Origin of the sequence: Bacillus sp. AFS053548 (assembly GCF_002575105.1) — a bacterium.
Taxonomy (GTDB): Bacteria; Bacillota; Bacilli; order Bacillales; family Bacillaceae_G; genus Gottfriedia.
This window is the reverse complement of the sequence record NZ_NUHI01000005.1, coordinates 232,568-414,782: the sequence shown is the minus strand read 5'-3', so window position 1 is coordinate 414,782 and position 182,215 is coordinate 232,568. Positions and strand designations below refer to the sequence as shown.

The 182,215-nt window shown below is 34.0% G+C and carries 149 protein-coding genes, 4 tRNA genes, 1 pseudogene and 1 riboswitch (1 of these 155 only partly in view); of the genes and pseudogenes, 114 read left to right on the top strand and 40 right to left on the bottom strand.

Annotation, left to right across the window (positions count from 1 at the left end):
* Positions 1-546: 546 nt before the first annotated feature.
* From gyrA to dnaA, 6 genes are all read right to left on the bottom strand, one after another.
* Complete coding sequence (gyrA, locus tag CN946_RS03735; protein ID WP_098859935.1) at positions 547-3,054, bottom strand: DNA gyrase subunit A; 2,508 nt, start codon at positions 3,052-3,054, stop codon at positions 547-549.
* A 69-nt stretch (positions 3,055-3,123) separates the two neighbouring features.
* Positions 3,124-5,043 carry a DNA topoisomerase (ATP-hydrolyzing) subunit B gene (gyrB, locus tag CN946_RS03730; protein WP_098859957.1) on the bottom strand — a complete coding sequence of 640 codons (1,920 nt, stop codon included), beginning with the start codon at positions 5,041-5,043 and terminating at the stop codon, positions 3,124-3,126.
* 98 nt (positions 5,044-5,141) lie between these two features.
* Positions 5,142-6,263 carry a DNA replication/repair protein RecF gene (recF, locus tag CN946_RS03725; RefSeq protein ID WP_098859934.1) on the bottom strand — a complete coding sequence of 374 codons (1,122 nt, stop codon included), beginning with the start codon at positions 6,261-6,263 and terminating at the stop codon, positions 5,142-5,144.
* Positions 6,264-6,280: 17 nt separating this feature from the next.
* On the bottom strand, positions 6,281-6,499 hold the full coding sequence (gene yaaA / locus CN946_RS03720; protein WP_098429557.1) for a S4 domain-containing protein YaaA: 219 nt from the start codon (positions 6,497-6,499) through the stop codon (positions 6,281-6,283).
* A 218-nt stretch (positions 6,500-6,717) separates the two neighbouring features.
* A complete protein-coding gene (gene dnaN, locus CN946_RS03715; RefSeq protein ID WP_098859933.1) occupies positions 6,718-7,863 on the bottom strand; it encodes a DNA polymerase III subunit beta in 1,146 nt (381 codons plus the stop codon).
* Positions 7,864-8,019: 156 nt separating this feature from the next.
* Positions 8,020-9,366 (bottom strand): chromosomal replication initiator protein DnaA, encoded by a 1,347-nt coding sequence (dnaA, locus tag CN946_RS03710; RefSeq protein WP_098429559.1) that lies wholly within the window; start codon positions 9,364-9,366, stop codon positions 8,020-8,022.
* A gap of 744 nt (positions 9,367-10,110) precedes the next feature.
* On the opposite strand from dnaA, the gene rpmH reads away from it, so the two are divergent.
* The 10 genes from rpmH to CN946_RS03660 all read left to right on the top strand — a co-directional run bounded on the left by rpmH (position 10,111) and on the right by CN946_RS03660 (position 19,064).
* Positions 10,111-10,245 carry a 50S ribosomal protein L34 gene (gene rpmH, locus CN946_RS03705; RefSeq protein WP_056467137.1) on the top strand — a complete coding sequence of 45 codons (135 nt, stop codon included), beginning with the start codon at positions 10,111-10,113 and terminating at the stop codon, positions 10,243-10,245.
* A gap of 141 nt (positions 10,246-10,386) precedes the next feature.
* Complete coding sequence (gene rnpA / locus CN946_RS03700) at positions 10,387-10,767, top strand: ribonuclease P protein component (protein WP_069033638.1); 381 nt, start codon at positions 10,387-10,389, stop codon at positions 10,765-10,767.
* Positions 10,768-10,806: 39 nt separating this feature from the next.
* Positions 10,807-11,592 (top strand): YidC family membrane integrase SpoIIIJ, encoded by a 786-nt coding sequence (spoIIIJ, locus tag CN946_RS03695; protein WP_069033639.1) that lies wholly within the window; start codon positions 10,807-10,809, stop codon positions 11,590-11,592.
* Positions 11,589-12,227 carry an RNA-binding cell elongation regulator Jag/EloR gene (jag, locus tag CN946_RS03690; RefSeq protein ID WP_098859932.1) on the top strand — a complete coding sequence of 213 codons (639 nt, stop codon included), beginning with the start codon at positions 11,589-11,591 and terminating at the stop codon, positions 12,225-12,227. The genes spoIIIJ and jag overlap by 4 nt, the downstream gene beginning before the upstream one ends.
* Positions 12,228-12,393: 166 nt before the next feature.
* On the top strand, positions 12,394-13,770 hold the full coding sequence (gene mnmE, locus CN946_RS03685) for a tRNA uridine-5-carboxymethylaminomethyl(34) synthesis GTPase MnmE (RefSeq protein WP_098859931.1): 1,377 nt from the start codon (positions 12,394-12,396) through the stop codon (positions 13,768-13,770).
* Between the two features lie 20 nt (positions 13,771-13,790).
* The gene (gene mnmG, locus CN946_RS03680) at positions 13,791-15,677 is read left to right on the top strand and encodes a tRNA uridine-5-carboxymethylaminomethyl(34) synthesis enzyme MnmG (RefSeq protein WP_098859930.1); all 1,887 of its coding nucleotides are present in this window, start codon (positions 13,791-13,793) and stop codon (positions 15,675-15,677) included.
* A 21-nt stretch (positions 15,678-15,698) separates the two neighbouring features.
* Positions 15,699-16,418 (top strand): 16S rRNA (guanine(527)-N(7))-methyltransferase RsmG, encoded by a 720-nt coding sequence (gene rsmG, locus CN946_RS03675; protein ID WP_098859929.1) that lies wholly within the window; start codon positions 15,699-15,701, stop codon positions 16,416-16,418.
* A gap of 85 nt (positions 16,419-16,503) precedes the next feature.
* Complete coding sequence (gene noc, locus CN946_RS03670; RefSeq protein ID WP_098859928.1) at positions 16,504-17,346, top strand: nucleoid occlusion protein; 843 nt, start codon at positions 16,504-16,506, stop codon at positions 17,344-17,346.
* 127 nt (positions 17,347-17,473) lie between these two features.
* The gene (locus CN946_RS03665) at positions 17,474-18,235 is read left to right on the top strand and encodes a ParA family protein (RefSeq protein ID WP_025568951.1); all 762 of its coding nucleotides are present in this window, start codon (positions 17,474-17,476) and stop codon (positions 18,233-18,235) included.
* A complete protein-coding gene (locus CN946_RS03660; protein ID WP_098859927.1) occupies positions 18,228-19,064 on the top strand; it encodes a ParB/RepB/Spo0J family partition protein in 837 nt (278 codons plus the stop codon). Before CN946_RS03665 ends, CN946_RS03660 begins: the two co-directional genes overlap by 8 nt.
* A 104-nt stretch (positions 19,065-19,168) precedes the next feature.
* On the opposite strand, the gene yyaC is transcribed toward CN946_RS03660, so the two are convergent.
* The gene (gene yyaC, locus CN946_RS03655; RefSeq protein ID WP_049813552.1) at positions 19,169-19,756 is read right to left on the bottom strand and encodes a spore protease YyaC; all 588 of its coding nucleotides are present in this window, start codon (positions 19,754-19,756) and stop codon (positions 19,169-19,171) included.
* A gap of 192 nt (positions 19,757-19,948) precedes the next feature.
* On the opposite strand from yyaC, the gene CN946_RS03650 reads away from it, so the two are divergent.
* The 22 genes from CN946_RS03650 (at position 19,949) to rlmH (ending at position 37,344) form a co-directional block, all read left to right on the top strand.
* The gene (locus tag CN946_RS03650) at positions 19,949-20,845 is read left to right on the top strand and encodes a mechanosensitive ion channel family protein (protein ID WP_098859926.1); all 897 of its coding nucleotides are present in this window, start codon (positions 19,949-19,951) and stop codon (positions 20,843-20,845) included.
* A 37-nt stretch (positions 20,846-20,882) separates the two neighbouring features.
* A complete protein-coding gene (locus CN946_RS03645) occupies positions 20,883-21,080 on the top strand; it encodes a DUF951 domain-containing protein (protein WP_056467168.1) in 198 nt (65 codons plus the stop codon).
* A gap of 163 nt (positions 21,081-21,243) precedes the next feature.
* Positions 21,244-22,344, top strand: a complete 1,101-nt coding sequence (gene ychF, locus CN946_RS03640) for a redox-regulated ATPase YchF (protein ID WP_025568957.1) — start codon at positions 21,244-21,246, stop codon at positions 22,342-22,344.
* Between the two features lie 131 nt (positions 22,345-22,475).
* Positions 22,476-22,766, top strand: coding sequence for a 30S ribosomal protein S6 (gene rpsF / locus CN946_RS03635; RefSeq protein WP_025568958.1), 291 nt, complete (start codon positions 22,476-22,478; stop codon positions 22,764-22,766).
* 34 nt (positions 22,767-22,800) lie between these two features.
* Positions 22,801-23,286, top strand: a complete 486-nt coding sequence (ssb, locus tag CN946_RS03630; RefSeq protein ID WP_025568959.1) for a single-stranded DNA-binding protein — start codon at positions 22,801-22,803, stop codon at positions 23,284-23,286.
* 78 nt (positions 23,287-23,364) lie between these two features.
* A complete protein-coding gene (rpsR, locus tag CN946_RS03625) occupies positions 23,365-23,598 on the top strand; it encodes a 30S ribosomal protein S18 (RefSeq protein WP_056467298.1) in 234 nt (77 codons plus the stop codon).
* A 132-nt stretch (positions 23,599-23,730) separates the two neighbouring features.
* Positions 23,731-24,657, top strand: a complete 927-nt coding sequence (locus CN946_RS03620) for a YybS family protein (protein ID WP_176547188.1) — start codon at positions 23,731-23,733, stop codon at positions 24,655-24,657.
* A 92-nt stretch (positions 24,658-24,749) separates the two neighbouring features.
* Positions 24,750-26,726 (top strand): DHH family phosphoesterase, encoded by a 1,977-nt coding sequence (locus CN946_RS03615; RefSeq protein WP_098859924.1) that lies wholly within the window; start codon positions 24,750-24,752, stop codon positions 26,724-26,726.
* Positions 26,723-27,166 (top strand): 50S ribosomal protein L9, encoded by a 444-nt coding sequence (gene rplI, locus CN946_RS03610; RefSeq protein WP_098429571.1) that lies wholly within the window; start codon positions 26,723-26,725, stop codon positions 27,164-27,166. Before CN946_RS03615 ends, rplI begins: the two co-directional genes overlap by 4 nt.
* A 27-nt stretch (positions 27,167-27,193) precedes the next feature.
* Positions 27,194-28,552, top strand: a complete 1,359-nt coding sequence (dnaB, locus tag CN946_RS03605; RefSeq protein WP_056467182.1) for a replicative DNA helicase — start codon at positions 27,194-27,196, stop codon at positions 28,550-28,552.
* Positions 28,553-28,827: 275 nt separating this feature from the next.
* A complete protein-coding gene (locus tag CN946_RS03600; RefSeq protein ID WP_098859923.1) occupies positions 28,828-30,117 on the top strand; it encodes an adenylosuccinate synthase in 1,290 nt (429 codons plus the stop codon).
* A 138-nt stretch (positions 30,118-30,255) separates the two neighbouring features.
* A tRNA-Lys gene (locus CN946_RS03595) sits at positions 30,256-30,328 on the top strand.
* A gap of 19 nt (positions 30,329-30,347) precedes the next feature.
* A tRNA-Glu gene (locus CN946_RS03590) sits at positions 30,348-30,419 on the top strand.
* Between the two features lie 23 nt (positions 30,420-30,442).
* A tRNA-Asp gene (locus CN946_RS03585) sits at positions 30,443-30,518 on the top strand.
* A 6-nt stretch (positions 30,519-30,524) separates the two neighbouring features.
* Positions 30,525-30,597, top strand: a tRNA-Phe gene (locus tag CN946_RS03580).
* 338 nt (positions 30,598-30,935) lie between these two features.
* The gene (gene yycF / locus CN946_RS03575) at positions 30,936-31,640 is read left to right on the top strand and encodes a response regulator YycF (protein WP_088012660.1); all 705 of its coding nucleotides are present in this window, start codon (positions 30,936-30,938) and stop codon (positions 31,638-31,640) included.
* Positions 31,640-33,475, top strand: a complete 1,836-nt coding sequence (walK, locus tag CN946_RS03570) for a cell wall metabolism sensor histidine kinase WalK (protein WP_098859922.1) — start codon at positions 31,640-31,642, stop codon at positions 33,473-33,475. Before yycF ends, walK begins: the two co-directional genes overlap by 1 nt.
* Positions 33,472-34,827, top strand: coding sequence for a YycH family regulatory protein (locus CN946_RS03565; RefSeq protein WP_098859921.1), 1,356 nt, complete (start codon positions 33,472-33,474; stop codon positions 34,825-34,827). Before walK ends, CN946_RS03565 begins: the two co-directional genes overlap by 4 nt.
* Positions 34,814-35,611, top strand: coding sequence for a two-component system regulatory protein YycI (locus tag CN946_RS03560; RefSeq protein WP_098859920.1), 798 nt, complete (start codon positions 34,814-34,816; stop codon positions 35,609-35,611). The genes CN946_RS03565 and CN946_RS03560 overlap by 14 nt, the downstream gene beginning before the upstream one ends.
* Positions 35,612-35,613: 2 nt before the next feature.
* On the top strand, positions 35,614-36,408 hold the full coding sequence (locus tag CN946_RS03555) for an MBL fold metallo-hydrolase (RefSeq protein WP_098233308.1): 795 nt from the start codon (positions 35,614-35,616) through the stop codon (positions 36,406-36,408).
* Between the two features lie 205 nt (positions 36,409-36,613).
* Positions 36,614-36,805, top strand: a complete 192-nt coding sequence (locus CN946_RS03550; RefSeq protein ID WP_435817588.1) for a CxxH/CxxC protein — start codon at positions 36,614-36,616, stop codon at positions 36,803-36,805.
* A 59-nt stretch (positions 36,806-36,864) separates the two neighbouring features.
* Positions 36,865-37,344: a 23S rRNA (pseudouridine(1915)-N(3))-methyltransferase RlmH gene (rlmH, locus tag CN946_RS03545; protein ID WP_098859919.1), complete on the top strand. Its 480-nt coding sequence runs from the start codon at positions 36,865-36,867 to the stop codon at positions 37,342-37,344.
* Between the two features lie 119 nt (positions 37,345-37,463).
* Here the strand turns inward: rlmH and CN946_RS03540 are convergent, their stop codons facing one another.
* Positions 37,464-38,951 (bottom strand): DNA/RNA non-specific endonuclease, encoded by a 1,488-nt coding sequence (locus CN946_RS03540; RefSeq protein WP_176547187.1) that lies wholly within the window; start codon positions 38,949-38,951, stop codon positions 37,464-37,466.
* Between the two features lie 737 nt (positions 38,952-39,688).
* On the opposite strand from CN946_RS03540, the gene CN946_RS03535 reads away from it, so the two are divergent.
* From CN946_RS03535 to CN946_RS03435, 21 genes and pseudogenes are all read left to right on the top strand, one after another.
* Positions 39,689-40,375 carry a response regulator transcription factor gene (locus CN946_RS03535; protein WP_098859917.1) on the top strand — a complete coding sequence of 229 codons (687 nt, stop codon included), beginning with the start codon at positions 39,689-39,691 and terminating at the stop codon, positions 40,373-40,375.
* A complete protein-coding gene (locus CN946_RS03530) occupies positions 40,350-42,431 on the top strand; it encodes a HAMP domain-containing sensor histidine kinase (RefSeq protein WP_098859916.1) in 2,082 nt (693 codons plus the stop codon). The genes CN946_RS03535 and CN946_RS03530 overlap by 26 nt, the downstream gene beginning before the upstream one ends.
* A gap of 161 nt (positions 42,432-42,592) precedes the next feature.
* A pseudogene (locus CN946_RS03525) lies at positions 42,593-44,056 on the top strand (WD40/YVTN/BNR-like repeat-containing protein).
* Positions 44,057-44,500: 444 nt separating this feature from the next.
* Positions 44,501-49,153, top strand: coding sequence for a S8 family serine peptidase (locus CN946_RS03520; protein WP_176547186.1), 4,653 nt, complete (start codon positions 44,501-44,503; stop codon positions 49,151-49,153).
* Positions 49,154-49,158: 5 nt separating this feature from the next.
* On the top strand, positions 49,159-49,701 hold the full coding sequence (locus CN946_RS03515; RefSeq protein ID WP_098859914.1) for a hemoblobin-interacting domain-containing protein: 543 nt from the start codon (positions 49,159-49,161) through the stop codon (positions 49,699-49,701).
* Positions 49,702-49,762: 61 nt separating this feature from the next.
* A complete protein-coding gene (locus tag CN946_RS03510) occupies positions 49,763-52,321 on the top strand; it encodes a hemoblobin-interacting domain-containing protein (RefSeq protein WP_141546855.1) in 2,559 nt (852 codons plus the stop codon).
* Positions 52,322-52,968: 647 nt separating this feature from the next.
* Positions 52,969-54,468, top strand: a complete 1,500-nt coding sequence (locus CN946_RS03505) for a malate:quinone oxidoreductase (RefSeq protein WP_098859912.1) — start codon at positions 52,969-52,971, stop codon at positions 54,466-54,468.
* 415 nt (positions 54,469-54,883) lie between these two features.
* The gene (locus CN946_RS03500) at positions 54,884-56,134 is read left to right on the top strand and encodes an ABC transporter substrate-binding protein (RefSeq protein ID WP_098859911.1); all 1,251 of its coding nucleotides are present in this window, start codon (positions 54,884-54,886) and stop codon (positions 56,132-56,134) included.
* Positions 56,135-56,217: 83 nt separating this feature from the next.
* Complete coding sequence (locus CN946_RS03495; protein WP_176547192.1) at positions 56,218-57,156, top strand: carbohydrate ABC transporter permease; 939 nt, start codon at positions 56,218-56,220, stop codon at positions 57,154-57,156.
* Positions 57,157-57,245: 89 nt separating this feature from the next.
* Positions 57,246-58,004 carry a carbohydrate ABC transporter permease gene (locus tag CN946_RS03490; protein WP_098859956.1) on the top strand — a complete coding sequence of 253 codons (759 nt, stop codon included), beginning with the start codon at positions 57,246-57,248 and terminating at the stop codon, positions 58,002-58,004.
* Between the two features lie 27 nt (positions 58,005-58,031).
* On the top strand, positions 58,032-59,297 hold the full coding sequence (locus CN946_RS03485; protein WP_098859909.1) for a Gfo/Idh/MocA family protein: 1,266 nt from the start codon (positions 58,032-58,034) through the stop codon (positions 59,295-59,297).
* A 100-nt stretch (positions 59,298-59,397) separates the two neighbouring features.
* The gene (locus CN946_RS03480) at positions 59,398-60,117 is read left to right on the top strand and encodes a GntR family transcriptional regulator (protein ID WP_098859908.1); all 720 of its coding nucleotides are present in this window, start codon (positions 59,398-59,400) and stop codon (positions 60,115-60,117) included.
* Positions 60,118-60,267: 150 nt separating this feature from the next.
* Entirely contained in the window at positions 60,268-61,479 is a 1,212-nt protein-coding gene (locus tag CN946_RS03475; RefSeq protein ID WP_098859907.1) for an SIS domain-containing protein, read from the top strand.
* Positions 61,476-62,327, top strand: coding sequence for a tagatose-bisphosphate aldolase subunit GatY (gene gatY, locus CN946_RS03470; RefSeq protein WP_098859906.1), 852 nt, complete (start codon positions 61,476-61,478; stop codon positions 62,325-62,327). The genes CN946_RS03475 and gatY overlap by 4 nt, the downstream gene beginning before the upstream one ends.
* 4 nt (positions 62,328-62,331) lie before the next feature.
* On the top strand, positions 62,332-63,291 hold the full coding sequence (locus CN946_RS03465) for a 1-phosphofructokinase family hexose kinase (protein ID WP_098859905.1): 960 nt from the start codon (positions 62,332-62,334) through the stop codon (positions 63,289-63,291).
* Complete coding sequence (locus CN946_RS03460) at positions 63,269-64,201, top strand: ROK family protein (protein WP_176547185.1); 933 nt, start codon at positions 63,269-63,271, stop codon at positions 64,199-64,201. The genes CN946_RS03465 and CN946_RS03460 overlap by 23 nt, the downstream gene beginning before the upstream one ends.
* A 90-nt stretch (positions 64,202-64,291) precedes the next feature.
* On the top strand, positions 64,292-65,443 hold the full coding sequence (nagA, locus tag CN946_RS03455) for an N-acetylglucosamine-6-phosphate deacetylase (protein WP_098859903.1): 1,152 nt from the start codon (positions 64,292-64,294) through the stop codon (positions 65,441-65,443).
* A gap of 340 nt (positions 65,444-65,783) precedes the next feature.
* Positions 65,784-68,135 carry an RNA polymerase recycling motor HelD gene (helD, locus tag CN946_RS03450; protein ID WP_098859902.1) on the top strand — a complete coding sequence of 784 codons (2,352 nt, stop codon included), beginning with the start codon at positions 65,784-65,786 and terminating at the stop codon, positions 68,133-68,135.
* A 155-nt stretch (positions 68,136-68,290) separates the two neighbouring features.
* Positions 68,291-69,322 (top strand): ATP-binding cassette domain-containing protein, encoded by a 1,032-nt coding sequence (locus tag CN946_RS03445; protein ID WP_098859901.1) that lies wholly within the window; start codon positions 68,291-68,293, stop codon positions 69,320-69,322.
* Positions 69,319-70,131: an ABC transporter permease gene (locus CN946_RS03440; protein WP_091024940.1), complete on the top strand. Its 813-nt coding sequence runs from the start codon at positions 69,319-69,321 to the stop codon at positions 70,129-70,131. Before CN946_RS03445 ends, CN946_RS03440 begins: the two co-directional genes overlap by 4 nt.
* Before the next feature lie 91 nt (positions 70,132-70,222).
* Positions 70,223-70,326, top strand: a riboswitch (purine riboswitch).
* 209 nt (positions 70,327-70,535) lie between these two features.
* Positions 70,536-71,831: a nucleobase:cation symporter-2 family protein gene (locus tag CN946_RS03435; RefSeq protein WP_098859900.1), complete on the top strand. Its 1,296-nt coding sequence runs from the start codon at positions 70,536-70,538 to the stop codon at positions 71,829-71,831.
* 105 nt (positions 71,832-71,936) lie between these two features.
* On the opposite strand, the gene CN946_RS03430 is transcribed toward CN946_RS03435, so the two are convergent.
* A complete protein-coding gene (locus tag CN946_RS03430) occupies positions 71,937-73,148 on the bottom strand; it encodes an O-antigen ligase family protein (RefSeq protein WP_286133802.1) in 1,212 nt (403 codons plus the stop codon).
* A 503-nt stretch (positions 73,149-73,651) separates the two neighbouring features.
* Here CN946_RS03430 and murQ point away from each other — a divergent pair.
* Positions 73,652-74,542: an N-acetylmuramic acid 6-phosphate etherase gene (gene murQ, locus CN946_RS03425; protein WP_098859898.1), complete on the top strand. Its 891-nt coding sequence runs from the start codon at positions 73,652-73,654 to the stop codon at positions 74,540-74,542.
* A gap of 21 nt (positions 74,543-74,563) precedes the next feature.
* Positions 74,564-75,976 (top strand): PTS transporter subunit EIIC, encoded by a 1,413-nt coding sequence (locus tag CN946_RS03420; RefSeq protein ID WP_098859897.1) that lies wholly within the window; start codon positions 74,564-74,566, stop codon positions 75,974-75,976.
* A gap of 60 nt (positions 75,977-76,036) precedes the next feature.
* Here the strand turns inward: CN946_RS03420 and CN946_RS03415 are convergent, their stop codons facing one another.
* On the bottom strand, positions 76,037-76,945 hold the full coding sequence (locus CN946_RS03415; RefSeq protein WP_098859896.1) for a Gfo/Idh/MocA family protein: 909 nt from the start codon (positions 76,943-76,945) through the stop codon (positions 76,037-76,039).
* A gap of 467 nt (positions 76,946-77,412) precedes the next feature.
* Here CN946_RS03415 and CN946_RS03410 point away from each other — a divergent pair, with 467 nt between their 5' ends.
* The 12 genes from CN946_RS03410 to CN946_RS03355 all read left to right on the top strand — a co-directional run bounded on the left by CN946_RS03410 (position 77,413) and on the right by CN946_RS03355 (position 92,503).
* Entirely contained in the window at positions 77,413-79,095 is a 1,683-nt protein-coding gene (locus CN946_RS03410) for a long-chain fatty acid--CoA ligase (protein WP_098859895.1), read from the top strand.
* 392 nt (positions 79,096-79,487) lie between these two features.
* The gene (locus CN946_RS03405) at positions 79,488-81,107 is read left to right on the top strand and encodes a sensor histidine kinase (RefSeq protein ID WP_286133801.1); all 1,620 of its coding nucleotides are present in this window, start codon (positions 79,488-79,490) and stop codon (positions 81,105-81,107) included.
* A gap of 1 nt (position 81,108) precedes the next feature.
* Positions 81,109-81,903, top strand: coding sequence for a response regulator transcription factor (locus tag CN946_RS03400; protein WP_098859894.1), 795 nt, complete (start codon positions 81,109-81,111; stop codon positions 81,901-81,903).
* Between the two features lie 93 nt (positions 81,904-81,996).
* The gene (locus CN946_RS03395; protein ID WP_098859893.1) at positions 81,997-83,304 is read left to right on the top strand and encodes an extracellular solute-binding protein; all 1,308 of its coding nucleotides are present in this window, start codon (positions 81,997-81,999) and stop codon (positions 83,302-83,304) included.
* A gap of 85 nt (positions 83,305-83,389) precedes the next feature.
* On the top strand, positions 83,390-84,265 hold the full coding sequence (locus CN946_RS03390) for a carbohydrate ABC transporter permease (RefSeq protein WP_098859892.1): 876 nt from the start codon (positions 83,390-83,392) through the stop codon (positions 84,263-84,265).
* 89 nt (positions 84,266-84,354) lie between these two features.
* Positions 84,355-85,182, top strand: a complete 828-nt coding sequence (locus CN946_RS03385; protein ID WP_286133805.1) for a carbohydrate ABC transporter permease — start codon at positions 84,355-84,357, stop codon at positions 85,180-85,182.
* A 47-nt stretch (positions 85,183-85,229) separates the two neighbouring features.
* Complete coding sequence (locus CN946_RS03380; protein WP_098859891.1) at positions 85,230-85,865, top strand: YesL family protein; 636 nt, start codon at positions 85,230-85,232, stop codon at positions 85,863-85,865.
* A 32-nt stretch (positions 85,866-85,897) separates the two neighbouring features.
* Positions 85,898-86,869 (top strand): aldose 1-epimerase, encoded by a 972-nt coding sequence (locus tag CN946_RS03375; RefSeq protein ID WP_098859890.1) that lies wholly within the window; start codon positions 85,898-85,900, stop codon positions 86,867-86,869.
* Positions 86,870-86,902: 33 nt separating this feature from the next.
* Positions 86,903-88,237, top strand: a complete 1,335-nt coding sequence (gene xylA, locus CN946_RS03370) for a xylose isomerase (RefSeq protein ID WP_098859889.1) — start codon at positions 86,903-86,905, stop codon at positions 88,235-88,237.
* A 94-nt stretch (positions 88,238-88,331) separates the two neighbouring features.
* Positions 88,332-89,831, top strand: coding sequence for a xylulokinase (gene xylB / locus CN946_RS03365; RefSeq protein ID WP_098859888.1), 1,500 nt, complete (start codon positions 88,332-88,334; stop codon positions 89,829-89,831).
* A 38-nt stretch (positions 89,832-89,869) separates the two neighbouring features.
* Positions 89,870-90,853 (top strand): aldo/keto reductase, encoded by a 984-nt coding sequence (locus CN946_RS03360; RefSeq protein ID WP_098859887.1) that lies wholly within the window; start codon positions 89,870-89,872, stop codon positions 90,851-90,853.
* 45 nt (positions 90,854-90,898) lie between these two features.
* Positions 90,899-92,503 carry a glycoside hydrolase family 43 protein gene (locus tag CN946_RS03355; RefSeq protein WP_098859886.1) on the top strand — a complete coding sequence of 535 codons (1,605 nt, stop codon included), beginning with the start codon at positions 90,899-90,901 and terminating at the stop codon, positions 92,501-92,503.
* Positions 92,504-92,556: 53 nt separating this feature from the next.
* Here the strand turns inward: CN946_RS03355 and CN946_RS03350 are convergent, their stop codons facing one another.
* Complete coding sequence (locus tag CN946_RS03350; protein WP_098859885.1) at positions 92,557-94,092, bottom strand: DHA2 family efflux MFS transporter permease subunit; 1,536 nt, start codon at positions 94,090-94,092, stop codon at positions 92,557-92,559.
* A gap of 211 nt (positions 94,093-94,303) precedes the next feature.
* On the opposite strand from CN946_RS03350, the gene CN946_RS03345 reads away from it, so the two are divergent.
* The 3 genes from CN946_RS03345 to CN946_RS03335 all read left to right on the top strand — a co-directional run bounded on the left by CN946_RS03345 (position 94,304) and on the right by CN946_RS03335 (position 97,790).
* Positions 94,304-95,194, top strand: a complete 891-nt coding sequence (locus CN946_RS03345) for a TetR/AcrR family transcriptional regulator (RefSeq protein ID WP_098859884.1) — start codon at positions 94,304-94,306, stop codon at positions 95,192-95,194.
* A 324-nt stretch (positions 95,195-95,518) separates the two neighbouring features.
* Positions 95,519-97,597 (top strand): carbon starvation CstA family protein, encoded by a 2,079-nt coding sequence (locus CN946_RS03340; protein WP_098426305.1) that lies wholly within the window; start codon positions 95,519-95,521, stop codon positions 97,595-97,597.
* Positions 97,587-97,790, top strand: coding sequence for a YbdD/YjiX family protein (locus CN946_RS03335; RefSeq protein WP_056469068.1), 204 nt, complete (start codon positions 97,587-97,589; stop codon positions 97,788-97,790). Before CN946_RS03340 ends, CN946_RS03335 begins: the two co-directional genes overlap by 11 nt.
* A 67-nt stretch (positions 97,791-97,857) precedes the next feature.
* Here the strand turns inward: CN946_RS03335 and CN946_RS03330 are convergent, their stop codons facing one another.
* The 9 genes from CN946_RS03330 to queC form a co-directional block, all read right to left on the bottom strand.
* Complete coding sequence (locus tag CN946_RS03330) at positions 97,858-98,529, bottom strand: YdeI/OmpD-associated family protein (RefSeq protein WP_098859883.1); 672 nt, start codon at positions 98,527-98,529, stop codon at positions 97,858-97,860.
* Between the two features lie 112 nt (positions 98,530-98,641).
* Complete coding sequence (locus tag CN946_RS03325) at positions 98,642-100,585, bottom strand: FtsX-like permease family protein (protein WP_098859882.1); 1,944 nt, start codon at positions 100,583-100,585, stop codon at positions 98,642-98,644.
* The gene (locus CN946_RS03320) at positions 100,575-101,336 is read right to left on the bottom strand and encodes an ABC transporter ATP-binding protein (RefSeq protein WP_098426301.1); all 762 of its coding nucleotides are present in this window, start codon (positions 101,334-101,336) and stop codon (positions 100,575-100,577) included. The genes CN946_RS03325 and CN946_RS03320 overlap by 11 nt, the downstream gene beginning before the upstream one ends.
* 104 nt (positions 101,337-101,440) lie before the next feature.
* Entirely contained in the window at positions 101,441-102,445 is a 1,005-nt protein-coding gene (locus CN946_RS03315) for a sensor histidine kinase (RefSeq protein WP_098859881.1), read from the bottom strand.
* Positions 102,445-103,131: a response regulator transcription factor gene (locus CN946_RS03310; protein ID WP_098859880.1), complete on the bottom strand. Its 687-nt coding sequence runs from the start codon at positions 103,129-103,131 to the stop codon at positions 102,445-102,447. Before CN946_RS03310 ends, CN946_RS03315 begins: the two co-directional genes overlap by 1 nt.
* Before the next feature lie 137 nt (positions 103,132-103,268).
* Positions 103,269-103,766, bottom strand: a complete 498-nt coding sequence (gene queF, locus CN946_RS03305; protein WP_088012612.1) for a preQ(1) synthase — start codon at positions 103,764-103,766, stop codon at positions 103,269-103,271.
* A 5-nt stretch (positions 103,767-103,771) separates the two neighbouring features.
* On the bottom strand, positions 103,772-104,488 hold the full coding sequence (queE, locus tag CN946_RS03300; protein WP_098859879.1) for a 7-carboxy-7-deazaguanine synthase QueE: 717 nt from the start codon (positions 104,486-104,488) through the stop codon (positions 103,772-103,774).
* Positions 104,481-104,957: a 6-carboxytetrahydropterin synthase QueD gene (gene queD / locus CN946_RS03295; protein WP_098859878.1), complete on the bottom strand. Its 477-nt coding sequence runs from the start codon at positions 104,955-104,957 to the stop codon at positions 104,481-104,483. The genes queE and queD overlap by 8 nt, the downstream gene beginning before the upstream one ends.
* On the bottom strand, positions 104,950-105,615 hold the full coding sequence (queC, locus tag CN946_RS03290) for a 7-cyano-7-deazaguanine synthase QueC (RefSeq protein WP_098859877.1): 666 nt from the start codon (positions 105,613-105,615) through the stop codon (positions 104,950-104,952). Before queC ends, queD begins: the two co-directional genes overlap by 8 nt.
* A 361-nt stretch (positions 105,616-105,976) precedes the next feature.
* On the opposite strand from queC, the gene pgaC reads away from it, so the two are divergent.
* The 3 genes from pgaC to CN946_RS03270 all read left to right on the top strand — a co-directional run bounded on the left by pgaC (position 105,977) and on the right by CN946_RS03270 (position 110,665).
* Entirely contained in the window at positions 105,977-107,212 is a 1,236-nt protein-coding gene (gene pgaC, locus CN946_RS03285; RefSeq protein ID WP_098859876.1) for a poly-beta-1,6-N-acetyl-D-glucosamine synthase, read from the top strand.
* Between the two features lie 1,599 nt (positions 107,213-108,811).
* The gene (locus CN946_RS03275) at positions 108,812-110,053 is read left to right on the top strand and encodes a ParM/StbA family protein (RefSeq protein WP_098859874.1); all 1,242 of its coding nucleotides are present in this window, start codon (positions 108,812-108,814) and stop codon (positions 110,051-110,053) included.
* Between the two features lie 9 nt (positions 110,054-110,062).
* Positions 110,063-110,665 (top strand): hypothetical protein, encoded by a 603-nt coding sequence (locus CN946_RS03270; RefSeq protein WP_098859873.1) that lies wholly within the window; start codon positions 110,063-110,065, stop codon positions 110,663-110,665.
* A 53-nt stretch (positions 110,666-110,718) separates the two neighbouring features.
* Here the strand turns inward: CN946_RS03270 and CN946_RS03265 are convergent, their stop codons facing one another.
* The 3 genes from CN946_RS03265 to CN946_RS03255 all read right to left on the bottom strand — a co-directional run bounded on the left by CN946_RS03265 (position 110,719) and on the right by CN946_RS03255 (position 113,330).
* Positions 110,719-111,132 (bottom strand): CBS domain-containing protein, encoded by a 414-nt coding sequence (locus CN946_RS03265; RefSeq protein WP_286133800.1) that lies wholly within the window; start codon positions 111,130-111,132, stop codon positions 110,719-110,721.
* A 204-nt stretch (positions 111,133-111,336) separates the two neighbouring features.
* A complete protein-coding gene (locus tag CN946_RS03260; RefSeq protein ID WP_098859872.1) occupies positions 111,337-112,245 on the bottom strand; it encodes an EamA family transporter in 909 nt (302 codons plus the stop codon).
* A 266-nt stretch (positions 112,246-112,511) separates the two neighbouring features.
* Positions 112,512-113,330: a purine-nucleoside phosphorylase gene (locus CN946_RS03255; RefSeq protein ID WP_098859871.1), complete on the bottom strand. Its 819-nt coding sequence runs from the start codon at positions 113,328-113,330 to the stop codon at positions 112,512-112,514.
* A gap of 243 nt (positions 113,331-113,573) precedes the next feature.
* Here CN946_RS03255 and CN946_RS03250 point away from each other — a divergent pair, with 243 nt between their 5' ends.
* The 5 genes from CN946_RS03250 to CN946_RS03230 all read left to right on the top strand — a co-directional run bounded on the left by CN946_RS03250 (position 113,574) and on the right by CN946_RS03230 (position 120,700).
* On the top strand, positions 113,574-114,788 hold the full coding sequence (locus CN946_RS03250) for an ROK family transcriptional regulator (RefSeq protein ID WP_098859870.1): 1,215 nt from the start codon (positions 113,574-113,576) through the stop codon (positions 114,786-114,788).
* A gap of 262 nt (positions 114,789-115,050) precedes the next feature.
* On the top strand, positions 115,051-116,469 hold the full coding sequence (gene treP / locus CN946_RS03245) for a PTS system trehalose-specific EIIBC component (RefSeq protein ID WP_098859869.1): 1,419 nt from the start codon (positions 115,051-115,053) through the stop codon (positions 116,467-116,469).
* Between the two features lie 69 nt (positions 116,470-116,538).
* A complete protein-coding gene (treC, locus tag CN946_RS03240) occupies positions 116,539-118,215 on the top strand; it encodes an alpha,alpha-phosphotrehalase (RefSeq protein WP_098859868.1) in 1,677 nt (558 codons plus the stop codon).
* 17 nt (positions 118,216-118,232) lie between these two features.
* Positions 118,233-118,964: a trehalose operon repressor gene (gene treR / locus CN946_RS03235; protein WP_218012639.1), complete on the top strand. Its 732-nt coding sequence runs from the start codon at positions 118,233-118,235 to the stop codon at positions 118,962-118,964.
* Positions 118,965-119,503: 539 nt separating this feature from the next.
* A complete protein-coding gene (locus CN946_RS03230) occupies positions 119,504-120,700 on the top strand; it encodes a class I SAM-dependent rRNA methyltransferase (RefSeq protein ID WP_098859952.1) in 1,197 nt (398 codons plus the stop codon).
* A 35-nt stretch (positions 120,701-120,735) separates the two neighbouring features.
* Here CN946_RS03230 and pepT read toward each other — a convergent pair whose 3' ends face one another.
* The 3 genes from pepT to CN946_RS03215 all read right to left on the bottom strand — a co-directional run bounded on the left by pepT (position 120,736) and on the right by CN946_RS03215 (position 124,434).
* Positions 120,736-121,977 (bottom strand): peptidase T, encoded by a 1,242-nt coding sequence (gene pepT, locus CN946_RS03225; RefSeq protein WP_098859866.1) that lies wholly within the window; start codon positions 121,975-121,977, stop codon positions 120,736-120,738.
* Between the two features lie 117 nt (positions 121,978-122,094).
* Complete coding sequence (locus tag CN946_RS03220) at positions 122,095-122,730, bottom strand: lysoplasmalogenase (protein ID WP_353616181.1); 636 nt, start codon at positions 122,728-122,730, stop codon at positions 122,095-122,097.
* A 132-nt stretch (positions 122,731-122,862) separates the two neighbouring features.
* Positions 122,863-124,434: a L,D-transpeptidase gene (locus CN946_RS03215; protein WP_098859864.1), complete on the bottom strand. Its 1,572-nt coding sequence runs from the start codon at positions 124,432-124,434 to the stop codon at positions 122,863-122,865.
* A 347-nt stretch (positions 124,435-124,781) separates the two neighbouring features.
* Between CN946_RS03215 and CN946_RS03210 the strand changes: the two genes are divergently transcribed.
* A complete protein-coding gene (locus tag CN946_RS03210) occupies positions 124,782-126,962 on the top strand; it encodes a DNA topoisomerase III (RefSeq protein ID WP_098859863.1) in 2,181 nt (726 codons plus the stop codon).
* Positions 126,963-126,998: 36 nt separating this feature from the next.
* Here the strand turns inward: CN946_RS03210 and CN946_RS03205 are convergent, their stop codons facing one another.
* Positions 126,999-127,496: a precorrin-2 dehydrogenase/sirohydrochlorin ferrochelatase family protein gene (locus tag CN946_RS03205; RefSeq protein WP_098859862.1), complete on the bottom strand. Its 498-nt coding sequence runs from the start codon at positions 127,494-127,496 to the stop codon at positions 126,999-127,001.
* 273 nt (positions 127,497-127,769) lie between these two features.
* Here CN946_RS03205 and CN946_RS03200 point away from each other — a divergent pair, with 273 nt between their 5' ends.
* The gene (locus tag CN946_RS03200) at positions 127,770-128,312 is read left to right on the top strand and encodes a PTS sugar transporter subunit IIA (RefSeq protein ID WP_420486110.1); all 543 of its coding nucleotides are present in this window, start codon (positions 127,770-127,772) and stop codon (positions 128,310-128,312) included.
* A gap of 25 nt (positions 128,313-128,337) precedes the next feature.
* Here the strand turns inward: CN946_RS03200 and CN946_RS03195 are convergent, their stop codons facing one another.
* On the bottom strand, positions 128,338-129,387 hold the full coding sequence (locus tag CN946_RS03195) for an acyltransferase family protein (protein WP_098859861.1): 1,050 nt from the start codon (positions 129,385-129,387) through the stop codon (positions 128,338-128,340).
* Between the two features lie 359 nt (positions 129,388-129,746).
* Between CN946_RS03195 and CN946_RS03190 the strand changes: the two genes are divergently transcribed.
* The 6 genes from CN946_RS03190 to CN946_RS03165 all read left to right on the top strand — a co-directional run bounded on the left by CN946_RS03190 (position 129,747) and on the right by CN946_RS03165 (position 136,982).
* Entirely contained in the window at positions 129,747-130,667 is a 921-nt protein-coding gene (locus tag CN946_RS03190) for an ABC transporter ATP-binding protein (RefSeq protein WP_098859860.1), read from the top strand.
* Positions 130,664-131,761 (top strand): ABC transporter permease, encoded by a 1,098-nt coding sequence (locus CN946_RS03185; RefSeq protein WP_098859859.1) that lies wholly within the window; start codon positions 130,664-130,666, stop codon positions 131,759-131,761. Before CN946_RS03190 ends, CN946_RS03185 begins: the two co-directional genes overlap by 4 nt.
* 197 nt (positions 131,762-131,958) lie before the next feature.
* Positions 131,959-134,106, top strand: coding sequence for a YhgE/Pip domain-containing protein (locus tag CN946_RS03180; RefSeq protein WP_098859858.1), 2,148 nt, complete (start codon positions 131,959-131,961; stop codon positions 134,104-134,106).
* A 108-nt stretch (positions 134,107-134,214) separates the two neighbouring features.
* On the top strand, positions 134,215-135,141 hold the full coding sequence (locus CN946_RS03175) for a glycosyltransferase family 2 protein (protein ID WP_098859857.1): 927 nt from the start codon (positions 134,215-134,217) through the stop codon (positions 135,139-135,141).
* Positions 135,142-135,253: 112 nt separating this feature from the next.
* Positions 135,254-136,237, top strand: a complete 984-nt coding sequence (locus CN946_RS03170; RefSeq protein ID WP_098859856.1) for a YeiH family protein — start codon at positions 135,254-135,256, stop codon at positions 136,235-136,237.
* A gap of 76 nt (positions 136,238-136,313) precedes the next feature.
* Positions 136,314-136,982, top strand: coding sequence for a uracil-DNA glycosylase (locus tag CN946_RS03165; protein WP_098859855.1), 669 nt, complete (start codon positions 136,314-136,316; stop codon positions 136,980-136,982).
* A gap of 57 nt (positions 136,983-137,039) precedes the next feature.
* Here the strand turns inward: CN946_RS03165 and CN946_RS03160 are convergent, their stop codons facing one another.
* A complete protein-coding gene (locus tag CN946_RS03160; RefSeq protein WP_098859854.1) occupies positions 137,040-137,852 on the bottom strand; it encodes a Cof-type HAD-IIB family hydrolase in 813 nt (270 codons plus the stop codon).
* 139 nt (positions 137,853-137,991) lie between these two features.
* On the opposite strand from CN946_RS03160, the gene CN946_RS03155 reads away from it, so the two are divergent.
* Together CN946_RS03155 and CN946_RS03150 are read left to right on the top strand one after the other, a co-directional pair.
* Positions 137,992-138,279: a YwdI family protein gene (locus CN946_RS03155; RefSeq protein WP_141546854.1), complete on the top strand. Its 288-nt coding sequence runs from the start codon at positions 137,992-137,994 to the stop codon at positions 138,277-138,279.
* An 18-nt stretch (positions 138,280-138,297) separates the two neighbouring features.
* Positions 138,298-138,663, top strand: coding sequence for a DUF423 domain-containing protein (locus CN946_RS03150; protein ID WP_098859852.1), 366 nt, complete (start codon positions 138,298-138,300; stop codon positions 138,661-138,663).
* A gap of 51 nt (positions 138,664-138,714) precedes the next feature.
* Here CN946_RS03150 and gerQ read toward each other — a convergent pair whose 3' ends face one another.
* The 3 genes from gerQ to hemQ form a co-directional block, all read right to left on the bottom strand.
* Complete coding sequence (gerQ, locus tag CN946_RS24075; RefSeq protein ID WP_483295365.1) at positions 138,715-139,107, bottom strand: spore coat protein GerQ; 393 nt, start codon at positions 139,105-139,107, stop codon at positions 138,715-138,717.
* Between the two features lie 28 nt (positions 139,108-139,135).
* Complete coding sequence (locus CN946_RS03140; RefSeq protein ID WP_098859851.1) at positions 139,136-139,564, bottom strand: cell wall hydrolase; 429 nt, start codon at positions 139,562-139,564, stop codon at positions 139,136-139,138.
* Positions 139,565-139,784: 220 nt separating this feature from the next.
* A complete protein-coding gene (gene hemQ, locus CN946_RS03135) occupies positions 139,785-140,531 on the bottom strand; it encodes a hydrogen peroxide-dependent heme synthase (RefSeq protein ID WP_098859850.1) in 747 nt (248 codons plus the stop codon).
* A 235-nt stretch (positions 140,532-140,766) separates the two neighbouring features.
* Here hemQ and pta point away from each other — a divergent pair, with 235 nt between their 5' ends.
* Positions 140,767-141,738, top strand: a complete 972-nt coding sequence (gene pta / locus CN946_RS03130) for a phosphate acetyltransferase (RefSeq protein WP_098859849.1) — start codon at positions 140,767-140,769, stop codon at positions 141,736-141,738.
* Positions 141,739-142,296: 558 nt separating this feature from the next.
* On the opposite strand, the gene lipL is transcribed toward pta, so the two are convergent.
* Complete coding sequence (gene lipL / locus CN946_RS03125) at positions 142,297-143,145, bottom strand: octanoyl-[GcvH]:protein N-octanoyltransferase (RefSeq protein WP_098859848.1); 849 nt, start codon at positions 143,143-143,145, stop codon at positions 142,297-142,299.
* A 211-nt stretch (positions 143,146-143,356) separates the two neighbouring features.
* On the bottom strand, positions 143,357-144,211 hold the full coding sequence (locus tag CN946_RS03120) for an RsfA family transcriptional regulator (protein ID WP_098859949.1): 855 nt from the start codon (positions 144,209-144,211) through the stop codon (positions 143,357-143,359).
* 220 nt (positions 144,212-144,431) lie between these two features.
* Here CN946_RS03120 and CN946_RS03115 point away from each other — a divergent pair, with 220 nt between their 5' ends.
* Both CN946_RS03115 and CN946_RS03110 read left to right on the top strand, forming a co-directional pair.
* Positions 144,432-144,659 carry a YuzB family protein gene (locus tag CN946_RS03115; protein WP_025671004.1) on the top strand — a complete coding sequence of 76 codons (228 nt, stop codon included), beginning with the start codon at positions 144,432-144,434 and terminating at the stop codon, positions 144,657-144,659.
* 383 nt (positions 144,660-145,042) lie between these two features.
* Positions 145,043-146,356, top strand: a complete 1,314-nt coding sequence (locus CN946_RS03110) for an HD domain-containing protein (RefSeq protein ID WP_098859847.1) — start codon at positions 145,043-145,045, stop codon at positions 146,354-146,356.
* Positions 146,357-146,483: 127 nt separating this feature from the next.
* Here CN946_RS03110 and CN946_RS03105 read toward each other — a convergent pair whose 3' ends face one another.
* Positions 146,484-146,669 carry a 2-hydroxymuconate tautomerase gene (locus CN946_RS03105; RefSeq protein WP_098232055.1) on the bottom strand — a complete coding sequence of 62 codons (186 nt, stop codon included), beginning with the start codon at positions 146,667-146,669 and terminating at the stop codon, positions 146,484-146,486.
* Positions 146,670-146,833: 164 nt separating this feature from the next.
* On the opposite strand from CN946_RS03105, the gene CN946_RS03100 reads away from it, so the two are divergent.
* Positions 146,834-147,502: a site-2 protease family protein gene (locus tag CN946_RS03100; protein WP_098859846.1), complete on the top strand. Its 669-nt coding sequence runs from the start codon at positions 146,834-146,836 to the stop codon at positions 147,500-147,502.
* Positions 147,503-147,512: 10 nt separating this feature from the next.
* Positions 147,513-148,025: a YwhD family protein gene (locus tag CN946_RS03095; RefSeq protein WP_098859845.1), complete on the top strand. Its 513-nt coding sequence runs from the start codon at positions 147,513-147,515 to the stop codon at positions 148,023-148,025.
* Positions 148,026-148,310: 285 nt separating this feature from the next.
* Here CN946_RS03095 and CN946_RS03090 read toward each other — a convergent pair whose 3' ends face one another.
* Positions 148,311-150,329 carry a transglycosylase domain-containing protein gene (locus CN946_RS03090; protein WP_176547184.1) on the bottom strand — a complete coding sequence of 673 codons (2,019 nt, stop codon included), beginning with the start codon at positions 150,327-150,329 and terminating at the stop codon, positions 148,311-148,313.
* Between the two features lie 313 nt (positions 150,330-150,642).
* Here CN946_RS03090 and speE point away from each other — a divergent pair, with 313 nt between their 5' ends.
* The 5 genes from speE (at position 150,643) to CN946_RS03065 (ending at position 155,618) form a co-directional block, all read left to right on the top strand.
* Positions 150,643-151,470 carry a spermidine synthase gene (speE, locus tag CN946_RS03085; protein WP_025671010.1) on the top strand — a complete coding sequence of 276 codons (828 nt, stop codon included), beginning with the start codon at positions 150,643-150,645 and terminating at the stop codon, positions 151,468-151,470.
* A gap of 12 nt (positions 151,471-151,482) precedes the next feature.
* Positions 151,483-152,355, top strand: a complete 873-nt coding sequence (speB, locus tag CN946_RS03080; RefSeq protein ID WP_025671011.1) for an agmatinase — start codon at positions 151,483-151,485, stop codon at positions 152,353-152,355.
* A gap of 190 nt (positions 152,356-152,545) precedes the next feature.
* Complete coding sequence (locus CN946_RS03075) at positions 152,546-153,667, top strand: PepSY-associated TM helix domain-containing protein (RefSeq protein ID WP_098859843.1); 1,122 nt, start codon at positions 152,546-152,548, stop codon at positions 153,665-153,667.
* Positions 153,668-153,945: 278 nt separating this feature from the next.
* Positions 153,946-154,368: a MerR family transcriptional regulator gene (locus CN946_RS03070; RefSeq protein ID WP_098859842.1), complete on the top strand. Its 423-nt coding sequence runs from the start codon at positions 153,946-153,948 to the stop codon at positions 154,366-154,368.
* Positions 154,369-154,391: 23 nt separating this feature from the next.
* Complete coding sequence (locus CN946_RS03065; protein ID WP_098859841.1) at positions 154,392-155,618, top strand: MFS transporter; 1,227 nt, start codon at positions 154,392-154,394, stop codon at positions 155,616-155,618.
* A gap of 117 nt (positions 155,619-155,735) precedes the next feature.
* Here CN946_RS03065 and CN946_RS03060 read toward each other — a convergent pair whose 3' ends face one another.
* Entirely contained in the window at positions 155,736-155,990 is a 255-nt protein-coding gene (locus tag CN946_RS03060; RefSeq protein ID WP_097974836.1) for a hypothetical protein, read from the bottom strand.
* A 517-nt stretch (positions 155,991-156,507) separates the two neighbouring features.
* Here CN946_RS03060 and CN946_RS03055 point away from each other — a divergent pair.
* From CN946_RS03055 to CN946_RS03035, 5 genes are all read left to right on the top strand, one after another.
* The gene (locus CN946_RS03055; protein WP_176547183.1) at positions 156,508-156,945 is read left to right on the top strand and encodes a YwiB family protein; all 438 of its coding nucleotides are present in this window, start codon (positions 156,508-156,510) and stop codon (positions 156,943-156,945) included.
* Entirely contained in the window at positions 156,942-158,612 is a 1,671-nt protein-coding gene (gene argS / locus CN946_RS03050; RefSeq protein ID WP_098859839.1) for an arginine--tRNA ligase, read from the top strand. Before CN946_RS03055 ends, argS begins: the two co-directional genes overlap by 4 nt.
* Before the next feature lie 297 nt (positions 158,613-158,909).
* Entirely contained in the window at positions 158,910-160,130 is a 1,221-nt protein-coding gene (locus CN946_RS03045; RefSeq protein WP_098859838.1) for a DUF5667 domain-containing protein, read from the top strand.
* Positions 160,131-160,313: 183 nt separating this feature from the next.
* Positions 160,314-161,042: an RNA polymerase sigma-I factor gene (gene sigI, locus CN946_RS03040; protein ID WP_286133799.1), complete on the top strand. Its 729-nt coding sequence runs from the start codon at positions 160,314-160,316 to the stop codon at positions 161,040-161,042.
* Between the two features lie 2 nt (positions 161,043-161,044).
* Complete coding sequence (locus CN946_RS03035; protein WP_098859837.1) at positions 161,045-162,118, top strand: anti-sigma factor domain-containing protein; 1,074 nt, start codon at positions 161,045-161,047, stop codon at positions 162,116-162,118.
* Positions 162,119-162,390: 272 nt separating this feature from the next.
* Here the strand turns inward: CN946_RS03035 and uvsE are convergent, their stop codons facing one another.
* Positions 162,391-163,347: a UV DNA damage repair endonuclease UvsE gene (gene uvsE / locus CN946_RS03030; RefSeq protein WP_098859836.1), complete on the bottom strand. Its 957-nt coding sequence runs from the start codon at positions 163,345-163,347 to the stop codon at positions 162,391-162,393.
* A gap of 43 nt (positions 163,348-163,390) precedes the next feature.
* Positions 163,391-164,584, bottom strand: coding sequence for a cardiolipin synthase (gene cls, locus CN946_RS03025; protein ID WP_098859835.1), 1,194 nt, complete (start codon positions 164,582-164,584; stop codon positions 163,391-163,393).
* Between the two features lie 213 nt (positions 164,585-164,797).
* Between cls and CN946_RS03020 the strand changes: the two genes are divergently transcribed.
* From CN946_RS03020 to CN946_RS02995, 6 genes are all read left to right on the top strand, one after another.
* A complete protein-coding gene (locus CN946_RS03020; RefSeq protein ID WP_098859834.1) occupies positions 164,798-166,906 on the top strand; it encodes a heterodisulfide reductase-related iron-sulfur binding cluster in 2,109 nt (702 codons plus the stop codon).
* Between the two features lie 170 nt (positions 166,907-167,076).
* Positions 167,077-168,258 carry an acetyl-CoA C-acetyltransferase gene (locus CN946_RS03015; RefSeq protein ID WP_098859833.1) on the top strand — a complete coding sequence of 394 codons (1,182 nt, stop codon included), beginning with the start codon at positions 167,077-167,079 and terminating at the stop codon, positions 168,256-168,258.
* A gap of 403 nt (positions 168,259-168,661) precedes the next feature.
* A complete protein-coding gene (locus CN946_RS03010) occupies positions 168,662-169,792 on the top strand; it encodes an acyl-CoA dehydrogenase (protein WP_098859832.1) in 1,131 nt (376 codons plus the stop codon).
* A 127-nt stretch (positions 169,793-169,919) separates the two neighbouring features.
* A complete protein-coding gene (icmF, locus tag CN946_RS03005; RefSeq protein WP_098859831.1) occupies positions 169,920-173,159 on the top strand; it encodes a fused isobutyryl-CoA mutase/GTPase IcmF in 3,240 nt (1,079 codons plus the stop codon).
* A 267-nt stretch (positions 173,160-173,426) separates the two neighbouring features.
* Positions 173,427-173,975, top strand: coding sequence for a DNA-directed RNA polymerase subunit delta (gene rpoE, locus CN946_RS03000; RefSeq protein WP_098859830.1), 549 nt, complete (start codon positions 173,427-173,429; stop codon positions 173,973-173,975).
* Between the two features lie 312 nt (positions 173,976-174,287).
* Positions 174,288-175,889 (top strand): CTP synthase, encoded by a 1,602-nt coding sequence (locus tag CN946_RS02995; RefSeq protein WP_098426259.1) that lies wholly within the window; start codon positions 174,288-174,290, stop codon positions 175,887-175,889.
* Positions 175,890-175,959: 70 nt separating this feature from the next.
* Here CN946_RS02995 and CN946_RS02990 read toward each other — a convergent pair whose 3' ends face one another.
* On the bottom strand, positions 175,960-176,484 hold the full coding sequence (locus CN946_RS02990; protein ID WP_176547182.1) for a DUF2529 family protein: 525 nt from the start codon (positions 176,482-176,484) through the stop codon (positions 175,960-175,962).
* A 200-nt stretch (positions 176,485-176,684) separates the two neighbouring features.
* Between CN946_RS02990 and CN946_RS02985 the strand changes: the two genes are divergently transcribed.
* From CN946_RS02985 to rho, 5 genes are all read left to right on the top strand, one after another.
* On the top strand, positions 176,685-177,062 hold the full coding sequence (locus CN946_RS02985) for a response regulator (RefSeq protein ID WP_098808442.1): 378 nt from the start codon (positions 176,685-176,687) through the stop codon (positions 177,060-177,062).
* Between the two features lie 294 nt (positions 177,063-177,356).
* Positions 177,357-178,211, top strand: coding sequence for a class II fructose-bisphosphate aldolase (locus CN946_RS02980; RefSeq protein WP_098426257.1), 855 nt, complete (start codon positions 177,357-177,359; stop codon positions 178,209-178,211).
* A gap of 438 nt (positions 178,212-178,649) precedes the next feature.
* Positions 178,650-179,948, top strand: coding sequence for a UDP-N-acetylglucosamine 1-carboxyvinyltransferase (locus CN946_RS02975; RefSeq protein ID WP_098859828.1), 1,299 nt, complete (start codon positions 178,650-178,652; stop codon positions 179,946-179,948).
* A gap of 68 nt (positions 179,949-180,016) precedes the next feature.
* On the top strand, positions 180,017-180,982 hold the full coding sequence (glpX, locus tag CN946_RS02970; RefSeq protein ID WP_056469239.1) for a class II fructose-bisphosphatase: 966 nt from the start codon (positions 180,017-180,019) through the stop codon (positions 180,980-180,982).
* A 354-nt stretch (positions 180,983-181,336) separates the two neighbouring features.
* A protein-coding gene (rho, locus tag CN946_RS02965) for a transcription termination factor Rho (protein ID WP_098859827.1) crosses the window boundary here: on the top strand, positions 181,337-182,215 show its 5' portion. Its footprint extends 396 nt past the window's final position; 879 of the gene's 1,275 nt are visible here — the first part of the coding sequence; the start codon lies at positions 181,337-181,339; its stop codon lies off the right edge, out of view.

Sequence of the window (182,215 nt, the reverse complement as noted above, 5' to 3'; positions counted from 1 at the left end):
TGTTTAGTTTTCAAAGTTCATTTTGTCGTCCGTATCTCTTGGCGACTTCTATATAATAACAAATCTAACAACCTTGGTCAATAGTTTTTATAATATAATTTCAAAAAAAAAAAATAAAACATTACACTTCATTAAAATCCCCTTCAACTCAAGCATTTATCCTCCTATCTAAAGTAGTACATAATAGTGATATACTAATCAAAATCGTAATAATAAGACCATAATCTAATAGTAGAAAGTGTTTCCGGTGCTTACTCCATTAAACTGATTGCGTTGTAGTTAACTTAAAACATTAATACTGTACCATAAGTGAAAATATCAACCAATTTGAATAGAAATGATCTAATTAATGCTAATCTTCATTAAGGCGACGGATATTTTGAAATCTCTTTTTTGTTTTTTAAATTAGATGTACACTCAAGCACTCATTTTGTATATGAAAGTATCAATAATTGTTCCACCCGATTCTCTATGATTAACACAACGGTATACAATCAAAAAAAAAGAGAGAACATACTTGTTCCCTCCTTACTAGTCACTGCTATATTATTCTTCTGTTGTTTCAATCTCATCTTCGTTTTCAAGAGTCGTTAATTCAGCTTCGTTTTCAGCTTCTTCATCAATTTCCTCTTCTTCTTTCGCAGCAATTGCTACAGTCGCAACATGACCTTCTTGATCAAGTTTTATTAATTTAACACCTTGGGTAACTCGACCTAAACGTGAAATTTGCTCAATTGGCATACGGATCATTACACCAGACTCAGTAATTAACATTAAATCTTGTTCGTCACTTACACATTTTAATGAAATCATTTTACCGTTTTTATCTGTGACATTAAGCGTTTTTAAACCTTTACCACCACGGCTTTGAATTCGATATTCTTCCTGTGCAGTTCGCTTACCATAACCTAGTTCAGTAACAACAAGAATATCTAAGTGTTCTTCAACAACTTCCATTCCAACAACATAATCATCATCAGAAAGTGTAATTGCTTTAACACCCGTTGCCGTTCTTCCCATTGATCTAACATCATCTTCATTAAAACGAATCATCATACCTTTTGAAGTACCGACCACAATATCTTTTGTTCCGTCAGTTAGACGTACTGATATTACATCATCATCTTCTTTTAAATTAATTGCAATTAATCCGTTTGTACGAATGTTTGCAAAGGCAGATAAAGGTACACGTTTTGCTATCCCTTGTTTTGTTGTAAAGAATAGATACCAATTTTCTAAAAACTCACTTACTGGAATAATAGCATTAATATTTTCATCTCGATCGATTTCTAGTAAGTTTACGATAGGTAATCCTTTAGCTGTACGACTATACTCTGGAATCTCATAACCTTTTGAACGGTATACTTTTCCCTTATTCGTAAAGAATAAAATTGTATCATGTGTTGAAGGTGTTAGTAAGTGTTCTAAGAAGTCATCATTATTAGTACCCATCCCTTGAATACCACGTCCACCTCTACGTTGAGATCGATAAGTAGAAACTGGAAGACGTTTAATATATCCATTATGAGTTAAACTTACAATAATATTCTCCACTGGTATTAAGTCTTCATCTTCAATGATTTCAAGTCCACCAGGAACAATTGCTGTTCTTCGTTTATCATTATACTGCTCTTTAAGCTGAGTTAATTCTTCTCGAATAATTTCAAGAACTCTTTCCTCATCAGCAAGAATCGCTCTTAATTCTGCAATTAACTTGATTAGCTCTTGATATTCTTCTTCAATTTTTTCGCGCTCTAATCCAGTTAAACGTTGTAACCTCATATCTAAAATTGCTTGAGCTTGCTTTTCAGATAAGTTAAAGGTTTCCATTAAGCCATTTTTAGCGATTTCTCCTGTTTGAGAAGCTCTAATTAAGCTAATTACCTCATCTAAGTGATCTAAAGCAACCTTCAAACCTTCTAAAATATGTGCACGCGCTTCTGCTTTTTCTAACTCAAACTTTGTTCTACGTTTAATAACAACAATTTGATGGTCTAAATAGTGTTTTAAACAGCTCTTTAGAGATAAAACCTTTGGTTCACCATTTACAAGTGCTAATAAATTAATACCAAAACTTGTTTGAAGAGCAGTTTGTTTATATAGATTATTTAAAAGTACATTTGCGTTCGCGTCTCTTCTAACTTCAATGACAACACGCATACCATTTCGATCAGATTCATCGCGTAAATCAGTAATACCTTCTATTTTCTTATCTCGAACTAGTTCAGCAATTCGTTCAACAAGCTTTGCTTTATTTACTTGATAAGGTAACTCTGTGACAATAATTGTTTGTCTACCATTTGCTTTTTCTTCAATTTCAACTTTTGCCCTAATAATAATAGAGCCTTTACCAGTTTCATATGCCTTACGGATACCACTTTTACCTAAAATCATACCTGATGTAGGAAAATCTGGTCCTTGAATATATTCCATTAATTCTTGTGTAGTGATTTCTGGTTCTTTACTTAACGCAAGAACACCATCAATTATTTCACCTAATTGGTGCGGAGGAATATTCGTTGCCATACCAACCGCTATACCCGTTGCTCCGTTTACTAACAAGTTAGGGAATCGTGCAGGAAGAACGATTGGCTCTCTTTCTGAACCATCGTAGTTATCTTGAAAATCAATCGTGTTTTTATTAATATCACGAATCAATTCCATCGAAATTTTAGACATTCTAGCCTCTGTATAACGCATCGCCGCCGCCGCGTCTCCATCAACTGATCCAAAATTCCCATGGCCATCTACTAACATATATCTGAAGTTAAAGTCCTGAGCCATACGTACCATTGTTTCATATACAGCAGAGTCACCATGCGGGTGATACTTACCAATTACTTCACCAACGATACGCGCTGACTTTTTATAAGCTTTATCAGCTGTCATACCTAAATCATTCATTGCATATAAAATTCTTCTATGTACAGGCTTAAGGCCGTCTCGTACATCTGGTAACGCTCGAGAAACAATTACACTCATTGCATAATCTAGGAAGGAATTACGCATTTCATGACTAATATTTATTTCTTTAATTTGTTGATTTTCACTCAACATCGGCACCTCCCTTTAGTTTCCGTATCTACCTGAGAAAAGGAGCATAAAGCTCCTTACAAATACTTGTTAAATATCTAAATTCTTTACATACTTAGCGTTATCTTGAATAAAGTTACGTCTTGGCTCTACTTTTTCACCCATTAATGTTTCAAACGTTTCATCCGCTTCAATAGCATCTTGAAGGTTAACTTGTAGTAACGTTCTTGTTTCTGGATTCATTGTAGTTTCCCATAACTGTTCAGGGTTCATTTCACCTAGACCTTTATATCGTTGGATAACAGGTTTTGGCACTGCATTTAAAGTCGACATAATCTCATCCATTTGTCGATCATTATAAGCATATTGTATTTTTTTCCCTTGCTGGATCTTATATAAAGGTGGTTGAGCAATATAAATATAACCACTTTCAATGATTTGACGCATATAACGATATAAGAACGTCAACAATAAAGTACGGATGTGGGCACCATCTACATCAGCATCCGTCATCAATATGATTTTATGATATCGTGCTTTCTCGATATCGAAATCATCACCGATTCCGGTACCAAAAGCAGTAATCATTGAACGAACCTCGTTATTTGATAAAATTTTATCAAGTCGAGCCTTTTCAACATTAATAATTTTTCCACGTAAAGGGAGAATTGCTTGGAAGTGACGGTCTCGTCCTTGTTTAGCACTTCCACCCGCTGAATCACCCTCAACGATATAAATTTCGCTAATAGAAGAATCTTTTGAAGAACAATCAGCTAATTTCCCAGGTAAACTTGATACTTCTAAAGCACTTTTTCTTCTTGTTAATTCACGAGCCTTTTTAGCAGCAACACGAGCCCTAGCCGCCATTAAACCTTTTTCAACTATTTTTTTAGCCTCTGTTGGATTCTCTAATAAAAACTTTTCAAGCTTTTCTCCAAAAACTTGCTCTGTAATCGTACGAACTTCACTATTACCTAATTTAGTTTTTGTTTGTCCCTCAAACTGTGGATCTGGATGTTTAATAGAAACGATCGCCGTTAATCCTTCACGTACATCCTCACCAGATAAGTTGCTATCTTGATCCTTAATTAAACCATTCTTACGACCATAATCATTAATAACACGAGTTAAAGCTGTTTTAAACCCAACCTCGTGCGTACCGCCTTCGTGTGTATTAATATTATTCGTGAATGAGTAAATATTACTTGTATAGCTTTCGTTATATTGAAGTGCAATTTCTACACTAATTCCATCTTTTTCACCAATAACAAAAATTGGTTCGTCATGTATTACTTCTTTAGAACGATTTAAATGTTCAACGTATGATTTAATTCCACCTTCGTAATGGAATTCTTTCATTTGTTTGTTTTCTCTACGGTCTTCGATTGTTAAGCGAATACCTCTATTAAGGAACGCTAATTCTCTTAAACGGTTTGCTAATATATCAAATTCATAAACTGTCGTTTCAGTGAAAATTTCAGTATCAGGTTTAAAATGAGTAATCGTACCGGTAACGTCTGTTTCACCAACGATACTCATATCTGCAACAGGTATACCTTTAGCAAACTGTTGATAATAAATAGTACCTTCACGATGTACATGAACTTCTAGCAAAGTAGATAACGCATTTACTACTGAAGCACCTACACCATGTAATCCACCAGATACTTTATAACCTCCGCCGCCAAATTTACCACCAGCGTGAAGTACTGTCATAATTACTTCTAAAGCAGGTCTACCCATTTTTTCATGGATACCTACCGGAATTCCACGGCCATTATCCTTAACTGTAATACTATTATCTTCTTCGATTATTACATTAATCTCATCACAGTATCCAGCCAATGCCTCATCTATACTGTTATCAACGATTTCCCATACTAAGTGATGTAATCCTTTTCCGCTCGTAGAACCGATATACATACCCGGTCTTTTACGTACGGCTTCTAAACCTTCAAGAACTTGTATCTGATTTTCATCATAATTATGTTCTTGCATTTTTTGATCCATTGTCATGAACACTCACCTACTTTTTTTATTTTACATAAAAGAATTAGTAAATTTCAGCTATGCTTATTAGGCGGCGTAGTAGAAATTTCATAAATTATTTATCGAGAAGTACTTATAATTGTTCCATGTGAAACATTTATAATATTAGCTTGTTTTATCGTTTCGTGCTGAATTCCGTCGACACTTGTTGTTGTGACAAAAGTCTGTACCTTATTTTGAATTGCATTTAATAAGTGTGTTTGACGATAGTCGTCTAGCTCTGAAAGAACATCATCTAATAAAAGTATAGGATATTCTCCAACTTCCTCTTTAATCAGTTCAATTTCTGCTAGTTTTAATGAAAGAGCTGTTGTCCGCTGCTGTCCTTGCGATCCAAAAGTTTGAACGTTTTTATCATTTACCATAAAAACCAAATCATCTCTATGCGGACCAAGCAATGTAGTACCTCTTGATACTTCACGTTCTTTTTCAGCTTCAAATAGTTTTATGTACTCATCTTCCATTTTCGTCAAATCTGTTAAATCTGATACATTAATGCTTGGTTTATATATAATTTCTAGTTTTTCGGTCTCTCTAGAAATTTGACTATGAATAGGCGATGCCCAATCCTGTAGTAATTTGATGAACGAAATTCGTTTTTCGATTATTTTTACGGCATGTTTTACAAGCTGAGATGTTAGGACTTCAAGCATTAAATAGTTCCGTTCTCGGCTAGTTTGTAATGTTTTTAGTAGTGAATTTCGCTGTTGGAGGATTCTTTGGTATTGACTCAGTTCATGTAGGTAAACAGGCGAAACTTGTCCTAGTTCCATATCTAGGAATTTACGACGCACTTGCGGACTACCTTTTACTAAATGTAAATCTTCCGGTGCAAACATAACGACATTCATCACGCCTATATATTGACTTAACTTCATCTGTTCAAGATGGTTCAGCTTTGCTTTCTTACCTTTCTTTGAGAGGATTAGCTGTAGTGTTACTTGCTGATTTTTTTTCTGTAACGTACCCTTTATTGTACCATATTCTTCATCCCAACGTATCATTTCTTTGTCATTGCTTGTTCGATGGGACTTTGTTAAAGCTAGCACATAAATGGATTCCATTAAATTTGTTTTACCTTGAGCATTCTCACCAATAATGACATTAACATTATTTTGAAAATTTAATTCAAGTTTTTCATAATTACGAAATTGTTTTAGTTGTAAATCTTTAATATACAATGGGATTCCCCCAAAACTTATGAAGTTATAATATACGAACCTTTTCCAGTTATAGAAATTGTATCATTTAATACTAATTTTTTTCCTCTTCTGTTCTCAGGTTCATTGTTCACAAAGATTTCATGCTCCGATAGAAACCATTTAGCCATTCCGCCTGTATCAATTACACCCGCAAGCTTTAAAAATTGACCTAATGTAATATAATCTGTATTTATTTTAACTTTTTCTGTTTTCATTTTTTATCACCCTCATTTATCCATTCCTTAATTGTACTAAACTTCTGTAAGAAAAAAAACACTTAACCCTTATTTTGTCTATTAACTACAAAAAGACTGACCTTAATGTACTTTGCACTCCCCAAACAAATTTGTAGAATAAATTCTTTATTCATTCTGCTCGTTGGAGATTGCTAGTACATTCTATTAGGTCAGCCCCTTTCGATAGAATTTACTAACTAGTATGTGCGAACTGGTAAAATTAATTGCAATGTTCTTGAATCATTTACAGTACGAATTAAAAATGGTCTCATAGCCCCTGTAAATTGAATATAAATTTCTGGGCTTTCAATTGCTTTTAATGCATCCATAACATACTTCGCACTAAAAGAGATTTTTAATTCTTCACCTTTAATATCCTCGCATACAATTTCGTCTACTACTTTACCGATTTCAGGAGAATAAGAAGAAACATTGATCACTGAGTTACCAACTGTTTCTAAGTGAACAACATTGTTTCTTCCTTCCCTTGCTAATAAAGAAGCACGATCAATAGCTTGTAAGAATTCTTTCGTCATTACAGTTAGTTCCGTTTTACTTTCACTTGGAATTAACTTTGATGTATCAGGATAATTACCTTCCAATAATCGAGTAAAGAACAATAGATGTTTAGTTTTAAATAAAGCTTGATGTTCTGTTAAGACGATTTCTACTTTTTCATCATTGTCATCTAGAATTTTACTTAATTCATTTAGACTTTTCCCAGGAATTACTACGCTAGCTTTAAATTCACTTGTTGTAGAATTTCCATCAATTTTAGCTTGTCTTAAAGCTAATCGATGGCTATCTGTCGCTATACATGTTAAATCACCATTTTCGATCTTCCAGTTTACACCGGTTAAAATTGGTCTAGTTTCTGAAGTCGATACTGCAAACACAGTTTGACGAATCATAAATTTTAATAAATCTGCAGAAATAGAAATTGTTTCATGTTCTTCAATTTGAGGAAGTAATGGATATTCCTCAGGGTCAAAACCATTTAAGTTAAATTCGGTTTTTCCCGCTCTTATTGTTGTTACATAATTATTATCAGATTCTAATTCGACAAAATCTGAAGGTAATTTTTTTACAATATCACTAAAATATCGAGCATTTAATACAATGCTTCCAGAGCGCTTTACATCAACTAGTTGTTGATCATCTAATACGGTTGGTAAATACGATTCTATTGATATATCTGAATCACTACCTGTGAAAGTTAGACCTTCATTTGTAACGACTAATTTAATTCCCGTTAAGATTGGAATAGTTGTTCTTGATGAAACAGCTCTCATAACTTCTTGTACAGCTTTAACAAGATGATCTTTTTGTACAGTAAATTTCATTGTTTGTACTCCTTATATAATTTATAAAATAATATAGTAATAGTAGTAGGGCCTGTGAATTTGTGGATAACTATATTTTAGTAAAGAAAAATAAGTCTATCAACATGTGGATAGACTGTGTAAAAAAGATAGAAAGTTATGCACAGGTAAATAACTCTACTGATTTAATTTTTCATTGATTTCTTTAATTTGAGATTGCAATTGTGAGTCAGTTTCAACTAATTTTGAAATTTTTTCATGAGCATGAATAACTGTTGTATGATCTCGGCCTCCAAACTCTTCTCCTATTTTAGGTAAAGAATGGTCTGTAAGCTCTCTTGAAAGATACATTGCAATCTGTCTTGGGAAGGCTACAGATTTTGTGCGTTTCTTTGCTTTAAAATCCTCTAATTTAATACTAAAAAATTCTCCAACTGTTCGTTGAATGTCATGTATTGATACTATTTTAGGCTTCGTCGCTGTAATTAAATTCTTTAAGGCTTCAGCGGCCACACTAGCGTTTATATCCTTGTTAATTAATGATGAATAAGCGACTACACGAATAAGAGCTCCTTCTAATTCACGTATATTCGTATCAATTTGATTTGCAATATATAACATTACCTCATTTGGAATATCTAACCCCTCAGCCTTAGCCTTTTTACGTAAAATAGCGATCCTTGTTTCTAAATCTGGTGGTGTGATATCCGTAATAAGGCCCCATTCAAATCGTGAGCGAAGTCGATCTTCTAATGTAGGAATTTCTTTAGGTGGTCGGTCACTCGAGATAATGATTTGTTTACTTTCTTCATGAAGTGTATTAAACGTATGGAAAAATTCTTCCTGTGTTTGTTCTTTTCCAGCTAAGAATTGAATATCATCTATAAGTAGCACGTCTACATTACGATACTTATTTCTAAATTCAATTGCTTTATTGTCACGAATTGAATTAATGAACTCATTTGTAAATTTTTCTGATGATAAATAAACGACTTTGGCATTTGGATTATGCTCAAGTACATAGTGTCCAATTGCGTGCATTAAGTGGGTTTTTCCTAACCCAACGCCACCATATATAAATAATGGGTTATAGGCTTTTGCAGGTGCCTCAGCAACCGCTAATGATGCTGCATGGGCAAAACGGTTACCTGAACCAATTACAAAAGTATCAAAAGTATATTTAGGGTTTAACATACTTTGATTGAACTCTACTGGTTCCTCAAATTTTACTTTGGCTTTAACTGCCGGTATATTCATCTCTATTTCTTCTACATGATTTTGAGGAAGGATAAATTTAATTTCTAATTCCGCTCCAGTTATTTCTAAAACTGTATCCATTATCAATGATGAATACTTTGACTCAAGCCAATCACGGGCGAATTCATTTGGGGCAATAATTGTTAAAGTATCATTCTTTAAAGAAAATGCCTTTGTTGATTTTAGCCATGTTTCAAAGCTTGGTTTACTAATTTTTTTTTCTATTTCTGCTAGAACCCTGGACCACAGATCCCCTATATTCTCCAAACAGTAATCCCTCCTTACAAAGCTTGTTCAACTTTTGTACAAGCACATAAATTAAGTATTTATTTTTATTCATGTCTTTGAATATGCGTTATTTTATAAAACTGCAAAAATCCACTTTGTTTGACAATATTCACCCGTGTGGATAACTTAAAAATGGTACAAGTGTAAAACCTGTCCACAAGTTATTAACATCTGTGGACAAATAAAAATAATAAACGACTTGTCCAAAGTGGAAAACAAATTAATAATATCAAAAATCTTTAGGTATTTCAATGAGCAGTTAATGTTATCCACATGCTAATCCACTTGTTTAAAAAAATTGTCCACAGAAAAAGAACTTGTGTAAAAGTTGTCAGTAACTGCTGTGGGTAAAAAATATGTAGAAAAATATTATCCACAGAGCACTTAACAATTTTAAGAAAAGGGGAATTCATAGTTTTTTGTAGATTTTTTTATTCACTTAAAAGTGCGTTTAAAAAATCTTTCGACACCATATTTTTGCTTGGATTAATCGTTTATAAATTTATTGGAGGGAAATGATAGGAGTAAATCGCAATTCTTTTATTAAATTGAGTGACTTTCTTTTATTTATTTCCGACTAAAACTCGCTGGATCAACCATTCTTCACAAATTGGAAATAATTATTCATCATGATTTAACATCTTACATTGACATTAATAGTAGTTATTCTTTATAATTTATAGGACTGTCTATTACAGTAATTCCTCAGGGAGGTGTCATATAATGAAAAGAACATTTCAACCAAACAAACGTAAACGCAGCAAAGTACATGGTTTCCGTAGCCGTATGAGCACTGCAAATGGACGTAAAGTTCTAGCAGCTCGTCGTCGTAAAGGAAGAAAAGTATTATCTGCGTAGGCCACTGTCAACAGTGGTCTTTTTCACTAATAAGAAGGCCTTTTTTGCTTTTATGTCACAATTTGTAAGTAAAAAAGGCCTCATTTTTTATAAAAAAATTGTTATGATAATTGAAGGAATCATTTGAGGTGTCAGTAGAACATGAACAAGAAAAACAGAATAAAAAAGAATGCAGATTTTAGTCGCGTTTTTCAAAAGGGATCGTCAACTGCAAATCGACAATTTGTAATCTATACATTAAAAAAAGAAGATCAAAAGCAATTTCGTATAGGATTATCTGTTAGTAAGAAGTTAGGTAATGCTGTAGAGAGAAATCATATTAAGCGGTATATAAGACAAGCTCTTACTGAATTAAGTGATGATCTTCGTGTGAATATGGATTATGTTGTGATCGCAAGAAAGCCCTGTACTGAACTACCTTTTAATGAATTTAAAAAAAGTTTAATTCATGTGTTGAAAAGGGCGGAAGCGCTTAAAATACGTGATTCAAAACATAAATTAGATAAAAATCAAATTAAGTAATTACATATTTAAATGTAACTTCTTAAAGGAGGAACTAGTTTGAAGACTAAGAAGTACCAATTGCTAGTTACAGTTCTTTTATTAGTAGTCGTGTTAGCTGGGTGTTCGCAAACAAACCAACCGATTACATCTGAAAGTACGGGGATTTGGAATGAGTATTTCGTTTATCCACTATCATGGTTAATCACAGCTGTATCTAAAATTTTTGGTGGAAGTTATGGAATGTCGATTATCGTCGTAACACTTTTAATCCGTTTAGCATTACTACCGTTAATGATTAAACAAATTAAAAGTACGAAAGCGATGCAATCAATCCAGCCTGAAATGGCCAAACTTAAGGAAAAATATTCTTCTAAGGATCAAAAAACTGTCCAAAAATTAAATGAAGAAACAATGAAGTTATACCAACAACATGGTGTAAACCCACTATCTGGTTGTTTACCAATTTTTATTCAAATGCCAATCTTAATTGCTTTCTATCATGCAATTATGAGAACAATGGAAATTAAAGCACATGACTTCTTATGGTTCCAATTAGGACATCCGGACCCAATTTATGCTTTACCAATCATCGCTGGTATTACAACTTTCATACAACAAAAAGTATCGATGAGTACTGGTTCAATGACAGGACCTGCTGCTCAACAAATGAAAATCATGCTTTATGTTATGCCGATCATGATTTTAATATTTGCTGTTAGACTTCCATCTGCTTTAGCTTTATATTGGGTAGTTGGTAATACATTTATGATTCTTCAAACATTATTTGTTAATAGAGGTAATACTACCGTTAAAAATAACAATGTAGGAGGGGCTAGTAAGTGAGAGAAGTAACTGCTACTGGTCAAACAATCGAACAAGCAGTTCAAATAGCACTTCAGCAACTTAGTTCAACAGAAGAAGACGTAGAAATTACAGTAATCGAAGACGGCAAAAAAGGATTTTTAGGATTTGGTGCTAAACCTGCTAAAGTATTAGTTGTTAAAAAGAAGACTTTAATCGAAAAAGCATACGACTACCTTTTAAATATTGTTAAAAGTCTTGATGAAACTGCAGATGTAAATTTCGAATTGCAAGGAACTAAAGAACAAACCTTCTTATTTACAGTAAAGGGTGATAAGGTTGCCCTTATAATTGGAAAAAGAGGTAATACTTTAAACGCTCTTCAATTCTTAGTTCAAACATTTGTGAATCGTCATTCAAAACAATTGATTCATGTTGTCGTTGACGCAGAGAATTATCGATTAAAACGTAAGGAATCGCTAGAAATTCTTGCAAAAAAGACTGCTCAAACGGTTTTAAAAACAAGAAAAGCGATCTCTTTAGAGCCAATGCCTTCTTTTGAAAGAAAAATTATACATCATATACTGACAGATATGCCGAATATCTCTACAAAGTCTGTAGGCCAAGATCCGCATCGTCAATTAGTTATAGATTTAAAGAAACCAATTAAGGGCTAAGCCTTAATTGGTTTTTTAATGTTCTTCATTCAAGTCATTTAAGTTTACTTGTACTTTCGTACGGTTATAATATAAAAACATTCAATTATAAAATTCTTTATGCTATGCTATAGATTTAGAAGTAACATGTTAACTTTTGTTTAACATGCTCCGAGGTGATTTTTTGATGGAATTCGATACAATTACAGCCATATCGACACCAAAAGGTGAAGGTGCAATTGCCATCGTTCGATTAAGTGGCGATGAAGCTGTTCAAATAGCGAATAAATTATTTAAAGAAAAAGATTTAAATATAGTAGATTCACACACAATTCATTATGGGCATTTAGTCGACCCAAGTTCCGGTAATACTGTTGAGGAAGTTATGGTATCGATCTTAAGAGCACCAAAAACGTTTACACGTGAAGATGTTGTCGAAATAAATTGTCATGGTGGAATATTTTCGGTTAACAAAGTACTTGAATTAGTACTATCGCAAGGGGCTAGATTAGCGGAGCCTGGTGAATTTACAAAAAGAGCATTTCTTAATGGACGAATCGACCTATCTCAGGCAGAAGCAGTAATGGATTTAATTCGTTCAAAGACTGACAGGGCAATGGCGATAGCAATGAATCAAGTAGAAGGTCGATTGTCTAAGTTAGTTAATAGCTTAAGACAAACATTACTTGAGATTTTAGCCCATATTGAAGTAAATATTGATTACCCTGAATATGATGATGTTGAAGAAATGACCAATATTGTTTTAATTGAAAAAGCAAAAATAGTTCGAGTTGAAATACAAAAACTGCTAGAAACATCAAAACAAGGTAAAATTTTACGTGAAGGACTATCTACTGTCATTATAGGTAGACCTAATGTTGGGAAATCGTCTCTTTTAAACACACTTGTCCAGGAAAGCAAAGCAATCGTTACTGATATTCCAGGTACAACGCGTGATGTTATTGAAGAATACGTAAATGTAAGAGGTGTGCCATTACGCCTAATAGATACAGCCGGTATTCGTGAAACTAAAGATGTTGTAGAAGCAATCGGTGTAGAAAGATCTAAAAAAGTAATGAATTTGGCTGACTTAGTTTTATTTGTTTTAAATAATAATGAGCAATTAAGTGAAGAAGACCGTAAATTATTTGCCGAAATGAGCGGTAAAGATGTAATTGTGATCATTAACAAAACAGATTTGTCACAAAAGCTCGACATGAATGAAGTAAAGGTATTAGTTGGTAATGCTACAATTGTTACAACTTCCTTAAAAGAAGAAAAAGGAATTGATGATTTAGAAAAAGCAATAGCCAACTTATACTTTGAAGGGCAAATTGAGTCACAAGATTTAACTTATTTATCTAATGCTAGACATATTGCGCTATTAAAGCAATCAGAACAGACGATCAATGAAGCAATTGAGGCCATGCAAAATGGTATGCCGATTGACTTAGTACAGATTGACTTAACAAGAGCATGGGAATTGTTAGGTGAAATCGTTGGAGATACAGTTCAGGAAAGTTTAATCAACCAGCTATTTTCCCAATTCTGTTTAGGAAAATAAAATGGTTAGGAGGAGAAAAGATGAGTTTTGAAGCAGGCAATTATGATGTAATCGTTATTGGAGCTGGTCATGCTGGATGTGAAGCCGGCTTGTCATCTGCTCGAATGGGTGCAAAAACACTAATGCTGACAATAAATCTCGATATGGTCGCATTTATGCCTTGTAACCCATCAGTAGGTGGTCCTGCCAAGGGGATTGTTGTACGTGAAATTGACGCACTTGGCGGTGAAATGGGTCGAAATATCGATAAAACACATATTCAAATGAGAATGTTAAATACAGGTAAAGGTCCGGCAGTACGCGCATTGCGTGCTCAAGCGGATAAATTTGCTTATCAACACGAATTAAAGAAAACCATTGAAAATACAGAGAATCTAACACTAAAGCAAGGATTAGTAGAAAGATTAATTGTAGAAGATGGACAATGCACAGGTGTAATTACACAAACAGGTGCAATTTATCGTTCAAAAACAGTTGTCATTACAACTGGTACTTTCTTACGCGGAGAAATTATTGTAGGAGAATTAAAATACTCAAGTGGTCCTAATAACCAACAACCAGCAATTAAGCTTTCTGAGCACTTAGAGGAATTAGGAATAGAACTTGTTCGCTTTAAAACAGGTACGCCTCCTCGTGTAAATAGTCATAGTATTGATTATTCAAAAACAGAAATACAACCTGGCGATGATGTACCTCGTGCATTTTCATTCGAAACAGAACCAGTTGAAACAGAACAAATTCCTTGTTGGTTAACTTATACAAGTGAAACTACACATCAAATCATCGACGATAACTTACATCGTTCGCCGATGTACTCTGGTATGATTAAAGGTACTGGACCACGTTATTGTCCTTCTATTGAGGATAAAGTTGTCCGATTTAACGATAAACCGAGACATCAAATTTTCTTAGAGCCAGAAGGAAGAAATACTCAAGAAGTTTATGTACAAGGATTATCAACTAGTTTACCTGAAGATGTACAGGAAAAGATGCTGCGTTCGATTGCAGGTCTTGAAAATGTTCAAATGATGAGAACTGGATATGCAATTGAATATGATGCGATTGTACCTACTCAATTAAGGCCAACATTGGAACTTAAGCAAATTAAGAATCTGTATACTGCTGGTCAAATTAACGGAACTTCGGGTTATGAAGAAGCAGCTGGTCAAGGTTTAATCGCAGGAATTAACGCCGCATGTCGCTCACTAGATAAAGAAGAATTAATTTTAGATCGTTCTGAAGCTTACATTGGTGTTTTAATAGATGACCTAGTAACTAAAGGGACAAATGAACCATACCGTCTTCTTACTTCTAGAGCAGAATATCGATTATTATTACGTCACGATAATGCCGATTTACGTTTAACTAAAATCGGTCAAAGACTTGGTTTAATAAATGATGAAAGATATGCAGAGTTTGAACAAAAGAAAATGTTAATTGAAGAAGAAATAGAGCGTTTAAAAGCAACACAATTAAGACCGACAAAAGAAGTACAGGAATTGATTGCAAAAAATGGTGGTAGCGAACTGAAAGATGGCATTCGTGCAGCAGATCTTTTACGTCGCCCTGAAATGCTTTATGAGCATATCCATCTTCTTGCTCCATCTGAAAAAGACTTACATTCAGATGTTAAAGAACAAGTTGAAATACAAATTAAGTATGAAGGTTATATTGAAAAGTCATTAAATCAAGTAGAACGTATGAAAAGAATGGATTTAAAGAAAATCCCTGGAAATATCGATTATCAAGCTATTCACGGCCTTGCTACTGAGGCAAGACAAAAGCTTGAGCAAGTGCGTCCTCTATCAGTAGGTCAAGCTTCTCGTATATCTGGTGTTAATCCAGCAGATATTTCAATTCTACTTGTTTATTTAGAACAAGGAAAAATTGCAAGAATATCGAACTAATAATAGATAGGGGTATTACTAGTGAATAAAGAACAATTTATCGCTGCTCTTAAAGAAAAAGGAATCCATTTGTCTGATTTTCAATTAAAACAATTTGATATATATTTCCACACATTAGTTGAGTGGAATAATAAAATGAACTTAACTGCTATTACAGAAGAAGACGAAGTATATTTAAAGCATTTTTATGATTCAATTAGCGCTGCCTTTTATTTCGATTTCGCTAATGAAATTACTTTATGTGATATTGGTGCAGGAGCGGGCTTCCCCTCTATCCCAATTAAAATATGTTTCCCTTCTATCAATTTAACGATCGTAGACTCCCTTCAAAAGAGGATTACATTTCTAAACCATTTAGCGAAGGAATTACAATTAGAGAATGTATCATTTATTCATGATCGAGCAGAAACTTTTGCTAAAAGAACTGGTATGAGAGAATCTTTCGATGTTGTAACTGCTAGAGCAGTTGCTAGAATGTCTGTATTAACTGAATTATGCTTACCATTTGTTAAACAAAATGGCCACTTTGTTGCACTTAAAGGTGCTGCTGGTCAAGAAGAGTTGGATAAAGCAAATTATGCTATAAAAACACTTGGTGGAGAAGTTAAATCAATTAATCACTTCACTCTCCCAGGCGAAGACAGTGATCGAAATATTGTTATAGTAGAAAAGAAACGCAAAACGCCAACTAAGTACCCTCGCAAACCGGGTACCCCTGGTAAAGAACCATTAGAGGTTTAATATGATAAACTAACAAATGTTTCACGTGAAACATTTGTTATGTTTATTCTATTGTGAACGAAATTCTAAAAGGGTGGGAATCACATTGAAAAGCACATTATCTAGGTTATTTGGCTTATCTGAAAAAGAAATTAATGAAGATTCGGTTTCGAGTAATGAAGTTATTCGCCAAATTCCAGTAAAGGACATTGTACCGAATCAGTATCAGCCTAGAACATTCTTTGATGATGAAAAAATTAAAGAACTAGCGCTAACGATTCGAACTCATGGTATTATTCAACCAATTGTTGTTAGGGAAATTAGACCAAACTTTTATGAAATAATTGCCGGGGAAAGAAGATTCAGAGCTGTTTCATCTTTAGGTTGGGATACAATTCCTGCAATTGTGAAAACGTTTAACGATACAGAGACTGCCTCCGTCGCTCTGATTGAAAATTTACAACGTGAAGAATTATCTCCTTTTGAAGAAGCCGTAGCATACCAAAAACTAATTGATTTACATAACTTAACTCAAGAGGCTCTAGCTCAGCGATTAGGTAAAGGTCAATCGACTGTTGCAAATAAATTGAGATTGTTGAAACTTCCTGGGGAAATACAACAAGCATTATTGGACAAGTCGATTACAGAACGTCATGCACGAGCACTTATTCCATTAAAGCTACCTCAACTACAAATTACTCTTCTTCATGAAATAATTGAAAAGCAATTAAATGTTAAACAAACAGAAGAACGAGTAGTTACATTACTTACTGAGAAAAAACCGAAGGCTAAACGTAAATTTAAGGCCATTAGTAAAGACATTAGAATTGCGATGAATACGATCCGTGAATCTTTACAAATGGTTACTAAAACAGGCATGAATATTGATAGTCAAGAAGAAGAACATGATGACTATTACCAAATAACAATTAAAATACCAAAAAAATAAACATTAAATTCACCTCTTTTCAGTGGTGAATTTTTTTGTTCATTTTTAAATCTAGACACAACGATGAATCTATTCATGGTAAAATAGAAAATAAGAATTGTTTGTTGTGGAAGGAGTAGATTACATAGTGGTTAAAGTAATCTCTATAGCTAATCAAAAAGGTGGTGTTGGTAAGACTACAACATCAGTAAATTTAAGTGCTTGTTTAGCTCACTTAGGAAAAAAAGTATTACTAGTCGATATAGATCCTCAAGGTAATGCAACTAGTGGTATTGGAATTGAAAAAGCTGATGTAAATCAGTGTGTTTACAATGTATTAGTTGATGATGTTGAGGCGAAAAATGTCATTTTAAACACTGCTATTCCAAATTTTGATATTATTCCAGCAACAATTCAACTTGCTGGAGCAGAAATTGAATTAGTACCTACTATTTCTAGAGAAGTACGATTAAAACGTGCTTTAGATACAGTAAAAGGTAACTATGATTATATTTTAATAGATTGTCCTCCATCACTAGGGTTATTAACATTAAACTCACTAACTGCATCTGATTCGATTATTATTCCAGTTCAGTGTGAGTATTACGCACTTGAAGGTTTAAGTCAGCTATTAAGTACTGTACGTTTAGTACAAAAACATTTAAATAAAAATTTAGCAATTGAAGGCGTATTGTTAACAATGCTAGATGCTCGTACAAATTTAGGGCTCCAAGTTATAGAAGAAGTAAAAAAATATTTTCAAGATCGCGTCTATAAATCAATTATTCCAAGAAATGTACGCTTAAGTGAAGCACCAAGTCATGGTAAACCGATCATTACATATGATCCAAAGTCAAGAGGTGCAGAAGTATATCTCGATCTAGCAAAGGAAGTGATTGATAATGGCTAAAGGTTTAGGTAAAGGTATTGGAGCATTTTTTCAAGATATAAATCAGCAAGAAGAGTTAGTTCAGGAAATTGATCTTAAAGAACTTAGACCTAACCCATACCAACCTCGTAAAGTATTTGATGAGACTGCAATGTTAGAATTAACTCAGTCAGTGATTGAACATGGAATTCTTCAACCAATCATTGCTAGGAAAAGCATAAAAGGTTTCCAAATCGTTGCTGGAGAAAGACGCTATCGTGCTGCAAAAAATGCAGGTTTAAATACAGTTCCAGTTATTGTAAGAGACCTTACTGAAGAGCAAATGATGGAGTTGGCTGTATTAGAAAATTTACAGCGAGATGATTTAAATCCTCTTGAAGAAGCAGAAGCATATCAAACTTTAATTGAACAATTACACTTAACACAAGAACAACTGGCAAAGAAACTTGGAAAAAGTCGTCCACATATTGCTAACTATTTAAGAATCTTAACTTTACCTAATTCTGTTCAAAAAAAGGTCGAAGAAGGCACGCTCTCAATGGGACACGGAAGAGCACTTTTAGGACTAAAACGAAAAGGGTTAATTGAGGCTACCGCACTAAAAGTAATTGAAAAAAACCTAAGTGTTCGTGAGGTTGAAACGTTAGTCAATGATCTAAATGAAAATGTTTCACGTGAAACATCAAAGAAAACTCCAACTAAAAACATATTTTTTAGTGAGTATGAGGATCTTTTACAAGAAAAGTTCGGAACATCAGTTAAAATTAAATCGGCTAAAGATAAAGGGAAAATAGAAATCCAATTCTTTAACAAAGAGGACTTGGAGAGAATTCTTTCAATTATAAAATGAGTTACTCATAGGGAATATTAAATGTGTTGGCTTCCAATGCAGTTAATATTCCCTTTTTTGTTTTTAACTGACTTTTTTTAATTGTAAGTTAGGAAACTATTACGTTAAAAATCTAATTGGCACGTAAATTTTCTTTCAGTTTCTTTAATTGAATTTGCAATAAACTTAGCCATTTTCATTACAAGGCTTAATCTAGTATTTTGTAGAACGTAGAATTCCATAAACCCACTAACATTTACAACCCCGGTTAAATTAATTTCGCCAACTAAAGGTAATTCTTTTTTCATTGCCGCACCGGGTTTTAACGGACCATTGGATAAACGTACGCTACCAATACTTTTTACTCTGCCTAAACATGCATCTACAGCAATGATAAATGGATTGTTATACTTGCCTTTAATTCTTTCAAGTTGTTCTGAAAGATTTAACGCATGAATTGGCTCATCAAGAGTACCATAATAATGAAACCTACTTAAGTTTAATTCTCCTAACATGGTTCCAACTAAAGGACCTAAAGAGTCTCCCGTAGAACGGTCAGTTCCAATACATACAAAAACAATTTCTTTAGTGTGTACACTTGGAAGCGACTTACATAAACGATCTGCAAATCTGTTAATAGCGTTTTCGTCATCTAGAAATACAGAATAATCATCCTTGAATAGGTTACGCAAAGGATTTGCTGAAAATTGCATAATATCGCCTACTTTTCATTTAAGAGAGTAGTATTAGTTTATGCAAAATTTAAACAATTTATACTTTCGTCAAGCGATCTTCGTTATTAAATTAAACTATTATTACATTTGTACATATTTGTAGTTTTAAAATGATAATTCGTTTAGTATAACGTTTGAAGTCACTTGAAAATAGATAGGGGGAAAAACAGTATGAATAATGCAGCAGATAAAATAGAAAATGCTGAAAAAGTAATAAAAAAAAGCATGCTAACTCCGGAACAATGGAACACAATTTTAAATTCATCAATAAAGATAGCTCTAATTATTATCGTTTCAGTATTGGCTGTAAAACTCGGAAGAAAGTTAATCCGTAATCTCTTAAAGGTTAATGCTAGAGGACCGTTACAAGTATCAGAAAGAAGATCAGTAACACTTATTAAATTAATGGAAAATGTACTTGCATATGTAATTTTCTTTATTGCTGCTTTGACGATTCTCCCGATATTTGGTGTGGAAATAAAAGGACTTTTAGTTGGAGCAGGAATTGGTGGCGTAGCAATTGGTTTTGGTGCACAAAGTTTAGTAAAAGATATTATTTCTGGATTTTTTATTTTATTTGAAGATCAATTTTCAGTTGGTGACTACATTAGAGTTCAAACTTTCGAAGGAACAGTACTATCAATTGGTTTAAAAACAACTAAAATTAGAAGCGGAACTGGTGAGCTTCATATCATCCAAAATGGAATGATTACTGAAGTAACCAATTTTTCATTACATAATGCTGTGGCAATGGTCGATGTTAGTATTTCATATGAGGGCGATATTGAACATGCGCAAAATGTAATTGAAGAGCATTTAGAAACTATGCCAGCTAGATATGAAGAAATGGTAAAACCTCCAGAGTTTCTTGGGATACAAAACTTAGGACCATCTGAAGTAACATTACGAATCTCTTCAGAAGTTAGAGCAATGACACAGTTTAAAATCTCTAGGGCAATTCGAAAAGAAATTAAGGAAGTACTTGAAAGAAATAACATAGAAATTTCGTATCCAAAGATGGTATTATATAAACAACCAGACACTAAAAATGAAAATGCGAATGTATAGTTTGTATGCTACTATTTTAAGGAAGTGAAGTTTTCACATGGAAGAAAAAGAATTTAGCCTAAATGATATAGTAGAAATGAAAAAACCTCATCCTTGTGGAGTGAACAGATGGAAGATTATTCGAATGGGTATGGACATTCGATTAAAATGTGAGGGATGTGAGCATAGCGTTTTAATACCTCGCAGAGAGTTCACACGAAAATTAAAAAAGGTTTTAGTTCGATCTGAAGAGTAGGACGATTTTTAAATCAATGGGTATCTAGTAGAGTGATTTGAAGGATCGCTCGTATTAGATACCTTTCGTATGTTTAGAATTAATATTCAGATTTTCTTGTTATTTTTTTTTGAAATCAATATAATTGTGAAAGATTAACTAAGTTCGTATAGGAGTGGGAAATATGCCATTAACAGCAGGAATCGTAGGATTACCAAACGTAGGAAAGTCGACATTATTTAATGCAATTACACAAGCGGGTGCTGAATCAGCAAACTATCCGTTTTGTACAATTGATCCAAACGTAGGTGTGGTAGAAGTACCAGATTACCGTTTAGTAAAATTAACTGAATTAGTTCAACCTAAAAAAACTGTTCCAACAACTTTTGAATTTACCGATATCGCAGGGATCGTTAAAGGTGCAAGTAAAGGTGAAGGGTTAGGAAATAAGTTTTTATCTCATATTCGTGAAGTGGACGCAATTTGCCAAGTAGTACGTTGCTTTGTAGATGATAATATTACTCATGTATCTGGAAAAGTAGATCCAATTGCAGATATTGAAACAATTAACTTAGAACTAATTCTTGCAGACTTAGAATCAGTTGAAAAACGTATTGATCGTGTAGCTAAATTAGCGAAACAAAAAGATAAAGATGCATCTTATGAACATGAAATTTTAGTAAAATTAAGAGACGCATTTGAAAATGACAAGCCAGCTCGTTCAGTAGAGTTTACGGAAGAGCAAATGAAAGTAGTAAAAGGTTTACACTTATTAACGACTAAGCCAATGCTTTACATCACTAATGTTGGCGAAGATGAAATCGCAGATGCCTCATCAAACGAATACGTTGAAAAAGTAAGAGAATTTGCAGCTAAAGAAGGTTCTCAAGTAATTGTAATTAGTGCAAAAATTGAAGAAGAAATTGCTGAGCTAGATGATGAAGAGAAACGTACATTCCTTCAAGAACTTGGAATTGAAGAATCAGGTTTAGATCAACTAATTCGTGCAGCTTATTCTTTATTAGGATTGGCAACTTATTTCACTGCAGGTGTACAAGAAGTAAGAGCTTGGACATTTAAAAAAGGTATGAAAGCTCCACAATGTGCTGGCGTAATTCATAGCGACTTCGAACGTGGCTTTATCCGCGCAGAAACAGTTTCTTTTGAAGATTTAGCGACTTATGGTAACATGACAGCATCAAAAGAAGCAGGTAAAGTACGTCTTGAAGGTAAAGAGTATATCGTACAAGATGGAGATGTAATGCATTTCCGATTTAATGTTTAATGAAAATAGCAACTGAATTATTGATTTGCTATCTTAAAAAAACTATGCTATAATTTTGACTCGTGAGTGATTATTTTAAATTGCTCCTTGCCCTTAATTGGGCCGTTAGACCAAAAGGAGGTGACATTGTGATGAATAAATACGAAATCATGTACATCGTTCGTCCAAACATGGAAGACGAAGCACAAAAAGCATTAGTTGAGCGTTTCAACGGCGTTTTAACTGAACAAGGTGCTGAAATCACAAACGTTAAAGAGTGGGGTAAACGTCGTTTAGCTTATGAAATTAACGATTTCCGTGATGGACACTACATGCTTGTAAATGTTTCTGCTAAGCCAGAAGCTGTACAAGAATTCGATCGTTTAGCGAAAATCAGCGAAGATATCATCCGCCACATCGTTATTCGTGAAGAAGAAAAATAATATTTTTTAAATGCTTTAGGGAGGTAGGAATCAGATGATCAATCGTGTTGTACTTGTAGGTCGCTTAACAAAGGATCCGGACTTACGTTATACGCCAAGTGGGGTTGCCGTTGCAACATTTACTCTAGCGGTGAATCGTACCTACTCAAATCAGCAAGGTGAAAGAGAAGCAGATTTTATTAACTGCGTTATCTGGAGAAAGCCTGCTGAAAACGTAGCAAACTTCTTGAAAAAAGGAAGCTTAGCTGGCGTTGAGGGGCGTATTCAAACTAGAAGTTTTGATGGTCAAGATGGTAAGAGAGTATATGTAACTGAAGTTGTAGCTGACTCTGTTCAATTCTTAGAACCAAGAAATGCATCAGGTAACCAAGGTGGTTCATTCGGTATGAATCAACAAAATCAAGGTTTTAACGCTGGAAATCCTTTCGAAGCACCATCTCAAAAGCCTAGCTTTAATGATGATCCATTTGGTGGGACAAGCAAAACGATTGACATTACTGATGACGATCTTCCTTTCTAATAATAAAAAGTGTAATGTTGAACGGTTAGCATTACTAAAAAACTAACTTTTAAGTAGAGGAGGGAAATAACAATGGCAATGGGTGGACGCAAAGGTGGACGTGCTAAACGTCGTAAAGTTTGTTACTTTACTTCAAATGGCATCACTACAATCGACTTCAAAGATACTGAGTTATTAAAACGTTTCGTTTCTGAGCGTGGTAAAATTTTACCTCGTCGTGTAACTGGTACTTCTGCGAAATACCAACGTAAATTAACGATTGCAATCAAACGCTCTCGTCAAATGGCTTTATTACCATACGTAGCTGAATAAGCTAAGTAATAAAAAGTACAGCATTCTCGTGCTGTACTTTTTTTGTATTTATGAAAAAATAAGTTTTATGGTAAAATAAGAAATAGTATGCTTATCGCGAAATAAGTAGGGGTAGTTGAAAGGAGCTTTATTTTGAAATCGACTCGATTTATTACCGAGGGTGCAGTACTATTAGCTATTTACTCAGTACTACTGTTAATATTTAGATTTGTACCGTTTCTCTCAATTTTTATGGCATTCCTTATGCCACTGCCATTTATTATTCTAAGTATTAAATACTCAATTAAAGAATCACTTTTACTTTGCTGTGTGGCGCTGGGATTAACAATTGTGATTACCTCATTTAATTTACTTCCAGTTACTTTAATGTACTCAACAGTGGGTATAGCATTTGGTTATCTATTGAAAAACGACCGAAGTAAAGGCGAGATTTTACTTACTAGTACTTTTTTATATTTAATACATACAGTACTATCGTACATACTATTCAAAGCTGTTTTTCATATTGATTTCGTTAAAGAGAATATAGACTTGGCAACGGAAGCTATAGAAAAAAGTAAGGAACTTAGTGCCAGTCTTGGTACAAATGCCAATGAAAAGGCATTAGATAGTCTTACAAATGCTATTAAATTAATCCCTACATTAATTCCTTCAATACTGTTAATGGTTAGTTTTATACTTGCTTTTTTAACCCAACTAGTAACTTTTCCATTAATAAGAAGATTAGGTTATAAAACACCAAAATTTAAGCCATTTAGAGAGTTTAGACTCCCAGTAGGATTCATGTGGTTCTTTTTAATTGTAATGATTTTTTCATTCTTCAATTTGAAACAAAGTAGTTTCCTCAGTACAGCAGTGATTAACTTAACTTATGTACTTCAAATTTTACTGCTCGTTCAAGGTTACGCATCGATCTTTTATTTTAGTTATTTAAAACATTTTTCTAAAGCGGTACCAATTATTATATTGATCGCAAGTTTTATCATTCAACCATTAATTTATATTGTTTTACTAATTGGAATTGTCTCAATTGGAATATTTAATAGAAGAAAAATTTAAACTTAAAAACATATTTGTTACTAATTTGTTGTGAAAAAGTGAATAAACTTTAATATGTAAGTTAGATTTTATTTGGCTTAGGGGTTGAACATATGCAAGATTTTCATAAGAAACAGATGTTTCTTATACCCGTCTATCTTTTAACTGCTCTTTCAGTGTTTCTGATCGGAACCGTGGTCTATATTCAACCTAAAATAGGGATAATTTTTATCGTTATCTTTTTATGCGTTATTTTTCTAGTTGTAAAGTTAGAAATTAAGTATCGCTACGTTTTAGATATGTATATAGAATCAGTTATGTCGAGAGTGAAAAATTTAAGCAACGAAGCAATTACAGAAATGCCAATTGGAGTATTACTTTATGATAGAGAGTACCATATTGAATGGGGCAATCAATATATTTTAAATATTTTAGATGATCGTTCATTAATTGGTAAACACATATTTGATCTATCTGAAGGATTAATGGCTTTAATTTCGAAAAAAGAGAAAAAAGAAGATGTATTGATTATAAGTAAAAGAACATATCGGGTAGTTATTAAAAGGGAAGAGCGATACATTTACTTATTTGATGTGACAGAACAAGCACAACTAGAGAAGTTATACGAAGATCAAAGAACAGTAATCGGAATTATTTTACTAGATAATTACGATGAAATGACACAGGGTTTAGATGACCAGGAGCGTTCTAGTGTAAATGGTGCAGTAACAACAATGTTAAATAGTTGGGCTAATAGTCATGGTATGTTCTTAAAACGTGTTTCATCCGATCGATATAGTGTAGTTTTAAATGAAGGAATTCTGGCAGCATTAGAAAATAATAAATTCTCTATATTAGACCAAGTAAGGGAAGAAACTACAAAGCGTAATTTACCTCTTACTCTAAGCGTCGGTGTTGGAGTAGGTAGTTTGAATTTAACCGAACTTGGCCAACTTGCTCAATCTGGTTTAGATTTAGCGCTAGGACGCGGGGGAGATCAAGTAACTGTTAAAAACATTAATGGTAAAGTAAAGTTTTTTGGTGGAAAAACAAACCCTGTAGAAAAGAGGACGAGGGTTAGAGCGAGGGTAATCTCGCATGCATTAAGAGATTTAATGAAGAGTAGTACCAATGTTATGATAATGGGTCATAAGTTACCTGACATGGATGCTCTTGGTTCAGCAGTTGGTATCTTAAAAATGGTAATGCACAATGAAGTGGATGGTTATGTAGTAATCGATAAAGATGAAGTAGATAAAAGTGTTAATCGTTTGATGAGGGAAATGTCTAAAAATGAACAATTTATGTCTTGTTTTATTTCACCTGAAAAAGCAAAAGAACTTATTTCTGAAGATACATTAATAATCGTAGTAGATACCCATAGACCAACAATGGTTGAAGAAGAATCACTTTTAAATGAAACAGATAAAATTGTTGTTATAGACCATCATCGAAGAGGAGAGGACTTCATTAAGGATGCAATTCTCGTTTATATGGAGCCATATGCTTCATCTACTGCAGAATTAGTAACTGAGTTATTGGAGTACCAACCTAAGAAAATAAAATTAAGCATGCTTGAGGCAACAGCCTTACTTGCAGGTATTATTGTTGATACAAAGAGTTTTACTTTCCGAACAGGAGCAAGAACTTTTGACGCAGCGTCATACCTGCGTTCGAATGGCGCAGATACGATTCTCGTTCAAAATTTACTAAAACAAGATATGAATGAATATATTCGCAAAGCAGAATTGATAGAGGAAGCCTATATGTACAAAGAGGGCTTTGCGGTTAGCTTTGGAAAAGACAATGTAAGCTATGATCAAGTTTTAATCGCAAAGGCTGCAGATACATTATTAACGATGACTGATGTCATTGCATCTTTTGTTATTGCGAAAAGGTCAGATAATGTTGTTAGCATCAGCAGTCGTTCATTAGGGAATATAAATGTTCAATTAATAATGGAAGAGCTTGGTGGTGGCGGTCACTTAACAAATGCTGCTGCACAAATTGAATCTTCTTCAATCAGAGAAGTTGAACAACATTTATTGAGAATAATCGATGAATATATTGAAGGGAGAACAAACAAATGAAAGTAATTTTCTTAAAAGATGTAAAAGGAAAAGGTAAAAAAGGAGAAACTAAAAATATCGCAGATGGCTATGCAAGTTTCTTAATCAAAAACGGAGATGCTATTGAAGCTACCGCAGGTAATATGAAAACTCTTGAAGCGAAAAAAAATAAAGAATTAAAAGATGCACAAATCGAATTGGAAAATTGTAAAAAGCTAAAAGAAACAATTGAAACTTTAACAGTAGAACTAAAAGCTAAGTCAGGTGAGGGAGGCCGTCTATTCGGATCAATCACAAGCAAGCAAATTGCAGATGAGCTTAATAAAGTGCATGGTATTAAACTAGATAAGCGTAAATTCGAAATGAATGATGCGATTAGAGCACTAGGTGTAACAAATATTAAAGTAAAATTACATCCTGAAGTAAGTGCAACTTTAAAAGTACACGTTAAAGAACAATAAGAAAAACAAGCATCTGGAGGACTAGAAATGAGTGATTTGCTAAATGATCGTACTCCACCACAGAATATAGAAGCTGAACAGGCAGTATTAGGGGCCATACTGTTAGACTCAGAGGCGCTAATATCAACTTCAGAACGGCTTTTACCAGATGACTTTTATCGAGCTGCCCATCAAAAAATATTTGAAGCGATGCTAAAGATTGCTTCAAGGAATGAGCCTCTAGATGTTATCACGCTTACTTCTGAACTAGCTAATCAAGGAGTGTTAGAAGAAGTAGGAGGAGTATCATACTTAAATGATTTACTGGCTTCAGTACCAACGGCATCTAACGTTGAATACTATGCAAAGAGCGTTGAAGAAAAATCTACTTTAAGAAGATTAATTAGAACCGCGACAAATATTGTAACTGAAAGCTATGCGCCAGATACTCCAGTAGATGTTGTATTAAACGAGGCTGAAAAAAGTATTTTAAAAGTAGCTCAGCGCACAAACGTTTCTGGTTTTCAAAGTATCAAAGATGTAGTATTTACTACATTTAGTAAAATTGAGACCCTATTTAATCAACGCGGCGAAATCACAGGTGTACCGACAGGGTTTACCGATTTAGATCGAATGACAGCGGGATTTCAGCCGAATGACTTAATTATAGTAGCCGCTCGTCCTTCAGTAGGTAAAACGGCTTTTGCATTGAATATCGCACAGAACGTAGCTACTAAAACGGATGAAAACGTAGCAATTTTCAGTCTTGAGATGGGATCAGATCAGCTTGTCATGCGTATGCTATGTGCGGAAGGAAATATTAACGCACAGGCATTGCGTACAGGTAATCTTGAACAAGAGGACTGGAATAAGCTTACGATGGCTGCTAGTAGCCTAGCTGGTACAGGCATATATATCGATGACACACCTGGTATTAGAGTAAATGACATACGTGCTAAGTGTAGAAGGCTGAAGCAAGAGCATGGCTTAGGAATGATCCTAATTGATTATCTGCAGCTTATTCAAGGTAACGGCAAAAGTGGAGAAAATCGTCAACAAGAAGTATCTGAAATTTCACGATCTCTTAAAGGACTGGCAAGGGAATTAAAAGTACCTCTAATAGCCTTATCTCAGCTATCACGAAGCGTTGAGTCAAGACAGGATAAACGTCCAATGATGTCTGATATCCGTGAATCAGGAAGTATTGAGCAAGATGCGGATATTGTTGCGTTCTTATACCGAGACGATTACTATGATAAAGAATCAGAGAATAAAAATATTATTGAAATCATTATTGCTAAACAAAGGAATGGTCCAGTAGGTACTGTTTCATTGGCATTCGTAAAAGAATATAACAAGTTCGTAAACTTAGAACGAAGGTTTGATGAGCAAGCACCAGGTGCCTAAAAATAGTTTGGAAACAGACAGTCACAAATATGTTCAATTGTCTGATTGCTATTACTTGGGATGCCATCTAAAAAATAATCACATAGTGAATCTATGTGATTATTTTTTTTTGTTAGGGCAAACTATTTTTATCAAATTCTTTAGTTTGTATTTACGAACAAATAAAACTTAGAACAGAATTATTCAATGAGATTTATTGACAAATCCCGTAAGTTTGGTATACTAGTTTTGGTTTTAGTTCGGAAATAGCGTATTTTAATCGGAGGTGCAGTACATTGTCATCAGTAGTAGTAGTTGGTTCTCAATGGGGAGACGAAGGAAAAGGAAAAATTACTGACTTTTTATCACAACAGGCAGAAGTAGTTGCTAGATATCAAGGTGGTAATAATGCAGGTCATACAATCGTATTTAATGGTGAAAAGTACAAACTTCATTTAATTCCATCAGGTATTTTCTTCTCAGATAAAATTTGTGTTATTGGAAATGGTATGGTTGTAGATCCTAAAGCTTTAGTTCAAGAGCTAGCATACCTACATGATAAAGGTGTTTCAACTGACAACTTACGTATTAGTAACCGTGCTCATGTTATCTTACCTTATCATTTAAAACAAGATGAGCTAGAAGAAGAGCGTAAAGGTGATAATAAAATTGGTACTACTAAAAAAGGTATTGGACCAGCTTATATGGACAAAGCTGCTCGTGTGGGAATCCGTATGGCAGACCTTTTAGATAAAGAAGAGTTTTACGAAAAATTAAAACGTAATCTTGAAGAGAAAAATAATTTATTTGAAAAAATGTATGATTCAAATTCATTAAATATCGAAGAGATTTTTGAAGAATATTATGAGTTCGGACAACAAATTAAAAAATATGTGTGTGATACTTCTGTTGTATTAAATGATGCAATTGATGGTGGAAAGCGCGTATTATTTGAAGGCGCACAAGGCGTAATGCTAGATATCGACCAAGGTACATACCCATTCGTTACTTCTTCTAACCCAGTTGCAGGTGGAGTAACAATCGGATCTGGTGTTGGTCCAACAAAAATTAATCATGTTGTTGGTGTATGTAAAGCTTACACTACTCGTGTTGGTGAAGGTGCATTCCCAACTGAGCTTTTCGACGAAATTGGAAATACAATTCGTGAAGTAGGTCGTGAGTACGGTACAACTACTGGAAGACCAAGACGTGTAGGTTGGTTTGATAGTGTAGTAGTTCGCCACGCTCGTCGTGTTAGTGGTATTACTGATTTATCACTTAACTCAATTGACGTATTAACAGGTCTAGAGACTGTTAAAATTTGCGTTGCTTATAAATTCCGTGGAGAAACAATTTCTGAGTTCCCTGCTAGCTTAAAACAACTTGCAGAATGTGAGCCAGTTTATGAAGAACTTCCAGGTTGGACAGAAGATATTACAGGAGTAAAAACTCTTAATGAACTGCCAGTTAATGCAAGACATTATGTAGAACGTGTGTCTCAATTAGTAGGTATTCCATTATCTGTATTCTCAGTTGGTCCAGACCGTAACCAAACGAATATCGTACGTAACGTTTACGGAGCTTAATATAATAAAAAGCCCTTAAATAAAAATTTAGGGGCTTTTATTATTTTTTTAAAAAAACTATTGCAAAACTATTAGAAAGTATGATAAGATAAATCTTGTCGTCATAACTAGTAAATAGTTTATGAAGTTAATCATTGTGAGCCATTAGCTCAGTAGGTAGAGCATCTGACTTTTAATCAGAGGGTCGAAGGTTCGAATCCTTCATGGCTCATCTTTTCTTAAATTAATGTGGCCCGTTGGTCAAGCGGTTAAGACACCGCCCTTTCACGGCGGTAACACGGGTTCGAGTCCCGTACGGGTCATCCTTTTTTAATAAAATTATCTTGGTCCCGTGGTGTAGCGGTTAACATGCCTGCCTGTCACGCAGGAGATCGCCGGTTCGATCCCGGTCGGGACCGCCATATAATGGCTCGGTAGCTCAGTCGGTAGAGCAGAGGACTGAAAATCCTCGTGTCGGCGGTTCGATTCCGTCCCGAGCCATCATAAAAACTACTGTATATACAGTAGTTTTTTATTTTATATCAACCTTATAGAAAATAGAATATAACAGTTCGATTTTACAAAAAAACTTACTTAATTTAAAATAGAAGTAAGTGGAGTAGACCTCTAGCAACAAGCTAGAGGTTTTTTTCAAAAATCTAGTGTTTATATACAAAAAGAATAACACGTAAGAGCGTAGTCGTATTATATTTAGATTGATAGTCCACAAAACGAAATTGCTATGATAAGTTTATTTGTTGCCTAATTTTATATTAAAATGCAAAAGATATGTATAGAATTGACGGTAGCAAAAACTGACTAGAAAAGGAGTGCGGGGAATGAATAAAAAAATATTAATAGTCGATGATGAAAAACCAATTGCTGATATATTGAAGTTTAATTTAGAAAAAGAAGGCTTTGAAATTGTTTGTGCGTATGATGGAGAGGAAGCATTACAAAAAGTAGATGAGTTTCTTCCTGATCTAGTTTTATTAGATATTATGTTACCAATTAGAGATGGTTTAGAAGTTTGTAGAGAAATAAGAAAGAACCATGAAATGCCAATCATTATGATTACAGCAAAAGACTCAGAATTAGATAAAGTACTAGGTTTAGAAATGGGAGCAGATGACTACGTAACAAAACCATTTAGTACACGTGAGTTACTTGCCAGAGTAAAAGCAAATTTACGTAGACACCAAACAGGAACTACATCTGAAAAAGAAGAGTCAGTGGAAGTTATTATTGGCTCGCTTGTTATCAATCCAAACGCTTATATCGTAACAAAACGTGGCGAGAAGATCGAATTAACTCACCGCGAATTTGAATTACTATATTATTTAGCGAAGCATATCGGACAGGTTATGACGAGAGAACATTTACTTCAAACTGTTTGGGGTTATGATTACTTTGGAGATGTACGAACTGTCGATGTAACAATCCGAAGACTTCGTGAGAAAATTGAGGACAATCCAAGTTATCCACTTTTCATTGTAACAAGAAGAGGAGTAGGATATTACCTCCGTGATCCGGAGCAAGATTAATGGCAGCTTATAATAAAGTTGGTTTATTTAAATCAATTGTATTTAAATTTGTACTTGTTTATATTTTACTAATCTTGGTGGCTATGCAAATTATTAGCGTTTATTTTTCAAGAGAGCTTGAAAAGCAACTTGTAAACAGTTTTACAGTTGCGATAAACGAACGTGCTAAGCTATTGGCTTACAATATAAAAATAGAGTATGAAAAAAAGAAAACTCTAGACGATCCAGAAGTAAAAGCTAATATTCAAAAAATAGTTTCTGACTTCGGAAAGAATATTGGAATATCAGACGTAAGAGTTATTAACCAAAATAGTGAAGTCATTGCTACTTCAGATTCTAGTAATCGATCTATTGTTGGTAAAAGGACTACTGATATTTTAGTAAAAAGAGCACTTTTAGTAGGTACTAGAACTGAGAAAGTGTTAATTGATCCTAAAAATGGTCATCGAATGAAAACGATTGTTACCCCAGTAATGGAAGGTGACGAAATTGTTTCAGCCATTTACACAAGTGCTTCTATGGAAAGCACTTATGAAAGAATGGAATTAATTAACCGTATTTTTTCAACTGGTACACTTATAGCAGTCGCGATTACATCCATTTTAGGAATATTATTGGCTAAAGCAATTACGAAGCCAATCTCTGAAATTAGAAGACAGGCCCAAGAAATGGCGAAAGGAAATTTCTCTCGCAAATTAAAGGCCTATAGTGAAGATGAGATTGGTGAATTAACGATATCATTTAATAATCTATCACGTAATTTACAGCAAGCCAGAGCTTCAACGGATGGAGAAAGAAGAAAGCTTCAATCAGTACTAGAGCATATGTCAGATGGGGTTATTGCAACTGACCGTAGAGGGAAAATTATTCTTTTAAACGATCCAGCTGAAACGATGCTTAATGTTTCACGTGAAACAGTATTAAATAAATCGATCTTAGAGGTATTGGGAATCGAAAAGATCAATACTTTAGATGATTTATACGATGAGCCAGATTCAATTATGTTAGATTATAGTGATAATAAGAGACCAATGATTATACGAGCTAGCTTTTCAACTATACAAAAAGAGTCTGGTAAAGTTAATGGTCTGATCGCCGTACTCTATGATGTAACTGAACAGGAAAAAATAGAGCAAGAACGTAGAGATTTTGTTTCCAATGTGTCACATGAATTAAGAACGCCGTTAACAACGATGAGAAGCTATCTAGAAGCATTATCAGATGGAGCTTGGGAGAATAAAGAAATTGCTCCTAAGTTTTTACAAGTAACTCAAGATGAAACTGAACGAATGATTAGGCTAGTAAATGACTTATTACAATTATCTAAGTTAGATAGTACCGAATATCGTTTAATGAAAGATTGGGTTAACTTTACAGAGTTGTTTAATCGTATAATCGATCGACATGAAATGAGCAAGTCTCAAGAAGTATCGTTCAAACGTGAGTTTATAAGTAAGACGAGATTTGTATTTATAGATGAAGATAAAATTACACAAGTGTTAGATAATATTATTTCAAATGCATTAAAGTATTCACCAGAAGGTGGGACTGTAACTTATCGTATTAAGGAATCTAGAGATCAAATATTAGTTAGTATTACTGACCAAGGTATGGGAATTCCAAAAGAAAATCTATCAAAAATATTTGATCGTTTCTATCGAGTAGATAAAGCTAGATCGAGACAAGTTGGGGGAACCGGCCTAGGGCTTGCTTTGGCAAAAGAAATGATTTACGCGCACGATGGTCATATATGGGCTAAAAGTGAAGAAGGAAAGGGTACAACAGTCTATTTCACACTTCCGGTGGCTGATGACCAAGAGGATGAGTGGGAATGAGAAGAGAACATATAAAATCAGTTATATTAACTACTCTTGTTATAGTAAGCTTAGTACTTTCATATAGCTTATGGTCATATCAACCAACATACGATGTACTTCAAAATCAAGACTATGTCCAAAAAGTTTCGATTGGTGCAAAAAGAGACTTTAAGGACATAGTAATTCCGAATTTATTAGTTGTTCATGAATCAAATAAAAATTATGAAACAACTAAACAGAGTAATATATCACCGATTTATAGATCATTGCAGAAATCCGAAATCACAAATTTTGAAAATCTGACAAATAAAACGTCTGAAGTTGCCTACCAATCAATTACAAAAGGAAAAAATAAATTAGAAATTATTTTTCCGACTGTAGTACCAGTAGAGACATTAGGTAAAGTTCTTAATCTAGATGCAAAACGACTACAAAATGTTTTATTTGACCGAATAATCATCAATTTATCTACTAAACAGGATTCTTCAGCAAGGATCTATTTTTCAAATGAAGCACAAAATATTCTCTATGGAGCAACCTTTGATAACTCTTCAATTATTGCTTCAGTTGAAAAGATAAGAGACAATTACGAAAGCTTTACTGAAAGCTTAAGATATAAGTTAGATTCAGGTAAAATAATTTATTTACCTAAAAAACCAATCAAATTAACAACGATGGAGTTTCTTACAACGGATATAGATGTTGATAAATTAAAAGATGCAATATTTAGTGATCCATCAAATGTCCGAAGAGAAAGTACTGATTCAGGAGATACATTCACAGACGGTACTAGATTAATGTCAGTTTCACCATTAAACCGTTCGATTGCATTTGTTAACCCGACAACACCTGAAAATAATAATAACCAAAGTCCTAATTTATTAGTCCAAAGAAGTGTTGATTTTATTAATGCTCATGGTGGCTGGACTGATGGATATATATTATCTGGTGTTAAACCTGAAAATAATGAAGTTTCATTTAGACTTTTTGTAAATAATTTACCTGTGTATAATAATTCAACAATTACGACGGGCTGGGGAGTAGATGATATAGAAACCTTTAAACGTCCATTGTATAAATTTACTAGAATCCAGGTGGACAAGAAGGAAAGTGAAATGGAATTAATGGCCGGTCCTCAAATTATGGAGATCATATCTAATAATAAATCTATTAATAAATCCCTTATTAAGGATATTAGCTTAGGGTACGAGACGATATTTGATGAAGATAAATCAACAATCAATCAGCCGTACTATAATAGAGCAATCCAGTTAAAACCTGTTTGGATTATAAATTACGATGACACATATAAGAAGATTGATCAAGATTTGCTAAGTAGAACTGGGGTGAATATTGTTGGATTGGAGTAGGATCAAAACAATATTTATTTTAACTTTCTTAGTATTAGATTTATTTTTAGCGATTCAATATTATCAAAAGCGAAGTAGCGATCAGTTTGATACGATGGCGGAATCGAGTATTGAGGAGCAATTAAAGGAAAATGATATCACATATGTGACATTACCTAAAAATTCTTTAAAGGAATCTTATATATCAGGAAATAGTAAGGATTTCTCGAAGAAAACTTTTGCTGATAGAAAAGGACAGAATATACAAATCTACAAAGATGTATTACAAAGTCAATTGAAAAAACCAGTTCCAATTGCAGAGACAAATAAAATACTCTTCTTAGAAAATTTTGTGAAGGAGTATGTTTGGAATGGTGGTAACTATCATTATTGTCAAATAGATCCAACGTCAAAAACTATATACTTCTGTCAAACCTATAAAGATCGCTTAATTTATAATATCGAAAGCTCAGTAGTTGAAATAAAGTATAACGATAAAAATGAGATATACGGGTATCGCCAAAGATATTTAGAAAACTTAAAAGAAATGATCGATAAAAAGAATGTGCAAGAAGCTTTACCGGCAATTAAAGCCATTGAAAATTTATTTGTGAAAGATGAATTAAAACCGAGTGATCGAATTACAAAAGTTGATTTTGGCTATTATACAGTAATCCCGTTATCGAATGGAGTTAAATTCATCGCACCAGCGTGGCATATAGTTGTCAATGAACAGCAGGATTACTTTGTTAATGCTATTGAGGGACAAATAATTAAGATCGATAAAGAACAATGGAGTGAATAGCGATGAGTCTGCATTTTAGTGTACTTGCAAGTGGAAGTACCGGAAATGCGTTATACGTTGGGACGGAGAAAACTAAGCTTTTAGTTGATACAGGACTAAGTGGTAAAGCGATGGAGTCTTTATTTAAAGAAATCAACAGGGATATAAAAGAAGTTTCCGGCATTCTAGTCACGCATGAGCATAGTGATCATATTAAAGGGCTTGGAGTTCTTGCCAGAAGATATCAAATCCCAATTTACGCGAATGAAAAAACATGGAAAGCAATGAACCATTTAATTGGAGAAATTCCAACAGAGCAAAAGTTCATTTTTAACATGGAAACGACGATTCAGTTTGGGGATATTGAAGTTGAATCATTTGGTGTATCACATGATGCTGCTGAACCAATGTTTTACGTATTTCATCATAATGAGAAAAAATTTGTTACAATTACGGATACAGGCTATGTAAGTGACCGAATGAAGGGAATCATTTCTAACGCAGATATGTATATTTTTGAAAGTAACCATGATGTCGAAATGTTACGCATGGGTAGATATCCATGGAGCATTAAACGCCGTATTTTAAGCGATGTTGGTCACGTTTCAAATGAGGATGCTGCACTAGCAATGTCAGATGTAATTGGAGATAAAACAAAACGTATTTATCTTGCACATTTAAGCCAAGATAATAATATGAAAGAGCTTGCCAGAATGTCTGTTACTCAAACATTAGAGGGAAAAGGATTTGAAGTTGGGATGCAATTTGAAATTCATGATACGGACCCTCAAAAACCAACAGATATAGTGTATGTATAAAACAAAGCGCATACTTAAGGGGAGAGTTTACTTTCTCCTCTTTTTTTTACGTTAAAAAATATAAACTGGGAAGCAGGGAGTGGTACTCGACGTAGTCGCCAATTTTAGGAATTAAGTATAAGTGCAACTACGCCTCTGACTTCGCCTAAAAGGCTCGTCAATCGACGAGTTTTCTTTATGTGCTAAAAAAAGGAGCTGTGTATAAGTGGAAAAAATAATTTTAAGCTGTGATGAGCATATAGAATGGGCTCTTGACGATTTTGTGGATAAGTATAGTGAAACACCCCTGTTGAATAAAGTCGAAAAATCGCATAATATATCCACAACCTGTGAATATTGTCAAAATGATGCCATATATATTGTATCGAACATAGATTCCCCCACTAAATGTGGATAGAAATTGTGGGTATGTGGATAACTTTTGTGTATAACTTGTTCGTAAAGTGAGGATATAATGTGAATATCTCAATTATCAGTGTTGGAAAGTTAAAAGAGAAGTATCTAAAGATGGGGATTGATGAATACATAAAACGATTATCTAGTTATGCAAAAATGGATATAATCGAAGTCCCAGATGAAAAGGCACCAGAGAATTTAAGCGATGCAGACGTGCTAATCGTAAAAGAAAAAGAAGGCGAAAGAATTTTAAGTAAAATAGCAGAAGATGCTTATGTAATTGCATTAGCAATTAAAGGGAAGGAACATACGTCTGAATCACTAGCAAAAAAAATAGATCAACTTGCCACATATGGAAACAGCAAAGTTGCATTTGTGATTGGCGGGTCATTAGGTCTAAGTGATGCTGTGATGAAAAGAGCGGATGATACATTGTCATTTTCAAAAATGACTTTTCCACATCAGTTAATGAAGTTGGTTTTAGTTGAGCAAATCTATCGTTCATTTAGAATTAATAGGAATGAACCATATCATAAATAGAGATAGTTTATTTTAAAATAGAAAAGGGAAAGTGCTACCAAAAGTTTTTTGGATCACATTCCCTTTTCTGTGTTTTTAGTTTAAATTTCCATCATAAGTGAAGAAAATCTCCCCTGGACTTAATTTGTAGGACCATTGTCAACACTAGCTTCTACGGTACTTTGAACGTTAGCCGGCACCAAGGATAGGAAGTCATAACCAGTCATAGACTCAATTGAATCTACACTTACCCTATAGTAGCTCCAAGGGTGACTAGAAGTTGTTTGATCATTTGGTAGCACTACAGCTATTACCCTCGTAGAAGCTGTAACTCGACTTAAATCATTATTCCCATTAGGTAATACAACGATCACTTTCCATGTTTTCGCTGGTACGACAACCCCATTCCCAACAGTAGTCTTATATCCATTAGACCCAGTGCCCCCGGATCCATAGCCTCCAGATATTACATATAATTCGTTTCCAGCTGATACAAGTGAACGACTATACTCCTCTAAATTAGCCCAAGTAATTTCGTTGTTATTTGGAGCTTGAGGAATCATATTGCTCATTAGAAAAGTTGCTGAATTATTAGCAACAGTAGATGTACGGTCAGCAGATGGACACATGTGACCTCGGTCAAATCCGCTTCCTGAAAATTCACTAGCAGTAACTTGATACCACCCTGATGGCAATGTAGTATCAGCACGGAAGTCATCCTGACGAGCCGCACTTCCAAGGTCAGATGAACCTACGTGCCAACTAACCCAGTTAGGCTCGTGTTTGCTATTGTTGTAAGATAAATCGTACTGAGGTTTAACCATCAAATAATTATTAGAATTAGATATATAATTTGTAGCACCACTTGGATTTCCCAATCCGATATGATCATTATCAGTGCCCGTTTGTGTTTCTGTTGAAGGTTCCGCTGTAGAAGACGAATTTTGAGGAATTAGACTGCTCGTAATCACAAAGTCATTAGCATTATTATTCGTGTCCCAACCATTCCCTTGGCCTTGGAAAGTTCCACCATTGTTGTCTTTACGTTCTACACTTGTCGTGGCAGATATAGTACCTACTGGTGTAGATTCTGAATCATTTGCAGAGCCGAATCCAACAAAATCCACCACATTAGAATTTGTCGAACCTGATACCGCTGTAGTTACTTTTGCTAGTGCAACTTTTCCGCTGCTTGCACTTAAATTTATAGTACCTGTAACATCTGCAGTCGGTAGATCAACAGTTCCGCCACCACCACTTGCTTCTTTAATTAAATAATACTGATGTGATCCAATACTACCTGTCAAATTTGTAATGCTGCTGAATGTACCAGTTGAAGAAGCATATTGGACAGACCATCCAGATAAGCTAATACTTGAGTCTGTAGGATTATAAAGTTCAATATAATCATTTTTGTAGGAAGTACCACTATTACCACCACCACCATAAACTTCGCTGATTACAACATGAGTTCCAACAGCAGCCTGTGCAGGTTTCGTAAATAAGTTTCCTAATGCACTACTAAAAAAAACTAAACTAGAACAAACGAGGTAGGCTGTCTTTCTTTTTAGATTTTTCTTAATTTTTTTAGATAACATAGTATTTTGTACCGATCGACTTTCTAACATAAAATAAAAACCTCCTACTAAGTATTGAAAAAATATTGATAGTGTAATTGAAACAACCCAAGAATAAGAACTTGATCCATTCATCGTATATGCTTGGGGGGAAATAAAATAAAAGGTGTCCTAAAGAAGGTGTTCTGGTTGTGGATTCTCGTGGTGCCCTGGACCCTTGGGTTATAAAGAAAATGGGCTGAAATGATAATTTGTACAAGAAAAAAATATGTTTATTAGGGCAAAAAAACTATTACTTAATCTAAAGCAAGTAGATTGTTTGTATACAGATAGTTCTTAAAAAAGGTTTAATCACCTCCTAATAGTATTTTCCGTGAATTCAACTTTGGCCCAAAGGCAGATTGGCAACTTTTTTGTATTCACATAAAAAACTATGAAAGGCTTTAATATGTATTGCTTTTTTATTGCCTAATTCCACAATATCATAATTTTTTTCAGAAAAATTTAAAATATTTGTAAATAATTACCTACCTTTTATTAAGTACATTAAAGAGTTATTTTTAAATAATTGATTCAAAGAACCCCCCTTTAGAAAACTGAAAGCTATATTGTTAATAATTACGAGCGGGCAACATTATAAAAGAAGTCCAAATCTGTATTTTTAATAATCCTAAGAAAATCTTAAGATTTACGTTGAATGGATTTTAAGATTTTACTGTTATCATTCTCTTAACATGAAAAATAAAGAGGTGATACAATTTTGAAAAAGGTAAATAGGAGAGAGATACATGAACATATTAGTTTGTGATGATGATCAGTCTATTGTTGAGGCAATTTGTATTTATCTAGAAAATGAAGGATATAGCATCTTCAAAGCCTATAACGGAGTAGAAGCACTAGCGACTATCGAAAACGAAGAAATCCATCTCATTATTATGGATATTATGATGCCTAAATTAGATGGAATTCGGACTACGATGAAGATTAGAGAAAATTATGGTGTTCCTGTCATTATGCTGTCTGCAAAATCCGAGGATTCTGATAAAATTTTAGGCCTAAATTTAGGAGCAGATGATTACATAACAAAGCCATTCAATCCTTTAGAGCTCATAGCACGAGTTAAATCACAACTGCGGAGATATACAAGCTTAGGCAGTCTTGAAACGAAGAACAGTTTATATCGTAGTGGAGGGCTTGTAGTCGATGATGAAAGCAAAATCATTACAGTTGATGGGGAAGTTGTTCATCTTACTCCAGTTCAGTATAAGATTGTAAAGCTCTTGACTGAAAATGCAGGTAGGGTATTTTCAATTGAAGAAATTTATGAAAGAGTATGGAACGAAACGGCTTTTAATCCGGAAAATACAGTATCTGTCCATATTCGAAAAATTAGAGAGAAGATCGAGATAAATCCTAAAGAACCGAAATACTTGAAGGTGGTGTGGGGAGTTGGATATAAGGTCGAGAAAATATAGTCATTCGTTAACTACAAAAATAATTGTATTTACGCTAGTTGTTTTATTTTTTTCAGGCATACTTAAATCGATTGCAAATGTGTCTGCTTTAACTGATGATGATTTTGGAATAGTCTTTGAAGATAATTACTTTCTTAGTAAATCCTATATGTTAGAAGTTGAGCCTATTTTAAGTAGCCTGACTCAATTAGTAAGTGAGTATAAAAGTGAAGAGAATATTTCAAAGGGTGGCGCAATTAGCACAGAGGATAAGAGAACAATTGAAGCATCTTTATATCCTGATTTTATGGCACGTTCAAAAATATACAATCAAAACTTAAGCGAAGAAGAAAATTTTAAAAATTTTAAAGAAGCTTATGCAAATGAAATTAATCAAGCAAAGAATCAGATGATAACGGATGATCTTAAAACATATCAAGGGTTAATGCAAATAGTAGCTGGAAATAAAGATCTATTATATTATGCCAATGACGGTGTTAATGAATTTACAAATAACACGCTAAAAGGTCAGTTCAAAGAGAACCCTTCCTATATCATTTATAAAGATTATAAAAGAGAAATTTATCCATCAACGATTGAAAAGAATAAAAGATTTGACTGGATTACCGAAAATTTAGATCAGTTAAATGCAAAGAACATGGAAGTTTCTATGGCATTCAAGCAAGATACTTTGAATCAAAAAATAAAAGAATGGAAAGAAAGTAAGTCAATTGCAACGAATGCATTCATTCTGTTTATAGGTTCTTCTATCGGATTATTACTGTCTTTAGTATACTTAGCACTTATTATTGGTAGAAAATCATTCAATGACCGAGAACTACAATTAAATATAATAGATAAATTATTTAATGACTTAAATGTTCTATTATTAATGGCTCTCACCGCTTCTTGGGTAGCATTAGTGGACACGCTAACAATTGATGTTTTAAGTATGTTAGTATTCTTCCTTTCGATTCCATTTTTTATTGTGGCACTAACGCTGATCTTATCAATCATAAAGCATATTAAAAATAGAACACTGTTAAAACATACATTAATCTATCTTTTATTAAGTAAGTTATTTACTTTTATTAAAAATGTCTATAATAGTGGTAGTACTGGCGTTAAAACGGTATTACTTGTAGTTGGCTATCCAATCGCAATTGCGGTAACATTTTTTATATTCCCAATCACGATCGGCTTTGCGGCATGGTTTGCGTATAAGCAAGTAAAAAAGTTCAATGCGATTAAAGATGGGGTCGAGCAAATTAAAGTAGGAGATTTCCACCATCGTATAGAGGTAGATGGAAAAGGTGAATTTGCAAGTCTTTCTAATAATATAAATAGCATAACAGATGGTTTGAAAACAGCTGTTAATCGTGAACTAAAGAGTGAGAGGATGAAAACTGAGCTTATCACTAATGTATCACATGATATTAGAACACCACTGACTTCGATTATTACGTATGTCGATTTATTGAAAAAGGAAAAGGACCCTATTAAAATACAAGAATATGTAGAAGTTTTGGATCAAAAATCGCAAAGATTAAAGCTATTAACTGATGATTTATTTGAAGCGGCAAAAGCATCTAGCGGTACGATGCCTGTTCATCTAGAACGTATAGATATTTTATCACTACTAACTCAGGGCTTAGGAGAAGTAAATTCAAAAATTGAGGCTTTAGATTTAGCATTTAAAATAAACCATCCTCAAGATAAACTTTATGTTGCAGCGGATGGAAAACTATTATGGAGGTCCGTGGAGAATTTATTATCAAATATATTTAAATATGCACTTAGAGGATCGAGGGTATATATAGATATAGAAGATATGGGTAATGATATACTTCTTACATTCAAAAACATTTCTGCTTATGAATTAAATATATCAGCTGATGAACTAATGGAACGATTCAAAAGAGGTGATGAATCGAGAAATAGCCAAGGTAGCGGTTTAGGTCTTTCAATAGCGAAAAGTCTAATTGAAATTCAAAAAGGACAGTTTGCAATTCAAGTTGACGGTGATTTATTTAAGGCAATGATTCGAATACCTAAACATAATAGTTTAATTTCTTAATCTAACATAATTCAGATCTAGCACTCCTGTTCAAATTGGGGTGCTTTTTTATTTAATGAGGCAAGAAGGTAAATCACAAGTCATGCAGAAATCTAGGAAAACAAAGTATACTAAAAATGGATAAATAGAACGACAAATTCAATTAGGGGGGGAGTTTTAGATTGAGGGGAAGAGTAAAAAGAATACTTATAACATTATTAACAAATCCGATTTTCTTAATTGGATACTGGGTTTTTGGACAAAAGTTAGCTTCAATATGCAAGTATGGAAGTATCGATAAAAATCTACCTATTTTATTAGTAAGCGTAGCCCTATTGATATTGGTCATTGTATTTACCATAATAAAAGTAATAAAAAATAGGGAGCACAAACCGAATAAACTAGCAGATTTAAAAGCATGGAAATTTATTTCTATTATCTTGTTTGTTGCAATTACATTATTTTACGGAGCGAACATATATAAAAGTGCGACAAATTTTGGCGGTAAACTTGCGTGGTATATAGAACGGCAAAAAAATCAAAGATCAATTAAATTTGAGCATAACAATATATATCAATATGGCGTAGAGGGCATTTTTGAAGATATAAATAATAAGTATACATTGCCCAAAAAACTATATATGGAAAATAATTTTTCCCTTAAATTTAATTCAGATGGAACAATTACATCCCTTGATACATTTGTGTATGGGAAGAATGACAATGGAAAAGAAGAAAGCTTTCTAATAACTTATGATAAAAATAAGTCAAAAAATATTACATTATATTTACACGGGTATGCTGCTCCTAATTATAATGACGATAAACTGTTAGAACCTTTAATTGAAACCGTTAATGTAGTTCCTATTAAAAAAGCAGTTAGTAAATGGAATGAAAATCAGTATGGATTGATCTATTCCGGTAAAAGAAATTGGGGATACAATACAAATGGAATTATTAATATTGATAAGAATGGAAGAGAATATAGCCCGGAAACAGCAAGTACTGAAATAATTGGCTATACTGTATCATTATTTGTCCCTGGAATGGATAAAGAAATTACACCTGCTAGATATAACTTAATAGGTGATCCAAATTGGAGTAAACCATCAACTACTCCAAATCAAGCTACTTCAGATGAGAAGAAAAACGAGCAAACTAATACAAAGGAACAGTTTTTTCTATCTAAAGAAGTTGGTTATAAACTAAATGTTGCAGATAAAGCATTAGGAAGCACATTTTATTCATAAAGCAAAACAACTAATGGTGGAAACACATGGACTATCATAAATAATGATCCATATAGCGGAACAGTTGGTGGAGCCTCAGGTATCGTCTTTTTGGACGACAAACTCGGATTTTTAGGAGCAGTTAATCCTTCCGGTAATGAAGGAGCCATATACCGCACAGACGATGGGGGTAAAACTTTCAAAAAAGTAAATTATACACCTCACGAAGTAAAGTTGAAAAATGGACAAACTATTAAACCTTTTGATACACCAAGTATGCCATTTATGATGGGAGGAGTTTTAAGTATGTTGGTTGGTCAAGGTTCAGATGGGGATTATAACGGGAATAGTAGCGAACTTTATCAATCAAATGATAAAGGACAAACATGGAAATTTGTGAAAGAGGTTAAAAAATAGGCGTTTTAGTCAAATAGTTAATTCTATAAAGATCAAAAGAGAGGTCTCTCAAAAAAGTTGAGAGGCCTTTTCTTTATGTTCTTTACTTGAGGAATTAGATTAAGAATTACTAATTTATTCCAAAAAAACAGAAACCATCAAAATTTGTGGAATGACAAGTTGCAAATTCCCTCAAATCCATTCCTATAAAATAAGCATGTAAATCAATGCCAAAAGAATATTGCTCCAAAAATTTAACAAAATATTACAATTTTTTTTTTTCATCTTACCCTAAAATTCCCCAATTTACTGTCCCTATAACCCAACTTATAATGAAGAATGGCGATTAATTGTCGTAAAATTTTTAACAGTATTAAAATTCTGTCATTAAAGGGGGAAAAATGGTTAGGGGGGAATAGGGCTTTTGCTCTATCTATTAAATTAAAGAAGGGAAATGAGAAAGGTATGGGCCATCGTAAAATGAAAAAGATGGTCATGTCAACGTTTCTTGCAACTTCAACACTGCTAGGCTACACAGCTCAGGCTTTTGCCATGACAGGTGGAATATCTGCAAGTAATAGCCAAACTGTTCAGTTAGACAGTAATAGCAAACTTGACTTGACTCAAGCACAACAATTGCAAAATTTATATTTAGAGAAGCTTCAGTTTGATCCGAAGCTATTAAACTCTTCAGACCAACTAGATTTAATTATTCAATTTAATGTTGATCCAGCTCCAATTCAAATGCAAAATCAACAGAAGAATGCATCTTCTGGAAAACTTTCTGTTAATCAAGAAAGCACGCCGGCTGTTACGTTAGAAAGTGCTCAAACAGAAGTAAATCAAACACACAGTGACTTTAAGAGTTTCGTTAGCAATGAGTCTAAAAAATTGAAAGCAACAGGCGAATCTAGCTCTATTCATATAGGAAGAGAGTATACTCAAGTATTTAACGGGTTAGCTGTCAAAATTCCTAAAAGTTCACTTAATGATATATTGGCACTACCTTACGTAAAGAGTGTCTATCAAAATGTTAAATATTCTCCAATTCCAGCTTCACAGTCAATCGATATTCCAGCAAGCGTAACAGGTGACGGAAATGTTTCTGATCAAAAAACAAATCCAAATGTATTACCTGCTATTCGTTCAAATCGATCTAACATACAATCAGCAAGTAGTACTTCAGATAGCTCTTCCGTATCAGAAAAAGCAGTTAATACGCAGTCTGGAACAATTCCACCTCCGGGTCCAGAAGGCCCACAATCTGGTGAAACAGCAGTTCTCGATTGGTTAAAAATACATGATTTACAAAATGAAAACATCACAGGGAAAGGCGTAAAGGTCGGCGTTATTGACACAGGTCTTGACTATAATCATCCAGATATTGCTGGAGAATATCAAGGCGGTAAGGATTTTGTAGACAATGACAATGACCCGATGGAAACGGTATATTCTGACTGGTTAGCTGCAAAGAATGCCAATGATTCACTTCCATCTGATCAACAAGATCCGGATTTTCCAACAGATTACCATAATTATATTACTTCTCACGGAACCCACGTAGCTGGAACAATTGCAGGTCAATCAAGAAATAGTTCTCCTTATGCAGTTAGAGGAGTTGCTCCTGAAGTTCAGTTATATGCTTACCGTGTATTAGGTCCTCACGGTGGTACAGATGAGGCAGTTATTGCAGGGATTGAGCAATCATATAAGGATGGGTGTAAAGTAATTAACTTATCACTTGGTGCAGCTTATAATGATTCATTGTCGCCTAATGCTGTTGCAATTAACAATATTTCTGACCTTGGAGTAACTGCAGTTATTGCTGCTGGTAATTCTGGGCCAGGTGCTGGAACAGTAGGAACTCCGGGTGCAGCAGCTAAGGCAATAACTGTCGGCGCAATTGCTACACCTACTCAAGTTCCAACGTTTGACATCCATTCATATGGAGCATCAGGGGAAGATTCATTTGCGATTACAAATACGCGTTTAATCGGAAAGGATTTTTCGGAATCGAATTCAAAGCTTAGTGGATCGACTCAGTATGATATCGTAGATGCTGGATACGGCACACCTGCTTGGTATGATGATCTTCGTAATAAAAATATTGATGTTAAAGATAAAGTTGTTCTTGTCAAGCGCGGTGGTTCATCTATGGACCAACTAATGAAGTACGCGACTAATGAACATGTTAAGGCAATGATTTTGTGGAATCCATCGGACAATCCTAATCTTCTATTTGATGATCAGGGGTTTTATCCATTTTATTTTGGTTCGTTGGGTAGTACGGTTTATACTTTGCAAATAGGCAAGAATGATGGAACAAAATTCTATAATGCTTTTAAGGCCGGTACGATTAAGAAAATATCTGTATCGAATGCTGGAAATTTCACAATGCCAGGGAATTCACTTGCTAGTTTTAGTTCAACCGGTCCAGTTACAGGTTCATTAGCAATTAAACCTGATGTTGTTGCACCAGGTGTAGATATTTTCTCAACAGCTCCTTATGATATCTGGGAACCAGATAGCAAAGATTATTCGTATAATTACCAAACAATGTCAGGTACATCAATGGCTACTCCTCATGTTGCTGGTATGGCAGCATTGATTTTATCAGCTCATCCAAACTATAAGCCTGAGGATGTCAAAGTAGCATTGATGCAAACGGCTGATCCTATAGACTCACAAAAAAGTTTATTCCAAATCGGCTCCGGTAAAGCCGATCCATATCAAGCAGTGCATTCTGATATGCAATTTAAGGTAAAGGATTTTATTCAATCACGCTCATCAGCTGATGATTCATCAAGTTCAAATATTATTAACATAGCAAATACAACAGGTTCATTTTCGTTTGGGTATACTGCTCGCTCAGTAGATGGTTCTGTTACGAAAACAGGCGATTTGTATATTACTAATAACGGAAATGCTGCTAAGACCTTCAACGGATCGAGCGCTTTCTTTAAGGATGCGTTCATGACAAATGGACAAGATGGTGTAGAGCAAGGTGCTAAAATTAGCATAAGTAATGCAACATCACCTGAGACTGAAATAAAGTCAATTACAGTTCCAGCAGGAGGAACTATTCATCTTACAGTAAAATTTACTGCTCCTACTTCAGCTGCAAGTGGATATTACGAGGCATATATTAACTTTGTTAATCAAGCTAATCCTGATGAAACTTACCGCATGCCTCTTGCAATTAATGTTCAAAGTAGAGGACTAGATTTTAGAATCCAAAGAAAAGCTTTTACTTTAAGTGGCGATAAAAATTTTAATCCTAATACATTTGCTGTTGTTCCTCAATCTTGGGCAGAGGTTCGAGTAAAAAGTCCACTAGATCCTTCATTTGGTTTTAGGCTTTATATTATGGATATAACAGGAAGTAAATATATCGGTTATATTGCTACATTTAATCTATCTGCTTTTACTCTTGGTAATTTGGTTTATGCACCGTTATTACTTAATGGTAATTATTACCCTTATAAAGATCCTATTTCTAAGGATGATCCTAATTTATCAGTTAAACTTACACAACAACAATCAACTCAAAAGCAAGTTGGAGAAGGTGGCTATACAATACAAGCTCGTGCTTTAGACGCTACTACTGGTCAGTTATATGAAAAAAACAGCACTGTTTATGTTGATAACACCGCCCCAACGGTACAAATGGATAAAGGTAGTGAACCGGGCATTTATGAAATTGATCCCAATGGTCCTATGACAGATGGGGCGTTAAAGTGGTTCTCAGGAAAAGCTTACGATTCAAATGTTGATTATATGAAAAACGTTGGACATGAAACGCAAGTTCCAGCACCACCTAACTATGATACTGATACAAATGTAAGTCAGTCTTTAGGTAGAATTGACGGAATGCTTGGTGATTCAAACTCAGCACCGTACGTCAACTATTTCCTTACCCCTAGTGGTGATGGACAATTTAAATTTGGTATTAGTAAAGAAGACCTTGTGAATACTTCTGATGACCCATTAAAAGAAAATTACGGTGTACAGTTCAGAATTTATCCTGAAGATTATTCATTTGCAGGTAATCTTGAAACGCAAGGACAATTTTATTATTTTGTTAAAAAAGGTAATGAGTATGTAGTTAATCGATTTGCGCGACTAGATTCGCCGGGTTCAACTACATTAAATGGAGTCGATCCTAACTTCCTTGTTGATAAAACATTAGTCTCTAAAGGAGATAACTTTAAATCAACATTATCTATTAAATATCCTAAAAATCTTGTTGGAGCGAAGTTCTATATTGATAGCCTTCCTTTTGCGGATATAAATGATATTGATTTTAGTCCGGAATACAAAGCCTTTTTAGCAACAAAGGGTCTTACAGCTGATAAGACTTGGATTCAAAAAGACACGGATGTAAATGGAGATTTTATATTCAGTTTCAATCTTCCGAAAGATGTACAAGCTCAAGGTGTATTAAATACAACGGACACAATGAGCGGTGGTGTTGCTAAAGAAATGCCTCTTCTTGACATTAAATACAAAGTATCAAACGATGCGGGATACGATACTTTATGGCTTGTTGGTTCTGCAAATATACCGGAAATCACAACGTATGACGGCGGGAAAAATGGAATGGATCGAGTCCCTACATTCCTAGATAAAAAACTTTACATTAGAGGCTCAGCATATATTAGTGGAAGTATTAGACCGGAAGGTTTCCAAAACTATCCGACTTCTAATTCATTCGGTAGATCAACGCCAATAACAGCTGATGGTTCGGGGGTTGAGGTTAAGTTTGAAGATCCTAATGCAGGTGGTATTACGTCTAAATTGTCAATAGCTCAGGATACTACAGCCAGCGCTTCAAGTGCAAATCCAGGAATTATTCAGACTGGTTTATTCACAACTGACCTTCCTATGCAAGCAGGAGACAAACCATACAACTTTACAATGAAAATGCCAGGTCATTTAACGTTCTATGGTACATTAGCTGTTAATACTGCAGGGCAATATAATTATGCATCGGGAGGAAGTTATTCTGTTCCGAATGCAATCATGCTAGCAGGTGATGTAAATGGTGACGATGTAATTGATATGAAAGACATTGAGGCTGAAATTACAGCTTACAATAGCTTTGTTGCACTGTTGTAAAACCAGTGCCGTATATTAAAACAAGTGATAGCACCGCTTTTGTATATTATGGAAAAGTAAATCCGTTTCAATTATTTTCTGTAGGCTATAAAACACCAGACCCTGTAAACGGTGCTACTACACTTACACAAATTGAAGATACAGCTTGGAGAACTGCTGTAGACGGAGATGGTGGACAAATTCTGATTGATGGAGTCGACCGAAAAGCAGCTACGAATGCATATAATGGCGTTTCAACAAATTCGATTATTGAAAAAGTAGTATCTAACAAAGGACAATATGAATTTGATCCATCATTGTTCAAAAAAGCAGGAGTCCACACAATCGTGTTCAAGGCTCCAGGTTATATGGATCGTTCTTTAAAATTCAAAATGCAAGATGGTATAGGAACCAGCTTTTCACTTTTATCACCAAACAACGTTGCAACAATCGGAAAAGCGTTGACATACACTCGATCAGATACAACAGGCTCAACAGCTGCGCACTATCGTGATATTTGGCAGCCAAATATTAATTCAATAACAATAACTGACCCTAACAATAACTGACCCTAACAATAATGTTGTTAAAAACTATACCGGAGCTGAATTAGCAGGACTCTTTAACCAATTGACGCCAGCAAACGCAACAACATTTAACTTTACTATCCCGGCAGGTATTTTCACGACGCCATCGTCGAGTAGTGCGGATTGGAAGATTACAATCTCAGCTGACAATTACACTTCGTATTCATTCACACAAAGAATTAATGCGTTCTCTTCTCCAACGTTGACTGCTGAAGCAAATCGTTATTTTAATGATAGCAATTCAAATCCAATCTCAATTGGAGTTGGAGCTACAAACGATACACAAGCGTGGAGAGATGCGATTACAGCCATTCAAATTGGCGGTACTACAATTAATAGAGCGGATTTTGAAGCTAATAAAATCATAGTAGGTGCTCCTGGAACACCAATTAAGATTGATGAAGCGCTAATCACTGCTCCAGGTAGTATAAAAATTAATATAATCGCATCAAATTACCAAACTACGTCTGTTGATCAACCTCTCTACAAACAAGGGGTAACACTTACAAGTCCGGCAGGTACGATTTATGCTGGAAAAGACCTTGTAATGACATTTAATCCAGGTGCAGCTGCATCTGATTGGATATCTGTTATGAAGGCTGGCGGTGATATTAAATTTGGCGGCAATTCAATCAAAACTAGAGCTGTGATTGATGAAACATCAGGAACGTTAAAGATTCCATATGATTTAGTAAGAACAAATGGAGGAGCTGCAGTTTCAAGGAGTTTAGTTGTTTCAGCTCCGGGTTATGCTGACGTTAATGTAAATGCAACTGTTACACCACAAACTGCACCTGTAATTGCACTTTCGTCAACTACAGTAACACCTCAGTTTGGTGATACCATTACTTACTCTATTAATGGGGATGATAATCCGTTATGGAGAAGTTCAATTTTACTTGCAGCGACGTCAGATCAATCGATAGATAACGGTGACGTTACAATTCAATTATCATCGGTTACATCAGTAAAACCTTATGTCACAACATCCGTAAAAAGCGGTACAGGATCAGTAACTATTGATGGAAATGCAACACAATCTACTACTGCTGCAGGTAATAAGAACGTTAAGTTCATATCACCTTACTTTACGCCAATCACAATCGCTCAACCATTTGCTCAAAGAACGGCACCAACACCGAGTTTGACGCCAAGTGGAGTGAATAAACCAGTAATTATTACCGTACCTAATAATACTGAAAACATGAGATGGGCAAATGCTATAAAGGCAGTTACAGGAGATATTACAGTAGATGGAGTGTCAACTAAATCGGATACGACAATCTCATCAGATGAGAGCAATATTACAATTACTCTACCAGGTACTGCGTTCTCAACAACAGGTAATAAAGAGATTAAGTTTACAGCTTATTGCTACCCAGATACAAAGGTAACTCAAGTAATTAAGAAAAATCCACCAGTGTTTGCATCAAAAATTGCTTATATTCAAGAAGATACACCAATCACTATTAACTATAATCAAGATTCAGATTGGCTTGCAGCTTCACCTGTTGTTTCACTTAACGGTAAAGTAGTTGATTCTAGCAAGTACACTCTTACAGCTAAGGAACTAACATTTGTTGATCGCTCTTTATTTAAAGACCTAGGTGATTATAACTTTACAATTTCTGCGCCTGATTATATCGATACTTCATTTACGATTATCATAAGTGATGATTTATCACATTTGATTTCGGCAACATCAGACAGCAATGGAAAAATTGATCCAGACGGCTTCGTTTCGATAAAGCATGGATCTAACCAAACGTTTAAAATCACTCCGAATACTGGATTTGAGATTGGAAGCGTTAAGGTTGACGGACAAGAAGTGACGGTAACAAACGGCGAGTACACATTTACAAACGTAACGAAAAATCATTCAATCAATGTAACATTTAAACAAATCGTTCACATCATCACGGCAACTGCTGGAAGCAACGGAACGATTAGTCCGAACGGTAGAATTGCTACGAATTATGGAACGAACCAAACATTTAATATCACGCCTTACGAGGGTTATGAAGTTTCAACGTTTAAAGTAGATGGTGTAGATGCACAGTTAACAAACAATGCGTACACGTTTACGAATGTAACAAAAGATCATACGATTAATGTAACGTTTAAACAAATCGTTCACACAATCAATGCAACAACTGGAAGCAACGGTATAATCAGTCCGAGCGGCAGTGTTTCTGTGAATCATGGAAAAGATCAAACATTTACGATTACACCGAATAAAGGATATGAGGTTGCTACATTTACTGTTGATGGTGTAAGTACAAATCTTACTGGTAATTCGTATACGTTTACAAACGTAACGAAGGATCACACGATTAACGTTACATTCAAGAAAATCATTTACACAATCATAGCATCAGCAGAAGGTAATGGAACAATTAGCCCGAGTGGCATACTTTCTGTAGATGAAGGAGCAAATCAAACGTACAAAATTACACCTGATAAGGGTAGTTATGAGGTTGCAACGTTTAAAGTAGACGGAGTAGATGTACAGTTAACAAATAATACGTACACGTTTACTAATATAACAAAGAATCATACAATCAGTGTAACGTTCAAGCATAAAGGTAGCGGTGGAAAATAATTGCACAACTAGACCATGCAGCAAGGCTTCAGCGATTCACGGAGCAAGTAAATTTTTAAAGAGAAATAAGTATCGTTATACAATTAGCAAATATATTTTTTCAAATGGGGAATTAAAGGGCTCATTTTGAGTTGCATTAGGCTGTCGGGACCTTCCCGGCAGTCTCTTTTTTTTGTACAAATCAATTAAGTGAGAGTAAATTTAGACTAAAATTTGGTTCAATTAAATAATTTTAAAATAATAAGCAAAACTTTCCTTCAGTTATTTTATATTGTTCACGAGACAAACTTAAAATAAGCGCTTACTATAAAGAGGTAGGATTCATTATCTAATAGTGAGTCAGAATTTATTTTTCTAAAATAAGGACCTTAATGATAGATTTTTAACTTTTTTACATTGTTTAAATAGTTTATAATTATCAGATAAAGAAAAAATTTTTTAGGACAGTTAATAATAGAAATATACTATTAATTGGATATAATTAAATAGTGATATACTATTATTAAAATGTAGCTTAAATGTGTTATACTATTAATAAGATATAATTGAGACAGAAAAGGTGTGTTCCTAGGTGGTGCCTTGCTTTTTGTGACACCTAAGCAGGAAAACCTACTTTTTTGCAAATAAAGGGGAAAAGGAAGGTTATTATGAGCAACAGACAAACTAGAACAGACATTATCTTAATTGGTGCTGGAGTCATGAGCGCGACTTTGGGATCATTACTAAAAGAGTTAGCACCGGAATTGGAAATTAAAGTATTTGAGAAATTAGAAAAAGCAGGAGAAGAAAGCTCTAATGAGTGGAATAATGCAGGAACGGGACATGCTGCATTATGTGAGCTTAACTATACAACAGAAAAAGCTGATGGATCGATTGATATTAGCAAAGCAATAAAAATTAATGAACAGTTTCAACTTTCAAGACAATTTTGGTCATATCTTGTAAACAACAACTTGATTGGTAATCCACAAGACTTTATCATGCCAATTCCTCATATGAGTTTAGTGCAAGGTAAAGAAAATGTGGAATTTTTGAACAAACGATTTGAAGCGCTTTCTAAAAATCCTCTATTCAAAGGGATGGAATACTCAGAAGACGCTCAAAAGTTGAAGGAATGGATCCCGCTAATCATGGAAGGACGCACATCTAATGAACCAATAGCGGCAACAAAAATAGATTCAGGAACGGATGTAAACTTTGGCGCTTTAACACGTATGATGTTTGAGCACTTAGAGAGTAATAATGTAGAGATAAATTATAGACATAGTGTTGAGGACATTAAACGCACTAGTGATGGCCAGTGGGAAGTAAAAGTGTATAATATGAGCACTGGTAACATCGATTCCCACATTGCAAAATTCGTGTTTATCGGAAGTGGAGGAGCTAGTCTACCTTTACTGCAAAAAACTGGTATCCCTGAGTCAAAACATATTGGAGGGTTCCCTGTAAGTGGGCTATTCTTAGTATGTAAAAATCCAGAGGTCGCAAAGCAGCACCATGCAAAAGTATACGGAAAAGCTAAAGTTGGTGCACCACCAATGTCTGTTCCGCATCTTGATACAAGATATATTGATAACCAAAAGTCGTTATTATTTGGACCTTTTGCTGGGTTTTCACCAAAGTTCTTAAAAACAGGTTCTAATATGGATCTGATTAGTTCTGTAAAACCAAATAACGTCATGACTATGTTAGCAGCAGGTGTAAAAGAGATGTCATTAACTAAATATTTAATCCAACAAGTCTTATTATCGAATGAAAAACGTATGGAAGAATTACGTGAATTTATTCCAAATGCTAAGAGTGAGGATTGGGATATCGTAGTTGCTGGTCAACGTGTACAAGTTATTAAAGACACGCCAGCTGGAAAGGGAACACTTCAATTTGGTACTGAAGTAGTTAGTGCTGCTGATGGTTCGATCGCGGCATTACTTGGAGCATCTCCAGGTGCTTCGACGGCTGTTCATGTAATGCTTGAAGTATTAGAAAAATGTTTCCCACAACATATGATGGAATGGGCTCCAAAAATTAGAGAAATGATTCCTTCATTTGGTTTATCTCTAGAGGAACATCCAGAACTTTTAGAGGAAATTCAAGTTTCAACTTCAAATACGCTAGGATTAAACGAAAAAGAGCTAGCTTATAGTTAACTTTTTTCAATTAATTAGCACAATAAAGGTAAGAACCTTCAATTTGAATTGGATTGAAGGTTCTTTTTGTTGTCATATATAATTGGTGAATAGGAGCTAAATAACGAAGATAATGATGAATCATGTCGATTTAAATTTTTTGAAAAGTTTAAAAAAAGTATTCATGATTTAAAAAAGAGGTGATATACTACATACAACTGGTAATGACATCATTACTAAAGTTAATTTATGAAAGCTATATAGGTGGTGAATGTTTTATAGTAGAAATTAAATATTTTTTGTAAGCTTTTTCAAATTAACTGGTAATAACATCATGACATCGTGTTCATGGAGCGCAATATTCCAAATCATGTCTTTTAGAGCGACTACTGGATTAAATGGCTATTAAACTTTTAAGAGAAAGAAGGGGAATGGGATGAAAAAGTGGCTTATTATGCTACTAACCTTAGCTTTAGGCTTACTAGGATTAGCTGGATGTGGTAGCAGTGACACATCGGGGGATGCAAAAGATGGAAACGTTGAAATTACTTACGGTTATTGGGATAAGAAGCAAGTTCCGGCGGTTGATGAAATTATAAAATCATTTAATGAAAAGTACCCTAATATTAAAGTGAAAACTGAGCTTACTCCATATGCACAGTATTTCCAAAAGCTAGAAACGGCTGCAACAGGGGGAGCATTGCCTGATGTTTTTTGGATGAATGGCGCACATGTAGTCCAATATGCGGAGGGTAAAGTAATAGTCCCACTTAGTGACTTGGCATCAAAGGACAACTATAGTCTAGACAATTATCCTAAGTCATTAGTCGACCTTTATACAGTTGACGGAAAACTTTATGGTATTCCAAAAGACTTTGATATAACTGGATTTTGGTATAACAAAAAAATTTTTGATGAAGCTGGTATACCTTACCCAGATGATACTTGGGATTGGAATAAGTTAAAAGAAGTAGCTAAGAAGCTTACAAATAAAGAAAAAGGAATTTATGGATTTGCAGCTTTAATGGGTAATCAAGGTGGATATTATGATTTCATTTGGCAAAATGGTGGACATATTATTTCCGATGATGGCAAATCAGTCGGATTTGATCAACCTGAGGCTATTGAAGCACTTAAATATAACATTAGTTTTATAAAAGAAGGGCTTTCTCCAACACAAGCTCAAATGACAGAAACAGCACCATCGGAGTTATTCGCTTCAGGAAAAATTGCAATGATGTTTGATGGACCATGGATGGTTCCGGAATATAAGAAAAATCCAGATTTAAATGTAGCTGTTGTACCAAAAGGAAAACAACGAGCAGTTTCTATTCATGGATTATCAAACGTGATTGCGGCAAATACGAAGCATAAAGACGCTGCTTGGAAGTTTGTTCAGTTCCTAGGTTCTAAAGAAGCGGCAGAAATCTATGCTAAAACAGGTACAGTGATTCCTGCTTACAATGGTACACAAGATGCTTGGCTAAAATCTGTTCCAAGTTTAAATCTTCAAGCCTTTATTGATGGAGTTGACTACTCTGTTCCTTTACCTAGTGTGAAAAATACGGGCGAAATCTGGCAGTATGAAACAGATATCTTGAAAAAGGCATGGAGTAATGAAGAAAGTGTTGAAGATACTGCAAAAGAATTAACGAAAAAGGCAGACGAGGCACTAGCTAAGAACTAAAAAAATGAAGAGAAGAAGCTTTCTAAAGCCTAAAATTACTTCTTCTCTTTATTTCCTTAAAAGGAGTGAATATAGTGAAAGAAATGCCTCTACAAGTTGAAGTGAAATCAAAAAGTAAACTAAGAATACCAAGCTTAACAAAGACGAGAAAACGATCAGATTATTTTTGGGCGTATTGTATGATCGCACCAACAATGATTGGTTTAACTATTTTCTACTTATGGCCAATCATTCAAACCATTTACTTCAGTTTTACAGAATGGGGAGCATTTGGGCAATATGAATGGACAGGATTAGACAATTATAGACGAATGCTAGAAGACTCTAACCTTTTACAGTCGTTTAAAAACACAGGCATTTATATCATTTTTACGGTTCCAATTGGTATTTTTTTATCAATTCTTATAGCAGTTCTCTTAAACCAAAAAATTAAGGGCAAATCTGTTTATCGAACCTTGTATTTTTTACCTGTTATTACCATGCCAGCAGCAATCGCTATGGTTTGGAGATGGTTATATAATTCTGATTATGGGCTCCTAAATTATCTTTTATCTATCTTTGGAATAAAAGGTCCACAATGGGTAAGTGATCCAAAAATTGCACTGTATTCAATTATTGTAGTAGCAATTTGGAGTGGACTTGGTTACAACATGGTTATTTTTCTTTCAGGGCTCCAAGGGATTCCTAAAACATATTACGAAGCAGCGGAGATAGATGGTGCAGGGCCGATCAGGGTCTTCTTTAAAATAACACTACCGTTACTTTCCCCGGTTATATTCTTCGTAACAATCATGTCCTTCATTGGAGCGTTCCAAGTGTTTGATTTAATTTTTATGATGATTGGGAAAAGCAGTACAGCACTCGAAAATACTCAATCAATTGTGTACTTATTTTATCAGCATGCATTCGTGTTAAACGACAAAGGTTACGCTGCTGCAATTGCAGTTTTACTATTAATCATTATTTTAATCATTACAGCGATCCAAATGGTTTTACAAAAGAAATGGGTTCATTATGATTGAAGGAGGAGTAACCATTGGAGAAAGCAAGACAACATATCACAAGTAAAACAATCTTAATTCATTTAATTCTAATTGTCGGCGCCTTGGCGATGGTCTTCCCTTTTATATGGATGCTACTAACTTCATTAAAAACTTATGCTGAGTCGATTCATGTTCCACCTGTTATTGTTCCAAAGCATTTCCAGTGGGTGAATTATAAAGATGTTTTTGATTTACTACCATTCTTTAAATTTATGTTTAATACGCTAATCATTACAGTGATTCGCACAATTGGACAATTATTATTATGTTCTTTAGCTGCATACGCTTTTGCAAGAATTGAATTTCCAGGTAGAAATTTTCTTTTTTTAATAGCTTTATCGGTTTTAATGGTACCAGGGCAGGTCTTTTTATTGCCACAATATATGATAATGGTTAAATTAGGCTGGTTAAACACTTTACAGGCAGTAGTCGTTCCAGGTTTATTTAGCGCATTTGGTACATTCCTTTTAAGACAATTTTTTATGGGGTTACCAAAAGAATTAGAAGAAGCAGCTAGATTAGATGGTTGTAATCATTTTCAAATCTATTGGAAAATTATGCTTCCTTTAGCAAAGCCAGGTTTAGTTGCTTTAGGTATATTTACAACATTATGGAGCTGGAATGAATTAATGTGGCCAATGATTGTTAATAGCTCACCAGAATCAATGACGTTGTCCGTCGGTTTGTCGTCATTACAAGGACAATATTTAACTAATTATCCAGTTTTAATGGCAGGATCATTTTTAGCAATTTTACCAATGCTTATTTTATTTATGATTTTGCAAAAACAATTTATTGAAGGAATTGCGGTTACAGGAAGTAAATAAAAATCTTACAAAGCTTGGAGGAAACTAATTATGAAAGCAGCTTTAATAGGAGCGGGAAGTAGAGGATTTTACGCATACGGTTCATACGCTTTACAGTATCCACATGAAATTCAATTCGTTGCTGTAGCGGAGCCAAATAAAGAAAAAAGAGAAAAGTTTGCAGAAGCTCACAATATCCCTGAGAATATGAGATTTGAAGACTGGACTGAGCTATTAGAAAAAGAACAGATATGTGAGGCATTATTAATTTGTAGTCCAGACCGTAATCACTATAAGCCTGTTATGAAGGCAATAAAAAAAGGATACAATATTTTATTAGAAAAACCGATGTCACCAGAACCAATTGAGACGTTAGAAATAGCTGAAGCGGCAGAAAGGCATAATACATTATTAACGGTTTGTCATGTTATGAGATATGCGCCATTTTATCAAGCATTAAAAGAAGTTGTTGATCGAAAAGTAATCGGCGACATCGTATCGATCCAGTGGAATGAGAATGTAGGTTATTTTCACCAAGCTCATAGTTTTGTACGTGGTAACTGGCGTAATTCATCTGAATCTAGCTCAATGCTCTTACAAAAAAGCTGCCATGATATGGATATGCTTGCATGGCTAATTGGTACAGATTGCAAGAGTGTATCTTCATATGGAAGTTTAACTTACTTTAAAAAGGAAAACGCGCCAGAAGGTTCAACATATCGCTGTTTGGATGGTTGTAAGGTAGAAAAGGAATGTCCTTATTCAGCAGCTAAATGGTATTTACATGACCGTGATGTTTGGCCAGCAAATGTTATTTCAGCAAGTTCAAGTCTTGATAGTAGACTTAAGGCAATTCAAGAGGGACCATATGGTCGCTGCGTATATCACTGTGACAATGATGTTGTTGACCATCAGGTAGTTAATTTATTATTTGAAAATGACGTAACAGTTGCATTTACTATGACGGCATTTACAAATGAAACATTCCGTAACTTTAAAATTATGGGAACAAAAGGCGAAATAATTGGAAATGATGCTAAAAATGAAATTGAAGTTAACTATTTTTCAGGTAAGAAGGAGTTAATTAAGCCATCAACTGTAGATGGTGGCCATATGGGAGCTGATACAAGTATTATGGCTGATTTCATTCAACGAGTAACTAAGAAAGACAAAGGCAGCTTAACTTCAGCTATCGTATCAGCTAAAAGTCATATGATTGCTTATGCTGCAGAGGAATCAAGAGTTTCAGGAACAATGATCTCACTTGGTGACTATGAGAAAAAAATAAGAATGACAGAAGAGGGAGTTTTGTAGAAAATTCTGTTGCGACATAATGTGGTATCTTTTTCAATATTATGTATAATAGATGTATATTTAACTGGTTATGACAAAGATACCACTAAAGGAGCTAATCATGGTAGAAAAGGATTCCCGACTTCCTCTTTATTATCAATTAATGGATATTTTATTAGAAAAAATCGAATCAGGCGAACTTGCTGAAAACGATCAGCTACCATCTGAACGAGAATTATGTGATACGTATCAAGTTAGCCGAACAACGGTAAGGCAAACGATGCAAGAGCTTGAAAAACAAGGCTATATTTATAAAGTTCATGGCAAGGGGACATATGTTTCTCCAAGAACGTATAACCAAAGTCTTGTAAAATTTTATAGTTTTACAGAAGAAATGAAAAAAGCAGGGAAAGTCCCAACGACAACGGTCGTTTCTTTTGAAAAAATCAATTGTGACAGTACAGTAGCAAAGGTCATGGATATACCGGTAGAAGAAGAGGTATTTAAGATTGTTCGGTTAAGACTTGCAGATCAGGAACCGATGTTATACGAAACCTCCTATGTACCAGTAAAGGATTTTAAAAATCTTTCGAGTGAAGAATTGCAACATACGCCGATGTATGAAATCTTCAGAACTCAATATAATGTGAATATTTCTAGCGCTTTAGAAAGCTTTATGGCTGTTAGTGCAAATAAAGTGGAGTCAGAAATGCTAAACATAATCGAGGGTGCACCATGTCTAATGCTTAAACGAGTAACTTATGACCAAAGCAAGGTAATTGAGTATACAATTTCTATTGCAAGAGGGGATAAATTTACTTATACAGTAGAGTTAAAATAGACCTTCAGACTGCCTGCCATACGATTGCGTGCAATCAGTCTGAAAACCTGCTTTTAAAGATTTTGTCTACACACTAAAAATAGATACAGAAGTATCTATTTAAACTAACTGGTAATGATGACATTAACAGTTAAAATAGGAGGAAATAGTATGGAGCTATTAAAATCGAATGAATATGAAAGAATGAATGTTGGCGCGAGTCATACAGCTAAAGAAATAGCCCAGCAACCTAGATTGTGGAACGAAACAAAGGATATTCTTTTATTTAATAGAGACCGAATTCTTACATTTTTAAAGAGTATTGAAAATAAACATGATCAGTTACGAATTATTTTAACTGGTGCGGGTACATCTGCATTTGTAGGTGACACCGTCCTTCCCTATTTAAAACAAATCGTTAACAACAAAAAAATAGTAGTAGAGAGTATTGCTACGACAAATATTGTGTCAAATCCATATTCTTATTTAAGCAAGGATCTTCCGACAATCATGATTTCATTTGCTCGTTCAGGAAATAGTCCAGAGAGTTTGGCTGCTATTCAATTAGGAGAACAGGTTATAGATGATTTTTATGGAATTGTTTTTACATGTAACCAAGACGGACTACTGGCTCAAAAGAAGAAAAATGATCACAATCATTTGGTCATCCATATGCCAAAAGAAGCAAATGACCAAGGATTTGCAATGACGAGTAGTTTTACGACTATGCTTTTCTCAACTTTACTACTTTTCAATATTGATGAGATTCATACGTGGGAGAAGAAAGTTGAAGAACTTATACATGCTGGTCATTCAATTATTAGCGGGAGCGAACAAAGTATCAAACAACTGGCGAACTCGTCTTTTCAAAAAGTAGTTTATTTAGGTTCAGGGGTTTTTGAAGGATTGGCAAGAGAAGCATCATTAAAATTATTGGAGTTAACAGGCGGGACAATTCCTTCTACTTTTGATACTTCATTAGGTTTTAGACACGGCCCTAAGTCCATTTTAGATAAAGATACCGTTGTATTTGTGTTTTTATCTTGCAACCCTTACACAAGACAGTACGATCTCGACATTTTAGAAGAGATTTACAAAGAAACCAATCGAGGGAAAGTAGTAGCAATTTCATCTTTAAAGGATCAGGTTGCTGAAGAATATAGTGATCTTTTCTATTACGTGGATCTTCCTAAAATTAGTGAAGATATTTTTCTAACTTTCCCTTTTATCTTATACGCACAAACTTTTGCTATGTATAAATCTATTAATCTCGGCTTTTCTCCAGATAACCCTTCTCCATTAGGAGTAGTTAACAGAGTTGTTAAAGGAGTTACGATTCACCCTTTCACAAATGAGACGAAGAATGGAGGAGATGTATCTTGATTACATCAAGAAGTACGATTCTTTTAGAGGCACAATCCAATGGCTACGCAGTTCCGGCATTTAATATTCATAACCTAGAAACAATGAAAACAGTTTTAGAAACAGCTCAGGAGCTGCGTTCGCCGGTTTTGATCGCAGCTACACCAAGTACGGTTAGTTATATGGGGGAAGAATTTCTAATTAGTATGATGGAGGCCGCAAAAAAAAGATACGATATTCCAGTTTGTTTTCATTTAGATCACCATGAAAAAGTTGGGGATATTAAAGCATTAATTGATAGTGGAATTCACTCAGTCATGATTGATGCCTCTCACCATGACTTTGAAGAAAATATTCGAATCGTTCGTGAAGTAGTCGATTATGCTTCTTCGTTTGGAGTTGCTGTGGAGGCGGAGCTTGGCCGCCTAAGTGGGGTAGAAGATGATCTTGAAGTGGATGAAAAGGATCAAATTTATACAAATCCAGCACAAGCTAAAGAGTTTGTTTCAAGAACAGGAATTGATTCGTTAGCCGTTGCCATTGGGACGGCCCACGGTCTATATAAAGGAGAACCTAAATTAGATATTGAACGATTAAGTGCAATCCAAAGAGAAGTTGATATTCCGCTAGTTCTTCATGGTGCTTCGGGCTTGCCGGATGAATTAGTACAAAAAACGATTAAAAGTGGAATATGTAAAGTAAATATTGCTACTGAATTAAAAATAGCTTTTGCTAATGGTTTACGTGGTTACTTAAAAGAACATCCAGACGCCAATGACCCTAGATATTATTTTAAAGATGCAGTAAGAGAAATGAAAATAGTCGTTGCTGATAAAATTAAAATGTGCGGTAGTATGAATCGGGGTTAGAAAAATGATTGCTACAATTACATTAAACCCAGCTATTGATATTCGGTATAATCTTCCCGACTTTCATTTAGATGGCGTTAACCGTGTTACAGCTGTAGATAAAACAGCTGGTGGAAAAGGACTTAACGTTTCACGTGTATTATCTCAGCTAGGGGCTAATGTTACTTGTACCGGATTTTTAGGCGGAAAAAGTGGCGAGTGGATAGCTGATCAGCTCCCAAATTATAATTTAATTAATCGTTTTGTAGGAATAAAAGGAGAGACAAGATTTTGTTTAGTAATTGAATCAAAAGAAGGTCATACAGAAATTCTTGAACAAGGGCCAGAGATATTGGAGAATGAAAGAGAAGAATTTTTGAAAAATTTTGATACGATTATTGAATCGAATAACTATATTGTAGGTTCTGGCAGCTTGCCATACGGAATCGACTCTGATTTTTATAGAGACCTAATAGAAAAAACAAAACAAAAAGGGAAGTATTTTCTTTTAGATTCAAGTGGAGAATCACTAGCCCATGGCATAAAGGGAAAACCTTTTTTAATTAAGCCGAACAGAGAAGAGTTTTGCAAATTGATCGGGTTAAACCAATTATCAATAGAGGATATGATCTGGTATGCCCAAGATATATGCCAAAAGGGTACTCAATACGTTTTACTTTCTTTAGGAAAAGAAGGTGCTCTTTTGGTTAGCAAAGACGTCACACTGCAGGCAGTTATTCCAGCTTTGACAGATGTGCACCAAGTTGGATCAGGAGATAGCATGCTTGCAGGCTTTACCTTTGCTCATTCGAAAGGTTATTCAATTGAAGACATTTTAAAGTGGTCATGTGCCTGCGGGATTTCCAATGCTGCCTCAGAGCGGACTGGATCAGTTGAATTAACAAAAGTTCAACATTACTTTAATCTCATTAAGGTGAAGGAGTTAACAGGGGGCGATCAAGGTGGAAAATATAGTTTGTTTTGATATCGGGGGTACATTTATCAAATTTGGACTAATAAATCGTGATGGGCAAATAGTCTACAAAGATAAGGTACCAACACCTAAAAATAATATACAAAAGCTGCTTCCTGAACTTTTAGCTGAGAAAATAAAAAAGCTCCAAAATGATTTTTTAATAGCAGGAATCGGAATTTCCTCGTGTGGTCTTGTAAATCATGAAATAGGTGAAATTTTATTTTCCAACAATATACCCGACTATTCAGGTATGAAGTTGGGCGATATACTTTTCAACTTATTTAAATTACCCGTTAGTGTAGAAAATGATGTGAAAAGTGCTTGCCTCGGTGAAATGTGGAAGGGTGCAATTCAAGGGAAGAAAGATGTAGTTTTTTTAACATTAGGAACAGGTATTGGAAGCACCATTATCATAGATGAGAAGATTGTAAGCGGATCTCGTCATTTAGCTGGAGAACTAGGTCATACCGTCATCATTAATAACGGACGTTCTTGTGGATGTGGACGGAGAGGGTGCTTTGAAAGATATGCTGCTACTTCAGCATTAGTAAATGACTTTATTGATGAAAAGAACAAATATGGTGAAGTTATAGAGAAAATCTCTGGAGAAGAAATTTTAGCTCTAGTAGAAAAAGGAGATTCAATTGCAACAAGCGTATATAAAAGGTTTATCCATTATATAAGCATAGGTCTATCAAATATAGTCCATCTTCTAAACCCGGAGGCAATTATTATCGGGGGAGGGATTGCTGAGCAGGGGGAGCGGTTAATTCAGGACATCAACTCTGAGATTAAAAAGGAAACCATGCCGATTTATCATCAAGAAACAATCGTATTTCCTTCGATTCTTGGGAATGACGCCGGTCTGTATGGAGCATGTTACTTAACTTTAAAAAAATTAAACTACTTACAGGTATAAGTAGTAAGCAAACAGGCAGCATCCTATTTTGGTGTTGCCTATTGTTCTTCTTGAAAAAGTATTCCTGCGAACAATAGAGGGGGAAGTGTTATGAAAGCAATTAAGGTAGAAAAAGTTTATACACCTGATAAAGTAATTGAAACTGGATATATACTGATTAAAAACGGAAAAATAAGTGAAGTAACAACGAATAGACCCTCTTGTGAGATTTTGGATTATTCCAGTTTTGTAGCCATTCCAGGCATGATAGATATACATATTCATGGGATTGCTGGGAATGACACGATGGATGGTAGTATTCATTCATTACAAGAAATGTCTATGTCACTTGCACGGCATGGAGTTACTGGATTTTTGCCAACTACACTGACTCATGATTTCGAAAAAATTAAAAAAGCTGTAATAATTGTAAGTGACGCGTTGGGACAGACAGAAGGAGCAGAAATCATTGGTTCGTATGTTGAAGGCCCATACATTACAACTGAGCATCGTGGTGCTCATCCAGTCAAGTATATTCGTGAACTAAATACTGATGAGTTAATTGAACTCATAAAGGTTTCCAATAATACGGTTAAAGTAATCACAATAGCTCCAGAAAAAGAGCATGCAGATGAAGCTATTAAATTGATTACAGATAAAGGAATTCACGTGTCTATGGGTCATACAAATGCAGATTATGACACAACGAATAACGCAATTGAACATGGGGCAAGAATTTCTGTTCACACTTTTAATGGCATGAGGGGATTTAATCATCGTGATCCTGGGTGTCTTGGTGCTGTTCTAACAAATGATCAATGTTATTGTGAATGTATAGCAGATTTACAACATGTCCACCCTGGAGCAATTAAGCTGCTATACAAAACAAAAGGGACAGAACGTATTCTTTTAATAAGCGATTCAATGGCAGCGGCTGATTTACCGGATGGATCCTATACTCTTGGTACATTAGACGTTAAAGTGGAAAATAAAATTGCCCGAACAGTAGAAACAGGCTCATTAGCTGGAAGCACGACTAATTTAATGGATTGTTTAAAAAATGTAAAAGAGGTTTTAGAGGTACCTTTAGAAACTATTTTACCGATGGTCAGTCTTAACCAAGCAAAATTACTTAATATTGATAATGAAGTTGGAAGCATAGAATGTGGAAAAAAAGCAAATATCGTTTTAATTGATCGTAAGTTTAATGTTCAAGCTACTATTGTGAATGGAGAATTTGTATTTAGGAAAGATCATAAATAATATGGCGGATTTTAATAAAGAAGTAAAATTTAATAAAAGGTAACTAATTGAAGTATGTACAGAAGAAATTAATAAATAATAATGATGACCTTACTATAAGTGATTAATTGATCATTTTTGGGTGGGTCATTTTGCTTTTTGTATGAACGAAAATAAGTAATTGAAATGAAATAGAGATGAATTTAAACGAGGAACTATTGCTTAAAAGGTAAAAACGTGGTAGATTAATACAGTATATATAATAGAAATATATTGGAGGTCATAATTTCCCTACTTTAATTTTACTATATAAATCCTCTTGAGTCAACCCCCATTTTTATCTTTTAAAGGAGTGCATGAAATGAACAACGAACTTCAAAAAGAACAGGTAAGAGTAAATGATGTACTAGATTTAATCACAGACAAAATTAGTAAATTAACAGACGAAACTGCCCAGCGTAGAAACGAAGTAATCAATGTTCGTAAAAATTTTTGGGATGAGGTTAAAGTTAATACAGATAGCTTTGATGACTACTTAGAGACGGTTATTAGTTTAAGACAACAATCTCAACTTTTGGCAATTGGCCAAATTAATCATAAGCAATCTTCCAACCGACTATCAGCACTTCGTCGGATGAAAGAGGTTCCTTATTTTGGTCGCATTAACTTTACAGAAGAAGGTATGTCTGAAACGGAGCGTATTTATATAGGCGTTTCAACGCTAATGGATGAAACTGGAGAGAATATTCTAGTTTATGATTGGAGGGCCCCGGTTTCGAGTGTTTACTATGATTATCCACCAGGTCCTGCTGAGTATGATACACCTGGGGGAAAAGTTAGTGGCGTCTTAGACCAAAAATGGCAATACATTATACGGAACGGTGTAATTGAATCAATGTTCGATACAAGTCTCACTATAGGTGATGAGATTTTGCAGCATGTGCTTGGCAAAGGAACAAACAAGCATATGAGAAGCATAGTAGCCAGCATTCAAAAAGAACAAAATCAAATTATTCGTTATGACAGAGGGAGACTACTGATTGTTCAAGGAGCGGCCGGTAGCGGAAAGACATCTGCAGCTTTACAAAGGATTGCCTATTTACTCTATAAATATAGAAATTGGATAAAAGCAGATCAAATTATCTTATTTTCTCCTAACGCAATGTTTAATAACTACGTATCGAGGGTTTTACCTGAACTAGGCGAAGAAAATATGCAACAAGTTACATTCCAAGAATATTTAGTTCATAGGCTAAGTGATGCGTTTCAAGTTGAGGACAATTATGAGCAATTAGAATATGTGCTAACTGCTATAGATGATCCTTCCTATAAGACTAGGACTTCAAGCATTCGATTTAAAGCATCAACTCGTTTCTTTGAGACAATTAAGGCATACAGACAATCACTGGAATTATCCGGAATGGTCTTTAGGGGATTTAAATTTAGAGGCAAACCAGTCGTTACAGCTAAACAGATATATGAAAGATTTTATAGCACCGACACTTCTTTAAAATTTAACAATCGATTAGAGAAGTTGACGGAATGGTTAAACAAACAAATCAATGAAATGGAAAAACTAGAATTGAAAAAAACATGGGTACAAGATGAAATCGAGTTACTCAGCAAAGATGATTATCAAAAAGCATATAAGTACTTACAGAAAAAACAATCTAAAGAAGACTCATTCGATGATTACGAACAAGAAACTAAGGTATTAGGTCGAATGGTCGTGCGTAAAAAGCTAAAGCCACTACGTGAATGGGTTCGAGGATTGCGTTTCATTGACATAAAGGGTGTATATAAACAGTTATTTTCCAACCCAACTCAAATCGAACAATGGATTGAAGGGGATACCCCTGAGAATTGGGAAAACATATGTCAGTTAACAATAAATATGTTAGATGAAGGCAAATTGTTTTACGAGGATGCTACACCTTATTTACTTTTAAAAGAATTGGTTCAAGGCTTCCAATCAAATGTTACGATTAAATTTGTACTTGTAGATGAAGCTCAGGATTATTCTCCTTTCCAATTTGAATTTTTGAAGAGATTGTTTCCTTCTGCAAAGATGACCGTTCTAGGTGACTTTAATCAGGCTATCTTTGCGCATGCCAGTGAAATGGGAGATTTTAATGTCCTTAAAGGCTTATATGGGCCAGATGAAACAAAAGTGATCAATCTGACTCGCAGTTACAGATCGACAAAACCAATTGTAGAGTTCACACGTAGACTCATACCTGGAGGTAATCTAATTACACCTTTTGAACGAGTTGGGGATAAGCCTGTGTTAACACAAGTTTCTAATCGAGAAGATTTGCACAGTCATATTGCATCTAAAATCGAAGACTTAAAGAAAAGTGAATTTAATACAATTGCTGTCATTTGCAAATCTGCTGAAGAAAGTTTAGAGGCATATGAAGCATTAAAAGTTGTAGAAGGAATCAAGCATGTGAAGAGAAACTCAGTTGAATATGAACAAGGTGTAGTCATTATTCCTGCATATTTAGCAAAAGGAATTGAATTCGATGCAGTGATTATATATGATGCATCAGCTCAAGTTTATGGAGATGAGCGTCTCCGAAGACTATTCTATACTGCATGTACACGAGCAATGCACCAGTTGCATCTATATAGCTTAGGTGAAGCGACTCCTTTTTTACATGATATAGATTCAGAGTTTTTACTACTAAATCAGACCATAGTACATGAATAAATTTAAACTTCCCTTAATTTATATAAGGGAAGTTTTTTACATTGAACCATCTAGCTTGTAATTATGCGTAAAGAAAATTTTTATTTGAAGTTCATACTTAATTCATAATTAATGGATATATTCATCTTGTAATAAGTAGTAAAGGAGGAAGTAAATTGGAATATTTAAATAAAAAAATAATTACCCCAAATAATGGAGATTTGGCTGTAGAAGCGAGTGGTTTAGTTAAAATATTTGGTGAAAATCGTGCGGTTGATGGAGTGGATTTAAACGTTCGTGCTGGAAGTATTTACGGTGTACTTGGACCAAATGGTGCAGGGAAAACAACCACAATTAGAATGCTAGCTACATTACTTAGACAAGATGCAGGTACTGCACGCATATTCGGACATGATGTTTTAAAAGAGGCTCAAATTGTACGTCAATTAATTGGTGTTACTGGTCAGTATGCCTCAGTAGATGAGTCACTAAGTGCTACAGAGAATCTTATTATTTTCTCAAGATTACTAGGTCTAGGTAGAGCGGAATCGCGAAAGAAAGCAGCTGATTTATTAGAGGAATTTGGCTTAACGGAAGCAGCCAAACGCCCACTGAAAAATTTCTCAGGTGGAATGCGTCGTAGGCTAGATTTGGCTGCAAGTTTAATTGCTCAGCCTCCACTTATCTTCTTAGATGAGCCGACAACTGGTTTAGACCCTCGTACTAGGAATCAAATGTGGGATACTATTCGTCGTTTAGTAAAAGAAGGTTCAACAGTTCTTTTAACAACACAATATCTTCAAGAGGCGGATGAACTAGCTGATCGTATCGCAGTAATCGATCGTGGTCTTGTAGTTGCGGAAGGGACTGTTGATGAATTGAAGGCTTCAGTTGGTAGTTCATCGTTACAATTAAAAATTCAAGATATAAAAGATGTTCAAAAGGCGCGTCAGACAGTAGAACATGTATTAAAAGTAAAATCCAATATCACATCAGTAGAAGGAAAGATTACTGCACCTATGGCGGATGCTGACCGAGTAACCGACCTACTAATCGCTCTACGCGATGAAGGTATTCATTTAGCTGAAATGAGTGTACAAAAACCGACTCTTGATGAAGTATTCCTTACGATTACTGGTAACAGCGTAGACAATGATGGATTAAAGGAGTCAGATAAAACAAAAGAATTGGAGGGAGTAAGGGTATGAGCACTTCAATAAAACCAGCTGCTTATCGTGAATTAAAAAATAAAACTAGCTTTAGTCAATCAGTAAAAAATTCATTTACGATGGCTTATCGTGGCTTATTAAAAATAAAGCGTACACCAGAACAATTATTTGATGTTACGTTACAACCTATTATTTTTACACTTATGTTCACTTATATCTTTGGTGGGGCAATCTCTGGGGATGTTAAGAGTTATTTACCGGTAATCATACCAGGAATCTTAGTGCAGACTGTCATTACTACTTCGATTGTTACAGGTGTACAATTGCGTGAAGATATGGATAAAGGTGTATTCGATCGATTCAAGTCGCTGCCAATTGCACGTATTGCACCACTGGCCGGAGCCTTATTGGCGGATACGATACGTTATACAATCGCTACTGTTCTTACTTTCACTATGGGGTATATAATGGGATATCGCCCTGAAGGTGGCTTAGGCTATGTCGTTTTAGCCGGACTACTTGTAATTGTATGTTCATGGGCGATTAGCTGGATTTTTGCCTTTTTTGGAGTAATTGCACGTACAGCATCAAGTGTACAAGGGATTTCTATGCTAGCACTATTTCCATTAACATTCCTTTCAAATGCCTTTGTACCAGTCGATACAATGCCAAATTGGCTTCAATGGTTTGTAAAAATAAACCCAATTTCTCATCTGATCACTGCTGTAAGAAATCTTACGAACACGGGAACTGCAGGTTCAGATCTAATCATTTCGCTTATTGGAGCTGCTGTAATTGTAGCAATTTTTGCACCACTAACTGTAAAAGCTTATATGCGTAGAACATAATAGAAGGTGTTCCGTTAGTTTTTTTCTAATGGAGCACCTTTTCTTGCATTTTCTACTTGAAAATATTGAATAGCATGTGTAACATAATCAAGGTACAAATATATAAATAACTCATATAATCATGGGGATATGGCCCATAAGTTTCTACCGGACGACCAATATAATCGACCGACTATGAGTGAAAGCACATCTAGGGTTCCGCATTATTGTATAAGTAAAATGGCTGGTCCGAGCGATGTGGGCACTACACGTGCTACACCATTAGGGATAAAAACCCAGAAGGACAGGTTTCACTTGAGAGAAACATACTCAAGTGGAACCTGTCCTTTTTTGTTTTATAAAGAGTACTACTGTACGCCAATCAATATAGATAAATTAAAGCAATGACAAGGGAGAGAATCAGATTGTTAAGTAAACAAAAAGCATTTACATTAGGTTTTCAACACGTCATGGCTATGTATGCAGGTGCAGTTGTTGTACCTCTTATAATAGGTGGCGCGCTTAAACTTACGCCAACTCAAATCGCTTATCTGATAGCAGCAGATTTATTTACTTGCGGTATCGCAACAATCCTGCAAAGCATGGGGACTAAATACATTGGTAGCAGATTGCCAGTCGTTTTAGGATGTACTTTTACGGCGGTAGGTCCGATTATTGCAATTGCATCCTCTTCAAACTTACCAACAGCATACGGTGCAATAATTATTTCTGGGATTTTTGTTGTATTAGCTGCTCCTTTTTATGGCAAGCTTTTAAAATTTTTCCCTACAATTGTTACAGGATCAGTAGTAACGATAATTGGGCTTTCTCTAATTCCAGTAGCTATGAATAATGCAGCAGGTGGACAAGGGAGTCCAGACTTCGGTCAAATACACAATTTATTACTAGCCCTTCTTACACTTATCGTAATTTTAGTTGTTAACAGATGGGCTAAAGGATTTTTACGTACAATTTCCGTACTTGTTGGTTTGGTTGTAGGAACAGTTGCAGGTTATGCAATGGGATTCGTTCACTTTTCAAGCGTATCGGAAGCATCATGGTTTAGTATCGCTCAACCATTCTATTTCGGAGCACCCAAAATCAGTATTACAGCTATTATCACAATGATTATCGTTTGTATCGTTAGTATGGTTGAGTCTACTGGAGTCTATTTCGCAGTCGGAAAAGCGACTAACCAAAAAGTAAAACAGGATCAGATTGTAAATGGGTTACGTTCAGAAGGTCTTGCGATTATGCTTGGTGGTATTTTTAATGCATTTCCGTACACAGCGTTTTCACAAAATGTTGGTTTAATCTCACTTACAAAAGTTAAATCTAGGGAAGTTATTTATGCTGCGGGAAGTATCATGGTTGTTCTTGGATTATTACCTAAATTAGCAGCTTTAACGACTGTTATTCCAAATGCCGTTCTTGGAGGCGCAATGATTGTTATGTTCGGATCTGTCGCAGCTGCCGGGATATCAATTCTTTCAGAAGTCGATTTAGGTAAAGGCGAAAACCTATTAATCGCGGCTTGTAGTATAGCAGTAGGGTTAGGTTCAGCAACCCTTCCACAAATGTTCGACCAACTACCTGACTTTTTAAAAATGTTAATGCAAAATGGAATTGTGACAGGTTCATTAACTGCAATTATTTTAAATTTATTCTTAACAAAACAAAATGTGGCAGTAGAAGTACAAGTTACGAAAAAAATATCATAAACTACACACTGAGACCCCTATTAATCGTAGGGGTCTCAGTATGTAGAGAAAGTACTAATAACTTGATTTTCAGTCTAAGACCCCTAACTAGTTGTAGGGGTCTTTTTAGTACTTATTACTAATAAACTTCGATTTTAAATAATGCAAAATCATGTACGAACTTACAACTAACCTTGCCGTGCTCCCATAAACGCTTATAAATTTGCCTTGAACGGCTGAAATCTCAATATTAAATTGCATACGTTTCGAATATCGATCCCAACACCCAAGCAGTATGACTGTGAGGAAGCCGATTTGTGGAGAGAACACTGGCTCATCAAATACCCCTGTAAACAAAATAATTGGTAGGCCGAGTAAAAAACTGTTGAAAAAACATTTTTTGCTGCGCTCAAAAAAGAATAAGTGAATGCATTTTACAATATTTATACTAATCAATGTTATAAAAGCCAATCCTCCTAATGTTCCGTATTCCGCAAACATACCCAGCAGTAAATTATGTGCATGGGGGATGAAATGACCATATTGTATTACATATTCTTGACCAAATCCTATCGGTGTCACACCAAAGAATGGGTGATTTTGCCATATAGTATATGCGTTTTTCCAAATGTCCAACCTTTTATGCCCTGCTTGAATAACTGAATCGGCCCTTGGCATTATATAGAGCAACCATTTCGAAAAGAATAGTCCGATTATTGTACAAACAAAGAAAAAGATTCGATTAAGTCGGAAGATAAAAAGTAAATAAATCAGAATCATCGTCGCAAAGCCAGCTCTTGAACCCGTAAGATAAATTCCATAACTAAGTAGAAGTTGAATTGGAAGCTGCCACGCTAAGTTAATATAATGTTTTCTCTCTAAACTAGAAAGTATGCTTGCTAAGAGAAAAGAAATAGCGATTAATAAAATAAAAACAGTAAAGTTGGGATTATATGCACAACCAATTAGACGGTTAAAATTCTTAGGTTCCACTTCTCCAAAAAGCACTGTTCCCAATAAATAACCAACAATCTTAGGAAAAACAAACCATTTAGATACCCATCCAATTACACAACTATATATGCCTCCAAAGATTATGACCATGCGAAATCTCTGAAATAATTGACCTTTCTCAGTTACTAAAATCCTACAATAGATTCCCCAGTAACCAAGAATCATGATACTGACTAATAAAAACAATATATTTCTAAATAACAGGGCAGCACCAATAGTAGATATAAGTAGGCATAAGAAAAAGTACGAACTAAACGAATAAATAAACCGTTTATTAATAAACCATTGAGTATAGAGTGTACGAAGCCCGATGATCAATAGCAATGAAATACCTACTGGAGGTATGAGAAAGCAGAGAAGTGCGCTTTTCTCCACTAACGAGAAATTTTTATAAAACTGTATAAACTTTTTCATTGTATACCCCTAGTTAAGTGACATAAATATCCTTAATCATATGGAGGATGTTGTCTTCTCATCTTTAAAATAAATTGTATTTTAGTTAAGTTGTCATCAAATTAACAAACATATTTTAAATACATAGGTTTAAAATACCACAAGAGTTTATTAATTATGTTTTGAAATTGTAAATTGAGCTTAAACTTTTTTGCTAGACAAATTAATGTACAGATTATAAATTTATGCATCTTTTAAAAGAAAAATTGTTTGTGGTGGTTTGATGAATATGACATTTATTTGAACAAAAATACGATTTAATAATATGAAATTTCTTCCTTATGAATTTAAGTATTGAAATTTTATTTCAAAGATAGTTATAATATATATGAAATTAAATTTACTTTTAAAAAATTACTTGAGGTGAAGCAAACATGCTTGAGAATTTAACAACCGAAACAAGAAATGAAAAAACAATGAATTTAGATGAAATGTCTATAGAAGAATTTTTAACCGTAATGAACGAAGAGGATGCTAAAGTTGCCGCTGCCGTTCGAAATGAAATTCCTAATATTTCTAAGGCTGTTGAAAAAATTGTAACTGCTTTCAAAAGTGGGGGTCGCTTGATTTATATAGGAGCAGGCACAAGTGGCCGCATAGGACTTTTAGACGCAGTTGAATGTCCTCCTACATTTGGAACAAGTCCAGAAGAAGTAGTAGGGTTAATTGCAGGTGGAGAAAAAGCTTTTATTAAAGCAGTTGAAGGCGCAGAGGATAGCGAAGAACTTGCAATTGAAGATTTAAAGGAAATTAAGTTAAGTAAAAATGATATTGTAGTCGGGATTGCAGCAAGTGGTCGTACGCCTTATGTCATTGGTGGTTTAAAATACGCCAAAGAAATTGGTGCTTCTACTGTAGCGGTTAGTTGTAACAAGGGATCAAAGATTGGTCAAGAGGCAGAAATTGCAATCGAAGTTGTTAATGGACCTGAAGTATTAACTGGTTCAACTAGATTAAAGGCAGGTACTTCTCAAAAGTTAGTATGCAATATGTTATCTACAGCATCAATGGTTGGTATTGGAAAAGTATACGGTAACCTAATGGTTGATGTTCAATCAACAAATGAAAAACTAGTTGAGCGTTCAAAGCGTATTGTAATGGAAGCAACTTCTTGTACGTATGAAATTGCAGAAGAGTATTTAACGAAGTCGGATCAAAGTCCAAAAGTAGCAATCGTTATGATTCTTACTGGATTTAGTTATGAGCAAGCAATTGAGCAATTGAAAAAATCAGAAGGATTCGTTCGAAAAGCAATACAAAAATAAAAATTGTTGGGGGAGTAGAAGATGGATAAATATCAAAGATTAGCTTCTGAAATCGCTGATGCAATCGGCGGTACTGATAATGTAGTTTCATTTACAAACTGTATGACAAGACTTCGTGTTAATGTTGCTGATCGTGATTTAATCAATGAAGATCAAGTTAAAAAAATTAACGGGGTTTTGGGAACTGTTGATGACGAGACTTACCAAATCATTTTAGGTCCTGGTACAGTAACTAAAGTTGCAGAACAATTTGGTCATCTGAAAAACAGCTCATCAGGAAAACAAGAAACTTCGTCAGCGGCTTTAAAAGAAAAGGGCTCAGATCTTAAAGCTGAATTAAAAAAGAAAAATAACACACCTTTTAAAAATTTCTTACGAAAAGTCGGTAACATCTTTATTCCATTAATTCCAGCATTCGTTGGTGCAGGTCTAATTGCTGGTATTGCTTCGATTTTATCGAACAATATTACTGCTCAAAACCTAGATGCAGCAACTTGGTCACAATATGTTACAGTTTTAAATGTAATTAAAAACGCAATTTTTGCTTATTTAGCGATTTATGTTGGTATCAACGCAGCGAAGGAATTCGGGGCGACACCATCTCTTGGTGGAGTAATTGGTGGGGTAACACTTTTAACAGGTATGCTTCCTGATCAACCAATTAAAAATATCTTTAATGGTGATCCATTAGCTCCAGGTCAAGGCGGTATTATTGGCGTACTACTTGCAGTCTATTTATTATCACTTTTAGAAAAACAATTACGTAAAGTTATTCCAGATTCTTTAGATATTATTATTACACCAATGATTGCTTTATTAGTAGTAGGTTTGCTTACAATTTTCTTCATCATGCCATTCGCAGGATTTATTTCTGATAACTTAATTGGCTCAATTAACTGGATTATTGCAAAAGGCGGTATTTTTGCAGGATTTATTTTAGGTATGGGATTCTTACCATTAGTAATGTTAGGTTTACATCAAGTATTAACACCAATTCATATCGAATTAATTAATACAACTGGTGCAACAGAATTATTACCAATTCTTGCAATGGCAGGTGCTGGACAAGTTGGTGCAGCATTAGCATTATGGTTACGTTGCAAAAAGAATAAATCATTATCAAATATGATTAAAGGTGCTCTTCCAGTAGGTATTTTAGGTATTGGTGAACCATTAATTTATGGTGTTACATTACCTCTTGGTCGTCCATTTATCACTGCATGTATCGGTGGTGGTATAGGAGGTGCAGTAATTGGAATGTTTGGTAATGTTGGAGCAATTGCAATTGGTCCATCAGGTGTAGCGTTAGTTCCACTTATTGCGCACGGAATGTGGCTTCAATATGTGATCGGATTACTTGCTGGTTATGCCGGTGGTTTCGTCCTAACGTATTTATTCGGTACTCCAAAGGATGCAATGGCTGAACAAGAATAAATAACAAATAAAACCCGAATAATTAGACCTCTCAAGTCTACTATTCGGGTTTTTTATTTACTATGAATTAGAATCAATATACTGAACGATTCTTTCGCAAATTTCATGAGTGATTAAGGAATCATTTATAGAAGGGTCTGGGGTTTTATTCTGTTCTATACAGTCAAAAAAGTGATCAACTATTTGGTAAAACCCACGTTTATATAAGGTTGGTTCCCAATCACCAAATTTTGTAAAATTGATTTCTTTATTATGATAATGGGTGGTTTCGACTAAACTACTCACTACATATTTATTTTGTGGTGTCATATATTCAATAATTTCTTCTGTAACACCGTTGTTTCTGTTCATTATTCCAATTGCCGTACATCCCTCACCTATAAGATGAATGACTAGGTGTTCGAGCATATTATCTTTTTTTAAGAAATTGACTTTCAAATCAACTATATTAGTGGACATTAAATACCTAAGAGTATCCACCACATGAATAAAATCCTCTACAACAAATCTTCTAGTGTATTCAGGAAAGTTAAATCTATTTTTTTGCATAATTATTAAGCTAGCCTTTCCATGCATAGTAAGCTCTCTTACTCTAGGGGTAAATCGTCTATTGAATCCAACCATCGCTATTTTTCCTAGTTCTCTAGCTAGATTTACAATTTGCTCAGTTTCTTTAAAATTCATCGAAATAGGTTTATCAATATAAACGTTTATACCATTTAATAATAGCTTTTTCGTTATCATATAATGTGCTTCCGTAGCTGTACTAACAAATGATGCATCAATATTCTTTTCTAGCAATTCATCTACTGTATTAACAGTTTCACTGATTCGATATTTGTTTGATAAATAGTCTAGTGTCTCATTACTTCTTGTACATAGCACCAACTCGATCTTTTCTTTTTCAAAAAGGACCGGTAGATAGGCCTTCGCAGCTATATCTCCTAAACCGATTATTCCAATTCTCATATACTAACACCTCACTTGTTATTAATTGAAACATAGAAAAGTGGTAAAGTAAGTCATTGTATGTAATTTTACTTAAAAAATTTTCGATACTCAAATCAAATACCTTGGTTAAAATAAATAGTTTTTTAAATTTTCAAAAAACTATTTATTCATTTAAGCTTTTCCATTATAATAAGGTCTAAAGTTGATTTTGATTATGATTTACTATTCCATTTTCCATTCCATTCTGCCTTTCTACATAGCAATTGCCTCATTTTGCAATTTACTTTTAAATAATTTCAAAGATCCTATTATAAGTGAATAATTTGTAAATGCTTTCTGTTAGGTGGTCATTCATTAATTAGGCATCGTATATGAATAATTGCCCTGAATTTTTTTGTTAATGACTAAAGTTTCATACATACAAGAAAGAGCTGTCCATATTAAAACTTAATATAAAAAAGGTACATAAGCGAAAGGGGAAAAATATGAGTACTTCACATTTTGCACATTGGCCAAAAAGGGTTTCTAAATCTTTAACTTTACCTGAGACAACACTTTATGATAATTTAGTCGTTTCGGCAAAAAGGTATCCAAATAAAACTGCAATCGAGTATTATGGCGCTTCAAAAACGTACAAGCAGCTTCTTGAAGAGGTTGATCATTTAGCAGGTTATCTTGAGCATAGGTTAGAGATATCCCCTGGCGAACGTGTAATGCTTTATATGCAAAACTCACCTCAATATGTCATCGCCTTTTATGCAATATTAAGAGTAAGAGGAATTGTAGTACCAATTAACCCGATGAACACCACTGATGAACTTGAATTTTACTTAAATGATTGTGAAATTAAAACCGCAATCATTGGCCAAGAACTATCCCCTCAAATTGAACCTTTACAAGCTACAACTGGATTAGAGAATTTAGTAGTTGCAGTCTACTCTGAATATTTACCAACCATTCCTTTAGTTTCTGATTTAACGGCTGAAATTACTGAGTCAAAGAAAATCTATCAAAACGAAAATTTATTTTACTGGGAGGATGCAATACAAACAAAGCTTACCCCGTCACTATATGAAGGTAATTCAGAAGATGTTGCAGTACTTCCATATACTTCAGGTACAACAGGTTTACCAAAAGGCTGTATACACACACATAAAACGGTACAAGCAAATGTAGTAGGATCTGCCGTTTGGATGAATATTTCTGCAAATGCCGTTAGTTTTTCAACTTTACCGCTATTTCATGTAACAGGAATGGTTCATGGGATGCATACACCGATTCTTACTGGCTCAAGTATGGTATTGCTAACAAGATGGAATCGAAACCATGCATGCAAACTGATTGAAAACTATCAATGTACCCATTGGGTAAATATTAGTACAATGCTAATCGACTTTTTAGCAAATCCAAATTTAAATACAGAAGACATCAAGTCTCTTGTAAATATTGCAGGTGGTGGGGCTCCTCTTCCAGAATCAGTAGGTGAGCAGCTATTCAAATTAACAGGTTTAAAGTTCGTAGAAGGGTATGGATTATCAGAAACAATTGCTCAGACGCATTTTAATCCGCCAGATCGACCAAAACTTCAATGTCTTGGAATTCCATCATTTGATGTAGACGCCAGAATTATCGATTCATTAACAATGAAACAGTTAGGTGTCGGTGAGGTTGGTGAGATTATTGTTAATGGACCACAAGTATTTAAAGGCTACTTTAACCGACCAGAAGAAACAAATGACGCCTTTATTGAAATAGACGGAAAACTGTTTTTCCGTACAGGAGATATCGGTCGGTTTGATGATGAAGGGTACTATTTTATCGTTGACCGTGTTAAAAGGATGATTAACGCATCAGGCTTTAAAGTTTGGCCAACCGAAGTGGAAAACCTACTTTATAAACATCCCGCCATCCAACAAGCTTGTGTTGTTAGTAAACCTGATGAAAAAAGGGGCGAAACAGTAAAGGCATATGTGATCCTAAATCCTATTTACTCAGGCAAAGTAAGTGAGGATGACATTATCGATTGGTCAAAAGAGCATATGGCAAACTATAAATATCCGAGATATGTCGAATTTATTGATAAATTACCAACTACTGCAAGTGGGAAAATTTTATGGAGGACTCTTCAGGAGGCGGAATGGAGTAAAGTTGAACAAGTTAATGAGTGAAAAAAGTCAAAGCACAGGGAAGGCGTAAATAAATAGTAAATAAGAAAATGAAAGGGGAGCCTCAACATTATATGTTTAGGTTCCTCTTTTTCGTGTTGATTTTTTGTTTAAACTGATTCCTATTATCCCAATATTGCCCTTAAGCGATCTGGTAGTTATTACTAGATAGGTGTTTTTAATATTCAGACTAATACTTAATATAGTATGATAATTTTTAAAGAAAACCCTTACATTAACTTACTACTGAAAAGGTGATTACAATCCTCAAAATTAGATTACGGTTAAGAAAATTAAACACCTTACGAAATCAAATATTGGCTGTCTTCTTGATTGTTATGGTGATTGTTTTATCTATTGTATCCATTATGGTATATAACCAAGTTGGAACTTTAATGAAAGATACAACAGAGAAGCAAATCAAACAAACCGCTGTTGAAGCAAATGGAAGAATGGAAACCTTGTATAAGCAAATTGATACATTATCAAATCAATTAATGACCAACGAGACGGTTCAACAAATTTTACTCGGATTGAAAAACGGAGAAAGTGTTGATTTTGCAAAAAGGCAATCACTAATTAGAGTCATAAATAACTTTTTAGCTTACTCAAATGGAATCTCTTCTTTTGAACTATATTCTTCAGAAGGTAATCGTATTTTTCCATTCGGTGAAAAAAATTTATCTAGTGTAATCGATGAGAAATGGGTAAAGGAAGCAGAAGCCGAGAAAGGAAGATTAGTGTGGGTAGGGAAAGATCCTAAAAATAGTAATTATTCTTATGCAATAAGAAGGGTTAGTTTAATGGATCGATGGTTTTCAAATGGAGGATATTTAGTCGTAAGAATTCTTAATAGTTACTTTCAGGTCGAAGAAAGTAATTTATCTCCTGGAGAAAAGGATTATATGATGCTTCTTGATCGGGATTTAACTCCGATAACGGATAATTACGGCATTGATATTCAAAAGTTTTTAGTAGAAGGATACGAATCGATAAAAGTAAATAAAAAACAATATATGATTGTTACACAACCATCTACAAAAACAGGCTGGACCCTTGTTATTTTAAAGCCTACAAGCTTTTTAAATGAGCGGGTAACACCGGTAAGAAAAGCGACCCTATTATCTGGTGCGATTGGATTTATCATTTTTGTCATATCATCAATAATTCTAGCAACCATGATCACAAGACCGATAAAGAAACTTACAAAAACAATGAAGAATGCGAAAATGGACGAGTTAAAAATTAATAAGGAAAGCGCAGCTTCTTTGGAAATTATTGAATTAAATAGAACATATAACCAAATGGTAGAAAATACGAATCATTTAATACAGGTCGTTTATGAAAAAGAATTACTTCGTAGTCAAACTGAGTTGAAGGCGCTACAAGCCCAAATTGATCCGCACTTCCTTTATAATACCCTAAATGCACTTTACTGGTCTTTAGATGATAGAGGTGAAGAGGATTTAGCAGAAATAGTGATTGCAATGTCAGGATTATTTCGGTATACAATTGGCAATGCAAACAGTAGTGAATGGGTAACTATACAAGCTGCTCTCGATCAAATTGAACGTTATTTACAGATTATGAAAATGAGATTAGGCGAACGGTTGTTATGGGAGATATCTGTTGAGCCAAATCTATTAACTATTAAAATACCTAAACTGCTAATCCAACCTTTAGTTGAGAACGCCATTATGCATGGTATTGAAAGTAGTCGAGAACAAGGGATTGTTTTAGTGAAGATAAAACGGATTAATGACTCATCTAATTTATTAGTGACTGTTAAGGACAATGGACCGGGGATTAATAGAAAAGCTCTTGAAGCCCTTAATCTAGCAATTAAAAATGATAATGTATCATCCTTTAAAGGGATGGGTATGGCGCTTACTAATGTAAATAAAAGAATCAAATTATATTACGAAGGATATGACTTAAGTGGTCTTCGTTTAGAAAGTGAGATCGGTAAAGGTACAACTGTATTATTCGAAGTTCCAGACAAAGGTGGAGAATAATTTGGATACAAAAACGATTTTAATTGTTGATGATGAACAAGTGACTAGGCAAGGATTAAAAAAAACATTAGAGAAATGGTCAAACGGTAAATTCGAAATTCTTAGTGCGGCAAATGGTCAAGAAACAGTAGAACAGATGAACAGAACAAAAGTACATCTATTAGTAACTGATATTTGTATGCCTGAAATGAATGGTTTAGAGCTTTTAAAAAGCCTAAAGGATAAAGGACATAAGTTTGTTTCAATTATTATTTCTGGACACCCTGACTTTGAATATGCACAGGAGGCTATTCGTCTAGGAGTTGTAAATTACTTATTAAAACCGGTAAGTAAACAGAAATTAATTGATGCTATTGAGCAAGCGCTTGAAAAGGAAGCAAATATTGAACGGATTGAATATATGGAAAAAGTGACTGATCAGAAATTATTAAAACTAGATCAAGTTAATAACCGCTCTAACTCAATTAAAGGAGCAAAGACCTTTATTAATGAAAATATAAGCAATCAAATTTCATTAAAGGATGTAGCAGAAGCGGTTCATCTAAATGCGAGCTATTTTAGTGTGTTATTTAAAGAGCAAGTGGGGCTAACATTTAGTGAGTATTTGACTAGAAAGAGATTACAAATTGCAAAAAATCGTCTACTGACAACAGATTTACAAATTGAAGAAATTGCCCTAGAAGTAGGCTATCAGACAGCTAAATATTTCATTAAGATCTTTAAGAATTACGAGGGTATTACCCCAAGTAAATTTAGAAAAGTATCGGAACTTGATGATTCACTAATCCAAAAATAGTGGAATTTTATCCAATCGTGGTGACCTTACCGCGTTTTTTTTTTAGTGCTAGAATTTACTTGTAACGAAAAATTCAAAAAATGGGGGTTAGACATGTTTAAGAAAGCGTCTTCATTAATGTTAGCACTAGTTCTTATTCTGATGGTTGCTTTAACTGGCTGTGGTAAATCGAATAACGCGTCAACTGAAAGCGGTTCCAAAAAAGTGATTAAGTTTATGCATCTTTGGCCAGCTGGAAGTTCTAAGCAACAAAACTTAATTGTATCTGACATTATTAAGCAATATGAGGCTGAACATAAGGATGTAAAAATCGAAGTAGAAGTTCTTGAAAATGAGCAATACAAGAATAAGATTAAAGTTCTTTCTTCTTCTAACGAACTTCCTGATGTTGGGTTTACATGGGCAGCAGGATATATGAAACCATTTGTAAAAGGTGGCCTTTTTGCTGATTTAGATGATGTGTTAAATAACGGATTAAAAGATTCTTTTGTAAGCGGAACAACAGAAGCATATGCAATCGATGGTAAAACATATGGATTACCTCTAGAACTAAACATCGCTCCAATTTATTACAATAAAGCAATTTTTGAAAAATATAACCTTCAAGTACCACAAACTTATAGCGAATTCCAAAATGTTGTTAAAACACTTGCTAAAAATGGCGTTGCTCCAATCGCTTTAGGAAATAAAGATCGTTGGACAGGTTCACTTTGGTATATGTATTTGGCAGACAGAATTGGTGGAGCTGATGTACTAAATAAAGCAATTAACCGTACAGGAACATTCGAAGATCCTGCACTTGTTTCAGCGGCATCAGAGGTTCAAAATCTAGTTAAAGAAAAAGCATTTAATAAAGGCTTTAATGGATTATCGAATGATGAGGGGAAATCTGAATTCTTAAATGGAAATGCAGCTATGTACTTAATGGGAACATGGGAGCTTCCAAACTTCACGACAAACGAAGAAATCCCAAAAGATTTCCGAGACAATGTAGGTTTCTTTAAATTCCCTACATATGAAGGCGGAAAAGGAAATATTAATAGCTGGGTTGGTGGTCCTGGAGTAGGTTTATTCGTAGCAGAACATTCAAAAGTTAAAGCTGAAGCTAAAGACTTTGTTAAATTCTTTGTAGAGAAGTGGGGAGAGCAATCTGTTGAAAAAGCGGGTGTAATCCCAGCGACTAAGGTTGATACTTCAAAAGTAAATTTACCACCATTATATATTGATGTGCTAAATGAATTAAATAAAGCTAGCAACTTAACACTATTTGCCGACGTTCAAATGAGTGCTTCTGTAGCAGAAACTCACTTAAACTTAATCCAATCTCTATTTGGAAATGAAGTAAAACCTAAAGATTTTGCTAAACAACATGAAGAGGCTTTAAAGGCAGAAGATAAATAAATTTTGATGTCTTAAAGAAAAGGGCATATGGATTCATTATAATATGCCCTTGATTTTTAAATATAGGGGAAGGAGTTGAATTGAAGTGAATAAAGCTATGTCAAATAAAAAAATAATCGCCTTGTATATTACACCAGCTCTTTTTCTGATCCTTGCTTTGATTTACGTTCCAATCGTACAAACTGGATACTTTGGCTTAATGAAATGGAATGGAATTGGGGAAAAGGAGTTCATAGGTTTAAAGAATTACTCCCACTTATTACATGATCCTCTATTTTGGAAAAGTGCTTTCCACTCCTTTTTATTAGCAGTATTTTCGGCAGTAAGTTTAATTGGTTACTTGTTCATCTCATTTATACTTGCTGGAAAAATTAAAGGTGCAGACATTCTTAGAAAAATATATCTTATTCCGATGCTGCTTGCTTCTGTGGCAATTGCTCAGCTTTGGCTTAAAATTTATCATCCTACTAACGGTATTCTAAATAGCTTACTTGTTTCTCTAGGAGTTCATAATCCACCAGCCTGGTTAGCAGAAACAAACATAGCATTATATGCGATTATTATTCCAATTATTTGGCAGTACGCCGGTTTTTATATTCTGATTTACTATGCAGCTCTTAAAAATATTCCAGACTCTCTAATCGAGGCTGCAAGAATTGACGGCGCAACACCAATTCAAATTGCATTAAAAATAAAATTACCATTAATTATGAATGTTGTTAAAGTAACGATTGTTCTTGCTGTCGTAGGATCACTGAAATATTTTGACTTAATTTATGTTATGACAGGTGGGGGCCCTAATGGTTCAAGTGAAGTAATGGCTTCCTATATGTATCAAAAAGCATTCAAAGGTTTTGACTTTGGATATGCAAGTGCAATTGGATTTTTCTTATTAGTTATTTGTTTAGTAGTTACTTGGATTATTCGTAAGTTTACTGAAGCAAATAATGACATTTACTAAAGAAAGGGGGATTTTAGGTGGATACGGTAAGAGCTACAGGATCTCAAGCCATTGTAACTGAAAAGAAAACTGACCGTAGCAAACATAGTATTTTTAGTAAAACTGCTTACGGATTTATGTATCTTTTCCTTATAATCGTAGCGATTTTTCAAATATTTCCGATCATATGGTTATTTCTTTTTTCATTAAAAAATAACCAAGAAGTTTTTAATATGTCACCTTTTTCTTTACCTGAAAGCCCAAAGTGGGAGAATTATACGAAAGTTTGGACTGAGGGAAATATTAGTCAGTATTTCTTTAACAGTGTAACTTATACAATCGCTGCTGTTATTTTAACGGTTGTATTAGCTAGTATGGTAACCTTCGCAATTACAAGGATGAATTGGAAAGCAAGTAAATGGGTACTGGGATTATTTATGGTAGGTTTAATGATTCCAGTCCACTCTACACTGATTCCTTTGTTTAATACTTTTACAAAAATAAATTTAATTGATAATCCACTCTCGGTAATCCTTACGTACACGGCTTTTAACTTGCCAATTACGATCATGATTTTAATTGGTTTTTACGAAGCTCTCCCTAGAGAGGTAGAAGAAGCAGCGATTATGGACGGGGCATCAATTAACCATATCTTTTTTAAGATTACTTTACCAATGACATCACCAGTAATTGCTACAGCAGCAATTATTAATATGATTTACAACTGGAATGAGTTTGTCTTCGTTAATACATTTATTAGCTCAGATCAATTTAAAACACTCACGGTTGGTATACAAAACTTTATTGGGCAGTATACGACTGATTGGGGAGCAATAGGAGCTACGTTAGTTATTAGTATTCTACCAATCCTAATTGCCTTCCTTATATTAAGTAATCGAATTGTAGAAGGAATTGCTTCCGGGTCAGTAAAAGGTTAACCACATTAGATAAAGCTTTAGATGAATTTGTAAAGGAGGCTGATTAAATGATACTCGGAAAAACAATGGGTAAATTGTTTGCGCTATGTGAGTGGGTTATGAAATTAGCATATGTCAACCTACTATGGTTCCTCTTTACAATTGCAGGACTAGTCATATTTGGTTTTTTCCCTGCTACAGTAGCCCTTTTTACAATTGTTCGTAAATGGATAGGAAAAGAAACGGATCTTCCGATTTGGAGAACATTTTTAACTGTCTTCCTGAATGAATTTAAAATTTCCAACAAACTTGGTTTGGTATTCATTTTTAGTGGAATCTTCCTAACGTTTGATGTATTTTACATTCGAACCATTGAAGGGGTGCTCCAATTTATATTAATCATTCCTTTATTAATCATTGCGGCAGTTTATTTAATGGTTTTCCTTTATATTTTTCCACTATATGTACATTACGAATTTAAACTTAAAGACTATTTAAAAAATGCATTCTTTTTAAGTGTTTTTCATTTTCACATTACTTTACTAATGCTAGTAAGTCTAATCGCTATATTATTTTTGTTGCTGTATCAGCCAGGGCTAATTCCATTCTTTAGTGTCGTATCAATTGCTTGGATTTTCATGTTCTGTGGTATGTATAGCTTTAATCGAATAGACCAAAGACAAGGTAAGATTAGTAAAGTCTAAGTGTAGAAATTATGACAGAACGGGGAATCTAGATGAATACCTATGCTGAGGAAATCTCTTTTTTAAACAAACCAGCGATTAAAGCAGGTAATAGCGAATTGGAGATTATCATTATTCCCGGATGGGGATCAAATTTGATTTCGATGGTTCATAAAAAATCAAATACTGAGCTTTTAAGAGTCCCTAACTCAACCGAGGAGTATTTGAATAATCCAGTTTTATACGGTACTCCAATCCTGTTCCCTCCAAATCGAATCGATCAAGGTAAGTTTCGATTTGGCAAAAGAACGTATCAGTTTGAAATCAATGAAATGGACAAGCAGAATCACATTCATGGTTTTGCTCACACAAGGGAGTGGAATATCTCGAGTGTAGAAGTTAATGAGCAAACGGTGAAAATTATTACTGAGTTTGATTCAAGTAAGCATGAAGATGTACTGACCCAATTCCCGCATCATTTTGTGATCAGGATGAGCTTTATTTTGAATGATAATTTATTCGCTAAAAAAGCAGAAATTATTAATAAAAGTAATGAAGTTTTACCGTTTGGTTTTGGATATCATACTAGTTTTGTATTCCCAGAAGAAACTTCAATCTTCAAGCTTCCAGTCGATAAACGTTGGAAACTAAATGATCGATTTTTACCAACGGGAGAATTAGAGGATATTGAGTACAAATATGAGTTGAGTGAAGGAATGAGCTTGTACGGGTTAGATTTAGATGATGTTTTTCTATCTAACCCCAATAACAGTGGTCTACAGACTGCACAAATAACGAACAAATTAACAGGAATTGAGATTAATTATACTGTTGACCAAAGTTTTAAGCACTGGGTTGTTTATAACAAAGATGGGAGAAGCGGCTTTTTATGCCCAGAGCCCTACACGTGGGTAACAAACGCTCCTAATCTTGAAGTAAATAGAAAATTGACTGGCTTACAAGGAATTGAGCCAGATGATATGAAAGTATTGCGCACTTGGATTGTCATTTCACATAAGTCATAAAATACAAAACTACTATTTTAGGAGGAATTAAACATGAGTTACTTTACTAATATTAACAAAATTAAATTCGAAGGTCCTAAATCAAAAAATCCATTTTCATTTAAATATTATGATCCTCAAAGAATAATTAATGGCCAAAAAATGGAGGATTTACTTCGTTTTTCAGTTGCTTACTGGCATACATTTACTGCAGATGGTTCAGATCCATTTGGAGCAGGTACAATGCAACGTCCTTGGAATCATTTAACGGGAATGGATCTTGCTAAAGCACGTGTAGAAGCATCATTTGAGTTTTATGAAAAGATAGATGTTCCTTACTTCTGTTTCCATGATTCAGATGTTGCACCTGAAGGAAATACATTAGGTGAAACTTATAAAAATTTAGATGTCATTGTAGAAATGATAAAAGAATATATGAAAACAAGTAAAACAAAATTGCTTTGGAATACGGCAAATATGTTTACTCATCCTCGCTATGTAAATGGAGCAGCTACTTCAAATAACGCGGACGTATTTGCATATTCAGCTGCAAAAGTAAAAAAAGGATTAGAAATTGCAAAAGAGCTTGGTGCAATTAACTATGTGTTCTGGGGTGGGCGTGAAGGGTATGACACGCTTATGAATACAGATATGAAGCTTGAGCAAGACAATCTTGCGCGTTTCTTCCATATGGCTGTAGATTACGCAAAAGAAATCGGATTCGATGGTCAGTTCTTAATCGAACCAAAACCAAAAGAACCAACGAAGCATCAATATGACTTTGATGTGGCAACTGGACTAGCGTTCTTACAAGCTAATGGTTTAGAGAAACAGTTTAAATTCAATATTGAAGCAAATCATGCAACACTTGCTGGTCATACATTTGAGCATGAATTACGCGTTGCCCGAATTAATGGAATGCTTGGTTCAGTTGATGCAAACCAAGGTGATAAGTTAATTGGTTGGGATACAGATGAGTTCCCTACAGATCTTTACTCTACTACATTAGCAATGTATGAAATCTTAAAAAATGGTGGCTTAGGAAAAGGCGGCCTGAACTTTGATGCAAAGGTAAGAAGAGGATCATTTGATGTAGAAGATTTATTCCATGCACATATAGCTGGAATGGATAGCTTTGCAATTGGTACATTAGTAGCTAATAAACTAATTGAAGATAAAGTATTTGAAAGCTTTATTGAAGATCGTTATAGCAGCTTCACTTATGGTATTGGTAAAGAAATCGTAGAGAATAAAGCAAGTTTCCATACACTTGAAGCATATGCATTAAATTTAGGTGATATCCAAAATAAATCTGGTCGTGAAGAACGTCTAAAATCAGTGCTAAACCAATATTTATTAGAAGCGATTGCTGAATTCGCAACAGTTTAAAAATCTTTTGACCATATAATGTGCTGGGAAATTCATTATTCCAGCACATTTTTCTCATACGATACGATAAAGAAACAATAAAAGGATGATTGTTATGAAATATGTAGTAGGTATTGATTTAGGTACAAGTGCCGTAAAAATTTTGTTAGTTAATCAGTCCGGAGAGGTATGCCAAGAAGTATCTCGTGCCTATCCATTAATACAAGAGAAATCCGGATATAGTGAACAAAGTCCAGAAGAATGGGTTGAAAAAACAATCGATGGACTTACCGAACTTGTTAGAGACTTTAATGGTCATCCGAATGATATACAAGGAATTAGCTTCTCAGGTCAAATGCATGGTCTAGTTCTATTGAATAAAGAAAGTGAAATCCTTCGTAATGCAATTTTATGGAATGACACACGAACGACTAAGCAATGTGAAAAGATCAATGAAATAGTAGGCAAAGAACGTTTACTTGAAATAACGAAAAATCCAGCACTTGAAGGATTTACTTTACCAAAACTTTTATGGGTAAAGGAATTTGAACCGGAGATCTATCATCAAGCAGCAGTATTTTTATTGCCTAAAGACTATCTTCGCTATCGCCTGACGGGAGAAATTCATACTGAATACTCGGATGCTGCTGGAACTTTACTTTTAAACGTAAAAGATAAGCAGTGGAGTGAAGAATTATGTACTAAATTCGATATACCTTTACATCTTTGCCCACCACTTGTCGAGTCTCAGATTTGCGTTGGAACAATTACAAAAGAGATTTCTAATTTGACAGGACTTAGCCGTGAAGTGAAAGTATTTGCAGGCGGAGCCGATAATGCATGTGGCGCAATTGGCTCAGGTATTTTAAAAGAAGGTAGTACGCTATGTAGTATTGGTACTTCAGGAGTTGTTCTTTCTTATGAAGAGCATGGAGAATATGACTTCAAAGGTAAAGTTCATTATTTTAACCATAGTAAAGAAGATGCTTTCTATTCAATGGGTGTAACGCTTGCTGCAGGATTTTCATTAAGCTGGTTTAAAGATACTTTTGCTGAGGGTGTGAATTTCGAACAACTATTAGATGATGTTGATCGTGTTTCAATTGGATCAAATGGTTTAATGTTTACTCCGTATTTGGTTGGTGAAAGAACGCCACATGCGGATTCAGTTATTAGAGGGTGTTTTATCGGTATGGATGCAGCACATAAGAGAAGTGATTTTGCGAGAGCTGTCATGGAAGGCATTACTTTTTCATTGAACGAGTCAATTGAAATTTTCCGAAATAACGGTAAAAAGATCGATTCGATTACTTCAATTGGTGGTGGTGCTAAAAATCCTACTTGGTTACAAATGCAAGCAGACATTTTTAATGCGACAATTATTAAGCTTTCAAGTGAGCAAGGTCCTGGTATGGGTGCGGCGATTCTTGCTGCTTATGGATGTAATTGGTTTGAATCATTAGAAGCTTGTGCAGAAGAATTCATAAAGCCAATCACTTCATATAAACCAGTTAATGAAAATGTTAAACAATATGAGAAGCTTTATGCTATTTATAAGCAAGTTTACTCCAGTACGAAGGAACTAAATAGAATGTTATCTGAATTTAGAAAGTAGTATAAGACGTTAAAAATGCACTAGAGGGGGAGTTTTACTTGAATTATCGAGAACTTGGTAATACAGGTTTAATGATTAGTGAGGTAAGTTTTGGAACTTGGGCAATTGGTGGAGCATGGGGAAAAACAGATGATACTGAAGCTTTAAAATCATTACAACACGCAATCGACCAAGGTGTAAATTTTTTTGATACTGCAGATGTTTATGGTGATGGTCATAGCGAAGAACTATTGGCTAAAGCAACAAAAGGACTTGAAGATAAAATTTATATAGGCACAAAGTTTTGCCGAAAAGGTAATATCTTTTCACCGGAAAATTACTCATATGAAGCGGTTAAGTCTTATTGCGAGGATAGTCTAAAACGCTTAAATCGAGATGTGATTGATTTATATCAAGTACATTGCCCAGCAACTGAAATTTTAAAGGATGGACAAGTATTTGATGTACTTGACCGTTTAAAAAGTGAAGGGAAAATCCGCCATTACGGGGTTAGTGTTGAAACGGTTGAAGAAGGAATGATTTGTTTAGAAAACCCAAATGTGAAAAGCTTACAGGTTATCTTTAATATTTTTAGACAAAAGCCATTAGAAGAATTACTTCCCGAGGCTTATAAGCGTGGGGTTGGTGTTCTTGTAAGATTACCGTTAGCCAGTGGACTCTTATCTGGGAAGTATAAGGCTGATCATATTTTTGAGGAAGATGATCACCGAAACTTTAATGAAAATGGAGCGGCCTTTAATATCGGAGAAACATTTGCGGGCTTGGGCTTTAAAAAAGGAGTAGAATTGACAAATCGAATTAACTGGATTGCTGAAGGAAGGTCATCGATGGCAAGTGCAGCACTTAGATGGATTTTAGATCAAAAGGAAATTACATGTGTAATTCCTGGATTTAGAAACCAAAGTCAAGTGGATGGCAACTTAGAAGCAATGAATATACAATCTTTTTCGAAAGCGGAATTAGATCAAATAGAGCTTTTCTATCAAAAAAATGTTTCTGACTTTATCAAAGGTGCTTACTAAAAAAGTAATGTACTGAACTATATAGATGCAATGGAGGAATAAAAAATGGCCAAAATCAGTAATCCTATTTTACCGGGATTTAATCCGGATCCAAGTATTTGCCGAGTTGGGGAAGATTATTACATTGCAGTTTCAACTTTTGAATGGTTTCCAGGAGTAGGAATCTATCATTCAAAGGATTTAAAGAACTGGCGTTTAGCATCAAGACCTTTGAAACGTTTAAGTCAGTTAAACATGACAGGTAATCCAGATTCAGGCGGAATTTGGGCTCCCGCATTATCTTATCGTGACGGACAGTTTTGGTTAATTTACACTGATGTAAAAGTAGTTGAAGGTCAATGGAAAGATTGTCACAACTATCTTTCAACATGTGAAACAATTGACGGAGAATGGTCGGACCCAGTTTACTTAAATAGTACTGGATTTGACCCCTCATTATTTCACGATGAAGATGGAAAAAAATATTTAGTGAATATGGTTTGGGATCATCGCGTAGGAAATCATCATTTTTATGGCATTTCATTACAAGAATACAGTGTAGAAGAACAGAAACTGATCGGAAAAGCAGAAGTTATCTTTAAAGGAACCGATATTAAACTAACGGAAGCACCACATTTATATAAAATAAATGATTACTATTACTTATTAACGGCAGAAGGTGGTACGAAATATGATCACCAAGCTACAATTGCTAGGTCAAAACAGTTAATGGGACCATATGAAGTACACCCAGAAAACCCGTTAATTTCGTCATTCCATGCGCCAAGAATTCCCCTTCAAAAAGCAGGACATGCATCAATTGTTCAAACACATACAGATGAATGGTTCCTTGCGCATTTAACAGGAAGACCATTACCAAGAGAAGGTCAACCGTTGTTAGACCCAAGAGGTTTCTGTCCATTAGGAAGAGAAACTGCTATTCAAAGGCTTGAGTGGAAAAATGATTGGCCTTATGTCGCAGGAGGGAATAGTCCATCACTTGAAATAGAGGGTCCAAAAATAGATGAAGTAAAATGGGAAAGTGATTATCCTGAGATGGACGACTTTAACTCAGAAATCTTAAATCCTCACTTCCAAAACTTGAGAATTCCATTAGGAGAAAATATCGTTTCACTAAAAGACAATCCAGGGCATCTACGTCTTTACGGAAGAGAATCTCTAACATCTAAATTTACTCAATCATTTATAGCAAGACGTTGGCAACATTTTAACTTTACTGCAGAAACAAAAGTAGCATTTAGTCCAAATACATTCCATCAATCAGCTGGTTTAGTAAATTATTACAACACTCAAAACTGGACTTCATGCCAAATCACTTGGAATGAAGAAAAGGGCAGAATTCTGGAATTAGTAACATGTGATAATTTTAAGTTCGATCAACCTCTTCAAGGCAACGAAATTATCATTCCCGAACATGTTGAATATGTGTATCTTCGAGTAGATGTGAAAACGAATATTTACAAGTACTCTTACTCATTTGATGGAGAGGAATGGAAGGAAATACCTGTAGCACTTTATTCATATAAACTGTCTGATGATTATATTCAGGGTGGTGGATTCTTTACAGGTGCATTCGTTGGAATGCAATGTCAGGATACGACTGGTCAAGGGCTACACGCAGATTTTGATTATTTTATTTATAAAAACTAATAAAAAAGTTCAACCAATTTTGGTTGAACTTTTTTAGTCTGAGATTTACTTTATTAATTCTCTGCTAACTTTTTCTTAAAGTTAGTACTAGTATTAGTATTTTCGTTCACTACAGGTTCTTCTGCAGCTGTTGAACGTTTGATAAAGAATGCAAGAACAAGAGCAACTGCGGCAACGAATACCGTCACATAAAATGAGAAGTTAATTCCTTCTAACATTGCCTTCATTGTGATCTCTTGCTTAATTTGAGCAAGCATTTCAGGTGTAGGTTTACTAGTCACATGCTTCATTGCTTCAGCAGCAAGTTCTTTCGCTTTTGACTCTGTACGATTTGACATAACTGTTATCAATAAAGCAGTACCAATCGCACCAGATACTTGCTGTAAAGTATTATTCATCGCAGTACCATGTGGATAGAATCGTTTTGGTAATTGATTTAATCCATTTGTTGATACTGGCATCATTACCATCGACATACCTAACATACGTAATGAGTATAAAATAATAATATGCGTATAAGTTGTATCCATTGTTAATTTACTTAAAAAGTAAGTAGTAACAGTCATAATCGCTAAACCAGTTACTGCAAGTATTCTTCCGCCAATTTTATCAAATAATTTACCTGTAATTGGCGACATAACTGCCATTAATAAAGCACCTGGTAACAGCATTAAGCCTGCATCAAATGGTTTAATGCCTCGAAGCGTTTGAGTGTAAATCGGTAAAAGCATCATTGCTGAGAACATAGCCATTGTAACAACAATTGAAATCGCTGATGATAATGCAAACATTGGGTAGCGATAAATTCTAAAGTTTAACATTGGCGTATCAAGTTTTAATTGACGTAAGATAAATAGTACTAATGAAATAACCCCTACAATTAAAGTAACGTAAGCTTCTGGACTATCCCATCCTTTTGTTCCTGCAGTACTAAAACCGTACAATAATCCACCAAAACCTATACTTGATAAAAGAACAGAGAAAAGGTCGATCGTACTGTTCGATTTCTCTTTTTTATCTTTAAGTAAGAAAAAGCCAATAATTAAAATCGTTAATGCAATCGGTGAAACAACATGGAAAAGCATTCTCCAGTCATAATGTTCAATAATCCAACCAGATAATGTTGGTCCGATTGCTGGAGCACCCATCATTACTAAACCAAAGAAGCCCATAGCAGTTCCTCGTTTTTCAACAGGGAAGCTAGTTAGCATAACATTCATTAATAATGGCATTAAAATAGCCGAACCAGATGCTTGAATCATACGGCCCGCTAATAATAAAGGAAAAACATGTGCAAATCCTGCGGTTAAAGTACCGATATTAAATAAAAGTAGTGCAGTTATAAATAAATGTCTAACAGAATATTTTTGGATTAAGAAAGCAGTAGTCGGAATTAAAATTCCATTTACTAGCATATATCCAGTAGAAAGCCATTGAACAGTCGAAGGCTCAACGTCCAAATCCTTCATAATAGAAGGTAAAGCAATATTAAGTAAAGTATTGTTTAAGAAAGCAATAAAAGCACCAATCATTAGAATTGTAATAATTCCATATGGCGGATTAACTGATTTATTCATGGAATGATCCATGATTTCCCCTCCTTTGTACATCTAGTTCATTTTTTTGAACTCCGTTTCCATCTTCTATATAAGATAATATGATATACCATTCATTCATTAGATGCAATTATAATAACCATTAGAAATCTTTAATAATCTAATCAGATATTTACTAGTTAAAAATGTTAAAATAATGTACTATGTTTTTTAAGCAGTAATTAACTAGAACCAAGGTGATTATATGAATGATCGTAAACAGCATGTTGTAAAAATAGCTCATGAATTGTTTATTGAAAAAGGATTTCAAGCAACGTCAATTCAAGACATATTAGACTATAGCGGTATTTCTAAAGGTACATTTTATAATTATTTTTCGTCTAAAAGTGATTTAGTAGTCGCATTATTTAATATGATTTATAAAAAACTTGAACATGAAAGAAATGAGTTGTTGATCGGACAGAGCCCTTCAAATATTGAAATTTTCATTAAACAAATAACTTTATTAATGGAGGCAAATAGAGATAATAAATTGATTTCTCTATTTGAAGAAGTAATTTATATAAATGACTTAGATATTAAACAGTTCATTAGAGAAGGTAATTTTAAGACATTAAATTGGGTGTATACACGTTTTCTAGACATTTTTGGCAGCGAAAAGAAAGATTTTTTATTAGATAGTGCCATTATGTTTTTAGGAATCATACACCATAATGTGAGATACTATGACCTCGCCAAAGATATGAATATTAGTATGGATCAAGTCGTCCGATATAGTGTAAAACGTATGATTAAGATCGTTGAGGATGTTGAGGAATCTGGTGAACAATTATTCAATTTGGAATTATTAGATAGATGGTTACCAGTAAGAAAGACCGAAGAAAATCTTCAACAAAAGCTTTGTGGTATTATTTGTACAATGAAAAAATCAGCATTAAATAGTAATGAACAACAAAAGTACAATGAATTACTAGATTTTTTACAAAATGAATTATTACAATCAAAAACACCGCGAAAATATTTAATTGAGAGTGCTCTGGTATCCTTAAACGAAGGGAAAACGTTACTAGGAGAAAAAGAACTACAAAGGCTGAATGAACTGATCGACATTAATTTTATACAACATGTAAAATAACTTAATTAATATGAAAGAAAACCATCCTTTAGCTTTTAATGCTTGTAGTGCACCCCAAATGTTAGACACAGTCTAACATTTGGGGTGCACTACAGCTTAGGGTGGTTTTCTTTTGTGTAAAAAATGATGAGTTCTAAAGTTGTATTTTCCCTTGAAATTCTTTAATTAGATAAGTTCAATACAACTTTCGTCTAATTTTATAGAGAAAAATTAGCTTAAAATCAGTATAAATGTCGTTATTATACTTTTTTTACCATTAATTGACAAAAAATTCTGAATTGGTGATATACTTTCTTTTATAAATGAAAAAGGAGGTAACTTGGTTTGAAATCTTTAAAGTCAATAGTTGTTTGGGGATTAATTTCAATACTTGGAGCTTTCTGTTTTTCTGTATTAGCTTTAAAAAGAGGGGAAACAATAAATGCAATTTGGCTCCTCACAGCGGCAGTTTGTACATATGCAGTGGCTTATCGTTTTTACAGTAAGTTTATTGCAGAAAAAGTATTTAAACTTGATGAAGATCGTAAAACACCTGCCGAAATTAATAATGATGGTAAAGACTTTGTACCAACGAATAAGTGGGTATTATTTGGTCATCATTTTGCAGCGATCGCAGGGGCTGGTCCACTGGTTGGACCGATTTTAGCTGCGCAAATGGGTTATTTACCCGGAACGATTTGGATTATAGTAGGAGTTGTATTTGCTGGGGCTGTGCAGGATTTTGTCATATTAGCAGCTTCGACACGTAGAAATGGTAAATCGCTTGGAGAAATGATTAAAGAAGAGATTGGTCCTATAACAGGGGTCATCGCGTTAATAGGAATATTAGGAATTATGGTTATTTTATTAGCTGTATTAGCACTTGTCGTAGTTAAAGCGCTTGCGGGAAGTCCGTGGGGAATGTTTACGATTGCGGCAACTATTCCAATCGCGATTTTCATGGGTATTTATATGCGATACATACGTCCAGGCCGAGTAGGAGAAGGGTCTTTTATTGGTGTGATTTTATTACTACTTTCATTATTTGCAGGACAATATGTAGCGGAAAGTCCAACATTAGCGGCAATGTTTACGTTTAAGGGAGAAACGATTGCTCTTATGTTGATTGGTTATGGGTTTATAGCATCAGTACTTCCAGTTTGGTTATTATTAGCTCCACGTGATTATTTAAGCACATTTTTAAAGGTTGGTACGATATTAGCTTTAGCAATTGGCATTATTATTGTAGCACCAGATTTACAAATGCCGGCCGTTACAAAATTTATTGACGGAACAGGACCAGTATTTGCCGGAAATCTATTTCCATTTTTATTTATAACAATTGCTTGTGGATCTGTTTCTGGATTCCATGCATTAGTTGCTTCAGGCACTACCCCTAAAATGATTGAACGTGAAACGCATGCACGTGCCATTGGTTATGGTGCTATGTTAACGGAGTCTTTTGTAGCAGTAATGGCTATGATTGCTGCTTGTTTATTAACTCCAGGAGCATATTTTGCTATAAATAGCCCACCTGCCATAATTGGAACTGACGTAAACCAAGTGGCTCAAGTAGTTTCAAGCTGGGGCTTTACAATAGCTCCAAATGATTTGACCACACTAGCCAAGGATGTAGGGGAACAAACAATTCTTTCTCGTACTGGTGGGGCACCAACTTTAGCAATCGGCATGGCGGCACTTTTCTCTAAAGTAATTGGTGGTAAAGCATTAATGGCTTTTTGGTATCATTTTGCTATATTATTTGAAGCATTATTTATTTTAACAACAATTGATGCTGGAACTAGGATTGGACGTTATATGACGCAGGATATTTTAGGTAATGTGTATAAGCCATTTGGAAAGACGGATTCACTTCCTGCAAATTTAATTGCAACAGCCATTTGTGTTTTCGGTTGGGGCTATTTCCTTTATCAAGGTGTTATTGATCCACTTGGGGGCATTAATACCTTATGGCCATTATTCGGTATCGCAAATCAAATGCTTGCAGCGATTGCCTTATTACTAGGCACAACTATCTTGCTGAAAATGGGGAAAAAGGCATATGCATGGATTACATTAGTGCCAACAATCTGGATCTTAATCGTCACAATGACTGCTGGTTATCAAAAGCTATTTCATGCATTACCAAAAATAGGGTTTTTAGCGCATGCTAAAGTTTTTAAAGATGGATTAGATGCTGGCAAAATCCTTGCACCAGCAGCTAGTAAAGCACAAATGAATCAAATTATTTTAAATGACTATATTGACGCAACAATTTGTGGCTTGTTTATGGTGATTGTGCTTTTAGTTTTAATTGCTTCGATTCGAAATTGGATAAATATATTGTCTAATAAACCGATAAAATTACATGAAACTCCGTACATTAAACGCGAAGAAAGTGAACCGAAAAATTATGCACTATAAAGTGAAGGAGTTCAAAAAATATTATAAACAGTTTATTAGTTTATTAGTTGGTGTACCGAGCTATGAGAAATATGTTGAACATATGAAAACACAACACCCTGATCAACCAATTCAATCTAGAAAAGAGTTCTTTATCGAAGCGCAAGAGTCACGTTTTAACTCTAAAGGTGGTAAAGTTACTCGTTGTTGTTAAAAAATCTGCACATCTATCTATTAAGTGAACAAAATCCACAAGATTATTTCTTGTGGATGTTTTGATTCTATTTTTTATCTCTACGATATAAATCCAGCGTTTTGTATCCAGCACCTAAGACCATTTTCATTTCTTCACGTCTTTTTGTTTTCGTTGCTTCTTGCTTAGCGCTATAGACATGTCGTGCCCAATCTTTACGATACCCAGGAGTTAGAGACTGATAGATCGTAAGTAATTCAGGGAAATCTTCTAAATCCTTTTCAACGTTCGGAATCATATAGATATAATCATCTACACATTGACTTGCTTTCGATGAGTTTGCACCTTTTGTTTTTGATTCGTCTTTTAATCCAACAACCGTAAAGACGTCATCCAGTCCAACCATACGAGCAAATTTAATTGTACTTGAACCAATATAGCCGCTCTCATCCGCACCTAATCCTTCGAATAAATCATCACGATGAATATAAGTGGGATATACTTTGTTTCCTTTTTTAGGGTAGGCAATAAAAATATAGCCATTTTTATCTAAATAATGATTCTGGATAATCTTTGTGACTAGTTTTTTTAGTGAGTCCATATCAAGTACAAAAGCAAATATCAGATCGTAAGGATGGTTTTGTAAATCCGTATCAAAATGTGGTAACTCTGCAAAATAATTTGCATCACTTGGTTGATTTAAAACAGTAGCTTTTTTATATTTTTTTAAGTTTAGCTTTTCAACAATGGTTTTAGTCATCCCGATCCACCTTTAAAGTAGTATGTATAAGGCTATTATAAATCAAAATAAGTAAAAAAATAATAGAAGCTCATATTCGAGCTTCTATTATTTATTAGGCAGTATTGCAAGTCTAAAGAGCTTCTTTAATTACTTTTTTATAATAAAGAACGGATAAAAGACCAAAGACCGAGTATAAAACAGCATATAAAACCATGACGATAATCATTGGTGTCCAGACTTCAGTACCGAATAAGAACCATCCAGATTGAACGGCAAAATAGCTATGAACTAGTCCGACTACTAATGGTATACCGAAATTAAACAATTGCTTAGAACGGATACCTCTTAATAAGTCTCTACGGGAAAAACCTAGTTTACGTAAAATAGTATAATTTGGTTTTTCGTCAACACTTTCGTCCATTTGTTTAAAGTATAAAATACATCCAGATGTCATTAAGAATGTTAATCCTAAAAATCCGACGATGAACATAATAAGGCCCATATTTGCTTTCTGACTTTTAACGATTTCAAGTCGAGAAGCATTAGGATAATTCTTATCAAATTGATGGTCCATATAAATATTATTTGCTTTTTCAATTTGTTTTTCATCACTTATATTAATTCCAATGTAGACAGTTGAGTCTTTTTGAATTGATGAATCAAGATTTTGTTTTAATGTTTTAAATACTTGATTGTCTACAATAACAGTAGGAAATCCTCCATTTGTGAAGTAGGAAGGTATAATCTTTTCACGTTTTAATCCTAAATAGTTTAGATTAAATTTTTTCTTGCTACTAGTTAGTTCAATATGCCCTGAATCCTTTAAGGTCATAAATTTTTGAAGCATATCATCGTATCCAGTAAATAAGGCTTCATTTGAAGCAAGGTTTACTTTTACTGACTTTTCGCTTACTACTGCTAGTGGGAATTTGTCAGCATCCTTCATCATGCCTTTTAACTGTGTATCTAGTATACTCTTTATATTTGTATTAACTTGAATAACCTCGATCTGTTTTTCGTTATATTTAATACCATTTGCATTTAAAGCGGATGTGAAAGTTTGTAAATCCTTTTTATTATTTAAGAAAAAGTTAGCAGGGACATGGCTCTCTGCAGTTTTTTCTGCAGAATAATAAGATATATAGCTTAAAGATAATAATCCAATCGCTAGTGCTGAAACGGTTGTAATAATTGTTAATAGCAAGGCATTAGACTTCATTCTAAACATAATTGAAGATAAAGAAAGGACATCATTAATATTTAAATAGCCATTTTTCTTTTTACGAATGATATTTAAAATAAAACGAACCGAACTTTTATACACTAAATAAGTTCCAATAATGACTGACGCTAAAATATAGATCATTACCGAAAATAGTTCAGTCATAGTAGTAAAATCGCCATCAAATAATTTTGATGATAGAAAATAACCTGAGATTATTAATAAAATACCTAAAATTCCAATAGAAATCTCGAAGATAGACATTTTTTTAAGCTTTCCTTCAGTCGATGAGACTACTCGGAATAAAGATAAAATAGTTTGTCGTTTAATAAAAGCATAATTCATTAACATAATGAACGCGTAAATTACGACAAATACAATTAATGTCTGTACTAATGCTTGTGAAGAAAAATGTAAAGTAGCAATCGCTTTTACTCCGACGATTTTATATAAAATCATAATGATTAGCCTTGAAATCGAAAAACCTACTAAGATCCCAAGAACCAATGAACTAAAATATAGAATACAATTTTCAACTGTTAAAATACCGAAAATCCTGTTTTTAGTCATTCCAATTAATTGAAACAAACCAATTTCTTTACTTCTTCTTTTTATAAAAATCATATTTGCATATAAAAGGAAAATCGAAACGATTGCGACAAGTAAAATCGACGCCGAGCGAATTGCTGCTGCTCCTTTGATCGAACCCTTTGTCGCTTCCATTGATGGGTCATACTGTAATGTAACAAATGAGAAGTATAAGGCAGCACTAAAAATTAATGCAAAAACATATAGATAATAGTTTTTTAAATTCTTTTTTAAATTTCGGAATATCAAATGATTAATGCTCATGGTGAACACCACCTAATACACCTTGGGTTTTCATGATATCTTTAAAGAAATTTTGTCTCGTTTCATCGCCTTTGTGTAGCTGTGAATAGATTTGTCCATCTTTAATAAAGACAACTCGATTGCAAAAGCTTGCTGCTACTGGATCATGTGTAACCATTACAATTGTCGCGTTTCTTTTCTCATTTAATTCACTTAGTTTATTTAATAAATCTGAAGCAGATTTTGAATCCAATGCGCCTGTAGGTTCATCTGCGAAAATAATACTAGGTTCATGAATAAATGCTCTAGCGGCTGAAGTACGCTGTTTTTGTCCCCCAGAGATTTCGTTAGGATACTTATCTTTTAATTCATAAATTCCAAGCTCTTTAGCAATAACATCAAACTTTTGATTGGCTTCACTTGGTGACGTTTTAGTTATTGATAAAGGTAGAAGTATATTTTCCTTTACTGTTAATGTGTCTAGTAAGTTGTATTCCTGGAAAATAAAGCCCAAATAGTATTTACGAAATTCTGCTAATTGTTTTTCTCTCATATCTGTAATATCTTTACCTTCAATTGCAATCGTTCCGCTATTAATCTTATCGATCGAGGAAAGAACGTTTAGTAATGTAGTTTTACCAGATCCAGACGGACCCATGATACTAACAAATTCACCTTTTTCGATGTTTATATTAATGCCACTTAACACTTCTTGTTTATTAAATTTATTTCCGTAACTTTTATGAATTTTATTTGCCTCTAAAATATTCATTTCGTACACTCCTTTATTTTCATTCGATAAAATTAGTATAAATGGTTACCAAGACCGTTTCCTTTGATTAACCGAACAATAAACAAAAGCATGTGACAATTTTGTCACATGCCTGTTATTTTTACAAATTCATTTCGTTTAGAGAAGGTTAGTGTGAAAATTGAACCTTTATCTAACTCAGACTTTACTTGGAACGTAATATGTAGGGAATGGGCAGCCTTCTTTGCTAAATATAACCCCATCCCTGTAGAGGCATTATCTTGATGCTGAATCGTTGAAGTAAATCCTTTTTCGAAAATTCGTGGCAAATCTTTTGAATGAATACCTCGACCGAAGTCTTCGATCTCAAGAATCACTTGCTCATTTTTTTGCTTACTTATAATCCGAATGTCTGAGGATGGACTATATTTCACTGCATTTGTTAATAGCTGTCGTAGTATATATGATAGCCATTTAGCATCACTGAATACTTCTAGCTCCTCTAATTCAATATCAAATCCAATCCCTTTATGTATACACCATGATTGCAAAGTTTTAATCTCTGGATAAATGACATCTTCAAGTTGAATTTTTTCGATATAAAGATCATTTTCAATAAAAGGTATTCTTTTTTGGTGAAGTTGTTGATCTAGTAATAGGTGAATACGTAGCCATTCATATGTTAAATTTGATTTCAACTTTTCATCCTTCATACGATCAATCATTAAGTGCATTGCTGTTAAAGGTGTTTTTACTTCATGGATCCATGATAGGAGTTCATCTTTTTCTTGCTCTAAATAAGTTTGATTTTGAATAGCTATTTTTTTTAATAGGCTTGTTTGATTTGTTAAGCTGTTTTCAACAATTTCTTCAAATGGACTATTTGGTTCTTCAATTCCCGTCAAATCAAGGTTATCCTCACGTTCAACAAGGCTCTTATAAAATTTTATTTCTTTAGGATATCGAATGACTAAAAAAATGATAAACAATAATAGTGATAGAAAGACAATGTAAAGTAATGATTTTAAAGGAATTGACGAATCAATAAATGAAACAAATACAACGAGTAATTGTGTTAGTAGAAAAAAAAGTATCCAACTAAATCGTTCAATTAGAAATGTTTTAATCATTAGATGTCCTCTTCTAAAGCAATATATCCTTGACCAACCTTTGTTTCAATAAATTGTCCTAATCCTATTTCATCTAGTCTTTTACGCAATCGATTTACGTTTACTGTTAGGGTGTTATCACTAATAAATCGCTTGTCATCCCAAAGGGCATTGATTAATTCCTCACGACTTACGATTTTATTTTTTTGTTCAATTAGCAGTTTTAAAATATAGATCTCATTTTTTGTAAGTTCAATTGCACCAGTTTCATTCGATACAGTATTTTTTTCATAGTCGATGGTTGCACCACACCAAGTTTTAAGAGCAATTTTTTCGGTATTGTAATTATATACGCGTCTAAGTGTAGCCTGGATTTTCGCAATTAGTACATCAAAATGGAATGGCTTTTGTATAAAATCATCTGCTCCAAGCTGCATCGACATGACCATATCCGAGGGGTGATCTCTTGAAGATAGAAAGATAATTGGTACATTTGAATGGGAACGAATCATACGACACCAGTGAAAACCATCGTATTTTGGTAGTTGTATATCAATGATGACTAAATCTGGTTTTATCACTGTAAATTCTTGAATTACCTTATTAAAGTCTGTTATCCCATATACTTCATAGGACCATCCAGATAAGCGATCTTTAATCTCAGTGAATAGAGAAGAATCATCTTCAATGAGTAATAGTTTAAACAAATGGTTTCACCACACTTTTTATTTACTTTCCATTAATTGTAAAATAAAAACAAATTAAGTGCCATAAACGAATATAGTATTTACCTGAATAAAAAAAGTACACTGTTTTTTATACAGTGTACTTTAAAGTGATTTTTTTATCGATTATCAATCTTCTCAGGGTATAAATCATGGTTCATCATACGATGTTCAGCCATTTTTTCGTATTTTGTACCTGGTCGACCATAGTTACAATATGGGTCAATTGAAATTCCGCCACGTGGGGTGAATTTACCCCAGACCTCAATATAACGAGGATCCATTAATTTGATGAGATCATCCATAATAATATTCATGCAATCCTCATGGAAGTCACCATGATTACGGAAGCTAAAGAAGTATAATTTTAATGATTTACTTTCAACCATTTTTTTCTCAGGAATATAGCTTATATAAATTGTCGCAAAATCAGGTTGACCAGTTTTTGGACAAAGTGAAGTAAATTCAGGGAAATTAAATTTTACGAAATAATCACGATCTGGGTGAGTATTATCAAATGTTTCTAATATTCCTGGATCGTATTCAAATAAATATTTTGTGTTATTGCTGCCAAGTAATGATACATCTTCTAGTGAACCTTTTGATCTTCCTACCATTTTGGTTAAACTCCTCTCTTATTTCCCCAAACAAATGCATGTAATTGAGGTAAAACTTTTACATTTTTAAATACCTTCGATTTCATAGCTTCATCTATAAGCCATTCGTAACGATTTAACATGTATTGTAATAAAGTGCTATCATCCGCATTTAGCCAACTATTTCCGACTTGTAAAAAGAATGGAACATGTGGGAATTTTTGATGAACTGTTTCCGCATAAGCTAAATCTTTTTCATCAAAAATAACAACTTTTAAGCAAAACTTTGGATGATTTTCTAAATTTTGAATAATGCTTCCTAGCATATCGAAATCAGTATTCATGCCACTGCTAGGCGGTTTAGGCGATAAAGTAACTTCATCAATAGAAGGTAACCATGGTTGCCACTTACTACCTTGGGTTTCAAGAGCTAAAGTCATATTCTTTTCCTTTAAAAACTCAACTACAGGGCCTAAAGATGGAAGTAAGGCAGGGTTTCCACCAGAAATCGTAATATGAGAGAATGTATCGCCGCCTAAGTTGGTTAAATTCTTCCAAACTTCTTCTGCGGTCATCCATTTTATATTTTCTTTTTCACTACCATCCCAAGTGAACGAAGAATCGCACCAACTACAAGAGTAATCACAACCCGCCGTACGAATAAACATCGTTTTTTGACCGATTGCCATTCCTTCACCTTGTACAGTAGGTCCGAATATTTCAAGTACTGGAATTTTACTCATTGATCATCCACTCCCTACGAGCTTCTGCGTAGCAAGTAGGCGTTTCAAATAAACGAACAAACTCTACTCGAATATCTTGTGCAGGATTTGTATGATCCTTAAGTGCATTTTCCATTTGCTCATAAATCCAAACAACCATATTTTCGGCTGTTGTATTCATCGGAGGTAGCATCTCATTTAAATAACGATGATCTAAATAGATTTCAATTTTTTCCTTCCAAATCTGTTTAATATCACCAAAATCGATTACTAAGCCGATGTCATCAACAAAACCACTAATTCCAAAAATAACTTTATATGTGTGTCCGTGTAAATTCTTACATTTACCTTCATAGCAATGTAAGTGATGTGCAGCATCAAAGGTAAATTCTTTATTAACGAGGACTCGTTTATGGTGATATTTTAAGTCTTCTTTTTTTATATGCTCATCAATTTTATGAAGTCTATCTACGATACGAAAATCAAACATGCTTAGTGGCTCCCTTCGATTGAAGGTAACGATCTAAACCAGCCTGACGAAGCTCACATGCCGGACATTCTCCACAACCGTCAGAAATAATGCCGTTATAGCAAGTTAATGTTTTATTTTTTACGTATTCAAATGCGCCTAATTCATCAGCTAATTTCCATGTGTCAGCCTTATCGATCCACATAAGTGGAGTATGAATAACAAATGGATAATCCATAGATAGATTAAGAGTTACATTTAATGATTTAACAAAGATATCTCGGCAGTCAGGGTAACCGCTAAAGTCAGTCTCACAAACGCCAGTAATAATGTGCTTTGCTCCTTTTTGTTTAGCAAGTACTGCTGCAAAAGATAGGAATAATAAGTTACGTCCATCGACGAATGTAGAAGGAAGTTCGCCTTCTTCGTGAGTTATATCAATATCTGATCTTGTTAAAGCATTTGGTGCAAGCTGATTTAACAAGGACATATCAAGGATATGGTGGGGAATATTTAATTCCTTACAAATATCTGCAGCTACATCTAATTCTAGTTTATGGCGCTGATTGTAATTAAACGTAACAGCCTCAACCTCACCAAATTGTTGCATAGCCCAGAATAAACAAGTAGTACTGTCTTGGCCACCGCTAAATACAACGATTGCTTTTTCATTTTTCATATTTCTTCTCTCCTTTACATGTTTAAAAAGAAGAGGGCATCCCGAATAACAAAAATAAAAACAATACGACAAATATTGTTTTTCGCCTTATTTTTTTGTAGAGGGGAGTTTGCGACCTCTACCATAAGCAATAAAACTTATGGATTTTTCTATTAAATTTTCTATCTATTAAATTGTACTAGAGAAGTACAATCATAATTCCCATTATAATCGTTTCATGTTAAAAGAACAAAAACTTTTGTAAGAAAGTAAAAAATTACATATATGGGTAAGAAAAACACTGTTAATTTATTTGTATTTGCTGATACTAGTTTTTATATGGGAGTTGCATTATTGAATTTAGTAAATTAGGTGATTAAAATTGAACAAATTCATAAGCCTTTTGTCGGAGTTTGTATTTTGGTATCCATTGGTTATGTCTTTATTTTGGGTGGCCGGATCTAGTCTATTTTTCCGATACCGAGAAAAAGGAAAAGATGTAAATTTTGAAGGGATTGATTGGCCATTAATTAGCATCTTAATACCTTGTTATAACGAGGAAGAAACAATTGAAGAAACAATTCAATATTTAGTGGAACTAGATTATCCATTAAAAGAAATCATTGCTGTAAACGATGGCAGTAAGGATTCAACCTTTAAAATTTTAGAAAGTATGGCAAATAAACATCGCGAGGTTAAGGCAATTGATTGTAGAGAAAATAGGGGGAAAGCAAATGCTCTACATATTGCTTGCCATGCATCAAAAGGGGAGTTTTTAGTTTGTATTGATTCGGACGCTATATTAGCGCCTAAAGCTGCACAGTATCTTATTTATCATTTTCTACATAGTGGGGAAAGATTAGGTGCCGTAACGGGTAATCCAAGAATTCGAAATCGTGATACGCTACTGAGTAGATTACAAATAGTAGAATATTCTTCTATTATTGGGGCCATAAAAAGAACCCAAAGAATGCTCGGTAAAATTATGACTGTATCAGGCGTAGTCGTTGCATTTCGAAAAAAAGCACTTGTAGATGTAGGATTATGGGACCGCGACATGATTACAGAAGACATCGCAGTATCCTGGAAGCTACAAGAAAGATTTTGGGATATACGCTATGAACCTCGTGCACTTTGCTGGATGTTAGTTCCAGAAACATTAAAGGGAATTTGGAATCAAAGAATTCGTTGGGCACAGGGTGGTCAAGAGGTAATTATGCGGTATTGGCGTTTATTATTGGACTTTCGGCATAGAAGGATCTGGCCAATCTATCTTGAACAATGGGTTAGTTTAATTTGGTCATTTTCTTGGGTATTCGTGACAATTTACTATTTAATAACTGCTAACAGTGTACAAGAATTAATAATATGGATGACTTTTTCTTCTTTCTCACTTGTTTTCATGAGTCTTATACAGCTTTGGATGTCGATAAGAGTGGATTCCACATACGATAACATAAAAAAATATTACTTATGGGCCGCGTGGTATCCAGTTATTTATTGGGTTTTAAACGCAATAATTGTAATGTTTGCATTACCAAAAGCAATTAAATCAAGAATAAAAGGTGGTTATGCAACATGGACAAGTCCAGACAGGGGAAACAGGAAACTGGAGTAATCGTTCATTCAAAGAAAAATTGGATAAATGAAGTGATGATTACGATTACCACATTAGTAGTTTGGATCTATTGCATAATTGTAATAGCTTTTTTCATTAGTTCGCTAATAAATTACAATAATCGATATATAAATATAATAAAGTCCTATTTCAAAATGACAAATCGCGACATACGTTTTTTTATTTTATTTACAATCCTTTTGTGGATCGTTTTTTATTTTGGACTTTTAAGTTGGAAATTTTATAATCTAAAAAGATTTGGATCATTACGGAGAAGGTCATATCCAAAATTTACGACAAAGGAGGACATATTAAATTTAAAGCTTATGTCTGAAGAGGATTACAATAAATTACAGGATTCAAAAATAATAATCTTCGAAAATAATCCTATTCAAGAGTTAGTTAATCATAATAAAAATAAGTAATCCACATGTGGATATTTTTAATCAAGGGACTTATCCACATATTGACAGGTAGAAGCCATCTATCTGTTTTTTAATTTTTAGAGAAAAATACTTTGAATAGAGTTGTACACATGTTTGTACACAAGAATACATTTCGTAAACAAATGTACACGATAAAGTGTACTTGTCCACATAGCTGTAAACTTTTTATAAAATAATTTTTTTTAAAAGTCTCAGAGGTAGGAAACAAACATCTTAAAAATAATTCTAGAATAAATGAAATGTAGACTTAACTGTATACACGTACACATTTTTGTAAACAATTGTACACAAAAAAGTAAACTTTACATTCTGTCGAAAAAAGGTTATCTAATCCAATAATTCATCATTATTTTTGACATGAATAATTTCACAGATTATTTGTTTCTATATAATGATAAGTTAGTTGCTTTTCATTAAAGGATTTGGGTTTTCGTGGAGTGGGAACCGATCATTCCCATCATTGACTAAAGACTGGAATCTCAACTTTCCCGCATTCCCTACAGGATTCGAGTACTCTTGGTTGGCATGAACTTCTTCATAAAAAAATTTAATTTAAATAAACATCTAAAATAATTATAACTTTGAAGAATTGCCTTTTAATAAACGAAGCACACTTGATATTCGATCTCGAGTTACACATCTATACAAGCATAGTAAACAGGTTAATATTTTGAGGCTCTGGAAAAGGCGCCGGCAGTTATGTTTGCATTTAGTTTGAGAATTTAATTTCAGCAAGTTGTTCAAAAAAATTTTACCAACAAAAACCACTATTATATCAAAGAAGTTCACTTAGTGTTCGTACATTCAATATTTGCTCTAATATAGCTCATCTTATTGGTTTAAAATATCTAATTTTTATAAAGTTCTCAGAGGTAGAACACAATCGTCCTAAAATAAATTAGACAAAAGAGAGTTGTATACATTTTTGTATACAAGTACACGTTTTTGTATACAAATGTATACAGTTTTGTAAACATGTATACATTTGTGTAAACGAATAATGTGTTTACGTTTTTGTATACAAGATGACAATTCGTTTACATTTATATGATACTTAAAAATGATGATTGACCGGTTATCTAAAGTTAGATACGATTTTAGTAGAACTACAAGTAAGACTATAAATCTATTAATAATGAAAGGGATGATTTATATGGTAAATGCTCGTATAGCTGCTATTGATGTTGGAAACGATTCACTCAAAGGAATTTTTGGGAAGATGGAAGCTGAGATTAATATTCCTAATATTATTGCTAGGGATACAGAAGATCGTCCGATCATTGGAATAGAGGAACTAGACAACCAAGATCCAGTTGATGGAATACATATTCGCGTTCACTCTCCTACGTTAAAAGAGAATAATACTGTTTACCGAGTAGGTAACTTAGCAACAAAAAGTAGTAATGCAACTGAATTAGATCCTGGAAGTAACAAGTCTGAAGAAGATCAAACACTTATTATGTTATTTGCAGCGTTAGCATTAGATGCAGCAAGAGAAGAAAATAAACAAGTAGTAAAGAACTCCAACAATGTAATTGAGGTAACTTACGTACTAGGTACTGGCCTTCCACTTAGAGAAGTAAAGGAAGGGAAGGATGTCGGTTATCGATCGCGTTTACTAGGTTCAGTTCACCAAGTAGAGTTTTTAGTAACGCCTAGATATCAAGGATTAAAAGTTAATATTAAATTTGAAGATGTTAAAGTTTACCCTGAAGGATTTGCCGCTTTTATCAATCTAGTTATGGATAATCATTTAAACATAATTAACAAAGATCTTATTGATAAAAAAATCCTTATTCAAGACATCGGTGGGTTATCAACTGATATCGCCGTCATTAGAAATAGGAAGGTAGATGACGATAAAGCTCAAGGCTTTAATCTAGGAGTAGCAGAATCACTAGAAGCAATTCGTGAAGAGATTCGTTCTAGACATGGTGTTGAACTCGATAGCCGTAGAGATGTAGTAGAAATTATTACTAAGAAAAGCGACCGAAATCACATTTATGTTAAAGGTAGTCGGACAAGCGTTCATGATATTGTAGACAGAATTTTATTAGAATTAGCAAAAAAACAATATCGTCATTTAAGAAATATTTGGCAGAAAAACTCTCAAACGGAAATATGCTATTTCATCGGTGGAGGTTCCCTAATCTTAAAGGATTATCTTAAGACACTAAATAACAACCTAGATGGATATAATATTGATTTCTTTGAAGATGAGAAGGAAAGTATCTGGATGATGGCGAATGCTTATTATAAACTAATTGCCGATTTTGAAATAAAAAGAATAAGAGAATCCCGTAGAGAAGCAAACCAAAACCAAAACCAAAATCAAAATCAAAGAGAAGCACAACAAACTCAAAAAGAAGAACAAAAAATGTCTAAAGCAAAATAAGGTGATTCCATGAAGGAAAAAGAATTGACGAGGGGACAACCTATTACATTTCGTATCCCTTCCGATACGCCTGATCAGATCATAAAACATTTGCAACAGCTTAAGCAAAGCGAAAGGCGAAACTTTTCAAGTAAGATTGCTGAGTACGTAATAAGCGGAATTAATGACTCATTATCAAAGCAAAGGCAAACAATAGCGATTCCACTTCCGAAAAGCCTAGATAAAGCTCAAAGAGATTGGTTAAAACATGAACATTCTGAGGCATTATTAGGAAGTATTGTGTACCAACTATTATCCAATCCAATTCGAACTGCTTCTCTTATTACATCGCTCAATAGTAATAGTCTAGCGATTGAAGAAGCTCTATATCTTCAAGAAGAAATGAATGAGTTAGAGCCAGAATTGGAACCCGTTCAGACAGAAATCCGTACAAGCGAACGGAATGCAACAAAATTAGGTAATATTGGAAGAAAAGCCGATCGTGATGATGATTTAGATAACTTTAATTGGGAAGTTGCAAGCAAAAATGAAATCTCTGCAGCTGAAGAAGATATAGAAGAGGAAGATATGGATAGTCTCCTCGGTGATTTTCTTTCACAAATGAATAAATAAGAAATCATATATAAGGGACCGAATAAGTTTACGGTCCCTTTGTTCATTTTTAATTATTTAATATCGTTCTGAGAGATTTGTGACAATGCTTCGCCAGCACTTTCATCTGATTGTTCTTGTACAGCTAAATCTCCAAGTGAAAGCATTCCAACAAGATTGCCATTTTCTACGACTGGCAATCTTCTAATTTGATGCTGTGCCATTAAACTCGACGCTTCTTGAAGACTGGCATTACAATCAATCGTCACAATGTCATTGGACATTACTTGAGAAGCATTTGCGTTGTCATTTTGACCAATTCCACGTAAAGCTAAGTCACGATCTGTAATCATTCCTACTACTTGACCATTTTCAACAACTGGAATTGCACCTACATTCAATGATTCCATTTTACTTGCTACTGATTGTAACGAATCTTGATTTGAACAACATTCAACATTACTCGACATGACGTCTCTTACTTTCATAAAAACACCTCCATAAAAATAACAAAGATATTACTGTGAATATCTTTGTTTATTGAAAAAATCCAAAAAATTGATTTTCAGACTAATTGCAAGCGATTTGCGAGCAATCTGAAATATTATTTGAAATATCAATTTAATTATTCGGAGTATTAGCAGATTTATGATGCATAATGTATTTTTACGAGTTTAATGTAAGAAATTTTTTTATACTGATTGAAGTGACTTTCTTTTAAAGAATTCAGGTAAAGTGATACCGATTAAAATTAAAATAATACCAAAGTATTGTGGAGCTCCAACCGTTTCCTTTAATACAATCGCTGACATTAATGTAGCTGTCGGTAATTCTGCTGCACCTAAAATAGAGGCAAGACCAGAACCTGTTAAAGGAACGCCTTTTGAAAACATTAAAGTAGAGAAAAATGGACCTAGAAAGCCAAGGATCAGCCCGTACTTTAATGAAAGTTCTGCAAATAAGCGCCAATTTGTGAAAAACGTAGGTGGGAGGAAGATAGCACAAATTATAAACCCACCTGTAATCATTAATGCCGTTTTTGTTATTGGGTTTGCTTTTAAAGCGATTCTACCGCTAAGTAATATAAAAGTACTGTACGAAACCGCGGACAACGCCCCAAATAAAACTCCTAACCAATTCAATGATCCAATACCCTCGGTTAAAACATTTGTCGCAAAGATCGTGCCGATAACGAGAGGAATCAATGAGAGCAATTTACTTTTTTCAGGAAGTTTTCGATTGACTACTGATTCTAATAAAACGCCAATCCAAGTGAATTGGAACAACAGCACAATTGCTAATGATGCAGTAATATATTGTAAAGCCAAATAATAAAACATCCCAGTTAAGCCAGTGGTAGACCCTAATACAACAAGTAATAAAACATCCTTCTTTGTAGGCTTTAAATAGTGTTCATTATTTGATTTAGCGGATTTACTTTTATTAAAAAGTACGATGGACCATAACAATATAGCTCCAACAAACATTTGCATACCAACTACATCATTTACAATAAAACCATCACCATACGCCAATTTTACGAAGGTAGACAAAACACCATAACAAACAGAACCGATAATAATATATAGTATACCTTTCAAAATAACACCCCGTTTTAATAAAAAGAAGTAAAGAGGCAGAGCCTCTTTACTTATATCTAATTTCATATTTTGTTACTGTCTAATTGAGCAAGATATTTCTCCGGTAATACTCTCTCCAGAGCCACTCGAACGCTTTCCGCATTGTCTAGCTCCAGGCGTTAGCCCCTCGAGGTCATAAGCCGAAGCTCAATAAAGGTAAAAACCAACCTTTATCGTTCTTCATCTTATGCTTGTCGGGGCTGATCAAACGCCTTCCGCATTTCGAATTACATTTCTTCTAAAATGCCCTTAACTAAGTTAACGAATTTTGTTCTAACCATGCTTGCTACTTCAATTACTTCTTCGTGGTTTAATGGTTGGTCTAGGATGCCACAAGCCATGTTTGTTAGGCAAGAGATACCTAAAACTTTCATACTTCCGTGAACGGCTACGATTGCTTCTGGAACCGTCGACATCCCAACAGAATCAGCACCTAGTGTACGGATCATACGGATTTCAGCAGGTGTTTCGTATGAAGGGCCACTCCACCAAGCATAAACACCTTGTTGTAATTTAAGATCTTGTTTCGCAGCAACATTTAATGCAAGGCTACGTAATTCTTTGTTATATACTTCAGAAACGTCAGGGAAGCGAGTTCCTAGTTCTGGGTTATTTGGTCCAATTAAAGGATTTGTTCCAACTAAATTAATATGATCAGTAATTAACATTAAATCGCCTGGATTAAAGCTAGTGTTAACAGCCCCACAAGCATTAGTTACGATTAATTTTTCTACTCCAAGTGCTTTCATTACACGCACAGGGAACGTTACTTCATCTAAAGTAAAGCCTTCATAATAATGGAAACGGCCTTTCATTGCTACCACAGCTTGGCCTTTTAATTCACCGATTACTAATTCATTTGCGTGTCCAACTGCTTCAGACTTTGCAAAATGAGGAATTTCACTGTAAGGAATTACAACAGAGTTTTCGATTTCATCTGCAAGAGTCCCTAAGCCAGAACCTAATATTAATCCAACCGTTGGACGGTAGTTTGTTTTATTTAATATAAAATCTCTTGTTTCTAAAATATGTTCAGTTTTATGCATTTATTTTTCCTCCTAAAATGAGCGATCGGGATTGTAATAAGAATTCTAATAAATATTAATGCTTTCACCATAAGTCTAAAGGAAAATTCCTTACTTGTAAACAGACTAAAAATCATTTTGGAAAAAAGATTATTCCTTTTTACTAAAAACACTGTGAATATAGCGTGTAAATAGCTATACTTAATTCATAAAATATAAAAAGTTAAATGGATGTAAAATAAGATTATATTTTTGGAGGAGTCAATGATCAGGCAATTTATAGGCTATCAGTCGCCTAAAATCAAAAGTTTAAAGCTTTTATATAGTTTAATACGAAAATTAGGGCCAATTAAAGTTAGTTCATTAACTGAAATGACAGGATATAAACATACTACATGTGTACGGTTATTAGATGAATTAGTACAGGAAGGGCTTATATATGACAGTGGTTTAGGGGTTTCTAGTGGTGGAAGGAGACCAGCAATGTATGTGATTAACCCAACTGCATTCTACTTAATCGGTGTCGAAATCACGAATTTATTTACAACAGTACTACTGCTTGATCTAAATCTAACAATTATCGATTCAAAAAAATTAAAAATGAGCAATGTAAGTACTGGAGAATATACTTTAAATTTTGTAACCAAAAGTGTAAGTGAATTATTAGATCAAAATAATATTAATAGAGAACAATTATTAGGAATTGGTATTGGAGTGTTAGAACCAATTGATCAAGAAAAAGGTGTAATGATTAAATCGGGATCATTTTTAGCAGATGGATGGGATGATTTAAATATTGTTAAGCACTTAGAAGAAGCTAATCAGTGCCCGGTGTTACTAAATAACGGTACAAATTTAGCTGCCTTAGCAGAGTACAGACTAAATTTCAGTAAAGAAAACGAAAATATTGTTTTCGTTTCGAGTGACATGGGAATACGTTGTGGAATTATTCAACAAGGTAAATTAATAAGCAATAAGAACGAGATGGACGATGCTTTTGGACATATGATCGTTGATATTCATGGAAAGCTTTGTTCATGTGGTTCATATGGTTGTCTACAAGCATACAGTAGTTTACCTGCAATTCGAGAAGAGGTAATCAAACGTGTTAAGCGCGGTGAGATTACTTCTTTGATGAGGGAATTAAACGATGTCGAAAATATTAGCTATCATCAAATTCTAGAAGCTTTAGAAAAGGAAGACCCACTTTGTTTAGAGGTCATAAAAGAGGCGGCTAATTACTTTGGAATTGGACTGACTAATCTTATTTATATTGTACGCCCTGATATTGTCATTTGTGGAGGTACATTAGTTCCAAAGCCATTATTCTTTGATGTAGCATGCGAAACAGCACAAGGAAGATTGAAAAGTTATCCAAACAGCCCTGTTCAAATCATTAAATCATCGACAGCGTATAATATCGTTGCACAAGGAGCTGGATGCATCGTATTTGATCAATTTACAGAGGAAACTATGTAATAAAAACTAAAAACCGTTAATGCTCTACCTGGGAACAGATAGAGGTTAACGGTTTTTTTATGAATTGTTTTGTTTCAATAAATGGTGATAAAAGAATTTATTTGTAAATTGATTAACGATTTCCATGGAAATTAATAAGAAGTGATAACGTTTACAAAAAACGCTTGCAATCCTGTACGTACAAGAATATACTAATCTTGTACGTACAGGATGAACTTAAAAATTATAAAATAAATAATAGATTGCTCGAGGAGGGGATATCATGAGCCGATTTAGTGATGAAGCAAAACAATTACTTCAGTACATTGGTGGTAAAGAAAACATCGCTACCGTAACTCATTGTGCAACGCGAATGCGTTTTGTGCTGAAAGACGTTAAAAAAGCTGATGAAAAAATGATTCAAGAAATTAAAATAGTTAAAGGTACTTTTACGCAAGCAGGGCAATTTCAAGTAATTATCGGTAATGAAGTATCTATTTTTTATAATGAATTTGTAAAATTAGCTGGGGTAGAGGAAACTTCAAAAGATGAAGCTAAAATAGCTGCAAGGCAAAATATGACATGGATTCAAAGACTACTTGCTCACCTAGCGGAAATCTTTTCACCATTAATTCCAGCCATTGTTGTTGGGGGTCTAATCTTAGGATTCCGTAACATAATTGGTGATATTAAATTACTAGATCATGGTACTAAAACGCTTGTTGAAACCTCTCAATTTTGGGCGGGAACACATTCTTTTTTATGGTTGATCGGTGAAGCCATTTTTCATTTCTTACCAGTTGGTATTACATGGTCAATTACAAAGAAAATGGGTACGACTCAAATTCTGGGGATTGTTTTAGGTATTACACTTGTTTCACCACAACTACTAAATGCATACGCAGTAGCAGGTGGGGCAGTACCACCAGTTTGGGACTTTGGTTTTGCTAAAATCGATATGATTGGTTATCAAGCGCAAGTTATTCCAGCTATTTTAGCCGGTTTCACTTTAGCGATTTTAGAGACAAATATTCGGAAAATCGTTCCAAGTGCAATTTCAATGATTGTGGTACCGTTCTTTGCACTAGTACCAACAGTGTTAATTGCACATGTAGTATTAGGTCCGATTGGTTGGAAAATCGGTTCAGCTATCTCACATTTAGTATATTCAGGATTAACCTCTTCATTTGGATGGCTATTTGCCTTAGTTTTTGGATTCTTCTATGCACCACTAGTTATTACAGGATTGCATCATATGACTAATGCAATCGATCTTCAACTAATGAGTCAACTTAACGGAACAAATCTGTGGCCGATGATCGCTTTATCAAATATCGCACAAGGTTCAGCTGTTTTAGCAATCATTTATTTGAATAGAAAGAATGAAGAAGAAAAGCAAGTATCAATACCTGCTGCTATCTCTTGTTTCTTAGGAGTAACAGAGCCAGCAATGTTTGGTATTAACTTAAAATATGCTTATCCATTCTTAGCTGCCATGATTGGCTCGGGTATAGCTGCAATTGTTTCAGTTGGTTCAGGTGTAATGGCGAATTCAATTGGTGTTGGAGGCCTTCCAGCAATTTTATCTATTCAGCCTAAACATATTGGAATGTTTTCAATCGCTATGCTAGTTGCAGTCGTTGTCCCATTCATTTTAACGATTATCTTTAACAAGAAAAAACTGCTAGTGAAAAACTCATAATTATTTAAGGGGAAGGAAATCTATTTTCCTTCCTTTCGAATTTATTTAGAAATCAAGGAGAATATCAAAATGAAGGATTTTAAGAACAGTGTCGTATACCAAATTTATCCTAAGTCTTTTTATGATTCGAATGGAGATGGTTTTGGAGACTTAAGAGGAGTTACAAAAAAGCTTGATTATTTAAAAGAATTAGGTGTTGACTACATTTGGCTTACTCCATTTTATGTATCTCCTCAAAATGATAATGGTTATGATGTCGCGGACTATCGAATGATTGATCCAGCATACGGAACAATGGAAGATTTTGATGAATTAGTAAAGGCTGCGAAACGTTGTGATATAGAAATAATGCTGGATATGGTATTTAATCATACTTCATCAGAACATGAGTGGTTTAAGAAAGCCCTGGATGGAGCTGAAAAATATAAAAATTATTATATTTTTAGAGAAGAAAAGGACGGAAAAGAGCCAACGAATTGGCTCTCCAAATTTGGTGGTTCAACTTGGGAAAAAGTTGAGAATTCAAATGAATATTATCTGCATCTCTTTGATAAAACCCAACCAGATTTAAACTGGGAAAATGATGAGGTACAAAACGAAATATTCGATATCGTTAATTTCTGGATTGATAAAGGAGTAAAAGGATTTCGTTTGGATGTAATTAATCTGATTTCTAAACCAGAAGTTATGGTTGATGACGAAACAGGTGACGGCAGAAAATACTATACAGACGGACCTCGAATTCATGAGTATTTAAAGAAATTAAATAATGAGACGTTTGGTAAGAACGAAGAAATCATTACTGTCGGTGAAATGTCTTCAACCTCAATTGACCATTGTATTCGATACTCAAATCCGTCTGAGAATGAGTTATCGATGGTTTTTAGCTTCCATCATTTAAAAATTGACTATAAAGATGGGCAAAAATGGTCATTAATGGATTTTGATTTTATGTCACTTAAGTCAATTCTGGATCAGTGGCAAAAAGGTATGCAATCAGGAAATGGATGGAACGCCTTATTTTGGTGTAACCATGACCAACCGCGTATTGTTTCGCGAATTGGAAACGATCAAAAGTATCATAAAGAATCAGCCAAAATGCTTGCTACTTCAATGCATCTATTAAGGGGAACTCCATATATTTACCAAGGTGAAGAAATTGGAATGCCTAATCCTAAATTTGACGCAATTGAAGACTATCGAGATGTAGAAAGCTTAAATTATTATAAAATATTAAAAGAAAATGGGGTTCCCGAAAGAGAAATATTAGCCATTTTAAAAAGCAAATCAAGGGATAATTCTCGTACGCCTATGCAATGGAATGATTCAATACATGCAGGATTCACAACCGGAACACCTTGGATTTCAACAGGAAAAGATTACGAACAAATAAATGTCGAAAAGTCTCTAGTTGATGAAGATTCAGTGTTTTATCATTATAAAAAACTAATTAATTTAAGAAAAGAATTCGATATTATTTCGACAGGTACGTATGATTCTTTATTACTAAATCATGAACAAATTTTTGCATACACTCGTAAGCTTGGTAATCGAATGTTGTTAGTCGTTAATAATTTTTATGGCGAAGATACACTTTTTAAATTACCAGAAGATATTGCTATTGGGGAGTATAACAGGCAGATATTAATTTCAAATTATAATGATTCTAGTCAGGATTTAACCGAATTTACGTTACGCCCATATGAGTCTATTTGTTACCTTCTTGAGAAAAATGTGAGAATATAATAAAATTTTTCTAGGTGATGAAAATGAACGCAAAGTATATTTCGATCTATCATAAGTTAATTGAACAGATTGAAAAAGGGGCTTTTACTGTTGGTAGTAAAATACCTTCTGAAAAGTCATTAATGGAGCAATTTGATGTTTCTAGAGATACAATTAGAAAATCCTTACAAATGCTTGAACAAAACGGTTATATAAATAAAGTCAAAGGTAAAGGTTCGTTTATTTTAGACACTGCAAAATTAAATTTCCCAGTAACAGGTTTAATTAGTTTTAAAGAATTATCAAATCAAATCGGTAGAGAAGCAGAAACGATTGTAGAAATTCTTGAAAAGAAGTGGCCTAGTAAATTTATAGGAGAACAACTAGAAATAGATGACCAAACCGCGATTTGGAAAGTAGTTAGAGCTAGAAAAATCGACGGCAAAAAAATAATTTTAGACAAAGAGTACTACAATAGTGCTTATGTCGAAAAACTTTCAAGGTCAATCTGCGAAGGTTCAATTTTTGACTATATAGAAAATACTCTACATTTAAATATTGGCTTTGCGAAAAAAGAAATTGTCGTACAAGCTTGTACAGAAGATGACCAAAAATATTTAGATTTAGATGGCTATGATATGGTAGTAGTTGTAAATACATTCGTATACTTAGACGATGGTTCTCTATTACAGTACGGTCAATCTAGACATAGGCCTGATAAGTTCAAATTTGTTGATTTTGCTAGAAGAATAAAACAGGTTAATGAATGAATTTAAAACCTTATTTAATTTAGACTTGTACCCCTTAAAATTGATGTAGAAAAAACCCTGTGTTTTGGAAATATCGAATCTAAGGGGTGTTTTTTAAGGGTAAAAAGCTCTTACGTAGTTGGTTCCATTTAATTGTGCAAGAAATATGAAAAAAACTGGTTCATGTATAAAAAAAGAGCTATTTCCAAAAGAATTAAATCAGTTTTTTACATTTAGGGGATCTTGACCATTGTGATTTTTTCACTTATCAAACTAAAGCATGCAACTTTACTTCTTTAACTTAAAGACTTTAAATGAAAGAGAATATTTTATGCATCAAATTTAAAACCTACTATCATTCTTGCTTAGAAAAAGAGAGATTAAGTAATTTGCTTATTTGTCATGTTATAATAAAAGACTTGATAGCGCGTTGTGTGCAAAATGGATTTAGCGATTATTTCATAGAAAAAGATCAAAATCTGCAGTTTTCTCTAACAGGTCACACTATAATAATTGATTATGGAAATAATGAGTAAAAAAGAGAATGAATGGATGGGCTTATGGATAAAGAAATGAATCTAAAAATTAAACAAAAGTTTGTAAAAGATTATAAAAATGGGTATCCACTAATTTCAAAAGAATCGATCGTGAATAGTAAAGATTTTATTAATGAAGGAACAATAATTAATCTAGTAGATGAACGTAATGGTTTTATTGGAAAGGGTTACTATGGAAAGCAAAATAAGGGTTTAGGTTGGATTCTTAGCCTAAAAGAGCATGAAAAGATTAGTCCTAGGTTCTTTGAAGATAAAATTAAACAAGCAATCGAAGACCGCAAACAATTTTATAATAGCTCTGATACGACAGCATTTAGAGTATTTAATGGAGAAGGCGATGGGATTGGTGGATTAACGATTGATTTTTTTGACGGATATTATTTAATTAGTTGGTATAGCGAAGGAATCTATCAATTCAAAGATTGGGTTATTCAAGCATTAAAGAATATTGTCGAATTCAAAGGGATTTATCAGAAGAAGCGCTTCGATACAAAAGGTCAGTATATTGAAGAAGATGACTTTGTGATGGGGGAAAGAGGTCAATTTCCTATTATCGTAAAGGAAAATGGAGTTAATTTTGCTATATATTTAAATGATGGAGCAATGGTAGGCGTATTTTTGGATCAACGCGAAGTTAGAAAGCTAATTCGAGATAAATATGCTTACGAGAAAACAGTTTTAAATACTTTCTCATATACAGGCGCATTCTCTGTCTTTGCGGCAGTAGGAGGGGCTAGTAAGACTACTAGTGTTGACTTAGCTAATCGGAGCTTAGATAAAACAAAAGAACAATTTAAAATTAATGGGATCGATCCTGCTACCGAAAGCATAGTCGTTGAGGATGTATTTCATTACTTTAAATATGCAGTAAAAAAGAACCTTTTATTTGATATGGTTATTTTAGATCCACCAAGCTTTGCAAGATCTAAAAAACATACCTTTAGTGCCGAAAAGGACTATAAGAACCTGTTGAAAGAAGCGATTACGATTACAGAAAATGATGGTGTAATTGTTGCTTCGACGAATTGTAGTACTTTTGGAATGAATAAATTTAAAGGGTTTATTGACACAGCCTTTAAAGAATTAGGCGGTCAATATAAATTAATGGAAGAATTCAGTCTACCTAATGATTTTAAAACGATTAAACAGTTTAAAGAAGGTAACTATTTAAAGGTCGTATTTATTCGTAAAATTAAGTAAAAAAATGGACTGACAGATCTGTCAGTCCTACTTTTTTACTTTGAAGTTGCTTTTTGTTCATATAATTTGATAACTTCAATCATAACATTCGTTGCTTTAATCATATTGTCGATTGAGATGTATTCAAATTTACCGTGGTAGTTTTCTCCACCTGTAAAAATATTTGGAGTAGGTAGCCCCATATATGAAAGCTGTGAACCATCTGTACCACCACGAATTGGTTCTACAATTGGTGTGATTTCTAGGTTTGTCATTGCTTCGTGGGCAATATCAACAACCTCTTTAACAGGTAAGATTTTCTCACCCATATTATAGTACTGGTCTTTTAATTCTAAAATTATGTTGTTTTCACCATGTGTTTCTTTTAATTGATTTACAATATTCGACAATGTCTCTTTTCGGTTAGCAAATTTTGTTTTATCATGATCTCTAATTATGTAGTGCATTTTTGTTAGCTCTACATCACCTTCAATTGATACTAGATGATAAAAGCCTTCATAACCTTCAGTTGATTCTGGCGCTTCTTCAACAGGTAATAAATTATTTATTTCCATGGCAATTTTCATAGAACTTATCATTTTACCTTTAGCAGTACCTGGGTGCACATTTTTACCTTTTACCGTAATCATTGCACCTGCAGCATTAAAGCTCTCGTATTGAAGCTCCCCTAGTGGACCACCGTCCATTGTGTAAGCATATTTAGCATCAAATGCTTTTACATCAAATTTATGAGGGCCTCTACCAATCTCTTCATCTGGTGTGAATGCGACTCTTATTTTGCCGTGTTTGATTTCCGGATGTTGAACTAAATACTCCATCGCAGTCATAATTTCAGCGATTCCAGCCTTATTATCTGCACCAAGTAATGTTGTTCCATCAGTTGTCATTAATGTATGACCTATATATTTAGTTAACTCTGGTGAATGACTTGGAGATAATACAACATTTAAACTCTCGTTTAAAACGATGTCATATCCATCATAGTTTTCAACTAGCTGAGGGTTAACATTTTTTCCTGTAAAGTCTGTCGCTGTGTCTAAATGTGCTAAAAATCCAATTGTTGGGGTATCTTTGTCGGAATTTGCCGGAAGTGTAGCCATTACATAACCATTGTCATCCATTGTTACGTCAACTAATCCAACTTTGTTTAACTCTTCCACTAACATGCGGCCCAAAGTTAATTGGCCAGGTGTAGAAGGGCATGTTTCACTACTTGCATTTGATTGTGTATCTACCTTTGCATAACTAATTAAACGATTTATTAACTCATTTTTCATATGAAAATCTCCTTTTTTACATTTCATATTTCTTGGGTAATACGCTTTCATTTTTTACTTTTAGCGAAAAGAGGCTATATTTATATTGTAGTTCTTTCTATATTTGAAAGTAAAATATTACGCAACTCTGTTTCTATTTAAAATGCTTTTAGCGATTAAAAACTGTGCCGAGTAGTAGGTAATCATGATTAATTCATGACCATATTTAACACTTTCTACAAATAGGTCCCACGATAATATAGAATCTGAAATGATAAATAATAAGCTCCCAAAAATAGCCCATATGTTTCCAGTCATTATGGCTGTAAATACCATCAAAGAAATTGCTACTGAATAGGCTATTACCGGAATAACTAAGTTTTCCTGTCCACTTTCGTTTAAAGATTTTACTAAATTAGAGCATAGAAAAAACGCATAAATTGCAATTGGAATGATGGCTAGTACGCGATAAATAGAAAATTTCCATCCTGATATAAAACCAGCAGCGTAAAACAAATGCCCAATTAGAAAAGCACTTAAACCAGCAACAAACCAGATTAACGTTCCGTCACCAATCATACAAAAAATAAGACCTAAAAATATAAGAGCACGATATTTAGTTGATTGATAAGGAATTTGTGAAAAGGCATAACTGATAATCAACACCATTGGAATTACCTTAAATAGTATTTTTATGCTCACAGGCTCTGAAGGAATAAAAAAGATATAGAGAATACCAAAAAATAAAATAAGTATAGGTAAATACTTCTTCAAAATAAAATTACCCCTTTCTAACTATTTCCTTTTTACTAAATATTATCAGTGAAAAATGAAAAGAATGCTATTAGAAATAAAGATAGCAGTCTATTAAACTATAAAAAAAAGCAAACCATAAGTGGTTTGCTTTTATGCGATAGAAATACCATATGCGTGAGCAATTTGCCCATTTGTATTAGAGGATTTTGCAATAATAACTGTAGCTCCAACATTTATTTGATCGAATAACCATTGAATCTCGCTGTTATGCATTCGGATACAACCGTGACTAACTGATTTACCGATTGAGCTCTCATTAGCATTTCCGTGTATTCCGTATGCGCTACCGACACTTAAGCCCATCCATCTTTTACCTAGCGGATTATTTGGAGCTCCTCCAGGAATATTTTCTTTATACCAAGGTCTATTTTTAATTTTATTTACGATTTTAAACTTTCCAGTAGGTGTAGGACTCGAAGCTTTTCCTGTTGCTACACTAAATGTTTTAACTAGTTTTCCCTTGTTATAATAAGAAAGTTTATTTGTATTTGTATTAATAATAATTAGCTGCCCATTCGAAAGTGGTTGAGAGCTCTTTGCCTCTGTATATGAAAACTTACTTTGATTTCCAGCAGCGTCAATTGATTGTACTTTTATAGGCGTAAATACTTTTAATTTACTGACCTTAAAAGTATAACTACCATTGTTTAATGCAGCCGTTTTAGCTGTATATTTACCGTTTAAATACAGTTTAACGGAAGCATTTGGTTCTGTTTTTCCACTAATGACAGTAGCGTTTTCTTTAACTGTTTGGATTGTAGGTGCTGCAGGTGCAGTACGATCTAATACACGAATTGAAACAGGTTTACTTTGATTTTTACTCTTATCAACTGCAACAACTTGAAGAACATTGTTTGCCTTTTGCTTCGCTATTTTAATAGTAAACTTTCCTGCCGCATTAACTTTACCTTGTGCTAGTACTTTCTTGTTTAAGTAAATAAAAACATCGGCGTTCGGCTCTGACTTACCTGATATACTCTGAGATTGATCTGTAATTGAAGGTATTGAAGTGATTGAAGGTGCGATTATATCAGAAACATATGATGTAGCAGTATTACTTTTTAATCCAATTGAAACACCAACTGCATTTATTTTAGTAAATTCTTTTAGAGGTTTAGTATTGAATAGAAAATTGCCTTTTGCATCTGTTTGTACAGTGCTGACCAGCTTATTGTTGATGAGAATTTGGACACTGCTTTTTTCTAAAAATGCTCCTGACACGGAAGTAGATTTATTAGTAATTGGATTGATTTTTGGGGTTGGTAAATCTTTAATTATAAATTTAACATTCTGGTCTGAAACAGTTAGAGTTTGATCACCTAGCGTAATTGAACTAAGTTGATAAGTACCTTTTGTAAAAGAAGCTGTAACTCCTATTTTTCCAGAATAGTAAAGATCTGATGACGATGGATTTTTTAGTAAAACTTCTGTCAAATTAGTTCCATTTTTAAATGTTAAAGATACATTGTCGAAATGTTCTTTAGTTGTTAAACCAACTTCAATCGATTGTCCAAAAGTGGCTTCAGTAGTGTTTAAATTTAGATTATCTATATATTTCGATAACTCACCGTCACTAAAACCTTGAGAAAAAGAAGTTGCATTAGCAGTAGGTAAAAGGAATAAAAATACCCCCAAAAGTACAGATACAATCTTATTTATCATTTTCTCTCTCCTTATATATGGAATTTAATTACTAAATTTGCCATATGGAGAGTGAATTCCTTTGTTTTCTTAGTAAAATAAAACGTCAATATTCAGCAAAAAAAGAACATTTGTTGAAAAAACAGAAAGAACAGAGAATATAGTAAAATTAGGTAGAATAAAAGAGAAAATAGAAATTTTTGTAGAATTAATGTATTTTTTTAATGTTATATTTATATAACCTACTCTCAATCTCTAATCCTGTTATTTAGGTTTTTCTTGATTATATTCCGTTCACTTCCCTTTCCCCTGTTCTTAATGTTAAAGTTAGTTAATAAGAAATTTGTAAATAAACTAAGGAGTATGTTATGAGCAAAACTGTAGTATTAGCGGAAAAGCCTTCAGTTGCTAGAGATATAGCTAAAGTGCTAGGGTGCAATCAAAAGGGTAATGGTTATTTAGAGGGTAAAAAGTATATTGTGACCTGGGCATTAGGGCATCTTGTGACTTTGGCTGATCCTGAAGGGTATGATAATAAGTATAAGTCATGGAATTTAGAAGATTTACCAATGATTCCAGATAAATTAAAGCTTGTTGTTATTAAAAAGACAGGCAAGCAATTTCAAGCTGTAAAAACTCAATTATTAAGAAAAGATGTTTCAGATATCGTTATCGCAACAGATGCAGGGCGAGAAGGTGAACTTGTTGCAAGATGGATTCTTCAATTGGCAAAGGTCAATAAACCAATCAAAAGACTGTGGATTTCTTCTGCAACAGATCAAGCAGTAAAAAAAGGCTTTGAAAATTTACGTAGTGGTAAGGAATATGAAAATCTATATCTTTCTGCTGTAGCAAGAGCTGAGGCAGATTGGATCGTGGGGATTAATGCAACAAGAGCACTTACTTGTAAGCATAATGCTCAACTTTCATGTGGTAGGGTTCAAACTCCGACACTTTCGATGATTTTAGAGCATGAAAAGGAAATAAAAGAATTTAAGCAACAAACTTATTACGGGTTACAAGTACTAGCAAATAATGTAACCTTTACGTGGCAAAATCGTAAGTCGAATGAACAGAAAATTAAAACGTCCGATGAATTACAAAAAATTATTGGAGCGATAAAAGGAAAACAGCTAAAGGTTAAGGAAGTTTCGACTGCGGAAAAAAAATCTTTTGCTCCACAGCTTTACGATTTAACTGAGCTGCAAAGAGAAGCGAATAAAAGATTTAACTTTTCACCTAAAGAAACCTTATCCATCATGCAAAAGTTATATGAGCACCATAAAGTTGTTACGTATCCACGAACTGATTCAAGATACTTATCATCGGATTTAGTTGGTACATTAAAGGAACGGTTATTAGCATGTAACATAAAACCTTATGGAAAAATCATTATGAAGTTAACGAATCAACCGATTAAAGTAAATAAGTCCTTTGTAGATGATAATAAAGTTTCAGATCACCATGCGATTATACCAACAGAGCAGGCACCTATATTAAGTGAACTTTCTTCAAAAGAATTTAGAATATATGATCTAATCGTAAGAAGATTTTTAGCAGTCCTATTACCTCCATATGTATATGAGCAAGAAAAAGTTATCGCAGAAATTGATAATGAGATATTTGTTGCGAAAGGTAAAAGGGTTATCTCACTGGGATGGAAAGAAGTCTTTAAAGACGAAGACGATCTTGATAGTACAGAAGATCAACGATTACCAATTATTAATGAGAATGAGCGTCTTGAAGTAGCTAAAGTCATTGAAACAAAAGGGCATACGAAACCACCAGCATATTTTAATGAAGCTACACTTTTAAGTGCAATGGAAAATCCAGTTCATTTTATGTCTGGTAATAGTAATGATTTAAAGAAGACGATTGGCGAAACAGGCGGATTGGGAACAGTTGCAACAAGAGCGGATATTATTGAAAAACTTTACAGTAGCTTTTTAATTGAAAAAAAGGGAAAAGATATTTTCATCACAAATAAAGGCAAACAATTATTAAACCTTGTTCCAGAAGCTTTGAAGTCACCAGCTTTAACGGCCGAGTGGGAGCAGAAGCTTCAAGCCATTTCCAAAGGTAAATTAGCTAAATCTAAATTTATGAGTGAAATGATTAGTTTCTCTTCAGATGCTGTGAAAGAAATAAAACAAACTGAACAAAAGTTTAAGCATGATAACATGACTAGTACTAAATGTCCTGACTGCGGAAAGCTTATGTTAGAAGTAAACGGTAAACGTGGAAAAATGTTAGTTTGCCAGGACAGGGAATGTGGTAATCGAAAAACCATTTCACAGTCAACTAACACGAGATGTCCTAATTGCTTCAAACGGTTAGAACTAAGAGGCGAAGGAGAAGGTCAAATTTTTGTATGTGCATGTGGACATAGAGAAAAACTTTCTACTTTTAAAGATCGACGTTCGAAAGAAAAAAATAGTAAAGTTTCAAAACGAGATGTTCAAAAATATTTAAAGCAACAGAACAAACAAGATGATGAACCATTTAATAACCCATTTGCAGAAGCCTTAGCGAAGCTGAAAAAACAATAAAGGCAGGGACTCTGCACTAGAACCAGTCATATGAGTTTACTCTATGACTGGTTTTTTTCGTTCAATTGCATATTCATTTACGACTTCACTATAATGATCGTCAAAATAAGTGTCCAGTTCCTTTTTTATCTTTTTTGATAGGACTGGACTTTTACCTGAAGTTGAAACTGATACAATAAGGTCTCCTCTACGAACCACTGCCGGTGTATGGAAATCACTATTATTTTGATCACTTACATCATTAAACCATTGGCAATCTGATGTACAATCTTTGACGAATTTATTTATATTTTTATCGTCTGTAGCTGCAATAACAATGTGAGCTCCAGTTAGATCAGCTTTTTCAAAATACTTATTTAAATATTTTATTGTAGGTAACTGTTTAAATTCATCACATAGTTGAGGGCTAATAATCGTAATTGAAGCACCACTTTTTATAAATGCTTTTGCTTTTCGAAAAGCGATTTTTCCTCCACCGATGATCGTAATCTTTTTGTTTTGAAGTGAGAAAACTAATGGAATCATTTCAGTCATCTAATCGCTCCTATCTATTAATTGTATGGACAAATAGTAATGCATCATTATTTTATCATATGTATTGTCAATTTTTAGAACTAGCTAATAAATGATTTATGAGAGGATTTTTATGTCTTTTATTGTAGAAATGATACAGTTTAGTTAATAATTAAATAAAAGTTCATCTTTTCTTTAGCATAAAAGTATTTTTTCTGTTAGGATAATTAGTATTATTTTCTATGAAAAGATAATGATAAGACTGGAATCTAATTTAAAGAAAAGGTGAGTATTATGTTTAACAAATTAAAAAAAATGTTCGGTTTAGAAGAAAATGAACAACAACAAGGATCTGCTCCTGTAACTACAGAAGCAGTTAAGGAAGTTATCATTAAAGCGCCATTAACTGGTGAGATACATCCACTATCTGAAGTACCAGATCCTGTATTTGCAGAAAAAATGATGGGTGATGGATTTGCTATTACACCTTCAGAAGGTGTTGTCGTAGCTCCTTTTGATGGAGAAATCGTACAAGTATTCCATACGAAACACGCTATTGGAATTCGTTCAAAAGAGGGTGTTGAAATTTTAATTCATGTTGGTCTAGAAACAGTAAAACTAAATGGTGAAGGCTTCGATGCACATATTACAGAAGGACAAAGTGTTAATGCTGGAGACCATTTATTAACTTTCAATATTGACTACATAAAAGAAAATGCAAAAAGCACAATTACTCCAGTTATTTTTACAAATGGAGATGCGCTAGAAAATATTAAAGTTACAGCAACTGGCTCAGTTCAAAGAGGTTCAGATGCAGCTGTTGCTACATTAAAATAAAAAAATAGCCCTAGGGCTATTTTTTTTATGCAGTTCTTACTTTTAAATGTTGTTTTCGTTTTACATTTAAACCAATGAACAATGGTTTTATAGTAGGTTGTGATTCAATAATAAATTTCTTCGCAACCATCGGCACAGCTAAGCCAATCATTGTGTACAATAACGGCCCATAATCGAAAAACTGTGAAAAAACAGCATTCGCAAAGATATGGATGTACATTATTGTTAATGATTCTTTACCAAATATTGTGCAATGCTGGATAAATTGTAGTTTTGCTAGCTTTTGACATAAAAAAAGTACGGCAATCGTCATTGTTATTGGAATTAAAGCATCTAAAAATAAATGGTTATATCTTAAATATTTAAGACTTAGATGATAGTCTAATTTATTCAATTCATATAAGGTCATATAAACGATGCTAAGCGCAATACATGATATTCCAAGGAAGTTAGAAATTGACGCTATCAGTTTTTTTCCAAAGAATCCTAACCCTAAAAAGAAAATAGCTAGTAGAGCAACATCCATATTCCACGGGATCGAAATTTGATTAAAGGTATTTTTACCAATCTGTGGAATTAATTTAATTGTTTCAAAATGTGCAAGCAAATAGCAAGCAATTACGATGAATAGACGGGTACTATTCTTTTTAAAGTATAAACAGATTAACGCAAATAATATTTGTGTAATAAATAAACATGTCACATACCAAAATACGCCATGGACTCCAGTAATAAATCTACCACCAATTAACAATGATAGGACTTCTTTTGATAAATTTGATTGGTTAATGGTTCCGTCTATTACCTCGATTGTCATGTTATATAAACTAAATAAAACCAAATAAGTACAGTAAGGTACAAGCAATCTACATGTTAGTTTTTTAATAAAAAATTTGAGTTCATTAATTGAATTGACCGGTTTAAATAAATAGCCACTAATAATAAAAAATAGAGGCATATGGAACCAGTAAATAAATGTAATAGAATTCGGACCTTCTGTAGAATGACCATAAACAACCAAAAAGATTCCGATCATTTTGGCAACATCCAACCATTTTTCACGTTCTATTTTCATTTTATCACCTTGTTTTTATGGCTCGCTTAAAGCAAAAAACTTCAAATCAAAGCCAATTTTTTTAAATAATGTCCAACATATTGTAACGGATGAGTATTACAAAGCGACAACATGGACATTACAATCAAGTTATAAAATGTAAATAAATATTTCATAAATGCTACAAATAAGTATGGATGCTAAGTGTAGCATCGGACGAAACGATTTGGTAGAAAATGTAAATTCCCATTAAAAATTATTAATAATCAGTTCTTTCGACAAATATATTAAGTTTTGCATTATATACTTAGCAGGCTGAATTATAAAAGATAGTACACTTTTTAAATAATCATTTAATTAGTCGAGGTGAGGGAAAAACAATGGGCTCAATTATTAAAGTTGAAAATCTTAAAAAGAGATATGGGGATTTTTACGCTGTTAATGGAATTAGTTTTGAAGTTGGAAAAGGTGAAGTATTTGGATTACTTGGTCCAAATGGAGCTGGTAAATCAACGACAATGGAAATGCTTGTAGGATTAAGAAAACCAGATGAAGGTACGGCTACTATTGCAGGGCATGTGATCGGTAAAGACTCATATAAAATCAAACAAGAGATTGGAATCCAACTTCAATCAACATCATTATTTGAACTGTTAAAGGTTAAGGAAATCATTGAAATGTATGCAAGCTTTTATCCAAGTCATATCCCGATTCAACCGTTAATTGATGAAATGCTTTTATCTGAAAAACAAAATAGTCTTGTAAAAGGTTTATCAGGAGGACAAAAGCAGCGATTAGCGATTGCATTAGCATTAATTCATGATCCTCAAATCATATTTTTAGATGAGCCAACTACAGGACTTGATCCACAAGCTCGTAGAACGTTGTGGGATATCATTTTAAAACTAAAAGAACGAGGTAAAACAGTAGTTTTATCAACGCACTATATGGATGAGGCTCATGTACTAGCAGATCGCATTGGTATCATGGATAAAGGTAAATTAATTGCGCTAGATACACCAAACAATTTAGTTAGTTCAATTTCTGCAGAGAGTGCGATTGAATTTAAGACAAAAGTACCAGAGCAAGAAGAAAAGTTCGCACATTTAGACAATGTAATGAATGTCGTGATTAACCATGATTTCGTAACATTGTATACTCGTAACTTACAAGCTTCATTAATGGCTTTGCTTGAGTATACAAAAGAACAAGATATGACGATTTCAGATTTATCGACTAGAACTGCGACTCTTGAGGACGTATTTTTACATATGACTGGAAGGGGGTTACGTGAAGAATGAAGGCTTATTATCAATTGACTTTAGCGCAACTCCGGATTTATGTACGTAATCGTCAAGCACTAATTTGGACACTATTATTTCCTTTTTTCTTTATGATTATTTTCGGATTAATGTTTAACGATGGGAATACAACTAGTTATTCAGTAAACCTAATTGATTATGATAACACTCAAGTAAGTAAACAAATTACAACTGTTTTAGAGAAACAAAAGTCGCTTAAAATTCATAAAAAAACAAATGAATTAAAGTCTAGGAAATTATTATCTGATGGTAAAACCGATTTTGTAATCGTCATTAAAAAGGGATTTCAAAATCAAGTTACAACCAAACAACAATCCGCTCCTGCACAAATAAAAGTTCTTTATAATGAAAGTAATGCAGGCCAGCTTCAAGGTGGAATAGCAACGATTACAGCATATGTTGATGCTGCTAGTAAACAAATGGCAGGGTATACACCTAAAATCGTAACGGACTTTAAAGGAGTAGCTGGAATTACTCTTTCCTATTTAGACTTTTTAGTACCTGGAATTATTGCAATGCAAATCATGAATAATAATATGAATGGTGTCGCTGGTCAAATTGCGTCTTGGAGAGAACGAGGTGTACTAAGACGAATGCAAGGCACCACATTAAGAGCCTCAACGTTTATTGCCGCACAAATCACAGCTAGGCTAATATTGAATAGCTTACAAGCCATCTTAACAATTCTAATTGGCTACTTTGGATTCGACGTAAGTATTCGAGGATCATTCCTTTTAGTAGTATTGTTTGTAGTATTAGGTACATTAACATTTATGAGCATTGGATTTATTATAGCAAGTTTAGCGAAAAGTCCAGAAAGTGCTGGGCCAATTGCAGGCTTCATTTCGTTCCCACTAATGTTTTTAGGTGGAGTATTTTTCCCTATAAATAATATGCCCGAATATTTACAACCGATTATAAAGACAATTCCAATTACACACTTATCAACCGCAATGCGTGACATCATGAATGTCGGAGCATCATTTGGAGATTTACTTCCAGATTTCGGCTGGTTATGCGTCTGGATGGTCGTAAGCTTCTTAATCGCTGCACGTACATTTAGATGGGAGTAAGGGCAGAAACTAGATAATGAATAATGTAGATGAAACAAAGTGAATTAAAGTATTTGATCAGAAAAGACTTCGCTAATTTTGGTGAAAGTCTTTTTTATTTTGCCTTTTCTTTATCCAGGCTCCCGTTCTTGCCTTTAAGAATAGTTATGCAGTATTTATTGCATACTATCTAAAAATTAAGATTAGGTGAGTTATAGGTGAGTTCAATATTTGAAATCTATTTTCGTGATGTAAAGCGGGTTGTAACAAATTGGGCCGCATTGATGATTATCATTGGCTTAATTATCATGCCCTCAATGTATGCATGGTTTAATATAAAGTCCTCTTGGGATCCGTACGGCAATACAAAGGGCTTAAAGATCGCAATAGTAAATGAGGATCGTGGTGCTACTGTCTTAAACAATAAAATTAATATCGGAAACGAAGTAATACATTCTTTAAAACAAAATCCTTCATTAGGCTGGAGATTTACAAGTAAAAAAGTCGCAAATGAAGGGGTTAAACAAGGAAAATATTACGCTAGTATTTTAATTCCAAATGATTTTTCAAATAAAATTAGCACAGTTTTAACAGATCATCCTCAAAAACCTGAACTAGTTTATCAAGTTAATGAAAAGCTAAATATTGTTGCGCCGAAATATACTGAAAAAGGTGCAACCGGTATTGCGAGTGAGATTACAAAGAAATTTGAAAAGACCGTAAGTAAGGAAGTATTGCAGGAGTTTAATAAAATAGGAATTGATTTACAAGCAAATTTACCTGAAATAAAAAAATTTGAGCAAATGGTTTTTAAGCTTGAAAAAGATTTACCCGAAATAAAGACAGCTGTGAATACTGCCTTAAATGACTATAAAAAAGTACAAAGCGTTATTCAGACTACAAAAAAAGACATGGAATTGATTAATAACATCGTAGCAAACGGTGAAAAATTAACGGCTAGTTTAAGTGGGTTTTTTAATCAAATTAACAAAGCAATTCAAGATTCAACTCCATTTATTAAACAGACACTTAACCTACTCCAGAACCAGTCTGTTGTTATACAAAGTACATTATCACAATTACAGAATCAAACGATTAGTCAAGACGAATCCATGAGGCTATCGAATGATATCGGAAAAGTACTACCGAATTCAAGAAATATGGTTACTTCTTTAAATCAAGTTCTTCAATCTTTTAATAGCTTAGGTACTACAGCCGATTTTAGTAAAGATGTTAGTTCATTAAAAGATCTGGAAGCAGATTTAATGATGATTCAAAATGAGAATACTCAATTAAAAAGTGCAATACAAAGCGGAAACGGACTACCGAACGATTTACTTCAAAAAATGAATGAGAGCGCGGCAAATATAAATAACAAAATAAACAGTTTAACTGGAAATTTTGATCAAGATTTAGCGCCAAAAATAAGTGAAGCTTCAAGATTAGTGAATGAATCATTAAAAAATACCCAGACTGTTTTGGCTGATGCAAAAACGAGTATACCTACAATAAAAGGTGTACTCCAGGACACATCAAATTTGTTAGCAACGAAAAAGGGTGATATACAACAATTAGTAAATGAGTTACCAATGATTGAAGCGAAAATAAAACAAATAGCTAATGAGATTAGAAAGGCTAAAGAAAAAGGAAGCATCGAGGATTTAATTAATTTTCTACGAACAGATATAGAAAAGGTAAGCGACTTTTATTCCAGCCCAATCCAAATAAAAACGGAGCGAATGTTTCCGATACCGAATTATGGTACAGGCTTGACCCCTTTTTATACAACATTGTCGTTATGGGTAGGAGCTTTATTAATGGTATCGTTATTAACTACTGAAGTTCATGAAGAAAAGCCATATAAAAGTAGAGAAGTTTATTTTGGAAGACTATTGACCTTTATAACTATTGGGGTATTACAGACATTAGTAGTGACTACTGGTAACTTCCTGATACTAGGTACTTATGCAGCAAGTAAAGGTTATTTTATCTTATTTGCACTATTGATTAGCATTGTATTTACGTTTATTGTTTATACGCTTGTTTCGGTTTTCGGAAATATTGGGAAAGGCATCGGTATTATCTTTTTGGTTCTCCAAATATCTGGAGCGGGAGGAGTTTATCCGATTCAAGTAACTCCGCCATTTTTCCAAAAAATAAACCCGTTTCTGCCTTTTACATATGCATTAAGCTTGTTAAGGGAGGCGACTGGTGGAATCGTTTGGGAAACCATTTATAAGGACCTTCCAATACTAGTTCTTTTTGTCGTCATTGCAATCATAGTGGGGGTAGTTCTTAAAGCAACTATTAATAAAAGAGCAAGTAAAATTGCGGATCTTTCCAAGAAGAGTAGACTCATCCATTAGTTGTTTGAAATAATAAATTCATATAAAAATCATTGAACTGTTTTGCCAAGTGCTATAACATAGATAAAAGTTATATCTTCATAGCTTTAGGAGAAGTAGGTGTTTTGTATGAAATTATCAGTTGTTGTATATTGCTATAACAATGGAGAAAATTTTGAGAGATTTCACGTTAATTTATCAAATACAGTAAAGTTACTTAAAGAAGATTATGAAATTATTTATATAAACGACGGAAGTGATGATGATACACTACTAGCACTTCAAGTTGTTGCAAATCATAGCAGTCATTTGAAATATATCTCATTTACTCGCCGGTTCGGAAGAGAGGGAGCAATTTGTGCTGGACTTGAACATGCAAAAGGCGATGTAGTCATCCTAATGGATGGAAACTTTGTACATCCACCGAATGTTATTTTAGAGATGATGGATGAATACAAAAAAGGACATAACCATGTAGTTGCATCGAAAAAAATAGAGAATTCAGTTCTAAAAAAAGCAAAAAAAGGAATTTTTGAGAAGGTCATTAAAAAATTTGTGGACCCTGATATTTTGCAAAACGAATCAGACTTTCGTTTGTTAAGTAGAAAAGTAGTGAATGCTATTTTAAGCATGCCAGAATCAAACCGCTATTCAAAAGGTATTTATAACTGGATTGGTTACAAAATAAAAACGATTGAATATGAAATAACATCAAGAATTATTAACAAAGAGTCAGAGGTAAAAAGGCTAGATTCGATAAAAAGATCTATTGAATATATATTGTGTTTTAATACAAGACCATTGAGGTTGTTAACGAAAGTCGGATTACTATTAATTGGTATAAGTATTGTAATCTTTATTATGATGAGCTTTAAAGTTGTTTTAGTTGGGATTAGAATTCCTGGTTTATATACGATATCAAATTTCATTATGTTATTTGGCGGAGTTCAAATCTTGATGATTGGAGTATTAGGCGAATATTTAAGTAAGATCTATTACGAAACAAAAAGAAGACCCCAGTATATTGTTGAGGCTTCAAGCTATGATGAAAATTAAATATTACGATATGATAAATTTGGAAATTCGGCAAGAATCTTGTCGAATTTCTTTTTTCGTTACATAATATTTAAAGATAGAATAATATTTTAATGAAAGCTTGGAGAATAATATGGGGAATATTTATAAAGTTATTCCAGGGGTAGTTCTTTGTCTTATTATTGCACTTATTAGTGAAACACTTTCTTATATATTGCCGGTTGGAGCAGCTACATTTTCAATCTTAATCGGGTTGATTGTCGGTAATACAGTACACTTAAAATCTTATTTTGAAGGCGGTAGAAAGTTTGCAGAAAGTAAACTATTAGAGGTCTCAATATGTTTATTAGGAGCAACGATCAGCATTCAAATGATTAGCCTACTAGGATTAAAAGGAATTTTGTTAATCGTGACACAAATGTGTTTAGTCATCATTTTTACGATTTGGCTAGGTGAAAAATTAGGTTTTGGTTTGAATTTTAGCTATTTAATGGCAAGTGGAAATGCAGTTTGCGGTTCGTCAGCAATTGGCGCAACAGCCCCAGCCATACAAGCCACTCAAGAAGAAAAGGGACTGGCTGTCACACTTGTAAATATGATGGGAACAGTCTTAATGTTTATTCTGCCTTTAATAGCATCTGTATTATATCACTCAGAAAATTTGCCGACCTCTGCACTTATCGGAAGTACATTACAATCAGTAGGACAAGTAGTTGCTAGTGGTAGTTTAGTGAATGATGAAGTAAAGAATTATGCTACTTTATTTAAACTGATTCGAGTAGTTTTTTTAGTTTTTGTAGTTTTTAGCTTATCTACTATAAAAAGAAGACACATAGCAGAGGAATCTATTGAAAAAGTAAAAATCCAATTTCCTTGGTATGTAATTGGATTTGTCATCCTGTGTGTTTTTTATAGTTTAGGATTGCTACCAAGCTGGGCTGCGAATATTTCAAATAAGACTAGTCACTTATTTGAAATTATTGCACTCGCTGCAATAGGTTTAAATGTAAACCTAAAAATGATCATTAAACAAGGGAAGTCACTTTCACTTTATGCATTAAGCATCGTTGGTTTTCAAATCATTATTGCAATTTTGCTTATTCAAGTAATCTATTAATAATCGCGAACAACGACAAGAAACAACAAAACATAGCTATTTCTCGGGAAATTTCGTCAGGAAAGGTGGTATTTCATTGCTTCATCTATCATCAAATTGGAGAGAAAAATTAAAACCAGAGTTTGAAAAAACGTATTTTAAAGATTTATTGCGATTTCTTGAAAAAGAATACAAGGAACAAACAATATACCCTGCCAAAGAGCATTTATTTCAGGCTTTAAACGAGTGTTCATACGAAGATTGTAAAGTAGTGATTATTGGACAAGATCCTTATCATCAACCAGGTCAAGCGCATGGGTTAAGTTTTTCTGTATTACCAGGGGTGAAAATACCGCCTTCTTTAAGAAATATTTATAAGGAATTAAAGAGCGATTTAGGGATAGAAGTACCAACGAGCGGTTATTTAATTAAGTGGGCGAAGCAGGGGATATTATTATTAAATACTGTTTTAACTGTTCGTGAAGGGGAACCAAATTCCCATAAAAATAAAGGATGGGAACTATTTACGAATACAATCTTATCCGAGTTAAATAAACAAGATCATCCAATAATTTTTGTTCTATGGGGTAAACATGCCCAAGCTAAAGAAGAATTGATTACGAGTAACCACCATGTAATATTAAAATCACATCATCCAAGTCCATTGTCAGCTAGTAGAGGATTCCTTGGGAGTAAACCATTTTCACAAATTAACCAAAAACTAGTAGAACTTCAACTAGAACCGATTGACTGGACAGTTGAGTAGTCTATAAATGAAATTTAAAGAAGGGTTGTCTTTTTAGACAACCCTTTCTTGTATTTATTACCTATTACTCAATATAAATTTTTCAACAACTTGAGCGACGCCATCTTCGTTATTTGTAGCAGTGACATAATCAGCTTGTTGTTTAATTTCTTCAGGTGCATTTCCCATCGCAACACCTAGTCCCGCAAATTTAATCATCGGTAGGTCATTATATCCATCTCCTACAGCGATTACTTCGTCCTGTCTAATTCCTAAAATTTGAATTAAGTGATTTAGACTCTTACCTTTATCTACTTCACTGTTCGTTAGTTCTAAAAAGAAAGGCTTTGAGCGCATGACACTAATTTTACCTTCAAGCTCTTTTTGGAGTATTTTTTCAACTTGTGCTAATTTTTCTGGATCCTCTAACATTAACAATTTTACAACGTCATTTTGTACATGCTCGGTAAAGCTGCTTACTTCTTTAATTGGCATGCCTGTGAGTTGGCCTTCAATATCAGTATATTGATTCCCTTTTTCTGTAATAATATCATTTTCAACATATGTATGAACGAAAACAGTATGTTTCTTACTAATCTCATAAAGTTCATGTGCTTGCTCTTTTGTTAGTGTGCATTCATAAACATTGTTTTTTGTTTGATAGTCAGTAATGATTCCTCCGTTAAATGATAGGACATAGCTACCATAATCATGTAGTAATAGTTCCTCAGCTAACTTATGCATAGCAAAGGTTGGCCTACCGGAAGCTAAAACTACTTTTACACCCATATCTTGAGCTTTGAGTAAAGCTTCCTTCGTTTTTTGCGAAATAACATGTTGATCCGTTAAAAGTGTGTCATCGATATCCAAAACGATCATCTTATAGTTCAAATTACATTACCTCCTAAAAATTAACTTTTTTAGTATACCACCGTTCGATTAAAATAGTGCTTAATTTGGTTGGTATTCGCTTTCAGAAAAAAGCCATAGTATAATAGGATTTATTGGATTGTGTTAATAAAGTTTGGTGGTGATTTATCTGAATATCAGTGTAGAAAAAGTAATCCAGCAAATTGAAAATGAGTTACATAAGGCAAAAGTAAGTACGCAAAAACCTGGACAGTTTCGAGAAAGAATTGCCAGTATTCGTTCTTTATGCGAGTTACTTCTTGAAGACGAGAGTAATGTTGAGGTTCCAAAGAATATAGTAACTAGTAGTTTCGTTCAATCAATACCAAGTCAACCTATTATGTCAAGACCTTCTGTTATGCCTAAATTGGATGACTCGGAACAAAGCGGATCATTATTAGATTTTTAAGATAAAGGGGGAGAAGAAGTGAAACTATTTTTCTTATTAGGTAGTATTTTTGCATTTTTAGTAATCGCATTAGGTGCATTTGGAGCACATGGACTTGAGGGGAAAATTTCCGAAAGATCACTTGAAATTTGGCAAAAAGCTGTTCAATATCAAATGTTTCAAACAGGTGGACTATTTATTATTGCATTTTTAATTGATAAATTTGGTTCAACAACTCAATTAATGTGGGCGGGATGGTTATCTGTAATAGGAATCATCTTATTCTCAGGAAGCTTGTACATATTAAGTGTTTCTGGAATTAAAATACTAGGTGCGATTACTCCACTAGGTGGTTTAGCATTTTTAGTAGCTTGGATATTAGTAGGGATTTCAGTAATGAAATAAGAAAAGTGTTCAATAAAAGTGCAATTATTGCACTATATTGAACACTTTTTTTTAAAGTTGATAAGGCAGAGCTATTTCTTCGTCAAATGTGACGTAATCTAAGTAAATTGTCAACAGTATAAAAGTTTTGGTTGTATTTACATCTCTGAGTACAATATGATCACGTCCAGCTCCCATAATATACCCTACAAATACTTGTTGTTGGTGACCAGAAAAAGTCATATAAACCGTAGCAATTTTCCCACGATTGGCTCTAAGTATATTTTCTACATAGGATTGTTCAAAAAGACCAGAAGGGGTAGTAACTTGACCTTGTTGGGTAATCATACCGCCTGATGGGGCTGCAAATCCTTGCCCCTGTCCGGTTTGTTGTCCTTGCCCTTGCCCTTGGCTAGGTTGCGCGGCGCGATATAGATTTGGATAATATTCGTAAGGATTACTCAAAGAAAAAACCTCCCTTAGTTAAATCAAATTAAACACTGTAAACTTTAGGACAATCTTCAGAAGTTGGTTGGTAAAAGCAATGTGACTTAAATCTTCCTGCTAGTTTTTGGTTAAACCAAGTTCCTGGGCATGAACCTGCAGGTCTGAAGAACCATAGGCCATAAGTTGCTGGCCAAAAACGCTGTCCTGCTATTACTTTTCTAGATAGCTCAATATCTTGGTCTCTGGCACGTTGATAAAAGTAAGATTTTTGAACAGCTTCGAATCCACCTGGATTCTGATAAACCATATCTTTTATACTTCGAATGTCTCTAAAATCTAAGCAATCACATAAAACCCTATTAACACATACATTCCCAACCATTAACATACCTTCTACACCTTCACCTTCAGCTTCAGCACGCATTAATCTAGCAAGTAAAGAAACTTCAGCGTCAGTATACCGAATTACAGCCATAAAAAAGCCTCCTCATCCGAATTAAATTTCTGCATGAATCCCATTGGTGATCGGAAAGCGAGGACTAATTAGTTCGTTCACTACTGTAACTATATTAAAATTGAAAGAAACATATGACATCTTTTCCAACAGGAAAATAAAAAAACTTCCCAAAAAAGAGAAGTCTTTTAATTTATATACTATGACTGATCGTATTCAGTGGATACCCTTAAGTATTCAATTATACGTAAAGATATTTTGAGAATGCGTCTTCTTTTAGGATTGTTCCAACAAAGAATGAACCAAATACTCCATAACGAGCACTTACTTCATCAAAGCGCATTTCATAGATTAATTTTTTGAATTGAAGTACGTCTTCAGAGAATAAAGTAACGCCCCATTCATAATCATCAAAACCTACAGAACCAGTAATAATTTGTTTAACTTTACCAGCGTAACCACGACCAATTTTTCCGTGGCTGTACATCATTTCTTTACGAGCACCTGAAGGAAGCATGTACCAATTATCTTCGCCTTCACGCTTTTTATCCATTGGATAGAAACATACGTATTGAGATTTTGGTAATGCAGGGTAAAGTCTAGAGCGAACATGCGGATTTTGATATGGATCGCCATCTTCTTCGCTTAAGTAATTACTTAATTCAACTACAGAAACGTATGAATAAGTTGGAATCATATACTGAGATAATGTAGTTTTATTAATTTCTGTTTCAATATGTAATAACTCATCCATTGTAGGTCGTAAAACCATAAACATAATATCTGCTTTTTGACCTAAAATATTGTAAATAGCATGGCTACCTTCACCAGAATCAGCAACTTGATTCCATTTTGAGAAAACTTGTTGGAACTCTGTAATCGCTAGTTGACGCTCATCACTACCTAATTGTTTAAAAGAATGCCAATCCATACTTCTAAAATCATGTAAACAATACCAGCCATCTAAAGTTTTTGCAGCTTCACTCATTTTAAATCCCCCAAACGTTATCGTATTGATTTTCATTTATATAGCATACTACAAATAAAAGTATTTTGTAAAAACATACAAAATTATACAATATCCAAATTTAGTTAGAAAATTAGGAATTAATTTACTTTAAATGATAGCGCTTTATTAAATATATTATATTTTTCATTATTCTAAAAAGGTTTTATTCTAATTATGTACAAATAAAATAATTTTAAAGATTTTGGAGGCAATTATGAGCAATTTATTTGAAAGCATTAAACAAAAAGTATCAGGTAAAGGTATTTCGATTGTTTTACCAGAAGGTACAGATGAGAGAATCTTAACAGCAGCTGACAGACTAGCGAAAGAGGATGTATTAAAACCGATTTTAATAGGTAATGTAGAAAGCGTAAAAGAAAAAGCAAGTAGCTTAGGATTAGAGCTTCAAGGAGTAGAAATTTTAGACCCATCTACTTATGAAGAAATGGAGCAATTAGTTGCATCATTTGTTGAACGCCGTAAAGGAAAAGCGACAGAAGAGCAAGCTCGTAAAGCATTATTAGATCCAAACTACTTTGGAACGATGTTAGTATATGCTAACAAAGCTCAGGGATTAGTTAGTGGTGCAACACATTCAACTGCAGATACAGTACGACCTGCGCTTCAAATCATTAAAACAAAACCAGGCGTTACTAAAACATCTGGTGTATTCATCATGGTTCGTGAGGATGAGAAATACGTATTCGCAGATTGCGCGATTAATATTGCCCCAAATAGTCAAGACTTAGCAGAAATTGCAATTGAAAGTGCAAAAACAGCTAAATTATTTGACATTGATCCTAAAATTGCAATGTTAAGCTTTTCAACTAAAGGATCTGCAAAATCGCCTGAAACTGAAAAGGTTGCAGAAGCAGTTAAAATTGCAAAAGAACTTGCTCCTGAATTAACTTTAGATGGCGAGTTCCAATTTGATGCAGCATTTGTACCATCTGTTGCAAAAAGCAAAGCTCCTGATTCAGTTATTCAAGGTGATGCTAATACATTCGTATTCCCAAGCTTAGAAGCAGGTAATATTGGTTACAAAATTGCTCAACGTTTAGGTAACTTTGAAGCAATCGGACCAATCCTACAAGGTTTAAATATGCCTGTTAATGACCTATCTCGTGGTTGTAACAGTGAAGACGTTTATAAATTATCAATCATTACAGCTGCTCAGTCACTATAATTAGGGCTGAGCTAAGTAAAAAGAGTGCTCTTAAGTCAATGAACTTATGAGCACTCTTTTTTATTAGAACACTTTGTGAACTTAGTTTATTTATTGATAAATGAAAAACATAAAAAAACCAAAAGGTAAATTAAAAATTACCTTTTGGTTTCAGAGTGTTGAAATATAAAAAATGTTAAAGTGTTTCAACAATTTTAAGATACCATAAAACTATAGTAATTGTTTTTTTCGGAAATTAAAAATTTTAATAGCACATTTTAGATATTTAGTTTTAAATGATTAGTTTAAAGGTTGATATCCAAACTCAATTTACCTACAAACTGATTAATAAACTGTTATTTTACACTAAGTAAAGGATATTAAATTAGGCTTTTATCGTAAACTTTTTTTGATGAATTAGTTGATTGGAATGGAGGGATGATCGACTCCGCAGGCTCGCCGAGGAGGCTAAAGAATCTNNTCCTGTAATGGAAATCAACATCACTCTACTCCTTTTACGAAAATTTGATAATTAATTGACAAGATTGTTTTTCAATTTAAAAAATCCTTATTCTGTTCTTATCTTTCTTGCATAGAGCTTATATCCGAATTACGATCAATCATTCGTTGCAAATGGTAATTATATAATTCTATTTCATCATCAAGTAAGGAGTTAGGAGTTAATTTTGGAGTTAATTTAATTAATGATTGAAGTAGTCTTGTCATTACATCCGTCACTGTAAGATCTAATGATAGTAGTTCGGAAAGAGATGCCATTGTATCAGGAATAATTGTAGGATATTTAAATGAAGTTTCTTTGTTATCAATCGCAATTTCATAAAAATCTTTAATAATTGAAGCACGTTTTGAACCACTTTCGTTAATACATAAATAAATTTGAACAGCAACCCCTTTACGTATCCTACGTTGAGAGATACCCGCAAATTTCTTGTCATCAATACTTAAATCAAAATCTCCTGGACAATATGATCCGACTATTTCTTTTGCAACTATTTTATCTGTTAAATCCTTAAACATATCTTGAATTAATGCATACATCGTTTCATAGCCATCATTAATTTGCAGCTTATGTTCGGCTTCTGGAAAGAGGATCGATATATTTAGAACACCTTCATCTAAAACAACAGCAAGCCCACCTGAATTTCGTACGATTGCTTTGTATCCATGGTCATTAAGGAATTTAACCCCATTTGTTAAATTCGGTAATCTACTATCTTGAATACCGAGAACTATTGTGTTGTGGTGTACCCAAGTTCGAATTGTTGTAGGAGACTCCATTTTCCCAATTTTTGTACATAATGTGTCATCTAATGCAAAAGATTGGATCGCCTCAAAGGATGGCCCTAAAGTTGAGCCGTCTATAAAACGTATTTCATCTGTTTGTAACCGATTCAAATGTTGATTCATTAAATAAGCCCCTTGCATTTTGCGTTTGTTTTCCTATTTTAGCATGATTTTAAACTAAATAAAAAAACTACATATGAAAAACAACAAGCATTCTTTATAAAATCATTTTTAGGAAATTAATAGATTGTAACAGGATTTTCAAATTTAGTATTCATGAAAATAGAGGAACTAAATCAAAATTAAGATTTAGTCCCTCTATATTATGACAATGTTATTCTGCAATTTTTTCTAAATTTCCGTTTTTATCCATTCTAAAGGATGTTGCTGCTGGTTTCTCTTCCTCTTCAAATAATACTAATTTTCTAGCACGGTTCATTATTTTCATCATTGTTTCATAGTCTTCTTGAACAGTAGTAGCGTCTTTTTCAAGCTTTTCTACTTGTCTCTGTAACTGTGAATTTCGTTCCTGTAATTGCATAAGCTCTCTTTTTAGTTGATCATTTTCACGGACTAAACGATCGCTACCAATCTTACTACTTGAAAGACCTTGTAAGAACTGGATGACATCAAACATTGTAATTGAGCTTTTTCTTGTATTCATTGGTGAAGCTGATGGAGTCTGTGATTGATACTGAGTTTGAACGGAAGGAATACTTGAAAATATTTCAGTCGTTGGTTCCTCATTATGAGTTACTTCTACACTTGCATCATTTTCAACATCATTTTCAACATCAGTTTCCACAAAAGACCCAAATTCTTGATCGAGTTCAACACCATATTCTAAATCTTGTTCATCATTTAAATAACGATCAAAATTACTAGATACATCTGTTTGTATATAACTAGATTCAGAAGGTGTATATAATAATTTTTTCTTAGCATCTTCACCTTTAGCGTGACGAAGCTTTTCTTTACGGAATTTCTTTGCTAACTGAAGTGCTTTTTCATAATTATAGCGAACTACAGCATTCCAACGAAAACCACATGCAGCCGAAGTACGTTCTAAAACATCGCCTACTTCTTCAAAGGCATTTAATTGGGTACTACCTTCTCGTACATGACGTAGAACGGTTTCTGCTAAAAGTAAATCATTTTCTTCAGTCCAAGCATCCTGTCTTAATTTCATCATAGAAATTTCCCCTCAACTTTCCTTTATTCAATTAATCGATTTAATTTCCTAGCTGATTAATAGAAGTTTGGACAAAAAAATAGAAAACTATACAAAAAATAGAAAATAGTAGAATACTATTTGGAGTGATTTAATTGGAAAACTTGCATGTCCTTTTTGGAACGAGTAAAATTACTGCTGAGTATGTTCAATTTAGAACAGAAAGGATTGTAAAAAAATGTCAAATGAATTTAGAATATGTGATGACTGCCAGGCGACAAATATTAAAACATTAGTCCCTCGCTTAAAAAGAATAGATGATGAAGCAGAGATAAAAATTGGTTGTCAATCTTACTGTGGGCCAGGACGAAAAAAATCATTTTGTTTCGTAAATAATCGTCCTTTATCCGCACCAAACGAAGATGATCTACTTGTAAAGATAAAGTCAAAATTAGGTAAGAATTAAACGCTCCTTCATCTTTAGGAGCGTTTTTTTGATATAATAGATTGAAATGTGGAGAAAGCTTGCCCACCTTTGAAGGGAATATCTCCGTTCAGCTGAAGAAGTGGTGATCTTTCCACTTCGAAGATGGATGGAATATTACCGAAGAGCTAGCTTTCGGAACTAGACACCATGAAATACCTATTTTAACTTTGATATTTAAGGGTTAAGAGATAAAACTTGATAATAAATATAGAAGGTTGGTTTTTACATTCATTGGAATTTGGCTTATGACCTCGAGGGGCTAATGCCTTGAACTACAAAGAGAAAGATAGAAGAGTCCTGTTCAGAAAGAAAATCAATTAGCATATAAAGAATTAGTATACATATTGAAAGGGGGCCAAGATATGTCATATCGTTTCCAAAAGCTTTATGAGGAAAAAGTATTTAAAGATCCCGTACACCGCTATATTCACGTAAGAGATCAAGTTATTTGGGATTTAATAGGTACGAAAGAATTTCAGAGGCTACGCAGAATTAAACAGCTTGGTACTACATATCTGACGTTTCATGGAGCTGAGCATAGTCGATTTACTCACTCGCTTGGCGTTTATGAAATTATAAGACGTATGGTAGATGATGTTTTTTCTGGTCGTCCTGAATGGAATGATGATGATCGCTTATTAGCTCTATGTGCTGGATTATTACATGATGTCGGTCATGGTCCTTTTTCGCATACATTTGAGAAGATATTTAATTTAGATCATGAAGAATTAACGAGAGAAATTATTGAGGGTTCAACAGAAATTAATGAGGTCCTAAGAAAAGTAGGGGATGACTTTCCTAAGAAAGTATCAGAAGTCATTGGGAAAACATCGGCGAATAAGTTAGTTACGAGCATGATTTCAAGCCAAATTGACGCAGATCGAATGGATTATCTTCTTAGAGATGCATACTACACTGGCGTAAGTTACGGCAATTTTGATATGGAACGTATTTTGAGAATTATGCGTCCTCGACCAGATGGCGTTGTTATTAAACAATCAGGTATGCATGCTGTTGAGCATTACTTAATTAGTCGATTCCAGATGTACTGGCAAGTTTATTTTCATCCAGTGTCTAGAAGCGCGGAAGCCATATTACAAAAAATATTACAAAGGGCTAAATATTTGCATGAAACAGGTTACCATTTTAATTATGTACCAGTGCATTTTGGTCATTTATTTGAAGGGAAAATTGATTTAGATGAATATATCAAATTAGATGAATCAGTCCTTTTGTATTATTTCCAAGTATGGCAGGAGGAATCTGACCAAATCTTGAGTGATCTATGTCAACGGTTCTTAAATCGAAAATTATTTCAATATGTAGATTTTGATACACAAAAACATACTGAAAAGTTTGCTAAATTAAAAGAGCTATTTTTAGAAATAGACATTGACCCGGAATACTATTTAGTTATTGATACGATTTCAGACGAGGCTTATGATTACTTTAGGTATGGTGAAGAAGGTGGGAAGAAGCCAATTTTACTATTGCAAACGAATGGTGATTTGAAAGAAATCTCGCGTAAATCAGAGCTAGTAGATGGAATAACTGGTAAAAAGTTATTCGATTCTAAGTTATATTTTCCACATGATTTAATTTATAACAATCCTGATGAAAAGAAAAAGAAAGTAATCGAAATGATTGAAGAAATAGCAGGGGCTAAAAGAAGATAAAAATAGTAAACGGAAGTTATCCCCCGTTTACTCATTATTTAGACAAAGTACTAAAAACTTGATTTTCAGACTGATTGCAGGCGTTTGTCAACAGTCTGACGTTTACTATTGATATATGTAAAGAATTCTATTCGTCACTAAGGCGTTTGCCTGCAACTGCATAATGATTTTTTGTCATTTCTTCAATGAAAACAACAATCTTATCAGTTGGAGCACCTGTTGTTTCACTTACGGCATCAGTAACTTTTTCAACTAATGCTTTCTTTTGTTCTTCAGTGCGACCTTCTAGCATTTTTACTGTAACGTATGGCATATTATGACCTCCTTCGTTTTGTCATTTTTATTATAACTCAGGAAGTCAGAATAATAACGATTAAATCGATTAACATTGAAGAAATCATAAAGAATAAATTAAACTATTAATAAATTAACCGTTCAGTTACATAAAACAGCATTTTTATTCGAAAGGAGCAAAGAATGGGATCATTTTTTCAATATCCATTAAAAGACATACCATTAATATTATTAGTTGTTGCAATTTCGTTATCAGTTCATGAATTTGCGCATGCTTATGTAGCTTATAAATTTGGTGATGACACGGCAAAAAGACAAGGCCGATTAACGCTTTCTCCATTTAGACATTTAGATATTTTCGGTACAATTGCGATTATTATTTTAGGCTTTGGTTGGGCAAGACCAGTTCCTGTAAATCGCCATAACTTTAAACATCCGAGATTAGCAGGAATCTTAACCACTGCGGCGGGTCCGATTAGTAATTTAATTTTAGCGACGCTTGCTTTAATCGCTTATTCACTATTATATAAATACGGATTTTTTCATTCTTTCCCACAAGCACTATCACTTACTTTAGATTCTTTTTTTAATATTTTCATTCAAATGAATATCGTATTATTTGTATTTAACTTAATTCCTCTTCCACCACTAGATGGATATCGAATTTTAGAGGATTTAGCTCCTAATGATCTACGTGCAAAAATGTCACAATATGAGCAGTATGGAGCATTTGTATTTTTAGTTTTAGTATTAACTCCATTAGATAACTATACAATTCAACCAATTTTCCAGGTTGCTATACCGTCAGTTTTCCACTGGATTAATTCAATTGTTACACCATTAATTTTTTAGGAGGGGCACAATGTCTGATCAACCAAAAAAGAAATCACTAGGATTTAATATATTAAAAAATGATTCAACGAGTGGGCATGGCGGATTTGGTGTTGGAGCAATTAGTTTAGAAAATATTTCTCCAGTCTTTATTGATATACAAGAGAATGATGTTTTTGTAGATATCGGTGCAATGCATGCAAGAAGTTCAGTTGAAAAAGGAATCAAGTTTTTAACAAATGAGGATGAAGTTCCTAATGGAAAACCATATTGGTTAGTATGGGTTGCAACTGAGCGAACTGAAAGTGGACCTTATTATGCTGGAGTAACAGGCTGTTATATGACAGTTGATCGTGAAGCTAGAAGAGGATATAAACTTCTTCCTGACCACGTAAATAAAATGGATAAAGCGATGAAACGAAAAATAATGGTTGAACAGATGGATGAAAAGTCTCGTAAATTATTAGCTGATTTCTTAAAATCGCACAATGAAGAGATGTGGAATAATTCATCAAGTCAGCTAAAAACAGAACTTTTAGGGTAGTATACTTTTTTGCACATTAAGTAAGTTTAAATTGGCAGCGAAGAAGGAAAATCGACGTAGTTTCCAATTTTAGGTATTAAGTATAAGTGCAAGTACGTCTCTGTCTTCGCCCAAGGGCTCGCCAATCGACAAGTTTTCTTTAGGTAAATTATATAAAAAATTTGAAGAAATCGTCGAATAATCTTTTTACATTTAAGACTAAATAAAGTAAACTAATAATAGCTTGGACAAAGCTAGGACTAGGACAAACAAAAGACCTTACCAATTTGGTGAGGTCTTTTGTTTTTATAGTAAATATTTAGAATACCAAGGCTTACTGTCTTTATTTTCCTTTCTTTGTTTTTGGTTCATTTTTTTATTCATACAAGGTTTTGTAGGTTGTGTCCCTCTACGAAAATAAAGTGAAACCTTATCGCCGCAGCCTTGTTTATACAAGAGGCCAGTCTTTTCATCTACAGCAACTTTAACTAGATCATTAGGTAGTTTAGCGTCTATATTTTTATCCAATAAATTTGTCATAACGGATGCCCATACCTTCTTGGATAGTGAACCATCTTCTGCGGTTAGATTTTTTGAATGATCATACCCAACCCATACCCCCACAATAAGATTTGAATGGAATCCAATCATCCAGCTGTCCGTTTTTGTTGTGCCGGTTTTACCATAATAATCTTTTGATAGTTCAGGAATAATGCTAGTACCTGTTACTGGCAAATAGCTTGAAAAACTTGTGTTGAACATTCCGTTCATTAGTTGTTTTAGAATAATGGTTTGATCTTTATCTAATATTTGTTTATTATCAAACTTTTCTTTATAGATGGTCTTTCCTGTTTGAGTTTTAATCTCTTTTACGAAATGAGGAATAACGTCTTTACCATTGTTCGCAATTAATGCGTATGCTCTTGTCATATCGAGCAATGAAGCATCTTGAGTGCCGAGTGCCATTGATGGTAGTTTATTATTCGGTGTGGTTAAATGGAATAACTTCTGTGCTTTAATAAATTCGTCAGTACCGACTGCCTGTTGGGTTTTTACAGCGTATATATTGTCTGAAACAGCAATAGCTTTAGCTAGAGTAATTGAATCATGCGCGTATAGATTGCCACTGTTTTTGGGACTGTATGAATCTCCATTTTCAAAGTGAAATATAGTAGGCTTACTTTGAAGTCTTGTTGATGGGGTATAGCCATTTTCAAGTGCACTGTAATATAGAATAGGTTTTATTGTACTTCCTACCTGTCTTTTCGACGCTATTGCTCGATTAAATAAAAACTGTCCTTTCTCACGGCCGCCAGTCATACCTAATACTTCACCAGTTTTACTATTTAATACGACTACACTAGCCTGTAAATCAGGTTTTGGTCTAATATACTTATCAAAAGCTTGATCAATATGCTTTTGAATAGCGGGATTAAATGTTGTATAAATTTGGCTACCGTTGTTATTGATTGATTGTCCAATTGAAGCTGTAATTTCTTTTTGAACGCTTTGTTGAAAATAGGATGTAAATGAAGAATTTGAAGTATGTTTAATCGGTTTTAACTTAATCGTTTCATCAAATGCATTTTTAACACTTTTTGAGTTGATTAATTTATTTTGTTCAAGTGCTGATAAAATTCGTTGTTGCCTTTTCTTTACAGATGAAAAATGAACGTAAGGATCATATGTTGAAGGATTGGCCGGAATACTTAATAAAAATGTAGATTCACCAATTGTTAGCTCGTTTGTCTCTTTTCCTAAGAAAGTATTCGCCGCAGTTTCTAGACCATAAATACCATGTCCAAAATAAATGGTATTTAAATATGCTTCTAATATTTTATTTTTACTGTAAGCTGACTCAAGTCTCATCGTTAAATAAGCCTCTTTTAATTTACGATTAATTGTTTTTTGTTGAGAAAGATATAAATTTTTTGCAAGTTGCTGAGTTATTGTACTTCCACCTTGAGCGTATTGTCCCTTCGTTATATTAATTAAAATAGCAGAACCCAACCTTTTTAAGTCGAAGCCATGATGATGAAAAAAATTACGATCCTCAGAAACTAAAATACTATTGATCGCAATTGGAGGCACATCTGCAATTTTAAGTGTTTTACGATTTTGAAGTAGCTTAGTTTTACTAATTAGCTTTTGATTGTGATCATAATAACTGGAATTTGACTCAATAAATAATGAAGGTTTTGTAGAAGTAATTGCAAACAGATAAACACAAGATAAAAATAGTGTACTTGAAATTGAAATAATCGTAAGTAAAATGCCGACCTTTTGAAGTGTACGCCAATGAAAAGAGTAGTTGATATTATACAAAAATGTATCCTCCTCTCGATTCGTTTCTCTAATTTAATACTAGTATGGTAGATTAAGAGAAATTTTATTCAAATTACCCTAGTAAAAAATATCAAATAATTTAGCTTTAAAAATCTTGCATTTCACAAAAATTACTCTATACTTTTCTTTTGTACGGCAAAAAATTGTCGTAACAACACAAATCCGATAGGAATTAGGAAGAGTGGGGATAATACGAAACATAATCGAAAAAGTGGAGGCGTCTTGTTCAGCCTCGACAAAACGATACTTATGTTTCAAACTAAATCTTGATAAAGAAGGGTAGATGCATTAAATGGAATTATGGTTTACTGAAAAACAAACAAAAAACTTTGGAATTACTGCTAAAATTAATAAAACTTTACATACAGAGCAAACTGAGTTTCAAAAGCTTGACATGGTAGAGACAGAAGAGTTCGGAAACATGCTTATTTTAGATGGTATGGTTATGACAACTCAAAAAGATGAGTTTGTATACCACGAAATGGTTGCGCATGTACCTTTATTCACACACCCAAATCCTGAAAACGTATTAGTTGTAGGTGGCGGTGACGGTGGTGTTATTCGCGAAGTATTAAAACACCCAAGTGTAAAGAAAGCAACTCTAGTTGAAATCGATGGAAAAGTAATTGAGTACTCTAAAATATACTTACCTGAAATTGCAGGAAAATTAGAAGATCCACGTGTAGAAGTAAAAGTTGACGATGGATTTATGCATATTGCAAATAGTGAAAATGTATACGATGTAATTATGGTAGACTCAACTGAACCAGTTGGTCCTGCAGTTAACTTATTTACAAAAGGCTTTTATGCTGGTATCTCTAAAGCATTAAAAGAAGATGGTATTTTTGTTGCGCAAACGGACAACCCATGGTTTACTCCTGAGTTAATCACGCAAGTTCAACGTGATGTAAGAGAAATCTTCCCAATCACTCGTTTATACATTGCAAACATTCCAACATATCCAAGTGGAATGTGGACATTTACAATCGGTTCGAAAAAACATGATCCACTTGAAGTAGAAGAGAATCGTTTCTTCGATATTGAGACAAAATATTATACTAAAGAGCTACACAAAGCAGCGTTTGTATTACCAAAATTTGTAGCTGATCTTACTAAATAAGGGGGCTTTATTATGCGTTTTGATGAAGCTTATTCTGGAAATGTATTCATAAAGAGTCATCCAAGCTTTGAAGAAAGTAAAGCAGTTATTTATGGTATGCCTATGGATTGGACTGTAAGTTTCAGACCAGGCTCTCGTTTTGGTCCTACGCGTATTCGTGAAGTTTCAATTGGATTAGAGGAATATAGTCCATATCAAGATAAAGAACTAGAAGAAGTTAAGTATTTTGACGCAGGAGATATTCCATTACCATTTGGTAATGCTCAAAGAAGCCTTGATATGATTGAAGATTATATTGACGGCTTATTAGCTGAAGGCAAATTTCCTCTAGGAATGGGTGGGGAGCATCTTGTATCATGGCCAGTAATGAAAGCTATGTACAAGAAATACCCAGATTTAGCCATTATTCACTTTGATGCTCATACTGATTTACGTGATTCATATGAAGGTGAGCCATTATCTCACTCAACACCAATTAAAAAAGTTTGTGATTTAATTGGACCAAAAAATGTTTATTCATTTGGAATCCGTTCTGGTATGAAGGAAGAATTTGAATGGGCTAAAGAAGTTGGAATGAATTTATTTAAATTCGAAGTACTTGAGCCATTAAAGAAAGTACTTCCAACGCTTGCTGGCCGTCCAGTATATGTAACGATTGATATCGATGTATTAGATCCTGCACATGCTCCTGGAACAGGAACTCTTGAAGCAGGTGGTATTACATCAAAAGAAATGCTTGATAGCATCTTAGCTATCGCAAACAGTGATATTAACGTTGTTGGGGCAGACTTAGTAGAAGTAGCTCCAGTTTACGATCATGCAGAGCAAACTCAAGTTGCGGCAAGTAAATTTATTCGTGAAATCTTATTAGGTTGGGTAAAGTAATTAGATTTGTAAAAGGCGATTTTTCGTTCAATAGAGCGAGAAGTCGCCTTTTTTTTATATCTTTTAACATAAAAACCTTGTAATTGTTTCAATTAATTTACTAATAATGGAAAAATAGTATTGATAATGATAATCATTACCTTTATAATTGAGAACGATTATTATTATCAATTTTTTAGGAGAAGAGAAGATGAAGATGAAAAAAGGGGTAAGAAAATTTATTTTAACTCTACATTTGGTATGCAGCTTAATTTTTGGACTTTTTATTATTGCTGTTTGTGCAACTGGTAGTGTATTAGTGTTTGGGAATCAGATTGAACATGTATTAAATCCGCAGTATTTTAAGCCTGCAAGTAGTGAAAGAAATATTGGAATTAAAGAAGCAGAAAAGATTTTCCATGAACATTACAAAGGTTTTCAAATTTCGAGGATGGATGTGCCTTCAAAGTTAACAGATGTATATCATGCAAGTATGTCAAAAGGACATAATGAAATTGATGCATATGTTGACCCCAGCAATGGCAACTTATTAGGTAATTTTGATAGAGAGAAATCAATCGTTTCTTTTGTTAAAGAGTTACACACACATTTATTATTAGATGATATTGGTGAAACAATTATCGGGATCGTTGCAATTGCATTTATTATAATTCTTATTACAGGTATTTATTTATGGTATCCAGGCATTAAACGAATGTTTAAAAGCCTAAAAATTAAATGGAATAAAAGTCAAATGGCAAAAAATCTATCATTACATAATTTCATAGGGGTTATTACTTTACCATTTTTACTTGTTGTAGCAATAACAGGAATGCTATTTCCATTCCAAGAAAAGATTGAAGAATCCTTGAAATTGAAATTTACATCGAATTATCCTGAAGAACTTAAATCAGTGGATAATAGTAAACAACAAATAGGACTGGATACGATAGTTAACCAAATTAATAAATTACACCCGAAAGGTGAGTTATATAAGTTGAGACTTCCGTCGGATAAAGAAGGTGTTATAGAAGCCCAATTAAGTGATGGCAGTTACGACCCGGAAGGTAAAGGAAATACAAGCGAATTTTTCGATCAATTCTCTGGAAAGCATTTAGGAACTTTTTCGAAAAATACTGCATCAGCCTATGATCAATTTTTTGTTTGGCGTGAAAGTTTGCATAGAGGAACTTTTGGTGGTGTGTTCGTAAAAACAATTTATGCCTTAGTTGGAATAGCTCCACTTGGTTTAGGGATAACTGGGATTACAATGTGGGCGTTAAAACGAAGAAAGATAGTTAATAAAGTGAGAAAATTGCAGCAAACAGCATAAGAAGAACAAAACTTTATATGTGTATGATTTAACGACATTTGTTGAATCATTTGTTAACAACCCGAAAGAAAATGCGCTAAAAGTCGTATTTTCTTTCGGGTTTTTTGAATCGGGAACAAATATGATTATTAGTACTGTTTTTATAGTAAAACAATAATTTTGTAGAAAGATAAAAATATAAAAATGTACAAAGTTAACGTTGACGTTAACGATGCATTAGGAGTAAGATAGATAAGTGATATAAAAAATGTAAATTCATTTCGAAAGGAGGAAGTGATTTGCTTTACAAAATAGATGAAGTAGCGAAGGAATGTGGATTAACAAAGCGATCGATTCGTTATTATGAAGAAATTGGTTTAATCTCACCACCTGAAAGAAGTGAAGGAGGATTTCGACTTTATTCAGACCTGCATATCGAACGACTGAAGAAAATAATGAATGTTCGTGATGTTCTTGGTTTTTCTTTGCAAGAGGTACAGGAATATATGGCAATTAGTGAGGCATATGAAGAATTCCGATTACATTATAGAGAAAACAAGGAAAAAATGAATGAAGATGAAAGAAAAGAAAAGCTATTAGGGGCGGAAGTAATACTTGCTCAACAATTAAAAATGATTGATGAAAAGCTTAAAAAAATGAACGATATTCGAGATGAAATGAATGCAATGTATCAGAGGGTTCAAAAAGCATTAGAACAATAAATAATATGGGAGATGGATGAAATATGTCAAACTTGTCAGATCGTAAAAAGCAAAAGACGAATGTAAATCAAAAATCTGGTCTTTTGAATCAGCCAAAAGCAATTTGGGCTGTTGGTTTTGCTTGTATTATCGCATTCATGGGTATCGGATTAGTTGACCCAATATTACCAGCAATTGCAGAAAAGATGCATGCTTCTAAAAGTGATGTAACGCTTCTTTTTACAAGTTACAATTTAGTAATGGCATTCGCGATGTTAATAACAGGTTTTATCTCTTCACGTATTGGGATTAAGTGGACTCTGCTATTAGGTATACTGATTATTGCAGTTTTCGCCGGTCTTGGAGGAAATTCAAGCAGTATTTGGGAATTAGTATGGTTACGTGGAGGTTGGGGTCTAGGTAACGCGCTATTCGTTGCGACTGCATTGTCTGCAATTGTTTCACTATCTAGATCAGGTGTTGCACAATCGATTATTTTATACGAAACTGCTATTGGTCTTGGGATTTCAGTTGGTCCATTATTAGGTGGAGAATTAGGTTCGATCTCTTGGAGAGGTCCATTTTTTGGTGTGGCTTGCTTAATGGTAATTGCATTTTTATCTCTTTCCTTTATGATGCCAAAAACACCTATAACACAAAATACGAAAAAAGCATCGTTCCTTGATCCATTCCGTGCTCTTAAACATAGATCATTATTAACATTAGGTATTACAGCATTTTTATATAACTTTGGATTCTTTACTTTATTAGCATTCTCACCATTCTATATGGGATTAAAGGAACATGGTTTAGGATTTGTATTCTTAGGATGGGGACTTTTATTAGCAATTACATCTGTATTTATGGCACCAAAATTACAAAAGAAATTCGGTACACTTAAATCGATGTATGCAATGTTAACTCTTTTCGCAATTACGCTTCTTATTATGGGAGTAGGTACAAATACGAGTAGTGTTGTTATCGTTTGTGTAATTATAGCAGGTGCATTTTTAGGTAATAACAACACATTAATAACAACAGCAGTAATGCAAGCAGCTCCAGTTGAACGTTCAACAGCATCGGCTGCATATAGCTTTTTACGTTTCCTTGGTGGAGCAATTGCACCATATTTAGCAGGTAAACTTGCTGAATGGTATAATCCACATGTACCTTTCTATGTAGGTGGATGTTTTGTATTACTATCTGTACTTTTCTTATTTATTAATAAAAAGCATTTAATTCATATTGATAAAGCAGAATCTGCACACTAATATTATCGGGTTATTCTCGATAAATGGTGAAAACCCGCTAGGAATTACGTATTCCTGGCGGTTTTTTTTGTTTTTTTTTTATAAATAAACAAAAACCAGCCCTTTACGAGCTGGTTTTCATGGTCCGAAATGACCGAACATCATCAGATAAACGATGAAGCCGATAAGTGCGAGTAATCCAATTAGTGCTGCTGTAAAACTGCCGAACATGATCGCTTTTCGTTTGAAAATAAACCACAAAATAAGTCCAACAACGAATGGCACGAAAAAGGCGTACAAATAAATGAGAAAAATACTCGATAACGAAATGATTCCAATGCCTAGTCCAATGAAAAATAATTTGCTAGATGATAGTTGTGCGATTGTTTTCATAAATTCCCCTTTTATTCTCCATATGTTCTTTATTGTCTCACAAACTGTTTTCAATTGAAAACAAAAAATCCATCTTACTTTCATGGCAAGATTATTTTGTCAGTATGTTGATGCAATTGAAATCGGATCACGTTCAATGAGTAATAGTTCCTGCATTTTTGGATTTGGTGAGTCGAAATAAATATGGTCGATTATTGCCATCCTTATTGAAAATGATCTATTCCTTCGTGATGATCTTTCATTAAATTGTTCACACATATTTAATGGATGAAATTCATCATTATATAGAACGAGGCTACGGGTATTATGTAAAGAAAGCCTATAAAATATTTTAGAAACAAGAAAGTTCCGTTCCCCATTTTTTTTGGAAAGCATATAATTTCGTTCACTTTAATGAATATTTTTCACAATTTTTTTGTTACCTATTTTATTTTTTTTATTAGATTATGCTAAAATGGGAAAAGATGATTTTTGGATGTGATTCGTTACGTTCATGGGGAGAAAAGGACGTGTAAAAGTGAAAGGACAACAAGGCATACCTGTCTCAATTGACTTTGAGACTTTGATAAAAGATTCACACGGGCGTGATAAAATCAGTTTTCAAGCAAATGGCCTATATTATAAAAAAGATGATGTTTCATATTTATTATTTGATGAAAATCACGAGGATCGAAAAGTAAAGGCTACTATGAAAATAAGTAAAGGGGAAGTAACAATTATTCGTAATGGCGGAGTTATGATGCGTCATCAATACAGAGTAAATGAAACAACTGAAGGTACTTTCACTAATGAATTAGGCGTATTTCAAACTAAGGCATATACAAAAAAACTACAATTTCTAGTATCTGAAAGACCTTTAAAAGGGGTACTTCAATTAGGATATAAGCTTTTCGTAGGAGATGAAAATGCTGGGTCGTATAACATTACAGTATCAATTAAGGAGGCAACGATATGAATACATTAGAACAAGTGAAAAGTCGTTTGAAAAATGAAATCGAAGCTGCGGTATTAAAAGCAGGATTAGCAACGGAGGAACAATTACCACAAGTCGTATTAGAAACTCCAAAAGATAAAGCGCACGGAGATTTTTCAACAAATATGGCAATGCAATTAGCACGTGTTGCTAAAAAGGCTCCTAGAATGATTGCAGAGGAGTTAATTAATTCTTTTGACCAAAGTAAGGCAAGCATTCAAAAAGTAGAAATTGCTGGGCCAGGTTTCATTAATTTTTATATGGATAATAGTTATCTTACTGATTTAATTCCAACGATTATTAAGTCGGGAAATGAATATGGCCAAACAAACTTTGGTAACGGTGAAAAGATTTTAGTTGAGTTTGTTTCAGCAAATCCGACTGGAGATTTACATTTAGGTCATGCTCGTGGAGCTGCATTTGGAGATTCATTATGCAATATTTTAAATAAAGCAGGTTATGAAGTAACTCGTGAGTATTATATTAATGATGCTGGAAACCAAATTAATAATTTAACATTTTCAGTAGAAGCTCGATATATGCAAGCACTTGGAATGGATAAAGAAATGCCAGCAGATGGCTATCATGGCTCAGACATTATTGAGATTGGTAAAACTTTAGCTGCTGAATTCGGTGACCGTTATGTGAATGAACCAGAAGAGGCTCGTTACAAGTTCTTCCGTGAGTATGGTTTAAAATTAGAAATGGAAAAACTACAACGAGATCTACGAAATTTCAGAGTAGAATTTGATGTATGGTATTCAGAGACTTCATTATATCAAAATGGCAAAGTGTTAGAGGCTCTTGATGATTTAAAACAACGTGGTGAAACATATGAAGAAGAAGGAGCGACTTGGTTCCGTTCTACAACATATGGAGATGATAAAAACCGTGTACTAATTAAAAGCGATGGCTCTTATACTTATTTAACTCCGGATATCGCTTACCACCGAGACAAGCTTAGTCGTGGTGCAGATAAATTAATTGATATTCTTGGAGCTGACCATCACGGATACATTCCTCGAATGAAAGCAGCAATTCAAGCATTAGGATATAATGCTGATACGCTTGAAGTAGAAATTATCCAAATGGTTCAGTTATATCAAGATGGTGAAAAAGTTAAAATGAGTAAACGTACAGGTAAAGCTGTAACGTTACGTGATTTAATGGAAGAAGTAGGTACTGACGCAACTCGTTACTTCTTTGCAATGCGCGGTTGTGACTCACATTTAGACTTTGATATGGACTTAGCTGTTTCTAAATCAAATGAAAACCCTGTGTATTATTCACAATACGCTCACGCTCGTGTTTGTAGTATTCTTCGTCAAGGAGAAGAAATGGGTATTGTTTACAATGGAGAAGCTGATTACAGCCTTGTTTCGTCTGAAAAAGAATATGAGTTATTAAAGAAATTAGGAGAATTCCCAGCAGCGGTTTCATTAGCTGCTTCAAAACGTACTCCTCATCATATTACAAACTATGTATTTGAATTAGCGGGTACATTCCACAGCTTCTATAATGCAGAAAAAGTGTTAGATGCTGAAAATGTTGAAAAATCAATGGCTAGATTGGCATTAATGAAAGCAGTTCAAGTTACATTACAAAATGCATTAGCTTTAGTTGGAGTTTCTGCACCAGAAAAAATGTAAGTAATCAGTCTGATAATCAAATTTTTTGAACTTTATCTACACACTAAGTACCATGCCCTAATTTAGGGTATGGTACTTTTTTGTTAACTTAATCAAATTTCCAAAGTATTATTTTGTATTTTTTTAGTAAGTTATTTTATACAACTTTGTCGGTAAATAGGGAAAAATTACAGGTTTCACCATTTTTTTATTAATTTTTTAAATTTTTTTTAAAATGACCCCCTAAAAAATGAAATTCTTTACGAATAGTTATAGTGAGAATAAATAAAGAAACTTTTACAAAGGGGAAAAAAATTAATGAAAAAATTATTAGTACATACGACTGCTACAGCACTTTTACTATCTCAGTTAGGATTCTCTAGTTCAGTACTTGCTGCTGAAAATGAGACAGTTTCACCAACTGACCAAAAGGAAGAAGCACCTGCATTAGTTAAAGGCGATTTCTTCTATTTTGTAAAAACAACAGTAGAAAAAATTCAACTGTTACTAACAACAGATAAAGTTAAAGAAGCAGAACTTTTAGCACAATTTGCTCAAGAGCGCATTCATGAAGCAAGAGAATTAATTAAAGAAGGCAAAGAAGATTTAGCAAAAGAAACATTAAAAGAAGCTTTAAGTCAAATGGATAATGCTCAAGGTCAACTTGATGGAAAACTTCCAACTGTTACTGAGCCAACGACTTCAGAAACAACAACAGAAGGTACTGTTACTACGAAACCAGCAGAAGATTCAACTGAAGTAGAAAAAGAAGACACAGAAAAAGTTGAGACTGACAAGCAAGATACAGATAAACAAGAAGTAGAAAAAGAAGATCAAGATAAAGCTGAAACAGACAAGCATGAAAAACAAAAATTAACAAAAGAGCAAAAAGAAATTGCAAAAATTCAACATCATTTAAATAACAATTTACTTGTTTTAGCAAATGTTTTAGATCAAGTTAAAAATCCAAAAGCAAAAGCTGCGATTGCTAAAAATATTGAAAAGAGCTTTAATAAAATCTCTGAAAGATTAGAGAAAGTCTTAAAGCACACAGAACAGGGTTCAACTACTCTAAAACCAGTTATTACAGTTCAATACCCTGATGCAACTACAGATCAATCAGCTACTCCAGAAGTTATTACAACAGTGACTAAAATTGAAGACGTAAATGACACAGACGTGAAAAATGTTAATGAAGATGATCAAGGTGAAAATGATGACAAAGATGATGCTGCTGAAGTTGCTACAAAACCTGTAACAGTAGAGCATAAGGAAGAATATCAACATGAGTCAAAAGAAGTAAAACCAGCTAAAGTAAAAAAAGTAAAAGTTGAAAAAGAAGAAAAACATGTAGTAAAGCATGAAGTAAAACATGAAGTAAAACACGTAGTAAAGCACGAAAATGGTACAAACCATAGAAATCAAGGTGAACATGAAAACCGTGGAAACCATAAGGGAAATGAAAAGCAAGAGTGGAAAAAAAATGAGAATTCAAATAACCAAGGTGAAAACCATGGAAATGGACATGGTAAAAATTAATAAGTAATTATTTCCATTCACCTTTCAATAAAATCATATGAAACATTTCATAAGATGCGATATGCTTAAGTTTAACTGATTAAATTAAAATGGTGCCTCATACATTCATTTGATTATATAATGAGTGGAGGCGCCTTTAAGTTTTAATGGGTAAGCAATCCTCTTTTGAAAGGAGATCGGGTCTTGTTACTTACAATTTTTCAGACGCTTTATAAAAGAAAAGAAAAAATTGAAGATATTGTATTAACAATACAACAGTCTTCATCAAAAGAACTAGATGATTTTATAGTTCAATATACTCCTTTTATAAACAAAACTGTTTCCACTATTTGTGGTAGATATATTACTAATCAAGAAGATGAATTTAGTATTGGTTTAAATGCTTTTCATGAAGCTATTAAACTATATTCATATAAAAAAGGTGCTTCATTTCTAACTTTTGCTAAATTGATCATAAAACGAGAATTAATCGATTTCTTTCGGAAGGAATCTAAATACCAATCGTTGACCTCAGAACAAACCGGTTCAGAGGATATACATAAACAATATGATGACCATGTGTATAGCTCTTATATAAAAAACTTTGATGAAATAAACCGTAAAGAAGAAATTATTCATTTTAGTGAGATGCTTAAACAGTTTGGAATTTCATTAGAAACTTTAGTAGAGGTTTCGCCTAAACATGAAGATACTAGGGAGCATATTTTTTCAGTTGTAGACCTTGTTACATCTGATGAAGAAATGTTAACTTTTCTATATAAAAAGAAAAAATTACCGATGAAAAAACTAGAAACTAAAGTTAATATAAGTCGAAAATCGCTAGAAAAACATAGAAAATATATAATTGCCATGAGTATCATTAGCGTCAATGAGTATATTTATTTAAAAAACTATTTAAAAAGGGGGAACTGAAGATGAACAATGGTATTGTATTAAAAGTTAATCATTCTTCCGTAGTTGTACTAACTGCTAACGGAGAATACTTAAAATGTAAAAAAATATTGTCATCCTATTCAATCGGTGAAGAAATCCAGTTCCCCAACAATGCAATCATTTTAAATAAAAAAATGAAATTGAGCATCCCTAAATTGATACCTGTCGTAATTGCGAGTGGATTAATTCTTTTTTCTTTTATATTTGTAAATTTGAACAACAATGAAGCATTGGCAGCAGGGAAGGTTACGATCGACTCAGAGGCAAAGGTATCTTTAATATTGGACAAACAGTTAAAGGTCATTGCATTAAAGGGTCACAATGAACAAGGTAAACAATTGATCGACAAAATGGATAACTGGAAAAATGAGCCCCTACATTTAGTTATGGATGATTTAGTTGATGAAATGGAGAAATCTAAAGTAATTGAACCAGATGAAACAATCAAATTAACTGGTGAGATGAGAAAAGAATTTGAAAATAAACAAAGTGAGCTAAATCATGAATTGAAGGATATTCAAGATACTAATAATCATATTAATATCCCATATTCTAAGGAACTAGATCAGCCAAAGGTTAAAACTCAAAATCAAAGCCAAAATCAAAATAAACAAGAAAAAAGTTTTAATTCTAATTCAACAACGAAAGTGACAAAAGGCGAAACCAATAACAAAAATAAATCTAGTTTAAAGTCACCTACAATCGAAAAAGAAAAAAATAATGATAATGGTCATTCTAAAGAAGTTCAGAACAATAGACATCAAGATGAGCACTGGAGAAATAAGCAGCCTCAATGGAATCATAAAAATCAAAATGAACACCATGAATCATCGAATCAAAATCAAAAGAAACAATACAACAACTATGAAAAGCATCAAGACAAAAAAAAAAGTGACTATAATGATGAACGCGAATTAAGAAGAAGTAATAATGTTCAAGGAAGAAATGAAAATAAAGAAAGCTGCCACGGATGCAATAATCGTTATAAAAACAATGAAAACGAGAACAAGAACAATAATGGTTGGCAAAATGGTAATGAAAAACACTCAGATTAATAATCTGAGTGTTTTTTATATAAATAACATTACTAACCCCATGAAAGAATAAAGGCTTAGGAAATACTGCTCAAATGCTCATGAATAACCTTCAATATACCATAGTCATTCTTTATGAATACATTGGTAGCTCTACCATGACCGACTTTAAAGCCAAAAGAAACCCTCAAGGTAAGTTAAACTTCCTTAAGGGCTACGGTAAGTATAAATGACCTTTTTAAATGCTTTCATGGCCTCTTTATTTCCATCTGTTATGTCTTTGGTACTCAACTTTAAGTAACTTCGATCATACCACCACTTATTCGCTTATAACCTCTCCATTTCGCTATATCTTCCATTAATTGTAATAGAGCTAAATCCTTTTTTTTCGATTCAATCATTATATCGATATCACTTCCAATTGATCTGACGATGTCAAAAAAGGGCTTAATAAAATTAAGATCAATTAAATCTGAATGTGCTCTAAACTCTTTATCGGATTTCGGAGATGAAATATGAATTTTAGGCTTCAAATATGTATGCTCCCAAGTAGAAAATATAAGGGGTAATAATTTCTCTAAAGGTTCTTCACATAAGTTTGCCATATGATGATGATAGTCAAATACGAGCGGAATACCTTCGTTTTTACAAACCATTAGTGTTTCAGTTGTATTATACGTTTTATCGTCATTTTCTAACGTCATTTGTTTTTTTATGTGGGTAGGGAGCTTTTTTATATTTTCATAAAACCGTTGGATAGCAAGCTCTTTATTTCCATACGCTCCTCCAATATGTATATTAATGACGCTTTGGTCTGAAATACCCATTGCTTCAAGTACTTTATAATGATATTCCATATCAATCACAGCATTATCAGTAATATGAGGTTTATCACTTGTAAAAAGCGTGAATTGGTTAGGATGAAAACTAACTCTTAATTCATGCTTCTTGATAAAATCACCTATTTCTTTAAATTGTTTGTGAAAAATATTTATATAATCAAATTCTACATCTGGATGAGTCGCCAAAGGGACCATTGAAGAGGACATTCTATATAAAGGAATTTGTTGTCCCACATTGTAATGAAGTGCTCTAGACGTATTTTCGATATTTTGTGATGTAACATAAATTAATTTCTCTAAACGTTCTTCCTGATTAAGGGCTTTATAACGAGTAAATGTAAGAGTTTTTGCAGGTGAACAATTATATAATGATAATGCATGTGATACATATCCAAATCGAATAATCATAATTTGTTCACCTCTACCTTGGTTTTTGTGCGTGTAAAAAGGATTACATTAATGGAGAAAGAAGCTTAGATAAAAGCTTGCGACACTTCCATAAGAATGTTGTATTTTTATAATGCTGGGTAGGATAAGATTTTGAGCGTTCTAAGTCCTTTGTAAATATTTCTTTAATTTTCATTATGAAAGACTCACTTGAAAAAATACAGCTCCATTCATCATTTATGCAAAGACTTCTACGATCAAAGTTAACGGATCCTACATCACAGCAACGGTCATCGATGAGTAGTACTTTGGCATGAAAGAACCCTTTCTGATAATGAAAAACTTCCCCACCACCTTCTAAAATTAAAAGGAGATGTGGAAAACTTGCCTCTTTAACAAGTCTATGGTCTTCTTTTTCAGGCACCATTACGCATATATGGACGCCTCGATTAAGAGCTTCAAGAAGTGCGTTCATCAATTTTTTTGTTGGAATAAAATAAGGTGTACCGATGTAAATATGTTTTTTTGCCTGATCTATTAAATCTTTATATAGGTTCTCAATGCGTACAAAGTCCGACGAATAGAAGTGGTGCTCGATTTCTCCTTTTGCTAATTCATCGTCATTAATTAACGTAAAGGATTCTCCGCCACTTCTAACCCAGTCAATTAAAAATTGGGTGTGTAAATCTTTTACACCTTCTCCTGTCATTCGAATATGATAATCTCTCCAATAACCTAATTCTTCATCAAAACCAATATATTCTTTGCCAATATTAAAACCACCAAAATAGCCGGTTTTTTGATCTATTACTGTAATCTTACGATGGTTACGATGTTGAAACCGATAGAGAGTATATGGAAATCCAGTTCTCCGATTAAAAAGTACTTCCACACCATTTTCTTTTAGTTTTTTTATTCTTTTACGCTTTAGTCTAAAACTTCCGATCCAATCAACAAGCAATCGTACTTGTAATCCTTCCTGGGCTTTTCTTTCAAGTAATGATAAAAATTTTTCGGATGTATCATCATTTCGAACAATATAAAAAAGCATAGAAATGCTACTACTTGCTTCTGTTATATCGTCTAGAAGATGTTTGTACAAATCATTACCATCTGTTATTAACATTGTTTCACTATATCTTTTTTTAAATGGACAAGTTTTATCATATTTATGAAAGGCTTTATAACCAAAATAAAGATCTAAGCTAGCAAGGAGTATAAGAAAGAGTAGAGCGATTAAGCAAATGCAAAGAATCATATAATTAAACTCCTTTACCTTTTACGTGTTGATAGTATGACCATTTACATTGAAGAATATGAAAAAGAGCCAATTTAAAATGAAAAAGTATTTGACTGAATAGTCATTCATAATATAATTAAATTATATATTTTCTGAATATTATTATGGTTATAAATTTTTAAACAGTAAGCGTTTTCTTTATAGCCGGGAAAATTGGGGGAGGAATACATCATGAATCATGCACTTTTGTATTTGAACGCATTAGGGTTTGTGGCAATTACAGTTTATGCAATTTATTTATTCATTTACCTGATTCAAACAAGACTTGCCTACATCAAATTAGGTAAAAAAGAAGAATTTGAAAGAAATTTGAAAGAACGTTTTCAAAAAATTTGGGTCAATGTTTTTGGGCAAAAAAAGCTTTTGAAGGATAAGAAAAGTGGATTTATTCATTTGTTATTCTTTTATGGATTCATTTTAGTTCAAGCAGGAGCTTTAGACTTTATTATAAGAGGTCTTGTTCCTAGCGCACATTTACCTCTTGGACCTTTGTATGGTGCATTTACATTTTTTGAAGAAATCATTGCGTTACTAATATTGGTGGCAGTTGTTTGGGCCTTCCATAGACGATATATTGAAAAGTTAGTTCGACTAAAAAGAGGTTGGAAAAGCGGTTTAGTTCTTATTTTTATTGGTTTATTAATGTTATCAACACTATTTGGTAATGGCATGGGAATCATTTGGCATGGTGAAGCAACGAGCTTTCACGAACCAATCGCATCATTAATTGCAACAATTTTTAACGGTATTAGTAAGCCTTTATCAATTTCATTATTTTATGTTGCTTGGTGGACTCACTTAATTTCACTTTTAACGTTCTTAGTATATGTACCTCAATCAAAACACGCACATTTACTTGCTGGTCCAGCGAACGTATATTTTAATCGTCTAACGAAAGCGGGAAAATTAGAAAAAATAGATTTTGAAGATGAAACACAAGAGACATTCGGTGTTGGAAAAATCAGCGACTTCCGTCAATCACAGTTAATTGACTTATATGCTTGTGTTGAATGTGGTCGTTGTACTAATGTATGTCCAGCTACTGCAACTGGAAAAATGCTGTCACCGATGGATTTAATTTTAAAACTTCGTGATCATTTAACTGAAACAGGGGCTGTTGTAACGTCTCGCGCACCTTGGGTTCCAACAGTTGCATTTTCTAAAACAAAAGGAAATCAATTAGCATTTGCTTCACAAGGAAAACAAGAATCAGCAGCAACATTGGAATATAGTCCAAGTTTAATTGGTGACGTAATTACTGAGGAAGAGATTTGGGCATGTACAACTTGCCGTAACTGTGAAGATCAATGTCCAGTAATGAATGAGCATGTTGAAAAGATAATTGATTTACGTCGTTATTTAGTTTTAACAGAAGGTAAGATGCAACCAGATGCTCAACGTGCAATGACAAATATCGAACGTCAAGGAAACCCATGGGGGTTAAATCGTAAAGACCGTGAAAACTGGAGAGAACTTGATGAAAGTATCCATATCCCAACGGTAAAAGAAGCTCAGAAAGCTGGAGAAGAAATTGAGTACTTATTCTGGGTAGGTTCAATGGGTTCATATGATAACCGTAGCCAAAAAATCGCATTAGCATTTGCGAAACTAATGAATGAAGCTGGAATTAAGTTTGCTATTTTAGGTAATAAAGAGAAAAATTCTGGCGATACACCTAGACGATTAGGTCAAGAATTCTTATTCCAAGAGTTAGCAAGTAATAATATCGCAGAAATTGAAAAAGCGGGAGTAAGCAAATTAGTAACAATTGATCCGCATGCTTATAACACATTTAAAAATGAATATCCTGATTTTGGTTTATCAATAGAAGTTTATCATCATACAGAATTATTATCTCAATTGGTTAAAGAAGGTAAGTTGAAGCCAGTTCATCAAGTAAATGAAGTGATTACTTACCATGATTCATGCTATTTAGGTCGATACAATGAAGTTTATGAAGCTCCTAGGGATATTCTTCGTGCAATTCCTGGCGTCAAACTAGTCGAAATGGAGCGTAAGCGTGAAACAGGTATGTGCTGTGGAGCGGGTGGAGGATTAATGTGGATGGAAGAGCATGTTGGTAATCGTATTAATGTAACACGTACTGAACAAGCACTTGCAGTTAGTCCAAATGTAATTGGAACAGGTTGTCCTTATTGCTTAACAATGCTATCTGATGGAACAAAAGCAAAAGAAGTCGAAGAAAATGTAAAAACACTAGATATAGCAGAGCTTTTAGAGTTATCGATTTTTGGTGACAAACAAAACCAGGCTTCATAAAAGTTCTATAACTTTTCAATCTTCATAAAATAGCAGTGGAAGGTGTGCAACTTGTACACCTTTCAGACTGCCTGGCAGCGTTTTATACCGCCTTTTTATTTAGTGAATTGATAGATTATAGGATTTTATTATAGAGGAGAAATAGATAAAACTTTAAGGGGGAAATTGGGATGAGTAAAACAGTTATAGTAAGTGCAGTTCGTACACCAATCGGACGTTTTGGAGGCGCCTTAAAGGGCTTTAGTGCCGCCCAGTTAGGTGGAATCGCAATTAAAGAGACATTGAACCGTGTTAACCATCCATTAGAAATGATTGATGATGTAATAATGGGAACAGTTTTACAAGGTGGACAAGGACAATTACCTTCAAGACAAGCACTTCGTAATGCAGGATTACCTTGGGAAACGAGATCAGAAACAATAAATAAAGTATGTGCTTCTGGTATGCGTAGTGTTATGCTTTCTGATTTATTGATACGATCTGGTGAAAGTAAACGTATTGTTGCAGGTGGAATGGAATCCATGAGTAATACACCTTTTTATCAAACCTCTATAAGATGGGGAAATAAAATGGGGAACACAGAATTAAAGGACGGCCTTCTAGTGGATGGCTTAACTTGTTCATTTACTGGTGTTCATATGGGTACATACGGAAGTGAAGTTGCCAAAATTGAAGATATATCTCGTGAGCAACAAGATGAGTGGGCACTTCGTAGTCAACAACTTGCGGTTGAATCGATTAAAACAGGTAAATTTGAAGAAGAGATTGTAAAGATTGAGTCAGTTGGCAAAAAAGGAGTCGTAACCAAAATAGAAGTAGACGAGGGTCCAAGGGAAGATACTACTATTGAAAAACTAGCTAAGCTATCACCAGCATTTGATCGCGACGGTACAATAACAGCTGGAAATGCACCTGGTTTAAATGACGCAGGTGCAGCACTTTTATTAATGAGTGAGGAAGAAGCAAAACTAAATGGCTATTTACCTTTAGCTACAATCGTTGCTACAGAATCAATGGCTGTAGAAGCAAAGGACTTCCCAAGAACTCCAGGATATGTCATTCAAAAATTATTACAAAAAACAAATAAAAAGATGTCAGATATAGACTTATTTGAAATTAACGAAGCATTCGCAGCAGTCGTTTTAGCAAGTGCGAAAATTGCGGATATACCTTTAGAAAAAATAAATGTAAATGGTGGAGCTATTGCTCTAGGGCATCCAATTGGAGCAAGTGGTGCAAGAATCATCGTAACTTTAGTTAATGCTCTAAAAGCAAGAGGGGGAGGCCTAGGAATTGCTGCAATCTGCAGCGGCGGTGGTCAAGGAGACGCAGTCTTAATAGAGGTACGATAAGAGGGAAAAGCAAGAATAGCAGGGTATGGGAAGAGCAGGAAAAGAGTGGAGGGAAATACTTCCTTTTGTCTAAGTACTGCCTCCCTTAAGCTGTTATTTTTTTTGCATTTCTATTTTTGCCTATTAACTTGATCCTGTTTTTCCTTCCTTCTAAACTTAAAAATTTTTCTACAAAAAATAACAGGAATTTTCAGATTTTTGTCTAATATTATACGAAGTAGACTATCTTTTTAGTTAAAGTATAAAATATTTTGTTAACGCTTACAAAAATCGACAAAAACAACAAGGCAGTGATAAGGGAGCAATTAAGTTAAGGGGAATAGGATATAAAATAATTATCTTCAATAAAAACCTCTCATTTGATTGTGATCCTTGTCCTAGCAAAAATCGGGGGAAATGATCTATGCAATTTCGTTTAAGTGAAGAACATGAAATGATTCGTAAAATGGTAAGAGATTTTGCTAGAAATGAGGTTGCTCCGTCAGCTGCTGAGCGTGATGAGCATGAAAAATTTGATCGCTCAATTTTTGATCAAATGGCTGAGTTGGGATTAACAGGTATTCCATTCCCAGAGGAATATGGTGGAATCGGTAGTGATTATTTAGCTTACGTTATCGCGGTTGAAGAGCTTTCTAGAGTTTGTGCTTCAACAGGTGTAACTTTATCAGCTCACACTTCATTAGCTAGTTGGCCGATATATAAATTTGGTACTGAAGAACAAAAACAAAAATTCTTAAAACCGTTAGCACAAGGAACAAAAATCGGTGCTTATGGATTAACCGAACCTGGATCTGGGTCAGATGCTGGTGGTATGAGAACGACTGCTAGAAGAGAAGGAAACGAATATATATTAAATGGTTCAAAAATATTTATTACTAACGGTGGAGAAGCGGAAATTTACGTAGTATTTGCTGTGACTGATCCTACAAATAAACACGGAGTTTCTGCATTTATCGTTGAAAGTGATACACCAGGTTTTTCAGTTGGTAAGAAAGAAAGTAAATTAGGTATTCGTTCATCGCCAACAACTGAAATTATCTTTGAAGAATGCCGTATCCCAGCTGAAAATCTATTAGGTGAAGAGGGTAAAGGATTTAAAGTTGCGATGCAAACTCTTGATGGTGGTAGAAATGGAATCGCTGCTCAAGCAGTAGGTATTGCACAAGGTGCTTTAGATGCATCAGTTGATTATGCTAAAGAGCGTGTTCAATTTGGTAAACCAATTATTGCTCAACAAGGTGTCTCATTTAAACTTGCTGATATGGCTACAAGTATCGAAGCTTCTCGTCTATTAACTTATCAAGCAGCATGGTTAGAATCTAATGGACTTCCATATGGTAAGGAATCTGCTATGTCTAAATTACTTGCAGGAGATACTGCGATGAAGGTTACAACAGAGGCAGTACAAGTTTTCGGTGGCTATGGATATACGAAGGATTATCCGGTGGAACGCTTTATGAGAGATGCTAAAATCACTCAAATTTATGAAGGAACACAAGAAATTCAAAGACTAGTAATCTCAAGAATGCTATAAAAAATAATATTTATTCTTCTTTTCGCATTACGAATGATTAGGATCGCTTGGTACAAGGAATATGGATAGCCCTTTACCAAGTTTTCTTTTACAAAAAAAGCAATTATAATTCTGGGGGATGATTAGTATGGTAGAAAAGTATCAAGCTAAGCACAAGATTCGTTTCGTTACTGCATCAAGCTTATTTGATGGCCATGACGTGTCAATCAATATGATTAGAAGATTATTGCAAGAAAATGGTGTTGAAGTTGTTCATTTAGGCCATAACCGTTCAGTTGAAGAAATTATTAACGCAGCAATTCAAGAGGATGTACAAGGTATTTCAATTTCTTCCTACCAAGGTGGACATATGGAGTACTTTAAATATATGTACGACTTGCTTCAAGAAAGAGGCGCTTCTCACATCAAGTTATTTGGTGGCGGCGGTGGAGTAATTCTGCCTAAAGAGCAAGAGGAGCTAGAAGAATACGGAATCACGAAAATCTATTCACCTGAAGATGGCCGTATAATGGGACTTCAAGGAATGATTAATCATATGTTACAAAGCACAGATTTTCTTCCGCCTTTAAAGGACTTAGAAAACGTTCAAAAACTATCTGCTACAAATCATAAAGAAATTGCTAGATTTATTACTTTAGCTGAAAATAAAGGCTCTCTCGATTCAAGCTTAGAGATGGCCGCAACATTAGAAAAATCAGAAACTAGTAAAAGTGTAGTAATTGGTATGACTGGTACTGGTGGAGCGGGTAAGAGCTCATTAACAGATGAGCTAGTACGCCGTTTTATTCAAGAGTTTCCAGAAAAAACAATCGGTATTGTTTCAATTGATCCAACAAAACGTAAAACAGGTGGGGCACTATTAGGTGACCGTATTCGTATGAATTCAATTCACCATCCAAATGTGTATATGAGAAGTTTAGCTACTCGAGATAGTCAATCTGAAATCTCAAATGCATTAGAGGATACTATTTCAATCTTAAAATCAGCTGATTTTGACGTTATTTTTGTTGAGACAAGTGGTATTGGTCAAGGTGATGCTGCAATTACTAGGTACAGTGATATTCATCTATATGTTATGACAAGTGAATTTGGAGCACCTTCTCAATTAGAAAAAATTGATATGATTGACTTTGCTGATTTGATTGCAATTAATAAATTTGAACGTCAAGGCTCAGAAGATGCACTACGTCTTGTTCAAAAACAATATCAACGTAGCCGCCATCTTTTCCATGACGATATCGCTACAATGCCTGTATACGGAACAATCGCTAGTCAGTTCAACGATGCAGGAACTAATAATTTATTTTTAGCTTTAACAAAATCAATTGAAAAACACACTACAAATGAGTGGAATACGACATATATTAAGCCGGGTAATGTTGAGAAACAACATGTCATTATTCCAAGTAATCGTCGTTTTTATTTAAGAGAAATTGCAGAAACTGTAAGAAACTATCACGAAAACACTGAAGTTGAGGCAGCAAAAGCTTCAAAGCTTTATCAAATTGAAGGAACGCTATCTGAAATAGAGTCACAAAATATTGAAGATGCAAAACATACATTAGTAGATTTGAAAAATAAATTTGAAGAATCTCTTGCTCCATCTACAAAACAGGCTCTAAATCATTTTAAATTGATTAAAGAAGCATATTCACAAGATCTACTAATTCAAAAAATTAGAGATAAAGAAATTAAAGTTGAATTAACAACTACAACTTTATCGGGCACAAAAATACCGAAAGTATCTGTACCTACTTATCGAGATTATGGAGATTTATTAAGATGGGTAGCGAAAGAAAACGTACCTGGATATTTCCCATTTACAGCAGGAGTATTCCCATTCAAGCGTCAAGATGAAGATCCGAAGAGACAATTTGCTGGTGAGGGACCTCCAAGCCGAACAAATAAACGATTCCACTATCTATGTGAGAATGACCCAGCTAAACGTTTAAGTACAGCATTTGATTCAGTAACTCTATACGGAGAAGACCCAGCAATCCGTCCGGATATTTTTGGGAAAATTGGTGAGAGTGGAGTAAATATATGTACTTTAGATAATATGATTGAGCTTTACAATGGTTTTGATTTATGTAGTCCTTCAACATCTGTTTCTATGACAATTAATGGTCCAGCACCAATTATTTTAGCTATGTTCTTAAATACTGCTATCCATCAACAAGTTGAAATAAAAGAAAAAGAATTAGGCCGTATTTTAGCAGTTGAAGAATTTACAGAAATAAAGAGAGTAACTTTACAAAAAGTTCGTGGTACTGTTCAAGCTGATATTTTAAAAGAGGATCAAGGGCAAAATACATGTATTTTCTCAACAGAATTCGCTTTAAAAATGATGGGCGATATACAACAGTATTTTATTGATAATAGTGTACGTAATTATTATTCAGTTTCAATTTCTGGATACCATATTGCTGAAGCTGGAGCAAATCCGATTTCACAACTTGCATTCACTTTATCAAATGGATTCACTTACGTTGAATATTATTTAAGTCGAGGCATGAAAATCGATGATTTTGCACATAATTTATCGTTCTTCTTTAGTAATGGACTTGATGCTGAGTACTCGGTAATAGGACGTGTAGCGAGAAGAATTTGGGCTGTTACGATGAAAGAAAAATATGGTGCATCTGAACGTAGCCAAAAACTTAAATACCATGTTCAAACATCAGGTCGCTCATTACATGCTCAAGAGATGGCATTTAATGATATTCGTACAACTTTACAAGCATTACTGGCTTTATATGATAACTGTAACTCACTTCATACAAATGCATATGATGAAGCTGTTACAACTCCTACTGAGGAATCTGTACGTCGAGCAATGGCGATTCAGCTTATTATTCAAAAAGAAAATGGCCTATCGAAAAATGAAAATCCAATCCAAGGATCATTTATCATTGAGCAGCTAACAGACTTAGTAGAGGAAGCAGTCTTAAAAGAGTTTGAGAGAATCAGTGACCGTGGTGGCGTATTAGGTGCGATGGAGCTTCAATACCAACGTGGCAAAATTCAAGAAGAGTCACTTTATTATGAAACACTTAAACATAATGGTGAACTTCCAATCATAGGAGTAAACTCTTACATCAATCCTAATGAACAGATGGAATCAATCAATACAATGGAAATCGCTAGATCAAGCTACGAAGAAAAACAATCGCAAATAGATCATGTAGAGCAATTCCAAGTTAAACATAAATCAGAAGCACAAGTTGCTCTAGAACAATTAAAACAAGTTGCTCGTCAAAATGGCAATTTATTCGAAGAGCTAATGAATACTGTTCGTGTTGCTAGTTTAGGACAAATCACTCAAGCATTATATGAAGTAGGCGGACAATACCGTAGAAATATGTAAAAAGAATTGTGAAAAGCCGTTTGTCCTGCTTTAAGACAGCAAAAGGGGCATGTGACTGGAGTTAGGTAGAATGGGCGTCTTTTAGACGCTCATTTTACTATTTTCGCAAAAAATAAGTCTAATATTGAAAAATATAGACAAGGTGCTAGCATATTTAACTTAGTTTTGTTTATAATGAAAGATATGTATTTTATAGCTAACTAGTAAAATTTATACATAATGTTATTAAATTATGGTGAAAATATTATTTTTAAAGGAGTGCTTACCTTGAGTTTAAAGCAATACTCGGAAGAGCAATTAAAAGAATTATCGCTTATTGAATTAGCATATGAACTTTTTTCTGAAACAAAGGAACCTATTTCTTTTTACGATTTAGTTGACCAAATAGCAACAGTTTTAGGTGTAACTAGAGAGGCACTATTAGAAAAACTTCCTCAATTCTATACAGAATTAAATATTGATGGCCGTTTCGTATGTTTAGGTGAAAATCGCTGGGGATTACGTGCTTGGTATCCATATGATCAAGCAGAAGAAGAAGTATTACCTGTTGCAAAACCTAAGAAGAAACGTAAACAAGTGGAAGAAGAAGATGAGTTCGAAGATTATGACGCATCTGAAGAAGATGATTTTGAAGAGGAAGAACTTGAATTAGACGAGTTAGATGAAGATCTAGTTGAAGATGATGAAACTGATGAGTTTGATGACGAAGAAATCGATGAAGATGATGAAGACCTTGAAATAGAAGATGAAGATTTAGAGCTAGAAGATGAAGAAGATGAAGAATTAGAAGAATTTGAAGAGGAAGAAGAACGATAAGTTCTTGACTTTTAAGTACTGAATGAGTAGAATTCTTATTGGGCTCTTTAAAAAGAACGAAATATATTTTGACGCTCCCTATTTTAAATAGGGGGCGTCTTTGTTTTTTTACAAATACTTTGTAATAAAACAATAAATGAAATGTTTGCTTTAGATTCAAATGTTAAAAATTTGCATGAAAAAACCCAGTTTTGGATGACAATAAAGCATGCATATAAAATGTTATTAAATAATTTTTTATAAAGGTTTAGCTTTGTAATTTCTTGTAAGGAAAAATAAAATACGAATGCTAAAAATGAAAGGGGCTCAATTATGACAAAGTATATTTTTGTAACAGGTGGCGTAGTTTCTTCTCTTGGTAAAGGGATTGTTGCAGCATCTTTAGGACGACTTCTAAAAAACAGAGGATTAAATGTAACAATTCAAAAGTTCGATCCGTACATTAACTTAGATCCAGGAACAATGAGTCCATACCAACATGGTGAAGTTTTCGTAACAGATGACGGTGCAGAAACAGACTTAGACTTAGGTCATTATGAAAGATTTGTTGATATTAACGTTACTAAATTCAACAATGTAACATGTGGTAAAGTTTATTCTACGGTATTACAAAAAGAACGTCGTGGAGATTACCTAGGAGGAACTGTACAAGTTATCCCACATATTACAAATGAGATTAAGGATAAAGTTTTCCGTGCGGGTCGCGAAACGAATGCTGATGTTGTTATCACTGAGATCGGTGGAACAGTTGGTGATATCGAGTCATTACCTTTTATCGAAGCTATTCGTCAAATTAAAGGCGATGTAGGTCGTGACAACGTAATGTATGTTCACTGTACACTTCTACCTTATATTAAAGCTGCTGGTGAGTTGAAAACAAAACCAACTCAACACAGTGTAAAAGAACTTCGTAGCATTGGTATTCAACCAAATGTCATCGTATTACGTTCAGAAACATCTGTACCACAAGAAATGAAAGATAAAATTGCTCAATTCTGTGATGTAGATGCAAAAGATGTAATCGAATGTGTAGATGCAGATACTCTTTACGAAATCCCATTAGCATTACAAGCACAAGGATTAGACAGTATCGCATGTAATCATTTAAAACTACAAACAAATGAAGCAGATATGACAGAGTGGATTTCTTTAGTGGACAAAGTTAAAAACTTAACTAAATCAACAAAAATCGCTCTTGTTGGTAAATATGTAGAGTTACAAGATGCATATATTTCAGTAGCAGAGGCATTAAAGCACGCAGGATATGCTTTTGATAGCGAAATTGAAATTAAATGGATTAATGCAGAAGAAGTTACATCAGCTAATGTAAATGAACTTTTAAGCGGTGTAGATGGAATTCTTGTACCAGGTGGATTCGGAGACCGTGGTGTAGAAGGCAAAATCTTAACTGCACAATTTGCTCGTGAAAATAACGTACCATTCTTAGGGATTTGTCTAGGTATGCAAATTGCGTCAATTGAATTTGCTAGAAATGTTTTAGGGTTAAAAGGTGCTCACTCGGCTGAAATCGATCCTACTACTAACTATCCAATTATTGATTTATTACCAGAACAAAAAGATGTAGAAGATTTAGGTGGTACATTACGATTAGGTTTATACCCATGTAAATTAGTTGAAGGTTCAAAAGCATACGAAGCATACGGAGAAGAAGTTGTTTACGAACGTCACCGTCATCGTTATGAGTTCAATAATGAATACCGTCAACAAATGGAACAAGAAGGATTTATCTTCTCAGGTACTAGCCCAGATGGTCGTTTAGTAGAAATTATTGAGTTACCAAATCACCCATGGTTTGTAGCTTCTCAATTCCACCCAGAGTTTATTTCTCGTCCAAATAGACCACAACCATTATTCAGAGATTTTGTAGGAGCATCACTACAAAACAGAGGGTAATGAAATAAAAAACACCCAACAGATTTTATTAAAATTATGTTGGGTGTTTTTGTTATTTTAGAATTATTTTTCAGTCGAAATCTGATAGGATTTCACTCATTGTAAGTAGTAGGCAGTGATAAATAAATAATCCTGTAAGTAGGGTAGGTAAACAGATTCGGTCTCCCTCGTCAGTTGGAACAAGCTTTCTTGTTAATTCATAGTTAATAAATACATCAGCTAGTTCTGATAAATGGTCTTCTCCGTTAATCGTGGTAGAGACGATCACTAAACCAATGTTTGATTCTGATAGTTTATTAGCAAGAAGGATAGCTTCTTGATCATCCGTCTGTCTTGTAAATAAAAGTACTCGATCTACTGGAGATAATGACTGGATCTCCCCGTTAATCAATAAAGGTTTAATTGAGTCATTTTGTTCTGCACCATCAGTTATTTCTGAAACAATACCAGCAAATTCTTTTGTGCCATGAACATAAATGCATCCTTCTCCTATAACTGCCTGTGCTAGGAAGCGTGAAGCATCTTCAAATACTTCCTCTTGTTTAACTATTTTTTGAAAAACTCCATTCAATTGTGTCGAAAAAATTTTTAACATTAAGTAATACTCCCTCTTATAAAAGTATGGTCTAACCATTATACTGTAATTTAGATAGATACAAAAAATTTTAAAAAAGTAATTTTTTGTAAAATTTTCAAACTAATGCAGGAAAAAAGGTTTTTAAGTAGAATGTAAAAATTTAGGGGAATTTGTGTTTTTTTAAGAACGTTATCTGGTTAAGAAAGGTGGTACTATTTTTGGGAATTAAATTACTTATAGTAGACGATCAGTACGGAATTCGTTTGCTTTTACACGAAATTTTCAAAAAAGAAGGCTATGAGGTATTTCAGGCAGCTAATGGTTTTCAAGCAATTGATATTGTAGTGAAGGATTGTCCCGACTTAGTTATTCTTGATATGAAAATACCAGGTATGGACGGAGTGGAGATTCTAAAGCGAATCAAAGAAATTAATAAAGATATTAAAGTTATATTGATGACGGCTTATGGTGAACTCGATATTATTGAAGAAGCTAAAAAGTTAGGAGCACTACAATATTTTCCAAAACCATTTGATATTGATGAAATTAAAAAGGTTGTTAGGGAGCATACTTCACAACCACAATCTCAGCAGTAAAATAGCAGATGGGTAGCGGACCATCTGCTTTTAATTTTATCTATAAATTGAAAGCGTTTTCGGAAATACCGAATAAAGCCGGTTGAAATAGCGTTTAATTATCCAAAATGTTACGATAATACGAACATTTGATGATATTTGTTGTGTTTTCATTTCATTTTTTGTATTCTTATGTTGTGATATAAATACCTAATAATTTACATAATAAAGAACAATTTGTAGCATTCTATTCTTGTTAGTAAAATTATGGGTGCAGATTAATTTTCATAAAAGAGTATATAAGGAGGGCTTAAAATGCCTTTAGTATCTATGACTGAAATGCTTAATAAAGCAAAAGAAGGTAAATACGCTGTTGGTCAATACAATATTAATAACTTAGAGTGGACTTTTGCTATTCTTACTGCAGCTGAAAAAGAACAATCACCTGTAATTCTTGGTGTTTCTGAAGGTGCAGCTAAATACATGGGTGGATTTAATACTGTTGTAAAGATGGTAGAAGGTTTATTAATTGATTTAAAAATTACTGTACCTGTAGCAATTCATCTTGATCATGGTTCAAGCTATGAAGCATGTAAAGCTGCGATTGACGCTGGATTTACTTCAGTTATGATTGATGCTTCTCACGATCCATTTGAACAAAACGTTGAAACAACTAAAAAAGTTGTAGACTACGCTCATTCTCATGGTGTATCTGTTGAAGCTGAATTAGGAACTGTTGGTGGACAGGAAGATCACGTTGTTGGAGACATTATTTATGCTAACCCAGCAGAGTGTAAAGAACTAGTTGAGCGTACTGGTATTGATTGCTTAGCTCCAGCTTTAGGTTCTGTTCATGGACCATACAAAGGTGAACCTAAATTAGGTTTCGACGAAATGGAACAAATCGGTAACGAGACTAATGTACCATTAGTTTTACACGGTGGAACTGGAATCCCAACTGAACAAATTCAAAAAGCAATCGCTCGTGGAACTGCAAAAATTAACGTAAACACTGAGAACCAAATTGCTTTTAATAAAGCTGTTCGTGAATTTGTAGCAAATGATCAAAAACAATACGACCCACGTAAAGTTCTTGGACCAGGTCGCGAAGCAATTATCGCAACAGTAGCTGGCAAGATCCGTGAGTTCGGTACTAGTAACAAAGCATAATATTTTAAGTTTTTTAGCTTGAAATATGATATATTATAATAAATTAAGCCGTCTAAATTATGTTTAGACGGTTTTCTTGTTTAACAAAGCCACTTTTAGCAATAAATTTATATGTTTTTTCATTTAGACTTGAAGATATAAGATAATAATGATTAGAATTAGTTTAGGTCTAGTTAAGAAATTACCAAATATCTATTTCTACTTTACTAACTAATCAAAACTTATTTAAAGGTTTTACTGAATTTTTATTGAAATTCAAGATATTGTAAATAACAAAACCGAAGCAAAAGTCTTTACATTAGACTGTAGCTCTCGTATAAACTAAGATTAGAGAAGTAGAATTTTGGAGAAAATAGGTAGAAACTATTCGACAGTTGAGAAGTTTAAAAACTTTACTTCTCTACTATTTTCTTCTGCTCATTTAGAAGGGAGTATACTATGGAAAAGCTTGTATTAGAAGGCGGTATACCTTTAAAAGGGACAATTCGTGTTAGCGGTGCCAAAAATAGTGCAGTGGCTTTAATCCCAGCAACTATTTTAGCAAGCTCACCTGTAACACTTGAAGGAGTTCCTTCTATTTCAGATGTTCAAACACTATGTGACCTTTTAGAGGAAATAGGTGGTCAAGTAGAAGTATCTGATGAAAAAATAATGATAGATCCATCAAATATGGTTGCAATGCCACTTCCAAGTGGGAAAGTAAAAAAATTGCGAGCGTCTTATTATTTAATGGGTGCAATGTTAGGTAGATTTAAGCAAGCGGTTATAGGCTTACCAGGGGGATGTTATCTTGGACCAAGACCTATTGATCAACATATAAAAGGTTTTGAAGCATTAGGTGCAAAAGTAACAAATGAGCAAGGTGCAATTTATTTAAGGGCAGAAGAACTAAAAGGTGCACGTATATACTTAGATGTTGTGAGTGTTGGTGCAACGATTAATATCATGTTAGCAGCGGTTTTAGCAAATGGTAGAACTGTTATTGAAAACGCTGCAAAAGAGCCTGAGATTGTCGATGTAGCTACTTTATTAACAAGTATGGGTGCTAAAATTAAAGGTGCTGGTACTGATGTAATTCGAATTGATGGAGTAGAATCACTATCTGGCTGTACACATACAATTATCCCTGATCGCATTGAAGCAGGAACTTATGCAATATTAGCTGCTGCAACTGTGCAAGAAGGGGACAAGGTTATTGTTGATAATGTTATTCCACACCATTTGGAATCACTTATAGCGAAAATGAGAGAAATGAATATAGATATTGATACGAATGACGATCAAATTATCGTTTCAGGATCAAATAAAGGACTAAAATCAGTAGATATCAAAACTTTAGTTTATCCAGGGTTTCCAACTGACTTACAGCAGCCGTTTTCTGTGCTGTTAACGAAGGCAAATGGGACAGCCGTTATTACTGATACAATTTATGGTGCAAGATTTAAGCATATTGATGAGCTTGGAAGAATGAGTGCAACGATTAAGGTCGAAGGTAGTACGGCAATTATTTCTGGTCCTTCACAGTTACAAGGCGGCCGTGTAAAAGCAAGTGATTTACGTGCTGGAGCAGCCTTAGTTATAGCAGGCTTGATTGCAGAAGGTAAAACAGAATTAACTGGATTAGAGCATGTTGACAGAGGATATGAGGATTTAGTTGAAAAGCTTTTAGGATTAGGAGCTAATGTTTGGCGTGTTCAGCTAACTAAGCAAGAAGTTGAACAATTAAAAAATGCGTAAAATTGGGTGTTTACATACTCATAACATAATTTAGATAGTTTTCATTTACATCAAAGGGGGAGTTTTGAATGGAAAGAAGTTTATCAATGGAGTTAGTACGTGTTACTGAGGCAGCAGCACTAGCATCTGCAAAATGGATGGGTTTAGGTAAAAAGGATGAAGCAGATGATGCTGCTACAACAGCAATGCGTGACGTATTTGATACGATTCCTATGAAGGGAACAGTTGTAATTGGAGAAGGCGAAATGGACGAGGCTCCAATGCTTTATATCGGTGAGAAACTTGGTAATGGATATGGTCCAAGAGTGGACGTAGCAGTTGACCCACTTGAAGGTACAAATATCGTGGCATCTGGTGGATGGAATGCTTTAGCAGTTATTGCAATTGCTGACCATGGCAATTTATTGCATGCTCCTGATATGTACATGGAGAAACTTGCAGTAGGACCTGAAGCAGTTGGTAAAGTTGATATCAATGCATCTGTTCTTGAGAACTTAACAGCTGTAGCAAAAGCAAAAGGAAAAAATATTAATGAAGTCGTTGCAACAGTATTAAATAGAGAACGTCATGCGAAGTTAATTGAAGAAATTCGCTCAGCAGGTGCTCGAATTAAACTAATTAACGATGGTGATGTTGCGGGTGCAATTAACACAGCTTTTGATCACACAGGTGTTGATATTTTATTTGGAAGTGGTGGAGCGCCAGAAGGAGTTATCGCTGCAGTTGCTTTAAAATGCTTAGGTGGAGAACTTCAAGGGAAGTTATTACCTCAAAATGAAGAAGAGATCGAACGTTGCAAACGCATGGGTATAGAAGATCCAAACCGTATATTATACATGGACGATTTAGTTAAGGGTGACGACGCAATTTTTGCTGCTACTGGTGTAACTGATGGAGAATTACTAAAAGGTGTACAATACAAAGGGAATGTAGGTTCTACGCAATCATTAGTTATGCGTGCTAAATCAGGAACTGTTCGTTTTGTAGATGGACGTCACAGCCTAAACAAAAAACCAAACCTAGTTATTAAATAATCAAACAGCTTAAATGCTGGTTTTGATGAGGGTTAATAATGAATCAAAATTCTTTGTTAACGAAATCGGAATCTAGATATTAATTTAGTAGAATAATGACTCTTTCCTTTATTTGCCAAGGGGAAGAGTCATTAAATAGTTTAGTCGAAAAATAGTTGGCATAAAAAACTCTTTCGAATTATAATCTCAATAGATAGTAAACCTATTAATTCTAATTACTTAGAATATTTTTAGGGGAAAAGGTTACACTAAAGAGTAATACTTTATGTAAGTTTCCTTCAAAAAACCTTCTAAATAACCTTCCGAATTAAGAAAACCCTAATTTGAACGAATAAAAGTAAAGAGTGGTGTTATATGAGTTTAACAATCTCTGCATTAGAAAACATGAAATTAAAAGATTTGTATGAACACGCGAAGGTAATGAAAATTTCGTATTACAGCAAATTAACGAAAAAGGAACTTATTTTTGCAATCCTTAAAGCGCAAGCCGAAAAAGATGGATTAATGTTCATGGAAGGTGTACTAGAAATTATCCCTTCAGAGGGATATGGATTCTTACGTCCAATTAATTATTCACCTAGTTCAGAAGATATATATATTTCTGCATCTCAAATTCGTCGTTTTGATATGCGAAATGGTGATAAGGTTTCTGGAAAAGTACGTCCACCGAAGGAAAATGAAAGATACTTTGGTCTACTTCAAGTAGAAGCGGTCAATGGAGATAATCCTGAGAATGCTAAAGAACGAGTTCACTTCCCGGGATTAACTGCATTATATCCTAATAGACAAATGAAGCTTGAAACATCTCCTGCTAAGTTTTCTACAAGAATTATTGATATGATCTCCCCAGTAGGATTTGGTCAACGTGGTTTAATTGTTGCCCCTCCAAAAGCCGGTAAGACAGAGTTATTAAAAGAAATTGCAAATAGCATCACAACAAATCACCCAGAAGCTGAACTAATTGTATTGCTAATTGATGAGCGACCAGAAGAGGTAACCGACATTGAACGTTCTGTAAAAGGAGATGTTGTAAGTTCAACTTTCGATGAAACTCCTGATAGTCATATAAAGGTTGCTGAATTAGTATTAGAGCGCGCAATGAGACTAGTAGAGCACAAGAAAGATGTAATTATTTTAATGGATAGTATTACTAGGCTTGCTCGTGCGTATAATTTAGTTATTCCACCAAGTGGTCGTACGTTATCAGGTGGTATTGATCCTGCTGCATTCCAT

What these genes read in the sequence shown, in the direction of transcription:
- gyrB (WP_098859957.1), bottom strand. Translation starts at nt 5,043, where the DNA reads ATGGATCAAAAAATGCAAGAACATAATTATGATGAAAATCAGATACAA.
- yaaA (WP_098429557.1), bottom strand. Translation starts at nt 6,499, where the DNA reads ATGAAAACAGAAAAAGTTAAAATAAATACAGATTATATTACATTAGGT.
- dnaN (WP_098859933.1), bottom strand. Translation starts at nt 7,863, where the DNA reads ATGAAATTTACTGTACAAAAAGATCATCTTGTTAAAGCTGTACAAGAA.
- rpmH (WP_056467137.1), top strand. Translation starts at nt 10,111, where the DNA reads ATGAAAAGAACATTTCAACCAAACAAACGTAAACGCAGCAAAGTACAT.
- rnpA (WP_069033638.1), top strand. Translation starts at nt 10,387, where the DNA reads ATGAACAAGAAAAACAGAATAAAAAAGAATGCAGATTTTAGTCGCGTT.
- mnmE (WP_098859931.1), top strand. Translation starts at nt 12,394, where the DNA reads ATGGAATTCGATACAATTACAGCCATATCGACACCAAAAGGTGAAGGT.
- mnmG (WP_098859930.1), top strand. Translation starts at nt 13,791, where the DNA reads ATGAGTTTTGAAGCAGGCAATTATGATGTAATCGTTATTGGAGCTGGT.
- CN946_RS03660 (WP_098859927.1), top strand. Translation starts at nt 18,228, where the DNA reads ATGGCTAAAGGTTTAGGTAAAGGTATTGGAGCATTTTTTCAAGATATA.
- yyaC (WP_049813552.1), bottom strand. Translation starts at nt 19,756, where the DNA reads ATGCAATTTTCAGCAAATCCTTTGCGTAACCTATTCAAGGATGATTAT.
- CN946_RS03650 (WP_098859926.1), top strand. Translation starts at nt 19,949, where the DNA reads ATGAATAATGCAGCAGATAAAATAGAAAATGCTGAAAAAGTAATAAAA.
- CN946_RS03645 (WP_056467168.1), top strand. Translation starts at nt 20,883, where the DNA reads ATGGAAGAAAAAGAATTTAGCCTAAATGATATAGTAGAAATGAAAAAA.
- ychF (WP_025568957.1), top strand. Translation starts at nt 21,244, where the DNA reads ATGCCATTAACAGCAGGAATCGTAGGATTACCAAACGTAGGAAAGTCG.
- rpsF (WP_025568958.1), top strand. Translation starts at nt 22,476, where the DNA reads ATGAATAAATACGAAATCATGTACATCGTTCGTCCAAACATGGAAGAC.
- ssb (WP_025568959.1), top strand. Translation starts at nt 22,801, where the DNA reads ATGATCAATCGTGTTGTACTTGTAGGTCGCTTAACAAAGGATCCGGAC.
- rpsR (WP_056467298.1), top strand. Translation starts at nt 23,365, where the DNA reads ATGGGTGGACGCAAAGGTGGACGTGCTAAACGTCGTAAAGTTTGTTAC.
- CN946_RS03615 (WP_098859924.1), top strand. Translation starts at nt 24,750, where the DNA reads ATGCAAGATTTTCATAAGAAACAGATGTTTCTTATACCCGTCTATCTT.
- rplI (WP_098429571.1), top strand. Translation starts at nt 26,723, where the DNA reads ATGAAAGTAATTTTCTTAAAAGATGTAAAAGGAAAAGGTAAAAAAGGA.
- dnaB (WP_056467182.1), top strand. Translation starts at nt 27,194, where the DNA reads ATGAGTGATTTGCTAAATGATCGTACTCCACCACAGAATATAGAAGCT.
- yycF (WP_088012660.1), top strand. Translation starts at nt 30,936, where the DNA reads ATGAATAAAAAAATATTAATAGTCGATGATGAAAAACCAATTGCTGAT.
- walK (WP_098859922.1), top strand. Translation starts at nt 31,640, where the DNA reads ATGGCAGCTTATAATAAAGTTGGTTTATTTAAATCAATTGTATTTAAA.
- CN946_RS03565 (WP_098859921.1), top strand. Translation starts at nt 33,472, where the DNA reads ATGAGAAGAGAACATATAAAATCAGTTATATTAACTACTCTTGTTATA.
- CN946_RS03555 (WP_098233308.1), top strand. Translation starts at nt 35,614, where the DNA reads ATGAGTCTGCATTTTAGTGTACTTGCAAGTGGAAGTACCGGAAATGCG.
- CN946_RS03540 (WP_176547187.1), bottom strand. Translation starts at nt 38,951, where the DNA reads ATGTTAGAAAGTCGATCGGTACAAAATACTATGTTATCTAAAAAAATT.
- CN946_RS03535 (WP_098859917.1), top strand. Translation starts at nt 39,689, where the DNA reads ATGAACATATTAGTTTGTGATGATGATCAGTCTATTGTTGAGGCAATT.
- CN946_RS03520 (WP_176547186.1), top strand. Translation starts at nt 44,501, where the DNA reads ATGGGCCATCGTAAAATGAAAAAGATGGTCATGTCAACGTTTCTTGCA.
- CN946_RS03505 (WP_098859912.1), top strand. Translation starts at nt 52,969, where the DNA reads ATGAGCAACAGACAAACTAGAACAGACATTATCTTAATTGGTGCTGGA.
- CN946_RS03500 (WP_098859911.1), top strand. Translation starts at nt 54,884, where the DNA reads ATGAAAAAGTGGCTTATTATGCTACTAACCTTAGCTTTAGGCTTACTA.
- CN946_RS03495 (WP_176547192.1), top strand. Translation starts at nt 56,218, where the DNA reads ATGCCTCTACAAGTTGAAGTGAAATCAAAAAGTAAACTAAGAATACCA.
- CN946_RS03490 (WP_098859956.1), top strand. Translation starts at nt 57,246, where the DNA reads ATGGTCTTCCCTTTTATATGGATGCTACTAACTTCATTAAAAACTTAT.
- CN946_RS03480 (WP_098859908.1), top strand. Translation starts at nt 59,398, where the DNA reads ATGGTAGAAAAGGATTCCCGACTTCCTCTTTATTATCAATTAATGGAT.
- CN946_RS03475 (WP_098859907.1), top strand. Translation starts at nt 60,268, where the DNA reads ATGGAGCTATTAAAATCGAATGAATATGAAAGAATGAATGTTGGCGCG.
- CN946_RS03465 (WP_098859905.1), top strand. Translation starts at nt 62,332, where the DNA reads ATGATTGCTACAATTACATTAAACCCAGCTATTGATATTCGGTATAAT.
- nagA (WP_098859903.1), top strand. Translation starts at nt 64,292, where the DNA reads ATGAAAGCAATTAAGGTAGAAAAAGTTTATACACCTGATAAAGTAATT.
- helD (WP_098859902.1), top strand. Translation starts at nt 65,784, where the DNA reads ATGAACAACGAACTTCAAAAAGAACAGGTAAGAGTAAATGATGTACTA.
- CN946_RS03440 (WP_091024940.1), top strand. Translation starts at nt 69,319, where the DNA reads ATGAGCACTTCAATAAAACCAGCTGCTTATCGTGAATTAAAAAATAAA.
- murQ (WP_098859898.1), top strand. Translation starts at nt 73,652, where the DNA reads ATGCTTGAGAATTTAACAACCGAAACAAGAAATGAAAAAACAATGAAT.
- CN946_RS03420 (WP_098859897.1), top strand. Translation starts at nt 74,564, where the DNA reads ATGGATAAATATCAAAGATTAGCTTCTGAAATCGCTGATGCAATCGGC.
- CN946_RS03415 (WP_098859896.1), bottom strand. Translation starts at nt 76,945, where the DNA reads ATGAGAATTGGAATAATCGGTTTAGGAGATATAGCTGCGAAGGCCTAT.
- CN946_RS03410 (WP_098859895.1), top strand. Translation starts at nt 77,413, where the DNA reads ATGAGTACTTCACATTTTGCACATTGGCCAAAAAGGGTTTCTAAATCT.
- CN946_RS03405 (WP_286133801.1), top strand. Translation starts at nt 79,488, where the DNA reads ATGAAAGATACAACAGAGAAGCAAATCAAACAAACCGCTGTTGAAGCA.
- CN946_RS03395 (WP_098859893.1), top strand. Translation starts at nt 81,997, where the DNA reads ATGTTTAAGAAAGCGTCTTCATTAATGTTAGCACTAGTTCTTATTCTG.
- CN946_RS03380 (WP_098859891.1), top strand. Translation starts at nt 85,230, where the DNA reads ATGATACTCGGAAAAACAATGGGTAAATTGTTTGCGCTATGTGAGTGG.
- CN946_RS03375 (WP_098859890.1), top strand. Translation starts at nt 85,898, where the DNA reads ATGAATACCTATGCTGAGGAAATCTCTTTTTTAAACAAACCAGCGATT.
- xylA (WP_098859889.1), top strand. Translation starts at nt 86,903, where the DNA reads ATGAGTTACTTTACTAATATTAACAAAATTAAATTCGAAGGTCCTAAA.
- xylB (WP_098859888.1), top strand. Translation starts at nt 88,332, where the DNA reads ATGAAATATGTAGTAGGTATTGATTTAGGTACAAGTGCCGTAAAAATT.
- CN946_RS03355 (WP_098859886.1), top strand. Translation starts at nt 90,899, where the DNA reads ATGGCCAAAATCAGTAATCCTATTTTACCGGGATTTAATCCGGATCCA.
- CN946_RS03350 (WP_098859885.1), bottom strand. Translation starts at nt 94,092, where the DNA reads ATGGATCATTCCATGAATAAATCAGTTAATCCGCCATATGGAATTATT.
- CN946_RS03345 (WP_098859884.1), top strand. Translation starts at nt 94,304, where the DNA reads ATGAATGATCGTAAACAGCATGTTGTAAAAATAGCTCATGAATTGTTT.
- CN946_RS03335 (WP_056469068.1), top strand. Translation starts at nt 97,587, where the DNA reads ATGCACTATAAAGTGAAGGAGTTCAAAAAATATTATAAACAGTTTATT.
- CN946_RS03330 (WP_098859883.1), bottom strand. Translation starts at nt 98,529, where the DNA reads ATGACTAAAACCATTGTTGAAAAGCTAAACTTAAAAAAATATAAAAAA.
- CN946_RS03325 (WP_098859882.1), bottom strand. Translation starts at nt 100,585, where the DNA reads ATGAGCATTAATCATTTGATATTCCGAAATTTAAAAAAGAATTTAAAA.
- CN946_RS03320 (WP_098426301.1), bottom strand. Translation starts at nt 101,336, where the DNA reads ATGAATATTTTAGAGGCAAATAAAATTCATAAAAGTTACGGAAATAAA.
- CN946_RS03315 (WP_098859881.1), bottom strand. Translation starts at nt 102,445, where the DNA reads ATGATTAAAACATTTCTAATTGAACGATTTAGTTGGATACTTTTTTTT.
- queF (WP_088012612.1), bottom strand. Translation starts at nt 103,766, where the DNA reads ATGGTAGGAAGATCAAAAGGTTCACTAGAAGATGTATCATTACTTGGC.
- queE (WP_098859879.1), bottom strand. Translation starts at nt 104,488, where the DNA reads ATGAGTAAAATTCCAGTACTTGAAATATTCGGACCTACTGTACAAGGT.
- queD (WP_098859878.1), bottom strand. Translation starts at nt 104,957, where the DNA reads ATGTTTGATTTTCGTATCGTAGATAGACTTCATAAAATTGATGAGCAT.
- queC (WP_098859877.1), bottom strand. Translation starts at nt 105,615, where the DNA reads ATGAAAAATGAAAAAGCAATCGTTGTATTTAGCGGTGGCCAAGACAGT.
- CN946_RS03275 (WP_098859874.1), top strand. Translation starts at nt 108,812, where the DNA reads ATGGTAAATGCTCGTATAGCTGCTATTGATGTTGGAAACGATTCACTC.
- CN946_RS03270 (WP_098859873.1), top strand. Translation starts at nt 110,063, where the DNA reads ATGAAGGAAAAAGAATTGACGAGGGGACAACCTATTACATTTCGTATC.
- CN946_RS03265 (WP_286133800.1), bottom strand. Translation starts at nt 111,132, where the DNA reads ATGAAAGTAAGAGACGTCATGTCGAGTAATGTTGAATGTTGTTCAAAT.
- CN946_RS03255 (WP_098859871.1), bottom strand. Translation starts at nt 113,330, where the DNA reads ATGCATAAAACTGAACATATTTTAGAAACAAGAGATTTTATATTAAAT.
- CN946_RS03250 (WP_098859870.1), top strand. Translation starts at nt 113,574, where the DNA reads ATGATCAGGCAATTTATAGGCTATCAGTCGCCTAAAATCAAAAGTTTA.
- treP (WP_098859869.1), top strand. Translation starts at nt 115,051, where the DNA reads ATGAGCCGATTTAGTGATGAAGCAAAACAATTACTTCAGTACATTGGT.
- treC (WP_098859868.1), top strand. Translation starts at nt 116,539, where the DNA reads ATGAAGGATTTTAAGAACAGTGTCGTATACCAAATTTATCCTAAGTCT.
- treR (WP_218012639.1), top strand. Translation starts at nt 118,233, where the DNA reads ATGAAAATGAACGCAAAGTATATTTCGATCTATCATAAGTTAATTGAA.
- CN946_RS03230 (WP_098859952.1), top strand. Translation starts at nt 119,504, where the DNA reads ATGGATAAAGAAATGAATCTAAAAATTAAACAAAAGTTTGTAAAAGAT.
- pepT (WP_098859866.1), bottom strand. Translation starts at nt 121,977, where the DNA reads ATGAAAAATGAGTTAATAAATCGTTTAATTAGTTATGCAAAGGTAGAT.
- CN946_RS03215 (WP_098859864.1), bottom strand. Translation starts at nt 124,434, where the DNA reads ATGATAAATAAGATTGTATCTGTACTTTTGGGGGTATTTTTATTCCTT.
- CN946_RS03210 (WP_098859863.1), top strand. Translation starts at nt 124,782, where the DNA reads ATGAGCAAAACTGTAGTATTAGCGGAAAAGCCTTCAGTTGCTAGAGAT.
- CN946_RS03205 (WP_098859862.1), bottom strand. Translation starts at nt 127,496, where the DNA reads ATGACTGAAATGATTCCATTAGTTTTCTCACTTCAAAACAAAAAGATT.
- CN946_RS03200 (WP_420486110.1), top strand. Translation starts at nt 127,770, where the DNA reads ATGTTTAACAAATTAAAAAAAATGTTCGGTTTAGAAGAAAATGAACAA.
- CN946_RS03195 (WP_098859861.1), bottom strand. Translation starts at nt 129,387, where the DNA reads ATGAAAATAGAACGTGAAAAATGGTTGGATGTTGCCAAAATGATCGGA.
- CN946_RS03190 (WP_098859860.1), top strand. Translation starts at nt 129,747, where the DNA reads ATGGGCTCAATTATTAAAGTTGAAAATCTTAAAAAGAGATATGGGGAT.
- CN946_RS03185 (WP_098859859.1), top strand. Translation starts at nt 130,664, where the DNA reads ATGAAGGCTTATTATCAATTGACTTTAGCGCAACTCCGGATTTATGTA.
- CN946_RS03175 (WP_098859857.1), top strand. Translation starts at nt 134,215, where the DNA reads ATGAAATTATCAGTTGTTGTATATTGCTATAACAATGGAGAAAATTTT.
- CN946_RS03170 (WP_098859856.1), top strand. Translation starts at nt 135,254, where the DNA reads ATGGGGAATATTTATAAAGTTATTCCAGGGGTAGTTCTTTGTCTTATT.
- CN946_RS03140 (WP_098859851.1), bottom strand. Translation starts at nt 139,564, where the DNA reads ATGGCTGTAATTCGGTATACTGACGCTGAAGTTTCTTTACTTGCTAGA.
- hemQ (WP_098859850.1), bottom strand. Translation starts at nt 140,531, where the DNA reads ATGAGTGAAGCTGCAAAAACTTTAGATGGCTGGTATTGTTTACATGAT.
- pta (WP_098859849.1), top strand. Translation starts at nt 140,767, where the DNA reads ATGAGCAATTTATTTGAAAGCATTAAACAAAAAGTATCAGGTAAAGGT.
- lipL (WP_098859848.1), bottom strand. Translation starts at nt 143,145, where the DNA reads ATGAATCAACATTTGAATCGGTTACAAACAGATGAAATACGTTTTATA.
- CN946_RS03120 (WP_098859949.1), bottom strand. Translation starts at nt 144,211, where the DNA reads ATGAAATTAAGACAGGATGCTTGGACTGAAGAAAATGATTTACTTTTA.
- CN946_RS03115 (WP_025671004.1), top strand. Translation starts at nt 144,432, where the DNA reads ATGTCAAATGAATTTAGAATATGTGATGACTGCCAGGCGACAAATATT.
- CN946_RS03110 (WP_098859847.1), top strand. Translation starts at nt 145,043, where the DNA reads ATGTCATATCGTTTCCAAAAGCTTTATGAGGAAAAAGTATTTAAAGAT.
- CN946_RS03105 (WP_098232055.1), bottom strand. Translation starts at nt 146,669, where the DNA reads ATGCCATACGTTACAGTAAAAATGCTAGAAGGTCGCACTGAAGAACAA.
- CN946_RS03100 (WP_098859846.1), top strand. Translation starts at nt 146,834, where the DNA reads ATGGGATCATTTTTTCAATATCCATTAAAAGACATACCATTAATATTA.
- CN946_RS03095 (WP_098859845.1), top strand. Translation starts at nt 147,513, where the DNA reads ATGTCTGATCAACCAAAAAAGAAATCACTAGGATTTAATATATTAAAA.
- speE (WP_025671010.1), top strand. Translation starts at nt 150,643, where the DNA reads ATGGAATTATGGTTTACTGAAAAACAAACAAAAAACTTTGGAATTACT.
- speB (WP_025671011.1), top strand. Translation starts at nt 151,483, where the DNA reads ATGCGTTTTGATGAAGCTTATTCTGGAAATGTATTCATAAAGAGTCAT.
- CN946_RS03075 (WP_098859843.1), top strand. Translation starts at nt 152,546, where the DNA reads ATGAAGATGAAAAAAGGGGTAAGAAAATTTATTTTAACTCTACATTTG.
- CN946_RS03065 (WP_098859841.1), top strand. Translation starts at nt 154,392, where the DNA reads ATGTCAAACTTGTCAGATCGTAAAAAGCAAAAGACGAATGTAAATCAA.
- CN946_RS03060 (WP_097974836.1), bottom strand. Translation starts at nt 155,990, where the DNA reads ATGAAAACAATCGCACAACTATCATCTAGCAAATTATTTTTCATTGGA.
- argS (WP_098859839.1), top strand. Translation starts at nt 156,942, where the DNA reads ATGAATACATTAGAACAAGTGAAAAGTCGTTTGAAAAATGAAATCGAA.
- CN946_RS03045 (WP_098859838.1), top strand. Translation starts at nt 158,910, where the DNA reads ATGAAAAAATTATTAGTACATACGACTGCTACAGCACTTTTACTATCT.
- CN946_RS03035 (WP_098859837.1), top strand. Translation starts at nt 161,045, where the DNA reads ATGAACAATGGTATTGTATTAAAAGTTAATCATTCTTCCGTAGTTGTA.
- uvsE (WP_098859836.1), bottom strand. Translation starts at nt 163,347, where the DNA reads ATGATTATTCGATTTGGATATGTATCACATGCATTATCATTATATAAT.
- cls (WP_098859835.1), bottom strand. Translation starts at nt 164,584, where the DNA reads ATGATTCTTTGCATTTGCTTAATCGCTCTACTCTTTCTTATACTCCTT.
- CN946_RS03020 (WP_098859834.1), top strand. Translation starts at nt 164,798, where the DNA reads ATGAATCATGCACTTTTGTATTTGAACGCATTAGGGTTTGTGGCAATT.
- CN946_RS03015 (WP_098859833.1), top strand. Translation starts at nt 167,077, where the DNA reads ATGAGTAAAACAGTTATAGTAAGTGCAGTTCGTACACCAATCGGACGT.
- CN946_RS03010 (WP_098859832.1), top strand. Translation starts at nt 168,662, where the DNA reads ATGCAATTTCGTTTAAGTGAAGAACATGAAATGATTCGTAAAATGGTA.
- icmF (WP_098859831.1), top strand. Translation starts at nt 169,920, where the DNA reads ATGGTAGAAAAGTATCAAGCTAAGCACAAGATTCGTTTCGTTACTGCA.
- CN946_RS02995 (WP_098426259.1), top strand. Translation starts at nt 174,288, where the DNA reads ATGACAAAGTATATTTTTGTAACAGGTGGCGTAGTTTCTTCTCTTGGT.
- CN946_RS02990 (WP_176547182.1), bottom strand. Translation starts at nt 176,484, where the DNA reads ATGTTAAAAATTTTTTCGACACAATTGAATGGAGTTTTTCAAAAAATA.
- CN946_RS02980 (WP_098426257.1), top strand. Translation starts at nt 177,357, where the DNA reads ATGCCTTTAGTATCTATGACTGAAATGCTTAATAAAGCAAAAGAAGGT.
- CN946_RS02975 (WP_098859828.1), top strand. Translation starts at nt 178,650, where the DNA reads ATGGAAAAGCTTGTATTAGAAGGCGGTATACCTTTAAAAGGGACAATT.
- glpX (WP_056469239.1), top strand. Translation starts at nt 180,017, where the DNA reads ATGGAAAGAAGTTTATCAATGGAGTTAGTACGTGTTACTGAGGCAGCA.